Annotated in this window: 204 protein-coding genes and 1 pseudogene; 95 read left to right on the top strand and 110 right to left on the bottom strand. The window is 63.3% G+C overall.

The annotated features are described in order from the left end of the window. Positions 1–325: 325 nt before the first annotated feature. Both CAY82_RS19490 and CAY82_RS19485 read left to right on the top strand, forming a co-directional pair. Complete coding sequence (locus CAY82_RS19490) at positions 326–739, top strand: DUF4398 domain-containing protein (protein ID WP_087502668.1); 414 nt, start codon at positions 326–328, stop codon at positions 737–739. Between the two features lie 50 nt (positions 740–789). Then, on the top strand, positions 790–1581 hold the full coding sequence (locus tag CAY82_RS19485; protein ID WP_087502667.1) for an OmpA family protein: 792 nt from the start codon (positions 790–792) through the stop codon (positions 1579–1581). 166 nt (positions 1582–1747) lie between these two features. On the opposite strand, the gene CAY82_RS19480 is transcribed toward CAY82_RS19485, so the two are convergent. From CAY82_RS19480 to CAY82_RS19415, 15 genes are all read right to left on the bottom strand, one after another. After that, entirely contained in the window at positions 1748–2074 is a 327-nt protein-coding gene (locus CAY82_RS19480) for a hypothetical protein (RefSeq protein WP_087502666.1), read from the bottom strand. Beyond that, a complete protein-coding gene (locus CAY82_RS19475) occupies positions 2071–2994 on the bottom strand; it encodes an alpha/beta hydrolase (RefSeq protein WP_087502665.1) in 924 nt (307 codons plus the stop codon). Before CAY82_RS19475 ends, CAY82_RS19480 begins: the two co-directional genes overlap by 4 nt. Then, entirely contained in the window at positions 2966–4282 is a 1317-nt protein-coding gene (locus tag CAY82_RS19470) for a flavohemoglobin expression-modulating QEGLA motif protein (RefSeq protein ID WP_170931106.1), read from the bottom strand. Before CAY82_RS19470 ends, CAY82_RS19475 begins: the two co-directional genes overlap by 29 nt. A 139-nt stretch (positions 4283–4421) precedes the next feature. Further along, positions 4422–4970, bottom strand: a complete 549-nt coding sequence (locus CAY82_RS19465; protein ID WP_087502663.1) for a hypothetical protein — start codon at positions 4968–4970, stop codon at positions 4422–4424. Positions 4971–4999: 29 nt separating this feature from the next. After that, a complete protein-coding gene (locus CAY82_RS19460) occupies positions 5000–5704 on the bottom strand; it encodes a TetR/AcrR family transcriptional regulator (protein ID WP_087502662.1) in 705 nt (234 codons plus the stop codon). Between the two features lie 205 nt (positions 5705–5909). Further along, positions 5910–7412, bottom strand: coding sequence for a lysine--tRNA ligase (lysS, locus tag CAY82_RS19455; protein WP_087502661.1), 1503 nt, complete (start codon positions 7410–7412; stop codon positions 5910–5912). A gap of 93 nt (positions 7413–7505) precedes the next feature. After that, a protein-coding gene (prfB, locus tag CAY82_RS26245; RefSeq protein ID WP_123084286.1) for a peptide chain release factor 2 occupies positions 7506–8601 on the bottom strand; the annotation gives its coding sequence in 2 pieces (ribosomal slippage) (positions 7506–8528 and positions 8530–8601; 1095 coding nt in all). Positions 8602–8746: 145 nt separating this feature from the next. After that, positions 8747–9751, bottom strand: a complete 1005-nt coding sequence (gene wspR, locus CAY82_RS19450; RefSeq protein WP_087502660.1) for a Wsp signal transduction system regulator diguanylate cyclase WspR — start codon at positions 9749–9751, stop codon at positions 8747–8749. A 51-nt stretch (positions 9752–9802) separates the two neighbouring features. Beyond that, on the bottom strand, positions 9803–10816 hold the full coding sequence (gene wspF, locus CAY82_RS19445) for a Wsp signal transduction system protein-glutamate methylesterase WspF (RefSeq protein ID WP_087502659.1): 1014 nt from the start codon (positions 10814–10816) through the stop codon (positions 9803–9805). After that, positions 10813–13110, bottom strand: coding sequence for a hybrid sensor histidine kinase/response regulator (locus CAY82_RS19440; RefSeq protein ID WP_087502658.1), 2298 nt, complete (start codon positions 13108–13110; stop codon positions 10813–10815). Before CAY82_RS19440 ends, wspF begins: the two co-directional genes overlap by 4 nt. Further along, entirely contained in the window at positions 13107–13769 is a 663-nt protein-coding gene (locus CAY82_RS19435) for a chemotaxis protein CheW (RefSeq protein ID WP_087502657.1), read from the bottom strand. Before CAY82_RS19435 ends, CAY82_RS19440 begins: the two co-directional genes overlap by 4 nt. Further along, entirely contained in the window at positions 13766–15040 is a 1275-nt protein-coding gene (locus CAY82_RS19430) for a protein-glutamate O-methyltransferase CheR (protein WP_087502656.1), read from the bottom strand. The genes CAY82_RS19435 and CAY82_RS19430 overlap by 4 nt, the downstream gene beginning before the upstream one ends. Further along, entirely contained in the window at positions 15037–15543 is a 507-nt protein-coding gene (locus CAY82_RS19425; RefSeq protein ID WP_087502655.1) for a chemotaxis protein CheW, read from the bottom strand. Before CAY82_RS19425 ends, CAY82_RS19430 begins: the two co-directional genes overlap by 4 nt. A gap of 5 nt (positions 15544–15548) precedes the next feature. After that, a complete protein-coding gene (locus tag CAY82_RS19420; RefSeq protein ID WP_087502654.1) occupies positions 15549–17171 on the bottom strand; it encodes a methyl-accepting chemotaxis protein in 1623 nt (540 codons plus the stop codon). Positions 17172–17378: 207 nt separating this feature from the next. Next, the gene (locus tag CAY82_RS19415; RefSeq protein ID WP_087502653.1) at positions 17379–18071 is read right to left on the bottom strand and encodes a tellurite resistance TerB family protein; all 693 of its coding nucleotides are present in this window, start codon (positions 18069–18071) and stop codon (positions 17379–17381) included. Positions 18072–18288: 217 nt separating this feature from the next. Here CAY82_RS19415 and ydcS point away from each other — a divergent pair, with 217 nt between their 5' ends. The 7 genes from ydcS to CAY82_RS19380 all read left to right on the top strand — a co-directional run bounded on the left by ydcS (position 18289) and on the right by CAY82_RS19380 (position 24478). Next, positions 18289–19437 carry a putative ABC transporter substrate-binding protein YdcS gene (gene ydcS, locus CAY82_RS19410; RefSeq protein WP_087502652.1) on the top strand — a complete coding sequence of 383 codons (1149 nt, stop codon included), beginning with the start codon at positions 18289–18291 and terminating at the stop codon, positions 19435–19437. A gap of 150 nt (positions 19438–19587) precedes the next feature. Continuing rightward, positions 19588–20619, top strand: a complete 1032-nt coding sequence (locus CAY82_RS19405; RefSeq protein ID WP_087502651.1) for an ABC transporter ATP-binding protein — start codon at positions 19588–19590, stop codon at positions 20617–20619. A gap of 1 nt (position 20620) precedes the next feature. Next, complete coding sequence (locus tag CAY82_RS19400; protein ID WP_087502650.1) at positions 20621–21532, top strand: ABC transporter permease; 912 nt, start codon at positions 20621–20623, stop codon at positions 21530–21532. Then, complete coding sequence (locus tag CAY82_RS19395) at positions 21522–22328, top strand: ABC transporter permease (protein WP_087502649.1); 807 nt, start codon at positions 21522–21524, stop codon at positions 22326–22328. Before CAY82_RS19400 ends, CAY82_RS19395 begins: the two co-directional genes overlap by 11 nt. Before the next feature lie 17 nt (positions 22329–22345). After that, positions 22346–23770 (top strand): gamma-aminobutyraldehyde dehydrogenase, encoded by a 1425-nt coding sequence (locus CAY82_RS19390; RefSeq protein ID WP_087502648.1) that lies wholly within the window; start codon positions 22346–22348, stop codon positions 23768–23770. 124 nt (positions 23771–23894) lie between these two features. Continuing rightward, complete coding sequence (locus CAY82_RS19385) at positions 23895–24149, top strand: type II toxin-antitoxin system HicA family toxin (RefSeq protein ID WP_087502647.1); 255 nt, start codon at positions 23895–23897, stop codon at positions 24147–24149. Next, positions 24146–24478, top strand: coding sequence for a type II toxin-antitoxin system HicB family antitoxin (locus CAY82_RS19380; protein WP_003252175.1), 333 nt, complete (start codon positions 24146–24148; stop codon positions 24476–24478). The genes CAY82_RS19385 and CAY82_RS19380 overlap by 4 nt, the downstream gene beginning before the upstream one ends. A gap of 200 nt (positions 24479–24678) precedes the next feature. Here the strand turns inward: CAY82_RS19380 and CAY82_RS19370 are convergent, their stop codons facing one another. Then, positions 24679–25785, bottom strand: coding sequence for an NADH:flavin oxidoreductase/NADH oxidase (locus CAY82_RS19370; RefSeq protein ID WP_087502646.1), 1107 nt, complete (start codon positions 25783–25785; stop codon positions 24679–24681). Positions 25786–26596: 811 nt separating this feature from the next. Between CAY82_RS19370 and CAY82_RS19365 the strand changes: the two genes are divergently transcribed. Next, positions 26597–26860: a DUF3077 domain-containing protein gene (locus CAY82_RS19365; protein ID WP_025337923.1), complete on the top strand. Its 264-nt coding sequence runs from the start codon at positions 26597–26599 to the stop codon at positions 26858–26860. A 104-nt stretch (positions 26861–26964) separates the two neighbouring features. Here CAY82_RS19365 and recJ read toward each other — a convergent pair whose 3' ends face one another. Both recJ and CAY82_RS19355 read right to left on the bottom strand, forming a co-directional pair. Further along, positions 26965–28674, bottom strand: a complete 1710-nt coding sequence (gene recJ / locus CAY82_RS19360; protein WP_087502645.1) for a single-stranded-DNA-specific exonuclease RecJ — start codon at positions 28672–28674, stop codon at positions 26965–26967. Between the two features lie 8 nt (positions 28675–28682). After that, positions 28683–29225 (bottom strand): YaeQ family protein, encoded by a 543-nt coding sequence (locus tag CAY82_RS19355; protein WP_013971198.1) that lies wholly within the window; start codon positions 29223–29225, stop codon positions 28683–28685. A 132-nt stretch (positions 29226–29357) separates the two neighbouring features. Between CAY82_RS19355 and CAY82_RS19350 the strand changes: the two genes are divergently transcribed. Together CAY82_RS19350 and CAY82_RS19345 are read left to right on the top strand one after the other, a co-directional pair. Continuing rightward, positions 29358–30557, top strand: coding sequence for a CaiB/BaiF CoA-transferase family protein (locus tag CAY82_RS19350; protein ID WP_087502644.1), 1200 nt, complete (start codon positions 29358–29360; stop codon positions 30555–30557). Between the two features lie 20 nt (positions 30558–30577). Beyond that, a complete protein-coding gene (locus tag CAY82_RS19345) occupies positions 30578–31456 on the top strand; it encodes a TIGR02285 family protein (RefSeq protein WP_087502643.1) in 879 nt (292 codons plus the stop codon). Positions 31457–31646: 190 nt separating this feature from the next. Here CAY82_RS19345 and CAY82_RS19340 read toward each other — a convergent pair whose 3' ends face one another. The 12 genes from CAY82_RS19340 to ffh form a co-directional block, all read right to left on the bottom strand. Then, positions 31647–31928, bottom strand: a complete 282-nt coding sequence (locus CAY82_RS19340; protein ID WP_087502642.1) for a DUF3509 domain-containing protein — start codon at positions 31926–31928, stop codon at positions 31647–31649. Positions 31929–32007: 79 nt separating this feature from the next. Next, positions 32008–32427 carry a response regulator transcription factor gene (locus CAY82_RS19335; RefSeq protein WP_087502641.1) on the bottom strand — a complete coding sequence of 140 codons (420 nt, stop codon included), beginning with the start codon at positions 32425–32427 and terminating at the stop codon, positions 32008–32010. A 216-nt stretch (positions 32428–32643) separates the two neighbouring features. Continuing rightward, positions 32644–34053, bottom strand: a complete 1410-nt coding sequence (thrC, locus tag CAY82_RS19330; protein ID WP_010952565.1) for a threonine synthase — start codon at positions 34051–34053, stop codon at positions 32644–32646. Positions 34054–34111: 58 nt separating this feature from the next. Then, positions 34112–35416 carry a homoserine dehydrogenase gene (locus CAY82_RS19325; protein ID WP_087502640.1) on the bottom strand — a complete coding sequence of 435 codons (1305 nt, stop codon included), beginning with the start codon at positions 35414–35416 and terminating at the stop codon, positions 34112–34114. A gap of 83 nt (positions 35417–35499) precedes the next feature. Then, positions 35500–36243 (bottom strand): DsbC family protein, encoded by a 744-nt coding sequence (locus CAY82_RS19320; RefSeq protein WP_046616084.1) that lies wholly within the window; start codon positions 36241–36243, stop codon positions 35500–35502. A gap of 153 nt (positions 36244–36396) precedes the next feature. Further along, a complete protein-coding gene (gene xerD / locus CAY82_RS19315) occupies positions 36397–37293 on the bottom strand; it encodes a site-specific tyrosine recombinase XerD (RefSeq protein ID WP_087502639.1) in 897 nt (298 codons plus the stop codon). Positions 37294–37434: 141 nt separating this feature from the next. Beyond that, positions 37435–37842 (bottom strand): acyl-CoA thioesterase, encoded by a 408-nt coding sequence (locus tag CAY82_RS19310; RefSeq protein WP_087502638.1) that lies wholly within the window; start codon positions 37840–37842, stop codon positions 37435–37437. Positions 37843–37934: 92 nt separating this feature from the next. Further along, on the bottom strand, positions 37935–38285 hold the full coding sequence (gene rplS / locus CAY82_RS19305) for a 50S ribosomal protein L19 (RefSeq protein WP_003252148.1): 351 nt from the start codon (positions 38283–38285) through the stop codon (positions 37935–37937). A 42-nt stretch (positions 38286–38327) separates the two neighbouring features. After that, positions 38328–39080, bottom strand: coding sequence for a tRNA (guanosine(37)-N1)-methyltransferase TrmD (trmD, locus tag CAY82_RS19300; RefSeq protein ID WP_087502637.1), 753 nt, complete (start codon positions 39078–39080; stop codon positions 38328–38330). 3 nt (positions 39081–39083) lie between these two features. Next, positions 39084–39620 carry a ribosome maturation factor RimM gene (gene rimM / locus CAY82_RS19295; RefSeq protein WP_013971190.1) on the bottom strand — a complete coding sequence of 179 codons (537 nt, stop codon included), beginning with the start codon at positions 39618–39620 and terminating at the stop codon, positions 39084–39086. 5 nt (positions 39621–39625) lie between these two features. Further along, positions 39626–39877 carry a 30S ribosomal protein S16 gene (gene rpsP, locus CAY82_RS19290; protein WP_003259424.1) on the bottom strand — a complete coding sequence of 84 codons (252 nt, stop codon included), beginning with the start codon at positions 39875–39877 and terminating at the stop codon, positions 39626–39628. 259 nt (positions 39878–40136) lie between these two features. After that, entirely contained in the window at positions 40137–41513 is a 1377-nt protein-coding gene (ffh, locus tag CAY82_RS19285; protein ID WP_013971189.1) for a signal recognition particle protein, read from the bottom strand. A gap of 323 nt (positions 41514–41836) precedes the next feature. Here ffh and CAY82_RS19280 point away from each other — a divergent pair, with 323 nt between their 5' ends. From CAY82_RS19280 to CAY82_RS19270, 3 genes are all read left to right on the top strand, one after another. After that, on the top strand, positions 41837–42646 hold the full coding sequence (locus CAY82_RS19280; protein WP_087502636.1) for an inner membrane protein YpjD: 810 nt from the start codon (positions 41837–41839) through the stop codon (positions 42644–42646). 9 nt (positions 42647–42655) lie between these two features. Next, entirely contained in the window at positions 42656–43861 is a 1206-nt protein-coding gene (locus CAY82_RS19275; protein WP_087502635.1) for a transporter associated domain-containing protein, read from the top strand. Positions 43862–44135: 274 nt separating this feature from the next. Further along, positions 44136–45437, top strand: coding sequence for an MFS transporter (locus CAY82_RS19270; RefSeq protein ID WP_025337910.1), 1302 nt, complete (start codon positions 44136–44138; stop codon positions 45435–45437). Between the two features lie 118 nt (positions 45438–45555). Here the strand turns inward: CAY82_RS19270 and purT are convergent, their stop codons facing one another. The 5 genes from purT to CAY82_RS19245 form a co-directional block, all read right to left on the bottom strand. After that, the gene (gene purT, locus CAY82_RS19265; RefSeq protein WP_063911450.1) at positions 45556–46737 is read right to left on the bottom strand and encodes a formate-dependent phosphoribosylglycinamide formyltransferase; all 1182 of its coding nucleotides are present in this window, start codon (positions 46735–46737) and stop codon (positions 45556–45558) included. Between the two features lie 75 nt (positions 46738–46812). Continuing rightward, entirely contained in the window at positions 46813–47280 is a 468-nt protein-coding gene (locus tag CAY82_RS19260; protein ID WP_087502634.1) for a VUT family protein, read from the bottom strand. Between the two features lie 200 nt (positions 47281–47480). After that, complete coding sequence (locus CAY82_RS19255) at positions 47481–47675, bottom strand: DUF1289 domain-containing protein (RefSeq protein WP_087502633.1); 195 nt, start codon at positions 47673–47675, stop codon at positions 47481–47483. Then, positions 47668–48192, bottom strand: a complete 525-nt coding sequence (locus CAY82_RS19250) for a gamma carbonic anhydrase family protein (RefSeq protein ID WP_087502632.1) — start codon at positions 48190–48192, stop codon at positions 47668–47670. Before CAY82_RS19250 ends, CAY82_RS19255 begins: the two co-directional genes overlap by 8 nt. A 44-nt stretch (positions 48193–48236) precedes the next feature. Then, the gene (locus tag CAY82_RS19245; protein ID WP_003252125.1) at positions 48237–48836 is read right to left on the bottom strand and encodes a CoA pyrophosphatase; all 600 of its coding nucleotides are present in this window, start codon (positions 48834–48836) and stop codon (positions 48237–48239) included. Between the two features lie 124 nt (positions 48837–48960). Between CAY82_RS19245 and CAY82_RS19240 the strand changes: the two genes are divergently transcribed. Both CAY82_RS19240 and CAY82_RS19235 read left to right on the top strand, forming a co-directional pair. Next, a complete protein-coding gene (locus tag CAY82_RS19240) occupies positions 48961–49512 on the top strand; it encodes an NUDIX hydrolase (protein WP_087502631.1) in 552 nt (183 codons plus the stop codon). 22 nt (positions 49513–49534) lie between these two features. Then, positions 49535–50089 carry a murein L,D-transpeptidase family protein gene (locus tag CAY82_RS19235; RefSeq protein WP_087502630.1) on the top strand — a complete coding sequence of 185 codons (555 nt, stop codon included), beginning with the start codon at positions 49535–49537 and terminating at the stop codon, positions 50087–50089. Between the two features lie 780 nt (positions 50090–50869). Here the strand turns inward: CAY82_RS19235 and CAY82_RS19230 are convergent. The 12 genes from CAY82_RS19230 to CAY82_RS19170 all read right to left on the bottom strand — a co-directional run bounded on the left by CAY82_RS19230 (position 50870) and on the right by CAY82_RS19170 (position 61466). Then, entirely contained in the window at positions 50870–51529 is a 660-nt protein-coding gene (locus tag CAY82_RS19230) for a general secretion pathway protein GspN (protein ID WP_087502629.1), read from the bottom strand. Continuing rightward, positions 51526–51912: a type II secretion system protein GspM gene (gene gspM, locus CAY82_RS19225; RefSeq protein ID WP_087502628.1), complete on the bottom strand. Its 387-nt coding sequence runs from the start codon at positions 51910–51912 to the stop codon at positions 51526–51528. The genes CAY82_RS19230 and gspM overlap by 4 nt, the downstream gene beginning before the upstream one ends. Next, a complete protein-coding gene (gene gspL, locus CAY82_RS19220; protein WP_087502627.1) occupies positions 51909–52985 on the bottom strand; it encodes a type II secretion system protein GspL in 1077 nt (358 codons plus the stop codon). Before gspL ends, gspM begins: the two co-directional genes overlap by 4 nt. Then, positions 52982–53653, bottom strand: coding sequence for a prepilin-type N-terminal cleavage/methylation domain-containing protein (locus tag CAY82_RS19215; RefSeq protein WP_087502626.1), 672 nt, complete (start codon positions 53651–53653; stop codon positions 52982–52984). The genes gspL and CAY82_RS19215 overlap by 4 nt, the downstream gene beginning before the upstream one ends. A 71-nt stretch (positions 53654–53724) precedes the next feature. Next, on the bottom strand, positions 53725–54093 hold the full coding sequence (locus CAY82_RS19205) for a type II secretion system protein GspI (protein ID WP_087502625.1): 369 nt from the start codon (positions 54091–54093) through the stop codon (positions 53725–53727). Next, positions 54090–54527 (bottom strand): type II secretion system minor pseudopilin GspH, encoded by a 438-nt coding sequence (gspH, locus tag CAY82_RS19200; protein ID WP_087502624.1) that lies wholly within the window; start codon positions 54525–54527, stop codon positions 54090–54092. The genes CAY82_RS19205 and gspH overlap by 4 nt, the downstream gene beginning before the upstream one ends. 3 nt (positions 54528–54530) lie before the next feature. Continuing rightward, complete coding sequence (gspG, locus tag CAY82_RS19195) at positions 54531–54965, bottom strand: type II secretion system major pseudopilin GspG (protein ID WP_087502623.1); 435 nt, start codon at positions 54963–54965, stop codon at positions 54531–54533. Between the two features lie 17 nt (positions 54966–54982). Continuing rightward, a complete protein-coding gene (gspF, locus tag CAY82_RS19190) occupies positions 54983–56185 on the bottom strand; it encodes a type II secretion system inner membrane protein GspF (RefSeq protein ID WP_087502622.1) in 1203 nt (400 codons plus the stop codon). 3 nt (positions 56186–56188) lie between these two features. After that, positions 56189–57637 carry a GspE/PulE family protein gene (locus tag CAY82_RS19185; RefSeq protein ID WP_087502621.1) on the bottom strand — a complete coding sequence of 483 codons (1449 nt, stop codon included), beginning with the start codon at positions 57635–57637 and terminating at the stop codon, positions 56189–56191. After that, positions 57637–59400 (bottom strand): type II secretion system secretin GspD, encoded by a 1764-nt coding sequence (gene gspD, locus CAY82_RS19180; protein ID WP_170931105.1) that lies wholly within the window; start codon positions 59398–59400, stop codon positions 57637–57639. Before gspD ends, CAY82_RS19185 begins: the two co-directional genes overlap by 1 nt. A gap of 3 nt (positions 59401–59403) precedes the next feature. Further along, on the bottom strand, positions 59404–59829 hold the full coding sequence (locus CAY82_RS19175; protein ID WP_087502619.1) for a pilus assembly protein PilZ: 426 nt from the start codon (positions 59827–59829) through the stop codon (positions 59404–59406). Further along, the gene (locus CAY82_RS19170; RefSeq protein ID WP_087502618.1) at positions 59826–61466 is read right to left on the bottom strand and encodes a lipoprotein UxpA; all 1641 of its coding nucleotides are present in this window, start codon (positions 61464–61466) and stop codon (positions 59826–59828) included. Before CAY82_RS19170 ends, CAY82_RS19175 begins: the two co-directional genes overlap by 4 nt. 224 nt (positions 61467–61690) lie before the next feature. On the opposite strand from CAY82_RS19170, the gene CAY82_RS19165 reads away from it, so the two are divergent. Further along, positions 61691–63751 (top strand): PhoX family phosphatase, encoded by a 2061-nt coding sequence (locus tag CAY82_RS19165; RefSeq protein WP_087502617.1) that lies wholly within the window; start codon positions 61691–61693, stop codon positions 63749–63751. A 134-nt stretch (positions 63752–63885) separates the two neighbouring features. Here the strand turns inward: CAY82_RS19165 and gspK are convergent, their stop codons facing one another. Continuing rightward, the gene (gspK, locus tag CAY82_RS19160; RefSeq protein WP_087502616.1) at positions 63886–64851 is read right to left on the bottom strand and encodes a type II secretion system minor pseudopilin GspK; all 966 of its coding nucleotides are present in this window, start codon (positions 64849–64851) and stop codon (positions 63886–63888) included. Between the two features lie 145 nt (positions 64852–64996). On the opposite strand from gspK, the gene tatA reads away from it, so the two are divergent. From tatA to tatC, 3 genes are read left to right on the top strand one after another with little or no spacing between them, the layout of a single operon-like run. Beyond that, positions 64997–65230, top strand: a complete 234-nt coding sequence (tatA, locus tag CAY82_RS19155) for a twin-arginine translocase TatA/TatE family subunit (RefSeq protein WP_063911434.1) — start codon at positions 64997–64999, stop codon at positions 65228–65230. Next, the gene (gene tatB, locus CAY82_RS19150; RefSeq protein WP_087502615.1) at positions 65230–65535 is read left to right on the top strand and encodes a Sec-independent protein translocase protein TatB; all 306 of its coding nucleotides are present in this window, start codon (positions 65230–65232) and stop codon (positions 65533–65535) included. Before tatA ends, tatB begins: the two co-directional genes overlap by 1 nt. Further along, positions 65532–66293, top strand: coding sequence for a twin-arginine translocase subunit TatC (gene tatC, locus CAY82_RS19145; RefSeq protein ID WP_087502614.1), 762 nt, complete (start codon positions 65532–65534; stop codon positions 66291–66293). Before tatB ends, tatC begins: the two co-directional genes overlap by 4 nt. A 103-nt stretch (positions 66294–66396) precedes the next feature. On the opposite strand, the gene CAY82_RS19140 is transcribed toward tatC, so the two are convergent. Both CAY82_RS19140 and purL read right to left on the bottom strand, forming a co-directional pair. Then, positions 66397–66708, bottom strand: a complete 312-nt coding sequence (locus CAY82_RS19140) for an NGG1p interacting factor NIF3 (RefSeq protein ID WP_087502613.1) — start codon at positions 66706–66708, stop codon at positions 66397–66399. Positions 66709–66711: 3 nt separating this feature from the next. Then, positions 66712–70608 carry a phosphoribosylformylglycinamidine synthase gene (gene purL / locus CAY82_RS19135; protein ID WP_063911430.1) on the bottom strand — a complete coding sequence of 1299 codons (3897 nt, stop codon included), beginning with the start codon at positions 70606–70608 and terminating at the stop codon, positions 66712–66714. 302 nt (positions 70609–70910) lie between these two features. Here purL and mltF point away from each other — a divergent pair, with 302 nt between their 5' ends. Continuing rightward, complete coding sequence (mltF, locus tag CAY82_RS19130) at positions 70911–72368, top strand: membrane-bound lytic murein transglycosylase MltF (protein WP_087502612.1); 1458 nt, start codon at positions 70911–70913, stop codon at positions 72366–72368. Between the two features lie 313 nt (positions 72369–72681). Here the strand turns inward: mltF and tadA are convergent, their stop codons facing one another. Both tadA and CAY82_RS19120 read right to left on the bottom strand, forming a co-directional pair. Then, positions 72682–73161: a tRNA adenosine(34) deaminase TadA gene (gene tadA / locus CAY82_RS19125; RefSeq protein WP_087502611.1), complete on the bottom strand. Its 480-nt coding sequence runs from the start codon at positions 73159–73161 to the stop codon at positions 72682–72684. Beyond that, a complete protein-coding gene (locus tag CAY82_RS19120; protein ID WP_087502610.1) occupies positions 73161–74543 on the bottom strand; it encodes a multicopper oxidase family protein in 1383 nt (460 codons plus the stop codon). Before CAY82_RS19120 ends, tadA begins: the two co-directional genes overlap by 1 nt. A gap of 302 nt (positions 74544–74845) precedes the next feature. On the opposite strand from CAY82_RS19120, the gene CAY82_RS19115 reads away from it, so the two are divergent. Next, on the top strand, positions 74846–76714 hold the full coding sequence (locus tag CAY82_RS19115; RefSeq protein WP_087502609.1) for an LTA synthase family protein: 1869 nt from the start codon (positions 74846–74848) through the stop codon (positions 76712–76714). Positions 76715–76808: 94 nt separating this feature from the next. Here CAY82_RS19115 and guaA read toward each other — a convergent pair whose 3' ends face one another. The 4 genes from guaA to CAY82_RS19095 all read right to left on the bottom strand — a co-directional run bounded on the left by guaA (position 76809) and on the right by CAY82_RS19095 (position 81385). After that, entirely contained in the window at positions 76809–78386 is a 1578-nt protein-coding gene (gene guaA, locus CAY82_RS19110; protein WP_087502608.1) for a glutamine-hydrolyzing GMP synthase, read from the bottom strand. Positions 78387–78464: 78 nt separating this feature from the next. Further along, positions 78465–79934 carry an IMP dehydrogenase gene (gene guaB, locus CAY82_RS19105; protein ID WP_085624113.1) on the bottom strand — a complete coding sequence of 490 codons (1470 nt, stop codon included), beginning with the start codon at positions 79932–79934 and terminating at the stop codon, positions 78465–78467. A gap of 86 nt (positions 79935–80020) precedes the next feature. Beyond that, entirely contained in the window at positions 80021–80578 is a 558-nt protein-coding gene (locus tag CAY82_RS19100; RefSeq protein WP_087502607.1) for a sugar ABC transporter ATPase, read from the bottom strand. 51 nt (positions 80579–80629) lie between these two features. Then, positions 80630–81385, bottom strand: a complete 756-nt coding sequence (locus CAY82_RS19095; RefSeq protein WP_087502606.1) for a sulfite exporter TauE/SafE family protein — start codon at positions 81383–81385, stop codon at positions 80630–80632. Positions 81386–81482: 97 nt separating this feature from the next. Between CAY82_RS19095 and CAY82_RS19090 the strand changes: the two genes are divergently transcribed. The 4 genes from CAY82_RS19090 to leuA all read left to right on the top strand — a co-directional run bounded on the left by CAY82_RS19090 (position 81483) and on the right by leuA (position 86821). Next, a complete protein-coding gene (locus CAY82_RS19090; protein WP_087502605.1) occupies positions 81483–82361 on the top strand; it encodes a LysR family transcriptional regulator in 879 nt (292 codons plus the stop codon). A gap of 133 nt (positions 82362–82494) precedes the next feature. Then, positions 82495–83874, top strand: coding sequence for an exodeoxyribonuclease VII large subunit (gene xseA / locus CAY82_RS19085; protein WP_087502673.1), 1380 nt, complete (start codon positions 82495–82497; stop codon positions 83872–83874). A gap of 3 nt (positions 83875–83877) precedes the next feature. Continuing rightward, positions 83878–84705 carry a M23 family metallopeptidase gene (locus CAY82_RS19080; RefSeq protein ID WP_087502604.1) on the top strand — a complete coding sequence of 276 codons (828 nt, stop codon included), beginning with the start codon at positions 83878–83880 and terminating at the stop codon, positions 84703–84705. A gap of 442 nt (positions 84706–85147) precedes the next feature. Continuing rightward, entirely contained in the window at positions 85148–86821 is a 1674-nt protein-coding gene (gene leuA, locus CAY82_RS19075; RefSeq protein WP_087502603.1) for a 2-isopropylmalate synthase, read from the top strand. A 195-nt stretch (positions 86822–87016) separates the two neighbouring features. Here the strand turns inward: leuA and CAY82_RS19070 are convergent, their stop codons facing one another. Genes CAY82_RS19070 through zwf form a run of 3 tightly spaced genes read right to left on the bottom strand, consistent with a single transcriptional unit; the run spans position 87017 to position 89884 of the window. After that, a complete protein-coding gene (locus CAY82_RS19070) occupies positions 87017–87697 on the bottom strand; it encodes a bifunctional 4-hydroxy-2-oxoglutarate aldolase/2-dehydro-3-deoxy-phosphogluconate aldolase (protein ID WP_087502602.1) in 681 nt (226 codons plus the stop codon). Between the two features lie 17 nt (positions 87698–87714). Beyond that, a complete protein-coding gene (gene pgl / locus CAY82_RS19065; RefSeq protein WP_087502601.1) occupies positions 87715–88428 on the bottom strand; it encodes a 6-phosphogluconolactonase in 714 nt (237 codons plus the stop codon). Then, complete coding sequence (gene zwf / locus CAY82_RS19060) at positions 88415–89884, bottom strand: glucose-6-phosphate dehydrogenase (protein ID WP_087502600.1); 1470 nt, start codon at positions 89882–89884, stop codon at positions 88415–88417. Before zwf ends, pgl begins: the two co-directional genes overlap by 14 nt. 212 nt (positions 89885–90096) lie before the next feature. Between zwf and hexR the strand changes: the two genes are divergently transcribed. Beyond that, positions 90097–90960, top strand: coding sequence for a DNA-binding transcriptional regulator HexR (gene hexR, locus CAY82_RS19055; protein WP_169774905.1), 864 nt, complete (start codon positions 90097–90099; stop codon positions 90958–90960). Here the strand turns inward: hexR and CAY82_RS19050 are convergent. From CAY82_RS19050 to edd, 11 genes are all read right to left on the bottom strand, one after another. Further along, positions 90953–91807, bottom strand: coding sequence for a D-hexose-6-phosphate mutarotase (locus tag CAY82_RS19050; RefSeq protein WP_087502599.1), 855 nt, complete (start codon positions 91805–91807; stop codon positions 90953–90955). The two genes, hexR and CAY82_RS19050, sit on opposite strands and share 8 nt — an antisense overlap. A 128-nt stretch (positions 91808–91935) precedes the next feature. Further along, entirely contained in the window at positions 91936–93228 is a 1293-nt protein-coding gene (locus tag CAY82_RS19045; protein WP_256576312.1) for a carbohydrate porin, read from the bottom strand. Between the two features lie 101 nt (positions 93229–93329). Next, on the bottom strand, positions 93330–94484 hold the full coding sequence (locus CAY82_RS19040) for an ABC transporter ATP-binding protein (RefSeq protein WP_087502597.1): 1155 nt from the start codon (positions 94482–94484) through the stop codon (positions 93330–93332). A 3-nt stretch (positions 94485–94487) separates the two neighbouring features. Next, complete coding sequence (locus tag CAY82_RS19035; RefSeq protein WP_087502596.1) at positions 94488–95333, bottom strand: carbohydrate ABC transporter permease; 846 nt, start codon at positions 95331–95333, stop codon at positions 94488–94490. Then, positions 95326–96234 (bottom strand): carbohydrate ABC transporter permease, encoded by a 909-nt coding sequence (locus CAY82_RS19030; RefSeq protein WP_087502595.1) that lies wholly within the window; start codon positions 96232–96234, stop codon positions 95326–95328. Before CAY82_RS19030 ends, CAY82_RS19035 begins: the two co-directional genes overlap by 8 nt. A gap of 197 nt (positions 96235–96431) precedes the next feature. Further along, the gene (locus tag CAY82_RS19025; protein ID WP_087502594.1) at positions 96432–97718 is read right to left on the bottom strand and encodes an ABC transporter substrate-binding protein; all 1287 of its coding nucleotides are present in this window, start codon (positions 97716–97718) and stop codon (positions 96432–96434) included. 104 nt (positions 97719–97822) lie between these two features. Beyond that, entirely contained in the window at positions 97823–99073 is a 1251-nt protein-coding gene (locus tag CAY82_RS19020; protein WP_087502593.1) for an AGE family epimerase/isomerase, read from the bottom strand. A gap of 240 nt (positions 99074–99313) precedes the next feature. After that, positions 99314–100768: an ATP-binding protein gene (locus CAY82_RS19015; RefSeq protein ID WP_087502592.1), complete on the bottom strand. Its 1455-nt coding sequence runs from the start codon at positions 100766–100768 to the stop codon at positions 99314–99316. Then, positions 100749–101474: a two-component system response regulator GltR gene (gene gltR / locus CAY82_RS19010; RefSeq protein ID WP_087502591.1), complete on the bottom strand. Its 726-nt coding sequence runs from the start codon at positions 101472–101474 to the stop codon at positions 100749–100751. Before gltR ends, CAY82_RS19015 begins: the two co-directional genes overlap by 20 nt. 84 nt (positions 101475–101558) lie before the next feature. After that, positions 101559–102521 carry a glucokinase gene (locus CAY82_RS19005; RefSeq protein ID WP_087502590.1) on the bottom strand — a complete coding sequence of 321 codons (963 nt, stop codon included), beginning with the start codon at positions 102519–102521 and terminating at the stop codon, positions 101559–101561. Further along, positions 102518–104344 (bottom strand): phosphogluconate dehydratase, encoded by a 1827-nt coding sequence (gene edd / locus CAY82_RS19000; protein ID WP_087502589.1) that lies wholly within the window; start codon positions 104342–104344, stop codon positions 102518–102520. The genes CAY82_RS19005 and edd overlap by 4 nt, the downstream gene beginning before the upstream one ends. Positions 104345–104609: 265 nt before the next feature. Between edd and gap the strand changes: the two genes are divergently transcribed. The 6 genes from gap (at position 104610) to CAY82_RS18970 (ending at position 111632) form a co-directional block, all read left to right on the top strand. Continuing rightward, a complete protein-coding gene (gene gap / locus CAY82_RS18995) occupies positions 104610–105611 on the top strand; it encodes a type I glyceraldehyde-3-phosphate dehydrogenase (protein WP_087502588.1) in 1002 nt (333 codons plus the stop codon). A 382-nt stretch (positions 105612–105993) separates the two neighbouring features. Next, positions 105994–106506, top strand: a complete 513-nt coding sequence (locus CAY82_RS18990) for an RNA polymerase sigma factor (protein ID WP_087502587.1) — start codon at positions 105994–105996, stop codon at positions 106504–106506. Between the two features lie 71 nt (positions 106507–106577). Beyond that, positions 106578–107540 carry a FecR domain-containing protein gene (locus tag CAY82_RS18985; protein WP_087502586.1) on the top strand — a complete coding sequence of 321 codons (963 nt, stop codon included), beginning with the start codon at positions 106578–106580 and terminating at the stop codon, positions 107538–107540. A gap of 201 nt (positions 107541–107741) precedes the next feature. Beyond that, positions 107742–110345, top strand: coding sequence for a TonB-dependent receptor (locus CAY82_RS18980; protein ID WP_087502585.1), 2604 nt, complete (start codon positions 107742–107744; stop codon positions 110343–110345). A 222-nt stretch (positions 110346–110567) separates the two neighbouring features. Further along, a complete protein-coding gene (locus CAY82_RS18975; protein ID WP_087502584.1) occupies positions 110568–111161 on the top strand; it encodes a biliverdin-producing heme oxygenase in 594 nt (197 codons plus the stop codon). Between the two features lie 54 nt (positions 111162–111215). Beyond that, positions 111216–111632, top strand: a complete 417-nt coding sequence (locus tag CAY82_RS18970; RefSeq protein WP_087502583.1) for a YbaN family protein — start codon at positions 111216–111218, stop codon at positions 111630–111632. On the opposite strand, the gene arcD (CAY82_RS18965) is transcribed toward CAY82_RS18970, so the two are convergent. After that, positions 111612–113039: an arginine-ornithine antiporter gene (gene arcD, locus CAY82_RS18965; RefSeq protein ID WP_087502582.1), complete on the bottom strand. Its 1428-nt coding sequence runs from the start codon at positions 113037–113039 to the stop codon at positions 111612–111614. The genes CAY82_RS18970 and arcD (CAY82_RS18965) overlap by 21 nt on opposite strands. Before the next feature lie 435 nt (positions 113040–113474). Here arcD (CAY82_RS18965) and arcD (CAY82_RS18955) point away from each other — a divergent pair, with 435 nt between their 5' ends. The 7 genes from arcD (CAY82_RS18955) (at position 113475) to gltS (ending at position 121843) form a co-directional block, all read left to right on the top strand. Further along, a complete protein-coding gene (gene arcD, locus CAY82_RS18955; protein ID WP_087502581.1) occupies positions 113475–114902 on the top strand; it encodes an arginine-ornithine antiporter in 1428 nt (475 codons plus the stop codon). Between the two features lie 33 nt (positions 114903–114935). Continuing rightward, a complete protein-coding gene (arcA, locus tag CAY82_RS18950; protein ID WP_087502580.1) occupies positions 114936–116189 on the top strand; it encodes an arginine deiminase in 1254 nt (417 codons plus the stop codon). Between the two features lie 69 nt (positions 116190–116258). Beyond that, complete coding sequence (locus CAY82_RS18945) at positions 116259–117269, top strand: ornithine carbamoyltransferase (protein ID WP_013971112.1); 1011 nt, start codon at positions 116259–116261, stop codon at positions 117267–117269. 181 nt (positions 117270–117450) lie between these two features. Beyond that, positions 117451–118380 (top strand): carbamate kinase, encoded by a 930-nt coding sequence (gene arcC, locus CAY82_RS18940; RefSeq protein ID WP_087502579.1) that lies wholly within the window; start codon positions 117451–117453, stop codon positions 118378–118380. A gap of 55 nt (positions 118381–118435) precedes the next feature. Next, positions 118436–118804 carry a DUF5064 family protein gene (locus CAY82_RS18935; protein WP_063911394.1) on the top strand — a complete coding sequence of 123 codons (369 nt, stop codon included), beginning with the start codon at positions 118436–118438 and terminating at the stop codon, positions 118802–118804. A 166-nt stretch (positions 118805–118970) separates the two neighbouring features. Further along, a complete protein-coding gene (locus CAY82_RS18930) occupies positions 118971–120479 on the top strand; it encodes a sigma-54-dependent transcriptional regulator (protein WP_087502672.1) in 1509 nt (502 codons plus the stop codon). Positions 120480–120646: 167 nt separating this feature from the next. Further along, a complete protein-coding gene (gltS, locus tag CAY82_RS18925) occupies positions 120647–121843 on the top strand; it encodes a sodium/glutamate symporter (protein ID WP_087502578.1) in 1197 nt (398 codons plus the stop codon). Positions 121844–121859: 16 nt separating this feature from the next. Here gltS and CAY82_RS18920 read toward each other — a convergent pair whose 3' ends face one another. After that, positions 121860–122762: a LysR family transcriptional regulator gene (locus tag CAY82_RS18920; RefSeq protein ID WP_087502577.1), complete on the bottom strand. Its 903-nt coding sequence runs from the start codon at positions 122760–122762 to the stop codon at positions 121860–121862. Positions 122763–122880: 118 nt separating this feature from the next. Here CAY82_RS18920 and CAY82_RS18915 point away from each other — a divergent pair, with 118 nt between their 5' ends. The 13 genes and pseudogenes from CAY82_RS18915 to CAY82_RS18860 all read left to right on the top strand — a co-directional run bounded on the left by CAY82_RS18915 (position 122881) and on the right by CAY82_RS18860 (position 135916). Beyond that, positions 122881–123303, top strand: coding sequence for an ester cyclase (locus CAY82_RS18915; RefSeq protein WP_015269083.1), 423 nt, complete (start codon positions 122881–122883; stop codon positions 123301–123303). Positions 123304–123306: 3 nt separating this feature from the next. Continuing rightward, the gene (locus tag CAY82_RS18910; protein WP_087502576.1) at positions 123307–124353 is read left to right on the top strand and encodes an SDR family oxidoreductase; all 1047 of its coding nucleotides are present in this window, start codon (positions 123307–123309) and stop codon (positions 124351–124353) included. 3 nt (positions 124354–124356) lie between these two features. Further along, entirely contained in the window at positions 124357–124929 is a 573-nt protein-coding gene (locus CAY82_RS18905) for a histidine phosphatase family protein (RefSeq protein WP_087502575.1), read from the top strand. 192 nt (positions 124930–125121) lie between these two features. Next, positions 125122–125526 carry a DUF2946 family protein gene (locus CAY82_RS18900; RefSeq protein ID WP_087502574.1) on the top strand — a complete coding sequence of 135 codons (405 nt, stop codon included), beginning with the start codon at positions 125122–125124 and terminating at the stop codon, positions 125524–125526. A gap of 79 nt (positions 125527–125605) precedes the next feature. Then, positions 125606–127669, top strand: a complete 2064-nt coding sequence (locus CAY82_RS18895; RefSeq protein ID WP_087502573.1) for a TonB-dependent receptor — start codon at positions 125606–125608, stop codon at positions 127667–127669. 78 nt (positions 127670–127747) lie between these two features. Next, a pseudogene (locus tag CAY82_RS27115) lies at positions 127748–127909 on the top strand (histidine phosphatase family protein); the annotation flags it as partial. A gap of 89 nt (positions 127910–127998) precedes the next feature. Continuing rightward, a complete protein-coding gene (locus CAY82_RS27295) occupies positions 127999–128394 on the top strand; it encodes a GFA family protein (protein WP_087502572.1) in 396 nt (131 codons plus the stop codon). A gap of 445 nt (positions 128395–128839) precedes the next feature. Then, positions 128840–129223 (top strand): glycine cleavage system protein GcvH, encoded by a 384-nt coding sequence (gene gcvH, locus CAY82_RS18885; RefSeq protein WP_087502571.1) that lies wholly within the window; start codon positions 128840–128842, stop codon positions 129221–129223. Between the two features lie 11 nt (positions 129224–129234). Then, positions 129235–132090 (top strand): aminomethyl-transferring glycine dehydrogenase, encoded by a 2856-nt coding sequence (gene gcvP / locus CAY82_RS18880; RefSeq protein ID WP_087502570.1) that lies wholly within the window; start codon positions 129235–129237, stop codon positions 132088–132090. A 150-nt stretch (positions 132091–132240) separates the two neighbouring features. Continuing rightward, entirely contained in the window at positions 132241–133617 is a 1377-nt protein-coding gene (locus CAY82_RS18875) for an L-serine ammonia-lyase (RefSeq protein ID WP_087502569.1), read from the top strand. A gap of 26 nt (positions 133618–133643) precedes the next feature. Further along, positions 133644–134765, top strand: coding sequence for a glycine cleavage system aminomethyltransferase GcvT (gcvT, locus tag CAY82_RS18870; protein WP_087502568.1), 1122 nt, complete (start codon positions 133644–133646; stop codon positions 134763–134765). Between the two features lie 358 nt (positions 134766–135123). After that, positions 135124–135336 carry a cold-shock protein gene (locus tag CAY82_RS18865; RefSeq protein ID WP_003257941.1) on the top strand — a complete coding sequence of 71 codons (213 nt, stop codon included), beginning with the start codon at positions 135124–135126 and terminating at the stop codon, positions 135334–135336. Between the two features lie 91 nt (positions 135337–135427). Then, a complete protein-coding gene (locus tag CAY82_RS18860) occupies positions 135428–135916 on the top strand; it encodes an RDD family protein (RefSeq protein WP_087502567.1) in 489 nt (162 codons plus the stop codon). A 201-nt stretch (positions 135917–136117) separates the two neighbouring features. Here the strand turns inward: CAY82_RS18860 and lptG are convergent, their stop codons facing one another. Both lptG and lptF read right to left on the bottom strand, forming a co-directional pair. Then, complete coding sequence (gene lptG, locus CAY82_RS18855; RefSeq protein ID WP_087502566.1) at positions 136118–137179, bottom strand: LPS export ABC transporter permease LptG; 1062 nt, start codon at positions 137177–137179, stop codon at positions 136118–136120. After that, positions 137172–138287, bottom strand: a complete 1116-nt coding sequence (lptF, locus tag CAY82_RS18850) for an LPS export ABC transporter permease LptF (RefSeq protein ID WP_087502565.1) — start codon at positions 138285–138287, stop codon at positions 137172–137174. The genes lptG and lptF overlap by 8 nt, the downstream gene beginning before the upstream one ends. A gap of 301 nt (positions 138288–138588) precedes the next feature. On the opposite strand from lptF, the gene CAY82_RS18840 reads away from it, so the two are divergent. From CAY82_RS18840 to rlmF, 5 genes are all read left to right on the top strand, one after another. Beyond that, positions 138589–140082 carry a leucyl aminopeptidase gene (locus CAY82_RS18840; protein WP_087502563.1) on the top strand — a complete coding sequence of 498 codons (1494 nt, stop codon included), beginning with the start codon at positions 138589–138591 and terminating at the stop codon, positions 140080–140082. 49 nt (positions 140083–140131) lie between these two features. Next, positions 140132–140563, top strand: a complete 432-nt coding sequence (locus tag CAY82_RS18835; RefSeq protein ID WP_087502671.1) for a DNA polymerase III subunit chi — start codon at positions 140132–140134, stop codon at positions 140561–140563. A gap of 5 nt (positions 140564–140568) precedes the next feature. Beyond that, positions 140569–140934, top strand: a complete 366-nt coding sequence (locus CAY82_RS18830) for a DNA polymerase III subunit chi (RefSeq protein ID WP_087502562.1) — start codon at positions 140569–140571, stop codon at positions 140932–140934. A gap of 210 nt (positions 140935–141144) precedes the next feature. Next, the gene (locus tag CAY82_RS18825) at positions 141145–143991 is read left to right on the top strand and encodes a valine--tRNA ligase (RefSeq protein WP_087502561.1); all 2847 of its coding nucleotides are present in this window, start codon (positions 141145–141147) and stop codon (positions 143989–143991) included. A gap of 179 nt (positions 143992–144170) precedes the next feature. Further along, the gene (gene rlmF, locus CAY82_RS18820) at positions 144171–145124 is read left to right on the top strand and encodes a 23S rRNA (adenine(1618)-N(6))-methyltransferase RlmF (protein WP_087502560.1); all 954 of its coding nucleotides are present in this window, start codon (positions 144171–144173) and stop codon (positions 145122–145124) included. Positions 145125–145174: 50 nt separating this feature from the next. Here the strand turns inward: rlmF and CAY82_RS18815 are convergent, their stop codons facing one another. Beyond that, complete coding sequence (locus CAY82_RS18815; RefSeq protein WP_003257928.1) at positions 145175–145456, bottom strand: HU family DNA-binding protein; 282 nt, start codon at positions 145454–145456, stop codon at positions 145175–145177. 370 nt (positions 145457–145826) lie between these two features. Here CAY82_RS18815 and yejK point away from each other — a divergent pair, with 370 nt between their 5' ends. Further along, a complete protein-coding gene (gene yejK, locus CAY82_RS18810) occupies positions 145827–146834 on the top strand; it encodes a nucleoid-associated protein YejK (RefSeq protein WP_046615754.1) in 1008 nt (335 codons plus the stop codon). A 23-nt stretch (positions 146835–146857) separates the two neighbouring features. On the opposite strand, the gene CAY82_RS18805 is transcribed toward yejK, so the two are convergent. Further along, positions 146858–147172 carry a GIY-YIG nuclease family protein gene (locus CAY82_RS18805; protein ID WP_140399123.1) on the bottom strand — a complete coding sequence of 105 codons (315 nt, stop codon included), beginning with the start codon at positions 147170–147172 and terminating at the stop codon, positions 146858–146860. A gap of 37 nt (positions 147173–147209) precedes the next feature. Between CAY82_RS18805 and CAY82_RS18800 the strand changes: the two genes are divergently transcribed. Then, the gene (locus CAY82_RS18800) at positions 147210–148082 is read left to right on the top strand and encodes a hypothetical protein (RefSeq protein WP_087502559.1); all 873 of its coding nucleotides are present in this window, start codon (positions 147210–147212) and stop codon (positions 148080–148082) included. Here CAY82_RS18800 and CAY82_RS18795 read toward each other — a convergent pair. From CAY82_RS18795 to CAY82_RS18735, 13 genes are all read right to left on the bottom strand, one after another. Then, on the bottom strand, positions 148061–148546 hold the full coding sequence (locus CAY82_RS18795) for a nuclear transport factor 2 family protein (RefSeq protein WP_087502558.1): 486 nt from the start codon (positions 148544–148546) through the stop codon (positions 148061–148063). The genes CAY82_RS18800 and CAY82_RS18795 overlap by 22 nt on opposite strands. Positions 148547–148643: 97 nt before the next feature. Beyond that, positions 148644–149924 (bottom strand): MFS transporter, encoded by a 1281-nt coding sequence (locus CAY82_RS18790; protein ID WP_087502557.1) that lies wholly within the window; start codon positions 149922–149924, stop codon positions 148644–148646. A 13-nt stretch (positions 149925–149937) separates the two neighbouring features. Beyond that, positions 149938–150588 (bottom strand): FadR/GntR family transcriptional regulator, encoded by a 651-nt coding sequence (locus CAY82_RS18785; protein ID WP_087502556.1) that lies wholly within the window; start codon positions 150586–150588, stop codon positions 149938–149940. A gap of 171 nt (positions 150589–150759) precedes the next feature. Beyond that, positions 150760–151806 carry a histidinol-phosphate transaminase gene (gene hisC / locus CAY82_RS18780; protein WP_087502555.1) on the bottom strand — a complete coding sequence of 349 codons (1047 nt, stop codon included), beginning with the start codon at positions 151804–151806 and terminating at the stop codon, positions 150760–150762. Positions 151807–151808: 2 nt separating this feature from the next. Further along, the gene (hisD, locus tag CAY82_RS18775) at positions 151809–153134 is read right to left on the bottom strand and encodes a histidinol dehydrogenase (protein WP_087502554.1); all 1326 of its coding nucleotides are present in this window, start codon (positions 153132–153134) and stop codon (positions 151809–151811) included. 134 nt (positions 153135–153268) lie between these two features. Continuing rightward, positions 153269–153904 (bottom strand): ATP phosphoribosyltransferase, encoded by a 636-nt coding sequence (gene hisG / locus CAY82_RS18770; RefSeq protein WP_087502553.1) that lies wholly within the window; start codon positions 153902–153904, stop codon positions 153269–153271. Positions 153905–154006: 102 nt separating this feature from the next. Continuing rightward, positions 154007–155272, bottom strand: coding sequence for a UDP-N-acetylglucosamine 1-carboxyvinyltransferase (gene murA, locus CAY82_RS18765; RefSeq protein ID WP_087502552.1), 1266 nt, complete (start codon positions 155270–155272; stop codon positions 154007–154009). A gap of 23 nt (positions 155273–155295) precedes the next feature. After that, positions 155296–155535, bottom strand: a complete 240-nt coding sequence (locus CAY82_RS18760) for a BolA family protein (RefSeq protein WP_003255121.1) — start codon at positions 155533–155535, stop codon at positions 155296–155298. Between the two features lie 117 nt (positions 155536–155652). Beyond that, entirely contained in the window at positions 155653–155955 is a 303-nt protein-coding gene (locus CAY82_RS18755; RefSeq protein WP_087502551.1) for a lipid asymmetry maintenance protein MlaB, read from the bottom strand. Continuing rightward, positions 155952–156599: a phospholipid-binding protein MlaC gene (locus CAY82_RS18750; RefSeq protein ID WP_087502550.1), complete on the bottom strand. Its 648-nt coding sequence runs from the start codon at positions 156597–156599 to the stop codon at positions 155952–155954. The genes CAY82_RS18755 and CAY82_RS18750 overlap by 4 nt, the downstream gene beginning before the upstream one ends. Positions 156600–156608: 9 nt before the next feature. Beyond that, a complete protein-coding gene (mlaD, locus tag CAY82_RS18745; RefSeq protein ID WP_016485045.1) occupies positions 156609–157094 on the bottom strand; it encodes an outer membrane lipid asymmetry maintenance protein MlaD in 486 nt (161 codons plus the stop codon). Continuing rightward, the gene (gene mlaE, locus CAY82_RS18740; RefSeq protein ID WP_087502549.1) at positions 157094–157891 is read right to left on the bottom strand and encodes a lipid asymmetry maintenance ABC transporter permease subunit MlaE; all 798 of its coding nucleotides are present in this window, start codon (positions 157889–157891) and stop codon (positions 157094–157096) included. Before mlaE ends, mlaD begins: the two co-directional genes overlap by 1 nt. Beyond that, positions 157891–158700, bottom strand: coding sequence for an ATP-binding cassette domain-containing protein (locus tag CAY82_RS18735; RefSeq protein ID WP_012270662.1), 810 nt, complete (start codon positions 158698–158700; stop codon positions 157891–157893). Before CAY82_RS18735 ends, mlaE begins: the two co-directional genes overlap by 1 nt. A gap of 248 nt (positions 158701–158948) precedes the next feature. Between CAY82_RS18735 and CAY82_RS18730 the strand changes: the two genes are divergently transcribed. From CAY82_RS18730 to CAY82_RS18685, 10 genes are all read left to right on the top strand, one after another. Continuing rightward, on the top strand, positions 158949–159923 hold the full coding sequence (locus CAY82_RS18730) for an SIS domain-containing protein (protein WP_003257920.1): 975 nt from the start codon (positions 158949–158951) through the stop codon (positions 159921–159923). Positions 159924–159935: 12 nt separating this feature from the next. Continuing rightward, positions 159936–160460 carry an HAD family hydrolase gene (locus CAY82_RS18725; RefSeq protein ID WP_087502548.1) on the top strand — a complete coding sequence of 175 codons (525 nt, stop codon included), beginning with the start codon at positions 159936–159938 and terminating at the stop codon, positions 160458–160460. Positions 160461–160468: 8 nt separating this feature from the next. Next, entirely contained in the window at positions 160469–161041 is a 573-nt protein-coding gene (gene lptC, locus CAY82_RS18720; protein ID WP_087502547.1) for an LPS export ABC transporter periplasmic protein LptC, read from the top strand. Then, a complete protein-coding gene (lptA, locus tag CAY82_RS18715; protein ID WP_015269063.1) occupies positions 161028–161552 on the top strand; it encodes a lipopolysaccharide transport periplasmic protein LptA in 525 nt (174 codons plus the stop codon). The genes lptC and lptA overlap by 14 nt, the downstream gene beginning before the upstream one ends. Beyond that, positions 161553–162278 (top strand): LPS export ABC transporter ATP-binding protein, encoded by a 726-nt coding sequence (lptB, locus tag CAY82_RS18710; RefSeq protein WP_087502546.1) that lies wholly within the window; start codon positions 161553–161555, stop codon positions 162276–162278. Between the two features lie 176 nt (positions 162279–162454). Continuing rightward, a complete protein-coding gene (locus CAY82_RS18705) occupies positions 162455–163948 on the top strand; it encodes an RNA polymerase factor sigma-54 (RefSeq protein WP_087502545.1) in 1494 nt (497 codons plus the stop codon). Positions 163949–164027: 79 nt separating this feature from the next. Further along, complete coding sequence (gene raiA / locus CAY82_RS18700; RefSeq protein ID WP_003255135.1) at positions 164028–164336, top strand: ribosome-associated translation inhibitor RaiA; 309 nt, start codon at positions 164028–164030, stop codon at positions 164334–164336. Positions 164337–164348: 12 nt separating this feature from the next. Next, positions 164349–164813, top strand: coding sequence for a PTS IIA-like nitrogen regulatory protein PtsN (gene ptsN, locus CAY82_RS18695; protein ID WP_015269060.1), 465 nt, complete (start codon positions 164349–164351; stop codon positions 164811–164813). A gap of 2 nt (positions 164814–164815) precedes the next feature. Next, the gene (gene rapZ, locus CAY82_RS18690; protein ID WP_087502544.1) at positions 164816–165670 is read left to right on the top strand and encodes an RNase adapter RapZ; all 855 of its coding nucleotides are present in this window, start codon (positions 164816–164818) and stop codon (positions 165668–165670) included. A 19-nt stretch (positions 165671–165689) separates the two neighbouring features. After that, positions 165690–165962 (top strand): HPr family phosphocarrier protein, encoded by a 273-nt coding sequence (locus tag CAY82_RS18685; protein WP_013971075.1) that lies wholly within the window; start codon positions 165690–165692, stop codon positions 165960–165962. A gap of 225 nt (positions 165963–166187) precedes the next feature. On the opposite strand, the gene CAY82_RS18680 is transcribed toward CAY82_RS18685, so the two are convergent. The 3 genes from CAY82_RS18680 to pmbA form a co-directional block, all read right to left on the bottom strand. Continuing rightward, positions 166188–167564, bottom strand: coding sequence for a lyase family protein (locus CAY82_RS18680; protein ID WP_087502543.1), 1377 nt, complete (start codon positions 167562–167564; stop codon positions 166188–166190). After that, entirely contained in the window at positions 167557–167958 is a 402-nt protein-coding gene (locus CAY82_RS18675; RefSeq protein WP_087502542.1) for a FagA protein, read from the bottom strand. Before CAY82_RS18675 ends, CAY82_RS18680 begins: the two co-directional genes overlap by 8 nt. 242 nt (positions 167959–168200) lie before the next feature. Beyond that, positions 168201–169547 carry a metalloprotease PmbA gene (gene pmbA / locus CAY82_RS18670; protein ID WP_087502541.1) on the bottom strand — a complete coding sequence of 449 codons (1347 nt, stop codon included), beginning with the start codon at positions 169545–169547 and terminating at the stop codon, positions 168201–168203. A 108-nt stretch (positions 169548–169655) separates the two neighbouring features. Between pmbA and yjgA the strand changes: the two genes are divergently transcribed. Next, the gene (gene yjgA / locus CAY82_RS18665) at positions 169656–170177 is read left to right on the top strand and encodes a ribosome biogenesis factor YjgA (protein WP_063911356.1); all 522 of its coding nucleotides are present in this window, start codon (positions 169656–169658) and stop codon (positions 170175–170177) included. A gap of 118 nt (positions 170178–170295) precedes the next feature. Here yjgA and tldD read toward each other — a convergent pair whose 3' ends face one another. The 8 genes from tldD to mreB form a co-directional block, all read right to left on the bottom strand. Beyond that, a complete protein-coding gene (tldD, locus tag CAY82_RS18660; protein ID WP_087502540.1) occupies positions 170296–171735 on the bottom strand; it encodes a metalloprotease TldD in 1440 nt (479 codons plus the stop codon). Between the two features lie 2 nt (positions 171736–171737). Next, positions 171738–172589, bottom strand: a complete 852-nt coding sequence (locus CAY82_RS18655) for a carbon-nitrogen hydrolase family protein (RefSeq protein ID WP_087502539.1) — start codon at positions 172587–172589, stop codon at positions 171738–171740. Positions 172590–172597: 8 nt separating this feature from the next. Beyond that, a complete protein-coding gene (locus tag CAY82_RS18650; protein WP_087502538.1) occupies positions 172598–176431 on the bottom strand; it encodes a YhdP family protein in 3834 nt (1277 codons plus the stop codon). 82 nt (positions 176432–176513) lie between these two features. Continuing rightward, positions 176514–177971, bottom strand: coding sequence for a ribonuclease G (gene rng / locus CAY82_RS18645; RefSeq protein WP_087502537.1), 1458 nt, complete (start codon positions 177969–177971; stop codon positions 176514–176516). A 54-nt stretch (positions 177972–178025) separates the two neighbouring features. After that, positions 178026–178676 (bottom strand): nucleoside triphosphate pyrophosphatase, encoded by a 651-nt coding sequence (locus CAY82_RS18640; RefSeq protein WP_087502536.1) that lies wholly within the window; start codon positions 178674–178676, stop codon positions 178026–178028. Between the two features lie 33 nt (positions 178677–178709). Next, a complete protein-coding gene (gene mreD / locus CAY82_RS18635; protein ID WP_087502535.1) occupies positions 178710–179198 on the bottom strand; it encodes a rod shape-determining protein MreD in 489 nt (162 codons plus the stop codon). Continuing rightward, positions 179198–180241, bottom strand: coding sequence for a rod shape-determining protein MreC (gene mreC, locus CAY82_RS18630; RefSeq protein WP_087502534.1), 1044 nt, complete (start codon positions 180239–180241; stop codon positions 179198–179200). The genes mreD and mreC overlap by 1 nt, the downstream gene beginning before the upstream one ends. Positions 180242–180407: 166 nt before the next feature. Continuing rightward, positions 180408–181445 (bottom strand): rod shape-determining protein MreB, encoded by a 1038-nt coding sequence (gene mreB, locus CAY82_RS18625; RefSeq protein ID WP_003255163.1) that lies wholly within the window; start codon positions 181443–181445, stop codon positions 180408–180410. A gap of 205 nt (positions 181446–181650) precedes the next feature. Between mreB and gatC the strand changes: the two genes are divergently transcribed. The 5 genes from gatC (at position 181651) to CAY82_RS18600 (ending at position 186491) form a co-directional block, all read left to right on the top strand. Beyond that, a complete protein-coding gene (gene gatC / locus CAY82_RS18620) occupies positions 181651–181938 on the top strand; it encodes an Asp-tRNA(Asn)/Glu-tRNA(Gln) amidotransferase subunit GatC (protein WP_003255165.1) in 288 nt (95 codons plus the stop codon). A gap of 15 nt (positions 181939–181953) precedes the next feature. After that, on the top strand, positions 181954–183405 hold the full coding sequence (gatA, locus tag CAY82_RS18615) for an Asp-tRNA(Asn)/Glu-tRNA(Gln) amidotransferase subunit GatA (protein ID WP_087502533.1): 1452 nt from the start codon (positions 181954–181956) through the stop codon (positions 183403–183405). Between the two features lie 11 nt (positions 183406–183416). Then, complete coding sequence (gene gatB / locus CAY82_RS18610) at positions 183417–184862, top strand: Asp-tRNA(Asn)/Glu-tRNA(Gln) amidotransferase subunit GatB (protein WP_087502532.1); 1446 nt, start codon at positions 183417–183419, stop codon at positions 184860–184862. 144 nt (positions 184863–185006) lie between these two features. Further along, positions 185007–185387 (top strand): septal ring lytic transglycosylase RlpA family protein, encoded by a 381-nt coding sequence (locus CAY82_RS18605; RefSeq protein WP_170931104.1) that lies wholly within the window; start codon positions 185007–185009, stop codon positions 185385–185387. 60 nt (positions 185388–185447) lie between these two features. Then, positions 185448–186491, top strand: a complete 1044-nt coding sequence (locus tag CAY82_RS18600; protein ID WP_087502530.1) for a calcium/sodium antiporter — start codon at positions 185448–185450, stop codon at positions 186489–186491. A 314-nt stretch (positions 186492–186805) separates the two neighbouring features. Here the strand turns inward: CAY82_RS18600 and CAY82_RS18595 are convergent, their stop codons facing one another. From CAY82_RS18595 to CAY82_RS18580, 4 genes are all read right to left on the bottom strand, one after another. Continuing rightward, positions 186806–188167: an amino acid permease gene (locus CAY82_RS18595; RefSeq protein WP_087502529.1), complete on the bottom strand. Its 1362-nt coding sequence runs from the start codon at positions 188165–188167 to the stop codon at positions 186806–186808. Positions 188168–188223: 56 nt separating this feature from the next. Further along, positions 188224–189165 (bottom strand): AEC family transporter, encoded by a 942-nt coding sequence (locus CAY82_RS18590; protein WP_087502528.1) that lies wholly within the window; start codon positions 189163–189165, stop codon positions 188224–188226. A gap of 342 nt (positions 189166–189507) precedes the next feature. Continuing rightward, entirely contained in the window at positions 189508–190068 is a 561-nt protein-coding gene (locus CAY82_RS18585; RefSeq protein WP_003255244.1) for a response regulator transcription factor, read from the bottom strand. Beyond that, positions 190068–191324 carry an ATP-binding protein gene (locus tag CAY82_RS18580; protein WP_087502527.1) on the bottom strand — a complete coding sequence of 419 codons (1257 nt, stop codon included), beginning with the start codon at positions 191322–191324 and terminating at the stop codon, positions 190068–190070. Before CAY82_RS18580 ends, CAY82_RS18585 begins: the two co-directional genes overlap by 1 nt. A gap of 201 nt (positions 191325–191525) precedes the next feature. Between CAY82_RS18580 and CAY82_RS18575 the strand changes: the two genes are divergently transcribed. The 11 genes from CAY82_RS18575 (at position 191526) to CAY82_RS18525 (ending at position 205871) form a co-directional block, all read left to right on the top strand. After that, the gene (locus tag CAY82_RS18575; RefSeq protein ID WP_087502526.1) at positions 191526–192242 is read left to right on the top strand and encodes an SIMPL domain-containing protein; all 717 of its coding nucleotides are present in this window, start codon (positions 191526–191528) and stop codon (positions 192240–192242) included. A gap of 329 nt (positions 192243–192571) precedes the next feature. After that, a complete protein-coding gene (locus CAY82_RS18570; RefSeq protein WP_087502525.1) occupies positions 192572–194197 on the top strand; it encodes an ABC transporter substrate-binding protein in 1626 nt (541 codons plus the stop codon). Positions 194198–194343: 146 nt separating this feature from the next. Further along, a complete protein-coding gene (locus tag CAY82_RS18565; protein ID WP_087502524.1) occupies positions 194344–195936 on the top strand; it encodes an ABC transporter substrate-binding protein in 1593 nt (530 codons plus the stop codon). A 229-nt stretch (positions 195937–196165) separates the two neighbouring features. Further along, the gene (locus CAY82_RS18560) at positions 196166–197545 is read left to right on the top strand and encodes an OprD family porin (protein WP_087502523.1); all 1380 of its coding nucleotides are present in this window, start codon (positions 196166–196168) and stop codon (positions 197543–197545) included. Positions 197546–197623: 78 nt separating this feature from the next. Then, the gene (locus tag CAY82_RS18555; protein ID WP_170931103.1) at positions 197624–199234 is read left to right on the top strand and encodes an ABC transporter substrate-binding protein; all 1611 of its coding nucleotides are present in this window, start codon (positions 197624–197626) and stop codon (positions 199232–199234) included. 91 nt (positions 199235–199325) lie between these two features. Continuing rightward, complete coding sequence (locus CAY82_RS18550) at positions 199326–200336, top strand: ABC transporter permease subunit (RefSeq protein ID WP_012316108.1); 1011 nt, start codon at positions 199326–199328, stop codon at positions 200334–200336. A 10-nt stretch (positions 200337–200346) separates the two neighbouring features. Continuing rightward, the gene (locus CAY82_RS18545) at positions 200347–201273 is read left to right on the top strand and encodes an ABC transporter permease subunit (protein WP_087502522.1); all 927 of its coding nucleotides are present in this window, start codon (positions 200347–200349) and stop codon (positions 201271–201273) included. 10 nt (positions 201274–201283) lie between these two features. After that, positions 201284–202252 (top strand): ABC transporter ATP-binding protein, encoded by a 969-nt coding sequence (locus tag CAY82_RS18540; RefSeq protein WP_087502521.1) that lies wholly within the window; start codon positions 201284–201286, stop codon positions 202250–202252. Next, positions 202252–203220: a peptide ABC transporter ATP-binding protein gene (locus CAY82_RS18535; protein ID WP_087502520.1), complete on the top strand. Its 969-nt coding sequence runs from the start codon at positions 202252–202254 to the stop codon at positions 203218–203220. Before CAY82_RS18540 ends, CAY82_RS18535 begins: the two co-directional genes overlap by 1 nt. Before the next feature lie 370 nt (positions 203221–203590). Further along, positions 203591–204400: a nuclear transport factor 2 family protein gene (locus tag CAY82_RS18530; RefSeq protein ID WP_087502519.1), complete on the top strand. Its 810-nt coding sequence runs from the start codon at positions 203591–203593 to the stop codon at positions 204398–204400. Positions 204401–204464: 64 nt separating this feature from the next. Then, on the top strand, positions 204465–205871 hold the full coding sequence (locus CAY82_RS18525; protein ID WP_087502518.1) for an FAD-binding oxidoreductase: 1407 nt from the start codon (positions 204465–204467) through the stop codon (positions 205869–205871). An 87-nt stretch (positions 205872–205958) separates the two neighbouring features. Here CAY82_RS18525 and CAY82_RS18520 read toward each other — a convergent pair whose 3' ends face one another. Further along, positions 205959–207542, bottom strand: a complete 1584-nt coding sequence (locus tag CAY82_RS18520; RefSeq protein WP_003257876.1) for a peptide chain release factor 3 — start codon at positions 207540–207542, stop codon at positions 205959–205961. A 557-nt stretch (positions 207543–208099) separates the two neighbouring features. On the opposite strand from CAY82_RS18520, the gene CAY82_RS18515 reads away from it, so the two are divergent. The 4 genes from CAY82_RS18515 to CAY82_RS18500 are packed head-to-tail and all read left to right on the top strand — an operon-like array spanning position 208100 to position 211545. After that, the gene (locus tag CAY82_RS18515; protein WP_087502517.1) at positions 208100–208813 is read left to right on the top strand and encodes an ABC transporter permease; all 714 of its coding nucleotides are present in this window, start codon (positions 208100–208102) and stop codon (positions 208811–208813) included. A gap of 13 nt (positions 208814–208826) precedes the next feature. Further along, positions 208827–209741: a glycine betaine ABC transporter substrate-binding protein gene (locus CAY82_RS18510; protein ID WP_087502516.1), complete on the top strand. Its 915-nt coding sequence runs from the start codon at positions 208827–208829 to the stop codon at positions 209739–209741. Continuing rightward, complete coding sequence (locus CAY82_RS18505) at positions 209738–210391, top strand: ABC transporter permease (protein ID WP_087502515.1); 654 nt, start codon at positions 209738–209740, stop codon at positions 210389–210391. The genes CAY82_RS18510 and CAY82_RS18505 overlap by 4 nt, the downstream gene beginning before the upstream one ends. After that, positions 210388–211545 (top strand): betaine/proline/choline family ABC transporter ATP-binding protein, encoded by a 1158-nt coding sequence (locus CAY82_RS18500; RefSeq protein WP_087502514.1) that lies wholly within the window; start codon positions 210388–210390, stop codon positions 211543–211545. Before CAY82_RS18505 ends, CAY82_RS18500 begins: the two co-directional genes overlap by 4 nt. Before the next feature lie 106 nt (positions 211546–211651). On the opposite strand, the gene CAY82_RS18495 is transcribed toward CAY82_RS18500, so the two are convergent. The 3 genes from CAY82_RS18495 to CAY82_RS18485 all read right to left on the bottom strand — a co-directional run bounded on the left by CAY82_RS18495 (position 211652) and on the right by CAY82_RS18485 (position 215676). Beyond that, a complete protein-coding gene (locus CAY82_RS18495; protein ID WP_087502513.1) occupies positions 211652–214087 on the bottom strand; it encodes a TonB-dependent receptor in 2436 nt (811 codons plus the stop codon). A 108-nt stretch (positions 214088–214195) separates the two neighbouring features. Then, positions 214196–215158: a FecR family protein gene (locus CAY82_RS18490; protein ID WP_087502512.1), complete on the bottom strand. Its 963-nt coding sequence runs from the start codon at positions 215156–215158 to the stop codon at positions 214196–214198. Positions 215159–215178: 20 nt separating this feature from the next. Further along, positions 215179–215676 carry an RNA polymerase sigma factor gene (locus CAY82_RS18485; protein ID WP_087502511.1) on the bottom strand — a complete coding sequence of 166 codons (498 nt, stop codon included), beginning with the start codon at positions 215674–215676 and terminating at the stop codon, positions 215179–215181. A gap of 493 nt (positions 215677–216169) precedes the next feature. On the opposite strand from CAY82_RS18485, the gene CAY82_RS18480 reads away from it, so the two are divergent. Beyond that, positions 216170–217333, top strand: a complete 1164-nt coding sequence (locus tag CAY82_RS18480) for a type III PLP-dependent enzyme (protein ID WP_043208127.1) — start codon at positions 216170–216172, stop codon at positions 217331–217333. Positions 217334–217516: 183 nt separating this feature from the next. Here CAY82_RS18480 and CAY82_RS18475 read toward each other — a convergent pair whose 3' ends face one another. Then, on the bottom strand, positions 217517–218266 hold the full coding sequence (locus tag CAY82_RS18475; RefSeq protein ID WP_087502510.1) for a tetratricopeptide repeat protein: 750 nt from the start codon (positions 218264–218266) through the stop codon (positions 217517–217519). Between the two features lie 3 nt (positions 218267–218269). Further along, positions 218270–218950: a Fe2+-dependent dioxygenase gene (locus tag CAY82_RS18470; protein WP_087502509.1), complete on the bottom strand. Its 681-nt coding sequence runs from the start codon at positions 218948–218950 to the stop codon at positions 218270–218272. Positions 218951–219172: 222 nt separating this feature from the next. On the opposite strand from CAY82_RS18470, the gene CAY82_RS18465 reads away from it, so the two are divergent. Beyond that, positions 219173–221446, top strand: a complete 2274-nt coding sequence (locus CAY82_RS18465) for a TonB-dependent siderophore receptor (protein ID WP_087502508.1) — start codon at positions 219173–219175, stop codon at positions 221444–221446. 260 nt (positions 221447–221706) lie between these two features. After that, entirely contained in the window at positions 221707–224262 is a 2556-nt protein-coding gene (locus CAY82_RS18460; protein WP_087502507.1) for a sulfite reductase flavoprotein subunit alpha, read from the top strand. Positions 224263–224432: the final 170 nt, after the last annotated feature.

The following is a 224432-nucleotide window of genomic DNA, read 5'->3' as shown; positions in this document are numbered from 1 at the left end:
TGTCACTGTCACGACAGCATCTGCACGCCCTGAGCAATCCTGGGGCTGATAGCGAATAGCGAATAGCGAAGGTGTAGGTCGTGAGTTTTGCAGCGCCCGGGAGATCGAGCGCCGCCCGCGCGGCGCTCGATCTCTCAGGCGCCACAAACCCCAGACATGATCAAATTTTTCTGAACTATCCGAAAAACGCATCAGTCACAGCCAATAGCCATCACGCTAAAACCCTGCACACCTGCCGTTGTGCACCGTTGAGCTGAAGCGCGCGCACGTGTCAGGGAACGAGCGATGGACTGCTACGGACAACGTCGTAAACAGGAGTGATCCAATGGAACTGACCACCAAGAAAACTCGCACTTGCAACCCCTCATCCACTCATGCACGCGGGTTCAAGCTGGCAGCGCTGGCCCTGGGCAGTAGCCTGGTCCTGGCCGGCTGTGCGGGCAACCCGCCAACCGAGCAGTATGCCGTCACCCAGTCCGCCGTGAACTCCGCCGTCAGTGCTGGTGGCACCGAGTTCGCCGCCGTGGAAATGAAAGCGGCTCAGGACAAGTTCAAGCAGGCCGAGATCGCCATGCATGACAAGAAATACGACGACGCCAGGCGCCTGGCCGAACAGGCCGAATGGGACGCCCGCCTCGCCGAACGCAAGGCCCAGGCGGCCAAGGCCCAGAAGGCCGTGCAGGATGCCCGCGAGGGCGTCCAGGACGTACGTGAGGAAGGCCTGCGCAGCGCTCAATGAGCCCTGCCCCGCCAACCCCGGTCTTCGCACACGATCAAAGGATGAACACTATGCGCAACTACGTCATGATTCCCGCCCTGCTGGCTCTGAGCGTCGGCCTTGCTGCCTGCTCGCACGACCCTAACGCCAATCTCGAAGCGGCCCGCACCAACTTCTCCTCGCTGCAGAGCGACCCGCAATCGAGCAAGGTTGCTGCGCTGGAGACCAAGGACGCCCAGGACTGGCTGAACAAGGCCGACAAGGCCTACATGGACCGTGAAGACGAGAAGAAGGTCGACCAGTTGGCCTACCTGACCAACCAGCGTGTCGAGGTGGCCAAGCAGACCATCGCTCTGCGCACTGCCGAAGGCGAACTGAAGAACGCCTCCGCCCAGCGCGCCCAGGCCAAGCTGGACGCCCGCGACGCGCAGATCGCCAAGCTGCAGGACAGCCTCAACGCCAAGCAGACCGACCGCGGCACGCTGGTCACCTTCGGTGACGTGCTGTTCGACTTCAACAAGGCCGAGCTCAAGAGCAACGCCTACCCGAACATCACCAAGCTGGCGCAGTTCCTTCAGGAAAACCCGGAACGCAAGGTGATCGTCGAGGGCTATACCGACAGCGTCGGCTCGGCCAACTACAACCAGGGCCTGTCGGAGCGCCGCGCCAACAGCGTGCGCATGGCACTGGTACGTGCCGGCGTCGACCCGGCACGCATCGTCGCCCAGGGCTATGGCAAGGAGTACCCGGTGGCGGACAACTCGAGCAATTCGGGGCGGGCGCAGAACCGTCGGGTGGAGGTGACCATCTCCAACGACAACCAGCCGGTAGCGCCGCGCTCGGTGAGCCAGGTACAGCAGTAAGGCTGGCTAGCTGAACTGACAAGCCCCGCGATCGAAGCGGGGCTTTCTTTTGCCTGCTCCGGCCCTTTCGCGGCTAAAGCCGCTCCCACAAGGACCGCGCACAGCCCGATCCTGTGGGAGCGGCTTTAGCCGCGAAAGGGCCAGCACAAGCAGTAGAGATAATGGCTCACTGTACCTGCTGCGGCGTTTCCTCGCCCATGCACCGCACCGCGCGCTTGCGGTTGTCCACCAGCACGCCGGTCAGCCCTTTTTGCTGGGTGTCGAACAGCACCAGCACGCCATCGACGCACTGGGCCAGTTGTGGTGCCGGATCCAGCGAGACCTTGTAGTCCTCGCCGGGGATGGTCTTGAGCATGGTGAAGTCCTGCAGCAACAGGGCATCCTCGGGCTTGGCAAAATGCAGGTATCCGTAATACCACAAGGCCCCCACCGTCACGATGATGCTACCGACACCGGTCAGGATCAGCGGGATGGCGTTGCGTTCTTCACTCATTGCTTGTTCTTCTCGTCAGGGTAATTGGGCACTTCGGCCAGCCGCCGCAGGCCGTTGAAATGGCTGGGGTCGTCGAGGAAACGCAACATCACCTGGCGCCACGTCGGGTCGGCGAAGGTTTGCACATGGCCACCACGGGTCAGTTGCAGCACCCGTGGCGCTGGCGCGTGCTGGTACAGGCGGATGCCGTTGTCCATCGGCACCAGGGTGTCGTCGATGCTGTGGAAGAACAGCTTGGGTGGGCTGCTCAGTTGCTCGATCGAGCGGATCGCGCTGTCGCCGTCCGGCACCAGCCACGACAGCGGCACCTGCAGCGGCCAGGTCATCCACGAGGTGCTGAGGGCAAAGCGCCCGACCGCACGGTAGCTGGCCGGCACGCCGTCGAACACCAGGGCGCTGAAACGCTGGCGCTGCTCGGGGTGGGCCGCCAGGTAGTGAATGGCCATGGCGCCGCCCAGGCTCTGCCCCAGCAGCACCAGCGGCTTGCCCTTGACCTCGGGCGCCTGGTCCAGCCACGCCATCGCCGCGGCGATGTCCTCGTACACCTCGGGCAGGCTCGGCTCACCCTGGGACAGGCCATAGCCGCGGTAATCGATCATCAGCACCTGGTAGCCCTGTTCCGGCAGCCAGTAGCTGCCGCCCAGGTGCCCAGGCAGGTTGCCGCCATTGCCGTGCAGGTGCAGCACCGTGCCCTTGACCTCGACCCCGGCCTTGGCAGGCAACCACCAGCCATGCAGGCGGATGCCGTCAGCCGTGGTCAGGGTGACATCGCGGTACTCGAGCCTGGCTCGCTCGGGCGTGAACGGCTGGCCACGCTCGGGATAGAACAACAGGCTGCTGCAACCGCCCAGGCCCAGCAGGATCAAACCCAGGGCCAGCAGGCGGCAGCACTCAGAGAATGTTCGCGTAGTCGGCTTCAATGCGGTCCAGGCTCAGGTGGTTGAGGAAGTTGGAAAAGCACATCCAGGCCGATAGCGCGTTGAGGTCGCGGAACTGTTCGGGCAGGTACTTGGGCGGCTCGACCAGACCTTCCTCGACCAGCTGTCGCAGGGTGCGCATGTCTTCCAGGGTGGTCTTGCCACAGAACAGCAACGGGATCTGCTCGAGCTTGCCCTTCTTCACGGCCAACTGAATGTAGTTGTAAACCATGATGAAGCCTTTGAGGTAGGACAAGTCCTTGGTAAATGGCAGGCCATTGGGCACCGACCCGCGGAACACCCTGCTGGCGTTGCTGTAGCTCTGCGCCATGTCGAACCCCTGCTCGCGGAAGAAGCTGTAGATCTGCATGAAATCGGCACCCTCCTCGACCATGTGGATGGCGCGGGTGCGGTTGGTGAGCTTGCGCAGGCGGCTGGGGTAGGAGGCGAAGGCGATCACCTCCATGAGGATGGCAAGGCCTTCCTGGGTCACCGTCGACGAGGGTGGGCCCTTGGCCAGGAAGGTACAGATAGGCTGGTTCAGGCCGTTGAGCGTGGTGCCGACATGCACCAGCCCTTCGTGCACCTCCAGGGCGCGGACATCACGAGAGTTGAACATGGCGTCGGCACGCACCTTGATGTAGTCGGCCCCGGCCGCTGCATCGGCGACGATACCGTCGGACTCGAACACACGGATGGTCTCCTCGGCCTCGCCGAATACCTTGTTCAGCCGGTGCTGGAGGATTTCCACGGCCTCCTTGGCAGTGAGGTTCTTCGGCTCGTCCTTGAGGTCGCCACGGCCATCAATGTTGTTCAGGTAGTCCGACAGCATCAGGCCAAGGTCGGCCAGGGTCGGGTCACCGGCGTGGAATGCGTCCGAGGCAGCACCGTACAGTTCCTGAGAGATCAGGCCGAAATCCTCGGTGCCGCGCGCTTCGAGCATGCGCACGACCATGCGGTATTCGCGGCACATGCGCTTCATGATCTGCCCGACCGGGTTGAACTGGCCGAGCTGGCGAATGATGTCGCGCTCGATGCCCTGGAACTCGGCCTTGACCGCGCTGGAATCGAACGCCAGCGGGCGCGACTGGTAGTAGGCACGGTCGACGGCCGGCGGCTCCTTGCCCTTGGCCTTGAGGAAGCCCTGGCGGATGTTGTCGTCCCACTTCACCGCGTCCAGCACCCGGATCGGGGTCTGTGCCGCAACGATGCGGTCGGACAGGGCACGTATGGTTTGCTGGTATTCGTCCACCGGGGACTCCTTATTGGAACAAAGTGCCAAGCCTTGCATTGCCTGAACCGGCCTCGGTTCCTGTAGGAGCAGCCTTGTGCTGCGAAGAGGCCATTAGCGGCAATAGAAATGGTTTGCCCTGCTGGCCTCTTCGCAGCACAAGGCTGCTCCTACAGGAAACCCGGGCCGGCACAGGTAACTACTTGCCGGAGCGCTGGAACCGCGCCACTTCGATGAACAGGTCGGAGTTGGCCGGGTCGTCCAGGTACGCCAGCACCCGCGCCGACGGGCTGTCGATCAGCACGCCGTCGCCGTTGTCTTCTGGCACCTCGGTGCTGCGCCCGGTCAGCTCCTTCTTGTCCACCGCCTGCTGCACCTGCTCGACATCCAGGTTGTAGACCACCAGTTCCTTGCCATCGACGATATCGAAACCGCCAATCAGGAAGTTGCCACCCAGGCGCTTGGGCACGCCAGCCGACAGGTACCAGCGATTGCCGTGGCGCGACACGGTGAACACGTATTCCTCAGGGGCCTTGCCCTTGGCCGTGGCCACCGCCTTGTAGGCATCGCCGCCGCTACGGCTGATCACCAGCTTCAGCGGCTCGCCCCAGGCGTCCTTGCTGCTCCACTTGCCAAGCAGGGCCTTGGGCGCCGCCTGGTTGCTCGGCAAGGGCTCGTGGAAGGTCACCAGACAACCGCCCAGCAGCAGGAATGACAGAGTCAACAACACCACACGCCAGGCTTTCATCAGGTTCTCCTTGAGAAGTCGGTCTCGGCTCAGGCCGATGCCAGCACCAGTTGCAGGTATCGGCTAAGCATAGCGAGCATCTGCCCATCGGCTTGCGCGTTCGCATCCTTGAGCAGGCCCTGATATTCCATCTGCTCGATAATCGCCGTCAACATTTGGGCGTCCTGCTCCGGTTGCCGCGAGCCCACCACCTGCAGCAACTGCCGGGTGCCATGCAGCAGGATCTGCTCATGGGCGCATACCAGTTCGGCCAGGCGCGGGCACAGCAGCGCCTCCTGGCGGAAAGCCTGCTCGGCCATCAGGAAGTCACGGCGGGTCAGCAGTTGCCGCTGTACGTAGTCGGCAGTCATGCGCGCTACCTCTTCAGCCAACCGTGCCCGCGCCTGCGGGCTGCCGTCGCCCTGGGCCAGCAGCTGGCGCAATACCACCTCGGTATTGGCCCAAAGCTTGGCCATGTAAGCGGCGCTGCGCTCGACATACTGGGCGAAGGTATCGGTGAGCAGGTCCTCGATGTCCTTGAAGTAGTAGGTGGTGGCCGACAGCGGCACACCGGCCTCGGTGGCCACGGCGCGGTGGCGCACACCGCGCACGCCATCGCGCACGACAATGCGCATGGCGGCGTCGAGGATCAGTTGGCGGCGCTGCTCGCTGCCCTGGCGGGCAGTCTTGCGGCCTTGGTATTGCACGCTTTCGGCGACGGCGGTGGCGATGCCGGCGGCGCCCTGGTGAGGCATTGCGGGTGTCACGGGGGGTACCTCATGGACAGTGTTTCGTCAGTACCGGCCTCTTCGCGGCTAAAGCCGCTCCCACAGGGACCGCACCAGCCTGAGGGTAGTGGGGGCCCTGTGGGAGCGGCTTTAGCCGCGAAGAGGCCGGTACTGACAACATAAAGCTTCAGGCAAGAAAAAGCCGCCTCGAAAGGCGGCTCGTTCAATTCACTCAGGCCTGCGGACGCATGTGCGGGAACAGGATCACGTCGCGGATCGACGGCGAGTTGGTCAGCAGCATCACCAGACGGTCAATACCGATACCTTCACCTGCAGTCGGCGGCATGCCGTACTCCAGGGCGCGAACGAAGTCGGCGTCGTAGTGCATGGCTTCGTCGTCACCTGCGTCCTTCTCGGCCACCTGGGCCAGGAAGCGCTCGGCCTGGTCTTCGGCATCGTTGAGCTCGGAGTAGGCATTGGCGATCTCGCGGCCACCGATGAACAGCTCGAAACGGTCGGTAACAGCCGGGTTGTCGTCGTTGCGACGGGCCAGCGGCGACACTTCGAACGGGTACTCGGTGATGAAGTGCGGCTGCTCCAGCTTGTGCTCGACCAGCTCTTCGAAAATCATCACCTGCAGCTTGCCCAAGCCTTCGTGGCCCAGCACCTTGGCGCCGGCTTTCTTGGCGATCTCGCGGGCGCGGTCGACGTCCTGCAGGTCGGCAGCGCTCAGCTCCGGGTTGTACTTGAGGATCGAGTCGAATACCGACAGGCGGGCGAACGGCTCACCGAAGTGGAATACCTTGTCGCCGTACGGTACGTCGGTAGTGCCCAGTACCAGCTGCGCCAGCTCGCGGAACAGTTCCTCGGTGAGGTCCATGTTGTCGCGATAGTCGGCGTAGGCCTGGTAGAACTCGAGCATGGTGAATTCAGGGTTGTGACGAGTCGAAACGCCTTCGTTACGGAAGTTGCGGTTGATCTCGAACACCTTCTCGAAGCCACCAACCACCAGGCGCTTGAGGTACAGCTCCGGCGCAATACGCAGGAACATGGCCATGTCCAGGGCGTTGTGGTGGGTTTCGAACGGCTTGGCCGCGGCACCACCCGGGATGGTCTGCAGCATCGGCGTCTCGACTTCGAGGAAGTCGCGCTCGATGAGGAACTTGCGGATGTGCGAAATCACCTGCGAACGCACACGGAAGGTGTGGCGGGTTTCTTCATTGACCATCAGGTCGACGTAACGCTGGCGGTAGCGCTGTTCGGTGTCGGTCAGGCCGTGGTGCTTGTCGGGCAGGGGGCGCAGCGACTTGGTCAGCAGGCGCACGTTGGTCATTTCGACGTACAGGTCGCCCTTGCCGGAACGGGCCAGGGTGCCTTCGGCGCTGATGATGTCACCCAGGTCCCAGGTCTTGACCGCGGCCAGGGTTTCTTCCGACAAGGTCTTGCGGTTGACGTAGACCTGGATACGACCGGTCATGTCCTGAATGACCATGAACGAGCCGCGGTTGAGCATGATGCGGCCAGCAACCTTGACCGGGATCGCTGCAGCTTCCAGTTCTTCCTTGGTCTTGTCCGCGTACTGTTTCTGCAGGTCGTTGCAGTAGCTGTCGCGACGGAAGTCATTGGGGAAGGCATTGCCCTTGGCGCGCTCGGCGGCAAGCTTTTCCTTGCGCAGGGCGATCAGGGCGTTTTCTTCCTGTTGCAGGTCTTGCACTTCGGTCTTGAGGTCGCTCATTTCGTCATTCTTTCCATCAAGTGTTCATTGCCCCTTTCGGGCAGGGCACGCGATACCGGCCCCAGGCCAGGTACCGCGGCGGTTGTGTGCGGTTTACAGCCCCTGCTTGAGGCTCGCTTCCAGGTACTGGTCGAGGTCGCCGTCCAGGACCTTCTGGCAGTCGCTGCGCTCGACGCCGGTACGCAGGTCCTTGATACGCGAGTCATCCAGCACGTAGGAGCGGATCTGGTGGCCCCAGCCAATGTCCGACTTGCTGTCTTCCAGCGCCTGCGAGGCGGCGTTGCGCTTCTGCATTTCCAGCTCGTACAACTTGGCCCGCAGCATTTTCATGGCGGTGTCCTTGTTGGCGTGCTGGGAGCGTTCGTTCTGGCAGGCCACCACGGTGTTGGTCGGCACGTGGGTGATACGCACCGCCGAGTCGGTGGTGTTCACGTGCTGACCACCGGCACCGGAGGAACGGTAGGTGTCGATGCGCAGGTCGGCCGGGTTGATCTCGATCTCGACCTTGTCGTCGATCTCGGGCGATACGAACACCGCGGAGAACGAGGTGTGGCGACGGGCACCGGAGTCGAACGGGCTCTTGCGCACCAGGCGGTGCACGCCGATCTCGGTGCGCAGCCAGCCAAAGGCGTACTCGCCCTTGACATGCACGGTGGCCCCCTTGATGCCAGCGACTTCACCTTCGGAAAGCTCGATGATGGTGGCATCAAAACCACGCTTGTCGGCCCAGCGCAGGTACATGCGCAGCAGGATGTTGGCCCAGTCCTGCGCTTCGGTACCACCAGAGCCGGCCTGGATATCCAGGTAGGCGTTGTTCATGTCCATCTCGCCGCTGAACATGCGACGGAACTCAAGCTGGGCCAGTTTTTCTTCCAGGCCTTCCAGCTCGGTCACTACGTCGCCGACGGCGCCTTCGTCATTTTCCTCGACGGCCATGTCGAGCAGGTCCTGGCAGTCCGCCAGGCCGCCGGACAGCTTGTCCAGGGTCTCGACGACCTGTGCCAGCATGGCACGCTCGCGGCCAAGGGCCTGGGCGTACTCGGGCTTGTTCCAGACGTTGGGGTCTTCCAGCTCGCGGTTGACTTCGATCAGGCGGTCATGCTTGTGATCGTAGTCAAAGATACCCCCGAATGGACTGGGAACGCTCGGTGAGGTCCTTGATGGTGTTCAGGATCGGTTGGATTTCCATGGGCGGGCTACTCGTGCGAATTCGGTGAAAAGCCTGCGAGTATAACCGAGTCCGCCGCAGGGCGGCAGACCCGCCGGGCGGTAGCATATGCAAAGAACATTCAGAAATGGCACGGCCCCTGTTGGACCGTGCAGGTTTCAGCGTTTCAGGCGATGCCGACCTGGTTGCGCCCGCCATTCTTGGCCTGGTACAGGCCTTTGTCCGCGGCCGAAATCAGCTGCCGGCAATGGCTGCCGATGGTCGGGGTCTGGGTGGCCAGGCCGATGCTCACGGTCAGGTACGAGTTAGCCACCGGGGCGGTGTGCGGGATGCCCAGGCCGAGTACGGTCTGGCGCAGCTTCTCGGCCACCAGCCGTGCCCCACCCGGCGAGGTGTTGGGCAACACCAGGACGAACTCCTCGCCGCCATAGCGCGCCGGCAGGTCGGTCGGCCGCGAGCACGAGCCGCGTATCGCCTCAGCCACCTGGCGCAGGGCCTCGTCACCGGCCAGGTGGCCGAAGCTGTCGTTGTAGGCCTTGAAGAAGTCCACGTCGATCATCAGCAGCGACAATTGCTGCTGTTCACGCATGGCACGGCGCCACTCCAGCTCCAGGTACTCGTCGAAGTGGCGGCGGTTGGACAACCCGGTCAGGCCATCGGAGTTCATCAGCCGCTGCAGCATCAGGTTGGAGTCGAGCAACTGCTGCTGGCTGACGCGCAAGGCGCGGTAGGCCTCGTCGCGCTGCAGCAAGGTCAGGTAGGAGCGCGAGTGATAGCGAATGCGCGCCACCAGCTCGATGGTGTCCGGCAGCTTGACCAGGTAATCGTTGGCCCCGGCAGCAAAGGCTGCGCTCTTGACCAGCGGGTCTTCCTTGGTCGACAGGACGATGATCGGGATGTCCTGGGTCGACGGGTTGTTGCGGTATTCACGCACCAGGGTCAGCCCGTCCAGGCCGGGCATGATCAGGTCCTGGAGGATCACCGTGGGCTTGATGCGCACGGCCTGGGCCACTGCCTGGTGCGGGTCGGCGCAGAAATGGAAGTCGATGTTGTCTTCATTGGCCAGGCCACGCCGCACCGCCTCGCCGATCATGGCCTGGTCGTCGACCAGCAGCACCATCGCCGAGTTCTCGTTGGGGGTCGTGAAACCTTCGATCGGTAAATCATTCATACCTGTTCACCCGATCACTGCCGGCCTGGCGGCGTGATTCAATACACTTCGTCATTTTGCGAAAAATTCCATCAAGCGCCCGGCTATACGCTCCAGCGGGCGGACTTCCACCGCTGCATCGATGGCCGCAGCGGCCTTGGGCATCCCGTACACCGCGCTGCTGGCCTGGTTCTGGGCAATGGTCAGGAAGCCCTGCTGGCGCATCAGCTTCAGCCCCTGGGCACCGTCGCGGCCCATGCCGGTAAGCAACACGCCCACCGCATCGCCGGTCCAATAGCGCGCCACACTCTCGAAGAACACATCGATCGAGGGCCGGTAGATTTCATTGACTGGTTCGGCAGTGTAGGCCAGTTGGCCGTTCTGTAGCAGGCGGATGTGGTGGTTGGTGCCGGCCAGCAGTACCTGACCGGGCTGGGGCGGTTCGCCTTCACGGGCCAGGCGCACCGGCAGGCCCGCCGCGCTGCTGAGCCATTCGGCCATGCCCGCGGCAAACACCTGGTCCACATGCTGGACCAGCACGATGGCCGCCGGGAACGCCTCCGGCAGGCCCTTGAGCAGCACTTCGAGGGCGGCCGGGCCACCCGCGGACGAGCCGATAGCCACCAGCCCGCGGTGCTGGGACGCGGCCCGTACGGGCGCAGCGACCGGGCGTGCGGCCGGTGCACGCTGCTGGCCGATCAGCCAGCTTATGTTGAGAATCTTGCGCAGCAGTGGCGCTGCCGCTTCGCGCGGGTCGCCCGCCCCCAGCGCCGGGGTGTCGACCACGTCGAGGGCGCCGTGCCCCATGGCCTCGAACACCCGGTGCATGTTCTGCTTGCGGTCGACCGTTACGATCACGATGGCACAGGGGGTTTCGGCCATGATCCTGCGGGTGGCCTCGACGCCGTCCATCACCGGCATGATCAGGTCCATGAGAATCAGGTCGGGCAACTGCTCCGCGCAACGCCGCACCGCCTCGGCTCCATTGCCGGCCACCCATATCACCTGGTGCTCGGGTTCGAAGGCGACCGCCCGGCGCAGCGCCTCGACGGCCATGGGCATATCGTTGACGATGGCGATCTTCATCCCTGAGCACCTCCGATCAGCTCAATCACAGCATCAAGCAACGCATCGTCGTGGAAACTGGCCTTTGCCAAATAGTAGTCGGCGCCGGCATCCAGGCCACGCCGTCGATCTTCCTCACGGTCCTTGTAGGACACCACCATCACTGGCAGCGATTGCAGGCGCTGGTCGCGGCGCACCAGGGTGACCAGCTCGATGCCATCCATGCGCGGCATATCGATGTCGGTGATCAGCAGGTCGAAGTCCTCGCCACGCAGGGCATTCCAGCCGTCCATGCCATCCACCGCCACGGCCACGTCGTAGCCACGGTTGCCGAGCAGCTTGCGCTGCAGTTCACGCACTGTCAGCGAATCGTCGACCACCAGGATGCGCTTGCGCGCCACGCCACGGGCGCCGCTGCTACTGCGCTCGATACGTTCCAGACTGCCGGTACTGAGCAGTTTCTCCACTGACCGCAGCAGGTCCTCGACATCGACGATCAGCACCACCGAGCCATCGTCGAGCAAGGCACCGGAGGAAATGTCCCGCACCTTGCCCAGCCGTGGGTCGAGCGGCATCACTACCAACACCCGCTCGCCCACCAGCCGCTCCACGGCCACGCCGTACAGTTGCTCTCGCTCACGGATCACCACTACCCACAGGCTGCTCTCCTGCGTTTGCCCGGCCGGGCGGTTGAGCAGTTGGCTGGCCGCGACCAGGCCAATATGCCGGCCTTCATGCCAGAAGTGCTGGCGCCCTTCGATCTGCACGATCTCTTCGGCGTTCACTTTCAGCGAGCGTTCGATATGGGCGAGCGGGAAGGCATAGGCCTCCCCCCCAACCTCGACCACCAGGCTGCGCACCACCGACAGGGTCAGCGGCACCTGCAGGTGAAAACGGCAGCCCTGCCCGGCCAGCTGGGTCAGCTCGATCGAGCCGCGCAACTCACGGATCATGTGCTGCACCGCATCCAGACCCACGCCGCGCCCGGACACCTCGGTGACCTTGTCGCGCAGGCTGAAACCGGGCAGAAACAGGAACGTCATCAACTCTGCCTCGCTCATCCGCGCCACTGTGTCGGCGGGTGACAGGGAACGCTCGACGATGCTGCTGCGCAGGCGCTCAAGGTCAATACCGGCACCGTCGTCGATCAGTTCCAGGCTGAGCATACCGGCCTGGTGCGAGGCACGCAGGCGGATTACTCCCTCCTCCGCCTTGCCCGCCAGCAGGCGACGCTCGGGCAGTTCGATGCCGTGGTCGACCGCGTTGCGCAACAGGTGGGTCAGCGGTGCTTCGAGCTTTTCCAGCACATCGCGGTCGACCTGGGTCTTCTCCCCTTCCACCAGCAGCCGCACCGGCTTGCCCAGCGAGCGGCCGAGGTCACGCACCATGCGGCTCTGGCCGGTCAACACGTCGGCAAGCGGCCGCATCCGGCAGGCCAGCGCGGTGTCGTACAGCAGTTGTGCGCGCTGGCTGGCTTGCCAGCCGAATTCGTCCAGGTCAGCTGCCTGCTGCTGCAGGATCTGCTGGGTTTCCGCCAGCAGGCGCTGGGTCTGAGCCAACGCTTCCAGCACCTCGCTGCTCTGGCCACTGTCCTCCAGCTGCATGCGCAGGCCGTCGAGCGCCTGCATGCCCTGGCCATGCATACGCTTGAGGCGCTGCAGGGTAGCCAGGTAAGGCTTGAGCCGCTGGGTCTCCACCAGCGACTTGCTGGACAGGTCGAGCAGGCTGTTGAGGCGGTCGGCGGTGACCCGCAGCACCCGCTCCGTGCCTTCGCTGGCGCGCTTGCCGGCCTTGCGACGTGGGGCCAGCTCAAGCTCTGACTCCAAGGGTTCCACAGGCAACGGCAGAGGTTCGGCTCGCGCGGTTTGCACTGGCGCTTCCGGCGGCGCTGGAACGGCTGGCGACAAAGGGGGCATAGCTGCCGCCCCCGGGTCGAGCAGACCGGCCATTTGCGCAAGGAACACCGGCAGGGTCGCCTGCGCCCCGGCATCGCCAGGCGTGGCGATGCGCATCAGCAGGTCGGTGCCCTGCAACAGGGCGTCGATATGCTCAGTGCCAAGGCGCAGCCGCCCCTCCTGGGCGGCCACCAGGCAGTCCTCCATGACGTGGGCGACACTGACGCCAGCGTCCACCCCGACGATCCGCGCCGCGCCCTTCAGCGAGTGGGCGGCGCGCATGCAGGCCTCGAGTTGGTCAGCCTGCGTGGGGTTACGCTCCAGCGCCATCAGGCCGGCGCTGAGCACCTGGGTCTGCGCCTCGGCCTCCAGGCTGAACAGTTCGAGCAACGATGCGTCGCGCATTTGCTCTGGGGTCATGACAGGCTCCGCTGCACGGCAGACAGTAAGTGTTGATCGTCCAGTACCCGCACACTGCGGCCTCGCCATTGCAGGACCGCGGCGGTGAAGAGGGAGGCGTCCTGGTCGCTGCCCAGCAGCAGCGGGTCGAGCTGGTGAATACCGTCGATTTCCTCGACCGCCATCACTACCGGCCCGCCCTCGGCGGCCAGGATCAGCATGCGAGGCATCGCCCGGCTGCTGCGTTGCTCGGCAGCACTGGCCTGTACACCCAGCAGGTCAGCCAATGACAGGCACGGCACCAGCGCACCGCGCACGTTGACCACCCCCAGCAACACCCGCGAGCGCTGGTGCGGCAGCGAATGCACCACCTGCAGCGGGGCAATTTCGGCCAGGCAGGTGGTGGCCAGCGCCAGCCATTCTTCGCCGAGGCGGAACAGCAGCATGGAGCGGCCGGTGCTTTCCTCGACCGGCGTCGCTACGCCAGCCTGATGGTCTTGCATCAACGCGTAGCGGTCGAGCAGGCGCGTGGCCGCAGCGGCATATACCTCGCAGTTGCGGCAGTGAACATGGCGTTCCAGCAACGGGCACTGCTTGTCGCCATGTACGCCAATGCGGTTCCAGCAATCGTCGACGTGCGCGTCAGCCTCGGCGAGCAATTGCATCGCGGACTCCTTCATCGTTCAGACCCCCGGCCAACCCGCGCAGCGCGCTCCTGCAAACGCCGGGCACCGGCCAGGTCGCCCTGGGCCGCCAGCAAGGCCGCCAGGTGCACCAGGGCCTCGGGGTGTTGCGGTTCCAGGTACAGGGCTTTGCGATAGTGGGTCAGAGCTTGCTGCGCATCGCCCTCGGTATCGCTGAGCAGCCCAAGCCAGTAGTAAACCTGCGCCGAAGGCGCGAACAGGCCCAGGTAGCGCTGGCATTCGGCGCGGGCCTGTTCGCTGGCGCCGGCATTGGCAAGCCGGGCAATGCTGGCCAGCAACTCGCTTGCCTCCTCGTGCTTGTGCTCGCGCGCCGGCGCTGGCTTGGCCGCCGCGGGCAGCACGCGCAAAGGGCGCGGCAACGCTGCGTTCGGTGGCGAATAGCCTGGCGTGACCAGTGCTGGTGACATGCGCCGCGAGGGCTGGACCGGAGGCATGGCCAGCGCAGGGCCGCCGCCCTCCTGGCGCACGTAGGCGAACGACTGCGCAATGCCCAGCGGACGCATGCCCATCCGCGCCAGCAAGCTGCCTTCGGCCGGGCCGATGAACAGCACGCCCTGTGGGTGCAGCAGGCGCTTGAGCACTTCGAACACCCGTTGCTGGGTCGGCACATCGAAATAGATCAGCAGGTTGCGGCAGAACACGAAGTCGTACAGGCCATCGCGGCTGGCCAGTGCCGGGTCGAGCACGTTGCCTACCTGCAAGCTGACTTGCTCGCGCACCCGCTCATGCAGGTGGTGCCCTTCGTCGAGGGCATCGAAGTAGCGCTCGCGAAAGCTCAGGTCGCTGCCACGGAAGGCATTGCGTCCGTACACGGCCTGCCCCGCCTTGGCCACCGAACTGGGGCTGATGTCCATGCCGTCGATCAGGAACGCCCCCGGCGCGATGCCGGCATCGAGCAAGGCCATGGCCAGCGAATAGGGTTCCTCGCCGGTCGAGCATGGCAGGCTGAGCAAACGCAGCGGACGCGCCCCGGCCAGCTCGGCCAGGCGCTTGTGCGCCAGGCCGGCCAACGCGGTGAAGGATTCGGGGTAACGGAAGAACCAGGTTTCCGGGACGATGACGGCCTCGATCAGCGCCTGTTGCTCAGCCATCGACTGCTGCAGGTGCAGCCAGTAATCATCCAGGTCCGCGGCGTTCACGGCGACGCAACGCTGGCGCAGCGCACGCTCGACCATGGGCGCGCCCACCGACTCCACATCCAGGCCGATACGTTCGCGCAAGAAGCGGAAGAAACGCTGTTCGTTCATCTCGGCATCCCTGTCGGATCATCCGCGTACAACAATTCATGCACGGCATCGGGCAGCAGGTCGTTGACTTCGATGCGCTGCAACAAGCCCTGCGCATCCTGACGCACCGGGCCCAGGTACGGGGCCTCGCCGCTGTCCACGCCATACGGCTGGAACTCGTCGGGGTGACAACGCAGGGTTTCGGTGGCCTGTTCCAGGATCAGGCCAAGCTGCAGGCCGCCTCGGTAATGCACCAGCACCAGACGGGTACTGGTGCGCTGCGCTGCCGATTGGCCGAAGCTCAACGCCGCCAGGTCGACCACCGGCACCAGCATGTCTCGGTGTGCAAGGATGCCCGCGACCCAGGCAGGCGCCTTGGCGATCGGCTTGAGCGGCTGGCGCGGCAACACCTCGATCACTTCGTGCACACTCAGGGCAAAGCGTTGCTCCCCGATGCGAAACTGCAGGTACAACGCCCCCTTGGCGTTGCCCGCCCGCGCGGCGCGCGGTTGCAAGTCGTTCATCGCAGTCAGACTTTGAAGCGTGACACGCCGCCACGCAGGCCAGCGGCCACCTGGCTCAGCTCATCGATGGCGAAACTGGCCTGGCGCAGCGACTCGACGGTCTGGGTGCTGGCATCGCTGAGCTGGGCCAGCGCCTGGTTGATCTGCTCGGCACCCGTGGCCTGGGCCTGCATGCCTTCGTTGACCATCAGCACGCGCGGCGCCAGGGCCTGCACCTGGTGGATGATCTGGCTGAGCTGCTCGCCCACCTGCTGCACCTCGAACATGCCGCGGCGTACTTCTTCGGAAAACTTGTCCATGCCCATGACCCCGGCCGACACCGCCGACTGGATCTCGCGCACCATCTGTTCGATGTCGTAGGTGGCCACGGCAGTCTGGTCGGCCAGGCGGCGCACTTCGGTGGCCACCACGGCAAAGCCGCGGCCGTACTCGCCGGCCTTTTCCGCTTCGATGGCAGCGTTGAGCGACAGCAGGTTGGTCTGGTCGGCAACCTTGACGATGGTCACCACCATCTGGGTGATGTTGCTGGCCTTTTCGTTGAGGATGCCCAGCTTGGCGTTAACCAGGTCGGCGGCGCCCATCACCTGGTGCATGGTCTCCTCCATACGCGCCAGGCCCTGCTGGCCGGAACCGGCCAGGCTGGAGGCCTGGTCGGCAGCGGCGGTAACTTCGGTCATGGTGCGCACCAGGTCACGCGAAGTGGCGGCGATCTCCCGGGAGGTGGCACCGATTTCGGTAGTGGTGGCGGCCGTCTCGGTGGCGGTGGCCTGCTGTTGCTTGGAGGTGGCGGCAATTTCGGTCACCGAGGTGGTCACCTGCACCGACGAACGCTGGGCCTGGGATACCAGGTTGGCCAGGGCCTCGGCCATTTCGTTGAAGCCGCTTTCGATGGCGCCGAACTCGTCCTTGCGCTCCAGGCTCAGGCGCATGCTCAGGTCGCCTGAGCGCAGCTTGTCGAGGGCATGGACAATGTGCTGCACGGGCGCAGTGATGGCGCGTAGCAGCAGCAGGCCGCATATACCTGCGGCGATGATCGCCAGCAACAGCGAAACCACCATGCTGCCCTTGGCCGTGCTCACGGCGCTGACAATTTCGTTGGTGGCAGCTTCAGCAGAGGTCCGATTGTCTTCGATAACCTGGTTCAGATGCTTGCGCCCATCCACCCAGGCCGGGGTGAGCTCCTCGTTGATCAACCGCTGGGCTCCGTCATAGTCGTGCTGACGGTAAGCGTCCAGTACCTGGCCGACGATCTTCATGTAGTTTTCTTCGAGTTGCACGAAGGTGTCGAAGTGGCTCTGGTCGGCTTGGCTCAGGATCGTGGCCTGGTAACGTGCCATGTACTGCTTCAGACGGTCCTCGAAACCTTTGAACAGTTCCATGTCGGCCGAGGTGATTTCACGACGGTTGGACAGGCCCACCAGTTGCTGGCTGGTGACATAGCTGTCGACCCAGGCGCTACGGATCATCGAGCTGTAGTACACCCCGGGAATGCTGTCGCTCCCCACTGCCTGCTCGGCGGACGCGATGGTCACCAACCGCGAGTAGGCGGCCACGATCATCAGCAGCATGATGGCGATGATCACGGCGAAACTTGCCAGGATCCGTTGGCGCAAGGTCCAGTTTTTCACATTCAGCCCTCAGGAATTCACAACGAGCGGGAAAATCGCCGAAGTATAGCCCAGGCGCCCCGCGCTCATGCGGCTGAAATGTAGGGTATGGGGTATGGGGTAAAAGCCACCGGGCGCTTGCCGCGACATTTTCAGCCCCTGTGAGATCGAGCGCCGAGTGGGCGGCGCTCGATCTCACAGGGGCTGAAAATGCCGTGCCAAGCAGTGCTACTGCGCTACCGCCTGCCTTGCCTGGCTCTCCAGTTCCTGGCGCAGGGCCGGGGCCAGGCGCAGCTGGCGGGCCAGTTCGTCAAGGTAGGCGCGCTCCATGAAGTTTTCCTGGTCAACCATCATCACGCTGGCCAGGTACATCTCGGCGGCCATCTCCGGCGTTTGCGCGGCACGAGCCACTTCGGCCGGGTCCAGTGGCTTGTTCAACTCGGCATGCAGCCAGTGCTGCAGTTCACGGTCAGTATCCAGGCGAGTGAACTCGCCCTCGATCAGCGCCCGCTCGCGCTCGTCGATATGGCCATCGGACTTGGCTGCCGCCACCAGCGCCCGCAACACCGCCTGGCTGTGCTGCTCGGCCTGGGCCGGCGGCAGGCGATCGACCGTCTGTGGTTCGGCGGCAGCCTGCTGCTGGCTCGCCTGCCAGTTGCCATAGGCCTTGTATGCCAGCACACCCAGCGCGGCCAAGCCGCCATAGGTGAGGGCCTTGCCGCCATATTTGCGAGCTTTCTTGTTACCCAGCAGCAAGCCCATGGCGCCCGCTGCCAGGGCGCCGCCACCGGCGCCGGAAAGCAGGCTGCCAAGGCCATCGGCACTGGTGCCAGGCTTGCCAGAGCTGCCCTTGCCGGCCTGACTGGCGAGCAAGTCCTGACCGGACTTGAGCAACTGGTCGAGCAATCCCCGGGTATTCATCAAACGGTCTCCGTGTTGGCCAAGGGAGCCGTCAGGTTAAGCCCTGCCCGACCGATCGCCATGGGGGGATTTGCTTCCAGATGTTGCATTGGCTGGCAAAAAGCCAACTAGACTCGGTATCGCCAATACTGCGCGCAACCGCACTACGCTTATAACGATCGCTTCACGGCTTGCTTGATGACTGCCCCGACCAAAATCTCCAAGAAGAGGGAACACCATGTCAGTGCACAAGACCGCATTGCTCGGCGCCGCCTGCGCCGTGCTGGCCAGCGCCAGCCTGCAGGCTAGCGAACCACCCAAGGCCCTGGGGCCTGGCGAGGGGCGCCTGGACATCGTCGCCTGGCCCGGCTACATCGAGCGCGGTGAAAGCGACAAGGCCTACGACTGGGTAACCGGCTTCGAGAAGGAAACCGGCTGCAAGGTCAGCGTCAAGACCGCCGCCACCTCGGACGAGATGGTCAGCCTGATGACCAAGGGCGGTTACGACCTGGTCACCGCCTCGGGCGATGCTTCGCTGCGGCTGATCGCGGGCAAGCGGGTACAGCCGATCAACACCGCCTTGATCCCCAACTGGAAGAACATCGACCCACGGCTACAGAACGGTAGCTGGTACGTGGTCGACAAACAGGTCTACGGCACCCCGTACCAATGGGGGCCGAACGTGCTGCTGTACAACACCGACGTGTTCAAGCAGGCGCCCACCAGCTGGGGGGTACTGTTCGAGCCGCAGAACCTGCCCGATGGCAAGCCGAACAAGGGGCGCGTGCAGGCCTACGATGGGCCGATCTACATCGCCGATGCGGCGTTGTACCTCAAGACGGCCAAGCCGGAGCTGGGCATCCAGGACCCGTACCAGCTGAGCGAAGCACAGTACAAAGCCGTACTGGAACTGCTGCGCCAGCAGCAACCACTGATCCACCGCTACTGGCATGACGCTACGGTGCAGATGAGCGATGTCAAGAATGAAGGCGTGGTCGCCTCCAGTTCCTGGGGTTACATGGTCAATGGCCTGAAGGCCGAGAAGCAGCCAGTGGCCTCGACCATTCCCAAGGAAGGCGCGACCGGCTGGGCCGACACCACCATGCTGCACAGCGAGGCCAAGCACCCCAACTGTGCCTACAAGTGGATGGACTGGTCGCTGCAGCCGAAGGTACAGGGTGACGTGGCGGCCTGGTTCGGATCGTTGCCGGCGGTGCCGGCGGCCTGCACCGGCAGTGAGCTGCTGGGGGCCGAAGGCTGCAAGACCAACGGTTTCGACAATTTCGACAAGATCGCCTTCTGGAAAACCCCACAGGCTCAGGGGGGCAAGTTCGTGCCGTATAGCCGCTGGACCCAGGATTACATTGCGATCATGGGTGGGCGCTGAGGTTGCCTGAATGCCTGTGCCGGCCTCTTCGCGGGTAAACCCGCTCCCACAGGTTCATCTCCGCCTGTACGGGTGGCGCTTTACCTGTGGGAGCGGGTTCACCCGCGAAGAGGCCGGCACAGGAGAAACTTAGATGCCTGGAGCCAACGCATGCCCCTAGCCGTCCAGTTCACCCAGGTTTCCCGCACCTTCGGCGAGGTCAAGGCCGTCGACCAGGTCAGCATCGACATCATCGATGGCGAATTCTTCTCCATGCTCGGCCCCTCTGGTTCGGGCAAGACCACCTGCCTGCGCCTGATCGCCGGCTTCGAGCAACCCACCAGCGGTTCGATCCGCATCCACGGCGTCGAAGCCGCCGGCGTGCCGCCTTACCAGCGCGACGTCAACACCGTATTCCAGGACTACGCACTGTTCCCGCACATGAACGTGCTGGACAACATCGCTTATGGCCTGAAGGTAAAAGGAGTGGCCAAGGCCGCACGCCACAGCCGCGCCGAAGAAGCCCTGGCGATGGTAGCCCTGGCGGGCTACGGCACGCGCAAGCCGGCACAGCTGTCCGGTGGCCAGCGCCAGCGCGTGGCCCTGGCTCGCGCGCTGGTCAACCGGCCACGGGTATTGCTGCTGGACGAACCGCTGGGCGCGCTGGACCTGAAGTTGCGCGAACAGATGCAGGGCGAGCTGAAAAAACTGCAGCGCCAGCTGGGCATCACTTTCATTTTCGTCACCCACGACCAGACGGAGGCCCTGTCGATGTCCGACCGGGTGGCGGTGTTCAACCGCGGCCGCATCGAGCAGGTCGACACCCCGCGCAACCTGTACATGCAACCGGCGACCACCTTCGTCGCCGAATTCGTCGGTACCTCCAATGTGGTGCGTGGCGAACTGGCCATGGCGCTCAATGGTAGCCCGGCGCCCTTCTCCATCCGCCCCGAACACATCCGCCTCGGTGCCCCCGCCACAGCCGGCCAGCACGTCCAGGTCAGCGGCCTGCTGCAAGATATCCAGTATCAGGGCAGTGCCACCCGCTACGAGCTGCAACTGGACAGCGGCCAGTTGCTGGCGGTAAGCCAGGCCAACGACCGCTGGCAAGCGCAGGCACAGGCCTGGCAACCCGGGCAACGGGTACAGGCACATTGGCCCCGTGATGCCATGACGGTGCTGCAGGAAGCCGAGGGCCGCTGACATGAACATACTGCGCGGCCTGTCCAACCTGCTGTACCGGCGCCCTAACCTGTACCTGGCCCTGTTGTTGATCCCACCGCTGACCTGGTTCGGCGCAATCTACCTGGGTTCGCTGCTGAACCTGCTGTGGCAGGGCTTCTATACCTTCGACGATTTCACCATGGCGGTGACCCCGGACCTGACCCTGGGCAATTTCACTGCGCTGTTCAACCCGTCGAACTTCGACATCATCCTGCGCACCCTGGGTATGGCGCTGGCGGTGTCGCTGGCCAGTGCGGTGCTGGCCTTCCCCATCGCCTACTACATGGCGCGCTACACCAGCGGCAAGACCAAGGCATTTTTCTACATCGCGGTGATGATGCCGATGTGGGCCAGCTACATCGTCAAGACCTACGCCTGGACTCTGCTGTTGGCCAAGGGCGGCGTGGCCCAGTGGTTCTTCCAGCAGTTGCACCTGGATGCGCTGCTGCAAGCCGTCCTGGCTGTGCCAGGTGTGGGAGGCAGCACGCTGTCGACTTCGCACCTGGGGCGTTTCATGGTGTTCGTGTACATCTGGCTGCCGTTCATGATCCTGCCGATCCAGGCCTCACTGGAGCGCTTGCCGCCGTCGCTGCTGCAAGCCTCGGCTGACCTCGGCGCCCGGCCTGGGCAAACCTTCGTGCAGGTGATCCTGCCACTGTCGATCCCGGGCATTGCGGCTGGCTCGATCTTTACCTTCTCGCTGACCCTGGGTGACTTCATCGTGCCGCAGCTGGTCGGCCCGCCCGGGTATTTCATCGGTAGCATGGTCTATGCCCAGCAAGGAGCGATCGGCAACATGCCGATGGCCGCCGCGTTCACCCTGGTGCCGATCGTGCTGATCGCGGTATACCTGTCCATCGTCAAGCGCCTGGGGGCCTTCGATGCACTCTGAAAAAGCCTCGACCGGGCTGCGCCTGGTAGCCTGGGGCGGGTTGCTGTTCCTGCACTTCCCGATCCTGATCATCTTCCTTTACGCCTTCAACACCGAAGACGCAGCATTCAGCTTCCCGCCCAAGGGCTTTACCCTGAAGTGGTTCACCGTGGCCTTTGCCCGGCCCGATGTGCTAGAGGCCATCAAGTTGTCGCTGCAGGTGGCCTGCCTGGCCACGCTGATCGCCCTGATACTCGGCACCCTGGCCTCGGCGGCGCTGTACCGGCGCAGCTTTTTCGGCAAGGAGAGCATTTCGCTGATGCTGATCCTGCCCATCGCCCTGCCCGGCATCATCACCGGCATCGCCCTGCTCTCGGCGTTCAAGACCTTGGGGATAGAGCCCGGTGTGTTCACCATCGTGGTCGGCCACGCCACGTTCTGCGTGGTGATTGTCTATAACAATGTGATCGCCCGCCTGCGGCGTACTTCGCAGAGCCTGATCGAAGCCTCTATGGACCTCGGCGCCGACGGCTGGCAAACCTTCCGCTACATCATCCTGCCCAACCTCGGCTCGGCGCTGCTGGCCGGTGGCATGCTGGCCTTTGCCTTGTCGTTCGACGAGATCATCGTCACCACTTTCACCGCCGGCCACGAACGCACCCTGCCGATCTGGCTGCTCAACCAGCTCAGCCGCCCGCGCGACGTACCGGTGACCAACGTGGTCGCCATGCTGGTGATGCTGGTGACCATGCTGCCGATCCTTGGCGCCTATTACCTGACCCGTGGCGGCGAAAGCGTTGCGGGCAGTGGCAAATGACCCTGGAGGAGTCCCCGATGCAAACGCAGATGCTGATCAATGGCCAACTGGTCGCTGGCGAAGGCCCGGCCTGGACCGTACTCAACCCGGCGCTGGGCACTGCCCTGGCGCAGATCAACGAAGCCAGCGAAGCCCAGGTGGACTGTGCCGTACGCGCCGCTGACCAGGCCTTCGACAGCTGGTCGCAAACCAGCCCCAAGGAGCGCTCGCAAACGTTGCTGGCGCTGGCCGACACCATCGAAGAGCACGGCGATGAACTGGCCCGGCTGGAATCGCAGAACTGCGGTAAGCCGCTGAGTGCCGCGCTGAATGACGAGATTCCGGCAATTGCCGATGTGTTCCGCTACTTTGCCGGCGCGGCGCGTTGCCTGGGCGGCTCGGCTGCCGGCGAGTACCTGCCGGGCCATACGTCGATGATCCGCCGCGACCCGCTGGGCGTGGTGGCCTCGATCGCGCCGTGGAACTACCCGTTGATGATGCTGGCGTGGAAGGTCGCCCCGGCCCTGGCTGCCGGCAATACGGTGGTGATCAAGCCCTCCGAGCTGACCCCGCTGACCGCCCTGCGCCTTGGCGAACTGGCCCAGGACCTGCTGCCACCGGGGGTGCTGAACATCCTCTTCGGCCGAGGTCAGACGGTCGGCAACCCACTGGTCAACCACCCCAAGGTGCGCATGGTGTCGCTGACCGGCTCGATCCCCACCGGCGCACACATCATCAGCGCCACCGCCGACAGCGTGAAACGCATGCACATGGAACTGGGCGGCAAGGCCCCGGTGCTGGTGTTCGACGATGCCGACATCGACGCGGCCATCGACGGCATCCGTACCTTCGGCTTTTACAACGCCGGCCAGGACTGCACTGCGGCCTGTCGGCTGTACGTGCAGGATGGCATCTACGAGCGCTTCGTCGAACGCCTGGGGGCCGCAGTGGCCAGCCTCAAGCCGGGCCTGCAGGAAGCCGAGGACACCGAACTGGGGCCACTGATCAGTGCCCAGCACCGCGACAAGGTCGCGGGCCTGGTGCAACGCGCGGTTGCCCAGCCGCACATTCGCCTCGTTACGGGCGGCAAGGCGATTGATGGCGACGGTTTCTTCTTCGAGCCGACTGTGCTGGCCGATGCGCTGCAGGATGACGAGATCGTGCGCAACGAAGTGTTCGGCCCGGTAGTGTCGGTGACCCGTTTCAGCGACGAAGCGCAGGCGCTGGAATGGGCCAACGACTCCAACTACGGCCTGGCCTCATCGGTCTGGACCCGCGACACCGGCCGCGCCCACCGCCTGGCGGCACGCCTGCAGTATGGCTGCACCTGGGTGAACACCCACTTCATGCTGGTCAGCGAAATGCCCCATGGCGGGCAGAAGCATTCGGGGTATGGCAAGGACATGTCGATGTATGGGCTGGAGGACTATACCTGTGTGCGGCATGTGATGATCAAACATTGACCGAACCGTTAACCGAGGGGCTTTGCCCCTCGGTTAACATCTCAGACATTTCCTTCAAGCTTGATCTACTCCCTCCTACTGCTCATCCATTGAGCCATGCTTGCTGGTATCATAATCTGATACCATGAATAATCATCAGCAAGCCACACTTGAAGCAGTACTGAAAAGGCCGGTTCCCAGGACGCTGGAGTGGGCGCGAGTGGAATCACTGTTGGTATCCCTGGGTGCCCGAGTGATTGAAGGACGAGGGTCACGGGTTCGCTTTGAACTCAATGGAGCAGTGGCAACCTTCCACCGCCCTCATCCGGACAGGCACGCAAAGCCCTACCAACTACGAGACGCCCGCCAGTTCCTTGAGCAGGCAGGAGTAATACCATGAATGTCATGACTTACCGCGGCTATGCCGCTCGTATCGAATACAGCGACGAAGACCAGTTGCTGATCGGCCACGTTGCGGGTATTCGCGATGTGATCGGTTTTCACGGCGAATCCATCAGTGAGTTGCGCCAGGCATTCGAAGAAGCCGTGGACGATTATCTTGAGACTTGCGAACGCCTGGGTCGCGAGCCGCAGAAGACCTACTCTGGCAAGCTTAGCCTGCGACTCGAACCTACCCTTCATGCCAGCGTGGCCGCCAAGGCCGAGTTGGCAGAGAAGAGTATCAACCAGTGGGTAAGCGATATCCTCAGCAAAGCCGCCTATAGCTGAGTTGAGAAGCCAACGCGGTCGTTGTAGGAGCAGGGTCATCGAGGCGTCGAACCGCCGCGAACACCGGCGAAGCCGGTGCCAAACACCGAGCCGCCTTCTTCGCGGGCTTGCCCGCTCCCACAGGTACATCACAGCCCTTGAGGTTAGTGATGTACCTGTGGGAGCGGGTTCACCCACGAAGAGGCCAGTACAGGTAGACCCTAGTCGCGCAAATCCGACTCGTGAATCGGGTTGGCCCGGCTGGTGGCGCGCTGGTATTGCGCTGGCCAGGTGGCCTTGTTGCCGCCCAGGTCGTCGTCGGCGTGCAGCGGCCAGTACGGGTCGCGAAGCAGTTCGCGGGCTAGGAAGATGATGTCGGCCTGGCCGGTGCGCAGAATGTGCTCGGCCTGGGCCGGTTCGGTGATCATGCCCACGGTGCCGGTGGCAATTTCCGATTCCTTGCGCACACGCTCGGCGAAGCGGGTCTGGTAGCCGGGCCCTGTGGGGATTTCGGCATTGACCGAGGTGCCGCCGGACGACACGTCGATCAGGTCGACGCCCAAGCCACGCAGGCGGCGGGCCAGTTCGACGGTTTCATCCGGGTTCCATCCGTCCTCGACCCAGTCGGTCGCCGATACCCGCACGAACAGCGGTAACTCGGCAGGCCAGACCTTGCGCACGGCCTCGACCACCTGCAGGGTCAGGCGGATACGGTTTTCGAAACTGCTGCCGTACTCGTCGCGACGCTGGTTGCTCAACGGCGACAGGAACTGGTGCAACAGGTAGCCATGGGCGGCGTGGATCTCGACCACCTTGAAACCGGCCTTCAGGGCACGCTCGGTCGAGGCGACGAAGGCGGCGATCACCTGCTGGATTTCATCCTTGTTCAATTCGCGCGGCACGGTGTGCTGCGGGTCGAAGGCGATCTTCGACGGCCCCACCGGTTGCCAGCCACCCTCTTCGAGCTTGACACTGCCTTGCTTGCCCAACCACGGGCGATAGGTACTGGCCTTGCGCCCGGCGTGGGCCAGCTGGATGCCCGGCACGCTACCTTGGGCGGTGATGAAACGGGTGATGCGTTGCAGCGGGGCGATCTGCGCGTCGTCCCACAGGCCGAGGTCTTCGGCGGTGATGCGGCCATCGGCGGTAACCGCCACGGCTTCAGTGATTACCAGGCCCGCGCCCCCCACGGCGCGGCTGCCTAAATGGACAAGGTGCCAATCGTTGGCCAGGCCATCGACAGCGGAATACTGGCACATCGGCGAAACGGCTATGCGGTTGGGCAGGGTCAGCTGACGCAGGGTGTAAGGCTCGAGCAGCAGGCTCATGAGGGCACCTCCCAAGGACTCCAATGGTGATCCGGCCCGGACACTCAATTGCACGTCCCTGGCCCGGGTCCGGTCATAACTTCAGACTAGACCAGAATGGTTGGGGGGGAGGTTCCATGGGATTTCGGGTGGGTGTGCGGGGTGGTTGGCGTGAGAGTGATGGCGCCTGTGAGATCGAGCGCCGCCCGCGCGGCGCTTCGCGGGACAAGCCCGCTCCCACATTTGTTGCAACGTGGCCATGTCTGTGAGGCCATGGTTGTCAGCCTTGTTGGCATGACTGGATTTCGAGGTGGGCATTGATGCCGCCTCACCTGCCTCAAGACATGCACCAAGGCAGGCAACCATGGCCTGACAGGTTCGGCACGTTGCAACAAATGTGGGAGCGGGCTTGCCCCGCGAAGCGCCGCGCGGGCGGCGCTCGATCTCACAGGCGACATCACTCTCAAGGCAGGCACCTGGCAGCCCTGACCGCCGCTACAGGCAGGCACTCTGACAGGTATTTCAGATATCCCCTACGACTCAGATCTGGTGATGCCTGACCTGAGGAAATACCCTACACGTTCTGTCGACAGGCGTCTGATTGTTCCCGGATACACCGCCACTTAGGCTTTCTGGGTCGCTGAAATCTAGCGATGCGGGTGTGGAAACCCGGTCAATCTTCAAGTGCCTGTCGTAATGGCAGCTGTGTGCGGGAGGCCGTTTGGCCTACCGGGTTCCTTGAAGGCCGGTTTTCCACCCTGCATACAGTTGCCGCCCTTCGTGTGGAAACGGCGGTGGCAACTCCTTCAACCTTCAAGGAATTGCTATAAAAATGACTACAGAAGACACCCAATTCACCGTCGGCAAGACCACTTTCTTTCAGGGCGAAAACCAGACCCACCCATTATTTCGCATCGAAGCGGGCATTCCGTGCCGAGACGCCCGTGATCAGGCTTCGGAATTGATGGGCTATGTGCGGGAGTTGACCATCGTCGGGCTAATGGATGAGAAACCCATGATGATCTGGGCTGCGCACTATCTCAGTGCGATGGCCAAGGCGCTGATGGATGATGCCGAGTTAGGTATGGCGCGCTGAGTTTGATGCGATCATCGATCGCACATGGGGCACATTGGCCAGCTCCCACAGGAATCGCGCTTGGCTTGCCGGCGATGGGCTGCAAGGCAGCCCCGGAATTGCAGTCAGCGCGGCTCCATGTGGGCAATCATCAACTGCACACTTTCATTGCCACGAAACTCGTTCACATCCAGCTTGTACGCCAACTCGACCCAACGCACCGTCGGGTTCGGCCACACTTCGCGGTCAATGCCAAAGGCAATGCCATCCAGCTGCACCGAGCCGCACTCGCTCTTGAGTACTACCTTCAGGTGCCGCTCGCCCACCACGCGCTGCTCCACCAACTGGAACACGCCATGGAACAGCGGCTCGGGGAAGTGCTGCCCCCAAGGCCCGGCATGGCGCAGAGCCTTGGCCAGGTCGAGGTGAAACTCCTCCACCGCCAGGCTGCCATCGGACAACAGCCGTCCGGTCAGGTCCTCTTCACGCAGCTGGCGCCGCACCTCTTCGTCGAACGCCTCGGCAAATGCCGGGAAATTGGCTTCGGGCAACGACAATCCCGCCGCCATGGCGTGGCCGCCGAATTTGCTGATCAGTTGCGGGTGACGCGCCGCCACGGCGTCCAGGGCATCACGAATATGGAACCCTGGCACCGAGCGCGCCGACCCTTTGAGCATGCCCTCGCCCGCGTCGGCGAAAGCAATGGTCGGCCGGTGGTAACGCTCCTTCAGGCGCGAAGCCAGAATACCGATCACACCCTGATGCCAGTCGGCATCGAACAGGCACAGGCCGTAAGGCATCGACTCGACCGGCAGGTCCTTGAGCTGGGCCAGGGCCTCGCGCTGCATGCCCTGCTCGATGGACTTGCGGTCCTGGTTCAGGTCGTCCAGTTGCCGGGCCATGTCCTGGGCCTGGGCCGCGTCTTCACACAGCAGGCATTCGATGCCCAGGCTCATGTCGTCCAGGCGCCCGGCAGCGTTCAGCCGTGGGCCGAGGATGAAGCCAAGGTCGGTCGAGGTGATGCGTCTGTGATCGCGACGAGCCACTTCGAGAATGGCCTTGAGCCCCGGCCGGGCGCGGCCAGCGCGGATGCGCTCGAGGCCCTGGTGCACCAGGATGCGGTTGTTGGCATCCAATGGCACCACGTCGGCAACGCTGCCCAGGGCAACCAGGTCGAGCAATTCGCCGATGTTCGGCTGCGGCCGCGTTTCGTAGCGCCCCAGGCTGCGCAGGCGCGCACGCAGGGCCATCAGCACATAGAAGATCACCCCTACCCCGGCCAGCGCCTTGCTCGGGAAAGTACAGCCAGGCTGGTTGGGGTTGATGATGGCGTCGGCGTCGGGCAACTGCTCGCCTGGCAGGTGGTGGTCTGTGACCAGCACCTTGAGCCCGGCGGTCTTGGCGGCAGCCACACCGTCGACACTGGAAATGCCGTTGTCCACGGTGATCAGCAGATGCGGCTGGCGTTGCAGCGCCACTTCGACGATTTCCGGGGTCAGGCCGTAACCGTATTCGAAGCGGTTGGGCACAAGGTAGTCGACGTGGGCCGCGCCCAGCAGGCGCAGGCCCAGCACGCCGACAGTACTGGCAGTGGCGCCGTCGGCATCGAAGTCGCCGACGATAAGGATGCGCCGGCGCTGGTCGATAGCCTCGACCAGCAGATCCACGCCGGCCTCGATGCCCTTGAGTTGCTGGTACGGCAGCAGGCGCGCGAGGCTTTTGTCCAGCTCGGCCTCGCTCTGCACGCCGCGCGCGGCGTAAAGGCGGGTCAGCAAGGGAGGCAGGTTACCCAGGAATGGCAGGGTCGGCGGCAGCGGGCGAGGTTCGATACGCATGGGGGGCTTCAGCCACGCTCACCCAGCAGCCACTCCAGCTGCACTTCGTGCTGGCCACGGTCGTCGGTGACGAACAAGGTGCCTTCGCTGATCATCACGTCCCACTTGATGGTACGGGGCATGTCGGTGGCCAGGGTTTCCAGCACCTCCTGCGGCACGGCGGCGATGCTCAGGTTTTTCAGGCCCTTGACCGCATCCACTACCTTGTTCTGCCATACGCGCAGGCTGCCGTAGGCCAGCAGGCTGGTGCGCTCGGTGCGCCGCGAGCACCAGGTCAGTCGGTCGGCGTCCGGCTGGCCCACTTCGATCCAGTGCAGGATGCGATCGTCCAGGCTCTTTTCCCACAGCGCCGCTTCGTCCACATCGGACAGGCCACGGCCGAACGACAGGTTCTCGTTGTACCACAGGGCATAGGCCAGCAGACGCACGGCCATGCGTTCTTCGGTCTCCGAAGGATGGCGAGCGATGGTCTGCCGGACGTTTTCGTACACGCCGCGATCGAGGTCGGTCAGGTTCAGTTCGAATTTGTAGGTAGTGGACGGCTGGGCCATGGTCGACGGGCTTCTTGCGCAAAGAAAAGTGGCACAGTCTAACCGATCCTGCCCTTCGTTGCGCCGCAGCAGTATCTGCCGCTTCGGACCTATGATAAAACCACGGCTCTGCCCAGCTGCCACGGATGCCCCATGTCTACGCCCAGCAAACCCCTCGCCGGCCTCAAAGTTGTCGAACTCGGTACCCTGATCGCTGGGCCGTTCGCCTCGCGCATCTGTGCCGAATTCGGCGCCGAGGTGATCAAGGTCGAATCGCCCGATGGCGGCGACCCGTTGCGCAAATGGCGCAAGCTGTACGAAGGCACCTCGCTGTGGTGGTTCGTGCAGGCCCGCAACAAACAGTCGCTCACCCTCAACCTCAAGCACCCCGAGGGCCGCGAGATCCTCAAGCGCCTGCTGGCCGAGGCCGACATCCTGATCGAAAACTTCCGCCCGGGCGTGCTGGAAAAACTCGGCCTGGGCTGGGACGTGCTGCATGCGCTCAATCCGCGCCTGGTAATGGTGCGCCTGTCGGGCTTCGGCCAGACCGGGCCGATGAAGGACCAGCCGGGCTTCGGCGCCGTGGGCGAGTCGATGGGCGGCCTGCGCTACATCACCGGCTTCGACGACCGCCCACCGGTGCGCACGGGCATTTCCATCGGTGACTCGATTGCTGCCCTGTGGGGGGTGATCGGCGCACTGATGGCGCTGCGGCACCGGGAAGTCAACGGCGGCCAGGGCCAGGTGGTGGACGTGGCCCTGTACGAAGCGATCTTCGCCATGATGGAAAGCATGGTCCCGGAGTTCGATGTGTTCGGCTTTATCCGCGAACGCACCGGCAACATCATGCCGGGTATCACGCCCTCCTCCATCCACACCAGCGCCGACGGCAAGCATGTGCAGATCGGCGCCAACGGCGATGCGATCTTCAAACGCTTCATGCAGGCCATTGGCCGCACCGACCTGGCCGAGGACCCGACCCTGGCCACCAATGATGGTCGCGACCTGCGCCGTGACGAGCTGTACGGTGTGATCGACCGCTGGGCCAACAGCCTGCCGCTGGAGCAACTGATGCAGGTGCTGAACACCGCTGAAGTTCCGGCCAGCCGCATCTATTCGGCCGAGGACATGTTCAACGACCCGCAGTACCTGGCACGCGAAATGTTCCTGCAAGCCAAACTGCCGGATGGCAAGCCGTTCCGCATGCCGGGCATCGTGCCCAAGCTGTCGGACACCCCCGGCTCCACCGAGTGGGTCGGCCCGGCGCTGGGCGAACACACAGAGGCGCTGCTCAGCAACCTGGGCTACGACGCGACGGCCATCGCCAGCCTGCGTGCAGCAGGCACGGTCTGACCCTGACACAGCCCTGGTCCATGCGCGCTGCCCATTGCCTACGTCACCTGGCCCTGCTGTTGTGCGGGCTGCTGCCCGCATTGCTGCTGCAGCCCGCCAACGCCAAGGAGCGCATCTTCTGGCTCATGCGTGACCTGCCGCCGTTCACCATCTTTGAAGGACCGGAGAAAGGCCAGGGGGTGATCGACCAACTGTTGCCCCTGCTGATCAGGCAGATGCCCGAGTACGACCACAGCATCGTGCGGGTCAACCGCGCCCGCGGCATCCAGATGCTGCAGGACCCTAAGAGCTTCACCTGCGACCCGACCCTGCTGTGGACGCCGGACCGCGCCGAATATGTACGGTTTTCCATGCCATCAGTGGGCGTGCTCAGTGGCGGCCTGGTGCTGCGCAAGGACAGCCAGGCGCTGGTGGCACCTTACCTCGATGGCCAGGAGGTAGACCTGCATGGTCTGCTGAGCAAGACCATGATGAAGCTGGGGGTTGTCGCAGAGCGCAGCTATGGTACGCAGATTGACGCCATCCTGCGCCAGTTACCCGACACCGCGCTCAGCCGCCACTACGGCAACGACGCCACCGCCAACCTGCTGCAGATGCAGCAGTTGGGGCGCCTGCGCATGGTGCTCGCCTACTGGCCTGAAGTGCGCTATCTGGTCGAGCAGCAAGGCGGGGCACTGGCCGATTATCAGTTTCATCCTGTGCATGGGGTGAACCGCTACCAGTTTCTGCATGTAGGCTGTTCGAACAGCGAGCTGGGGCGCGAAGCGATTGCGCACATCGACCAGTTGCTACCGGCCCTGCGCCGCGATGTGCTGCCAGCGTTGTATGCACGCTGGCTGGACCCGGCATTGCAGGAAGACTACCTCAAAGAGAGCAAGCGCTTCTTCGAAGACCACTGATCGCCTGTTCCGGCCCTGTCGCCGGCAAGCCAGCGATAGGGCCGGTTCAGGCAACACAAAAAGAAACCCCGGACGCTGGGGAAACACGCCCGGGGCCAAGCGAAAGCCCTTGAGAGGCTTCCCGTGACAGCCTAGCCAGCGCCGGAGCAAAGCACTGGCTGGGCTGCCCCTACAGTGTCTGATAAACCAATCAGGCAAAGGTTCCATGGGGTTGCTGGCGCTGCTGCAGTGCCGCGATCACACAGGGCTGCAAACGCCCTTCGGCGATCTGCAGGTCACGGTGCAGGCCATCCACCAGGTCGATCAACAGGCGTTGTTCTTGCAACTGGCGCTCGCTGACCGTGCGCCGCAAGGTGATGCCGGCGAGGCGATCGTGAACGGTCAATTGGCGATTACCCTGGGCATCGGCGATGCCGAGATGGGTCTGATAGGGGGTCAGGGCTTCGTTGAGCAGTCTGCAGATTCTTTCCATCCGGATCACTCGCTGCGTGGTGGGGTATAGAGGAACTGACCAACAGACGCAGCGGAAAGTTCGTCACACCGCGGCTGCTTTAGTGAGCATGCGGGGCGGACGTGACAGTTTGAATACGCCTCCCCGGGCGCACCAGCAGCGCTTGCAGGGCACGCTGCAAGTGCGGCATCGACAGCGGCCAGGGCAGCTCGGCGAGCACCCACAGGCCCCGGCTTCTGGCCTCTTGGGCAAGGTTGCGGCGCTTGGGGGAAGCCTGGCCGACGAACAGCAAAGCGCGTGTTCGGTGCTGCTGTTCGAACAAGGCAAGGCCGGCACGGGTTGGCATGGCGTGGTCAAGGACCAGCAAATCGGGGCCACGATCCGCGCTCAGGCAGGCGTCGAGGTCTGCGCTGGTTTCGCTGATGCGCACGTGGAACATACCCTGGGCGTTGAGGGCCTGGTGCAGGAGGATCTGATGGGATGGGCGAGCCTGGTGGATCAACACGTAGGGCTGGTGCATAAGCCGCTCCTGGTGGGAGGACCGGCTAATTTAGGCTTGGCGCTAGGCGGAATGAACAGGATGTTTCTGATGGAGATATGGGAAAGGGCTGAGATTTTGGGGCCGCTTTGCGGCCCATCGCGACACAAGGCCGCTCCCACAAGGGAACGCGATTCTCCTGTGGGAGCGGCCTTGTGTCGCGAAAGGGCTGCGTAGCAGCCCCGGAAAGCAACGCCGTTACAGAGGTTTGCCGCGATTACCATGCTGGCTGACAAAACCCTGCACAGCCTTCAGGTCATTGGCCAGCACCGTGCAACGCTCTTCACGGCTGAACAGGTCGCTGAGGTGTGCCGGCAGCTCCAGTGCCTTGCCCACCCCCGCCTTCTCCACCGCTTCCGGGAACTTGACCGGGTGCGCGGTACCCAGCACTACCATCGGCGTGTCCAGGCTGCGGCGGCACTCACGGGCGGCCTTGACGCCGATTGCGGTGTGCGGGTCGAGCACTTCACCGGTGGCGGCAAACACTTCGGCGATGGTCTCGCAGGTTTGCTCGTCGCTCACTGCCAGCGAGTCGAACAGCTTGCGAGCTTCGGTCCAACGGTCTTGCTCGACGCTGAAGCCGCCACCTTGCTTGAAGTTGGCCATCAGCTCGGCGATGGCGCCACCGTTGCGGCCGTGCAGGTCGAACAGCAGGCGCTCGAAGTTGGACGAGACCATGATGTCCATCGACGGCGACAGGGTCGCGTGCAGGGTTTCCTTGACGTACTGGTTGCCGCTCATGAAGCGGTGCAGGATGTCGTTGCGGTTGGTGGCGACGATCAGCTGGCTGACCGGCAGGCCCATGTTACGTGCCAGGTAGCCGGCGAAGATGTCGCCGAAGTTGCCGGTCGGCACCGAGAACGCCACGGAACGCGCCGGGCCACCCAGCTGCAGGGCAGCGTGGAAGTAGTAGACGATCTGGGCCATGATCCGCGCCCAGTTGATCGAGTTGACCGCAACCAGGCGGGTACCCTTGAGGAATGACTGGTCGGCGAAGCTGGCCTTGACCATTTCCTGGCAGTCGTCGAAGTTGCCTTCAATGGCGATGTTGTGGATGTTGTCACCGAAGATGGTGGTCATCTGCCGGCGTTGCACTTCCGAGACGCGCTGGTGCGGGTGCAGGATGAAGATGTCGACGTTGTCGCAACGGCGGCAGCCTTCGATGGCGGCGGAGCCGGTGTCACCGCTGGTGGCGCCGATGATCACCACGCGCTCGTTGCGCTTGGCCAGCACATGGTCGAGCAGGCGGCCAAGCAGTTGCAGGGCAAAGTCCTTGAACGCCAGGGTCGGGCCGTGGAACAGCTCCAGCACCCACTCATTGCTGTTCAGTTGACGCAGCGGGGCAACCGCGGCGTGGGCGAACTCACCGTAGGTTTCTTCGAGGATCTTCTTGAAGTCGGCGTCGGCGATGCTGCCTTCGACGAACGGGCGCATCACCCGGAAAGCCAGTTCGTGGTACGGCAGGCCAGCCCACGAGGCGATCTCTTCCTGGGTGAAGCGTGGCAGGTTTTCCGGGACGTACAGACCGCCGTCGCTGGCCAGGCCAGCCAGCAGGACGTCTTCGAAATTCAGGGCCGGGGCCTGGCCGCGAGTACTGATATAGCGCATGGATGCAAACCTTCGATGCTGGGGCCGGGACCGCGCTGGCGGCCCGACGGCACTATTGTTAGTTGAGCTGCTCGACGCGAATGCGCACGACCTTGCCGACCACGTCCTGCAGGGCTTCCAGGGCGACGATGGCGTCGTTGATGCGCTGCTCGACCACGCCATGGGTCAGCAGGATCATCGGCACCAGGCCGTCCTGTTCCTCGGCTTCCTTCTGCATGATCGACTCGATGTTGATGCCACGCTCCGAGAGGATGCTGGCCACCTGGGCCAGTACGCCTGGGTGATCCTTGGCCTGGATGCGCAGGTAGTAGGCGCTTTTGCAGGCTTCGATCGGCAGGATCGGGTGGGCCGACAGCGAATCCGGCTGGAAGGCCAGGTGCGGCACACGGTTTTCCGGGTCGGAGGTCATGGCACGAACCACATCGACCAGATCGCCAACCACCGACGAAGCGGTAGGCTCCATGCCGGCGCCAGCGCCGTAGTACAGGGTGGAACCGGCGGCATCGCCGTTGACCATGACCGCGTTCATCACGCCGTTGACGTTGGCGATCAGGCGGTCGGCCGGAATCAGCGTCGGGTGTACGCGCAGTTCAATGCCTTCGTCAGTGCGGCGGGCCACGCCCAGGTGCTTGATGCGGTAGCCCAGGGCTTCGGCGTAATTCACGTCAGCAGTGGTCAGCTGGGTGATGCCTTCGGTGTAGGCCTTGTCGAATTGCAGCGGAATGCCGAAAGCGATCGAGGCGAGGATTGTCAGCTTGTGCGCGGCATCGATGCCTTCAACGTCAAAAGTCGGGTCGGCTTCGGCGTAACCCAGCGCCTGGGCTTCGGCCAGCACGTCCGGGAAGGCACGGCCCTTCTCACGCATTTCGGTGAGGATGAAGTTGCCGGTGCCATTGATGATGCCGGCCACCCAGTTGATGTGGTTGGCCGACAGGCCTTCGCGGATGGCCTTGATCACCGGGATGCCACCGGCCACAGCCGCTTCGAAGGCGACGATCACACCCTTCTCGCGTGCCTTGGCGAAGATTTCATTGCCATGCACGGCAATCAGCGCCTTGTTGGCGGTGACCACGTGCTTACCGTTCTCGATGGCCTTGAGCACCAGTTCACGGGCTACGGTGTAGCCACCGATCAGCTCGATGACAATGTCGATCTCCGGGTTGCTCGCAACTTCGAACACGTCAGCGGTAATGGGGGTACCGGTAATCTGGCAGTTCGGGTTCTGCGAGCGCATGGCGATCTGTGCCACTTCAATACCGCGCCCGGCACGGCGGGCAATCTCCTCGGCGTTGCGCTGAAGTACATTGAAGGTTCCGCCACCGACGGTCCCCAACCCACAGATGCCTACTTTGACCGGTTTCACTGTGAACTCCCCATTGAACGGACGACACCCATGCCGACCGTGAAACATGCCGTCACCCCATGACGACGGCGTACTGAATTGGATTACTTGGCCAGTGCCAGCTTGGCGACCTGCGGTGCCGGCTGGTAGCCCGGAATGACCTGGCCGCTTTCAAGGACGATCGCCGGCGTGCCGTTGACGCCGATCGACTGGCCCAGCTGGAACTGCTTGCTGACCGGGTTGGCGCACTTGGCGGCCTTGATTTCTTCACCCTCGACCATCTTGTCCATCGCCGCACGGCGGTCACTGGAACACCAGACGGCCTGCAACTGCTGGTCACCCGGCGAGCCGAGGCCCTGGCGCGGGAAGGCGACATAGCGCACTTCGATACCGCGGCGGTTGAGCTCGGGCACTTCGGCGTGCAGCTTGTGGCAGTACGGGCAGGTGGTGTCGGTGAACACGGTGATGTGCGACTTGGTCTCGCCCTTGGCAGGATAAACCACCATCTCGGCGGCTGGAATGCCGTTGATGAGCTTGGCAATACCCAGACGCTCGGTCTTTTCGGTGAGGTTGACCGGCTTGCCGTCCTGGATCTGGAACAGGTAGCCCTGCATCACGAACTGGCCGTCGCCGCTGGCATACAGCACACGGCCGCCCTGCAGCTTGACTTCATACAGGCCGCTGACCGGGCTGCTGGCCACGCTTTCGACGGGCACTTCCAGCTCGAGGTTCTGCAACGACTTACGGATGGCCTGCTCGGCAGCGGCATTGCTGTCGGTTGCCGCAGCAACGGCAAAGGTACTGGCCAGCGCCAACGCGGCGGCGGCGAAAAACTGGGTCACGCGCATGGGAACTCCTGAAGGCGGACAGGGGCCGGAGGGCGCCACCTGCGGAAAATACGCGGTGACTGTGCGGCCCTTGGTGCAAACCGCCCAAGCCTACCACATCAAACCACCGGTGAAGGGCCTTGCAAGGGCCGGTCGGCGGAACATGAAAAACATTCATCCACGCGGATGGTGCTGGGCATGCAGTTGCTGCAAGCGGGCCTTGGCGACATGGGTGTAGATCTGCGTGGTCGACAGGTCACTGTGGCCCAGCAGCATCTGTACCACGCGCAGGTCTGCGCCGTGGTTGAGCAGATGAGTGGCGAAGGCATGGCGCAGGGTGTGCGGCGACAGCGGCTTGTCGATTCCGGCGACTCGGGCATGGTGCTTGATGCGATGCCAGAAGGTTTGCCGGGTCATCTGCTCGCCGCGCTGGCTGGGGAACAAGACGTCGCTGGGGCGGCCATTGAGCAGCTCCGCGCGGCCATCACGCAGGTAGCGCTGCAGCCATAGCACCGCCTCTTCGCCCATGGGCACCAGGCGCTCCTTGCTGCCCTTGCCCATCACCCGCAGCACGCCCTGGCGCAGGTTGACCTGGTCGAGGGTCAGGCTGACCAGTTCGGTAACCCGCAGGCCGCAGGCATAGAGCACTTCGAGCATGGCGCGATCACGCTGGCCGATGGCTTCGCCCAGGTCAGGGGCCTGCAGCAAGGCTTCGACGTCGGCTTCGGACAGCGACTTGGGCAGCGGCTTGCCCAGTTGCGGCATGTCGACTTGCAGGGTTGGGTCGATGGCCACCAGCTTTTCCCGCAGCAGGTAGCGGAAGAAGCCGCGCAGGCCGGACAGGAAGCGTGCCGTGGAGCGCGGTTTGTAGCCTTGGTCGAGGCGCCAGGCCAGGTGGTCGAGAATCAGGTCGCGGCCGGCGTCGGGCAAGGATACCGAATGTTCCTGCAGCCAGCCGTTGAACAGGGCCAGGTCGCTGCGGTAGGACACGCGGGTGTTTTCGGACAGGCCCTTTTCAAGCCACAGGGCGTCGAGGAACTGGTCGATCAGGGGGTGGTCCAGGGCGGGCATTCGGGGGCTGCTGGGTGTTGGAGGTGGCTTAGTGTTTCACAGCAGCATAATTGTTGTCTGTACTGGCCTCTTCGCGGCTAAAGCCGCTCCCACAGGGATATCACCGCCCTCGAGGTATGTGCGATCCCTGTGGGAGCGAACTCAGGCCTGGGGCAAAACCGGCACCGGGCGCTTGTCCTCGTCGATGGCGACGAAGCTGAACACCCCATGGATCGCTCGCTCGCGCCCATCCAGGTACATGTTCTCGACAAACACATCCACCTGCACCTGCAAGCTGGTATTACCCACCTTGATGACCGACCCCACCAACTCCACGATCGAGCCCGCCGGGATCGGGTGCTTGAAGTCGATGCGGTCGGTCGACACGGTCACCAGCGGCAGGCGGCAGAAGCGCGTGGCGGCGATGAACGACACTTCGTCCATCCAGGCCAGGGCGGTGCCGCCAAACAGGGTGTTGTGGTGGTTGGTGGTGCTGGGGAACACCGCCTTGGTCACGCGGGTCACCGACAGTTCGGTACGGCGCAGGATTTCCTGGTCTCGGGTAGTCATGGCAATCACATCTTCGGGGGGCAAAAAGCAAAAAAGCAGCCCGAAGGCTGCTTTTTCTCGCTAGGCGGCCTCGGCCACCGGGCAAACTGCACTCAGGACAGTTTTTCCTTGATGCGAGCGGCTTTGCCGGACAGGTCGCGCAGGTAGTACAGCTTGGCTTTACGCACGTCACCACGACGTTTCACGGCCAGGCTGTCGATTTGCGGGCTGTAGGTCTGGAAGGTACGCTCTACGCCAACGCCGCTGGAGATCTTGCGCACGGTGAAGGCGCTGTTCAGACCGCGGTTACGCTTGGCGATAACGACGCCTTCGAATGCCTGCAGACGGGAACGCTCGCCTTCCTTCACTTTAACCTGGACGACAACGGTGTCGCCTGGTGCGAAGGTCGGGATTTCCTTGCTCATCTGCTCGGCTTCGAGCTGCTGGATGATCTTGTTGGTCATGCTGTGCTCCTAAGATGGATACGTGATCCACCATCGATACGTTTAACTATCGTCCCGCTCGCGGAGATATTCCTCGAGCAGCTTCTTCTCTTCTCCAGAAAGCGAGCGACTTTCCAGAAGATCGGCGCGTCGTTCGAAGGTCCTACCAAGGGACTGCTTCATTCTCCAACGCCGGATGTGTGCATGGTTGCCACTTAGCAACACGTCGGGAACACGCTGATCCGCATACACCTCAGGTCGGGTGTAGTGCGGGCAATCGAGCAGACCGTCGGTGAAGGAATCTTCTTCCGCCGAGTCCACATGCCCTAAAGCTCCGGGCAGCAGCCGTGTAACCGCATCGATCAGTACCATGGCCGGCAGCTCGCCACCGGAAAGCACATAGTCGCCAATCGACCACTCCTCATCGACATGAGCCTCGATAAAGCGCTCGTCGATGCCTTCATAACGACCGGCGATCAGGATCAACGATTCCTGTTCGGCCAGGCCTTTGACCGCCTGCTGGGTCAGCTTGCGGCCTTGTGGCGACAGGTAGATCACCTTCGCCGTTGCTCCGGTCGCTTGCCTGGCGCTAACCAGGGCGTCTTCCAGAGGCTTGATTTTCATCACCATGCCCGGACCACCGCCAAACGGCCGATCATCCACCGTGTGGTGACGATCTGTGGTGTAGTCCCGCGGGTTCCAGCAAGTCACCTGAAGCAACCCCTGTTTCACCGCGCGGCTGGTAATGCCGTACTCCGTGATGGCCGAGAACATCTCGGGGAACAACGTGATGACATCTACGCGAAGGTTACCCATCGTTTAGAAGTCCGCGTCCCATTCAACCCGCATCACGCCTGCTTCCAGGTCGACGTCGAGCACACATTGCGCCGTGTAGGGCAACAAACGCTCGCGATCATCCAGGCTGCCAGCGCAGGGCTTGACCACCATTACATCGTTCGCACCGGTCTCCAACAGGTGATCGACCTTGCCGAACAGTTGTTCGTCCTGGTTGATGACCTTCAGGCCCACCAACTGGTACCAGTAGTACTCGTCAGCAGCCAGGTTGGGCAAAAGGCTCCGCGGGATGCAGATTTCGTAACCGCTCAGAAGACGGGCTTCATCGCGATCATCGAGGCCTTTCAGCTTCACGACCAGGCCCTTCTGGGAGCCACGACCGTTGACCAGCTCGACCTGCTTTACCTTGCCTTCGTGCCGAAGCGTCCAGCGCGGATAATCCAACAGGTTTTCAATCGGATCGGTAAAGGAATACACCTTCACCTCGCCGCGAACGCCGTGAACCGAAAAAATCTTGCCAACGACGATGAGGTCGTCAGCCTTTTCTGGCGTCGCGTTCATACTACTCAGGCAGCAGCCTTGGCAGCGTCCTTCAGCAGCTGAGCAACGCGCTCAGACGGCTGTGCACCCTGGCTCAGCCAGTAGTTGACGCGCTCTTGGTTGACCGACAGCTTGACTTCGGCGCCAGCAGCGATCGGGTTGAAGAAACCTACGCGCTCAACGAAACGGCCGTCACGGGCGTTACGCGAGTTGGTCACGGTCAGGTGGTAGAAAGGGCGCTTTTTCGAGCCGCCACGGGCCAGACGAATGGTTACCATGTGAACATCGTTCCTATAGTCGGTGCTGCAGTTGATACAGCAGCTGGTACTGCAAATCTGAATGCCAAATAGGCACACGGGTGCCCAAAAGGCCGCATATTCTCGGGGAATACACGGACATTTGCAAATGACTTTTTCGGCAAGGCCCTGCCCTACCGTCCAGATCTGCCGGTTGAGCCGCGAAATCCGCGGCCGTTGCCCCGCCACAGCGGGGGTTCTGGGCGCCTGCCGGACAAACGGCATGCACCCGGAATAGGGTTTACAGCTTCGGCATGCCGCCACCTGGCAGCATCCCGCCCAGGCCGCGCATCATCTTGGCCATGCCGCCCTTGGCGGAGAATTTCTTCATCATCTTCTGCATTTGCTTGTGCTGCTTGATCAAGCGGCCGACGTCCTGCACCTGAGTGCCGGAGCCAATGGCGATTCGGCGCTTGCGCGAGCCGCTGATCAACTCAGGATCACGGCGCTCGGCCGGCGTCATGGAGTTGATGATCGCTTCCATCTGCTTGAACTGCTTCTCGGCCGCGCCCTGGGCGTTGCCCATCTGCGACAGGTTGACCCCACCGATGCTCGGCAGCTTGTCCATCAGGCCGCCGAGGCCGCCCATGTTCTTCATCTGCTGCAGCTGGTCACGGAAGTCTTCGAGATCGAAGCCCTTGCCCTTCTTCAGCTTCTTGGCCAGCTTGTCGGCCTTGGCCTTGTCGATGTTCTGTTCGGCCTGTTCGATCAGGCTGAGCACGTCCCCCATGCCGAGAATGCGCGAGGCGACGCGGTCGGGGTGGAACGGTTCGAGGGCTTCGGTCTTCTCGCCCATACCGATGAACTTGATCGGTTTGCCGGTGATGGCTCGTACCGACAGCGCGGCACCGCCACGAGCGTCACCATCGACCTTGGTCAGCACCACGCCGGTCAGCGGCAGCGCCTCGCCAAACGCCTTGGCGGTGTTGGCGGCGTCCTGGCCGGTCATGGCATCGACCACGAACAGGGTCTCGATCGGCTTGACCGCGGCGTGCAGCGCCTTGATCTCGTCCATCATGTCGGCGTCGATGTGCAGACGGCCGGCGGTATCGACGATGACCACGTCGATGAACTTCAGCTTGGCTTCGCGGATGGCCGCTTCGGCGATGGCCACCGGCTTCTGGCTGATGTCGGACGGGAAGAAGGTGACGCCGATGTCGTTGGCGAGGGTTTCCAGCTGCTTGATCGCCGCCGGACGGTAGACGTCAGCGGACACCACCATCACGCTCTTCTTCTTGCGCTCCTTGAGGAAGCGCGCCAGCTTGCCGGCGGTGGTGGTCTTACCGGCACCCTGCAGACCAGCCATCAACACTACGGCGGGCGGGGCGGCGTTCAGCGCGAGGTCTTCGTTGGCCGCACCCATCAGGCTTTCCAGCTCGGCCTGGACGATCTTCACGAACGCCTGGCCCGGGGTCAGGCTGCGCGACACTTCGGTGCCGACTGCACGGTCCTTGACGCTGTTGACGAAATCCTTGACCACCGGCAGGGCAACGTCGGCCTCGAGCAGGGCCATGCGCACTTCGCGCAGCGTGTCCTTGATGTTGTCTTCGGTCAGCTTGGCCTTGCCGGTGACATGGCGCAGCGTCTGTGACAGGCGGTCGGTCAGGTTTTCGAACATGGTGATCCTTTCAGGCCGAGTAAAAGCCGAGGTTTGTCAGGCGCCCAGGGGGAATGCATACCCGCCGGGCACAGCAAGGCGGCGATTATAGCGAAGTGCGACGGCGGCGCACACCTTGGCGGCGGTATGGTAGATAATCGGTGGCTGCGCCGGCCTCTTCGCGGGTGAACCCGCTCCCACAGGGTCTGCACCACATTCGAAACCGGCGCCGTACCTGTAGGAGCGGGTTCACTCGCGAATGCCGCACCGCGGTCTGCCAGTCTTCCTAGACCAGCGCGATCTATGCCAAACTCCGTCTCTTTAAGGCTCGCCAACCAGGACTTATGTTCTCCTCACCCAGCCTCATCCCCAACCTGATCGCCGCCGGCCTATATATAGCTGCGGCCATCTACCAGGGCTCTTACCTTGCCCAGAACCGCAAGGCCGACAAGCGCCTGCTTGCCCTGCTGGGTGCCTTGGCGGTACTCGCCCAGGCCGGTGCGCTGTTCTTCCAGCTGATCACACCTCTGGGCCTGAGCCTGGACTTCTTCAGTGCCGCCAGCCTGATCGCCGTGGCGGTCATCGCCCTGACTCTGCTGGCCTGCTTGCGCATACCTGTAGAAAACCTGCTGGTGCTGCTGTTCCCGCTGGGCGCGGTGACTGCGCTGCTGGCCCAGTTCGCGCCCCCCGGCACGGTGCCGCTGGTCAACGAAGAACCGGGTATCCTTGCGCATATCCTGCTGTCGATCCTGGCCTACGGGCTGTTCACCATCGCGGTGTTCCAGGCGCTACTGCTGCTGCTACAGGACCGCCAGTTGAAGAACAAGCATCCGTCCGGGCTGATCCGCAATTTCCCGCCGCTGCAAACCATGGAAAGCCTGCTGTTCGGCTTCCTCTGGGCCGGCTGGTGCCTGCTGTCGCTGTCGCTGATCTCTGGCTGGCTGTTCCTGGACAACCTGTTCGCCCAGCACCTGGCACACAAGACCCTGCTGGCCTGTGTCGCCTGGGTAGTGTTCAGCGTACTGTTGTGGGGCCGCACCCGCCTGGGCTGGCGTGGCCACAAGGCCATCCGCTGGACGCTGGCCGGTTTCTGCCTGCTGATGCTGGCCTATTTCGGCAGCAAGCTGGTTCGCGAATTTATCCTGCATATCTGACGGCCGCCCATGGATACCCTGCCGTACGCACCGCTATTCGGCACCCTGGCACTGGCGCTGTTGTGGTCGGCGCTGTTCACCGCGGTGGATGCCGCCCGCCTGCAACTCAATGGCGCGCTGCGCGCCGGCGAGGATGGCCAGCCCGTGCTGCCAGCCCAGGCCCTGGTGCTGTGCGCCAGCCTGGGCAAACTGCTGGTGCTGGGCCTGGCTTGCCTGGTCGGCCAGCGCCATAGTGGCGAGCAGGGCTTCTGGCTGGCCGGGTTGGCCGCCACCCTCACCTTGCTGGTGTTTGCCGAATACCTGCCGCGGCGTCTGGCCCGGCGCAACCCGCAGGCATTCGTCAGCCTCGGCGCCAGCCTGCTGAAAGTCCCCCTCGCCCTGCTGCAACCGCTGGCCTGCCTGCTGGATGGCGTTGCCAAGCTGATATTGCGTCCGTTCCGTGCGCAAGCCACGGCCGTGGCACTGCACCCGCAGGAAGCCGATGACTTCGACGAGGACGAGGAACACGAAGCGCCGCGCCACGGCATACTGGACGGCCTGCAGTCACTGGACAAGATGACCGTCAACGACATCCTGGTACCGCGTAACGAAGTGGACGGCATCAGCCTCGACGAGCCGATCGAGCGCATCATCGAACAACTGATCGTCAGCCGCCACACCCGCCTGCCGGTGTACCACAGCGACATCAACCAGGTTGAAGCAATCCTCAACACCAAGCTGATCAGCCACCTGTTGCCCAAGGCCGAGCTGACCCTGGAGGCGCTGCTCGGCGCCTGCTACGAGCCCTATTTCGTGCCGGAGAGCACGCCCCTGCAAATGCAGCTGCTGAACTTCCACAAGCAGCAGCGCCGCCTGGGCGTAGTGGTGGACGAGTACGGCGAAGTGCTGGGCATCGTCACCCTGGAAGACATCCTCGAAGAGATCGTTGGCGAGTTCGAGGATGAACACAGCCTGGACAACCCCCACGTGCACCCGCAGCCCGATGGCACCTTCGTCATCGACGGCACCGCTTCGCTGCGCGAGATCAACCGCAGCCTGGGCTGGCACCTGCCCTGCGACGGCGGGCCGAAAACCCTCAACGGGCTGGTCACCGAAGCGCTGGAAAGCATCCCGGAAAGCGCCGTTTGCCTGAAGATCGGCCGCTATCGCCTGGAAATCCTCGAAACAGAGGACAATTGTGCCAGCAAGGTACTGGTGTGGACCGTGACCCGATAGCTATACTCGGGTCACGCTTACCCAGCCCCGCCGTCCCGCCTGCTACCCGCACCCGGCGCCCCACGGCCAGTCCGCTCCACTGACACGCCCTGCGGCCCTGTTTCAACACCCCGAACAGTGCCCGCCTCCGCCCCTACCCCCCTTGGGCTATCGTCAGTCGGGCGCACACAAAAACAAAACGCTCCGGCGCCCGCGCCACCGTGCCTGCCCTTTTGCATTGCACGCCGCGAGGCTGACCCCATGGAGCCGGACCAGACTGTCAGGGACCTATTCAATGACAACCAGCAGCACCTATGCCGAAGCGCCTGCCGCACCGGTCAACTCGCCCGCGCGGGTAGCCACCGCCAGCTTCATCGGTACCGCCATCGAGTTCTACGATTTCTACGTCTATGCCACTGCCGCCGCCCTGGTGATCGGCCCGGTGTTCTTCCCGTCCGGGTCGGGTACCGCGCAGATGCTGGCGGCCTTCCTCACCTTCGGTATCGCCTTCCTGGCGCGCCCGCTGGGCTCGGCACTGTTCGGCCACTTTGGCGACCGTATCGGCCGCAAGTCGACCCTGGTCGCCTCGCTGCTGCTGATGGGCGTGTCCACCACAGCCATCGGCGTGCTGCCGGGCTATGACAGCATTGGTGTATGGGCACCGATCATCCTCTGCCTGCTGCGCTTTGGCCAAGGCCTGGGCCTGGGTGGCGAATGGGGTGGCGCGGCCTTGCTGGCCACCGAGAACGCGCCGGAAGGCAAGCGCGCCTGGTTCGGCATGTTCCCGCAACTGGGCCCTTCGATCGGTTTCCTGGCCGCCAACGGCCTGTTCCTGACCCTGGCCCTGGTGCTCAGCGACGAGCAGTTCCGCGAATGGGGCTGGCGCATTCCATTCCTGCTCAGCGCCGCGCTGGTACTGGTGGGCCTGTATGTACGCCTGAAGCTTGAAGAAAGCCCGGTATTCGCCAAGGCTGTCGCGCGCCACGAGCGGGTGAAAATGCCGGTGGTCGACCTGTTTTCCAGATACTGGCTGCCGACCCTGCTGGGCGCAGCAGCGATGGTGGTGTGCTACGCACTGTTCTATATCTCCACGGTGTTCTCGCTGAGCTATGGCGTGACCACACTGGGTTACAGCCGCGAGACGTTCCTTGGCCTGCTGTGCTTTGCGGTGGTGTTCATGGCCCTGGCCACACCACTGTCGGCCTGGCTCAGCGACCGCTACGGGCGCAAACCGGTGCTGATCGTCGGCGGCCTGCTGGCGGTGGCCTCGGGCTTTACCATGGAGCCGCTGCTGACTTCGGGGTCGACCGCAGGCGTGGCGCTGTTCCTGGCCATCGAGCTGTTCCTGATGGGCGTGACTTTTGCGCCGATGGGGGCACTGCTGCCTGAACTGTTCCCGACCCACGTGCGTTATACCGGCGCTTCGGCGGCGTATAACCTGGGCGGCATCGTCGGCGCCTCAGCGGCACCGTTCTTTGCCCAGAAGCTGGTGAGCATGGGTGGGTTGAGCTGGGTGGGGGGTTATGTGTCGGTGGCGGCGGTGATCAGCTTGATTGCCGTGCTGTGCCTGAAAGAGACCCGCAATACCGAACTTTGAACAGTTGGGGGCGCCCTGCGCCCCATTCGCAGCACAAGGCTGCTCCTACAGGGGGATGCGTTGCCCTTGTAGGAGCAGCCTTGTGCTGCGAATGGGCTGCAACGCAGCCCCAATCGGATCAGAACTCGACCTTGACCGCCTGCGCAGCACGGGTCGCCTTGGCACGCGCCAGTTCGACCGACTCGTCACGCGCCAGGCACACGCCCATGCGGCGGGTACCGTTGATTTCCGGCTTGCCGAACAGGCGAATGGCGGTATCCGGCTCGCTCAGCGCCGCACCCAGGTTGGCAAAGCTGGTCTGCTGCGACTGCCCCTCAGGCAAGATCACCGCCGAAGCCGAAGGGCCGAACTGGCGCACTGCCGGAATCGGCAGGCCGAGAATGGCGCGGGCATGCAGGGCAAACTGCGACAGGTCCTGGGAGATCAGGGTCACCAGGCCGGTGTCATGCGGGCGTGGCGAGACTTCGCTGAACCACACCTGGTCGCCCTTCACGAACAGTTCCACGCCAAACAGGCCACGACCGCCCAGGGCATCGGTGACCGCCTTGGCCACCCGCTGCGACTCGGCCAGCGCCTTCGGGCTCATGGCCTGCGGCTGCCACGACTCCTGGTAGTCACCCTTCTCCTGACGATGGCCGACTGGCTCAAGGAAGGTAGTACCGCCGACGTGGCGCACGGTCAGCAGGGTAATTTCGTATTCGAAGTCGATGAAGCCCTCGACGATGACCCGGCCTTTGCCGGCGCGGCCGCCTTCCTGGGCGTAGTCCCACGACTTCTGCAGGTCGGCATCGCTGCGCAACAGGCTCTGGCCCTTGCCCGACGAGCTCATTACCGGTTTGACCACGCATGGGTAGCCGACATCGGCCACGGCCTTGGCGTAGTCTTCGTAGGTGTCAGCGAAGTGGTACGGCGAGGTTGGCAGGTCCAGCTCTTCGGCGGCCAGGCGGCGGATGCCTTCACGGTTCATGGTGAGCTGGGTGGCGCGGGCGGTCGGCACCACGTTGAAACCTTCGTTTTCCAGCTCGACCAAGGTGGCGGTGGCGATGGCTTCGATTTCAGGGACGATGTAGTGCGGCTTCTCGGCCTCGATCACCGCGCGCAGGGCCACGCCATCGAGCATGTTGACCACGTGGCTGCGGTGCGCCACCTGCATTGCCGGGGCATTGGCGTAGCGATCGACGGCGATCACTTCGACGCCCAGGCGCTGCAGCTCGATCACCACTTCCTTGCCCAGCTCGCCACAGCCGCAGAGCAGTACACGTGTCGCGGTGGGCGACAAGGGGGTTCCGATACGGGTCATTTCAGGTCCTCGAGGCGTCCGGGGCCGCACCAGGCTTGGCGCCGCCCGCTGAAAAAGGACCGCTATTCTACACCATCAACCCGTCACGGCGGCCCGCCGGGCGCGAAATGCCATGGCCAGCCACACGGCGGTGACACCGGCGAATTTCGAGGCCATGGCGGTGCCGATCACGGCTGGGGTCAGGGCGCCGATCATGCCGAAGAAGATGAAGGTGTCCACCGGGATGCTCAGTGCCGAGCTCAGCCACAGGCGGTCGCGCAGCGGTCGGCGGGTAACGCTGAACACCAGCCAGTCGATCAGTTCGGAAATGAAGAACGCGGTAGCGCTGGCCAGGGCGATGGCTGGCTCCGAGGTGACATAGGACAGCACCAGCGCCACCAACATGGCGACCAGGGCGCCATGGCCGAAGCGAGTCTGCACCATGTCGCGCAGGATGAACACCAGGCCACCCCAGGCGGACCAGATGATGTCCAGGTGTGGTGCGCTGGAGAAGGCGTAGTTGATCAGCACTACGCTGCTGATGTAGGCAATCAGATAGAACATTGGCGGGTGGTCTGTGGGCAAGCCGCACAGATTACCGCTGGCTTGTTCGCGGGTAAACCCGCAGGCACCGACCTCAAGCCATGCACAGGACATGTAGGAGCAGCCTTACGCCGCGAAGAGGCCATATCTGCGAACGATCACCTTTTGCCTTGCTGGCCTCTTCGCAGCACAAGGCTGCTCCTACAGGGGGGCGCGTCAGCCTACAGGATGAGGCCGGCCTCCACGGCCCTTTCATGGCAACGCTTGAGCACAGCCCGGCGCTCGTCGTTGTCCATCCGCCCCCAGCGGCTGATTTCCGCCACGGTTCGCTGGCAACCGGTGCAGATATCCTGCTCGTCCAGTGCACAGATGCTCACGCACGGCGAGGCCACCGGCCGCTCTACGACATCACTCATCGTCAACCACCAACTCCCGTGCATAACGCTGGGCATTGTGCATGTAATGCGCGGCACTGGCTTCGAGCATGCGCTTCTGCTGTTCAGTCAGCTCACGCACCACCTTGCCCGGCGAGCCCATTACCAGCGAGCCGTCGGGAATCTCCTTACCTTCTGCAATCAACGCATTGGCGCCAATGATGCAGTGCTTGCCGATGCGCGCACCATTGAGGATCACCGCATTGATACCAACCAGGCTGTAGTCGCCCACCGTGCAGCCATGCAGCATGGCGTTGTGACCAACGGTCACGCCCTTGCCCAAGGTCAGCGGCGAGCCCATGTCTGTGTGCATCACCGTACCATCCTGCACGTTGCTGCCCTCGCCAATGTCGATCAGCTCGTTGTCCCCGCGCAGCACCGCGCCAAACCATACGCTGGCATTGGCCTGCAGGCGCACCTTGCCGATCAGCGTGGCGTTGGGTGCGGCCCAACTGGTAGGGTGGCTCTCGACCCGCAGGTCGCCCAGGCGGTATTTCATGCTTGCTCCTCAGGCTGCAAACGCAGACGACGGGTTGGCCCCGCTCAGTTTTCGATGTAACGCTCAGGGGGCTGGTGCAGGCTGATGCCGGCATCGAACAGCAGATTGACCAGTTCGACGATCATGATCGCCGACAAACCCCAGATCTTGTATTCGCCATAGCGATAGCTGGGCACATACCAGCTGCGCCCCTGGTAATCGATACGGTGGGTATGGTCGCGCGGGTCCTGGCGGAAGAACTCCAGCGGCACGGTGAATACTGCCGCGATCTCGGCATCATTGGCGCGGTATTCGACAAAATCGGGGATAAGCCCGACGAATGGCGTCACTTTCAGGCCATGGAGGGAAATCAGCGGACTGAGCGGGCCGATCACTTCGACCAGGCCTGGTGGCAGGCCGATTTCTTCCTCGGCTTCACGTAGCGCGGTGAACACCAGGTCCGGGTCTTCGGGGTCGCGGCGGCCACCGGGAAAGGCCACTTCGCCTCCGTGGGTGGACAGGCCCTTGGCGCGCAGGGTCAGGACCAGCTCGGGTGCTTCGCTGCGGGTAATGGGCAAAAGGACCGCCGCTTCGGGGAACCGTCGGTCGGTTTCCAGTGATGCGGGTTGGTGGTTGCTCATTCGGCGAAGTAGCTCGTCCAGCATTGCGCACGCTCGTATCCAAGGCCTGCCTTGCATGATGCACCAAAGGCGCGATGCACCCAAGCCCCGCGCGCTTGCGGCGGCCCGGCCGGCGCGCCAAGATAGCCCGAAGCAAAAGGAACGACACATGAAATTCTGCAGCGCGTGCGGCCAGCCGGTCACTCAGCGGATCCCCGAGGGCGACAGCCGCCTGCGGTATGTCTGCGAGTGTTGCCAGACCATCCACTACCAGAACCCCAACATCGTCGCCGGCGTGTTGCCGACTTGGGGTAGCCAGGTGCTGCTGTGCCGGCGCGCCATCGAGCCACGCCGTGGCTTCTGGACCCTGCCTGCCGGTTTCATGGAAAACGGCGAAACGCTCGACCAAGCGGCCCGTCGCGAAACCGTCGAGGAGGCCTGCGCCCGGGTCGGCAGCATGAACCTGTACCAGCTGTTCGATCTGCCACACATCAACCAGGTGCACGTGTTCTTCCGCGCCGAGCTGGCAGACCTCGATTTCGCTGTCGGTGTCGAAAGCCTGGAGGTGCGGCTGTTCGAAGAACATGAGATACCTTGGGGCGAGCTGGCTTTCCGCACCGTCACTCGCACACTAGAATGCTACTATCGCGACCGCATCGGGCAGCACTACCCCATAGGCCATGAATACCTGCCGCCGATGAACGTCTCGACCACTACCTAGAAGCCTTCAGGGATACCGTTACATGCGCTGGTTGTTCGCCCTTTTCTGCCTTTGCGTTACCTCGGTGTCCCAGGCGGCCTTCACCGAGACCATCATTCGCAAGCCCCAGCCGGTGGCACAAACCCCGTCTCCTTCGCAGCAGGCCATGCAACCGCTGATCGACAAGGTGCTGGTGATCAAGTCCGAGCGCCGCCTGCAGTTGATCAGCCGTGGCGAACCGCTGAAGACCTACCGCATCTCGCTGGGCAAGCAGCCCAAGGGCGCCAAGGAGCGCGAGGGCGACAAGAAAACCCCCGAGGGCCTGTACTGGCTGGACTGGCGCAAGCAGAGCGACCGCTTCAACCTGGCCATACATATCAACTACCCGAATATCGCCGATTCCGCCCGTGCCACCCGTGAAGGGGTGAGCGCCGGCAGCATGATCATGATTCATGGCACACCGATCAACGACGAGTACCCGGAGTGGTACTTCCATACCCTGGACTGGACCGATGGCTGCATTGCCATGCGTAACCGTGACATGCAGGAAGTATGGGACCTGGTGCGGGATGGGACGTTGATCGAGATCCGGCCTTGAGGTTTGTCGGAGCATTTCCGGCGCCTGCACGATCGAGCGCCGCCCGCGCGGCGCTTCGCGGGACAAGCCCGCTCCCACATTTGTTGCAACGTGCCGAACCTGTCAGGCCATGGTTGCCGGCCTTGGTGGGTTGACTGGATTTCTGAGTTGGCATTGCTGCCGCATCACCTGTCTCAAGCCATGCACCCAGGCTGACAACGCCTCTCCCACAGGCATGGCCACATTTGTTGCAACGTGCCGAACCTGTCAGGCCATGGTTGCCAGCCTTGGTGGGTTGACTGGATTTCTGAGTTGGCATTGCTGCCGCATCACCTGTCTCAAGCCATGCACCCAGGCTGACAACGCCTCTCCCACAGGCATGGCCACATTTGTTGCAACGTGCCGAACCTGTCAGGCCATGGTTGCCAGCCTTGGTGGGTTGACTGGATTTCTGAGTTGGCATTGCTGCCGCATCACCTGTCTCAAGCCATGCACCCAGGCTGACAACGCCTCTCCCACAGGCATGGCCACATTTGTTGCAACGTGCCGAACCTGTCAGGCCATGGTTGCCAGCCTTGGTGGGTTGACTGGATTTCTGAGTTGGCATTGCTGCCGCATCACCTGTCTCAAGCCATGCACCCAGGCTGACAACGCCTCTCCCACAGGCATGGCCACGTTGCAACAAATGTGGGAGCGGGCTTGTCCCGCGAAGCGCCGCGCGGGCGGCGCTCGATTTGCGCCCCCACTCAAGACTCAAGCCGATCACCTCCCAGCCTCCATGCAATCTCCACGCATTTCCCCTTACCAGCGCAAGTCTCGCTGCCCGGCCAACGCCTGCGGCCCAAGCCACTGCGCCCCGCGCAGCAAGGGTGTCAGCGCCGCCTCCGGCTGCAACTCGAACACTACCTGCGCCCGGCGCCCTGGCAGGTCGGCATCCACGGCCAGTTGATGCTGCCCCTGCTGCACCAACTGCCCGCGCAGGCCCCAGCCGTTTTGGCAGTCCATCTCCAGCCAGCCCTGCCCCAGGCCGAGCGACCAGGGCTCGCTCAGGGCAAGGTCGGTTACCGTTATGCGACCTTCGCTGGCATGGCATTGGCGCCCTGCCCCCTGAATTCGCAATGCCCCCTGCCACTGACCCGCCAGGCGGTAATCCGTCGGAACGGTCGCCTGGGCGCCCACCGCAGAGGCGTCGAGCCGCCAGCGCCAAGGCCAGCCTTCGGCACGCAACTGCCAAGCCTGGCCCTGAAAGCCCAGCTGCGCACTCGCCTGCAAGCGCCAAGGCTGTACCGCCCAGTGCAAAGGCCCGACCGGGCCCAACTGTTGGGCCTGGCCTTGCCAGAGACTGCCACTGGCATCACGCACTGGCAGGCCGAACGCACGCACCACCCAACAGGCCGGAAGCTCAACCACTACCGACAGCACGAATACCAGTACAACCCACCCCATTCCCTTGCGGCTCATGGCTGCACCACCAGGTCGAAGCGCATGCCCTTGGCATCCTGCTCCAGCCCCCATTGCAGTAGCTGTACACCTTCTGCACGCAGACTTTGCAACCAGCCTTGCAGCACGCGCTCGTCGGCTACCTGCCCATGCAGTTGCCAGGTCTTGCCCTGCGCATCGACCTCGGCCAGTTCGATCTGCCGCGCCTGGGCCGACTGGCGTAGCCGCTCCAGGTTCAACCCCGGGCCGCGCTGCAGGCTGGCAGCCTGTTCGGCCAGCCCGCGCCACTGGCTGAGCTCGCGCCATTGCGCAAGGCCTGCGCGCAGGGCAAGGAAGGCCAGCAACAAAGCAATCAGTGCCCAGGCAAACTTCAGACGATGACGCTGTAGCCAGTCCCGGTTCATGAGGCTGCTCCGAGGTCAAACACCACTTGGCCATCTTGCACCTGGACGGAGGCCCCGGCAGCTGTAGCCATGTCGCTCCATGGCGGCGCACTGCCCTCGCCCTCCAGCCGCAGGTGCCAGCGCTGGCCATCGAAGCGCACCGCTTGCAGGCGCCAGCCGGGGTGGTCACGCAGCCAGGCCTGCAACGCCGCCTGCAGGTCTTCGAGCTGGCGCGTGCGCAGGTGCTGTTGCAGCTCACTTTCGCGCAGGCGCTTGAGGGCCTGCGCAGCAGGCCGGGGGCTGGCCTGCTCACCAACCACAGCAGTGACCTGGCTGCGCCAGAGTTGCGCCTGGCGCCACTGTTGGCTCAACCATAACCCGCCCCAGACGGCAGCCAGTACCAGGCAGGTAGCGAACAGCCGTTGCTGCGGCCGGGAAACCACCGGCAGCGAGCGCACCTTGCGGGTACGCTCGAACAGGCCGGGCAATGTATCGAGCGGTACCAACGTACTGGGCCAGTCGCCACTCAGCGCGACCTTTTGCAGCCCCGCCCACGGTTGCCGTGGTACTTCGCCCAGTGCATCCGGCCAGGCCAGCCAGTGCTCCTGCGCGCCTTCGGCCAGACTTTTGTACAGGGACATGCCCGGTGTGCGCTGCCATTGCCAGGCACGGCCAGCCTCGGGGGGAGGCAGCAACTGCAGCTCCGCCCAGCAACGCGCCACCTGCAACCCCCATTCGGCACACTGCCCGCGCCAGTCGTCCAGTTGCTGGCGGGCCACCACCAATAACCGAAGATGACCGGGGTCGCGACCCAGGCAGGCGCATGTCACTTCATCGGGGGCCTGCAGCAAGCGGTCTTCGAGCAACAGCGGCCACTCTTCACGCTTGAGCCCAGGCGGTGCCGGCACACGGAAATGGCTGCAGGCCTCGGCAGGCAGGACCAACGCCACACGGGCCTGCAGGTTCCCCGGGGGCTCGCCCTGCCCTTGGCGTTGCACAAGGCCGCCCTCGGCCAGCGCCCAGTGCCAGACAACGCCCGGTCGCAGCAACAGCCACGACTGGGCCGGGGTGCGCCGCCCCCATTCAAACTTCATGAGCGCCCCCACGGGAGGGCGAAGGTGCAAACATAGGGTGCTCCGTCACGCTGCAGTTCCAGACGCACGCCACGACCGGGGTGCGCAGGTTGGTCGGAAGGCCAGGCCAGCCAGCGGCCGCCCTGGTAATAAAGAACATTCATGGCGCTGACCCGGTCGAGCCGGTCGCGCTGGACCCAGCGTGGAGCGGCGGCGGCGTAGAGGTCGGCCGAGGTTTCCAGCAGCAGGCGCTGCTCGCGGGCCTCGAAGCGCAGGCGCTGGCGCTGCAGGCGCGAGCCGCCTTCGGCTTCCGGCATGCCGGTCATGGCGACCCAGAGCAACTGCTTGCTTGCCGGTTGCCAGTCCAGCCAGCGGCTGGCCAGGGGCAGGCGCTGGTCGTAGACACGGCGCATTACCGGGCTGTCGAAGCGACGCTCCAGGGCCAGACAGAAGTCCAGCACCGAAGTTTCCTGGGTGGTGACCTGCAGGCGTTCGCGGACCTTGAGCCAGCTGTTGACCAGGGCAGCGAGCATGATGCCGAGCACAGCGGTAAGGGCCAGGGCGACCATCAGCTCGATCAAGGTCAGGCCGGCCTGGCGGTGCTTCGTCGTCAGGATACCGGGCTGACGGGTATACGCCGCCCCTGTGGGAGCGGGTTCACCCGCGAACACCGGCGAAGCCGGTGCCATACACCGCGGTGCCTGCTTCGCGGGTAAACCGGCTCCCACAGGGACCGCACAAGCTTCAGGATTTCTGTAACTCATGGCCGCTCCAGGAACACGGTGTACTGGCCTAGCGGCAGGCGCTGGTCGCGGTCGGCGAACAACAGCAGCTCGCCACGACGCAGGTCGCGTACGCCGGTACGGCGCAGTTGCATTTGCCAGTGGCAGCGCTGGCCGCCCTGGCTCAGTTCACCGCCAACCTGGTGTGCAGCTGGCCAGTACTGCTCGACGGCAAAGCGGGTTTGCAGTTCGCGCGCGCACAGCAGGCCAAGGCGGTGTTGCTGCAGGTTGTCCTGCACCGCCAGGCGCTGGCGCAGGACCTGGCTGGTGATCACCGCCAGCACCGCGGCGATGGCCAAGGCCACGGTCACTTCCAGCAGGGTGAAACCACGCTGACGGCGCTTCATGGGGCAACCACCACCTGCAAGCGGCCATCGCGGCTCCATGCCCATTGTTGGCTGCCATCGGCCCAGCGCCAGCGCACGTTACCCGGTTGCGCCCAGCCATGCGGGGTGAACAGCAGGCGCGGCTGCGGGCTGGCCGGCCAGTCCGGGCGCAGGCCCTTGGGCCAGTCGCCCAGGGCGACCGCTACAATCACCCAGCCATTACCCTCGCGCCGGACGAACTCCGGGCGCTGGCCATTCCAGCGCAACCCGCGCAGTTGCCCGGCATGCCGGGCCAGCGCGGCCTGCGCCCGGGTCTCTGTCGCCAGCCGTTGCAGGGCCTGGTCGACACTGGCCTGGCTGTTGCCGAGCCCGGCCACCGCCAGCCCGGTCATAAGACCGGCGATGGCCAGAACCACCAGCAGCTCGATCAGGCTGAAGCCCCGCTGACGGCGCACCCTTTACAGCTCCCAGTTACCCAGGTCGGCATCCTGGCCTTCGCCGCCCGGCAGGCCATCGGCGCCCAGCGAGTAAATGTCGACCCGGCCATGCTCACCGGGCATACGGTACTGGTACGGGGTGCCCCAAGGGTCTTCCGGCAGACGGCGCACGTAGCCGTCACTGCGCCAGGCCCGTGGCAGCGGCTCATGGGCAGGCTTTTTCACCAGCGCGGCCAGGCCCTGCTCGCTACTGGGGAACCGCAGGTTGTCCAGACGATACATGTCCAGCGCCTGCTCCAGGGTTGCCAGGTCGGCCATCACCTTCTGCTTCATGGCCTTGTCCTGGTTGCCCAGCACGCTGGGCGCGACCACGGCAATCAGCAGACCGATGATGAAGATGACCACCATGATTTCCATGAGGGTGAAGCCGCGCTGGCGGTTACGTCGATGCTGCATGGCAGTACTCCTTGTCGTCACAGTTGCAGGCCCTGGTTGAGTTGCATGATCGGTAGCAGCACCGCCAGCACGATGAACAGCACCACGGCGCCCATCACCAGGATCATCAGGGGTTCGAACAGCGCCATGGCGGTATCGACCTGGCGGGCAAAACCGCGCTCCTGGTCATCCGCCACGCGCTCGAGCATGTCGGCCAGGGTGCCGCTGGCTTCGCCGCTGCCCACCATGTTCACCAGCAGCGGCGGGAATTGCTGGCTGGCATCCAGCGCGCGATGCAGGCTGGTGCCGCCCTGCACCTGCTGGCGCACCTGCTCCATGGCCAGGCGGATACGCCGGTTGCCGACGGTTTCGGTGGCCACTTGCAGGGCTTCGAGCAGGACCACGCCGCTGCCGCAGAGAATCGCCAGGCTGCGTGCCAGGCGCGCGCTTTCCAGTACCTGCAGCAGGCTGCCGATGTGTGGCAGGCGTAGCAGCAACTGGTCGCGGCGCAGGCACCAGTGTGGCTTGCGCAGCAACCAGCCGCCAAGCACGCCGAGCAACAGGGCCAGCCCCGACAGCCAGGGCCCGGCCTGCACCAGCCCTTGGCTCAGGCCGATCAACAGCGATGTGATGAACGGCAGGCTCTGCCCGGCGTGGGCGAATTGTTCGGTGAGCCTGGGTACGACGAAGGTCATCAGGCCGACTACCACGGCAAATGACACCCCCACCAATACAGTGGGGTAGATCAGCGCGGTACGAGCCTTGTGCTGTTGTCGTTGTACCTGCTCCAGGTGGTCGGCGAGACGGGTCAACACCTGGGCCAGGCGACCGGAGCGCTCCCCGGCCTCGACCAGCGCGCAGTACAGGCCAGCAAACGGTGCCCCCTGACGCGCCAGACTGCGGGCCAGGCCCAGGCCTTCAGCCAGCGAACCGCGCAAGGCCACCAGCACACTGTGCAGGGCGGGCTGGCGTAATTGCCGCTCCAAGGTAGCCAGGGCATCGACCAAAGGGATGCCTGCACCGGTCAAGGTAGCCAGCTGACGAGTCAGCTCGCACAGCTGGGCGCGACTCAGGCGCTGGCGCCGGGGTTGCCGGGTGCCAGCCTCAAGGCGCTGCAACCGGCGGGCGAACAGCCCCTGCTCACGCAACAACTGACGAGCATGACGTTCGCTGTCGGCCTGCAAGCTGGCCTTGCGGGTCTTGCCGGCGAGGTCGACGGCCTGGTAGCGATAGGTCGGCACGGCTCAGCCCTGCACCACGCGCAAGACTTCGGCCAGGCTGGTCTCGCCACGAGCCAGGCAGTCGCTGGCCATCGCCACCAGGCTCTGCCGGCGTTCGGCCAGGTAGTCCTGCATGGCCAGTTCACTGGCGCCGTCGTACAGCAGGCCGATCAGCCCGGCGTCCAGTTCGATGAATTCATACAGGCCCAGCCGCCCGACATAACCGCAGCCCTGGCACTGTTCACAGCCCACCGCGTGGTGGCTGCTGCCAAGAGTCGCCAACTCGGGCCACAGGTCACGTTCCGCCGGCTGCAGCGGGCGCGCCACGGCGCAACTGCACAAGCGCCGCACCAGGCGCTGGGCCAGTACGCCGCGCAGGCACGAGGCGATCAGGAACGGTTCGATGCCCATGTCGCGCAGGCGGGTCACCGCGCCCACCGCACTGTTGGTGTGCAGTGTGGACAACACCAGGTGGCCGGTGAGGCTTGCCTGCACGGCGATCTGCGCGGTCTCCTGGTCGCGGATTTCGCCAAGCATGATCACGTCCGGGTCCTGGCGCAGGATGGCGCGCAGGCCGCTGGCGAAGGTCAGCCCGGCACGCGGGTTGATGGCAGTCTGGCCGATGCCGGCGATTGCGTATTCCACCGGGTCCTCGACGGTGAGGATATTGCGGCTGCCGTCGTTGAGGCTGTTGAGGCTGGCGTACAACGTAGTGGTCTTGCCCGAACCGGTCGGCCCCGTGGACAGCACGATGCCGTTGGGCCGCGCCAGGCAACTGCGCAGGCCCTGCAACACCGCTGCCGGCATGCCCAGGTTGCCCAGCGCCAGCAGGCTGGCCTGCTTGTCGAGCACGCGCATCACCACCCGCTCGCCGTGGATGCCGGGCAGGGTCGAGACCCGCACATCCACTTCACGCCCCGCCGCACGCAGGGTGATACGGCCATCCTGGGGCTGGCGCTTTTCAGCGATGTCCAGGCGCGCCATGACCTTGATCCGCGACACCAGCATGGCCGACAGCGCACGCGGTGGGCGCAACACTTCGCGCAGGTGACCATCGACCCGCAGGCGCACCACCAGGCTCTGCTCGAAGGTTTCTATATGAATGTCCGAGGCGTGCAGGCGCAAGGCCTGGCCGAACAGGCCGTTGATCAGGCGGATCACCGGGGCCTCGTCGTCGCTTTCCAGCAGGTCCTCGATGCGTGGCATTTCGCTCATCAGGCTGTCCAGGTCGACCTGGTCGCCGATGCCTTCGATCAGCGCAGCGGTGGCAGCATCGCCGGCCTGGTACAGCTGGCCGAGGCGTTCATCGAACAGCGCAGGTTCCAGGTATTCGAGCAGGCTGGGCTGGCCGTGCACGCGCAGCAGCTCCTGTAACTGAGCGCTGTCGGCGTCGTGCCGCAGCCATAGCTGCCAGCCCTGCTCCGCCGGGGCCATGGCCACCCCGCTCTGCCGTGCCTGACGATAAGGCAGCATCACCAGTTACCGCCTTCCAGCCGTGCGCGGCTGGAGGGGAATACTTGCAGCAGCGGCGTAGCGCTTTGCGCATCAGCCAGGTCAGGCAATTGCAGCGGCGTGGTCTGCTGCAAGGTGCGGTACTTGCCTTCACTGAGCCCGGCCAGGCTCGGTCCGTCACGCAGGATGCGCGGGCGGATGAACACCATCAGGTTCTGCTTGGTGTTCTTGGTGGCGTCGGAGCGGAACAGCCGGCCCAGATAAGGGATATCGCCAAGCAGCGGCACGCGCTGGTCGCTGGTGCTCAGTTCGTCACTGATCAGGCCGCCGAGAATCACCAGGCCGTTGTCCTCGACCATAACCTTGGTCTTGATCTCGCGCTTGTTGGTGATCACGTCGCTGGCAGCCGTAGACTCGGCAATCGACGACACCTCCTGGACGATGTCCAGGCGCACGCTGTTGTCGATGTTGATCTGCGGCTTGATGCGCAGCTTCACCCCGACCTCCTTGCGCTCGATGGTCTGGTACGGGTTGGCGTTGTTCTGCGTCACCGAACCGGTGACGAAGGGCACTTCCTGGCCGACCAGGATCGACGCCTCGGCGTTGTCCAGAGTCAGCAGGGTGGGCGTGGACAGCAGGTTGAAGCCGCTCTTGCCTTTCAGCGCGTTGACCAGCATGGCGAAGTTGAAACCACCGCCGAAATGGCCGATACCCGCCATGGCGCCAGTGGTACTGGACAACAGGTCGCTGAGGGCCTCGTTGTCACCACTGGCGGCGGCCCCGGCGATGTTGGCGATGTTCACCCCGTTGCTGCCGAAATTGACGATGCCGGCACCGAACTTCTCGTCAGCGAACAGCCACTGCACGCCCAGTTCCTGGGCGCTGCTGTCGGACACCTCGGCGATGATCGCTTCCACCACTACCTGAGCACGGCGGATGTCCAACTGCTCGACGATGGCACGGTAGGCGGCCAGCTCGCTGTCGGGGCCGACCATGACCACGGCGTTGGTGCCTTCTTCGTATTCCAGGCGGATGCCCGAACCTCCGCCGGCAGGTACTACGGGCCTGTCCTTGCCCTCTCCTTCGCCCGCACCTTCCGAGGGCACCATCCCCTCCTGGCTGAGCCCGCGCAACACCTTGACCACTTCGCCCGCATTGGCATGGCGCAGGTAGATGACCTGGGTACTGCCGCTGCCGGGTGCGTCCTGGGGGCGGTCGAGCTGGCGCAGCAAGCTGGCGATGCGTTCCAGGTTGCTGCGCCAGTCGGTAACGACCAACTGGTGCGCCGCCGGGTAAGGTGTGATCACACCGACCCGTTGGTCGATCAGGGGCTTGAGAATGCCCAGTACCTGCTCGCTGGCGGCGTTGCGCACATTGAATACCCGAGTAGCCACGCTGTCGCTGCCCTCCCCCTGCTGCCCTCCTGCCTCCACCGGCACAGGCTCCAGGCGAGCGGCCTGGTCGGGAACGATCTTCACGCTGCCGTTAGGCAGGTCGACAGTGGCATAGCCCTGGGCGCGCAACTGGGCCAGAAAAATGTCGTAGATGGCATCGGCGTCATGCAGGTCAACGGTGCGCACGGTGACCTTGCCCTTGACCCGGGGGTCGACGATGAAGGTGGTGCCAGTGATGCGCGACACGCTGTCGATGAACTCGCCCAGTTCGGTGTCGACGAAGTTCACCTCGTACATTGGCGTGCCGTTGTCATCGAACACCGGCTCTTCAGCACAGGCCACGGACAGGGCCAGGCTCAGTACGGCCGCCACGCAATATCTAACAAGCATCGTTCATCCTTGCCGCTTGAGGCCGGTCACGGCGGGGCGTGGCGGCCAGGGCAGGCGCTCACGCCGCCCCTGGTTGTTGAAAATCAGGCCATCGCTATCGATGTCCTGCAGCACGATCCCTGGCGCCAGGTGCTGACCGCGGGCCAAAGTGCGCACCTGCTCGCCATAGCGCAGCACTACCACGCTGGAGGCCAGCGGCCGGGCCTTGAGGCCGCCGAGGTATTGCAGCGGCAGGCGGGTGATGGCGATGGCATCGTCGTCGACGGGTACCAGCCAATGGCCGACCATCAAGCCAGGCAGCGGCTTGTTGGCCGCTACGGGCGCAGTGGCCGGTTGCGGCTGGCGGCTCAGTTGCAGCACGCACTGGGCCGCCAGCCAGCCGGCCAGGGTCAGGCCAGCGCCAGTCAGCAGGCGCGAGGCGAGCGTCACGAGGCCAACTGCCTTGGGTGCCAGCCCGGGTGCCCCTGCACGTAGTGCACTTCAGGCAGTTGCAGCGGCGCCAGTTGCCAGTCGGTCGCCTGGCGGGCGAGCCAGGCTTCGACCCGTTGCCACAGCGGCTCTCCGGTCTGGGTTTCGAATTGCAGGCCAAACGTGCGGCAAAGCCCCTGCGCTGGCTCGAGGCCACTGATGCGCTTGCCTTGCGGGCTGTAGCTGACACGCCAGGCCTGGCCCTGCCAGCGCGGCAGGTCCTGGCTGTTGTCCAGCAGCAGCGGGTCGCCAAACAATTGCTCCGCAGCGTTTTCCAGCACTTGCTCGACCTGTCGGGCCGGTGCTTCGACCACCGGTGCCGGGTAGCCACCGGTGAGGCTGATCAGGTGTTCGCGGGTAATGGCCGCCCCGGCGGGCAGCGGGTAGTCATAACGCAGGCCCGGCAGCAACACCGGCATGCGGCTGTCGTCGGCCAGGGCCTGATGCAGCAGACGGTCCCAACTGCCGCCTCGGGTGTCGCGGCGCCACAGCGCCTGGGGCGCGCGGGCCAGCGGTTGATCGAGCCAGGCCGCGTGGCCGGCGCGCTGCTGGCGCAGTTCTGCCTGCAATGCCCCGACACGCTGCTGCGCGGCGGGTGCCAGCTGTTGTTCGAAGGCCGGGAAGAAACGCCCGGCGAACTGCCACAGCCCCGCCACGCGCTGGCAGCGCAGGCGGAAGGCGCCGCAGCCCCGGCAACCGGCGAACAGCACCGGTACACGGCGGCCGCTGGCCTGGCTCACCTCGACCGGCGCCGGCCACAGGTCCTGGCCGCGGGCGCACAGCAACACGTCGATCTGCGGCATCCGCTCGGCCAGCCACAGGCCCGGCCCGGTACCGACATCGGCCATGGCCACCACCAGGTCGGCCTCGCGTCGGGCCTGTTCGAACACCGGCTGCAATGACTGGTACCACTGTTTGAGAGAGGCTTTCTGGTCCTGGGCGTAGGGGTCGGTCACGCCGACCACGGCAATACGTGCGCCGCCGCGTTCGAAGATGTGCAAGGCCTCCAGGCCCAAAGCCTGGCGTTGCGTGTCCGCCAGCCCGGCGCCCAGGGTGACGGCACCTGCCTGGCGATACAGCGCCGGGCTGCGCTGTGGCCACAGCACGCGCTCGTCGCTGCTGACCCGTGCTTCGATGCCCAGCAGCTGACTGCCCTGCAGGCCGCTTTCGCCCTGGGTCAGGTAGGCCAGGCCGCTGCCATTCCAGCCCTGACCGTTTTCCAGGGTCAGGCTGTTGCCCGCCCCAGCCTCGCCACGCAATTGCTCCAGCAACGCCGCCAGCACCGCATAGCCGCCCAGCTGCGCAGATGCAGCCTGACTGGCATCGAGCAGTGGCGCCAGTTGCGGGTAGGCGATACTGGCGCTGCTGCCGGTCATCCATGGAGCGCGGCCCAGGTGGCTGACCGGCCCCAGACGGGTGGCCGGCACAACGGCCTGTCCAGGCTGGCGAGCATCGAGGGTGTCGGCCACGTACAGCAGGTCGAGGCGCGCGTTACCGCCTTGCTGCCCAGGGAAGGCGGAGCAGGCGCCGAGTAACGGTGCCAAGGCACCGACACCCATCCAGCCAATCACTTCGCGCCTGTGCACACTGCTTGCCATCGAACCTGCCATCCTTTTCCGTGTTCATTCAGGGCCCCGGATGTTGCGGCGTTGGCATTACAGTTTGATGGCAGAAATCCGACAATCATTCCAAATTGATCTGTACAGCATGCTTCTAAGAGCGGGTTGTTTTAAAACCCCCTTAACATTTCTGCCAATGAATCATCATATTTGCGCACTAAAGTCGCGGTTTCCTCTAACTCAGCCAACATAAGGACACCCTGATGAGTCGAGATACCGGCGACAACCTGGACCGGAACCAAAGCGGCAACCTGCCGATGGCCAACGTCATGGATGCCTATCTGAGCCGCCGCAGTGTGATACGCGGCAGCCTGGGCGCCGCCATCGCCATGATTGCCGGTACCGGCCTGACAGGCTGCTTCGACGGTGGTGGCTCCGATCACGATGATCCAGTGACCGAGCCACCCGTGACTGAGCCCGAAGTGCCGAAACTGGCACTAGGCTTCCAATCCATCCCGGGCTCGCGCACCGACGCCTGCGTGGTTGCCACCGGCTACAGCGCCTACGTGCTGGCGCCCTGGGGTACGCCGATCAACAGCAACGGCAACCCGTGGAAGTCCGACGGCAGCAACACCTCGACCGACCAGGCCAACGCCATGGGCATGCACCATGACGGCATGCACTTCTTCCCCATCAACGGCAGCTCCGAAGACGGCCTGCTGGCGATCAACTTCGAGTACATCGACACCGCCGCCCTGCACCCGGCCGGCCCGACCACCGATGTCAACGGCAAGCGCCCGGCCGAGGAAGTGCGCAAGGAAATCAACGCCCACGGCGCCGGTGTGGTGCGCCTGCAGAAACTCAACGGTCGCTGGCAGGTGGTCGACAACGACCCGCTCAACCGCCGCTTCACTACCGCCTCGCGCATGGAAATCACCGGCCCGCTGCGGGGTACCGACCACGTCAAGACCAAGTACTCCACCGCCGGCACCCACTGCCGCGGCACCAACAACAACTGCGGCAACGGCTATACCCCATGGGGCACCTACCTGACCTGTGAGGAGAACTGGCCAGGCATCTTCGTCAACAAAGGCACCCGCCCTGAAGACCAGCGCCGCATTGGCGTAGGTACCTCCAGCGGCCAGTACAAGTGGGAAACCGCAGCCGGCGACAGCAGCGAAGTGGCCGACGAATTCGCCCGTTTCGATGTCACTGTCAAAGGCGCCAGCGCCACCGACGACTATCGCAACGAAGCCAGCACCTACGGCTACATCGTCGAAATCGACCCATACAACAGCAGCACCCTGGCCACCAAGCGCACCGCGCTGGGCCGCTTCCGCCACGAAGGCTGCTGCCCGGGCCTGCCCGTCGTCGGCAAGCCGCTGGTGTGGTACATGGGTGACGACTCGAACAACGAGTACCTGTACAAGTGGGTGTCCACCGCCGTGTGGGACGCCGCCGATGCCAACCCCGCCGACCGCCTGGCCACCGGCGCCAAGTACCTCGACCAGGGCAAGCTGTACGTGGCCCGCTTCAATGCCGACGGCACTGGCGTATGGCTGCTGCTGGACGTGGCCACCGCCACCACTGGCGGCAGCACCCTGGGCGCACTGTATGGCGACCTGCCAGGCATCATCCTCAACACCCGTGGTGCTGGCGATGCCGTGGGCGCAACGCCGATGGACCGCCCGGAATGGACCACGGTCAACCCGCTCAACGGCGACGTGTACCTGACCCTGACCAACAACAGCGCGCGCACGCCAGAAAAGGTCGATGCAGCCAACCCGCGCGGCCCGAACCGTCACGGCCACATCATCCGCTGGCACGACAGCGACGACCAGCTGAGCTTCACATGGGACATTTTCGTGTTCGGCGCCAACGCTGCCGGCACCGCCGATATCAACCGCTCCGGCCTGACCGAACTGAACCAGTTCGCCAGCCCGGACGGCATGAGTTTCGATAGCCGTGGCGTGCTGTGGTTCGAGACAGACAACGGCGAGAGTACCGTGACCGACTACACCAACGACCAGCTGCTGGCGGTGATCCCCACCAACCTGGTGGATGCCAGCGGCAAGCAGGTGCCGGTGAACGCGCAGAACCAGGTAGACCTGCGCCGCTTCTTCGTCGGGCCGAATGGCTGCGAGGTGACCGGCATTACCTTTACCCCGGACAACAAGACGCTGTTCGTCAACATCCAGCACCCGGACAATTGGCCGTATACCGACAAGGCCACCGATGCCACCCCGGCAGGTACCACGGTAAGGCCGCGGGCTGCGACGGTGGTGATTCAGCGTATCGATGGCGGGGAAATCGGGACTATCTGACATGGCGCCGGTCAGTCAGCCTTGTGCTGGCTGTACCGGCCTCTTCGCAGGTAAACCTGCTCCCACAGGTAGCGCACAGTTTTTGAACCCTGTGCAGTACCTGTGGGGTTTACCCGCGAATGGGCCGGTGAATATTACTGAACTATCGGCTCCCGGCTCCTGATCCGCACCTGCTGCGCCGGCACCCGGGCATGCCATTGCACCACCCCCAGCGCCTCCACCTGGAACTCGCTGCGTATCACCCGCCCCTCCTCCGCGAACGACAGCTGCAACAGGAAATCCCCACTGTTCAGCAGCAGCCCTTCGCTCAACCGCTCGAAGTTTTCATCGTCCACAGCCCCCAACGCCTGGCGCAATGCAGTTGCATCCACATACCCCGACGCCGGCCGGCCGCTGATAATGCGGCTGAGTAACGAGCGCGAATAACGCCCTTCATAAAGCGCCTCCAGCAATGGCAAATGCTCCAGCCCCAGGGCATTGGCATTCAGCCGCCAGCCGGTGGTCTGCGGCAAGGCGCACAGCATCGGGTAACGACCCTGCCGGTCGGCATCCGGCTCCAGCAACAGGTTCAGCTCGCTGGTATCGAGCATCGGCTGGTTGGCAGCCAGGCGCGGTGGTCGCTGGCGTAGGTACTGGGCGCTCTCGGCGCCCTGCAGGCGGGCATCACTGTCGGCATCAAGCCAGTCAGCCAGCGCATCGACCAGGCGCTCGGCAGCCATGTCGTCGCCCAGCAGGTAACGCAACTGGCGCGCAGCGCGCTCGCCATCAGCGCCGAGCAACGCGTTGACGTTGAAACAGGTGTGCAGGTCGCGCACCCGCAACTGCGCCTGGCCAGCGCCAAAATCATAGTTCAGCGGCTGCCCGCGCAAGGCCTGCCAGAACAGCGGGCTAAGCCGCCAGCTGGGGTCACGCAGGGCCTGCTCGGCATAGGCCAGGCCGGCCTGTTCCATCGCCCGCGCTTGCACCCGCTGGTGCAACAGGCGCACGTCTTCGACCTGGCGCCGGCCATCTTCCACCAGCCAGGCCATGCCCGCCGCCAGCATCGCCAGCACCACCATCACCATCAGCAGGGCCACGCCCCGCTGTTGCCTGCCACCCATCCTTGCCTGCCTCTATCGCCGAATAAAGACGCCAGTCAACACGCCAGGTGTTGCAGGTAGATGGCAGTGACCGTTCGTCATGTGCACGTCATCTACGCGAGGCAGGATTGCCCTTCCTTTTCATGACCTTACAGGAGTGGTCGCAATGGGTGGCATTGGAATCTGGCAACTGGTGATCGTACTGCTGATCGTATTCCTGCTGTTTGGTACCAAGCGCCTCAAGGGCCTGGGCAGCGATGTGGGCGAGGCGATCCAGGGCTTTCGCAAGTCCATGGGCGGCGACAATGACGCCAACGCCCCTGGCCAGGCGCACGTACAGCAGCAGGCCCCGCTGGCTGGCCAGGCCACGCAACAGCCTCAAGCGGACCGTCAGGCCTGATGTTCGAGGTAGGCTTCAGCGAGTTGCTGCTGGTCGGCATCGTCGCGCTGTTGGTGCTGGGCCCGGAGCGCTTGCCGGTGGCGGCACGCACCCTCGGGCGCGGCCTGGGCCAGGCGCGCAGGGCCATGCACGCCCTGCGCACCCAGGTGGAGCGGGAGATCGAACTGCGCGCTGTCGAGCTCCCCAATCTCGACAGTGCGCCTTTGCAGCGCCTGGAGCAGGAGATCCGCCAGGGCATCACCCTGAACGCGGAGCCGGCCAATGATGCGGCCACGGTCGCTTCCCCTAAGGAAAACGCTTCATGAGTATTACCATGGACCCGGCGGCCAACATGCCGCTGACTGAACACCTGCGCGACCTGCGCAAACGACTGGTGCGTTGCCTGGCACTGGTGGCACTGGTGTTCGCCGGGTTGTTCCCCTTCGCACAGATGTTGTACACGCTGATTTCCGAACCGCTGCGGCGCTTCTTGCCGGAAGGCGCGAGCATGATCGCCACCAGCGTCACTTCGCCGTTCCTGACGCCGTTCAAGCTGACCGCGATGTGCGCGCTGTTCGTGGCCATGCCGCTGCTGCTGCACCAGGCCTGGGGCTTTCTGGCGCCGGGGCTGTACCGCCGTGAACGGCGCATTGCCCTGCCGCTACTGGTGTCGAGCATCGTGCTGTTCTATGCCGGCATGGCCTTCGCGTTCTTCCTGGTGTTCCCGATGATGTTCGGCTTCTTTGCCAGCGTGACACCGGAAGGCGTGGCGATGATGACCGATATCAGCCAGTACCTGGACTTTATCCTGGCACTGTTCCTGGCCTTCGGGTTGGCGTTCGAGATCCCGGTGGCGACGTTTATCGTGGTCTGGGTGGGGTTGGCCGATGTGGCTACGTTGCGGCGCAGCAGGCCCTACGTGATCGTAGGCTGCTTTGTGGTGGGAATGATTCTGACGCCGCCGGATGTGTTTTCGCAGACGATGCTGGCGGTGCCGATGTGGGTGCTGTTCGAGGTGGGGTTGCTGGCTTGTGGGTGGCTGAAGCGACCCGGGCAGGGCAAGGAGATTGTGGCTGGATTGTAGGGCCTCTTCGCGGATAAACCCGCTCCCACAGGGATCGCACAATACCCGAAGGTTGTGCGATCCCTGTGGGAGCGGGTTTATCCGCGAATTGCCTTGATGCGGTCTAGAACTCGGCGAGCCGCCAGACTTCGTAGGCTGGCGTCTCGTACGGGTGGCTCTGCTTGAGTGCAGCGACGACCTGGGCAATCAGCTCGTCAGCCACCACCAGCTCTACCTTCCACTCTTCCACCACCTCGACCTGACCGGCCTGCCCGAGGAACGGCTGGCTGCCGTCCAACGGGCGGAACTGGCCCTGGCCCAGGGTCTGCCAGGCGCAGTGGTCATAGTCACCGATGCGCCCGCCACCAGCGGCGAACACAGCGGCCTTGACCACTTCGACATGGCTGGCGGGGACGAAGAAGGCGAGCTTGTACACGCCTTAGTTCACCCACACCCGCGCGTTACGGAACATACGCATCAGCGCGGCATCTTCCTGCCACTCATCCGGGCGCCAGGAGTTCTGCACGGCACGGAACATACGCTCCGGGTGCGGCATCATGATGGTCACGCGACCGTCGCGGCTGGTGAGGCCGGTGATACCACGCGGCGAGCCGTTCGGGTTGGCCGGGTAGGCTTCGGTGACCTTGCCGTGGTTGTCGACGTAGCGCAGGGCCACGCAGCCGGACAGGTCGGCTGCCAGCAGTGCTTCTTCGCTGGCGAACTCGGCATGGCCTTCACCGTGGGCGATGGCGATCGGCATGCGCGAACCGGCCATGCCCTGCAGGAAGATCGAGTTGGACTTCTGCACTTCGACCATGGCCACGCGCGCCTCGAACTGTTCCGAGCGGTTGCGCACGAAGTGCGGCCAGTGCTCGGTGCCCGGGATCAGCTCGTGCAGGTTGGACATCATCTGGCAACCGTTGCACACGCCCAGGGCGAAGCTGTCGGTACGCTCGAAGAAGGCCTGGAAGGCGTCACGGGCGCGGCTGTTGAACAGCGCCGACTTGGCCCAGCCTTCACCGGCACCCAGCACGTCACCGTAGGAGAAGCCACCACAGGCGACCAGGCCCTTGAAGGCTTCGAAGTCGACCCGGCCGGCGAGGATGTCGCTCATGTGCACGTCGATGGCAGCGAAGCCGGCGCGGTCGAAGGCGGCAGCCATCTCGACCTGGCCGTTGACGCCCTGCTCGCGCAGGATGGCCACTTGCGGGCGCACACCCTTCTTGATGTACGGCGCGGCGATGTCGTCGTTGACGTCGAAGCCCAGCTTGACCGACAGGCCCGGGTTGTCCTCTTCGAGCAGCAGGTCGAATTCCTGGTCGGCACAGTCGGCGTTGTCACGCAGGCGCTGGATCTGGTAGCTGGTCTCGGCCCACTGGCGCTGCAGCATGCGGCGGTCGTCGTCGAACAGCACTTCGCCGTTCAGGCTGATGGACACTTCACCGTTGTTGATCGGCTTGCCGATCACCGCGACGCACTCACCCAGGCCAGCGGCGCTGAACTGTGCCAGCACGTCCGGAGTGGCATCCTGGCGAACCTGGATGACCGCGCCCAGCTCTTCGTTGAAGAGGATGGCCGGTACGTCGCCACGGCTGTCGGTCAGCGGGTCGAGGTGCAGGTCGAGGCCGCAGTGGCCGGCGAAGGCCATTTCCAGCACGGTGGTGACCAGGCCGCCGTCAGAACGGTCGTGGTAGGCCAGCAGGTGACCGTCGGCGTTCAGGCCCTGGATCACGGCGAAGAAAGCCTTGAGGTCTTCGGCATCGTCGACGTCCGGTGCCTGGGCAGCGATCTTGCCGTAGGTCTGGGCCAGGATTGAGGCGCCCATGCGGTTCTTGCCACGGCCCAGATCGATCAGGATCAGGTCGGTTTCACCCTTGTCCATGCGCAGTTGCGGGGTCAGGGTCTTGCGGATGTCGGTGACCGGGGCGAAGCCGGTGATGATCAGCGACATTGGCGAGGTGACGCTCTTCTCGACGCCCTCGTCGCTCCACTTGGTCTTCATCGACATCGAGTCTTTGCCGACCGGAATGGTGATGCCCAGCTCCGGGCACAGCTCCATGCCGACAGCCTTGACGGTGTCGTACAGGCGGGCGTCTTCACCTGGGTGGCCAGCGGCGGACATCCAGTTGGCCGACAGTTTGATGTCGGACAGCTTCTCGATGCGTGCTGCGGCCAGGTTGGTCAGTGTCTCGCCAATGGCCATGCGGCCGGACGCCGGGGCATCCAGCAGCGCCAGCGGAGTACGCTCGCCCATGGCCATGGCTTCACCGGTGTAGACGTCGAAGCTGGTGGCGGTGACGGCGCAGTCGGCCACCGGTACCTGCCACGGGCCGACCATCTGGTCACGAGCGACCAGGCCGGTGATGGTGCGGTCGCCGATGGTGATCAGGAAGCTCTTGCTGGCCACGGCCGGGTGGCTGAGGACGCGCTGAACGGCGTTGTCCAGGTCCAGCTTGCTCGGGTCGAAGTCATCGCCCAGCTCGGCTTCGCGGGTAACCGAACGGTGCATGCGTGGCGGCTTGCCCAGCAGCACATCGAGCGGCATGTCTACCGGCGTGTTGCCGAAGTGGCTGTCGCTTACGGTCAGGTGTTGCTCTTCAGTCGCTTCACCCACTACGGCAAACGGGCAACGCTCACGCTCGCAGATAGCCTTGAAGCGCTCGAAATCGACGGCGCTGACAGCCAGCACGTAACGCTCTTGCGATTCGTTGCTCCAGATTTCGTGCGGGGCCATGCCCGGCTCGTCGTTGGGCACGTTGCGCAGCTCGAAGCGGCCACCACGGCCACCGTCGTTGACCAGCTCAGGGAAGGCGTTGGAGATACCGCCGGCGCCGACGTCGTGGATGAAGGCGATCGGGTTCTTGTCGCCCAGCTGCCAGCAGCGGTCGATGACCTCCTGGCAACGGCGCTCCATTTCCGGGTTTTCGCGCTGTACCGAAGCAAAGTCCAGGTCAGCCGAGCTGGCACCGGTCGCCACCGACGAAGCAGCGCCGCCGCCCAGGCCGATCAGCATGGCCGGGCCACCGAGCACGATCAGCTTGGCGCCGACAGTGATCTCGCCCTTCTGCACGTGGTCTTCACGGATGTTGCCCATGCCACCGGCCAGCATGATCGGCTTGTGGTAGCCGCGCACTTCTTCACCGTGCGGGGTGTTGATGGCCTGCTCGAAGGTACGGAAGTAACCGGTCAGGGCCGGGCGACCGAATTCGTTGTTGAACGCAGCGCCACCCAGCGGGCCTTCGATCATGATGTCGAGGGCATCGACGATGCGCTCAGGCTTGCCGTAGGCCTGCTCCCAAGGCTGTTCGAAGCCCGGGATGCGCAGGTTGGATACGGTGAAACCGGTCAGGCCAGCCTTGGGCTTGGCGCCACGGCCGGTCGCGCCTTCGTCGCGGATTTCGCCGCCGGAACCGGTGGAAGCGCCGGAGAACGGGGCGATGGCGGTCGGGTGGTTGTGGGTTTCCACCTTCATCAGGATATGCACCGGCTCCTGCACCGCGCCGTACTGGCGGGTTTCAGGGTTCGGGAAGAAACGGCCGGCAACGTTGCCGACGATCACCGAGGCGTTGTCCTTGTACGCAGACAGTACACCTTCGTTGTGCATCTGGTAGGTGTTCTTGATCATGCCGAACAGGCTCTTTTCCTGAGCCTGGCCGTCGATGTCCCAACTGGCGTTGAAGATCTTGTGGCGGCAGTGCTCGGAGTTGGCCTGGGCGAACATCATCAGTTCGATGTCGTTCGGGTTGCGCTTGAGGCCCTGGAAGGCATTGACCAGGTAGTCGATCTCGTCTTCGGCCAGGGCCAGGCCCAGGTCGATGTTGGCCTTGGCCAGGGCGTCACGGCCACCGGCGAGGATGTCCACCGAGGTCATCGGCTTGGGCTGGGCATGGCTGAACAGGTCAGCGGCCTGCTCCAGCTGGCCGAGCACGCGCTGGGTCATGCGGTCGTGCAGCTCGGCGGCGATCAGTTCGGCGTCGGCTTCGCTCAGGCTGCCGGCAACGTAGTAAGCGATACCGCGCTCAAGGCGCTGGATCGACTGCAGGCCGCAGTTGTGGGCAATGTCGCTGGCCTTGCTGGCCCAAGGCGAAATGGTGCCCAGGCGCGGCACGACCAGGAACAGGCGGCCGCTCGGCTCCTGTACCGGCACGCTCGGGCCGTACTTGAGCAGACGGCCCAGCACCTGCTGCTGGTCGGCGGTCAGCTCGCCGTCGACATCGGCGAAGTGGGCGAATTCGGCATACAAACCAGTAACAGCGGGGACTTTCTGGCTCAGTTGCTCGAGTAATTTACCGTGGCGAAAGGCAGAAAGGGCAGGAGCGCCGCGCAGGATCAACATCGTCGGGACAGCCTCAGGAAGGGGTGTGCTTAGAGGCCGTGCATTCTAGCCTAATTCGAAGGGTTTCGGCACCCGCTCTAAGCCACGGCTGCCGGGCGGCGGAACCGGACTTGCGGGTCAGAATTCAGGAGGCCTACCTTTAGAGATTTAGCGCCTGGGAGATCGAGCGCCGCCCGCGCGGCGCTCGATCTCCCAGGCGCTGAACCTCCAAAGGCAAGCCCCCAAAGCACAGAACCCGCTACCAGACAAGCTAACAGTTGTCGAGATATGGTTGGGCCAGTCCTTTGCGTATACTGCAACCTATGTTCGCCCACACTGCTTTGCGCCAGCGTTGCGCCAGATGGCTTTTCGCAACCGGACTCTTTCTGCTGCTCGGTGCCTGCGTTGAAAAACCCAGCACTCTCGAGCGCGTGAAGGAGGATGGCGTGCTGCGCGTGATCACCCGCAACAGCCCGGCCACCTACTTCCAGGACCGCAACGGCGAAACCGGCTTCGAGTACGAACTGGTCCAGCATTTCGCCGAGGATCTCGGCGTGAAGCTGCAGATCGAGACCGCCGATAACCTCGACGAGTTGTACGATAGCCTCGGCAAGCCCTCCGGCCCGGTGCTGGCGGCTGCCGGCCTGGTCACCAGCGAACGGCGCAAGGCCCAGGTGAGGTACTCCCACCCCTACCTGGAAGTGACCCCACAGGTCATCTACCGCAACGGCCGTGCGCGCCCCACCAACGCCAAGGGCCTGGTCGGCAAGAAGATCATGGTACTCAAGGGCAGCAGCCACGCCGACCAGCTGGCCGAGCTGAAAAAGCAGTACCCGGGCCTGGAGTACGAAGAATCCGACGCCGTCGAGGTGGTCGACCTGCTGCGCATGGTCGACGAAGGCCAGATCGACCTGACCCTGGTCGACTCCAACGAGCTGGCGATGAACCAGGTGTACTTCCCCAACGTGCGGGTTGCCTTCGACCTGGGCGACACCCGCGACCAGCGCTGGGCGGTGGCGGCCGGTGAAGACAACAGCCTGCTCAACGAGGTCAACGAGTTCCTCGACAAGGCGCAGAAGAACGGCACCCTGCAACGCCTGAAGGACCGCTACTACGGCCATGTCGACGTACTGGGCTATGTCGGTGCCTATACCTTCGCCCAGCACCTGCAGCAGCGCCTGCCCAAGTACGAGAAGCACTTCAAGAGCTACGCCAAGGTCGAGCAGGTGGACTGGCGCCTGCTGGCGGCCATCGGCTACCAGGAATCGATGTGGCAGCCCGAGGTCACCTCCAAGACCGGCGTGCGCGGCCTGATGATGCTGACCCAGCGCACCGCCCAGGCCATGGGCGTATCGAACCGCCTGGACCCGAAGCAGAGCATCCAGGGCGGCGCGAAATACTTCATGAAGATCAAGGAAGAGCTCGACGACAGCATCCAGGAACCGGACCGCACCTGGTTCGCCCTGGCCGCCTACAACGTCGGCACAGGCCACCTGGAGGACGCCCGGACCCTGGCCAAGCGCGAGAAGCTCAACCCGAACAAGTGGCTCGACGTGAAGAAGATGCTGCCGCGGCTATCGCAGAAGCAGTGGTATCGACAGACCAAATACGGTTATGCCCGTGGCGGCGAGCCGGTGCATTTCGTGGCCAACATCCGTCGCTACTACGACATCCTCACCTGGGTGACCCAACCGCAGCTCGAAGGCCAGGTGGCCGAGGGCAGCCTGCATGTGCCCGGGGTGAACAAGGACAAGCCGGCGGAGCAGTCGCCGCCGATGTAGGCCTGCACCGGCCTCTTCGCGGGTAAACCCGCTCCCACAGGTACATCACTGGTTTTGAAGAGAGTGGTATTCCTGTGGGAGATCGCCCAGCCCTTTTGGGCTGCGCTGTCGCGCAGAGAACAAATATCGCTCGTTTGACGCGTCCTTTGTAGGAGCAGCCTTGTGCTGCGAAGAGGCCGGCACAAGCAACAGACAGGCTTTGTCAGTACCGGCCTCTTCGCAGCACAAGGCTGCTCCTACAGAACCTCACTGAACCAATGAGTCATGTGTTGTTCTATGAGAGCGGGTTTACCCGCGAAGAGGCTGGCACAGGTCAAGACTTGGCCCGGCGAGCCTTGAAGAAGTCACTGAGGATCTGCCCGCATTCCTGCGCCAGCACCCCGCCCTCCACCATCACCCGGTGGTTCAGGAAGCCCTGCCCGAAGAACTGCCCCTGGCTCTGCACGATCCCCGCCTTGGGTTCCAGCGCGCCAAACACCACCCGCATCACCCGCGAATGCACGATCAACCCCGCACACATGCTGCACGGCTCCAGGGTCACGTACAGGGTGCTGCCGGGCAGCCGGTAATTACTGGCAAATTTCGCCGCCGCGCGAATGGCCACCATCTCGGCATGTGCACTGGGGTCACTGTCGATGATCGGCCGGTTGAAGCCCTGCCCGATCACCTGCCCATGCTGCACCAGCACCGCACCCACCGGCACCTCGCCCATGGCCGCGCCTTCGGCGGCCAGGGCCAGGGCCAGGCGCATGAATTCCTGATCGCGACTGCGATCGATGATCTGCGGGCGCATCAGACCACCGCGATCGCGGCCATCAGGCCGGTTTCCATGTGGTCGATGACGTGGCAGTGGAACATCCAGGTGCCCGGGTTATCCGCCACCAGCGCCACCTGGGCGCGCTCGTTCTTGCCCAGCAGGTAGGTGTCGGTGAACCACGGCTCCTTGATGTCATGGCGGTTGGAGCCGATCACCTTGAAGCTCATGCCGTGCAGGTGGATCGGGTGCTGGTACTGGGTCATGTTCTTCAGCTCGAAGATGTAGCTCTTGCCCTGCTTCAGCGTGGCGATCGGCCGGTCGGCGCAGGTCTTGTCGGTGATATCCCAGGCCTGACCGTTGATCTGCCACATGCTCGACGGCCTGTCCTGGTCCGTAGTGACCGAGACTTTCGCCGCCCACTCGAAATTGAAGTTGAGCTTCTCGGCATTCTCCAGGTCCGGCTCGGCGATCGGGTTGGGCGGCAGCGCCGGCGGCCAGTCGCTCGGCGCGTCATTGCTGGCCACCGAACGCAGGGTGCCCAGGCGCACGAAACCATCGCGCAGGGAGATCTCCTCCCCCGCCTCGGGAATACGGATAGCCAGGCAGATACGCATGCCTGGGCCGAGCCAGTAGTCATCGTCCAATGGGCGCGGGGTTACCGGGTTGCCGTCCAGGGCATAGATTTTTGCCTCACAGTTGCCCTTGAGGTTGATGCGGTAGGTCCAGGTGTTATCGAGGTTCAGCAGACGCACCCGCACTACCTGGCCGGCTGGCAGCTCGGTGACCGAATCGGCCTGGCCATTGATGGTGATCAGGCGCCCGGCGGTGCCGTTGCGCGCGGCCTCACGCGGAATGCTGAAGGGCAGCCAGGCCCCCTGCTCGTCCACGTGCCAGTTCTTCAGGCTGAGCGTGCGCTCATGCTGGAAGCCGGTCGGCTCGCGCTCCTCGACGATCAGCGGGCCGACCAGGCCGCGCCCCAGTTCCTCGGAGCTGCTGACGTGCGGGTGGTACCAGTAGCTGCCGGCGTCCGGCACGCGGAACTTGTAGTCGAAGTACTCGCCCGGCTTGACCGGCAGCTGCGACACATAGGGCACGCCGTCCATTTCCAGCGGCAGGCGGATGCCGTGCCAGTGGATGGTGGTTTCGACCGGCAGGTGGTTGATGAAGCGCACCCGCAGCCAGGTGCCCTGGCGCACGCGCAACTCGGTACCCGGTGCCGACGGGCCGAAGGCCCAGGCTTCGGTCTTGAAACCCGGTACCAGTTCCACATCCAGAGGCGCGGCAATAAGCTCGTAGTCGTGCCCGGCGTTCTCGTCCTCGACCTTGCCCAACCAGTAGCGGGCCGCGCCTGCGGCGCCCAGGCCTACCACAACCAGGCCAGTGAGGCCTTTGAGCATTTGTCGACGGGTAAAGGACATCGGTGCGGGTACCTCATTTCTGCGCAATCAGTCTGCCAGCAGGGGCTGGCGATGAAGGGCAAATACGATACACCTGCATTTGCGAAAGATTAAGTGAAGTCTTGTCGCACGACCGGTAGGCGGCCGCAATCGCCAGTGGCAGCCTGCCCCCCCCTAGGTACCACACTAACGCCCCGGGCTGACTTGCCCGATCCAAGGTGGACTGCTTTAGTTCAAACAAACGGGGTGCGCAGGTGCCGGCCTTCTGCTCGCCTATCGCTTCAGACAAGACGCCTGCTCTGTGAATGCGAAGGTTTCACACCATGTGGCACAGGAATTCATTACTGCATATTTCGCTCCTGCTCGCTGCAGGCCTTCTTCTGACACCGAAGATCATCCTGATCGAGTTTTTCTCCTACCGATGGGTGGAGACCGGTGTTCTCGATATTGCCCTGTACTTGCTTCAAGATGTGCTGCTTGTGGTCGCCCTCTATGTGATTGCCGCCAACACCATTACCAGAAACAAATTCAACTTCTATCTGCTGAGCATCGCTTCAGGCGCCTTGCTGCTATTCCTGCTGGTGGACATGCGTGTTCGGCAGCTATGGCTGAAGCCACTGGACTGGCAACTGATAAGCTACAGCCTGCAAAACGCAAGCAACCTGACCTCCGGGGCCGAGGTGTTCCTCAAGCAAGTCGCCGGATTCGGGCACACATTCAGGTTCATTGTCTTTGTACTTTTTCTTGCTTACCTGGTGATCTGGTCTTTCGCTGGAGTGGCAACCTACATCGCTTATAAAGAACAGCGCACGCGCACTATAAACCTCTGGGCGTCGCTGCTGGTGCTCTGCGCCCTGCTAATCGGTTCCATCCATGCCAAAGACGCACGCTATCACCTTAACAAAAATATTGTCATCAGCCCGCTGGTCACAACACTCCGAAGCACCACTTCCTTGAATGCAGCTCCGCATAGACCGCCGCCGCTATTCGAACAACCCGCCTACCCGCTAACCAGCGTCAACGACATCCGAAAACTTCAATCTCACGCCACGCCAGACTTCAAGAATCTGGTTTTCATCGTTCTGGAGTCGGTGCGCTGGAACAGCGTTTTTGCGCCCGACATCAAAACCGCCGAGAGGTACCCCACCTTCGATAAGCTCTCTCGGGAGGGCATGCTCTTCAAGGCGTACGTATCAGTGCCTCACTCGTCCAAAGGCTACCACGCGATCCTGACGGGGCTGCACGCCTACCCAGATATTGAAATCAAAGAGGCCATGTACCTGCTACAACCCAGCGTCATCCATGAACTGAAAAACAGGAAAAACATGGAAGCCGTCGCATTCAGCTCGCTGTACCTGCAATTCGAAAACATGGAGGGCTTCCTGAAGTCCGTCGGCGTATCGAATGCCTATGCAGTTTCGGGCATCACCCACGCCGAGAATCGCTCACAACACGCCAGTAGCTTCGGTGAGAGTGATGAACAGCTGTTTTCGTCCAGCATCTCTTACCTGGAGAAGATAAAAAAGAATGGCAAGGGTTTCATCGCACTCTACTTCCCAAGCGCAGCCCACTACCCCTACCAATGCAGCCAAGGGCCCCCATTACTGAGCGAACTGGAAAAGTATGAAGACTGCATAGCCAGAACAGACAGCGTGCTGGCTGAAATGCTGACATCATTCGACAAGCAAGGCCTTCTGGACTCGACATTATTCGTGCTCGTGGGTGACCACGGTGAGTCGTTTGGTGAGCACGGTCTCTTTATTCACAACGCTTCCATGCACGAAGAAGAAGTGACCGTACCCCTGATTTTCTGGACCAAGGAAAAGTCACTGCCCAAACCCGCCACAACGACCAGTCACCAGATCGATATTGCGCCCACGGTCGCCGATTTCTTTGGCGTGACCGAGTCGCCCCTGTCTGTCCAAGGCATCAGCTTGTTGAGGGAACATGGGAAACGCACATTCTTCATGTCCACGTTCTTTGACCAACTGGCGTCAGCCTTGGTGGAGCACCCTTACAAATACATATACGAATTCAGTTCGGACACCCTGACCAAATACGATATCGAGAATGACCCGCAGGAAAAGCACCCGCAGCGCGTGGAGGGTGATGAGTTCATCGCGGTGAAGAGCAGGTTGCTTTCCTATAATGTCTACCAAAAAGCGCTATTTGCCAAAAAGCCAAAAGAATAAGCAATCTGAATGAACAAGAACCAGAAAGCCCGCAATTATGCGGGCTTTCTGGTGTATCCGTGCCTGCGGGTACCAGCCTGAGCTGGCTACCCGATCATTCCCACTCGATAGTGGCCGGCGGCTTGCTCGACACGTCGTAGGTAACGCGCGAGATACCGTCGATTTCGTTGATGATACGGCCGCTGACGGTTTCCAGCAGTTCGTACGGCAGGTGCGCCCAACGCGCGGTCATGAAGTCCACGGTCTCGACGGCACGCAGAGCCACGACCCAGGCGTAGCGACGGCCGTCGCCAACGACGCCAACCGACTTGACCGGCTGGAACACCACGAATGCCTGGCTGGTCTTGTGGTACCAGTCGGCCTTGCGCAGCTCTTCGATGAAGATGTGGTCGGCACGACGCAGGAGGTCGGCGTATTCCTTCTTCACTTCACCGAGGATGCGCACGCCCAGGCCCGGGCCCGGGAACGGGTGGCGGTAGACCATGTCGTACGGCAGGCCCAGCTCCAGGCCGATCTTGCGCACTTCGTCCTTGAACAGTTCACGCAGCGGCTCGACCAGCTTGAGGTTCATTTCCTCCGGCAGGCCACCGACGTTGTGGTGCGACTTGATCACGTGGGCCTTGCCGCTCTTGGCGCCAGCCGACTCGATCACGTCCGGGTAGATGGTGCCCTGGGCGAGGAACTGGATGTTTTCCAGCTTGCTGGCTTCGGCATCGAACACGTCGATGAAGGTGCGGCCGATGATCTTGCGCTTCTTCTCCGGGTCGGCTTCGCCGGCCAGGTTGTCGAGGAACTGCTTTTCAGCGTCGGCGCGGATGACCTTGACGCCCATGTTCTCCTTGAACATGGCCATCACCTGGTCGCCTTCGTGCAGGCGCAGCAGGCCGTTGTCGACGAATACGCAGGTCAGCTGGTCGCCGATGGCGCGGTGCAGCAGCGCAGCAACCACCGAGCTGTCGACGCCGCCGGACAGGCCCAGCAGGACGTTGGCCGAACCGACCTGCTCACGCACCTGGGCGATGGCGTCTTCGACGATGTTGGACGGGGTCCACAGGGCTTCGCAGCCGCAGATGTCCTGCACGAAGCGGGACAGGATGCGACCACCCTGCTTGGTGTGAGTCACTTCCGGGTGGAACTGCACGCCGTAGTAGCCGCGCGCGTCGTCGAACATGCCGGCGATCGGGCAGCTCGGGGTGCTGGCCAGCACGTGGAAGTTGCCCGGCATCTGGGTGACCTTGTCGCCGTGGCTCATCCACACGTCCAGGCCCAGCACGCCGTCGGCGTCGATGTGGTCTTCGATGCCGTCGAGCAGGCGGCTCTTGCCGACCACGTCCACGCGGGCATAACCGAATTCACGCAGGTCGGAACCTTCGACCTTGCCGCCCATTTGCTCGGCCATGGTCTGCATGCCGTAGCAGATGCCCAGCACCGGTACATTCAGGTCGAACACGGCCTGCGGGGCGCGTGGGCTGTTGGCTTCGTGGACCGACTCGGGGCCGCCGGCGAGGATGATGCCGCGCGGGTTGAATTCGCGGATCGCTTCATCGTCCATGTCGAACGGATGCAGCTCGCAGTACACGCCAATTTCGCGCACGCGGCGAGCGATCAGCTGGGTGTACTGGGAACCGAAATCGAGGATCAGGATGCGGTGAGCGTGAATGTCGAGGGCCATGACTCAATCTCGTCAGTGGAAATCGGAAACGACGCGGGGCTGTCGTGACAGCCCCGCTTTCTGTTGTAGCTGGAAGCCTCAGCCTACGCGGTAGTTAGGGGCTTCTTTGGTGATCTGCACGTCATGCACGTGGGACTCGGCCATGCCGGCACCGGTGATGCGCACGAACTCCGGCTTGGTGCGCATCTCTTCAATGGTTGCGCTGCCGGTGTAGCCCATGGACGAACGCAGGCCGCCCATCAGCTGGTGAATGATCGCGGCCAGGGCACCCTTGTAGGGAACACGGCCTTCGATGCCTTCCGGTACCAGCTTTTCGGCGCCGGCCGAGGAGTCCTGGAAGTAGCGGTCGGACGAACCTTGCGCCTGTGCCATGGCACCCAGCGAGCCCATGCCGCGGTAGGCCTTGTAGGAACGGCCCTGGAACAGTTCGACTTCACCCGGAGCCTCTTCGGTACCGGCGAACATCGAACCCATCATCACGCAGGAAGCACCAGCTACGATGGCCTTGGACAGGTCACCCGAGAAGCGGATGCCGCCGTCGGCGATCAGCGGCACGCCAGTGCCTTCCAGTGCGGCGGCCACGTTGGCGATGGCGCTGATTTGCGGCACGCCGACACCGGCAACGATACGGGTGGTGCAGATCGAGCCTGGGCCGATACCGACCTTGACGGCGTCAGCGCCGGCTTCGGCCAAGGCCTTGGCGGCAGCGCCGGTGGCGATGTTACCGCCGATAACTTGCACTTGCGGGTAGTTCTCTTTCACCCAACGAACGCGGTCGATCACACCCTTGGAGTGACCGTGGGCAGTGTCGACCACCACCACGTCAACTCCAGCAGCCACCAGGGCGGCAACGCGCTCGCCGGTGTCCTTGCCGGTGCCGACCGCGGCGCCGACGCGCAGGCGACCCTGGTCGTCCTTGCTGGCCAACGGGTAGGCCTTGGCCTTTTCGATGTCCTTGACGGTCATCATGCCCTTGAGGTTGAACTTGTCGTCGACAATCAGGACTTTTTCCAGGCGGTGCTTGTGCAGCAACTCGCGGACTTCGTTCTTGTCGGCGCCTTCGCGGACGGTGACCAGACGCTCTTTGGGGGTCATCACGTCGCGGACCTTGGCGTCCAGGCGGCTTTCGAAGCGCACGTCACGGGAGGTGACGATACCGACCAGGTCGCCGTTCGCCAGCACCGGAACGCCGGAGATGTTGTTCAGGCGGGTCAGGTCGAACAGGTCGCGCACGGTGGCGTCGGCGTCGATGGTGATCGGGTCCTTGACCACGCCAGCCTCGAACTTCTTGACCTTGCGGACTTCGCTGGCCTGCTGCTCGATGGTCATGTTCTTGTGGATGATACCGATGCCGCCTTCCTGGGCCATGGCAATGGCCAGGCGCGCTTCGGTCACGGTATCCATGGCGGCGGAAACCAGCGGAATGTTCAGCTCGATGCCACGGGTCAAACGGGTCTTGAGACTGACTTCATTGGGCAGTACCTCGGAATAACCTGGTACAAGGAGAATATCGTCGAAGGTCAGGGCTTCTTGGCTGATACGCAGCATCGCGGGGGCTCCCGGGCGGGAAAAATGGAAGCGCGCCATTATACTCATGCACGGCGCGCCGCTCAATGCAAAATAAGGGCCTTCGGTCAGCCTTGTGGCAGTTTTACCTGTACCACGGCCACCGGCTGGTCGAGCCAGTCGGCGAAGCTGTCGAGAAAGGCCTGGGTGAACCCGGCCTCGCCCCAGTTGTTGAAGATGAACCCAAGATTGGAAAAGGCACATGGCTGCAGGAAAATGAAGCCATTGATGTCATCTTCGAAGCCGCACAGCGGGCAGGTGAAGTTGTCACTCACCGCCGGCATCCATTCTTCCAGACTTTCGAACAGCGGCTCGCCCACCTCCCGCCGGCACTCGGGGCAACCAGCCTCTTCGAGGAAACCTTCGGTAGGGGTATAGATGCAGCGCTTGAGCATCACCTCCAGGCCGTTCACCTGCTCGCCGAAGGGCAGTTTCTCCGGATGCAGGGCCACTTTGCGTGCACCTTCGGCCAGGGCATGGCCCATGCGGTTGCCGGTGCGGCCACAGGTGGTCAGTTGTTCCTCGACGACTTTCTCGCGCACCAACCAGCGCAGGATGGCGCGGGCACGGGCTTCGTGCACCGGGACGGTAGACAGCTTGGGAACGATGATGCTCTGGGTGTTCATGAACGGGACAAGCCTGAAAAACTGCGGTAATGACGCAATTCTACCGCCTGCTCAGGCGCTCAGATAGCGACCGATCAGCGCCAGCCCGCTGGCCAGCACCAGCCAGGTGACCAGGCGCACGAACGCTTCGCGGGACAGCCGGTGGGTCAGCCTGCGCCCAGCCCAGAGACCAGCGAGCATGACTGGCAACAGGCACGCAGCGAGCAGCAGCAGGCTTTGATCGGCATAGACGCCAGCGATCAGGAACAGCGTCAGACGCACCACTGTACTGCAACTGATCAGTGCGCTCTGGGTAGCGCGCACCTGTTCCTTTACCTCCAGCCGCGCGCTGAGGTACAGGGCATAAAGAAAGCCGCCGCTGCCGAACAATGCACCGAACAGCCCGCCTGCCGTGCCCATCGGCACTGCCCAGATACCTGACAAACTGGCCGGCCGCACCTTCACCGCCAGCCCGTACACGGCATAGGCCGTGACGAACAAGCCCATCAGCAGCAGCAACAGGTCGGACTTCAGCTGTAGCAGGAATACCACGCCCAGCATGCAGCCTACGGCCATGAACGGCAGCAGCCGCAGCAACTCACCCCGCACGACATCGCGGCGCGATGGCAGCAGGTTGCCAAAGGCAGCGACGAAGTCCAGCAGTACCAGCAGCGGAATGATCCGCGACAGCGGCATGAAGTGGATCAGCACTGGGCCGGCCACCAGCGCAGTGCCGAAACCGGCGATGCCGAAAACAATGTAGGCAGCGCCGACACCGAGCAGGATGGGCAGCCAGTCAAGGCCGGAAAACGACAGTTGGGCGAGCATGGCAGCAGTTCCTGAGAAGACAGGCAAAGGTTAGCCAGCCACGAGCCATGCCGACTAATATGCCTTTATCGCCACACCCATCTCGAAAAGGCATGACATGACGTCGATCCGCCAGTTGCGTTACTTCGTGGAAATCGCCGAATGCGGCAGCTTCAGCGGTGCCGCCGAACGGCTGTACATTGCGCAGTCGGCGCTAAGCCGGCAAATCAAGGAGCTGGAGCAGCAACTGGGTACACCGTTGTTCGAACGCACCGCTCGCCTGCCACGCCTGACACTGGCTGGCCAGGCCCTTCTGGAGCGGGCGCGGCGCTTGCTGGCCGACTTGGCGCAGGCCGAGCGGGTGACCCGCGACATTGGCGAAGGGCTGCAGGGCAGCCTGCGCCTGAACCACTCCAGTACGGTGCCGCTGACCGGCCCGCTGCTGGCTCGCCTGGGCGGCTACTTGCGCGACAACCCAGGGGTTTCGCTGGAAATTGCCCAGCAGTCGTCGGAAGCGCAACTGGAGGATATTGCTAATGGACGACTGGATATCGGCCTGCTGCGTTTGCCTGTGTTGCGCCAGCATGAAGGCGTGGTGCTGCATGCGCTGTTCAGTGAGCCATTGCTGCTGGCGGTTGCCGCTGGGCATCCGCTGGCTGACGCGCCACAGGTGAAGCTTGAACAGTTGCGCGAGGAGCGCTTTATTTCCATTCCGCATCGGGATCGTGGCGGGCTGAGTTACCTGTCGGCCTCGTTGTGCATGGAGGCAGGCTTTTTTCCGCGCGCGGCGCAGGTGCTGTCGCGCAAGACCACCCAGTTGCAGCTGATTCAGGCGGGGTTTGGGGTGGCGTTGCTGCCGGCGTGCATGCGCGAGATTGCACCAGCCTCAGTCAGCTTCGTGGCGCTGGAGGGAGGGTCTGAGAGTACTGTGGCGATGGCTTGCAGGCGGGATGCGGGGCAGATGGCGCGCCAGTTCGTGACGGCGATGCAGGCCTGAAGGGCCGGCCCCCATAGAACTGCACATAAGTCATTGAATTAGCAGGGGCCCTGTGGGAGCGCAGCCCAAAGGGCTGGGCCGGCGACAGGGCCGGGACAGACAACCGAGGCCGATGTCCTTTATCATGCCCACCATGATCAGAGACCCCTTCGAACGACTCGGCCTTGACCGCGAGGTCCTTACCGTCAGCCAACTCAACGGCCGCGCCCGCGTGCTGCTGGAAGACGTGTTCCGCAGCGTATGGGTGGAAGGCGAGATTTCCAACCTCGCCCGCCCGGCGTCCGGCCACATGTACTTTACCCTCAAGGACAGCGGCGCACAGGTGCGCTGCGCGCTGTTCCGGCAGAACGCCACGCGGGTGCGCCAGGCCCTGCGCGACGGCCTGGCGGTGCGGGTGCGCGGCAAGGTTTCGCTGTTCGAAGGGCGTGGTGACTACCAGCTGATTCTCGACACCGTCGAGCCAGCCGGTGATGGCGCCTTGCGCCTGGCCTTCGATGCACTGAAGGAAAAGCTCGGTGCCGAGGGGCTGTTCAGCGCCGAACGCAAGAAGCCGCTGCCGGCCCACCCGCAACGCATCGGCATCATCACCTCGCCCACTGGCGCGGTGATCCGCGACATCATCAGTGTGTTTGGCCGCCGCGCCCCACAGGTGGAACTGAACCTGATCCCTACCGCGGTACAGGGCCGCGAAGCCATTGCCCAGATCGTGCGCGCCATCCGCCTGGCCGACAGCCTCGGTTTCGATGCGCTGATCCTGGCCCGGGGCGGCGGCTCGCTGGAAGACCTGTGGTGCTTCAACGAAGAAGCCGTGGCACGGGCTGTGGCCGCTTGTGTGACGCCGATTGTCAGCGCCGTGGGCCATGAGACCGATGTCTCGATCAGCGACTTCGTCGCCGACGTGCGCGCACCCACACCGTCTGCCGCAGCCGAGCTGCTGGCCCCCGACAACAGTGGCCTGCAGCAACGCCTGGATGGCCTGCAACGGCGCCTGCTGCTGCGCATGCAGAACCGCCTGACCCACGACCGCCTGCGCCTGGAGTCACTGACGAGGCGCCTGCGCCACCCGGGCGAGCGCTTGCGCCAGCAGGCCCAGCGCCTGGACGACCTGGACATGCGCCTGCGCCGCGCGTTCATGCTCAACCTCAACCAGCGCCGCGAGCGTCTGGCACGCCTGGATACCCGCCTCGCCGCGCAGCACCCGGGGCGTACCCTGAAACTGCTGGGCCAACGCCTGGACAGCCTGGCCGAGCGCCTGCCAAGGGCAATGCGCGAGGTGCTCAAGGACCGCCGCCAGCGCTTCCAGGCCCAGCTGCAGACGCTGCAGGTGGTCAGCCCGCTGGCGACCCTCGCCCGCGGCTACAGTATCCTGCTGGACGAACAGGGCCAGGCCATCCGCAGTGCCGAACAGACCCACAATGGCCAACGCCTGACCGCCCGCCTGAACGAAGGCGAGCTGTTGGTGCGGGTCGAAGACAACCACCAGACCCCGGTCACCCTCTCACTTCTGGACTGACACATGCCCCGCCTGCTCGCGCCCCTGCTTGCCCTTTCCCTCCTGCTGCTGGCTGGCGGCGCCCAGGCCAGCTACATCACCCGCACACTGAACAAGCCGGTACCCGGCGGCGTGGCGGTGGTCGACCTGGGCCCCGCCGCCAGTGCACCCACCGCCAGCTTCGACGGCAAACCGGTGCTGGTGGTGAAGGAGCAGGACAACTGGCTGGCCATCGTTGGCATCCCGCTGACCCAGAAGCCCGGCACCGCGCTGCTGGACCAGGGCGGCCGTACCCTGCCCTTCACGGTCGGCAACAAGAAGTACCCCGAGCAGCGCATCACGCTGAAAAACACCCGCCAGGTCAACCCGAACCCGGCAGACCTCAGGCGCATCGACCGCGAGCTGGCCGAGCAGATCAAGGCCTACCGCAGCTTCAGCCCGACCCTGCCGAGCAACCTGATCCTCGACAAGCCGGTCAGTGGCCCGCTGTCGAGCAAGTTCGGCGTGCGGCGCTTCTTCAATGGTGAAGAACGCAATCCACATGCCGGGCTGGACTTCGCGGTGCCGGCCGGCACGCCGATCAAGACCCCGGCCAACGGCAAGGTAATTCTGGTGGGGGATTACTTCTTCAATGGCCGCACGGTATTCGTCGACCACGGGCAGGGTTTTATCAGCATGTTCTGTCACATGTCGAAGATCGATGTGCAGGTGGGGCAGCAGCTGCGCCGGGGCGAGGTGGTCGGGCGCGTGGGCTCGACCGGGCGGGCTACCGGGCCGCATATGCACTGGAACGTCAGCCTGAATGATGCGCGGGTGGACCCGGCGATTTTCATTGGCGCATTCCAGCCCTGAAACCTGTGCCACATAGGCTGGCCTCTTCGCGGGTAAACCCGCTCCCACAGGGATCGCGCTGTATCTGAAGTCTGCGCTGTACCTGTGGGAGCGGGTTTACCCGCGAAGAGGCCAGCACTGCCCCTATCGATTCCACCATGTTGCGCCATCGAAAAATACCACGCAAAAATAGTGAAGCATTCAGAAAATTACAGCCATAAAATATCGACAGTAAGCTTTTTTTAAGCATTCCTCTCAAATTTTCCCCAACGCTTGCCATCCCCCACCCCACTGGTTAAGTTTGAAGGCATGAAAACCTTCAGCACCCTCATCCTGCTCCGACAACATCGCAGCCTCTGCCTGGTCAGCGCCCGACTACCAGACTGAATCGCGTCGCCTCGCCTTTTCATCTCGTTATCGCTCGGCAGGCCCGATCTCGGCCGCACACAAAAGGATTGCTTCCATGACCATGCTCAAAGACCCTTCGAAGAAATACCGCGCTTTCCCGACCATCGACCTGCCTGACCGTACCTGGCCGTCGAAGACCATCACCGCCGCGCCTATCTGGTGCAGCTCTGACCTGCGTGATGGCAACCAGTCGCTGATTGAGCCGATGGATTCGGAGAAGAAACTGCGCTTCTGGAAGACCCTGGTGCAGGTTGGCGTGAAGGAAATCGAAGCCTCGTTCCCGTCCGCCTCGCAGACCGATTTCGACTTCGTACGCATGCTGATCGAAGAAGGCCACATCCCGGACGACACCACCATCCAGGTCCTCACCCAGGCCCGCGAAGACCTCATCGCCCGCACCTTCGAGTCGCTGCGCGGGGCGAAGAAGGCCATCGTCCACCTGTACAACGCCACCAGCCCGTCGTTCCGCCGCATCGTCTTCAACCAGGACAAGCAAGGCGTGAAGGATATCGCGGTGAACGCGGCCAAGCTGTTCGTCAAGTACGCCGCCCAGCAGCCGGAAACCCAATGGACCTTCCAGTACTCGCCGGAAACCTTCAGCGCCACCGAGATGGAGTTCGCCAAGGAAGTCTGCGACGCGGTCATCGAGGTGTGGAACCCGACTCCTGAGCACAAGATCATCCTCAACCTGCCGGCCACCGTGGAAGTGTCCACGCCGAACATCTACGCCGACCAGATCGAGTGGTTCTGCCGCAATGTCAGCCGTCGCGACAGCGTGATCATCAGCCTGCACTGCCACAACGACCGCGGCACTGGCATCGCCGCCACCGAACTGGGCCTGATGGCCGGTGCCGACCGCGCCGAAGGCTGCCTGTTCGGGAACGGCGAGCGTACCGGTAACGTCGACCTGGTGACCCTGGCGTTGAACCTCTACACCCAGGGTATCGACCCGCAGCTGGACTTCTCCGACATCGACGGCGTACGCAAGGTGGTCGAAGAGTGCAACCAGTTGCCGGTACACCCGCGCCACCCATACGTGGGCGACCTGGTCCACACCGCGTTCTCCGGCTCGCATCAGGACGCCATCCGCAAGGGCTTTGCCAAGCAGAAGGAAGGCGAGCTGTGGGAAGTGCCTTACTTGCCGATCGACCCGGCCGACATTGGCCGCAGCTACGAGGCAGTGATCCGCGTCAACAGCCAGTCGGGTAAAGGCGGCATCACCTACCTGCTCGAGCAGGAATATGGCATCAGCCTGCCGCGCCGCATGCAGATCGAGTTCAGCCAGGTAGTACAGGGTGAAACCGACCGACTGGGCCTGGAAATGACCGCCCAGCAGATCTACAGCCTGCTGCACAAGGAATACCTCCAGGCCAACGCCCCGTACGCGCTGGTCAGCCACCGCCTGCAGGAAGAGAATGGCCACAGCGCCGTGGAAGTGGAAGTTGCCGGTGAAGGCGAAACCACCCTGCACTGGCGCGGCAAGGGCAACGGCGCACTGGAAGCACTGGTGGCCGGCCTGCCGATTGCCGTGGAGATCATGGACTACAACGAGCACGCCATTGGCGCCGGCACCAATGCCAAGGCTGCGGCCTACATCGAACTGCGTGTGGCCGGTGGCCGCCCGGTGCACGGTGTGGGGATCGATGAAAACATCACCACGGCCAGCTTCAAGGCACTGTTCAGCGCACTGAACCGCTCGCTGAGCCAGCAGGAAGCCAAGGCGGCCTGAGCCGTACGGCAATGAATGAGAAAGCCCGCATCGTTTGATGCGGGCTTTTTTTATGCTTGGCGTGGGTTGGGGGCGCCTGTGAGATCGAGCGCCGCCCGCGCGGCGCTCGATCTCACAGGCGCCCCAACCCCACGCCAAACATAAAAAAAGGGGCGCCGACCAAGCGCCCCATAAGCCGTAAAGCACACAACAAATTCAGTTGGCGTCCAGCAGCGCCATTGCCTCCGCACTGCACGCTTCGATCCGCGCCCAGTCGCCGTTCTTGATCCAGCTGCTGTCGAGCATCCAGGTACCACCCACACACATCACATTGGGCAGCGCCATGTAATTGCGCACGTTGGCCGGGTTCACCCCGCCCGTAGGGCAGAAACGAATATCGCCGAACGGGCCGCCAAAGGCCTTGATCGCCGCGACGCCACCGCTGATTTCCGCCGGGAACAGCTTGAAGCGGCGGTAGCCCAGGGCGTAGCCCATCATGATTTCTGACGGCGTGCTGATACCTGGCAGCAGCGGAATCTCGCTGTCCACACCGGCTTGGAGAATGTCCTGGGTAATGCCCGGGGTAACGACGAACTGCGCACCAGCAGCTTCAACGGCCTCGAACATGCCGCGATCGAGCACGGTGCCGGCACCGACGCAAAGTTCCGGGCGCTGCTCGCGCAAAACCTGAATGGCCTTCAGGCCATACTGCGAGCGCAAGGTCACTTCCAGGGTACGGATACCGCCGGCGGCCAGGGCGTCAGCCAGCGGCAGGATGTCTTCCTCACGGGCGATGGTGATCACCGGCAGGATGCGCGCCTTTTCGCAGATGGCGTCGATCCGTGCGGCTTTGTCGGCCATCGAGAGCTTGGGCTGTGGGCGTTCGAGGGTGGTCATGACTGTGGATCCTTGGCTCATGGGCACCAGTAGATGTCCAGGGGGGCGTGAAGAAAAGCGCGAATCGGCATTTCAGTAAGTTCGGTGCCAGCCAGCGCGGCGCGCAGGGTAGCGAGTTTGCCCTGCCCTTGCACGGACAGCGCGGTAAAGGCGGAGCTGGCCAGCAGCGAGCGGGTCATCGAAAGGCGCTGGCGCGGCACGCTCGGTGCCAGCAAGGGCAGGCAGCGGCGTGGGTTGGCCAGGTCGAGGCCCGCCTCCAGGTTGGGGCTGGCGGGGAACAGCGAAGCGGTATGGCCATCATCCCCCATGCCCAGCACCAATACGTCGATCGGCGGCAGCTCGGCCAGGGCCTGATCGGCCTTTCCCGCAGCGGCGTCGAGGTTCTCCGCCTGCTGGTAAAGGCCAACGAAGCGGGCCTTGGCCGCCGCGCCCTTGAACAGATGGCGGGCCAGCAGGCCGGCATTGCTGTCGGCGTGCTCCACCGGCACCCAGCGCTCATCGGCCAGGCTGACGGTGACCTTGGCCCAGTCGAGGTTTTCGCTGGCCAGCTTCTCGAGGAACGGCACCGGGCTGCGGCCGCCGGACAGCACCACGCAGGCCTGGCCCTTGGCGGCAATGGCCGCGCGCAGGCGCTCAGCCACGTCATGGGCCTGGGTTACAGCCAGAGCCTTGGCATCTGCCAGCTCGTGTACCTTCGCAGTCGCTGGCAGTTCCAGTTCAGATATCCCCATACCACGCCCTCCCATCGCGTGTGATCAGTGCAATCGAGCTCATCGGCCCCCAGGAGCCTGCCGCGTATGGCTTGGGCGCATCACCGGCGTTACGCCAGCCGGCAATCAACTGGTCGCACCACTTCCAGGCATACTCGATTTCGTCCTTGCGCACGAACAGGTTCTGGTTACCGCGCATCACTTCAAGCAAAAGCCGCTCGTACGCGTCCGGAATCCTTGCACTGCGCCAGGTGTCGGAAAAGTTCAGTTGCAACGGGCCGCTGCGCAGTTGCATGCCTTTGTCCAGGCCTTGTTCCTTGGTCATCACCCGTAAAGAAATGCCCTCGTCCGGTTGCAGGCGGATGATCAGCTTGTTACCGATCTGCAAACGCTGTTCCGGGGCGAAGATGTAGTGCGGCGTTTCCTTGAAGTGGATGACGATTTGCGACAGCTTCTGCGGCATGCGCTTGCCGGTACGCAGATAGAACGGCACCCCCGACCAGCGCCAGTTGCGGATGTCGGCACGCAAGGCGACGAAGGTTTCGGTGTCGCTCTGGGCGTTGGCGTTGTCTTCCTCCAGGTAACCGGGCACCGGTTTGCCTTCGCTGTAGCCGGCGATGTACTGGCCGCGCACCACACGGGTGCTCAGCCCTTCGCCGGTGATCGGTGCCAGGGCCTTGAGTACCTTGACCTTCTCGTCACGGATGGCATCGGCGGACAGTTCGCTGGGCGGGTCCATCGCGATCAGGCACAGCAACTGCAGCAAGTGGTTCTGGATCATGTCGCGCAACTGACCGGCCTTGTCGAAGTAGCCCCAGCGACCTTCGATACCGACCTTTTCGGCGACGGTGATCTCCACATGGGAGATGGAATTCTGGTTCCACTGGGTTTCGAACAGGCTGTTGGCGAAGCGCAGGGCGATCAGGTTCTGCACCGTTTCCTTGCCCAGGTAGTGGTCGATGCGGTAGACCCGGCTCTCGGGGAAGAACCGCGCCACGGCATCGTTGACCCGGCGCGACGACTCCAGGTCGTGGCCAATGGGCTTCTCCAGCACCACCCGGGTGCGCTCAGCCAGCCCGACCTTGTCGAGGTTTTCGCAGATGGCCCCGTACACCGCCGCAGCAGTGGCAAAGTAGGCAATAAGTGGCAGCTCGCCCGGCAACTGCTCGGCCAGGACCTGGTAGCCCTCGGGCTGGAGGAAGTCCAGGTGCTGGTAGCTCAGCCGAGCGAGGAAACGGCCCAGCGCAGCGGGCTCGATATCGGCCTCGGGCACATGCCGGCGCAGGTGTGCTTCGATGCTGTCCAGGTGGTCCTGCGCGCTACCGGCCTCGCGGGCCAGCGCCAACAGGCGGGTATCCGGGTGCAACAGATTGGCCCGGTCGAGCTGGTACAGCGCAGGAAACAGCTTGCGCAACGCCAGGTCGCCGAGGGCGCCAAACAGGGCAAAGGTGCAAGGTTCGACACTAATCGCAGCCATGATGTTGGTTCTTTCCTAAAGTTGATCTAGGAATACCGCTTTCACATACGGTTTTCAAGGGGAAATGTAGTAAAAACCACAACATTACACACAAGTATTACAGACAAGTGGTACGTCAATCGCGCCGACAGTACGATAGGCAACCATGCAAAAAGCCTGCTGCTCCCACAGCCGGCTGCCTTCCCGACCCAAGGACACTACCCATGGACCGCGTGCGAAACCTCCTGGAACAGATCCAGGGCCGCCTCGACGAGCTGAACAAGGCCGAACGCAAAGTCGCCGAAGTCATCCTGCTCAACCCGCAACAAGCCACCCGTTTCAGCATCGCTGCGCTGGCCCAGGCGGCCAAGGTCAGCGAACCGACCGTCAACCGCTTCTGCCGCTCGTTCGGGGTCAGCGGCTACCCCGAACTCAAGCTGCAGCTGGCGCAGAGCCTGGCCAGCGGCGCCGCCTACGTCAGCCGCGCGGTAGAGGCTGACGATGACCCGGCAGCCTACACCCAGAAGATCTTCGCCAGTGCCATCGCCTCACTCGACAGTGCCTGCCAGCAGCTCGACCCGCAGCAGGTCAGCCGTGCCGTGGACATGATGATCCAGGCCCGACAGATCCACTTCTTCGGCCTGGGCGCCTCGGCCCCGGTGGCGCTGGATGCCCAGCACAAGTTCTTCCGCTTCAACCTGGCAGTATCGGCCCACGCCGACGTGCTGATGCAGCGCATGCTGGCCTCGGTGGCGCACACCGGCGACCTGTTCGTGATCATTTCCTACACCGGACGCACCCGCGAACTGGTCGAAGTGGCCCGCCTGGCCCGGGAAAACGGCGCCTCGGTGCTGGGCCTGACCGCCGCCGGTTCGCCGCTGGCCAATGCCTGCAGCCTGAGCCTGCACATTCCATTGCCGGAAGACACCGACATCTACATGCCGATGACTTCGCGGATCATCCAGCTGACCGTGCTCGATGTACTGGCCACCGGTATGACCCTGCGCCGTGGCGTGGACTTCCAGCCGCACCTGCGCAAGATCAAGGAAAGCCTCAACGCAAGCCGCTACCCGATCGAGGACGACGAGCTCAACTGAGCCGGTGCGCCTGCAGGCGCAGGTGGGCACGCTGCCCCGGCGCCAGGCTCAAGCCCTCGCCACTGCCACTGGCGGCCTCGACACAGACAAAATGCTGGCATTCACGCCCGGTCACGCCCATCAGCGGGCGGTTGCCCGGGTGCCAGACCACCGTGTCATCGCTGTCACCGGTATCGATGCACAGCTCACGCTGCCAGGCCGGGTCCTGCAACTGCACCCGCGGTGTGCCGGGGTAGACCTTCTGGCAGCCGCCCTTGAGCTTCAGCGCGCCATCCTCACGGCAGGCCTGGCGGTTGAGGCGGTCGTAGCCTTCGATATCCTCGAGCCCGGACAGCGCTATCTCGGACACGTCACTGATGCGCCAGTAGGCCAGCAGGGCATGGCTCAGCTGGCAGGGTTCGCTGTCCTGATGCTCGGTGCTCAGGCTCAGTTCCATGCGGCTACCCAGCCGGGCATGCAGGTCGACCTGCCAGTCGCACAGGTCCAGCCGCCATTTCAGGGTTACGCCCTCCTCGTCCTCGCGGCTGTCCTCCAGCTTCCAGTCGAGCAGGCGCGCCCAGCCATGGGCCGGCCACAAGTCCTCGCTGGGGTGGCGGCCATACCACGGCCAGCACACCGGCACACCACCGCGGATCGCCCCCACCTGCGGCCACTGCTCGGCACACCACAGCCAGGGCCGCTCACCCGCCGGTTGAAAATGCAGCAGTTGCGCACCCTGGCGGCTGAACACCGCCTGGCAACGGGGATGGTCGATGATCAGCACATCGCGCTGCTGGTAACGTTCCCACTCGAATGTCGGCCGGGGCCGCTGCGAGGCAAAGAAACGATGTAGCGGATGTTCGGGCATGGTTCAGAGCTCTTGTTGTTTGAGATAGCGCTGTCTCGGCCTATCCCCGGCACCCACTGCAGGGCAGTGGGTGCCGGCTATCGAAATAGTACCGAAAAGGGATTGGCGTAAATTTACAACAATAGCCCTCAGAATGACGACTGAATCTTCAAACCTGCGACCAGCGCGTTATCCACCTCATCCACCCCGCCGGGGCTCTTGATGTACTGCAGGTTGGGCCGCACGGTCAGCCAGTTGGTGACGTGGAAGCCGTAATAGAGCTCGGCGTTGTACTCGGTACGCTGAAGCGGTACGAAACCGGGATTGTCGTAATCGCTGATGCCGCTCTGGGCATTGAGCAGTTCAGCACGTTTCTTCACGTCGTCATTTACATGAATGCGCGCCACGCCAAAGCCGATATCGTCCTTGGGCCGGGCGTCGAAGGCGCCCTTGTAGACCATCCCCAGCTGCTGGTAGTTGTCGACCACGTTGGTGGCCTGGTCGTGCACGGTGAAGTTGGCGAACAGGCTCAGGCCACGGTTGACGTCACCGCCATGGGCGGTGACCTGCTGCTGCGCCACCACCCACCAGCCATGCTTGCTGGAGTGCGACTTGAAGGCCTCGCCAGTCAGCGCCTGCGGGTTGCCGTTGACGTCATCGAACACATCGTCGGCCTTGGCCGTGCTGTAGTAGTAGCCCAGGCGGTACTCGCCCGGCAGGCCGTTGACCTTGGGTGACCACACCGCTTCCACCGGCAGGATCGCACCCTTGGTGCCGCTGCCACTGAGCTTGAAGCCGTTGCCGGTTTCCAGGTTGGAAGGGTTCTGCTCGAAGGCACCGACCTGGACGAAGAATTCCGGGGTGATGTTGTATTTCACCCGCAGCGCCCACTGGCTGACCGGCCAGTTGTACCAGATGCCGCCCACCCAGTTGCCCACCTGTGAGCCGCAGAAGGCCAGGTTCTGGAAGTCGCAGGGGAAGCTGTTGAAGTCTTCGCCTTCGCCGAAGCGGCCGAATTTCACGTCCAGTGCGCCGTCAAAGTACTTCTGTTTGACCCACATCTGGGTCAGGCGCCAGGTCTGGCCGCGCCCCCACACTTCCTGCACCGAGCTGAACTGCCCGGCGCGCGGATCGCTGATGCGGTCGTTGGAGAGGTTGCGGCCGCTGCGCTCGGTGATCGCCAGCTTGAACTCGGCATCGTGCCAGCCGAAGATTTTCTGCAGGTCCAGATGCGCGCCGAGGGCGAACTGGTCGCTATAGCGTGCGGTCTTGTCGTCGTTGTAGCCGCCGTGCAGGTTGCCGGCAACCTCACCGACATAATCGAGAGTGAAGTCATAGCCCTTTTCCAGCAGCTCGGTGCGGGTACCGCCCCAGTCGCCGGTCATCCACTTCGATTCGCTGGAAAAAGCCTCGGCAGCCTGCGCGCCGCTGCCACCGGCCATCGCCAGTGGTGCGAGCAAGGCCAGCGAACCTAAAGTCCTGATGCGTTTGCGCTGTTCCATCCCTTTGCGTCCTCTTTTTTCTTATTGATGGTGTAGACGAGTTATCGGCCTTTGAAATGCGCCACGTTGCCTTTCATGGCTGCGGCAGTGGTGGCCAGGTGCAGGCGCTCGCCGCTGGCGGCGTCGAACAACAGCACCCGGGCCGGGTCGAATTGCAGGCTCAGGCTGTCGCCGACCCGGCACGCCACATCCGGCGCCAGGCGGCAGCAGACCTTGGTCTGGTTGAGGGTGACGAATACCAGCAGGTCTGGCCCGGTGGGCTCGGTCACTTGTACTTCGGCGCGGATGCCCGGCAGGCCATTGCCCTCTGCTGCGCCCAGGGCAATCTGCTCGGGGCGGATGCCAAGGATGATCTCGCGCCCATCCAGCTCGTCAGCGGCCACCCCCAAGGGCAGCTCGCAACGCGCCTGGCCGCTGTCGAGCACGGCCAGCAGGCGCCCGTCCTGTTGCGCGAGGCGCACCGGGATGAAGTTCATCGGTGGCGAACCGATGAAGCTGGCGACGAACTGGTTGGCCGGATCGTTGTAGATCTGCTGCGGGGTGCCGAACTGCTGGATGATGCCGTCCTTCATCACCGCCACCTTGTCGCCCAGGGTCATGGCCTCGATCTGGTCATGGGTGACGTACACGGTGGTGGTCTTAAGGCGCTGGTGCATCAGTTTCATTTCTGTACGCATCTCGACACGCAGCTTGGCATCGAGGTTGGACAGCGGCTCATCGAACAGGTAGATCTTCGGCCGCCGCGCCAGCGCCCGGCCCATGGCCACGCGCTGCTGCTGGCCACCGGACAGCTGCGCCGGCTTGCGCGCCAGCAGGTGCTCGATCTGCAACAGCTTGGCCACCCGCGCCACCTCCTCGTCGATGGCGGCCTGGGGCAGCTTGCGGATCTTCAGGCCGAATTCGATGTTCTCGCGTACGCTCATGGTCGGGTACAGCGCGTAGGACTGGAACACCATGGCAATGTCTCGGTCCTTGGGGCTCATGCCACTGACGTCCTGCTGGTCGATGAGAATCGCACCACCGGTGATCTGCTCCAGCCCGGCGATGCAGTTCATCAAGGTCGACTTGCCACAGCCCGACGGGCCGACCAGGATCAGGAACTCACCATCCTTGATCGACAGCTGGATGTCCTTGAGGGTGTCCGGCAAACCGCTGCCGTAGGTCTTGTTCACATTGCGAAGTTCGAGCGTTGCCATGACTTACCCCTTTACCGCGCCGGCAGTCAGCCCGCGGACGAAATATTTGCCTGCCACCACGTAGACCAGCAGTGTCGGCAGGCCTGCGATCATCGCCGCTGCCATGTCGACGTTGTATTCCTTGGCCCCGGTGCTGGTATTGACCAGATTGTTCAGGGCCACGGTAATCGGTTGCGAATCGCCACTGGAGAACACCACGCCGAACAGGAAGTCGTTCCAGATCTGGGTGAACTGCCAGATCAGGCAGACCATGATGATCGGCGTGGACATCGGCAGGATGATGCGGCGAAAGATGGTGAAGAACCCGGCTCCGTCCAGGCGCGCGGCCTTGACCAGTGCATCGGGGATGCTCACGTAGAAGTTGCGGAAGAACAGCGTGGTGAAGGCCAGGCCGTAGACCACGTGTACCAGCACCAGGCCGGTTGTGGTGCTGGCCAGGCCGAGCTTGCCAAGGGTGAACGAGGCTGGCAGCAGCACGGTCTGGAATGGCAGGAAGCAGCCGAACAGCAGCAAGCCGAAGAACAGCTGCGAACCGCGGAAGCGCCACATCGACAACACATAGCCGTTCAATGCGCCGATGGCGGTGGAAATCAGCACCGCTGGCACGGTGATCATGATCGAGTTCCAGAAGTAACCACTGACCGTGCCCCAGGCCTTGACCCAGCCGATGCCGCTAATAACGGTCGGCCAGCTCAGCAGGTTGCCGGTACTGATGTCGTCCGGGGTCTTGAAGCTGGTCAGCAGCATTACCACCAGCGGCACCAGATACAGCAGCACGGCCAGCAGCAGCACCGCGTGGATGACGATGCGGCTCGGGCTCAGCGCCAGTTTGTCGACAGGGCTATGCATGGCGTTTGCTCCGCAGCTCCGAGTACAGGTAAGGCACGAGGATCGCCAGGATCGCCCCGAGCATGAGAATGGCACTGGCCGAGCCCATGCCCATCTGGCCGCGGCTGAAGGTGAACGAATACATGAACATTGCCGGCAGGTCGGACGAGTAGCCCGGGCCGCCGGCAGTCATCGCCGCCACCAGGTCGAAGCTCTTGATCGCAATGTGCGCGAGAATCATCAGCGAACTGAAGAACACCGGGCGCAGACTGGGCAGCACCACGCGCCAGTAGATGCGTGGCAGGCTGGCGCCGTCGATCTGCGCGGCGCGGATGATCGAAGGGTCGACGCCACGCAGGCCGGCCAGGAACATCGCCATGATGAAGCCGGAGGCCTGCCACACGGCGGCGATCACCAGGCAGTACACCACCCGGTCGGGATCGATCAGCCAGTCCAGGCGAAAGCCCTCCCAGCCCCAGTCGCGCAGCAGCTTGTCCAGGCCCATGCCGGGGTTGAGCAGCCACTTCCAGGCGGTGCCGGTGACGATCATCGACAACGCCATGGGGTACAGGTAGATGGTGCGGATGAAACCTTCGCGACGGATACGCTGGTCCAGCAAGACCGCCAGCAGTACGCCGATGACCAGGCTGATGGCGATGAACAGGCCGCCGAACAGCAGCAGGTTCTTGCTTGCCACCCACCAGCGGTCGTTGTCGAACAGCCGGGCGTACTGCGCCAGGCCGGCCCACTTGTAGGTGGGCAGGAAGGTCGAGGTGGTGAAGGACAGGACAAGGGTCCAGAGGATGTAGCCGTAGAAGCCCACCAGGACGATGAACATGCTCGGCGCCAGCACCAGCTTGGGCAGCCAGCGCTGTAGCGCGTCCAGGGGTGAGGCCCGCAGTTGGGCGGTTGCTGTGGTCATGGTTCACCTCAAAGGCACAACGGCCCGCTTTTGTGGGAGCGGCCTTGTGTCGCGAAAGGGCTGCGAAGCAGCCCCGGGGGGCCTGATGAACGAAGCTGTTCTGGAAGGACTGCGCTGCCTGGTTCTGGGACCGCTTTGCGGTCCTTTCGCGACGCAAGGCCGCTCCCACAGTCAGGCTGCGTTAGCCTCCGAGCTGCCTACTGGGCAGCCTTGATCGCCGCCGCCAGCTTCTTCGCCGCATCGGCCGGGTCGGCCTTGGGGTCGTTGATGTAGTTGGTCACCACATCGAAGAATGCGCCCTGCACGGCCAGCGTGGTGGCCATGTTGTGCGCCATGCTCGGCTGCAGGCCGCCATTTTTGGCATCGGCCAGGAAATCCTTGGCGGAGGTTTGCGCGCAGGCGTCGAAGCCATGCTTGCCCATGTCGGCCAGCATGTCGTTGCGCACCGGGATCGACCCTTTGTTGCTGCTGAAGACCTTCTGGAACTCCTCACCCAGCACGTTGCGGGCAATGTCCTGCTGGCCGGCAGTCGTGCCGGCGTTGTTCTGCTTGAACACCACCAGCGAGTCGATGTTGTACAGGAAGGCCTTTTCGGTGCCGGGGAATGGAACGCACTGGTAGTCCTTGCCGGCGGTCTTCTTCGCCAAGGTCCATTCGCTCTTGGCCCAATCGCCCATGATCTGCATGCCGGCCTTGCCGTTGATGACCTTGGCCGCTTCCAGGTTCCAGTCCTGGCCTTTGCCATCCGGGTCCATGTAGGTGGCGACCTTTTTCAGTTCGGTCAGCGCCTTGACCATCTGCGGGCCGGTCAGGGCCGCGCTGTCGAGATCGACCAGGGCCTTCTTGTAGCCGTCGGCCCCCATCACCGCCAGCACCACGCTTTCGAACACGGTGCTGTCCTGCCACGGCTGGCCGCCATGGGCGAGCGGAATGAAGCCGGCGGCCTTGAGCTTGTCGGCGGCGGCGTAGAATTCGTCGAGGGTGGCTGGCGCCTTGTCGATGCCGGCCTTCCTGAAGACTTCGGGGTTGATCCACAGCCAGTTGATGCGGTGGATGTTCACCGGTACGGCGACATAGTCACCGTCGTACTTGACGGTATCGGCGACTTTCTTGTCGAGCAGTGAGTCCCACTTTTCTTTCGTGGCCACTTCCTTGAGCACATCGGCGTCGAGCAGGCCGGTGGCCGCCCAGTCCTGGATGTCCGGGCCCTTGATCTGCGCGACACCCGGCGGGTTGCCGGCCACGGCGCGGCTCTTGAGCACGGTCATGGCGGTGGCACCACCACCACCGGCGACGGCGCCGTCCTTCCAGGTAAAGCCATCTTTTTCGACCTGGGCCTTGAGCACATCGACCGCCGCTTTTTCACCACCGGAGGTCCACCAGTGCACCACCTCGACACTGCCTTTGGGTTCGGCAGCCAGGGCATTGAATGGAAGTAAGGAGGCCAGGGAGATGGCGGCAGCGAGACGGAGCGTGGAATTCATCGAAGCACCTTTCTTGTTGTTATGCCGTGCAAGTCGATCGCTTGCGTTGCATGAAGTCTAAACAGCGTGCTCGCCTCGCCAGGTAACGAAGCGATGCGTGAATGTCATCGTTTGGTTACATTGCCGGCCAAGCTGCTGGCCAGGCTGGGGGCCAGCGGCAAGCCCGGCAGTAGCAGTGCCTGGTAGGCATGGTAGAGGTCGGGCTTGCCTGGCCAGATGGTCGCGGCTGGCTGGTTGTGCGCATCGAGTTCGTGGTGCCAGCTGCCAGCGCGGTAATCAATGAAATGACTGGCGATGAAGTCCCAGCTACGGCGGTACCACTGCTCGTAGAGCGCCTCGCCGGTGCGCTGCAACAGGGCCGCTGCAGCGGCGCAGGCCTCGGCGTGCACCCAGTGCAGACGCGCGCGCACTACCGGGCGATCGGCCCAGTCCAGGGTGTAGACGAAACCAGGCGCTCCATCGACGTTCCAGGCGTGCTGGCAGGCAGCGTCGAACAATGCGCGAGCGCCATCTGGCAGCCAGCCGGGTGCGTGCAGGCCGGCCCGTTCGAGGCTGGCCTCCAGGTGCAGCAGCAACCGCGCCCACTCCAGGGCATGCCCGGGCGTGGAGCCATAAGGCCGGAAGTGGTCGGCCGGGTGCTCCTGGTTGTAGTGCGGCAGTGGCTGCCAGAGTGCGTCGAAATGCTCGATGACCCGGTAGCCGTTGGCGGCGGCATGGGTGCGGATGATACGTTCGGCGATACGCAAGGCGCGTTGCAGCCACAAGCTATCGCCAGTGACGTCTGCCAGGGCCAGGAAAGCCTCGACCGCATGCATGTTGCTGTTGGCGCCACGGTACGGTTCGGGCAACTGCCAGGCACGGGAAAAGGCTTCCCGCAAGGCCCCCTCCTCTTCACTCCAGAAATGCGCTTCAAGTACCTGCACCGCGTCTGCCAGCAGGGCTGTTGCATCGCCAGCACCGGCCATCACCGCCGAACTGGCGGCCAGGGCGACGAAGGCATGCAGGTAAGCCGCCTTGCCGCTGCCGTGATGGCCACCGGGATAGGCGAACCAGCCACCGTAGGTCGCATCCTGCAGTGCGCCGCGCAGGGCGGCCACGCCGTGTTCGGCATAGGCCAGGTAGCCGGGCATGCCCTGCAGGTGGGCCAGGGCGAAGCAGTGGGTCATGCGGGCGGTGTTCAGGGTTTCGGCGCGGGTACCGGGGGCTAGCAAGCCTGTGGCGTCGAGGCTGCCGAAGCCATCGGGCAGTTTCGACGCCGTGGCGAAGGCCAGCAGGCGCTGCCCTTCGGCCATGCGCCAGGCGGTGTGGGCCGGGGCGTCGAGCCAGCGGGTGGAAGGCAGGTTGGAGATGCTCATGGGCCAGCTTGATCCTTGCCAGTCGTGTGCGAATTCTAGTGAGCGGGCCTGGATGGGAATGTCACCAAGGAAGGTGGATTTGTCACCAGCAAGTGACATTTGCGTTGCCTGTGCTGGCCTCTTCGCGGGTAAACCCGCTCCCACAAGTTTTTGCATTAGCCTCGGAGTCTGTATGGACCTGTGAGGCCTCTGTGGGAGCGGGTTTACCCGCGAAGAGGCCGACACAGGCAACACAACCCTTCAGTCCATGCCCCGCGGCAGATACAAGGTCACCCGCAACCCGCCCTCACGCAGGTTCAGCAAGCTCACCTCTCCCCCATGGCTATGGGCTATGTTGCGCGCAATCCCCAATCCCAGCCCGTACCCCTGCTGCTGCCCGGCCAGACGGAAGTGCGGCTCGAACACCTGCTCCATTTGCTGCTGCGGCACGCCCGGCCCCTGGTCATCCACCTGCAGGACGAACGCCTCGGCACTGTCGATGATCCGCAGATGTGCCCGCTCGCCATACTTGATGGCGTTGTCGATCAGGTTGCCGATGCAGCGCCGCAACGCCAGCGGCTTGCCCGGGTACGGCGCCAGCGCCCGGCCTTCGAGCGTGATGCGGCCATCGCCCAGGTAAGGCTCGGCCAGGATTTCCAGCACCTGGTTGAGGTCGACCGCCTCGATGTTCTCGTGGATGTCGGTGTCCTTCACGCACTGCAACGCACCTTTGACCAACAGCTCCAGCTCGTCCAGGTCCTGGCTGAACTTGGCCTGCAGGCGCTCATCCTCCAGCAGCTCGACACGCAGGCGCAAGCGGGTGATCGGCGTGCGCAAGTCGTGGGAGATGGCACTGAACAGCTGGCTGCGCTCGGTCAGGTAGCGGCTGATGCGCTCGCGCATACTGTTGAATGCCCGGCCCACCTCGACCACCTCGCTGCCGCCGCCTTCGGCCACAGGCGCCACATCAGCGCCTAGCGACATCTCCCGCGCGGCCCGCGCCAGGCGCTTGAGCGGCCAGCTCTGCCAGTGCACCAGCAAGCCGATGAACAACAGCAGCAAGGCCGTGGTCAGCACGATGAAACCGATCTGCTGGCGCGGCAGGCGCTCGGCTTCCAGGCTGGTGTAGGGCTCGGGCAGCAGCGAGGCGATGTACAGCCACTCGCTTTCGCCCAGGCGGATCTGCGTTACCAGCACCGGCGGGTTGAGCGGTTCCAGGGTCAGCGAGTAATGCGCCCAGGAACGTGGCAGTTCGTCGAGCTTGAGGCCGCTGTTGAAGATGCGCAGGTCATCGGGCCCGACGAACTCCACGGAAATTTCCATCTGCGAACCCAGGCGCTCATGCAGCACTTGCTGGAACACATCGATCACCGCCTGCTTGCGCGGGGTAACGGGCAGTAGCGGCATGTCCAACGGTTTGGCGTTGAGCGACACGAAGAAGCGCGTGCCGCCCATGCTGCGCAACTGGTCGAGGACCATCGGCCGGTAGGCCACTGGCAACGAGCGGAAGTAGCTGACACTGGCGCTCATCGAATGGGCCAGGCTGCTGGCGCTGGCACGCAAGCCCTGCAACTGGCTGGCACGTAACTGGGCAACCCAGATGATGCTCGACAAACCCTGGGCCAGCAGCACTACCAGCAGGGTCAGCAGAAGCATACGCCCCAGTAGCGAGCGCGGCAGCAGGCGCCAGCGCCGCTCAGGGCGCACTGCAGACATTGGCAGCCAACAGGTAGCCGCTGCCGCGTACGGTGCGGATCAGCCGGGGTGGTTTGTCGGTATCGCGCAGGCGCTGGCGCAGGCGGCTGACCGCCATGTCGACAATGCGGTCCAGCGGCATCGGCTCGCGGCCACGGGTGGCGTTGCCGATGGTGTCGCGGTCGAGGATCTGCTGTGGGTGGTCGAGGAACAGCTTGAGCAGGGCGAAGTCGGCACCGGAGAGAATCACCTCCTCACCGTCGCTATGGAACAGGCGGTGGCTGACCGTGTCCAGCCGCCAATCGTCGAAGACCAACACCGCACTGCCCGGCGCCGCCTGGCCGAACTCGGCGCGGCGCAGCAGGGCCTTGATCCGCGCTTGCAGTTCGCGGGGGCTGAACGGCTTGCCCAGGTAGTCGTCGGCGCCCAGCTCCAGGCCGATGACCCGGTCGGTTTCGTCGGAGCTGGCGGTGAGCATGATGATCGGTACCCGTGCCTGGCGCGGGTGCTGGCGCACCCAGCGGCACAGGCTGAAGCCGTCTTCGTCGGGCAGCATGACATCGAGGATGACCAGGTCGCAGGGGGTGCTTTCCAGGGCGCGGCGAAAGCCTTTGCCGTCGGCCTCGGCGTGCACCTGGAAGCCGGAGCGGCTCAGGTAGGTTTGCAGCAGTTCGCGGATTTCCTGGTCGTCGTCGACCATCAGGATCGATTTGCCGGCAGTGCTCAAGGTGGTCCGTCCTCTTGTTGATTGCAGGTCTTTTTGCCTGCTGTCGGGTGTTGCCTTCGGGGCTGCTGTGCGGCCCCCTATCACCTATCTGTTATCCAGCGCCTGCTGCAAAGCCACCCCGGCCCCCAGCAACCCGGAAAACTCCGCCGTCACCAGCCAGACCGGCACGCCAGCGAAATAGCCACTCATGCAGCCCTTGTCGGAAAAACTAGCGGCAAACCCGCTGCGCACGAACAGCTCGGCAAAGCGCGGGATCACGCCACCAACAATATAAACCCCGCCCCGCGCGCCCAGGGTCAGAACATTGTTACCAGCTACACGACCAAGAAACCGGCAGAACTGTTCGATGACCGCCAACGCTCGTGGTTCGCCACCCAGCGCGGCATCAGTGATCTGCGCCGGGGTCTTGTGTCGGGGTATGTCGCCGTCCAGGGCGCAGATTGCCTGGTACAAGCGCAGCAGGCCACCGCCGCTGAGCACGGTCTCGGCGCTGACATGGCCGATCTGGCCGTGAATGTGTTGGTAAATCGCCGCTTCGCGGGCATTGCCCACCGGCAGGTCGACGTGCCCGCCCTCCCCCGGCAGGGCAAGCCAGTGCTGTTCGCCCAGGCGCAACAGCGCGCCCACGCCCAGCCCGGTGCCCGGGCCAATGACCAAGGCCGGCCGCGACAGGTCCGCGTGGCCTGGGCACACTTCGCGGAATTCGCCGGGGCGCAGGCGGGTCATGCCCAGCGCCATGGCGGTAAAATCGTTGATCAGCAGCAGCCGCTCGACCTGCAATGTCTGGCAGAAGGCCACGCGGCTCAGGCGCCAATGGTTGTTGGTGAAGCGGAACTCATCGCCATCGACCGGCCCGGCCACCGCCAGGCACACCGCCGCCAGGCCGCCGCGGGCGATGCCCTGCCCCTCCAGGTAGGCCTCGATGGCCTGCTCCGGGCAGGTGTAGTCAGCGGTGGCGAAGACCTTCACTGCATGTAGCTGGTTGTCACGCCATAACGCAAAACGGGCATTGGTGCCGCCGATGTCGCCAACCAGCAGGTCCTTCATTTGAGGTTCTCCAGGGCCGAGGTGAACGCACTGGCACCCTGCTCTGCCGGGCTGAACGCCATGCGCATGAAGCCGAACAGCTCGCGCCCGCAGCCCAGGTCGTTGCCTTGGGGCGCCGGCGGCAAGTCGCGGCTGGCCAGTTCTTCGGCCGACACCATTACCCGCAGCGTGCCTTCGACACCATCGACCCGCACCATATCACCGTCGCGCACCCGCGCCAGCGGGCCGCCGTCATAAGCCTCGGGGCAAACGTGAATGGCCGCCGGGATCTTGCCCGAGGCACCGGACATGCGCCCGTCGGTGACCAGCGCCACCTTGTAGCCACGGTCCTGCAGCACGCCGAGGAACGGCGTGAGCTTGTGCAGTTCCGGCATGCCGTTGCAGCGCGGGCCCTGGAAGCGCACCACAGCGACGAAGTCACGCTCCAGCTCGCCGGCCTTGAACGCATCGGCCAACGACTGCTGATCGTGGAACACCCTCGCCGGGGCCTCGACCACCTGGTGCTCGGGGGCGACAGCGGACACCTTCATCACGCCTCGGCCGAGGTTGCCCTCCATCACCCGCAGGCCGCCTTCGGCCGAGAACGGCCGCGCCACCGGGCGCAGGATGCTTTCGTCCAGGCTGTGCTGCGGCCCTTCGCGCCACACCAGCTTGCCGTTGTCGAGGAACGGCTCCTGGGTGTAGCGGCGCAGGCCATGGCCGGCCACGGTGTTGACGTCTTCGTGCAGCAACCCGGCATCGAGCAGCTCGCGGATCAGGAAAGCCATGCCGCCCGCGGCCTGGAAGTGGTTGATGTCGGCCTTGCCGTTGGGGTAGACGTGGGACAGGGTCGGCACTACCTCGGACAGGTCGGCCATGTCCTGCCAGGTCAGCTGGATACCCGCAGCCTGGGCAATCGCCGGGATGTGCAAGGTGTGGTTGGTCGAGCCGCCGGTGGCGTGCAGGGCGACAATGGAGTTGACCAGCGCCTTCTCATCGACGATTTCACCCAACGGCATGAAACTGCCGCTGGCCTTGGTCATGCGCGTGACCTGCTGCGCAGCCTCGGCGGTGAGTGCGTCGCGCAGCGGTGTGTACGGGTTGACGAACGAGGCGCCCGGCAGGTGCAGGCCCATTACTTCCATCACCAGCTGGTTGGTGTTGGCAGTGCCGTAGAAGGTGCAGGTGCCCGGGCTGTGGTAGGACTTCATCTCCGACTCCAGCAGCTCTTCGCGGCTGGCCTTGCCCTCGGCGTAGCGTTGGCGCACATCGGCCTTCTGCTTGTTGGAAATGCCGGAGACCATCGGCCCGCCCGGGACGAAAATGGTCGGCAGGTGACCAAAGCGCAGTGCGCCCATCATCAAACCAGGGACGATCTTGTCGCAGATGCCCAGCATCAGCGCGGCGTCGAACATGTTGTGCGACAGGGCCACGGCGGTAGACATGGCGATCACTTCGCGGCTGGCGATGGCCAGCTCCATGCCCGGCTCACCCTGAGTCACGCCGTCGCACATGGCCGGCACGCCACCGGCGAACTGACCGACCGAGCCGACCTCGCGCAGGGCCTGCTTGATCTGCTCAGGGAAGTGCTGGTACGGCTGGTGCGCCGAAAGCATGTCGTTGTAGGCCGAGACGATGGCCACGTTGGCCGCGTTCATCAGGCGCAGGGTCTGCTTGTCGTCGCTGCCGCAACCGGCCACGCCATGGGCGAAGTTGGCACACTGCAGGCTGGCACGCATGGGGCCGTCACTGGCCGCGCCGCGAATCAGTTGCAGGTAGCGTTCGCGGGTGGCACGGCTACGTTCGACCAGCCGCTGGGTGACCTCAAGGATGCGCGGATGCATGTACTGGACTCCAGGCTAATTGTAAGGGCGGTTTGCCGGGCATTTCCCCTCCAAACGATTGCGGCCTAGGCTCAAGGTGGAAGAGCCCGCAGCATCGGTGGAGGCACGTCGCCCAACCACTCGTTGTATGTTTAAACAAAATACTGCCACTAAAAAGGCTTGTTTTCTATCGAAAGGTGAATAATCTTGTAATTCCAACAACAAAACCGTTTCAGTGAAACTCCTTTTTGCCACAGGTTTCACTCGGACTGCCAGAGGTACTGCCATGACCCTACGCATCGCCATCAATGGATTCGGCCGCATCGGGCGCAACGTCCTGCGCGCACTGTATACCCAAGGCTACCGCCAGGACCTGCAGGTCGTCGCCATCAACGACCTGGGCGACAGCGCCATGAATGCCCACCTGCTCAAGTACGACAGCGTGCACGGCATCTTCGATGCCAGCGTCGAGGCCGACCACGAAAGCCTGACGGTCAATGGTGACCGTATCGCGGTCAGTGCCATCCGCAACCCGGCCGAACTGCCCTGGAAGGCCGAGGCGATCGACGTGGTGTTCGAATGCACCGGGCTGTTCACCGAGCGCACCAAGGCCGCCGCACACCTGGCCGCGGGGGCTGGCAAGGTGATTGTCTCGGCACCGGCAAAGGGCGCCGATGCCACCGTGGTGTACGGGGTCAACCACGACATCCTGCGGGCCTCGCACCAGATCATTTCCAACGCCTCCTGCACCACCAACTGCCTGGCGCCGATTGCCCAGGTGCTGCACCGCGAGTTCGGCATCGAACAGGGCCTGATGACAACCATCCACGCCTACACCAACGACCAGGTGCTGACTGATGTGTACCACGGCGACCCGTACCGTGCGCGTTCGGCGACCCAGTCGATGATCCCGAGCAAGACCGGCGCCGCCGAGGCCGTGGGCCTGGTGCTGCCGGAGCTGGCCGGCAAGCTGACCGGCATGGCGGTACGGGTGCCGGTGATCAACGTGTCGCTGGTGGACCTCACCGTCAACCTCAAGCGCGAGGCCACGGCCGAGCAAGTCAACCAGCTGTTCCTCGAAGCCAGCAAGCACTCGCGGGTATTGGGCTACAACGCCTTGCCGCTGGTTTCCTGCGATTTCAACCACAACCCGCTGTCGTCGATCTTCGATGCCAACCATACCCGAGCCAACGGGCGCATGCTCAAGGTGCTGGCCTGGTATGACAACGAGTGGGGGTTCTCCAACCGCATGCTGGATAACTGTTTGGCGTTGTGTAGAGCCCGGTGAGCTCAAGCCGACATTTGCGCCGCCTGTGAAACCGAGCGCCGCCCGTGCGGCGCTTCGCGGGACAAGCCCGCTCCCACATCTGTTTCGGGCCCATCAATCCTGTAAGGCCACCTCTGTCCGCCTTGGTTGTACGACTCGATATAGCGTCATGCGCAAAGGCAGCGCGCAAAAATCTCACAGGAGTAACTGGCCCGAAACAGATGTGGGAGCGGGCTTGTCCCGCGAAGCGCCGCGCGGGCGGCGCTCGATCTCAAATACACAGAAAATCCTCCGCCATGCACAAGCGGACTCACAATCTTTACCTTTTCCTAACATTTCCAAACTTGACCTTCGATACTGATGATAAGCATTATCATTAACCTTTCGTCGGCCAGGTCCCCCCGTGAGTCAGTCCCGGTTCAACTCTGTCTTCCTCGTCCAGCGCATTACCCTGCTGCGCACCTTGCAGCGCATGGTGGGCAACCCCAACACGGCCGAGGACCTGTTGCAGGAAACCTACCTGCGGGTGTCCCGCGCCCTCGGTGAACGGCCCATCGAACACATCGAACCGTTCGTGTTCCAGACCGCGCGCAACCTGGCCCTCGACCACCTGCGTGCGCGCCGGGTGCAATCGCGCATGCTGGTCGACGACGTGCCCGATGAAGTCCTGCACAGTGTCGCCGCGCCGGCCAGCAGCAGCGAGGATGCAGCCCATGCCGAGCAGTTGCTCAAGCACCTGAGCATCAGCCTCAACCAGTTGAGCGAACGCCAGCAGCGCATCTTCATCCTCAGCCGCCTGCATGGCGCCACCTACCTGGAAATCGCCGAGCAACTGAATGTTTCGCCCAGCACGGTACAGAAGGAACTGAAACTGATCATGGCGATCTGCATGGGTGTCGCCGATCGCCTCAAGTGAGGTCACGCAAAGCCCTTGCCACACCCCGCCTTAGCCTTGATCATTCGCAAAAAATCATTCAAGGACTCACCGTGACAGACAGCCCCGCCCCTCGCCCGTCACCCGCCGGGCCCAGCGCCCGTGCTCGTGCCATGGACGAGGCGCTGGATTGGCTGGTGCGCCTGCAATGCGCCGACGCCGAGGACACCCAGGCCTTCGAAACCTGGCTGAGTGCGGCCCCGGAAAATGCCGAGGCCTATGTCGAGGCGCAAGCCCTGTGGAACGGAGCGCCGCTGCACCAGGCGGCCGCGCAGATGCACCAGCAGCGGCGTCGCTCGTGGCGCGGGCGCCTGCGCAGCCACTGGAAACCCTTGGCCACAGCGGCCGTGCTGCTGGTCGGGCTGTTCACCCTCGGCAACCTGCCCATGCGCCTGCAGGCCGACCACCTGACGGTGGTGGGCGAGCGCCAGCGCCTGCAGCTGGAAGACGGGGCGAAAGTGCTGCTCAACACCAATTCGGCGTTTGCCAGCGACCACCGTGACGGCCGCCAGGTCGCCCGCCTGCTGCAGGGCGAGGCCTATTTCCAGGTCCCCGAGGGTGCGCTGCTGCCACTGGAAGTGCAGGCCGGGCCGCTGCGCGCGCAGGTGCGCAACACCGATTTTGCCGTGCGCTACCTCGACGGCGAGGCGCAGGTGCGGGTGCAGCGCGGCGATGTCGACCTGCAGGGGGGCCGCGACCAGCGCATCCGCCTGAGTGCCGGCGACAGCATCAGCGTCGGCCCCCAGGGATTCGGCCAACGCCAGCGCCCCGACATGCACAAGGACCTGGCCTGGGTCGACGGCCGCCTGGTGTTCGAGAACTGCCCGCTGAGCCAGGTGCTGGCCGAGGTACAGCGCTACTATCCGGGTTGGATCATCAACCGCAATGCACTACTGGAAGACATGGCGGTCACTGGCAACTATCGCCTCGACCAGCCGCTGGAAACCCTGCGCGCGCTGGCCCACATCACCTCGGCACAGCTGCATGAGTACCCGGCGCTGGTCATCCTGAACTGATCCGCCAATCGATCTTCAGCAAAATCTGAAACCCGACACGGTCCCACAGAAATCGCGGTACAGATCTCCAGACCGCAATCCAACTTTTTTTACGCAGTCACGCTCCCTCGCCCGTCTCGTCATAGCCAATGCAACTGATTCTCGTTTGAAAGCGAGTACAGCCATTACCTATAACAGTCCGCGCGTCAGGGAGCGCTTCCGATGTCCACAGGTCCTACCCGCCCCTCCACCCTTCCTCGCCATAGAGGGCAACTGTCCCTCCTGAGCCTTTCCCTACTGAACCTGGCCCTGCTCGCCAGCGGCGCCTGCAGCCTGCCGGCGCTGGCCGCCGAGCCGGCCCAGGCCAGCAGCCCGCGCATGGGCGACTACCGCTTCAGCATCGGCCAACAGCCGCTGGTTTCGGCCATCAATGCTTTCAGCCAGGTCACCGGCTGGCAGGTCGGCTTCAGCGCCGAACTGGCCGACGGCGTGGCATCGCCAGGGGTGCAGGGTTCGCTACCGCCGGAAGCTGCACTCAAGCGCCTGCTGCACGGCACCGGCCTGGGCTTTCGCAAGATCAGCAATGGCAATGTGGTGCTCGAACGCCAGACCAGTGCCAATGTGATTGCCCTGCAGCAGGTGACCGTCAGCGCCACCCGCAGCGCCCAGGACGTCAGCCAGGTGCCGAGCACCGTCAGCGTGCAGACCCGCGAGCAACTGGACCGGGAGAACGTCAACAACATCCAGGACCTGGTGCGCTACGAGCCGGGTGTGTCGGTAGCCGGTACCGCCCAACGCAGCGGCCTGAACGGCTACAACATCCGTGGCATCGACGGCGAGCGCATCCTCACCCAGGTCGATGGCGTGTCGATCCCCGACAGCTTCTTCTTCGGCCCCTACGCCCAGACCCAGCGCAACTACGTGGACCCGGAGATCGTCAAGCGTGTGGAAATCCTCCGCGGCCCGGCCTCGGTGCTGTATGGCAGCAACGCCATCGGCGGGGCGGTGAGCTACTTCACCCTCGACCCGGACGACATCATCAAACCCGGCAAGGACGCAGGCGCCCGCCTGAAGACCGGCTACAGCTCGGCCGACGAAAGCTGGCTGACCTCCGCCACCGTCGCCGGCCGCCAGGGCGAGTTCGACGGCCTGTTGCACCTGAGCCAGCGCAACGGTCACGAAACCGAGACCCACGGCGGCCACAGTGGTGACGGCCTGTCCCGTACCGAAGCCAACCCGATGGACGTGCGCACCACCAACGTGCTGGCCAAGCTGGGCTGGAACTACGCCGACGACGCGCGCCTGGGCTTCACCTACGAACGCTACAAGGATGATCGCGACCAGAACATACTCAGTGCGGTGGGCGGGCCGTTCATTCCTGGCCTTGGAGCCTCGGGTTACTACAAGGCGCGTAATGGCAACGACACCATCACCCGCGAACGCTTTGGCATCACCCATGAGTTCGCCATGGATTCGCTGGTCGCCGACCATGTGAAGTGGAGCCTGAACTACCAGATCGCCAAGACCGACCAGCACACCGAGGAAGTCTACGCACCGCCTGGCCGTCAGGTGCTGCGTACCCGCGACACCACCTACAAGGACCGCCAGTGGGTATTCGACGCCCAGCTGGACAAGGCCTTCAGCCTCGGCGCCACCGACCACCTGCTGACCTACGGCACCACCCTCAAGCACGAAAAGGTCACCGGTTCGCGCAGCGGCACCGGCACCTGCCTGGCCGTTGGCTCAGGTTGTTCCGCCGCTGGCGCCGAGCGCCCGGCAGACGGCCAGGCCCTGGTCAGCGACTTCCCGGACCCGACCGTGAACACCTACAGCCTGTTCGTTCAGGATGAAATCCGCTGGAACAACTGGACCTTCATGCCTGGCGCCCGTTACGACTACACGCGCATGGAGCCCAGGTTCACCAGGGAATTCCTGCGTGGCCTGGAATCCTCCGGTACCGCACCCACCTCCCAGGACGACTCGGACAAGAAGTGGCACCGTATCTCGCCCAAGTTCGGCCTGACCTACGCCTTCAACGACAACTACACCTGGTATGGCCAGTACGCCGAAGGTTTCCGCACCCCGACCGCCAAATCCATGTACGGGAAGTTCGAGAACATCGAGCAAGGCTACCGCGTAGAAGGCAACCCGGGCCTCGAACCCGAAAAGAGCAAAAGCTATGAAACCGGCCTGCGTGGCAACTTCGACGCCGGCAACTTCGACGTGGCGTTGTTCTACAACAAGTACCGCGACTTCATCGACGAGGACGCCGTAAAAAGCGCCAACCTGGAGCAGACCTTCAAGGCCAACAACATCAAGCACGCCACCATCAAGGGTGCCGAGGTCAAGGGCCGCCTGAACCTCGACCACTTCGGTGCGCCGCAGGGCCTGTATACCCAGGGCTCGATCGCCTACACCCATGGCCGCAACGATGACACCGGCGAGCCACTGAACAGCGTCAACCCGCTCAAGGGCGTGTTCGGCCTGGGTTACGAACAACAGCACTACGGCGGCCTGCTGAGCTGGACACTGGTCAAGCGCAAGACCCGCGTCGACGACAGCACCTTCTACTCACCCGACGGCTCGAGTTCCAAGTTCCGCACCCCGGGCTACGGGGTGCTGGACCTGACCGGTTACTACAAGGTCACCGACGACGTGACCATCAACGCCGGCCTGTACAACCTCACCGACAAGCAGTACTGGCAGTGGGATTCGGTACGCAGCTACGACGGCCAGGGTGAAGCGGCTGTGACCCAGCCGGCCAACATCGACCGCCTGACCATGCCGGGGCGCAACTTCGGCATCAATGTGGTTTGGGATATCTGACCTGGATTATCGCTGACAGGTTTGTTTCGTCAGTGCCGGCCTCTTCGCGGGTAAACCCGCTCCCACAGTGACATCACAGGCCCGAGGTCTGCGCAATCCCTGTGGGAGCGGGTTCACCCGCGAAGAGGCCGTCACTACCAGCACAAATACCGGCTTTTTTTACTGTCCCGCCCCCGCTGTTTCGTCTTGTTTCCAGACGCCCCTTTTTTCAAGGACTGCCCCATGACCGACCGCCCAGCCCTGCGCTCCCAGCGCCTGAACCAGATCACCCACGCCCCGCACGCCGAACTGGATGCCCTGGTCAAAGCCCACGCGCCCTTCGACAGCCGCGAAAGCTTCGCCCGCTTCGTGGTCGCCCAGTACCTGTTCCAGGCCGAACTGCAGGCGCTGTACAACGCCCCCCAACTGATTGCCATCGTCCCCGATCTGGCCCAGCGCTGCCGCGCCGAACAGGCCCGCCAGGACCTCGCCGACCTCGACACCGAAGTGCCGCCAGCCGTGCCGGGCGCCCTGCGCAACCCGAGCCTGGGCGAGGCAATGGGCTGGATCTTCGTCTCCGAAGGCTCCAAACTGGGCGCTGCGTTTCTGATCAAGCGTGCGGTGGCCCTGGAACTGTCCGACAGCTTCGGTGCCCGCCACCTGGGCGAACCGGCCGGTGGCCGTGCCGAAGGCTGGAAGCAGTTCACCCGCATTCTGGATGGCCTGGCACTGTCGGCCGAAGAGGAAGCCGCTGCCGAACGCGGCGCAGTTGCTGCCTTCGAGCGCTTCACCGCGCTGCTCAAGTACGCCTATGCTACGGATACCGCGCTGGTTTGACACGCCGTACCCGGCCACCCTAGCCGCGGCCGAACCGTTTTATGCAGTGAGACCATGACCCTACCCGCCCGCTCGAAACTCGCCCGCCTGCTGTATGCGATCCTGGCTTACGTGAGCCTGGGCGTGGGCCTGGTCGCGATCGTCATTCCCGGCCTGCCGACCACCGAATTCATCCTGCTGGCCGCCTGGGCGGCCACCCGCAGTTCGCCACGCCTGTCTGCCTGGCTGGAGAACCATCGGCTGTTCGGGCCGATCCTGTACAACTGGCGCAATGGCAAGGTGATCCAGCGCCGGGCCAAGGTCAGCGCAACCTTCAGCATGCTGCTGTGCGCGGGCCTGATGCTGACGTTCCTGGAACACCGCTGGCCGGTGTTCCTGGCCATCACCGGCATGACCCTGGGCAACCTGTGGATCTGGTCACGCCCGGAGCACGCCGCCTGCCCTGCCCCGTCACAAGCTCAGCAGCCCTGAATACAGGGCATAGGCCGCCAGCGCAGCGCCTGCCAGCACGGCAGCGAAAATCAGCTTTTCCCAGGTGGTGAACAAGGTTTTTCCCTGCTCATGCTTGGCCCTGGCGAACAGGATCACGCCCGGCGCGTACAGCAGCGCCGACAGCAGCAGGTACTTGAGCCCGCCGGCGTACAACAGCCACACGGCATACGCCAGGGCAACCAGCGCCACCAGCAGGTCCTTGCGGCGCAGGGCCGGCTGCCCGGTGTAGGTTTCTGCACGCAACGCCAACAGCACGGCGTAGGCCGCCGACCACAGGTAGGGCACCAGGATCATCGACGAGGCCAGGTAGATCAGGCTGGTATAGGTACCGGCGGAAAACAGCGTGATCAGCAGAAAGCCCTGGATCATGCAGTTGGTCAACCACAGGGCGTTGGCTGGCACATGGTTGGCGTTTTCCTTGGCCAGGAAGCGCGGCATGGTCTTGTCCCGCGCCGTGGCGAAGAGTATCTCGGCACACAGCAGCGCCCAGGACAACAGTGCGCCGAGCAGCGAAACCGCCAGGCCAATGCTGATCAGCAAGGCGCCCCAGGGCCCGACGATATGCTCCAGCACCGAGGCCAGTGACGGGTTCTGCAGCCCGGCCAGCTCCGGCTGGGTCATCACCCCCAACGACAGCACGTTGACCAGCACCAGCAGCGCCAGCACCCCCAGGAACCCGATCACCGTGGCCTTGCCCACATCCGAGCGGCGCTGGGCGCGCCCGGAATATACGCTGGCCCCCTCGATACCGATGAACACGAACACGGTCACCAGCATCATGTTGCGCACCTGCTCCAGCACGCTGCCGAACTGCGGGTTGCTCAGGCCCCAGATGTCACGGGTGAAGATATCGGCGCGGAAGGCGAACGCCGCGATCACCACGAAAATCAGCAACGGCACCACCTTGGCCACGGTGGTCACCTGGTTGATGAACGCCGCTTCCTTGATGCCGCGCAGCACCAGGAAATGCACCGCCCACAGCAGCAGCGAGGCGCAGCCGATGGCGACTGGCGTGTTGCCTTCGCCGAACACCGGGAAGTAGAAGCCCAAGGTGCTGAACAGCAGCACGAAGTAGCCGACGTTGCCCAGCCAGGCACTGATCCAGTAGCCCCAGGCCGAGGAAAAACCCATGTACTCGCCAAAACCGGCCTTGGCGTAGGCGTACACCCCCGAGTCCAGTTCCGGCTTGCGGTTGGCCAGGGTCTGGAACACGAACGCCAGGGCCAGCATGCCGACTGCAGTGATGGCCCAGCCGATCAGCACCGCCCCCACGTCGGCTCGCGCTGCCATGTTTTGCGGCAACGAGAAGATCCCGCCACCAATCATCGAGCCGACCACCAACGCGATCAGCGCGCCCAGGCGCAGCTTCTGTCCCGGTTCGCTCATGAGCCTTCCTTTTTTTGCGCGCTGTCATGGAGTTGAAACAGCCATGCGGGCCATATAAATGCTGTTACTTATAATGATCCTGATCAAGGAAGCTATAGCACTAATAACTGCTTTGTCTATGACACCCTTCGAGTAAAAACTAGCAGCTCCTGAGCAACTAGAGAAGAATCCGATAAAACTCGAAATTCTTGTGAAAAATTTGCGAAAGCGGCAAAAGCAGCTAGCTTCAAGCATCGCAGGCTGAACAGAGCGTTTGCTCTAGAAGGACATGGAGGTGCCAGCGTGCAAGGCCTGCAGCAGAAGTTGTCGGCACTCTCCAGGAGCCTCGTGAAGGATTTTTCCTACTTCACGTCGCCATGAACTGACCCAAGTCAGCGAATGGCAGCGGCGTCGGATTTACTCTGTCGTCAACTTTCTCCTGGCAGGAGTTGTTAAATGTCTGATTCATCCGGAAAACTAAAACTCGGCGCGCTAGTTGCACTTGTCGTCGGTTCGATGATTGGTGGCGGGATCTTCTCGCTGCCGCAAAACATGGCTGCCAGCGCGGGGGTTGGCGCTGTACTGATCGGCTGGGCCATTACCGCGGTCGGCATGCTGACCCTGGCGTTCGTGTTCCAGACCCTGGCCAACCGCAAGCCTGACCTGGATGGCGGGGTGTACGCCTACGCCAAGGCCGGTTTCGGCGACTACATGGGCTTCTCTTCGGCCTGGGGCTACTGGATCAGTGCCTGGCTGGGCAACGTCGGCTACTTCGTGCTGCTGTTCAGCACCCTGGGCTACTTCTTTCCGATCTTCGGCGAAGGCAACACCCCGGCCGCCATCATTGGCGCCTCAGTGCTGCTGTGGGCCGTGCACTTCCTGGTGCTGCGCGGCATCAAGGAAGCGGCGTTCATCAACCTGGTCACCACCGTGGCCAAGGTGGTGCCACTGGTGCTGTTCGCCCTGATCTGCCTGTTCGCCTTCAAGCTCGACATCTTCACCGCTGACATCTGGGGCCTGGGAACGCCCGAACTGGGCAGCGTGATGGACCAGGTGCGCAACATGATGCTGGTCACCGTATGGGTGTTCATCGGCATCGAGGGCGCAAGCATCTTCTCGGCGCGGGCGGAAAAACGCTCCGACGTGGGCAAGGCCACGGTGATCGGCTTCGTGACTGTGCTGCTGTTCCTGGTGCTGGTCAACGTGCTGTCGCTGGGCATCATGACCCAACCGGAACTGGCCAAACTGCAGAACCCTTCAATGGCCGCCGTGCTGGAACATGTGGTCGGCCACTGGGGTGCGGTGCTGATCAGCGTCGGTCTGATCATCTCGCTGCTCGGGGCCCTGCTGTCGTGGGTGCTGCTGTGCGCCGAAATCATGTTCGCCGCGGCCAAGGACCACACCATGCCGGAGTTCCTGCGCCGCGAGAACGCCAAACAGGTACCGGCCAACGCCCTGTGGCTGACCAACGCCATGGTGCAGATTTTCCTGGTGATCACGCTGTTCTCCAACAGCACCTACCTGTCGCTGATCTACCTGGCCACTTCGATGATCCTGGTGCCCTACCTGTGGTCGGCAGCCTATGCCGTGCTGCTGGCAGTGCGCAGTGAAACCTACGAACAGGCCCTGGCCGAACGGCAGAAAGACCTGATCATCGGTGGCATCGCCCTGTTATACGCCATCTGGCTGTTGTACGCCGGCGGTGTGAAATACCTGCTGCTCTCGGCCCTGCTCTATGCACCTGGCGCGATCCTGTTCGCCAAGGCCAAGCGTGAGGTAGGCCAACCTGTCTTCACCAACGTGGAAAAACTGATCTTCGCAGCCGTGATCATCGGCGCCCTGGTGGCAGCCTTTGGCCTGTACGACGGCTTCCTGACCCTTTGACCCACGTCTTCGTTCAATTGGAGGAATGAAACCATGTCCGCTGAAAAACAGAAGTACGGTGTCCACTCCGAAGCCGGCAAACTGCGCAAAGTGATGGTTTGCTCGCCGGGCCTGGCGCACAAACGCCTGACGCCAAGCAACTGTGACGAGCTGCTGTTCGACGATGTGATCTGGGTCGACCAGGCCAAGCGTGACCATTTCGACTTTGTCACCAAGATGCGCGAGCGTGGCGTGGATGTGCTGGAGATGCACAACCTGCTGACCGACATCGTCCAGCAACCCGAGGCACTGAAGTGGATTCTTGACCGCAAGATCACGGCCGACACCGTCGGCGTCGGCCTGACCAATGAGGTGCGCAGCTGGCTCGAAAGCCTCGAGCCGCGCCACCTGGCCGAGTTCCTGATTGGTGGCGTTGCCGGGCAGGACCTGCCGCAAAGTGAAGGTGCCGAGGTGGTCAAGATGTACAACGACTACCTGGGCCACTCCAGCTTCATCCTGCCACCGCTGCCCAATACCCAGTTCACCCGCGACACTACTTGCTGGATCTATGGCGGCGTGACACTGAACCCGATGTACTGGCCGGCACGACGCCAGGAAACCCTGCTGACTACCGCCATCTACAAGTTCCACCCACAGTTCACCAACGCCGACTTCCAGATCTGGTACGGCGACCCGGACAAGGAACACGGCCAGTCTACCCTCGAAGGCGGCGATGTAATGCCCATCGGCAAAGGCATCGTGCTGATCGGCATGGGCGAGCGCACCTCGCGCCAGGCCATCGGCCAGTTGGCACAGAACCTGTTCGCCAAAGGCGCGGTGGAAAAGGTCATTGTTGCCGGCCTGCCGAAATCCCGTGCCGCCATGCACCTGGACACCGTGTTCAGCTTCTGCGACCGCGACCTGGTCACGGTCTTCCCGGAAGTCGTGAAGGAGATCGTGCCGTTCATCATTCGTCCGGACGAGAGCAAGCCTTACGGCATGGACGTGCGCCGCGAACACAAGTCGTTCATCGAGGTGGTGGGCGAGCAACTGGGGGTCAAGCTGCGCGTGGTCGAGACCGGCGGCAACAGCTTCGCCGCCGAGCGCGAACAGTGGGATGACGGCAACAACGTGGTGGCCATCGAGCCGGGCGTGGTCATTGGCTACGACCGCAACACCTACACCAATACCCTGCTGCGCAAGGCCGGGATCGAGGTCATCACCATCAGTGCCGGCGAACTGGGCCGGGGCCGGGGCGGCGGCCACTGCATGACCTGCCCGATCGTGCGCGACCCGATCGACTACTAACGACCATTGCACCCGGCCGCGCCCAAAAAGCGCCGGCCGGGCCACTACCGAATCCAAGGAGAAGCTGTCATGGCGTTCAACATTCACAACCGCAACCTGCTCAGCCTGGAACACCACACCACCCGTGAGCTGCGCTACTTGCTGGACCTGTCCCGCGACCTCAAGCGCGCCAAGTACACTGGCACCGAGCAACAGCACCTGAAAGGCAACAACATCGCGCTGATCTTCGAGAAAACCTCCACCCGTACCCGCTGCGCGTTCGAAGTGGCTGCCTATGACCAGGGCGCCAACGTCACCTACATCGACCCGACCTCCTCGCAGATCGGCCACAAGGAGAGCATGAAGGACACCGCCCGCGTGCTCGGGCGCATGTATGACGCCATCGAGTACCGCGGCTTCAAGCAGGAAATCGTCGAGGAGCTGGCCAAGTTCGCCGGCGTACCGGTGTTCAACGGCCTGACCGACGAATACCACCCGACACAGATGATCGCCGACGTGCTGACCATGCGTGAGCACAGCGACAAGCCACTGCACGACATCAGCTACGCCTACCTGGGCGATGCCCGTAACAACATGGGCAACTCGCTGCTGCTGATCGGCGCCAAGCTCGGCATGGATGTGCGCATCGCCGCGCCCAAGGCGCTGTGGCCGCATGACGACCTGGTCGAGCGTTGCCACAAGTACGCCGAGGAAAGCGGCGCGCGCATCACCCTGACCGAAGACCCGGTTGCCGCGGTCAAGGGTGTGGACTTCGTGCACACCGACGTGTGGGTATCGATGGGTGAGCCGATCGAAGCCTGGGGTGAGCGCATCAAGCTGCTCAAGCCGTATCAGGTGAATGCGCAGTTGATGAAGTCCACCGGCAACCCGCGGACCAAGTTCATGCACTGCCTGCCGGCCTTCCACAACTCCGAAACCAAGGTAGGCAAGCAGATAGCCGAACAGTACCCGGACCTGGCCAACGGTATCGAAGTGACCGACGACGTGTTCGAGTCGCCGGCCTGCATCGCCTTCGAGCAGGCGGAAAACCGCATGCACACGATCAAGGCGATCCTGGTGTCGACACTGGCTGACCTGTAAAGGCTGACTCGGCAAGCCGGGCAACCCGGATCCCTGTGGGAGCGGGTTTACCCGCGAATGCGTCAGTAGCACCAGCCGCGCTGCATGGGCTGACGCTTTCGCGGGTAAACCCGCTCCCACAAGAGGGCGGCGATACCGGTCGAGTGCAGCGCTCCCTTCTTTTCGTTAAAGGACATTCCCCATGCGTATCGTTGTTGCATTGGGCGGCAACGCCCTGTTGCGTCGCGGCGAGCCCATGACCGCTGACAACCAGCGCGCCAATATCCGCACCGCCACCGAACAGATCGCCAAGATCCACCCGGGCAACGAGCTGGTCATCGCCCACGGCAACGGCCCGCAAGTTGGCCTGCTGTCGCTGCAGGGCCTTGCCTACAAGCCCGACGAGGCCTACCCGCTGGACGTGCTAGGTGCCGAAACCGAGGGCATGATCGGCTACATGATCGAGCAGGAACTGGGCAACCTGCTGGCCTTCGAAGTGCCGTTCGCCACCCTGCTGACCCAGGTTGAAGTCGACGCCAACGACCCCGCCTTCAAGGACCCGACCAAGTTCATCGGGCCGGTCTACAGCAAGGAAGAGGCCGAGCGCCTTGCCAAGGAAAAGGGTTGGGTAGTCAAGGCCGATGGCGACAAGTACCGCCGCGTGGTGGCCAGCCCGAAACCCAAGCGCATTTTCGAGATCCGCCCGATCAAGTGGCTGCTGGAAAAGAGCAGCATCGTGATCTGCGCCGGCGGCGGCGGCATCCCCACCATGTACGATGAAAACCGCAAGCTCAAAGGCATCGAGGCGGTGATCGACAAGGACCTGTGCTCGGCCCTGCTGGCAGAGCAACTGGATGCCGACCTTCTGATAATCGCCACCGACGTCGATGCAGCCTACATTGACTGGGGCAAACCCACGCAGAAAGCCATCGCCCAGGCACACCCCGACGAACTCGAACGCCTTGGCTTCGCCGCCGGCTCCATGGGGCCGAAGGTGCAGGCGGCCTGCGACTTTGCCCGCAACACCGGCAAAGTGGCTGTCATCAGTTCGCTGGAGAACATCGAAGACATCGTCAAAGGCACCGCCGGCACACGTGTTTCCACCGCGAAGCCGGGGATCAGCTACCGTTGAATGCAATGGGCGGGCGCCAGCGCCCGCCATTTTCGACCTTCCGAAGGAGCTTGCCATGGCCCAGTACCAACCCGGTCATGTACACATTGAGCGCACCGCGCTGAACAAGAACGACCACAGCTATGACCTGAACATCGAATACGAAGCCGCGTCGGATCCCAAGGAAGGCAGAGGTATCCAGTTCAAGATGCATGGCAGCATCGAAGGCAAGCCAGTCGAAGAAAAGTTCTTCCTGGCCAAGGATCAGGTGTTGCCCAGCTTCCTCATGCTGCTGACCCGCAAGGCGCAGTCGTACCTGACGCCACCGAAGAAATTCGAGAACCTGAGTTCGCCGCACAAGCTTTATGACCATATGTTCGCGGACATTCGCGAAAAGCTGGATGTGAAGTCGGGCGACCCGATCAAGCCTGAGCATCTGGAGTAATTCAAGAACCGGGGCTGCTTTGCAGCCCATCGCGACACAAGCCCGCTCCTGCAGGGGAATGCGTACCCCTTGTAGGAGCGGCCTTGCGTCGCGAAAGGGTCGCAAAGCGGCCCCGGCGATGTTGAGGCATACTACCGCCCTCCCCGGCCACCACTTCACCGTCCCCATGCGCATCCACGTCAGCTTCATCGACCGCGTCGGCATCACCCAGGAAGTCCTCGCCCTGCTCGGTGCCCGCAACCTCAACCTGGACGCCGTGGAGATGGTCCCGCCGAACGTCTACATCGACGCCCCCACCCTCAGCCCCGCCGTGCTCGAAGAACTGCACGACGCGTTGTTCGAGGTACATGGCGTGCAATCGGTAGAGGTGGTCGACATCCTCCCTGGACAACGCCGACACCTGCAGCTCGATGCCCTGCTGGCGGCAATGAGCGACCCGGTCCTGGCCGTGGACAGTGCCGGCAAGGTGCTGCTGGCCAACCCGGCGCTAATCGAACTGTGCGGCCGCGAATCGGCCGGCCGCTCGGTAGGTGAACTGTTCGGCGACCCGGCACTGCTGCAGGCCCTGCTGGACAACAACTTCCACCTGCCCATGCGCGAGATGCAGCTGAACGGCCAGAGCCTGCTGCTGGACGCCACGCCGATCACCAATGCCGGCGGCCTGCTTACGCTGTACCCGCCCACGCGCATGGGCGAACGCCTGTCGGCCCTGCACCACGACCATGCCGAAGGCTTCGATGCCTTGCTCGGCGAGTCGCCAGCCATCCGCACCCTCAAGGCCCGCGCCTTGCGCGTGGCGGCGCTCGATGCACCACTGCTGGTGCATGGTGAAACCGGCACCGGCAAGGAGCTGGTAGCCCGCGCCTGCCACGCCATTAGCAGCCGCCACGCGGCACCGTTCCTTGCCCTTAACTGCGCCGCACTGCCCGAAAGCCTGGCCGAGAGCGAACTGTTCGGCTACGCCCCTGGCGCCTTCACCGGCGCGCAACGAGGCGGCAAGCCTGGGCTGATGGAGTTGGCCAACCAGGGCACGGTGTTCCTCGATGAAATCGGCGAGATGTCGCCCTACCTGCAAGCCAAGCTGCTGCGCTTCCTCAGTGACGGCAGCTTCCGCCGGGTAGGCGGCGACCGCGAAGTGAAGGTGGATGTACGCATCATCAGCGCCACCCACCGCGACCTGGAGCGCATGGTCGCCGAAGGCAGCTTCCGCGAAGACCTGTTCTACCGCCTGAACGTGCTCAACCTGCAGGTGCCGCCGCTGCGCGACCGTGGCCAGGATATCCTGATGCTGGCGCACTTCTTCATGCAACAGGCCTGCACGCAGATCCAGCGGCCACCCTGCCGACTGACCCCGGCCACCCATTCGGCACTGCTGGCCAACCCTTGGCCAGGCAACGTGCGCCAGTTGCAGAACGTGATATTCCGCGCCGCAGCCATCTGCGAGGGCAACCTGGTGGATATCGGTGACCTGGACATCGCCGGCACCTCGGTGGCTCGTGGCCAGGACGGCGAAGTGGCCAGCCTGGAACAAGCCGTGGGGGATTTCGAGCGCGAGCTGTTGCAACGCCTGTATGCCAGCTACCCATCGACGCGGCAACTGGCAGGGCGCTTGCAAACTTCACATACCGCCATTGCGCAGCGTCTGCGTAAATATGGAATACCGGGAAAAACCTGATGTTTGTTGAAACAACCCTATAGATCTTCAGACTTTTCCTAAGTGTTTGGCAGATACTCTCCCACGCATGCCTCGTAGAATGGTGACAGTGTGATCTTACCTGTCACCCCGCCTACCCGCCCCAGAGCGGGAAGTGGTTCGCTACTTGGATATAACGAGAGTACCTGATGTTTGAACTCGATTTTTACGGGACGCTTGTAGCCGCCTCTTTAGTACTGTTATTAGGGCGCGGCCTTGTCGCCCGTATTGGTTTCTTGCGCGCTTACAACATTCCGGAACCTGTCGCAGGCGGCCTGGTAGTGGCCTTGGCACTCTTGGCGTTGCGCAGTTTCGATGTCCACGTGCAATTCGATACCTCGCTACAAGCCCCTCTGATGCTGGCATTCTTCGCCACCATCGGTTTGAGTGCAGACTTCGCCAGCCTGAAAAAAGGTGGACGCGTGGTTACCATGTTCCTGCTGGTGGTAACCGGCTTGCTGCTGGTACAGAACGCCATGGGCGTCGGCCTGGCAACGGCACTGGGGCTCGACCCGCTGATGGGCCTGCTGGCTGGCTCTATCACCTTGTCGGGTGGCCACGGCACAGGCGCTGCGTGGGGGGCCACCTTCTCCGAGAAATTTGGCCTGGCCTCGGCCTCCGAACTGGCAATAGCATCAGCTACCTTCGGCCTGGTGCTGGGTGGCCTGATAGGTGGCCCGGTCGCCCGGTTACTGATCAAGCAGGTAAAAAAACCGGGTATCAAACAAGCAGCACCGCAACTACCCAAGGGCTTCGAACAACCGGACAAAGAGCGCCTGATTACATCGTTTTCATTTATCGAAACACTGGCGCTGATCGCTGTCAGTTTGCTCGCGGGTTCGTTACTTAATGGCTTGTTGAAAGGTACTGCATTTGAACTGCCCACGTTCGTTTGCGTACTGTTCGTCGGCGTGTTGTTGCGCAACGGCCTTTCTGCATTCGGTTTCTATCATGTATTCGAGCGGGAAGTTTCGGTACTGGGCAATGTAAGCCTGTCGTTGTTTCTGGCCATAGCCTTGATGTCGCTCAAACTATGGGACCTGGCCGCGCTGGCATTACCGTTCTTCCTGCTGCTGGCTGCACAAACATTGGTCATGGCACTGTTTGCGGTGTTCATAACCTTCAGAGTCATGGGCCGCAACTATGACGCGGCGGTACTGGCTGCCGGGCATTGCGGTTTCGGCCTGGGTGCAACGCCGACCGCGATCGCCAACATGCAAGCGGTGACCCAACGCTACGGGGCTTCGCCTACCGCCTTCCTGGTAGTGCCGATGGTGGGAGCGTTTTTCATCGATATCATCAATGTCATCGTCATCAAGCTGTACCTGGCCTTGCCGTTCTTTTGAGCCAGACGCTAAACACTCAGCCGATATGTTGCTCCGCCGGGTGCTGCCCAGGATCCGTAGACAGGGCCTGATGCAGCATTGTCTCCAGGATGGAAAAAAAACACTTTATGTGAGGCTGCTTCAATGCCTGTGGCCGGGTCACCATGTAGACGTCCATGTCTGGAAGGGGCAGGTCGACGAACAACTCGATCAAATCCTTGGCCAGGATCCGGGGAAGTACCGCCACCCCCATCCCGCGCCTCACTGACTCGAGCTGTGCGCTGAACGAGTTCACGCGGATCGGCGCACGTTCCAGCCCCCCCGCCTTTGCCGCACGTACTTGCGGCAACACGTCCAGCGGCGGAAGCAGGCCGATATTGACCGCCGTCGCAGGGGTAACCCCCGGAAAACGGTGCAGGTAACCAGCAGCGGCGAACACACCATAGCCAAGCCGGCCTATCGGCCGATAAATCAGTGAGGGCTCACCCAGGTGGGCCGTGCGCACGGCAATGTCCGCCACACCCCGGACGATCTTGTGGAAGTCGGCGGTCACGGTCAACTCCACCGAGCAACCCGGGTGTAGTCCGGTGAAGCGATTGGCCGCCTCCAGTACGCAAGTCGAGAAGCCTTCCCCTGCGCTCACCTGCACAGTGCCAGAGAGTTCGCAAGGCAGCTCGGCTGCGCCGGCAGGCGTCTGGCGCCGTAGCCCAGCTTCAGCTGCCTGGGCCACTTCGACCAGCGATTGACCGCGCGAGGTCAGCCTGCATCCCTCTACGCCCCGCTCGACGAGCGGCTCGCCCAATGCAGCCTCAAGCTGGGTCAGGCGACGCGAAACGGTCGATGGTGCAATACCCAGCAACTCGCCAGCGCGAAGAAAGCTGCCACGCCGCGATACGGCCAATAGCAGCCGAAGATCGTCCCAGTTTTCCTGCAATGCCATATGTGCTGGCCTCTCCCTGGTCTGCAAATTCGCAAAACCACTATGCAGTAGGCGCTGTTTTTCGACAGCAAGCGCGGGAGTATACCTTGGGCCCCTCTGAACAAATGGAATGGATTGCATGATGACTAGCCCCAAGGACTATGCCCAACGCGCCGCCAATGCCTTTAACCAGCGTGATGTGCAAGGGCTGCTGGCACTGGTCGACGAAGACTTCGTGTACCTGGACGGCATGACGACCCAAACCGGGCGCGAAGCCATGCGCGCGCGGGAGATGGCGCTGTTCAGCGCACTCCCTGATGCCCAGGTGGCCCTGACCCCATTCATGGTCTCGGACGATCGGCTGGCAATGACCGCCGTCCTGACCGGCACCTTCACTGCCCCGCTGCTGCTGCCTGCAGGAGTGATCGTTCCGGCCCATGGGCGTCGGATTTGCGTGCACTATGCGGCGCACTTCACCTTCAGAAACGGCCTGGCCATCCGTGAAGCGGTGTTTTTCGACAGTGCCATGTTGAAGCCATCTGCCGAACAGAGCGAGGGTTGAGCCATGCGCAATGTGTTCGTTACCGGAGCAACCGGCTTGCTGGGCAACAACCTGGTCCGTGAACTGGTCGCTCGTGGCTACACGGTCAAAGGGCTGGTGCGGTCAAGAGCAAAGGGGGAAAAACAGTTCGCTGATCTGCCCGAAGTAGAGCTGGTCGAAGGCGATATGGCCGATGTCGACGCTTTCGCGGCGTCGCTGCGCGGCTGCGATACGGTGTTCCATACTGCAGCGTTCTTTCGTGACAACTACAAAGGCGGCAGCCACTGGCAAGCACTTGAGCAGATCAACGTGACCGGTACCCGCCACCTGTTGGAGCAAGCCTACCTGGCCGGCATCCGGCGGTTTATCCATACCTCGTCCATTGCAGTGCTCGACGGGGCACCAGGCACGTCGATCGATGAGACATGCCTGCGGGCCGAAGCAGATGCAGATGACTACTACCGCAGCAAGATCCTCGCCGACCGCGTCGTGACTGAGTTTCTCGATGCCTGCCCCGACATGCACGCCTGCATGGTGCTCCCAGGCTGGATGTGGGGCCCTGGCGACATCGGCCCTACGTCGTCCGGGCAACTGGTCAACGATGTCGTGCGCGGCAAACTGCCTGGCTTGATCCCGGGTAGTTTCTCGGTGGTCGACGCCCGCGATGTAGCTTTGGCGCAGATTGCCGCAGCCACACAAGGACGAAGCGGCGAACACTACCTGGCGGCCGGGCGGCATATGACCATGGCTGAACTGGTACCAATAGTAGGCCGTCTGGCGGGCGTACGAACGCCCGCGCGGCATTTACCGTTGCCGTTGTTATTCTGCCTGGCCGCAATACAGGAAATGTATGCACGGCTCACCGGCAAGCCCATCCTGCTAAGCTTGGCCACGCTGCGCCTGCTGGTACGGGAAAAGGATCGTACGCGTTTCAACCACAGCAAAAGCGAACACGCGCTCGGCCTGAGTTTCAGGGCGCTGGAACTGACTATCGCCGATACCGTCGCGTGGTATCGAGACCACGGCTGGTTTGCAGAACACGGCTCGCTCACGGAGCAGGAAAGTAAATAGCCCATGGACAGGAAAATCATTCTGATGCGCCACGGCCAGCCGGCGCTGGCCGTCAGCAAAAAAGTGTCAGCACTGGACATGGAGGGCTGGATAAAAGGCTACAACCGCGCCGGAATCACCGACCAGCCCGCCCCGACCGCCAGCCTGCAGCTTGCCACAACGGCGAGGGTGATTGTGTCGAGCACAGCGCCACGGGCATTGAGCTCGCTGCAGGCGCTCGGTCTTGAGCCCAGCCACGTCGATGCGCTTTTTGGTGAAGCGCAGCTGCCGTATGGCCAATGGAAGTTGCCCCGGCTTTCACCGTTTACCTGGGCATTCATCCTTCGCGTTCTATGGTTGTGCGGTTACTCGCGCAATGTCGAAACCGTCAGCGCTGCCAGGCTTCGCGCCAGCATGGCAGCACAACGGCTGTTATCACTTGCCAGCGAGGGGCCGGTACTGCTGCTAGGTCACGGGTTCATGAACCGGATGATTGCCAAGGAACTGATGGCAAAGGGCTGGACTCGCCAACACCAAAACGGCAGCCGCTATTGGAGCGCGGCTGTTTTTGCCAAGAGTAATGAGGGCCAGGACTAAGCGGCCGTTATAGCTACAAGTTCCAGGTACGATCCATGACCGGCGACTCTAGCATTCCCCCGGGTTGACGCACTGCGAGCGGCCAGCAAGCTGAACTGCCCGGCCCCGTCTGCGACAAAATGGCGCTGCCTGGAACTTTTACAGAGCGCCACCGATGCGGCTTAATGCGCAACTTACTCCATGGGGCGGTCCATGCTGCCAGTCATTCGCACTCACCTCTGGCTGCTCGCCTGTTTCGCAGTGGTGTTCAACCTGCTGGCGATGCCGCTCGACCGTTCCCTGCGCGCCCCGGCTGTAGACCAGTCGCTGATTCTCGGCAGCTTCTGTAGCCTGCATGGCACGCAGAGCCTGCCAAAATCACTACTGGCTCAACTCAAACTCAATCAGCCCGAACTGGCCGAGCATGCCGATAGCAAGCTGCAAGCCGGTGATTGCTGCTGCGGTCACGCCGGTCAGGCACTGCTAGCCGGTGACTATTTCAAGCATCTGTTCCCGCGTTTCTGGCCCGCTGAGCTGCTGCTCGGCCATGCCCCTACCTTGCGGCTACCTCGTGAGCAGTGGCCCAACCTGAGTCCACGCGCCTCTCCCTTGGCCTGATCTGTCGACTACTTCCAGGTCCCGCGCACGATGCGCGTGATGACCGTGCCCGACTTTTTCTTGCCAGGAAGCTCTCTCCATGCCTGCGTTCCGTAGCACCGCACGCACTGTATTGCCCGTTTTTGCCATCACCTGCGTTTCCACCCTGAACCCTCTGTCCCAGGCGGTGGTGGCCGAAACGCTGCCCAGCGAAAACTCCACCTTGACCCTCGGCGCCGTTACTGTCAGCGGTACCAGTACCGGTCCGCTGCCCACCAGTACCGTCCTCAGCTCGGTGGACATTCTCGGTGGCGATATCCTTGAGAAAATGCCGGTCACCTACAGCTGGGAACTGTTCAACCGCGCGCCCGGTGTAATGCTCACAGAGTTCAACCAGGGCACCACCTCTGGCAAGTTGTCGTTCCGCGGCTTCAACGGCGAAGGTGAAGTCAATGCAGTGAAGCTGTTGATCGACGGCATTCCCAGCAACACCAACGACGGCAACATGCCCTTCATCGACTCGGTGTTCCCGATGGACATCGACACCATCGAGGTGGCGCGCGGCACCAGCGACCCGCGCTACGGCCTGAACAACATCGCCGGTAACGTCAATATCAACACCCGCATTGGTGGTAACTACAACAAGGCCCGTCTGCGCTACGGCAGCTTCAATACTCGCGAGGTACAGCTGGCAAAAGGCATCGAAACCAGCAACTGGACGCAGAACTACTTCTTCGCCCGACAACAGGTCGATGGCTATCGCGAACATGCCGATACCGAACGCTACAACTTCGGTGGCAAGTGGTTCTACACCCCCGACAATGGCAGCTACCGCCTCGGCCTGATTGCCCGCCACTACGAGTCGGAAGCTCAGGAGGCCGGGTACCTGACCGAGAATGACGCCCACCATCACCCTCACATGAGCAATGACTACAACGCTACAGACAAGGGCACACGGCGGATGAACCAGGTCAGCGTGCATTTGGACACCGATCTGACCGACACCTTGTCGTGGTTGGCCAAGACCTACGTCAATACGTTCGACGATCGCCGCTGGACGCAATACTGGCGTACCAGTTCACAGCAGGAGCGCGATACCTACGAGGACCAGTACGGCGCCATCACCTCCCTGACCTGGCGGCCTCAGATCGACTGGCTGCGCACTTTCGCCCTGGAAGGCGGCAGCGACGTGCAGAAGCAGCAGAACCGTAGCGAGCGCTACCGCACGGTGGAACGTGTGCGCCAGGCGCAGACCCGCGATCAGGACTTCGACTTCAACACCGTCGGTGCCTATGTCCTGGCTGAAATCGAGCCGGTCGAATCGCTGAAGATTGTCCCTGCGTATCGCGTCGACAAGATCAGTGGTGATTTCACCAACAAGATGACCGGGCAGGACTACGACATAAACGACTATGGGTTGATCAAGCAGCCCAAACTCAGCATCGTCTACTCACCGTGGCAGTTCGCCAGTGTCTATGCGAACTGGGGCCGCACCTTCCAGGTCGGTACCGGCGCTGCAGCCTACAAGGTGCCGCCGCGCAACGAAGACCTCGACCCTTCGATCAACGAAGGCTGGGAAACCGGTGTGAAATTTACCCCTGCCAGTTGGATCGATGGCCGCGTGGCCTACTGGCGCCAGGACGCCACCGGCGAGGTCAGCCGTCGCCTGAACGACCCGAGCGGCGAATCCGACAACGTCGGCGAGACACGCCGCTGGGGCTACGACCTGCAGGTCAACCTGCACCCTGACGAGCGCACCGAGGTATGGATGTCCTACTCCTGGCAGTACTCGAAAATTCTTGAACCCAGCAGCGCGCTCCCGGACAGCAAGGGCAAGGAAATCGACCACGTGCCGCACCACCTGTGGAACACCGGTATCAGCTACCAGGCCGCCCCGGCACTGCAACTTACAGCCTGGGCTAACGGGCAGACCAACTACTACCTTGAGCGGGAGAACACGCAGGGAACTTACGGCGGTTACGTACTGATGAACCTCGGCGCGACCTACAAGCTCAGCGACTTGATGAGCGTGGACCTGCAACTGAAGAACCTCACCAATCGCTACTATGAATATGTCTGGTACGACCCGGATGGAGCGGACGCGTCCCTGCATTCGCCTGGTGATGGTCGCGCAATTTATGCCGGCATGACGTTCGATTTTTAAAGGGTGCCAGCTCTATTCCGGATGCACAGCGGAACAAGCTGATTGATTGTGCTGCCGGCAAGATTTTCAGCGCACGATATGAAGCGCTGGATCGAGCAATCCAACCTTTCCGAAATCAAAAACCTGCCCGCACCGAAGGATAGCGTCGAGCTGGCTGCTACCGCCAAAGCGGTTGTGTCCAGCAGCGCGCCTCGGACACTGACTTCCATTCAAGCGCTAGGCTTGCTGCCCGTTTTGGTGGGAGTGGCGTCACGACGTGCTTGATGGTAAGGTTCGCCCCATGACACTGTAATTTTGTACAGTGTACATTTATCCAGAGGAAGGAAGATATGCTTAAAGGTAGTTGCTGCTGTGGAGCGGTAAAGTTTCTGGTATCCAGCCCGCCGACAATGATGGGTACATGTCACTGCTCCCGCTGCAGAAAGGCAGGGGCCAGTACATTTGTTTTTGTACCACGCTCGTCGTTCGAAATGCTGTCCGGCCTGGATTCGATAACGACTTATAAGCCCGAAGCACCTTACAAGTACAACCGATGCTTTTGCTCGATATGCGGAACTGCGTTGGGTGAGGTGACATCAACCGCCGATTCCTTTCCAGTGGCTGCTAACTGTTTCGACGACGCATTGAACCTTTCAAACCTGTTCCACGAGTTTGTCAAGGAAAAACCGAGCTGGTACGAAATTTGCGATAACGCTAAACAATTCCCTGCACACCCATACAATTAAATTGACAACGTCGAACTACAACTCTGACAGATCACAAGACGAAGCCGGGCGCGATAAAGAAGGGCCCCTTTGTGATCTGACGCGCAGGCAGACACAACTGCCCAAGCCAGTCCTTGCCAGCCAACCGATGCGCGACAGATTTTATTGCTGACCCACCTTTACATCTGTCATGCCTCGCCACCTGTACTTATTTCAGTACACCGTATCGAATTCGCTACAACCTCGCCTGGATACGGCTCGCCAAGGGTTTGAACCCCAAACCCTTTTCCTCCGCCCACTGTGTGTAGCGTTTTCATTCCAAAGAAAATAGGAAAGCGCCAGGAAAGCTTTGTAAGTCATTGATTTAAATGACTTTTTAAATATTGGCCGCATTTTTGCTAAGGGAATCACAACCCCAAGAGCGCGGAGCCACCGCGCCTAACGCCCTGCTTCCCGAGGATTCCCCATGAGCGAGTTGCGTTTCACTGAAGATCACGAATGGCTGCGCGTCGAAGCCGATGGCAGCGTCACCGTAGGCATCACCGCCTACGCCCAGAACGCCCTTGGCGATGTGGTTTTCGTGCAACTGCCAGAGTTGCAGCAGTATGAGAAAGGCAGCGAAGCGTCCACCGTCGAGTCGGTCAAGGCCGCCAGCGGTGTGTACATGCCCTTGACCGGCGAAGTGGTGCAGATCAATGACCAGCTCGAAGACAGCCCGGAACTGGTCAACGAAGACCCGATGGGCGAAGGCTGGTTCTTCCGCTTCATTCCCGCCGATGCCGGCGCCGTGGCCACCCTGCTCGACCAGGACGCCTACGACCGCCTGATCAAAGCCAACGACGACGCCTGAGGGACCCTGCCATGACCATCAACCTCGGCACCGCCAACGAATTCATCGCCCGCCACATCGGCCCGCGCGCCGCCGACGAGCAGGCCATGCTGGCCGCCCTCGGCTTCGACTCGCTGGAAGCCATGACCGCTGCGGTCATCCCCGACAGCATCAAAGGCACCAGCGTGCTCGGCTCGCACGACGGCCAGAGCGAAGCCGACGCGCTCGCCGCGCTCAAGGCCATCGCCGGCAAGAACCAACTGTTCAAGAGCTACATCGGCCAGGGCTACTACAACACCCACACCCCGGCGCCGATCCTGCGCAACCTGCTGGAAAACCCGGCCTGGTACACCGCCTATACCCCTTACCAGCCAGAAATTTCCCAGGGCCGCCTGGAAGCGCTGCTGAACTTCCAGACCCTGATCAGCGACCTGACCGGCCTGCCGATCGCCAACGCCTCCCTGCTCGACGAAGCCACCGCTGCGGCCGAGGCCATGACCTTCTGCAAGCGCCTGTCGAAGAACAAGGCCAGCCACACCTTCTTCGCCTCCGTGCACTGCCACCCGCAAACCCTTGACGTGCTGCGCACCCGTGCCGAGCCTCTGGGCATCGAGATCGTGATCGGCGACGAGCGCGAGCTGGGCGATGTCAGTGCCTTCTTCGGCGCCCTGCTGCAATACCCGGCCAGCAACGGTGAAGTGTTCGACTACCGGGAAGTGGTCGAGCGCTTCCACGCCGCCAACGCCCTGGTCGCCGTTGCCGCCGACCTGCTGGCCCTGACCCTGCTGACCCCGCCGGGCGAGTTTGGCGCCGACGTGGCCATCGGCAGCGCCCAGCGCTTCGGCGTGCCACTGGGCTTCGGTGGCCCGCACGCCGCCTACTTCGCCACCCGTGACGCGTTCAAGCGCGACATGCCGGGCCGCCTGGTCGGCGTGTCGATCGACCGCTTCGGCAAGACCGCCCTGCGCCTGGCCATGCAGACCCGCGAACAGCACATCCGCCGCGAAAAGGCCACCAGCAACATCTGCACCGCCCAGGTGCTGCTGGCCAACATCGCCAGCATGTTCGCCGTGTACCACGGCCCGGCCGGCCTCAAGCGCATCGCCGAACGTACCCATGCCCTGACCGCGATCCTGGCGGCTGGCCTGAAGACGTTGGGCGTACAGGTAGTGGGCGCCAGCGCCTTCGACACCCTGACCCTGGCCACCGGCATTGCCACTGCCAGCCTGCACGAAAAGGCGCGCGCCCAGGGCATCAACCTGCGCCAGATCGACGCTGACCACGTAGGGCTGTCGCTGGACGAAACCAGTACCCAGGCCGATGTCGAAACCCTGTGGCAACTGATCGGTGGCGACCAGGCCCAACCAGACTTCAACGCCTTGGCCGCCAGCACCGGCTCGCTGCTACCTGCTGCCCTGCTGCGCCAGTCGGCCATCCTCGCGCACCCGGTATTCAACCGTTACCACAGCGAAACCGAGCTGATGCGCTACCTGCGCCGCCTGGCCGACAAGGACCTGGCGCTGGACCGCAGCATGATCCCGCTGGGCTCGTGCACAATGAAGCTGAACGCCGCCAGCGAAATGATCCCGGTCACCTGGGCCGAGTTCGGCAACCTGCACCCGTTCGCCCCGGCCGAGCAGAGCCAGGGCTACCTGCAGATGACCACCGAGCTGGAAGCCATGCTCTGCGCCGCCACCGGCTACGACGCCGTATCGCTGCAGCCCAACGCCGGCTCCCAGGGCGAGTACGCAGGCCTCTTGGCCATCCGCGCCTACCACCGCAGCCGCGGCGAAGGCCACCGCGACATCTGCCTGATCCCGTCGTCGGCCCACGGCACCAACCCGGCCACCGCGCACATGGCCGGCATGCGCGTGGTAGTCACCGCCTGTGATGCCCGCGGCAACGTCGATGTCGAGGACCTGCGCGCCAAGGCCATCGAGCACCGCGAGCGCCTGGCTGCGATCATGATTACCTACCCGTCGACCCACGGTGTGTTCGAGGAAGCGATCGGTGAAATCTGCGCGATCATCCACGACAACGGTGGCCAGGTGTACATCGACGGCGCCAACATGAACGCCATGGTCGGCCTGTGCGCACCGGGCAAGTTCGGTGGCGACGTTTCCCACCTGAACCTGCACAAGACCTTCTGCATTCCGCATGGCGGTGGCGGCCCGGGCGTCGGCCCGATCGGCGTCAAGTCGCACCTGGCACCGTTCCTGCCCGGCCACGCACAGCTGGAAAACACCGAGGGCGCGGTATGCGCCGCACCGTTCGGCAGCGCCAGCATCCTGCCTATCACCTGGATGTACATCCGCATGATGGGCGGTGCCGGCCTCAAGCGTGCTTCACAAATGGCGATCCTCAACGCCAACTACATCGCCCGTCGCCTGGAAGAGCACTATCCTGTTCTGTATACCGGCGGCAATGGCCTGGTGGCCCACGAGTGCATCCTCGACCTGCGCCCGCTGAAGGACACCAGCGGCATCAGCGTCGACGACGTGGCCAAGCGCCTGATCGACTTCGGCTTCCACGCCCCGACCATGTCCTTCCCGGTGGCAGGCACGCTGATGATCGAACCGACCGAAAGCGAGTCCAAGGAAGAACTGGACCGCTTCTGCGACGCGATGATCCAGATCCGCGAAGAAATCCGCGCGGTCGAGAACGGTAGCCTGGACAAGGACGACAACCCGCTGAAGAACGCCCCGCACACGGCGGCCGAGCTGGTTGGTGAATGGGCCCATGGCTATAGCCGCGAGCAGGCGGTGTACCCGCTGCCGAGCCTGGTTGAAGGCAAGTACTGGCCGCCGGTCGGTCGGGTCGACAACGTGTTCGGCGACCGCAACCTGGTGTGCGCCTGCCCGTCGATCGAGAGCTATCAGGACGCCTGATAGCCCCTGCCCCGCCACCTACCCTTGGATGGCGGTCCCTGTGGGAGCGGGTTTACCCGCGAATGCGATTGTGGCTTTACCGCCGCATTCGCGGGTAAACCCGCTCCCACAGGGTTCAATGTCCACTCAGCATCTCTGGCAGGAGGTCCCATGTCACTGAGCGTCTTCGACCTGTTCAAGATCGGCATCGGCCCCTCCAGCTCGCACACGGTCGGCCCGATGCGCGCCGCCGCGCGTTTCGCCGAAGGGCTGCGCCGTGATGACCTGCTTGCCCGCACCGCCAGCGTCAAGGCCGAGCTGTATGGCTCGCTCGGCGCCACCGGCAAGGGCCACGGTAGCGACAAGGCCGTGCTGCTGGGCCTTGAAGGCGAGCACCCTGATGTCATCGACACCGACACTATCCCTGCCCGGCTGCAGGCCATCCGCGACAGCGGTCGCCTGAACCTGCTCGGCGAGCACAGCATCGCGTTCATCGAAAAGCAGCACCTGGCGATGATCCGCAAGCCGCTGGATTACCACCCCAACGGCATGATCTTCCGCGCCTTCGACGAGGCCGGCCTGCAAATTCGCAGCCGCGAGTACTACTCGGTGGGCGGCGGTTTCGTGGTCGACCAGGACGCCGCCGGCCACGACCGCATCGTCGAGGACAGCACACCGCTGACCTACCCGTTCAAGACCGCCAAGGAGCTGCTCGGTCATTGCACCGGGCAAAACCTGTCGGTCAGCCAGGTAATGTTGGCCAACGAGGCAGCCTGGCGCCCCGAGGCGGAAACCCGTGCCGGGCTGCTGCGCATCTGGCAGGTGATGCAGGATTGCGTCGAAGCCGGCTGCCAGCATGAAGGCATCCTGCCGGGCGGGCTCAAGGTCAAGCGCCGGGCGCCGGCGTTGTACCGTCAGTTGAGCCGTCACCCGGAGGCCAGCTTGCGTGATGCCCTGTCGGTGCTCGACTGGGTCAACCTCTACGCCCTGGCGGTGAACGAGGAAAACGCCAACGGCGGGCGTGTAGTCACCGCGCCAACCAACGGCGCGGCGGGCATCGTCCCGGCAGTGCTGCACTACTACATGCGCTTCGTACCGGGAGCCAGCGAGGACGGGGTGGTGCGGTTTCTGCTCACCGCCGCGGCCATCGGCATCCTGTACAAGGAAAACGCCTCCATCTCCGGCGCCGAAGTGGGCTGCCAGGGCGAGGTCGGCGTGGCCTGCTCGATGGCAGCCGGGGCGTTGTGCGAAGTGATGGGCGGCAGCGTACAACAGGTGGAAAACGCTGCCGAAATCGGCATGGAACACAACCTGGGCCTGACCTGCGACCCGATAGGCGGGCTGGTCCAGGTGCCTTGCATCGAGCGCAACGCCATGGGCTCGGTGAAGGCGATCAACGCGGTGCGCATGGCCTTGCGCGGCGACGGGCAGCACTACGTGTCGCTAGACAAGGTCATCCGCACCATGCGCCAGACCGGCGCCGACATGAAAAGCAAATACAAAGAGACCGCCCGTGGCGGCCTGGCCGTCAACATCATCGAATGTTGACCCACAACAACAGCAAGGAGTCACCGATGTCCGAAACACTGCTCAAGACCCCACTGCACGCCCTGCACCTGGAACTGGGTGCGCGCATGGTGCCGTTCGCCGGCTATGACATGCCGGTGCAGTACCCGTTGGGCGTGCTCAAGGAACACCTGCATACCCGCGAGCAGGCCGGCCTGTTCGATGTCTCGCACATGGGCCAGATCACCCTGCGCGGTAGCGATGCCGCCAAGGCCCTGGAAAGCCTGGTGCCGGTGGATATCATCGACCTGCCGGTGGGCATGCAGCGCTATGCCATGTTCACCAACGAGCAGGGCGGCATCCTTGATGACCTGATGGTTGCCAACCTGGGCGACGACACGCTGTTCCTGGTGGTCAACGCCGCCTGCAAGGACCAGGACCTGGCCCACCTGCAAGCGCACATCGGCAACCGTTGCGAGGTGCAGCCGCTGTTCGAGCAACGCGCCCTGCTGGCCCTGCAAGGCCCGGCGGCGGTCAAGGTGCTGGAGCGTCTGGCCCCGGAAGTGGCCGGCATGACCTTCATGCAGTTCCGCCCGGTGAAACTGCTGGGTGAAGACTGCTTCGTCAGCCGCTCGGGCTATACCGGCGAAGACGGCTATGAAATTTCGGTACCGGTACATGCCGCCGAAGCCCTGGCCCGCCGCCTGCTGGCCGAGCCCGAAGTACAGCCGATCGGCCTGGGTGCGCGCGACTCGCTGCGCCTGGAAGCCGGCCTGTGCCTGTATGGCCACGACATGAACACCGAGACCACGCCGGTGGAAGCCAGCCTGCTGTGGGCCATTTCCAAGGTTCGCCGTGCCGATGGCACGCGTGCCGCCGGCTTCCCGGGTGCAGAGGCCATCTACGCCCAACAGCGCGATGGCGTGGCGCGCAAACGTGTGGGCCTGTTGCCACAGGAACGTACGCCAGTACGTGAAGGCGCAGATATTGTCGATGCAAACGATAAACCTGTAGGCAAAGTGTGCAGTGGCGGCTTTGGCCCGACACTCGGCGCACCTGTAGCAATGGGTTATATCGATAGTGAACATGCCGCACTCGACACCTCACTGTTTGCCGTGGTGCGTGGCAAGAAGGTTGCCCTGAAAGTCAGCAAAATGCCTTTCGTGGCACAACGTTACTACCGGGGCTGAAGCTGCTTTGTGAAGGTTGCGGGCAGGCTCGACATATTCGTTTTCGAACCTGTCCAATAACTTTTGAACACAGCGCCAGGCCAGGCGCCATGCCGTTTCCGACAAATTGGTCGGTTATCGGCAAACGGCCGATTTTCCATACGACCAAGGGCTTGTTTTTCGCTCGGGAGTTGGCGTAGAGTCACTGCACTGTGTTTGCATGGGTCGCAACAGTTCGTGACCTGGGCCAGTAGCCGCAATCTGCTACAACCCGTTTGACGTCTCTTACTTTCCTGCAACCCAGCCCAGTAATCTTTTGCTTCCTATTTATTGCAAAAGAAACTGTCATCAAAATTCAAGCTTCATAGGAAATAAGACAATGGCTGAGCGTCAGAACGGTACCGTCAAGTGGTTCAATGACGAAAAAGGTTACGGCTTCATCACCCCAGAAAGCGGTCCGGATCTGTTCGTGCACTTCCGCGCTATCGAAGGTAACGGCTTCAAGAGCCTGAAAGAAGGCCAGAAGGTCACCTTCGAAGCAGTCCAGGGCCAGAAAGGCATGCAGGCTGACAAAGTTCAGGTCGCCGGCTAAGCCGAACCCGACTTCGAGAAAAGCCCCTGCCAAGTGCAGGGGCTTTTTTTTGCCCGTAGAATAGCGGCTTCGTCTTCTGGAGCCGTTTTGCATGTCCAAGCCTCTGCTCACACCCCAGGGTGATTTTCCGCCGGTCGGCCTGGGCCGGCGCCTGGCGGCGATGTTCTACGACTTCCTGCTGTGCACGGCGCTGCTGATCGTGACCGCCGGCGCCTACAAGATGATCCAGATGGCGATCATCGGTGAAGCCCGCATGCGTGAGCTGACCGAGGCTGGCGCACTGGACGGCGACCCGCTGCTGTCCACCGTGTTGCTGTTCGTCCTGTTCGGTTTCTTTGCCAAGTTCTGGACCCATGGCGGGCAGACCCTGGGCATGCAGGTGTGGGGCGTGCGGGTGCAGAACGCCGATGGCACGGCCATCAGCCTGTGGCAGGCGCTGCTGCGCTTCGTGGTGTCGATTGCCTCGTGGCTGTGCCTGGGGCTGGGTTTTTTCTGGGTGTTGATCGACAAGCGCAAGCGGGGCTGGCATGACATCTATTCGGAAAGCCAGCTGGTGCGGGTGCCTAAGCAGAAGAGATAAGTACAAGCTTCAGGGCAACCAATGTACCTGTAGGAGCAGCCTTGTGCTGCGAAGAGGCCATCACTGGCAACGAGAGTGTTTTGCCAGACCGGCCCTTTCGCAGCACAAGGCTGCTCCTACAGGTTCGCCGCAAGCCTACAGCTATTGGTCAAGCAGCAAAAAGCCGACCCTGAGGTCGGCTTTTTTGTACAGCTCAGGCCATCAACCTGCCCGGCGCAACAACCACACACCGGCCAGCGCACAGATGCCTGCCGGGATCACCACCGCCAGCAGCGGCGGGAAGCCGAACACCTGGCTCGAAGGCCCCAGCAGGTCCTGGGCGATGCGGAACACGAAGCCCACCAGCACACCGGTGAACACGCGCTGGCCAAGGGTCACCGAACGCAGCGGGCCAAAGATGAAGGAAATCGCCATCAGCACCAGCGCCGCAGTCACCATCGGCTGCAACACCTTGGTCCAGAACGCCAGCCAGTAACGGGCATTGTTCAGGCCCTGGTCGGACAGGTAGTGGATGTAGTCCCACAGCCCGGTGATGGACAGCGACTCCGGCGCCAGGATCACGGTATTGAGCAGTTGCGGCGTGAGCGAAACGTCCCAGCGCTCCTGCGGTGTGTTCACCACTTCTGTGCGGTCGCCACGGAAGAAGGTGGTGCGCACGTCGCTGAGCATCCAGTGGTCTTCCTGGTACTGTGCACGGCGGGCGAAGCTCGAGGTGATGATCTTGCGCTCGCTGTCGAAGCGGTAGCGGGTCACACCCAGCAGCAGGCCGTTGGGCTGCACGGCGTTGATGTGCACGAACTCCTCGCCCTGGCGGTGCCACATGCCGCGCTTGGAGCTTTGCGCATCACCACCACCCTGGGCCAGGGAACGGTCGGCCTGGGCCTTGTTCTCGGTCACCGGTGCCACGTACTCGCCGATCAGCAGGCCGACCAGCATCAGCACCAGCATCGGCTTCATCACCGCCCAGACGATACGGCCGACGGAAACCCCGGCAGCGCGCATGATGGTCAGTTCGCTGCTGCTGGCCAGGCTGCCCAGGCCGATCAGGCAGCCGATCAAGGCGGCCATCGGCAGCATTTCGTACAAGCGCCGTGGTGCGGTCAGCAGGACGAAGTTACCCGCCTCCATCACCGTATAGGTGTCGCTCAGGTCGCTCATCTCGTCGATGAAGGCAAACAGCGAGGCCAGGCCGAGGATAATCCCGAGCACGGCGAGGATGGCCAACAGCACGCTCTGGCCGATGTAGCGGTCGAGCTTACCCATGGGCCACCTCCGCACGACGGGCGGCGCGCTTGAGGCGCAGCGGCTCCCAGTACATCAGGCCCAGGCCGATCAGCAGGAACAGGCCGTGGACCCACCACATGCCCAGGGCGATCGGCAGTTTGCCCTTCTCGAGGGCGCCGCGTACGGAAATCAGCATTGTCAGGTAGGCCATGTACAGAAGAATTGCCGGCAGCAGCTTGAGGAAGCGGCCCTGGCGCGGGTTGACCCGGGACAGCGGCACAGCCAGCAGGGTGACGACGAACACCAGGATCGGCAGCGACAGCCGCCATTGCAGCTCGGCACGCTCACGCAGGCCCTTCTTGCCGATCAGCTCGGAGGTGGGGATGGCTTCGCGCTCGGTCACTTCCTCGCTGACTTCCGGCTTGGGCAGCAGCACGCCGTAGGTGTCGTACTTGATGGCGCGGTAGTCGGCCTGGCCCGGGTTGCCATCGTATCGGTAGCCGTTTTCCAGCACCAGGTAGCGGTTGCCGTCGGCCTGGATTTCCTGGTGGCCTTTCTCAGCGACCAGCACAGACGGGGCGCGGTCCTTGGTCTTGTCCTGGTTGAAGCGTTTCTCGGAGATGAACACGCCGGCCAGGTTGATGCGATCGTCCGATAGCTCTTCGGTGTAAGTCACCCGCGAGCCGTCGCGCAGGGTCTGGAAGCGGCCCGGCACCAGGGTGTCGAACTCGGTCAAGGCATCCTGCTGGCTGATGATCTGCTGCACCTGGGCCACGCCCAGCGGCGCCAGGCTCAGGCTCAGCCAGGCCACCAGCAGGGCGACCAGGGCGGCCGGTGCCATGGTCAGGCCCAGCAGGCGCTGCTGGCTCATGCCAGTGGCCGACAGCACGGTCATCTCGCTTTCCAGGTACAGGCGCCCGTACGCCAGGAGAATGCCGAGGAACAGCCCCAAAGGCAGGATCAGTTGCAGGAAGCCCGGCAGGCGGAAGCCCATGATCAGGAACAGCACGCTCGGGTCGAGCACGCCCTGGGCAGCCTGCGCCAGGTACTTGATAAAGCGCCCACTCATGATGATCACCAGCAGCACGGCGCTGACGGCGCTCAAGGTCACCAGGACCTCGCGGGACAGATAACGAAAGACGATCAAACCAGACACTCCTGGGTTGTCAGGGCGGACTGCCAATCAATGGCGTCAGACAATGACTTAGTACAGCCAAGACCAATGCCGGTTCGCCAAAGGCGAACCTCCATGTAAAGTGCGCGCATTATCCTGTGATTGGCCGCCCCTGTCACTTCGCCGCGCATGAACGCGCATAACGGGGTTGTCAGCACACTTGCCGCAGGCTCAAACTGGCAGCTTTTCCGCTGGTACGCGACGACGCGGCCAGGCCCGTCCAGAGCGCTGGGATACACAGCGCCGACTGTATCGATCATTCGGGGATCCTGACATGGAACTGGTTGTAAAAAGCGTAGCTGCTGCATCCGTAAAAACCGCCACCCTGGTCCTCCCGGTAGGTGAAAACCGCAAGCTCGGCGCCGTGGCCAAGGCCGTCGACCAGGCCAGCGAAGGCGCCATCAGTGCCGTGCTCAAGCGTGGCGACCTGGCGGGCAAGCCGGGCCAGACCCTGCTGCTGCATAACCTCCCGGGCCTGAAGGCCGAGCGCGTGCTGCTGGTGGGCAGTGGCAAGGACGAAGCCCTGGGCGACCGTGCCTGGCGCAAGCTGGTCAGCAGCGTCGCCGGCGTGCTCAAGGGCCTGAACGGTGCTGACGCAGTGCTGGCCCTGGACGACATCGCGGTCAGCAACCGCGATGCCCACTACGGCAAGTACCGCCTGCTGGCCGAAACCCTGCTCGACGGCGAGTACGTGTTCGACCGTTTCAAGAGTCAGAAGGCCGAGCCTCGTGCCCTGAAGAAGGTCACTCTGCTGGCCGAGAAGGCCGGCCAGGCTGAGGTCGAACGTGCTGTCAAGCATGCCAGCGCCATTGCCACCGGCATGGCATTCACCCGCGACCTGGGCAACCTGCCGCCCAACCTGTGCCACCCAAGCTTCCTGGCCGAGCAGGCCAAGGACCTGGGCAAGGCGCACAAGGCGCTTAAAGTCGAAGTACTGGACGACAAGAAGATCAAGGACCTGGGCATGGGCGCGTTCTACGCCGTAGGCCAGGGCAGCGACCAGCCGCCACGCCTGATCGTACTCAACTACCAGGGCGGCAAGAAGGCGGACAAGCCCTTCGTGCTGGTGGGCAAGGGCATCACCTTCGACACCGGTGGCATCAGCCTCAAGCCTGGTGCCGGCATGGACGAAATGAAGTACGACATGTGCGGTGCCGCCAGCGTACTCGGCACCCTGCGTGCAGTGCTCGAGCTGCAACTGCCGGTCAACCTGGTGTGCCTGCTGGCCTGCGCCGAGAACATGCCAAGCGGCGGCGCTACCCGCCCGGGTGACATCGTCACCACCATGAGCGGACAGACCGTGGAAATCCTCAACACCGACGCCGAAGGCCGCCTGGTGCTGTGCGACACCCTGACCTACGCCGAGCGCTTCAAGCCACAGGCAGTCATCGACATCGCCACCCTGACCGGCGCCTGCATTGTCGCCCTGGGCAGCCACACCACCGGCCTGATGGGCAACAACGACGATCTAGTAGGCCAGTTGCTCGACGCCGGCAAGCGCGCCGACGACCGTGCCTGGCAGCTGCCGCTGTTCGATGAATACCAGGAGCAGTTGGACAGCCCGTTCGCCGACATGGGCAACATTGGCGGGCCGAAGGCCGGCACCATTACCGCCGGCTGCTTCCTGTCGCGCTTTGCCAAGGCCTACGACTGGGCCCACCTGGACATCGCCGGCACCGCCTGGGTCAGCGGCGGCAAGGACAAGGGCGCCACTGGCCGCCCTGTGCCCCTGCTGACCCAGTACCTGCTGGACCGCGCTGGCGCCTGACGCCGTGAAGCCGGTGGCGCACTGCGCGCCGCCGGCCGGCGATACCACCATGAGCAAAGTCGATTTCTACATCCTGCCCACCGACTCGTTGTCGGCGCGGCTCGATTTCGCCTGCAAGCTGTGCGAAAAGGCCTGGCGCCTTGGCCACAAGGTCTACCTGCATTGCCAGGACGCCGAGCAGCGCGGCGAGCTTGATCAACGCCTGTGGCGCTTCAAGGGCGAGGCATTCGTGCCACACGACCTCGCGGAGGTGCATGCCGATGCCGGCGTGGCATTGGGCCTGGCCGCCGACAGTGCAGGCGATCACCATGACCTGTTGATCAACCTGGGCGCCGGCGTACCAGGCTTCGTCGGCCAGTTCGAGCGGGTGGCCGAAATCGTCGTCGAGGAGCCTGGCATCCGCCAATCGGCCCGTGAACGATTCCGTTTCTACCGTGAACAGGGCTATGCTCTGCAAGACCACCGCTTACAGCGATTTTGACGACGATGGACAAACCCTCCCCCCTGCCCGACTCCGCCCATCTGCTCGATGACCTCGAGTCGATACGCCAGTTGCTTGGCGACGCCGACCTGCAACCACCACTGCTGACCGAGACGGTGGAGCAGATTCCGTTGTTGTTGGAAGAAGCGCCTGGCAACCACACGCCTGCGGCCGAACCGGTTGCTGCCGAGCCCGAAGATGACCCACAGACCCGCCGCCAGGACACCCTGCTGCACCTGGAAAGCGAGCTGCGCGCGGCGGCGCAGATGATCATGCAGGACGTGATCAACGACTTTACCCCGCACATCGAGAACGAGATCAAGCGCCGGCTGGATGCGCGGATCGAGCGGTTGATCAAGCGTTCCGAGTAAAACCGCGATTCGGCGGTGCCTTCTTCGCGGGTAAACCCGCTCCCACAGGACCGGCGCAAGCTTTGAGACTTGCGCCGGTCCTGTGGGAGCGGGTTTACCCGCGAATAGGCCATCCCTGCCGTGCCAGATAGCAGCAGCTTGTCGCCTGCGGCCCCCAGCTTGGTTATACTTCCCGGCTTTCCCGAATAAATGCACAGGGTCCCGCCGCGCATGGATAAGACCTACCAGCCGCACGCCATCGAAACTTCCTGGTACAACACCTGGGAGTCCGAGAACTATTTCGCCCCACAAGGTGCAGGCGAGTCCTACACCATCATGATCCCGCCGCCGAACGTGACCGGCAGCCTGCACATGGGCCACGGGTTCAACAACGCGATCATGGACGCCCTGATCCGTTTCCGCCGCATGCAAGGCCGCGACACCCTGTGGCAGCCAGGCACCGACCACGCCGGTATCGCCACCCAGATGCTGGTCGAGCGCCAGCTCGAGGCCAAGGGCCAGAACCGGCATGACCTGGGCCGCGAAAAGTTCCTGGAGAAGGTCTGGGAATGGAAGGACCAGTCCGGCGGCAACATCAGCCGTCAGATCCGCCGCCTGGGCTCGTCGGTCGACTGGAGCCGCGAGCGCTTCACCATGGACGACGGCCTGTCCGAAGCGGTCAAGGAAGCCTTCGTGCGCCTGCATGAAGACGGCCTGATCTACCGCGGCAAGCGCCTGGTCAACTGGGACACCAAGCTGCACACGGCCATCTCCGACCTCGAAGTGGAAAACCACGACGAGAAGGGCCACCTGTGGAACCTGCGCTACCCGCTGGCCGACGGCGCCAAGACCGCCGAAGGCAAGGACTACCTGGTAGTCGCCACCACCCGTCCGGAAACCCTGCTGGGTGACGCCGCCGTGGCGGTCAACCCGAACGACGAGCGCTACCAGGCACTGATCGGCAAATTCGTCGAACTGCCGCTGGTCGGCCGCCGCATCCCGATCATCGCCGACGACTACTGCGACCCCGAGTTCGGTACCGGCTGCGTGAAGATCACCCCGGCCCACGACTTCAACGACTACGAAGTCGGCAAACGCCACAACCTGCCGCTGCTGAACATCTTCGACAAGAACGCCTTCGTGCTGTCCAGCGCGCAGGCCTTCAACCTCGACGGCAGCGTTAACGAACAGGTCGACACCCGCCTGCCAGCCCAGTATGCCAACCTCGACCGCTTCGTCGCGCGCAAGCAGATCGTCGCCGACCTGGATGCCCAGGGCCTGCTGGTGAGCATCGACGACCATGCCCTGAAAGTGCCGAAAGGCGACCGTTCGGGCACTGTCATCGAACCATGGCTGACCGACCAGTGGTACGTTTCCACCAAGCCGCTGGCAGAACCTGCCATCGCCGCCGTGGAAGATGGCCGCATCCAGTTCGTGCCCAAGCAGTACGAGAACATGTACTTCTCCTGGATGCGTGACATCCAGGACTGGTGCATCAGCCGCCAGCTGTGGTGGGGCCACCGCATCCCGGCGTGGTACGACGAGGCCGGCCAGGTCTATGTCGGCCGCAACGAGGAAGAAGTGCGCGCCAAGCACAACCTGGGCGCCGACGTGGTCCTGCGCCAGGACGATGACGTGCTCGACACCTGGTTCAGTTCGGGCCTGTGGACCTTCTCCACCCTGGGCTGGCCGGAACAGACAGAGTTCCTCAAGAAGTTCCACTCCACCGACGTGCTGGTGACCGGGTTCGACATCATCTTCTTCTGGGTTGCGCGCATGATCATGCTGACCATGCACCTGATCAAGAACGAGGATGGCACACCGCAGGTACCGTTCAAGACCGTGTACGTGCACGGCCTGGTACGTGACGGCCAGGGCCAGAAGATGTCCAAGTCCAAGGGCAACGTACTTGACCCGCTGGACATCGTCGACGGCATCACCCTCGACGCCCTGCTGGAAAAACGCACCAGCGGCATGATGCAGCCCAAGCTTGCCGAGAAGATCGCCAAGCAGACCAAGGCCGAGTTCCCCGAAGGTATCGCCAGCTACGGCACCGACGCCCTGCGCTTCACCTTCTGCTCGCTGGCCTCCACCGGCCGCGACATCAAGTTCGACATGGGCCGCGTCGAAGGCTACCGCAACTTCTGCAACAAGATCTGGAACGCCGCCCGCTACGTGCTGGACAAGGGCGAGGACTGCGGCCAGAACGGCGAAGCCGTCGAGCTGTCGCTGGCCGACCGCTGGATCATCTCGCAGCTGCAGCGCACCGAAGCCGAAGTGACCCGTCAGCTGGAGCAGTTCCGCTTCGACCTGGCCAGCCAGGCGCTGTACGAGTTCATCTGGAACCAGTACTGCGACTGGTACCTGGAGCTGTCCAAGCCGGTGCTGTGGGACGAGAACGCCCCGGTCGAGCGCGCCCGTGGCACCCGCCGCACCCTGGTGCGCGTGCTGGAAGTGGCCCTGCGCCTGGCGCACCCGTTCATGCCGTTCATCACCGAAGAAATCTGGCAGCGCATCGCGCCGCTGGCCGGCATCCAAGGCAAGACCATCATGCTGCAACCCTGGCCGGTGGCCAATGAAGCACGCATCGACGCTGCCGCCGAAGGCGACATCGAGTGGCTCAAGGAGCTGATGGTCGGCCTGCGCAACATCCGCGCCGAAATGAACATCGGCCCGGGCAAGCCGCTGCCGCTGTTCCTGAAGAACGCCAACGCCGACGACCAGCGTCGCCTGCAGGAAAACGAAGCCCTGCTGAAGAAGCTGGCCAAGGTCGAATCGTTCACCGTACTGGGCGATGCCGACGAAGCGCCGCTGTCGGCCACCGCCCTGGTCGGTGACCTGCAAGTGCTGGTGCCAATGGCCGGCCTGATCGACAAGGATGCCGAGCTGGCGCGCCTGAACAAGGAAATCCAGCGTCTGGAGGGTGAAGTGGCACGCGTGGGTGGCAAGCTGTCCAACGCAGCCTTCGTCGACAAGGCACCGCCGGCGGTGATCGAGAAGGAGCGCGCCAAGCTGGCCGAGTCCGAACAGGCCCTGGCCAACTTCACAGAGCAGCATGCGCGGATTGCAGCGCTTTAATCACTAGAGAAAAAGCTGGGGCCGCTATGCGGCCCTTTCGCGACACAAGGCCGCTCCTACAGGGACGGCGCCGATCTGAAGGGCGCCGCTATCCTGTAGGAGCGGCCTTGTGTCGCGAAAGGGCTGCAAAGCAGCCCCAGGCTCTATCAGCCACCGCTCGTATAGGGCTGGACACTGCCATGACCCCGAACAAACCCACCCTGCACCCGCGCAACCGCCACCAGGGCCGCTACGACTTCCCCAGCCTGATCAAGGCCCACCCTGACCTGGCGCGCTTCACCATCACCAACCCCCACGGCAAACCCAGCATCGACTTCGCCAACCCCGAAGCCGTGCGAGTGTTCAACCGTGCCTTGCTCAAGGCCCAGTACGGCATCCAGCACTGGGACATTCCCGCCGATTACCTGTGCCCGCCGATTCCCGGCCGCGCCGACTACATCCACGTGGCCGCCGACCTGCTGGGCGACGACAATGCCGGCGAGATCCCCAAGGGCGCCCAGGTGCGCGCGCTGGACATCGGCGTGGGCGCCAACTGTATCTACCCGCTGTTGGGCCACAGCGACTACCGCTGGCGCTTCCTGGGTTCGGACATCGACCCCGTGGCCCTGGCTTCGGCCAAAGCCATCGTCCAGGCCAACGGCCTGGGCAAGGCCATCACCCTGCGCCAGCAGGCCAATCGTGCGCACATCCTCAGCGGCCTGCTGCAGGAGGACGAACGCTTCGACCTGACCCTGTGCAACCCGCCCTTCCATGCCTCACGCGACGAAGCCACCCGTGGCAGCCAACGCAAGTGGAAGAACCTCGGCAAGCAGGACCCCAAGCGCAAGCTGCCGGTGCTCAACTTCGGTGGCCAGAACAATGAACTGTGGTGCGAAGGTGGCGAGATCCGCTTTGTCACTCAACTGGTCAGCGAAAGCGTGCAGTACGCCGAGCAGGTACTGTGGTTCACCAGCCTGGTGTCCAAGGCCAGCAATCTGCCGGGGATCGAGGCCGCGCTCAAGAAAGCGGGCGCCAAGGCCGTGCGCATCAGTGAAATGGGCCAGGGGCAGAAGCAAAGCCGCATGGTCGCCTGGAGTTTCCACGACGACGCCGCGCGCCAGGCCTGGCACGCCCGGCGTAAATCCCAGGCATGAAAAAACCGCGCCCGGGCAAGCCGGGCGCGGTTTCGTCAAAGCTTCAACAATTACTTGTTGATGGCGTCGGTCAGCACTTTGGCTGGAACGAACTTGACGACTTTCTTGGCAGCGATTTCGATGGCAGCGCCAGTCGAAGGGTTGCGGCCGGTACGGGCAGGACGCTCAGCGACTTTCAGCTTGCCGATGCCTGGCAGAGTGATTTCAGCGCCGTTTTCCAGTTGGTCGGCAACGATCTGGCCCAGTTGCTCCAGAGCGTTCTTGGCGGTGGCTTTTGGCGCGGCGATCGATTCGGCGATGTCGGCAATCAGTTGGTCTTTGGTCAATGCCATGGTGGTGTTCCTTCCCTATCAAATTCGATGGTTATGCAGCGGACTACGACGTTATCGGGCCAGCCCCTGAAAGTGGAGGGCCGCGCCAATCGCGTATGTAGATACGTAAATCGACGTTTGGTTCGACACGACGACAGCACGCTGCCAGCAATGCGCCACACGAGGGGCGCAAGACCGCGCAAAGCTACCACAGGAACGGATAAATATCCGCTGCGCACTTCGATTTAATGCAGGTTTTTCGGGGGTTTTAGCCGAAAACGGGCAAATCTGAACAAAAAACGAACAACCGGCATTTCTGCCAACATCCGGCCACTGCATCACCTTGTGTCTAGGGTAAACTGAGCGACTTTTGCAGCTCGCCGAGAATTCCATGCCAATCCGTCATTGCATCGTTCACCTGATCGACAAAAAGCCCGATGGCAGCCCCGCCGTGCTGCATGCCCGCGATTCCGAACTGGCCGCCTCCGACGCCATCGAAAACCTGCTGGCCGACCTCAATGACAGCTACAACGCCAAGCAAGGCAAGGCCTGGGGCTTTTTCCACGGCGAGTCTGGCGCCTACCCGCTGAGCGGCTGGCTGAAGCAGTACCTGGACGAAGAAAAGGACTTCACCGCCTTCAGCCGCGTGGCCGTGGAGCACCTGCAGAAGCTGATGGAAGAGTCCAACCTCTCCACCGGTGGCCACATCCTGTTTGCCCACTACCAGCAAGGCATGACCGAATACCTGGCGATCGCCCTGCTGCACCACAGCGAAGGCGTGGCGGTGAATGCCGAACTCGACGTGATGCCTTCGCGCCACCTCGACCTCGGCCAGTTGCACCTGGCCGCGCGCATCAACCTGTCGGAGTGGAAGAACAACCAGAACTCCAAACAGTACATTTCGTTCATCAAGGGCAAGAACGGCAAGAAAGTCTCGGACTACTTCCGCGACTTCATCGGCTGCCAGGAGGGCGTCGACGGCCCGGGCGAAACCCGCACCCTGCTCAAGGCCTTCAGCGACTTCGTCGAGAGCGAAGACCTGCCAGAAGAGTCCGCCCGCGAAAAAACCCAGACCCTGGTCGAGTACGCTACTACCCAGACCAAGCTGGGCGAGCCGGTCACGCTGGAAGAGCTGTCCAGCCTGATCGACGAGGACCGGCCCAAGGCGTTCTACGACCACATCCGCAACAAGGACTACGGCCTGTCGCCGGAAATCCCCGCAGACAAGCGCACTCTCAACCAGTTCCGCCGTTTCACCGGGCGTGCCGAGGGGCTGTCGATCAGCTTCGAAGCGCACCTGCTTGGGGACAAGGTCGAATATGACGAAGCGGCAGGGACCTTGATCATCAAGGGGCTTCCGACCACGCTGGTGGACCAGTTGAAGCGGCGCAAGGACTGATGGCCCTGGGGCGCGAAGCGGCCCTAAATAGCGGAAGACCCAGCCCCATAGGAGGCCACCAACGCCTCCTTCGCCGACTTGCGCAGCCGCTTCACCAACCGCTCCTGGCGCAATGCTTCGCCCTTGTCCGGCCATTGCTCTACATACACCAGCGCCTGGGCCGGGCTGGTCTTGAAGTAACGCGCGCCCTGCCCTTTCTGGTGCGCCAGAAAGCGCCGCTGCGGGTCATCGCTGATACCGCAATACAGCGATCCATTGGCAGCCCTTACCAAGTAGACATACCAGGGTTTTACTGCCTGATCCGGCACTTTTTCACTCACGACGCCTGCTCTTTCCATCATTAATTTGGTGAGCCCACCCCAAAAGGGCTTCATCATGCTCACTTCAGTATCCCGCACCTTGCTTGCCGCTGCCCTATTGGCCGGCGTATCCACCGCCCAGGCCTCCATCGGCGCCCGGACCGCCGAGCAGTTGCAGAAAAACTACGATTCCACGCCCGCGCATTGCCCGGGCAACGCGGTACCTGCCCACGCCTGTTCGGGCGTTTTACTAAGGTCAACCAGACCTTCACCGCTTTATCACTCCTGGCATCATAGCCAGAACAGCAAGGACAAAGGCGGCGTATCGTTCTCTTACCTGCGCGCCGACATTCCCACCACGCAGCTGGCTGCCGACGGCCGTAGCGGCTTTACCCTGTACCCGCTGCTGCAACGCCCGAAAGAGAGCTTGCGCTACGAAATGCTATGCGCCTGGCCCACTGACGGTGATACCTGGGAGCGTGACAACCGCGGTTGCGGCGACAACCGGCAGACGGCCGCAACCGAAGCGGCCTGCCATGAACAGGGGGTACTCACTGCCGAGCAGTGGATGGAGCGCTTCCGGCAGAGCGGCGACTACAAGGCCCAGTGTGCATTCGATATCCGTCGGGCGCGGGTTCCTGAGCGGGCTGAAGCCTTCTACCAGAGCGTACGTGCCAAACAGTTGTTTGCACCTGAACTACCTTTCCCGTGGAACGAAGTGGTGATCGGTGCGTGGGACGAAGAGCAGTCCAGCAGGCTGCCAATCCAGTCGTTCTTCCATGTCGAAGGCGCTTACGGCGCATTGCAACAAGCTCAGGCTGATCAGCAGGATTGGCACAGGACCAACGGCACATTCATACCTGTCATCCGTATCCGCCTACCGAACGACCTCGATGAACGCGCCGCCTTCAGTTATCACGAGAGTGATCAGGCGGTAGCGCTGCCTTGAGCATGCTGGTATGCCCGCAGGCCTTTGAATGCCTGCTGGCGTACCTTGTTCTGCACCAGCGGCGACCAGCCCAGCAGCATGCCAGGCACTCCCAGCGCCTGCCGCGTCCAGCGCCACAAGTCGAAGTGGTCATCGTGCTGGCAGATCAGCCCGTCACGGATCACGAAGCGCGCCTGGATATCGTTGACCACGGTGCGGCCGGTCTGGCTGAACAGGTAGGTGACCACCCAATGCGCTCCACCACTGTGCTCGTCAGCGCGGACGTTATCGAATGTCAGGGTGAAGTCCTTGGCACGGCTGGTGAGCATCCGCCACATGTCGCCTGCATCCTTGCCGCGCAGGGTGCCGAAGACCGGGTCGCTGAAGACGATATCGTCGCTGTAGCAGGCGACCATGGCCTCGGCGTCCAGGCGCTGGAAGGCCTGGTAGAAACGGGTGATCAGGTCGCGGTTGGCGTCGCTCATGGGGGCTGGTCCGTCCTGGGGGTCAAAACAGCACGATAATCTGCCCCGGTTGCTTATGCCAGTACCGGCGAAATGGCCGGCACAGCCAATATCAGCTTCAGACTTTTTCGCTGCTCACCTGCACATGCAAAGCCCGCCCGGCCCCCAGGCCGAACACGATGGCGCCTCCCCCCAGCACGGCAAAAATCCACCCGACTGCCGCCCAGCCCCCGGTCAGGTCATGCACCAGCCCCACCGCAAGCGGCCCCATCGACGCCAGCGTATACCCCACTCCCTGCGCCATGCTCGAAAGGTTTGCCGCCACATGGGCATCCTTCGAGCGCAGCACGATCAAGGTCAGCGCCAAGGCAAAAGTGCCGCCCTGCCCAAGGCCCAGCACGATCGCCCACCCCCACAGCCCGGAAAGCGGCGCATACAGGCAACCGAACAGGCCGGCCAGGGTAGTCAGCATCACCAGAACGATCGCCAGGCGCTGGTCCTTGCCGCGAGTGGCAAGCCAGGGCGCACTGAGTGAGCTGACCAACTGCACGATCACCGACCCCGACAGCACCAGGCCCGCCTCGGTCGGGCTCAGGCCGCGACCGATCAGGATTGATGGCAACCAACCAAAGACGATATAGGCCAGCGACGACTGCAGGCCCATGTACAAGGTCACCTGCCAGGCCAGCGGGTCGCGCCACAGGCCACGCACGCGATAGGCTACCTTGTGCAGGCCATGGCCCTGCCGGGCCTGCGGCAGCCACACCAGCATGGCCAGCAAGGCCGGCATCGTCCAGAAGCCCAGCCCCAGCGCCCAACTGCCGTCGAAATGTCGGGCCAGGGGAACGGTGGCCCCGGCCGCCATGGCAGCACCCAGGCACAGCGCCATGGTGTACACGCCGGTCAGCGTGCCCGCGTGCTGTGGGAAGTCGCGCTTGACTATACCCGGCAACAACACGCCGATAATGCCGATGCTGGCCCCCGCCACAAGGCTGCCAAGGAACACCCCGGCGGTCCCCAGAGTGCTACGCAGCACGATGCCCAACGCCAGGGTGACGAGGATGCCGAGGACTACCCGTTCACTACCGAAGCGCCTCGCCAGCACCGGCGCCAGAGGGGCGAACAGGCCCAGGCATAGCACCGGCAAGGTGGTCAGCAACCCGGCCTGCGAGGCATTCAGGCCCAAGCCTTCGGATACCTGGCCCAGCACCGGCGCCATGCTCGACAACGCCGGGCGCAGGTTCAATGCCACCAGCACCAAGCCGAGCAACAACAGCCAGGGCCGCTGCAGCACCACAGGCTGTTGCTGTACCTGCTCATCGTCAGCTTCGGCGTCGATAAGCAACTCATCGAGGTCCCGCTCGTTCGGCGGGGTATTACGGGTGATTGATTCAGCCATGGCCTTCTCGGGGTCAGGATTCGATAAGGGTACGGCTCAGGCGCTTGGCCCGCTCCGCATCGCGTTGCTCGATGGCGGCAAGGATCTGCCCATGCAGGTCGAACGTGGCCTGGCAGCGCGGGACGGTCGCCATGTTGTGCTGCAACGCGGCGGCCACCACTCCGGAGAAGTACCGGTACAGCTCACTCAAGGCCGGGTTATGAGCGGCATCGACCAACCGCTGGTGAAAGACCAGGTCGCAGGCCACATAGGCGTCGACATCGCCGTGAAAATGCCCGGCACTACTGGCCAGGGCAGCACGCAGCGCTTGCAGGTCGGCATCGGTACGGCGCAGTGCGGCCAGGCCGATGGCCTCGGCTTCCAGGATGTGCCGGGTTTCACGGGCCTGCTCGGGCGTGCAGCGCGACATCGCCTGCACTGCCTGCAGCGGGTCCTGAGCCGTGCGCAGGTAACTGCCATCACCCTGGCGGATCTCCACCAGGCCACTGAACGCCAGCACACGCATGGCCTCGCGTACGGTGTTACGGCTGATGCCCAACTGCAGGGCCAGTTCCGGCTCGGTCGGCAATCGCTGGCCAACCTGCCAGTCGCCCTGCTCAATGCGTTCGCGCATGCGTTCGACGGCCAGTTCGACAAGGGAACGCTTGGTCAGTTCTGTACTCATGCTACTCAACCAATCATCCGATGAATTGGCGCAGCATACCGTTCGGCAAAGTGTTTGTCATTGAAGAGAGCAGCGATTAAAACCTGGCACGATTTTTTGTAGGAGCGGCCTTGCGGCCCTATCGCGACACAAGGCCGCTCCTACAAGGACCGCGCAGGGTAGTGGATGGCGTCAGTTCAACGCATCGAGCAGCGCCTGGTTCATCTCTGGCGTGCCGATGGTGATGCGCAGGAACTGGGCAATACGTGGCTGCTTGAAGTGGCGCACGATTACACCCTGCTCACGCAGGCGCGCAGCCAGCTCACCGGCATCCTGCTGCGGATGGCGGGCGAAGATGAAGTTGGCCGCCGACGGCAGTACTTCGAAGCCCTTCGCCCGCAGTTGCCCGACCAATACCTCGCGGCTGTCGATCACCTTGCGGCAGGTCTCCTCGAAGTACTCGCGGTCCTCGAACGCCACAGCTGCACCAACGATCGCCGCACGGTCCAGCGGGTAGGAGTTGAAGCTGTTCTTGATCCGCTCCAGCGCCTCGATCAGGTCCGGGTGCCCCACCGCCAGGCCAACCCGCAGCCCGGCCAGCGAGCGCGACTTGGACAGGGTCTGTGTGACCAACAGGTTATCGTAGCGGTCCACCAGGCTGATGGCCGTTTCGCCACCGAAATCGATGTAGGCTTCATCGACCACCACCACCGAATCACGGTTGGCCTGCAGCAACTGCTCCACCGCCTGCAGCGGCATCAGGCAGCCGGTCGGCGCGTTGGGGTTGGGGAAGATGATACCGGCGTTGGGCTTGTTGTAGTCCTCGATACGGATCTGGAACTGCTCATCCAGCGCCACCTGCTCGAAGGCAATACCATAGAGGCCGCAGTAGACCGGGTAGAAGCTGTAACTGACGTCCGGGAACAGCAGCGGTGCGTCGTGCTGGAACAGACCGTGGAAGATGTGCGCAAGTACCTCGTCCGATCCATTGCCGACGAATACTTGTGTCGGGGTCACGCCGTAGTACTCGGCCACCGCCTGCTTCAGCCGGTCACCGTTCGGGTCCGGGTACAGGCGCATGTTGTCGTTCAGCTCGCCGCGCATGGCCTCCAGCGCCTTGGGCGACGGGCCATAGGGGTTTTCGTTGGTGTTCAGCTTGACCAGGCGGGCAAGCTTGGGCTGCTCGCCCGGTACGTAAGGCACCAGGTCCTTGACGAAGGGGCTCCAGAATCGACTCATGCTCAGTTCCCCTTCTCTTGGGTAAGGATGCGGTATTCAGCGCTGCGGGCGTGGGCGGTCAGCGACTCGCCACGGGCCAGGACCGAGGCGGTGTGGCCAAGTTCGGAGGCGCCCTGCTCAGAGCAGAAAATGATCGACGAACGCTTCTGGAAGTCATACACCCCCAGCGGCGACGAGAAACGCGCGGTGCCTGAGGTGGGCAGCACGTGGTTAGGGCCGGCGCAGTAGTCGCCCAGCGCTTCGCTGGTGTGGCGGCCCATGAAGATCGCGCCAGCGTGGCGGATGTGCGGCAGCCAGGCCTGCGGGTCGGCCACCGACAGCTCCAGGTGCTCCGGCGCGATGCGGTTGGCCACTTCCATGGCCTGCTGCATGTCACGCACCTGGATCAGCGCACCACGGCCATTGATCGACTTCTCGATGATGCCGGCACGTTCCATGGTCGGCAGCAGCTTGTCGATGCTGGCGGCAACGCGGTCGAGGAAGGCGGCATCGGGGCTGACCAGGATGGCCTGGGCATCTTCGTCGTGCTCGGCCTGGGAGAACAGGTCCATGGCGATCCAGTCCGGGTCGGTCTGGCCGTCGCACACCACAAGGATTTCCGACGGGCCGGCGATCATGTCGATACCCACCTGACCGAACACGTGGCGCTTGGCGGTGGCGACGTAGATGTTGCCCGGGCCGACGATCTTGTCCACCTGCGGCACGCTTTCGGTACCGTAGGCCAACGCAGCAACAGCCTGGGCGCCACCGACGGTGAACACACGGTCGACACCGGCGATGCAGGCAGCCGCCAGCACCAGCTCGTTAACCTCGCCACGCGGGGTCGGCACCACCATCACCACTTCGGTCACACCGGCGACCTTGGCCGGGATAGCGTTCATCAGCACCGACGACGGGTACGACGCCTTGCCACCCGGCACATACAGGCCGGCACGGTCCAGTGGGGTAACCTTCTGGCCGAGCACGGTGCCATCGGCTTCGGTGTACTGCCAGGAGTCCTGCTTCTGCCGCTCGTGGTACATGCGCACACGGTTGGCGGCCTTTTCCAGGGCTTCACGCTGGGCCGGGGTAATGCGGGTCAGGGCCAGTTCCAGGCGCGCGCGATCGAGGATCAGGTCGTCAATCGACTTGGCATCGACACCATCGAAACGCTGGGTGAACTCCACCAATGCCGCATCGCCACGCTCACGCACGGCCTTGATGATGTCGAGCACGCGCTGGTTGACCGCGTCATCGGACACACTTTCCCAGCTCAGCAGATGATCCAGATGTCGGACAAAATCCGGATCAGCAGCGTTGAGACGGGCAATTGCAGTGGACACGGTCATGGCGAGGGCCTCGATTATTGGCGAATGCTCAGGCGCCCTAGGCTACCAGTCCATCCGCGCGGGCACCCGAGAAAAATGGCTATGACGCGGATAGACGGGCGCGACAGCGAAGGCCGCGCGCAGTCGGTAGAGAGTCAGCCGCGGTGTCGCGATTCGACCGCACCGCGCAGCGTGTCGATCAGGCTCTGGATACGGGCGTGCTGCATTTTCATGGAGGCCTTGTTGACCACCAGGCGCGAGCTGATCGTGGCGATCAGTTCTTGGGGCTCCAGGCCGTTGGCACGCAGGGTATTGCCGGTGTCGACCACGTCGATGATCTTGTCGGCAAGGTTGATCAGCGGTGCCAGTTCCATCGAGCCGTACAGCTTGATGATGTCGACCTGGCGGCCCTGCTCGGCGTAATAGCGCTTGGCTACATTGACGAACTTGGTAGCCACGCGCAGACGGCCCTTGGGTTCGGGTGCACCGACCACGCCAGCAGTCATCAGCTTGCAACAGGCAATCTGCAGGTCCAGGGGCTCGTACAGGCCCTGACCGCCGTACTCCATCAGCACATCCTTGCCGGCCACCCCCAGGTCGGCAGCACCATGCTCGACATAGGTCGGCACGTCGGTCGCACGAACGATCAGCAGGCGCACATCGTCCTGCGTGGTGGGGATGATCAGCTTGCGGCTCTTGTCCGGGTTCTCGGTCGGCACGATACCAGCCTCGGCAAGCAACGGCAGGGTATCGTCGAGAATACGGCCTTTGGAAAGCGCGATGGTCAACATTGGAACGTCGGTCCTTAAGCGGCTACTGCCGGCCGGGCGTCGAGCCCGACCGCATTCAATTCGTTATGCGGGAGCGGGCAAGCCCGCTGCCGCAGCAGACGACTAGCCCGGTACGCGACGGATCTTCGCGCCCAGCATCTGCAGTTTTTCTTCGATGCACTCGTAACCACGGTCGATGTGGTAAATGCGATCGATCAGGGTATCGCCTTCGGCTACCAGCGCCGACAGCACCAGGCTGGCAGAAGCACGCAGGTCGGTGGCCATTACCGGGGCACCCTTCAGCGCCTTGACACCAGTGACGATGGCAGTGTTGCCTTCGACCTGGATCTGCGCGCCCATGCGATGCATTTCGTAGACGTGCATGAAGCGGTTTTCGAAGATCGTCTCGATCACTGCACCGGTGCCTTCGGCAATGGCGTTGAGCGAGATGAACTGCGCCTGCATGTCGGTCGGAAACGCCGGGTACGGGGCGGTACGCAGGTTGACGGCTTTCGGCCGCTTGCCGTGCATGTCCAGCTCGATCCAGTCTTCGCCGGTGTTGATGTCGGCGCCGGCTTCCTTGAGTTTTTCCAGGACCGCTTCAAGGATGGTCGGGTCGGTGTCCTTGACCTTGACGCGGCCACCGGTCACGGCAGCGGCAACCAGGTAGGTGCCGGTCTCGATACGGTCCGGCATCACGCGGTAGTTGGCCGAGCCCAGGCGCTCGACGCCATCGATGGTGATGGTGTCGGTACCAGCGCCCTGGACGTTGCCGCCCATGGCGTTGATGAAGTTGGCCAGGTCGACCACTTCCGGCTCGCGCGCGGCGTTCTGCAGCACGCTGCGGCCCTTGGCCAGGGCCGCGGCCATCATGATGTTCTCGGTACCGGTCACGCTGACGGTGTCGAAGAAGAAGTGCGCACCGCGCAGGCCGCCCTCAGGCGCCTTGGCCTTGATGTAGCCGCCTTCGACTTCGATCTTCGCGCCCATGGCCTCGAGGCCACGGATGTGCAGGTCGACCGGGCGCGAGCCAATGGCGCAACCGCCAGGCAGGGCCACTTCGGCCTCGCCGAAACGGGCGACCATCGGGCCCAGCACCAGGATCGAGGCGCGCATGGTCTTGACCAGCTCGTAAGGCGCGACCAAGGTCTTGATGGTACGTGGGTCGATCTCCACCGCCAGCTTTTCGTCGATCACCGGCTCGATGCCCATGCGACCGAACAGCTCGATCATGGTGGTGATGTCGTGCAGGTGCGGCAGGTTGCCCACGGTGACCGGGCCGTCGGCCAGCAGGGTTGCCGCCAGAATAGGCAGGGCTGCGTTCTTCGCGCCCGAAATGCGGATCTCGCCATCAAGGCGAGCGCCACCAGTAATAATCAGTTTGTCCATTGGAATCTCGCCGCCACGTTGGCTCAGGTGCGCTCAGCCCAGGCTGCGCTGCTGAAAAATTTCATGGTTACCGCATGGATGCTGCCATTGGCGATCCACGGATTCAGGTGAGCATAGATCGCCTGCTGGCGTTTGACCGGGCTCAGGCCGGCCAACTCGTCGCTGATCACGTTCAACTGGAAGTTGCAGCCTTCGCCTTCAACTTCGACCCGGGAACCCGGCAATTTCTCTTCAAGGAAGCTTTTAACTTCTACGGCCTGCATGCTCAACCTCAATCGGCGCCCGATGCGCACGGGTCGGCCATCATACAAAAAAGCCCCTCGCCTGCGAAGCCCAACGAGGGCTTCGCTGACCGAGGGGCCATCATCCGTGCCGGAACATCAGGTTGCCAGCACTTCATCGAGGTCATAGACCTCGGCAATTTCCCGCATGTCGTCGGGCATGCTGCGCACCAGGCAACCCTTGCCGGCGGCCTGGGCATCGCGCATGAAACCCAGCAACAACGACAGGCCGACACTGGTGGAACGCTGCACTGCCGAACAATCGAGCACCAGCTGCGCCTCGCGGCAGGCCGCGATCAGCGCCTTGCCCTGCTTGCGCAGGACCGGCCCGCTGCGGTAGTCCAGCACACCGGCCAGGCGCAGCACGCCCGGCTCGGCCATGCTTACACCGGCCTCACTCATTTGACTGTCTTCTCTGGCGAGTTGTCGGCGGCCTGCTTGGCTTTGGCCACTTCGCCGGCCCAGCCGTCGATGGTCTTGTCCAGGTCGTTGCCGTTGCGCTGCATGGCGTCGGCGAACTGGTCGCGGAAAAGCTTGCCGATGTTGATGCCGTTGACGATCACGTTACGCACCTTCCATTCGCCGCCGATGTTTTCCAGGGTGTACTGCACCGGATACACGGCACCGTTGTTGCCGGTGACCTTCATGCCAACGCTGGCGCGCTTGCCGTCATCGGCCTTGGCCGGGTCGACGGTGATGCCCTGGTTGTTGTACTCGAGCAGGGCATTGCCATAGAACTGCATCAGGCTGCGCTTGAAGTTTTCCTGGAAGCGCTGCATCTGCTCAGGGGTAGCCTTGCGCGAGTACTTGACGGTCATGATGCTTCTGGAAATACCGTCGGCGTCCACCACAGGGCCGAGGATGCGGTTAAGCGCATCGTAGAAGGCGTTGGGGTTGGACTTGTACTGTTCCTTGTTGGCCTTGAGGTCGCCCAGCAGTTCAGTGGTGGTGCCCTGAACCACATCGCGTGGCGTCTGCGCAGCCATGGTCAGCAGGGGGAAGGCCGCCAGCAGGACCAGCAGGCCACGTCGCAGGATGGAAATCATGGAAACTCCTTAATTAGCCGGTTGCGCTTCTTTCGGTTCCTTGCCAACGGAGTTGAGCAGGAACTTGCCAATCAGATCTTCCAGCACCAGGGCCGATTGGGTGTCGTGGATGGTCGCGCCGTCCTTGAGCACCTGGTCTTCACCGCCCACGCTGATGCCGATGTACTTCTCGCCAAGCAACCCGGCGGTCAGGATCGAAGCAGTGGAGTCGGTCGGCAGGTTGTCCACCGACTTGTCCAACTGCAGCGTCACCCGACCGGTGTAGGAATCACGGTCCAGATCGATGGCGGTAACCTTGCCGATGGTCACACCGGCCATGGTCACTTTAGCTCTGACCGTCAAACCGGCGATATTGTCGAAGTAGGCATAAACTTTATAAGTATCACTGCTCGGGCTTGCCGACAGCCCGCTGACACGCAGGGCGAGCAGCAGCAGCGCCAGGATCCCGGCCAGGAGGAACAGGCCGACACCGATTTCCAGGGTGCGGTTTTGCATCAGAAATCTCCAAACATCAAGGCGGTCAGAATAAAGTCCAGACCCAGCACTGCCAACGAGGCATAGACCACGGTCTTGGTGGTGGCACGGCTGATCCCTTCTGAGGTGGGCTCACAGTCGTACCCCTGGAATACGGCGATCCAGGTCGTGACGAAGGCGAATACCAGGCTCTTGATCAGCCCGTTGAGCACGTCGTCAGTGAACGAAACACTGTTCTGCATGTTGGCCCAGAACGAGCCCTCGTAGACGCCCAGCCAGTCCACCGCCACCCACGAGCCACCCCAGATGCCGACCACGCTGAAAATCAGCGCCAGCAAGGGCAGCGAGATGAAACCGGCCCACAGACGCGGCGCGACGATGTACTTGAGCGGGTCGACGCCGATCATTTCAAGGCTCGACAACTGCTCGGTGGACTTCATGTTGCCGATTTCGGCAGTCAGCGCCGAACCGGCACGGCCGGCGAACAGCAACGCCGTCACCACCGGGCCGAGTTCACGCAGCAAAGTCAGGGCGACCATCTGCCCCACCGCCTGCTCCGAGCCGTACTTGGTCAGGATGCTGAAGCCCTGCAGCGCCAGCACCATGCCGATGAACACCCCGGACACGACGATGATCGCCAGCGACAGCACGCCCACCGAATACAGCTGCCTGGTCAGCAGCTGGAAGCCGCCACCGATGCCGCCACGACCGATCAGCGCATGGAACAGGAACAGGCAGGAGCGCCCCAGCACCGCCAGCACGTCGATCGCCGAGCGACCCAGCAGGCGGACACGTTCGAGTAAGGATTTTCTGCGCATCAACGCGCCCCCAGCAGGTCGGCGCGGTAGTCAGGCGCAGGAAAGTGGAAAGGTACCGGGCCATCCGGATCGCCCTTCATGAACTGGCGAATGCGCGGGTTGTCCGAGCCCATCAGCTCGTCAGGCGTCCCCTGGCCCAGCACCTGGCCGTCACCCACCACATAGATGTAGTCGGCGATGCTGGCGGTTTCCGCCAGGTCGTGGGAAACGACGATGCTGGTGATACCCAGGGCATCGTTCAACAGGCGGATCAGGCGCACCAATACGCCCATGGCGATCGGGTCCTGGCCGACGAACGGTTCGTCGTACATGAGGATCTGCGGGTCCAGGGCAATCGCCCGGGCCAGCGCCACACGGCGTTTCATGCCTCCGGACAACTCGTCGGGCATCAGGTCGATGGCACCGCGCAGGCCCACGGCCTGGAGCTTCATCAGCACGATATCGCGGATCATTTCGTCCGACAGCTGGGTGTGCACACGTAGCGGGAACGCGACGTTCTCGAACACGTCGAGGTCAGTGAACAGCGCGCCGCTCTGGAACAGCACCCCCATTTGCTTGCGGGCGTCGAACAGATCGCTGCGCGACAGCGTCGGCAGATTTTGCCCGGCAACCCAGACCTCACCGCTGGAAGGGCGCAACTGCGCGCCCATCAGGCGGAGCAACGTGGTCTTGCCGCAACCCGATGGCCCCATGATACCGGTGACCTTGCCGCGCGGGATGCGAATGTCGACGTTGCTGAAAATGCTGCGCGAACCGCGTTTGAAGGTAACCCCCTTCAACTCGACCGCGTAGGCGCTATCCACACTCATCTAGACTCCTTGCTAGTGCAGCCTCGTCCTAGTGGACGCCGGCCTCCATCTGGAAGGCACAAGCGCCCCTGGCAGGCCGAATAGCGGCGAACTATAGCACCGCTGACGGCGCCGCCCCAAGGTCGGCTAACGAGCCGTTCAGCCCTGCGACAGGCTGGCGAGACATTCACCACGGCAATCGAAAGCGTGAGGGTTTCGTTCATTGCAGCTATAATCGCCGCCTTTTCATCAGGCATTGCTTTTTCGACATGAGCCAATCCAGCGAGCTGATCCAATCCGCCCAACGCACCCTGCGCCTGGAACTCGAGGCCGTAGAGGCCCTGCTGGCGCGCATCGACGACAATTTCGTCAAGGCCTGCGAACTGATCCTGGCCAGCAAGGGCCGGGTCGTCGTGGTCGGCATGGGCAAGTCCGGGCATATCGGCAACAAGATCGCCGCCACCCTGGCCAGCACCGGCACACCGGCGTTTTTCGTGCACCCGGCCGAAGCCAGCCACGGCGACATGGGCATGATCACCCGCGATGATGTCATCCTTGCCCTGTCGAATTCCGGCAGCACCGCCGAAATCGTCACCCTGCTGCCACTGATCAAGCGCCTGGGCATCAAGCTGATCAGCCTGACCGGCAACCCGGACTCGCCCCTGGCCCAGGCTGCCGAGGTCAACCTCGACGCCCGTGTCGAGCAAGAGGCCTGCCCGCTGAACCTGGCCCCCACCTCCTCCACCACCGCGTCGCTGGTACTGGGCGACGCGCTGGCCATCGCCCTGCTCGAAGCCCGCGGCTTCACCGCCGAGGACTTTGCCTTCTCGCACCCGGGTGGCGCGCTGGGCCGCCGCCTGCTGCTCAAGGTGGAGAACGTGATGCACGCTGGCGATGAACTGCCTCAGGTCCCCCGCGGCACCCTGCTCAAGGACGCACTCCTTGAAATGTCCCGCAAAGGCCTGGGCATGACCGTGATCGTCGAAGCCGACGGCAAGCTGGCCGGGATCTTCACCGACGGCGATCTGCGCCGCAGCCTGGACCGCAACATCGACGTCCACACCACCCTGATCGACCAGGTCATGACCGTGCACGGCAAGACGGCACGCGCCGAAATGCTCGCCGCCGAGGCCCTGAAGATCATGGAGGACCACAAGATCGGCGCCCTGGTGGTGGTGGACCGCGAGGACCGCCCGACCGGCGCCCTGAACATGCACGACCTGCTGCGCGCCGGCGTAATGTAAAGGAGCGACGGAATGAACCAGGACCTCATGCAACGCGGCAAGCACATCAAGCTGGCGGTGTTCGACGTGGACGGCGTGCTCACCGATGGGCGCCTGTACTTCCTCGAGGACGGCAGCGAGTTCAAGACCTTCAACACCCTCGACGGCCAGGGCATCAAGATGCTGATGGCTTCGGGCGTGACCACCGCGATCATCAGCGGACGCAAGACCCCGGTAGTCGAACGCCGGGCCAGGAACCTCGGCATCCCGCACCTTTACCAGGGCCGCGAGGACAAACTGGTGGTGCTGGACGGCCTGCTCGCCGAACTGGGCCTGAGCTATGCTCAAGTGGCCTACCTGGGCGACGACCTGCCCGACCTGCCGGTGATTCGACGGGTCGCCCTGGGCATGGCAGTGGCCAACGCCGCGCCGTTCGTTCGCCAGCACGCACATGGCGTGACCCAGGCACGTGGCGGCGAAGGCGCGGCCCGTGAATTCTGCGAACTGATCATGCAGGCCCAGGGCACCCTGGACGCTGCCAACGCAAACTACCTGTAAGGCTGCCCATGTTCAGCAAGAAAGCCCGCAACATTGCGCTGCTCGCGGTGATCGCCGCCCTGCTGGTGGCGATCGGCTACTGGAATGTCAGCCCGGAAAGCTTCCTCGACAAGCCGGTGGCCCAGGTCGACGAGAGCGCCATCGACTACTACGCGATCAACGCCCACAGCGTGCAGTTTCTGCCCGACGGCAAGCTGCAGTACGAAATGACCGCCGACAAGGTCGAGCACCTCAAGGCCAGCGAAATCACCCTGCTGACCACGCCGGACCTGCACCTGTACCGGGGCACCGAATACCCATGGCACGTGCAGAGCACCCGCGCCGAAGTCAACCCGGACGGCAGCGAGGTCGAACTGATCGACAAGGTCCGGGTAGCCCGCACCGACGAAAAACAGCGTGAAACCATCATTACCAGCTCACGCATGACCGTGTTCCCGCAGAAGCAATATGCGCAGACCGAGCAAGCCGTTAGAATCGACGGCGCCGGTGGCACAACTACGGGCAAAGGAATGAAAGCGTATTTGAAAGAAGGCAAGATGGACTTGCTCTCTAACGTAAGAGGACAGTATGAGGCTCGTTAAAACCCTCCCCCTTTTGCTCAGCCTGAGCGCAGCACTGGGAAGCGCGAGCGCCCTCGCCCTGCCGAATGACCGTGACCAGCCTATCCGCATCCAGGCCGACAACGCCCACCTGGACGACAAGCAGGGCGTGGCCACCTACACCGGCGACGTGATCATCACCCAGGGTTCGATGATGATCAAAGGCAACACCGTGACCATCACCCGCTCCGCCTCCGGCGACATCGACGTGGTGACCTCGGTGGGCAACCTGGCCTACTTCGAGCAGCAGCAGAGCGCAGCCAAGCCGGACAAGATGAAAGGCTGGGCGGTGACCATCCAGTACCAGTCGCAGAAGGACATGGTGATCCTCACCGACCGCGCCAAGGTCGAGAACGAAGGCAACACCACCGAAGGCGAGAAGATCGTCTACAACACCCAGACCCAGGTGGCGACCGCCGGTCGTGGTGGCAACGTGACCTCGCCGCGTCAGCGTATCGACATGGTGATCCAGCCCAAGAAGAAGGCCGAGTAAATGGCAACCCTCAAAGCCCAGCACCTGGCCAAGAGCTACAAGGGGCGGCAAGTCGTACGTGACGTCAGCCTGTCGATCGACAGCGGCCAGATCGTCGGCCTGCTCGGCCCCAACGGCGCCGGCAAGACCACTTGCTTCTACATGATCGTCGGCCTGGTCCAGGCCGAGCAGGGGCGCGTGCTGATCGACAACCTCGATGTCAGCCACCAACCCATGCACGGGCGCGCCCGCGCCGGTATCGGCTACCTGCCACAGGAAGCCTCGATCTTCCGCAAACTGTCGGTGGCCGACAACATCATGGCCATCCTCGAGACCCGCAAGGACCTCGACCGCGAAGGCCGGCGCAAAGAACTGGAAGGCCTGCTGCAGGAGTTCCACATCAGCCACATCCGCGACAACCTCGGCATGAGCCTGTCCGGTGGTGAGCGCCGTCGCGTGGAAATTGCCCGAGCGCTGGCGACCGCGCCCAAGTTCATCCTGCTGGACGAACCGTTCGCCGGTGTCGACCCGATTTCGGTCGGCGACATCAAGCAGATCATCCATCACCTCAAGGCCAAGGGCATCGGCGTGCTGATCACCGACCACAACGTGCGTGAGACCCTGGATATCTGCGAAACCGCCTATATCGTCAATGATGGCCGGCTGATCGCCGAGGGCGACGCCGAAACCATCCTGGCCAACGACCTGGTCAAAGAGGTTTACCTGGGCCACGAGTTCCGGCTCTGAGCCCGGCATGCGCCTGGAGTACTAGCAAATTGCCCCGAAACCAGGGGTAAAGTTGTTACGGTGCTCTAGGCAAACGCTACAATTTAAGGCATAAAACTTGCTTGATCTGGCGCCCCGGCGCCCTCGTGTAGTGGATGGCGCATGCGCGCCGGCGAACAAGGTATTAAGCCCCAGCCATGAAACCATCGCTCGTCCTAAAAATGGGCCAGCAACTGACGATGACACCGCAGTTGCAACAGGCCATCCGCCTGCTCCAGCTCTCCACCCTGGACCTCCAACAGGAAATCCAGGAAGCGCTGGAGTCGAACCCGATGCTCGAACGTCAGGAAGACGGCGACGACTTCGACAACAGCGACCCGATGGCGGACAACGCCGAGAACAAGCCGGCCGCCGAAGTCCAGGACAACAGCTTCCAGGAAAGCGCCACCAGTGCCGACACGCTGGAAGACGGTGAGTGGAGCGAGCGCATCCCCAACGAGCTGCCGGTCGACACCGCCTGGGAGGACATCTACCAGACCAGCGCCAGCAGCCTGCCGAGCAACGACGACGACGAGTGGGACTTCACCACCCGCACATCAGCCGGCGAAAGCCTGCAGAGCCACCTGCTGTGGCAACTGAACCTGGCGCCGATGTCCGACACCGACCGCCTGATCGCCGTCACCCTGATCGACAGCATCAACGGCCAGGGCTACCTGGAAGACACCCTCGAGGAAATCTGCGCCGGCTTCGACCCGGAGCTGGATATCGAGCTGGACGAAGTCGAAGCGGTGCTGCACCGCATCCAGCAGTTCGAGCCAGCCGGCGTTGCCGCCCGCACCTTGGGCGAATGCCTGTTGCTGCAACTGCGCCAGCTGCCCGCCAGCACCCCATGGATGACTGAAGCCAAGCGTCTGGTCACCGATTTCATCGACCTGCTCGGCAGCCGTGACTACAGCCAGCTGATGCGTCGCATGAAAATCAAGGAAGACGAGCTGCGCCAGGTCATCGAGCTGGTACAAAGCCTCAACCCGCGCCCCGGCTCACAGATCGAGTCCAGCGAACCTGAGTACGTGGTGCCCGACGTCATCGTGCGCAAGGACAGCGACCGCTGGCTGGTGGAACTGAACCAGGAGGCCATCCCGCGCCTGCGCGTCAACCCTCAGTACGCCGGGTTTGTGCGCCGGGCCGACACCAGCGCCGATAACACCTTCATGCGCAACCAGTTGCAGGAAGCGCGCTGGTTCATCAAGAGCCTGCAAAGCCGCAACGAAACCCTGATGAAGGTGGCCACGCAGATCGTCGAGCACCAGCGCGGCTTCCTCGACCACGGCGACGAAGCGATGAAACCGCTGGTGTTGCATGACATCGCCGAAGCGGTGGGCATGCACGAGTCGACCATTTCGCGGGTTACCACGCAGAAATACATGCACACACCGCGTGGCATCTACGAACTGAAATACTTTTTCTCAAGCCACGTCAGCACCTCCGAAGGCGGAGAATGCTCGTCCACGGCGATCCGCGCGATCATCAAGAAACTGGTGGCTGCGGAAAATCAGAAAAAGCCATTGAGTGACAGCAAGATCGCTGGTTTACTGGAGGCACAAGGCATCCAGGTAGCCCGTCGCACCGTCGCCAAGTACCGCGAGTCCCTCGGCATCGCACCGTCGAGCGAGCGCAAGCGACTGATGTAGCCCCTGAGATGTACCACAGCGTTTGTGGGGCAGGTGCAAGACCTGCCTCTTTATGCACGGGCAACAAAGGAGAAGCTGTATGCAAGTCAATATCAGTGGACAGCATGTAGAAGTCACCCAGCCACTGCGCGATTATGTGCTTGAAAAGCTCGCTCGCGTGGAAAGTCACTTCGACAAGATCACCAACGTGCAGGTCATCATGAAAGTCGAGAAGCTGCAGCAGAAGGTCGAGGCGACCTTGCAGATTCCCGGCGGCGAAGTGGTTGCCAACGCCGAACACGAAGACATGTATGCAGCGATCGATGCCTTGGCCGACAAGCTCGACCGCCAACTGAAAAAACACAAGGAAAAACAGCAAAGCCTGCTGCAAGGTGCAGCTGCCCGCTGATCCCCCTCATCCATGATCCGACTTGAAACCATCCTGACCCCCGGCCGTTCCCTTGTGAACGTGCCGGGCGGCAGCAAGAAGCGCGCCCTGGAAAAGGTCGCCACCGTCATCGCCGAACAAGTGCCAGAACTGGAGATGCAGGATGTCTTCGAAAAACTGGTCGCCCGGGAAAAACTCGGTTCGACCGGTTTCGGCAATGGCATCGCCATCCCGCACTGCCGGCTTGAAGGATGTTCCGCTCCGGTCAGCGCCCTACTGCACCTGGAAGCCCCTATCGACTACGACGCCATCGATGGCGCGCCGGTGGACCTGCTGTTCGTCCTGCTGGTGCCAGAAGCCGCCACCGATGCCCATCTGGAACTGCTGCGCCAGATTGCCAGCATGCTCGATCGCAAGGAGGTCCGTGATCGCCTGCGTGCGGCCACCAGCAGCGAGGCCCTGTTCCAGGTTGTCCTGGACGTACAGAACGAGCACTGAACATGCGCCTGATCATCGTCAGCGGCCGGTCCGGCTCCGGCAAGAGCACCGCCCTCGATGTCCTGGAAGACAACGGTTTCTACTGCATTGACAACCTGCCCGCCGGGCTGCTGCCGCAGCTGGCGGAAAATGCGCTGATCAACACCGACTTGCAGCAACCCAAGGTCGCCGTGTCGATCGACGCGCGCAACCTGCCCAGCCACCTGACACGCTTCCCCGAGCTGCTCGAAGAAGCCCGTGCCCGGCATATCCAGTGCGACGTGCTGTATCTGGATGCTGACGAAGACATGCTGCTCAAGCGCTTCTCGGAAACCCGCCGGCGTCACCCGTTGACCAACGCCAACCGCTCGCTCGCGGAAGCGATTCGTGTGGAAAGCGAATTGCTGGGGCCGATTGCGGACCTGGCCGACCTGAAGATCGACACCACCAGCCTGAACCTTTACCAGCTGCGTGATTCGATCAAACTGCGCCTGCTCAACCAGCCCGAGCCTGGCACCGCGTTCCTGGTCGAGTCGTTCGGCTTCAAGCGCGGAATGCCGGTCGATGCCGACCTGGTGTTCGATGTGCGCTGCCTGCCCAATCCCTACTGGAAGCCCGAACTGCGTGAGCACTCCGGCCTCGACCAACCAGTGATCGACTACCTGGCCGCACAGCCGGATGTCGAAGAGATGTTCAACGACATTTCCAGCTACCTGCTCAAGTGGCTGCCTCGCTTCGCCGCCAGCAACCGTGCCTACGTCACCATTGCCATTGGCTGCACCGGCGGCCACCACCGCTCGGTGTATATCACCGAACGCCTTGGCCAGTTGCTGCAGCAATCCCTGAAAAACGTCCAGGTCCGCCACCGCGACCTCTAGCCCAAGGATCCACCCCACGATGCCCGCCCGTGAAATAACCATCATCAACAAGCTGGGTCTGCATGCCCGGGCGGCAGCCAAGTTCGTTGGCGTCGCCGGTCGCTTCCCCTGCCAGGTCAGGGTTGGCCGTGCGCCGGACAAGCTGGTGGATGGCAAGAGCATCATGGCGGTGATGATGCTGGCGGCCGGCAAAGGCACCCAGGTACACCTGCATACCGAAGGTGAGCAGGACGACGATGCCATGGCAGCGCTGGTCGAGCTGATCAACAATTATTTCGACGAAGGCGAATAAATTTGGCTGGCCCGCACGGTCCGTGTGGGAACAGCATTTTAGCGCAGAACGCCTGTGGGAGATTGCCCAATCCTTTGGCCTGCGCTGTCGCGTAGAGAACTGAATTCGCAAGCGGTCCGCTCCCACAGAGCCCTGCTGAATCAATGATTTATGTGTTGTTCTATGAGAGGCATGGGTTGGGCGATGACCAACGCGGACACCGCTGACGTTGGGCCGTGACTCCGGTCAGATACCACCGGCGGTGAGTTTTTCCGGGTCCAGCAGCGCTTCCAGCTGGTCGCGCGACAGGTCGGTGTGCTCCAGCGCCACGTCGATGATCGGGCGGCCCTGCTTGTAGGCGGTCTTGGCGATTTCGGCGGCCTTGAGGTAGCCGATGATCGGGTTCAGCGCGGTGACCAGGATCGGGTTACGCGCCAGGGCTTCCTTGAGTTTGCTTTCGTTGACCTTGAAGCTGGCGATGGCCTTGTCGGCCAGCAGACGGCTGACGTTGGCCATCAGTTCGATGCTCTCCAGCAGGTTGCGGGCGATCACCGGCAGCATCACGTTCAGCTCGAAGTTGCCGGACTGGCCGGCGATGGCGATGGTGGCGTCGTTGCCGATCACTTGGGCGGCGACCATGGCGGTGGCCTCCGGAATCACCGGGTTGACCTTGCCTGGCATGATCGAAGAGCCCGGCTGCAGCCCTTGCAGCTCGATTTCACCCAGCCCGGCCAGCGGGCCGGAGTTCATCCAGCGCAGGTCGTTGGCGATCTTCATCAGCGCCACGGCGGTAGTCTTGAGCTGGCCGGACAGGGCCACGGCGGTATCCTGCGAGCCGATCAGGGCGAACAGGTTCTGCCCCGGGGTGAACTCGACCTGGGTCAGGCCGCTGAGCTGGTGGGCGAAGCCGATGGCAAACTGTGGGTGGGCGTTGATGCCGGTGCCCACGGCGGTGCCACCCTGGGCCAGGGCCTGCAGGCTTGGCAGGGTCGCTTCGATGTGTACCTTGGCGCCATTGATCTGCGCCGCCCAGCCGTCGAGCACCTGGCTCATGCGCACTGGCATGGCGTCCATCAGATGGGTACGGCCGGTCTTCACATATTGATGCACCTGTGCCGACTTGGCCTCGATCACCTGCACCAGGTGCGCCAAGGCTGGCAGTAGTTGCTCACGCAGAGCCAGAGCGGCGCTGACGTGGATGGTGGTCGGGATGATATCGTTGCTGCTCTGGCCGCAGTTGACGTGGTCGTTGGCGTTGACGGCCTCACCCAGCACGCGGCTGGCCAGCGTGGCGATCACCTCGTTGGCGTTCATGTTCGAGCTGGTGCCGGAACCGGTCTGGAACACATCCACCGGAAAATGCTGAATGAAATCTTCAGCCAGCAGTTGCTCGACTGCCGTGACGATGGCCTGGCCCTGCGCGGCCGACAACTGCTCCAGTTCGACGTTGGCCTTGGCCGCGGCAGCCTTGGCCAGCAGCAGCGCACGAATGAACTGGGCCGGCATGCGTTGGCCGCTGATCGGGAAGTTGTCGACCGCGCGCTGGGTCTGGGCACCATACAGGGCCTGGGTCGGCACCTGCAGTTCGCCCATGCTGTCACGCTCGATACGGGTATCACTCATCATCAAATCCTTGCATCAGTTCATCGGGAGAAATCGACGGCAGCAGGCAGCAATTGGCCAACTGCTGGGCGTAGGGCTGCCAGCGCTGGTTCTGTGCCTCGCGGTCGAGGTTGCGCAGGTCCAGCAGCGGGCGCCAGGCCTGGTCCAGGCACAGGCAGCGCCAATGCCAGGGCAGCATGCGGTCGCAGGCGGTATCCAGCAGCAGGCGAAAGGAAGTCAGCGCCACCGTCCATGGAGAGGTCTCGGTGCAGCACACCAGGTATCGCCCTTCGGCCAGGTAATGCTCGATCAGGCGCGGCTCGTCGGGTTCGAGCGCGCAGCGGATGCGTCGGCTGAGCCAGCGCCAGTTTTCCAGATAGGGCAGTTCGCGGAGGACGGGTTTCATGAACATCATCGCCGGGTTACTGGATAATGATATTCATTATTAATTGATAAACAGAATCACTTCAAGTGGGAAGTGATGAAACAAAAACCCGGCGTGGGGGCCGGGTCTTCGGTTTCATTGAAAATTCTCTATAGCCTGCACCGGCCTCTTCGCGGGTAAACCCGCTCCCACAGGGACCGCGCCACACCTGAAGACTGCGCAATACTTGTGGGAGCGGGTTCACCCGCGAAGAGGCCGGTACAGGCTAAAGATCAGCTACCAGCAACGGTCATCCGTTCGATAAGCACCGACCCGGTGTGAATGTTGCTGCGGGTCTCAAGATCGCTGCCAATCGCGACAATCTGCTGGAACATATCCTTCATATTCCCGGCAATGGTCACTTCCTGCACCGCATGCTGGATCTCGCCATTCTCGACCCAGAACCCTGCCGCGCCACGGGAATAATCCCCGGTCACCATGTTCAGTCCATGCCCCATCAGCTCAGTCACCAGCAGCCCTCGGCCCATGCGCCGGATCAGCGCAGTCTGGTCTTCGACACCGTGGCTGACGAACAGGTTGTGCACGCCGCCGGCGTTGGCCGTGCTTGGCAAACCCAGCTTGCGCCCGGAATACGTACCCAGCAGGTACGACACCAGCTCGCCCTTGTCGACGAACGGCTTGGCATAGGTAGCCAGGCCGTCGCCATCGAATGCGGCACTGCCCAGTGCCCGCGGAATGTGCGGGCGCTCGTCGAGGGTCAGCCAGGTGGGGAACAGGCGCTGGCCAATGGTCCCCTCCAGGAACGAGGATTTGCGGTACAGGTTGCCACCGGAAATAGCCGACAAGAAGCTGCCGAACAGGCCACCGGCCAGCTCGGCCGAGAACAGCACCGGCACCTCGCAAGTCGGCACCGGCCGCGCCCCCAGGCGGCTGGCGGCACGCTGGGCAGCGCGCACGCCGATGCTACGAGGGTCGGCCAGCAGGTTGCCCTGGCGGTTCACGTCGTACCAGTAGTCACGCTGCATCTGCCCGCCGCCTTCGGCGATCATCACGCAGCTCAGGCTGTGCCGGGTCGAGGCATAGCCACCGATGAAGCCATGGCTGTTGCCATACACGCGGCAGCCCTGATGGGTATTGAGGGTGGTGCCGTCGGCGTTGAGGATGCGCGAGTCAGCGTCGAATGCCGCCGCCTCGCAGGCCAGGGCCATCTCGATGGCCTTCTCGGGCTCGAGGTTCCAGTCGTGGTACAGGTCCAGGTCCGGGATCTCGCGGGCCATCAGCGCTGCGTCGGCCAGGCCGGAACATTCGTCCTCGGAGGTATGCTTGGCAATCGCCAAGGCGGCGGCGACGGTTTCGCGGATCGCTTCAGGGCCACTGGCCGAGGTGCTGGCCGAGCCTTTGCGCTGACCCACATAGAGGGTGATGCCAAAGCCCTGGTCGCGGTTGAACTCGACCGTTTCGACCTCACGCTGGCGTACCGTGGTGGACAGGCCCTGCTCCAGCGACACCGCCACTTCACAGGCACTGGCCCCCTGGCGGCGCGCTTCGGCGATGATCGCCTCGACCTGCTCCTGCAATGCTGGCAGGTCCTTGGGACCTACGCTCTGGACTGCACTCATGGTTCTCTCCACTCAAATTCTGCGTTCGGCTAGGGTCATTCTACGACCGGGCCGGACAAGCGGCCCCCGACTGGTTATCATGGCGGCGATTTCTAGCGGACTGCCACCATGGTTGATTCAAACGACGACGCCTTCGACGGCGAAAAAAGCAAAACCCAGATCAAGCGCGAGTTGCATGCGCTGGTCGAACTCGGCGAGCGCCTTACCACGCTCAAGGCCGATACCCTGGCCCGCCTGCCGTTGACCGACGAGCTACGCAAGGCCCTGGCCGAAGCCAGCAAGCACACCGCTCATGGTGCCCGCAAACGCCACATGTCGTTCGTCGGCAAGCTGATGCGCGTGCAGGACCTGGATGCCATCCACGCCTTGCTCGAACAGATGGACAGCTCGACCCGCCAGTACAACGAGCGCTTCCACAACCTGGAGCGCTGGCGCGACCGGCTGATCGACGGTAACGACGAAGACCTCGAGCGCTTCGTCAACGAGTACCCCGACACCGACCGCCAGCAGCTGCGCTCGCTGGTGCGCCATGCCCAGCACGAGAAGGCGCGGAACAAGCCGCCTGCCGCCGCGCGCAAGGTGTTCAAGTACATCCGCGACCTGGACGAGCTGCAGCGCGGCTTGCGCTGATCGCCCTGGGGCCGCTTTGCGGCCCATTCGCAGCACAAGGCTGCTCCTACAGAAATACGCGATCCCTGTAGGAGCAGCCTTGTGCTGCGAATGGACCGCAAAGCGGTCCCCGAAGCCATCACGCCCCTGTACCGCCCACGGTAATCGCATCCAGCTTCAAGGTCGGCTGCCCGACCCCGACCGGCACCGACTGCCCGTCCTTGCCGCAAGTCCCTACCCCACTGTCCAGCGCCAGGTCGTTACCGACCATCGACACCCGGCTCATCGCCTCCGGGCCATTGCCGATCAGGGTCGCCCCCTTCACCGGCGCGGTAATCTTGCCGTCTTCGATCAGGTAGGCCTCACTGGTCGAGAACACGAACTTGCCGCTGGTGATGTCCACCTGGCCACCGCCGAGGTTGGCACAGTAGATGCCCTTCTTCACCGAAGCGATGATTTCCTGCGGGTCGCTTGCGCCGGCACGCATGTAGGTGTTGGTCATGCGCGGCATCGGCAGGTGCGCGTAGGATTCACGGCGGCCGTTGCCAGTCACCGCCATGCCCATCAGGCGCGCGTTCAGCTTGTCCTGCATGTAGCCCTTGAGCACACCGTTCTCGATCAGCGTAGTGCACTCGGTCGGGGTACCTTCATCGTCCACGCTCAGCGAACCACGGCGGCCTTCGAGGGTGCCATCGTCGACGATGGTGCACAGGCTCGACGCCACTTTCTCGCCAATGCGGCCGCTGAACGCCGAACTGCCCTTGCGGTTGAAGTCACCTTCCAGGCCATGGCCGACAGCCTCGTGCAGCAGCACGCCCGACCAACCAGAACCCAGTACCACTGGCAGGGTGCCGGCCGGCGCCGGGATCGCCTCCAGGTTCACCAGGGCCTGGCGCAGCGCTTCGCGGGCATAGCCCATGACCCGTTCCTCGGTGAAGAAGCGGTAGTCGGTACGCCCGCCACCGCCCTGCCCGCCACGCTCGCGGCGGCCGTTCTGCTCGACGATGACGCTGACGTTGAAGCGCACCAGCGGACGCACGTCGGCGGCCAGGCTGCCATCGGCCGCAGCAATCAGGATGCGCTCCCAGACCCCGGCCATGCTCACACTGACCTGCTGGATACGCGGGTCCAGGGCACGGGTGGCGGCGTCAACACGCTTGAGCAGCTCGACCTTCTCGGCACGGCTGAGCACATCCAGCGGGTTGTCTGCCGAATAAAGGGCGGTCACATCCTGGCTGCGGAAAGCCTGCACCTTGCCATTCTGCCCGGCACGCGAGATCGAACGTGCTGCTCGGGCTGCCGAGGTCAGCGCCTCGAGGTTGATCGCGTTGCTGTAGGCGAAGCCGGTCTTTTCACCGGACTGGGCACGCACGCCCACGCCTTGGTCGAGGTTGAAACTGCCCTCTTTGACGATGCCGTCTTCCAGTGCCCAGGTTTCCGAGATCTGGCCCTGAAAATACAGGTCGGCGGCATCGATACCGGGGCCAGCCAACTCACCCAGCACGCTCTGCAGGCTGTCCAGGGTCAAGCCGCCTGGGGCCAGGAGCTGCTCGCTGACGGTGGATAACATCTGGCTCATAGTCACTCCGAGGTGTGCGCAGGCCGCAATGCGCCCTGCGAGAAAAAGCGCCGGTGCGATACCACCGGCATGCGCGCCCGGATGGACGCTTGTTCATCAATATCGCGCTCGGCAAGCAGTACCGCTTCACCTCGCGCCTGTTCCGCGACGATGCGCCCCCAAGGGTCGACGATCGCCGCATGGCCATGGGTTTCCCGTGGCCCTGGGTGAGTGCCGCCCTGAGCCGCAGCCAGCAGGTAGCACTGGGTCTCGATGGCACGGGCACGCACCAGCACTTCCCAGTGCGCCGCCCCCGTTACCGCAGTGAAGGCAGCCGGCGCAGTGATCAGCTCCGCGCCGGCGGCGCGCAGTGCGCTGTACAGTTCAGGGAAGCGCAGGTCGTAACACACGCTCAGCCCCAGCCGCCCCACCGGTGTATCGGCCACCACCACCTGGGCGCCGTGGGCGTAGTCGTCGGACTCACGGTAGCGGCCACGGTTGTCGGCAACGTCCACATCGAACAGGTGCAACTTGTCATAGCGTGCCGCTACCTCGCCATGTTCGTCGACCAGCAACGAGCAGGCATGGGCCTTGGCCTCTGGCTGGCCGACCGGTGGCAATGGCAAGGTACCGGCAACAATCCATAACCTGAGGTCGCGGGCAGTACGTTTCAACCATGGCAGGATCGGCCCTTCGCCCAACGCTTCGGCGCGACCGATGGCAGCGGCATCCTTGCGGCCCATGGCGGCGAAGTTTTCCGGCAACACGGCCAGCCGTGCACCGCCGATCGCAGCCTGCTCCAGCAGGGCACCGGCGCGCTGCAGGTTGGCCAGCACATCGTCCTGGCTGACCATCTGGATTACCGCTGCCTTCATGGGCACTCCTAGCGGGATTTCTCGAAAGGTTTCACAAATGTGATTCTAGGCTCTTTCACCGGCCCTTCGACACGGTAATGCACGCTGGCAAAGCGTGATACGCGGTCGCCGATCAGCCGATCGACCAGGAACAGCGCCCCACCCACGGCCGGAGCGCCGACAATCAGGGCCGCCAGCGGCAGGTTGTTGGTCACCGGCAGGCTTACCTGCAAGTTGGCATCGACCCGGTCGCGCACCATGTCCAGGGTACCGTCGAGTTCGAAGTTGCTCGACGGGCCAGTCACGGTGATTGGCTCGCGGGTCACGTAGACGCCGTCACTGGCCACCAGCAAGCCTTTGACCCGATCGTAGGCCAGGCCCTTGTCGAACAGGTCGGAGAAGTCCAGGCGCAAGCGCCGGCCGATGGAGTTGAAGTTGAGCAGGCCGAACACCCGCAGGGCCTGGGCACTGCCTTCGACCTCGACGAACTGGCCGGTGCGCAGCGCTGCGTCCATGCTGCCAGAGAAGCGCTTGAGGCTCACCGAGGCCGGCGACCCCGGCCAGCGGCCGTCTACATCCAGGCGGAAATCGCGGCTGGTCACAGTCGGGGCAAAGCCCCAGGCCTTGAGCACATCTGCCAGGTTCTTGCCGTCCAGGCGCCCTTTGTACCAGCTGCTGGTGCTGCCTGGTTCGCCTTCCCAGCCACCGCCACCATCGATACGCAGGCCTTTGAAGTCGAGGTCGATATCGCTGGCTGTCACGCCGCGCGCGGTTGGCCGCAGCTTGAGCGACGCACTGCCATACAGGTCATCACCGCGGTAGAGCTTGTCGATGCTCAGGTCCAGCGCCGGTACCTTGCGCGGGTCGAATGACGCCAGCGGGTCGGGGCCCTCCTCGGCCTGTGCCTCGGCCTGCTTTTCAGCAGCGCTGGCGGCGGGCAGGCGCAAGGTCTGCATGCGCACGACCATGGGCGCGCCTTTGGCATCCGGTACCCGCGCGTTGCCGATGACCTCCTTGCTATCAAGGCGCAAATCCCAGGCAGCGCCGCCACGGGCAAGCCGCACCACCGCCTGGTTCAGGTCCATGCCAAAGGCTTTCAGTTGGCCGATGCTCAAGTCGACGCCTTGCAGGTTCTGCCGCGCACTGCCCCCCGGGTCGCCACCTGCCAGCCGCGCCGCCTGTTCTTGCCAGGGCCCCAGGTCCAGTGCCTCCAGGCGCCCGCGTACACGCAGACCTTGGCCGGCGGGTAGCTGGGCGTCACCTGTGCCCAGTAACAACTCGCCACGCCCCTGGGCGAGTTTGTCGGCCGGCGCAATGTAGGCAAGGCGGGCAAGGTCGGTGTACGCAGCATCGAAGCGCCGTTCCGGGCCTTGCAGACTCATGCTGAACCGGCTGTCACGGGTGTCCGCCGCAGCCTTGCCGAACGGTGCCGGCAGGTCGATGGCCAGGCCCTTGAGGTTGGAGGTGACGCTCAAGCGGTTGTCCCGGCTGCCCAGGCTGACCTGCAACTGGTACGGCAGGTCACCGGACGCCGGCAAGGCCTGATTGAACTGCAGCCAGTCGGTCAGCGCCTTGAGCGAGACCTGGCCATTGGCGTTGATGCGGGTCTGCATCTGCCCTGGCTGGCCTTCGGCAGTGATTTGCGCCGTCACCGGCTTGCCGAATGCCTGCAGGCTGATGCCCTTGCCGCTCAGGCCCTTGTCGAAATCGAAACTGAAGTCCCCCTTCAGGCGGCTCAGCTCCAGGCTCGGCGGCGCGACCTTCAGCCGCGCGTCGTTGGTGGCAAAGTCCACCTGCACTTTCGGCCGCTGCCCGCGGGCCAGCGGAATGTCGAGCTTGACCTTGCCCTTGAGCGGCCCCTCGCCTTCCCAGCCGGCAAAGATCTCGCCGGTGCCGATTGGCGCTTCCTTGAGGATCTTCAGGCCATCGCCCAGGCTGCCGTCGAAGTCACCATCAAGGTACAGGTGGCTTTGCTGGCCCTCGTCGACATGCGGGATATCGACGCTTACATCACTGACCTTGGTATCGAGCAGTACGCCACGCTGGGCCTTGATACGCACACCGCTGTCCTCGATGAGCACATCGCCATCCACGTGCTGTACCTGCGGCCAGCCCGGCTGGAAGTCCAGGGCTGCATCACGCACCTTGAAGAACAGGCTGATACTGCGGGCTTCCGGCGCGACACCATGGTTCAGCGAGCCCTGGTACTGGAAGTAGCCTTCGTCCACCGTGCCTTTGACGATCGCACTGCGCAGCCATTCGTCGAGGGCGGGGCTGAGCACCTCGGGCAGGTACTTGGCGGTGTAGCGGCCATCGCCTTCGGTCAGGCCGACGCGCAGGTCCATGTAGTCCTCGCGGCCCTCTTCGAACAACAGGCGAATGAGGAAGTCACCGGCAATCTTGCCCTCCTCGCCGAGCACCTTGAGATAAGGCGCGACCAGGGTGAAACCTTCCTTGTCCAAGACCCAGGTCAGGCGCGCATTGGCCTTCTGGTAGTGCCAGGGTTTGGCGAAGATCGGGTACAGGTGCAGCATGAACGCATCGGTATCAAGGCGCAGTTCGCCATGGCCAAGGTCGCCGCTGATGCTACCGCTGACGTTACCGGCTGCCGGGGCATTGTGATAGGCATCGAAACCGACTTTATCCAGGTTCGCTTCGAACTGCAGGCGCTGGTTACCCTCGGCCTTGGGCCGGGCCTCAAGGCGCACATTACGCAGAGCGCCGGTCACCTTCAGGCCATCGACCACGGCCATGACCTTGTCCGGCAACGGCGCCAGGGCATCGATAAGCGGGGTTAACGGCGTGAGGTCGAGGCGGTCGGCCTGCATTTGCCAGCTTTCCGCGGCAGCGTCCTCACCGGGGCGCTGCTGCAATTGCAGGTGCGACTCCCAACGGGCCTTGCCAATGTCCATGGCCAGCGAATCGACCACCACATCGAAGCCTTGCTCCCGGCGCTGGAACCAGGCACCCAAGGCCAGGTTGTTCAGTGTGGCCGACTTGCGCCCGGCATAGGCGCCCTGCAACTCAGGGGCATTGAGGCGTACCACGGCCTGCTCCAACTGCCCCGTGCGCCAGTCGACCCAGAACTCGCCACCCGCTCTCAAGACGTCGGCATGCCACTGGCCCAGCAGGCGAGGCGGCAACCAGCGCGCCCAGTCACTCTGCGGAAGGCTCAGGTAGGCTTCGACCTGACCATCGCGCCAGGTGTTGGCCGACGCACGACTACGCAGGTTCAGCGCCAGAGGTTGGCCATCGGGCAGGGTCGCGCGCAGGTCCAGGGCCTGGCGCGAAGCCCCGGCCTGCAGGCCGGCGCTCACATAAGTCAGGGTCAACGGGTCACGCTGCCACGGGTGCAGGGTGACCTGGCTGTCGAACACATCGATGCACCCCAGCTGACGCAAGCGCTGCAGCAGCTCGGCGGGATCGAGTGGTGCATCGCTCTTCTTCGGCAAGCCTTCGAGGCTCCAGGCGCCCTGCTCGCTCTCGCGCAGGATCAGTTGCAGGCCGCCCAACTGAATGCGCGCCAGGCGTACTTCACGGGCGGTGAGGCTGGCCCAGAGATCGGGTACCACCTTGACGTCGTCCAGGCGCAGGGCCGTGGCACCCTCGCCCAGTTGCAGGTCGCGCACCCGCAGCACCGGTGCCAGACCGCTCCAGCGGCCTTCCAGGCCACCGACGTGCACGGGCAGGCCCAAAGCCTGCTCGGCCTTGTTTTCTACATCGGCGCGGTACTCGGCCACCAACGGCACCAGTTCACGGCCGAGGCTGACATACAGCGCCACCAGTACCGCCAGCAAGGCGCAAACACCCAGCCCCCAGCGGGTCAAGGCGACAAGAACGCGGGTCAGACGTCCCATGGCCATGGCCCTCCAGGTCGTTTATCCATGATGGCCCGTCGTGCCGGTTTTGCCAGCCCGGTCCACCCGTGGCGCGCTTCAGAAGGCCTCAGAGCAGCACCACATCGTATTGTTCCTGTGAATACATCGACTCGACCTGGAAACGAATGGTTCGGCCGATGAAAGCCTCCAGTTCAGCAACGTTACCGGACTCTTCATCCAGCAACCGGTCAACCACCTTCTGGTTGGCCAGCACGCGGTAGCCTTCGGCCTGATAGGCACGAGCCTCGCGCAGGATCTCACGGAAGATTTCGTAACAGATGGTCTCGGGGGTTTTCAGCTTGCCACGGCCCTGACAGGCCAGGCAGGGTTCGCACAGCACCTGCTCCAGGCTTTCCCGCGTGCGCTTGCGGGTCATCTGCACCAGGCCCAGCTCGGTGATGCCGATGATGTTGGTCTTGGCGTGATCGCGCTCCAGTTGCTTTTCCAGGGTGCGCAGCACCTGGCGCTGGTGCTCTTCGTCTTCCATGTCGATGAAGTCGATGATGATGATGCCGCCGATGTTGCGCAGGCGCAGTTGCCGGGCGATGGCGGTAGCGGCCTCGAGGTTGGTCTTGAAGATCGTCTCTTCAAGGTTGCGATGGCCGACGAAGGCGCCGGTGTTCACATCGATGGTGGTCATCGCTTCAGCCGGATCGACCACCAGGTAGCCACCGGACTTGAGCGGTACCTTGCGCTCCAGCGCGCGCTGAATCTCGTCCTCGACACCGTACAGGTCGAAGATCGGCCTTTCGCCCGGATAGTGTTCGAGGCGGTCGGCGATTTCCGGCATCAGCTCGCTAACGAACTGCGTGGTCTTCTGGAAGGTTTCCCGCGAGTCGATGCGGATCTTCTCGATCTTCGGGTTGACCAGGTCGCGCAGGGTACGCAGGGCCAGGCCCAGGTCCTCGTAGATGACCGTGGGCGCGCCGCAGGTGTTGATCTGGGTGCCGATCTGCTCCCACAGGCGGCGCAGGTAGCGAATGTCCTGCAGGATCTCTTCTGCGCGTGCGCCTTCGGCCGCGGTGCGCAGGATGAAACCACCAGCGTCCTTGATGTTCTCGCTTTCCATGCAGTCGCTGACCACCTGCTTGAGGCGCTCGCGCTCGGCTTCGTCTTCGATCTTCAGGGAAATGCCGACATGGCTGCTGCGCGGCATGTACACCAGGTAACGCGACGGGATCGAAAGCTGGGTGGTCAGGCGCGCCCCCTTGGTGCCGATCGGGTCCTTGGTCACCTGCACCACCAAGGCCTGGCCTTCGTGCACCAGGGCTGTGATGTTCTCTACCGCCGAGCCTTCACGCTGGGATATTTCCGAGGCGTGGATGAACGCCGCGCGCTCCAGGCCGATGTCGACGAAGGCCGCCTGCATGCCCGGCAGCACACGCACCACCTTGCCTTTATAGATATTGCCGACGATGCCCCGGCGCTGGGTGCGCTCGACGTGCACTTCCTGCAGCACCCCGTTTTCCACCACAGCCACGCGCGACTCCATCGGGGTGATGTTGATCAGGATCTCTTCACTCATGGCAGGCTCTCGTCAAAGGTCTTGGGTAATGATGGATGGCGTATGCAGTGCTGGCTACCGCTGGTTTGTTACCTCTGGCGTATGCGTAGGCGATTGCCAGCAGGCGATGCCGAACTGGCCAAGCAATTCGGCCGTTTCACTGAGCGGCAAGCCGACCACTGCCGAGTAGCTGCCGGAAAGGCTGGTGACGAACACCGCGCCCAGGCCCTGGATGGCATAGCCGCCGGCCTTGTCCGCAGGCTCGCCACTGGCCCAGTAGCGTTGCGCTTCATCGCCGCTGATCGCACGGAAGCGCACCTTGCTGGTGACGCACAGGCTGTGCACACGCTGGCCGTCGCTGAGGGCTACCGCGGTCAGCACCTGGTGCTCGCGGCCCGACAGGTCGGCCAGCATGGCCAGGGCATCTTCGCGGTTTTGCGGTTTGCCGAGAATACGACCATCGAGGACCACGGCGGTGTCTGCGCCCAGCACCACAGCCCGATTTTCCAAGACCGCGGTGTGGCTATTCGCGGGCACTGGATGTTCCAGGCTAGCCAGGCCAGCGGCAGCCTTGGCCCGGGCCAGGCGCTCGACATAGGCAGGGGCGCCTTCATTGGGCAACGGGGTTTCATCGATGGGGGCACTGACGACGCTGAACGGCACACCGATCTGGGTCAACAGTTCACGACGACGGGGCGAGCCGGAGGCCAGGTACAGTGGGTTCATGCAGACATCTCCCTGTCAGTCGCGGCAGCGCCGTCAGTTGATATGCAAGCGTCGGCGCAGGTCGCGCAGAGCGAAGCTGATCCACGGCCAGAGCAAGGCACTGATCACCGCCGACCAGACCAGCGCCAAGGTGGGCAGGCGGTTACCGGTCAGCGCGCTGAGCCAAAGCTGGATCAACTGGGCGATGCCGAAGATCACCAGGATCACCAGGCTCTGCTGCCACATGGGGAACATGCGCAGGCGCTGCTGCAAGGACAGCACCAGGAAAGTGATGAGGGTGAGGATCAGCGCATTCTGCCCCAGCAGGGTACCGTACAGTACGTCCTCGGCCAGGCCCAGCACGAACGCGGTGGTCATGCCGACCTTGTTCGGCACGGCGAGGGTCCAGAACGACACCAGCAAGGCCAGCCACATGGGACGGAACACGTCCATGAACTGCGGCATGGGCGAGACACTGAGCAGCAGGCCGATGGCGAAAGTCAGCCAGATGACCCAGCCGTTGTTGCGGCGTGATACAGCCATCATTGCCTCCGGGTATGAGCAGGTGCGGCAGGCGTTGCAGGTGCGACAACCGGGGCTGCAGGCTGCGCTGCCGGCGCTACCGGTGCCGCAGGTGTGGCCGGCGCGGCAGGCGCCGGTGCAACGTGCTCGCCCGTCGTGGCCGGCTGGCCTGGGGCCGAGGCGCCCTTGCGGTCAGCCTCTTCCTGGGCGATGCCGGCATCGGTGGCGCGCTGCTCCGGGGTACGTCGGTCACTGAACACCAGCAGCATGTAGCGGCTGCGGTTGAGCGCGGCGGTGGGGATGGCGCGAACGATGGCGAACGGCTGGCCGGAATCGTGAATCACTTCGTTGACCGTGGCCACCGGGTAGCCGGCCGGGAAACGTTGCCCCATGCCGGAGCTGACCAGCAGGTCGCCTTCCTTGATGTCAGCGGTATCGGCCACATGGCGCAGCTCCAGGCGCTCCGGGTTGCCGGTGCCGCTGGCGATGGCGCGCAGGCCGTTGCGGTTGACCTGCACCGGGATGCTATGGGTGGTATCGGTCAGCAACAGTACCCGCGAGGTGTAGGGCATCAGCTCGACCACCTGGCCCATCAGGCCACGGGCATCGAGCACCGGCTGGCCCAGGAACACGCCATCACGCTCGCCCTTGTTGATCAGGATGCGGTGGGTGAACGGGTTGGGGTCGACACCGATCAGCTCGGCCACTTCGACCTTTTCATTGACCAGCGCCGAGGAGTTGAGCAACTCGCGCAGGCGCACGTTCTGCTCGGTCAGGGCTGCCAGCTTCTGCAGGCGCCCCTGCAACAGCAGGGCTTCGGTCTTGAGCTTTTCGTTTTCGGCGATCAGTTCGGTGCGGCTGCCGAACTGGCCGGCCACACCTTGCCACGCACGCTGCGGCAGGTCGGTGATCCAGTACGACTCCATGAGTACCAGGCCCATCTGGCTGCGCACCGGCTTGAGCACGTCGAAGCGCGCGTCGACAACCATCAACGCGACCGACATCACCACCAGGACGAGCAGGCGAACGCCCAGCGAAGGGCCCTTGGAGAAAAGCGGTTTAATGGGCCGTTCCTCGTGGACGACTCAGGAGGTCATTGGACATGGGACAACGCACCAGCCTGGTTGCGGGTTGACGGATACGGCGCCCCGAACGGGCGCCAGCCCAGCACATACAGGTAGCACTGTGCGTACTACCTGTAAACCGGGCGCTCGTGAACAGCGAGCGGGATCACTCGCTGGAGAGCAGGTCCATCGCGTGCTTGTCCATCATCTCCAGGGCGCGACCGCCGCCACGGGCGACACAGGTCAGCGGGTCTTCGGCGACGATCACCGGCAGGCCGGTTTCCTGGGCCAGCAACTTGTCCAGGTCACGCAGCAGCGCGCCACCACCGGTCAGCACCAGGCCACGCTCGGCGATGTCCGAGGCCAGCTCGGGCGGCGATTGCTCCAGGGCACTCTTGACCGCCTGGACGATGGTCGCCAGGGATTCCTGCAGCGCTTCGAGCACTTCGTTGGAGTTCAGGGTGAAGGCACGTGGTACGCCCTCGGCCAGGTTGCGGCCGCGCACGTCGACTTCGCGTACTTCGCCGCCCGGGTAGGCAGTACCGATTTCCTGCTTGATGCGCTCGGCGGTGGACTCGCCGATCAGGCTGCCGTAGTTGCGGCGCACGTAGGTGACAATGGCTTCGTCGAAGCGGTCGCCGCCAACGCGGACGGATTCGGCATAAACCACGCCGTTCAGGGAGATCAGCGCGATTTCAGTGGTACCACCACCGATATCGACGACCATCGAACCGCGGGCTTCCTCGACCGGCAGGCCGGCACCGATGGCAGCGGCCATCGGCTCCTCGATCAGGAATACTTCACGTGCACCGGCCCCCAGGGCCGACTCGCGAATGGCGCGACGCTCTACCTGGGTCGACTTGCACGGCACGCAGATCAGCACGCGCGGGCTCGGCTGCAGGAAGCTGTTCTCGTGCACCTTGTTGATAAAATATTGCAACATTTTTTCGCAGACGCTGAAGTCGGCGATGACGCCGTCCTTCATCGGACGAATGGCAGCAATGTTGCCAGGCGTACGGCCCAGCATGCGCTTGGCTTCGGTACCGACGGCGACGACGCTTTTCTGGTTGCCATGGGTACGGATGGCAACAACCGAGGGCTCATTCAGGACGATACCGCGCTCACGCACGTAAATAAGGGTGTTGGCAGTACCCAGGTCGATGGACAGATCGCTGGAAAACATGCCACGCAGTTTCTTGAACATGGGAAAGTGACCCTGGGGAAAGCGTGGGTAAAAAAGTGCGGCAAACTCTAACAATGGCAGGGATTTTGGGCAAGGAGCCAATATGTTAAATTGGCTGTTTTTCCGAGCACGCCAGCAGAATTTCGCGGCCGTTAGACCGCCAGAAAGCTGACATGTTCCTCACTCCGGAGCCAAATTCCGGTCTTTGTTTCCCCTGGAGATCCCCATGGCGCTTGAACGCTGCGACGTGGAAAAGATCGCCCATCTGGCCCGTCTGGGCCTGAATGATGGCGAACTGCCACGCATTACCGACGCACTGAACAGCATTCTCGGGCTGGTCGACCAGATGCAAGCGGTCGACACTACTGGCATCGAGCCACTGGCCCACCCCCTGGAGGCCAGCCAGCGCCTGCGTCCCGACCAGGTCACCGAGAGCAACCAGCGCGACGCCTACCAGGCCATCGCGCCGTCGACCGAAAGCGGTCTGTACCTGGTTCCCAAAGTCATCGAGTAAGGGATAGAGCCTGTCATGCATCAATTGACCCTGGCCGAGATCGCCCGCGGACTCGCCGACAAGTCGTTTTCCTCCGAAGAGCTGACCGGCGCCCTGCTGGCGCGCATCAAGCAGCTCGACCCGCAGATCAACAGCTTCATCAGCGTCACCGAAGAGCTGGCCCTGGGCCAGGCGCGTGCCGCCGACGCCCGTCGCGCCGCTGGCGAAACCGGCGCGCTGCTGGGTGCCCCGATCGCCCACAAGGACCTGTTCTGCACCAACGGCGTACGCACCAGCTGCGGCTCGAAGATGCTCGACAACTTCAAGGCGCCGTATGACGCCACCGTGGTTGCCAAGCTGGCCGAAGCCGGCATGGTTACCCTGGGCAAGACCAACATGGACGAGTTCGCCATGGGTTCGGCCAACGAATCCAGCTACTACGGCGCGGTGAAGAACCCTTGGAACCTCGAGCACGTCCCGGGCGGCTCGTCGGGCGGTTCGGCCGCGGCGGTGGCTGCGCGCCTGCTGCCAGCTACCACCGGCACCGACACCGGCGGCTCGATCCGCCAACCGGCGGCACTGACCAACCTCACCGGCCTCAAGCCGACCTACGGTCGCGTGTCGCGCTGGGGCATGATCGCCTACGCCTCCAGCCTCGACCAGGGTGGCCCGCTGGCCCGTACCGCCGAAGACTGCGCCCTGCTGCTGCAAGGCATGGCCGGTTTCGACGCCAAGGATTCCACCAGCATCGAAGAGCCGGTGCCGGACTACAGCGCCAACCTCAATGCTTCGCTGCAGGGCCTGCGCATCGGCCTGCCGAAAGAGTACTTCGGTGCCGGCCTGGACCCACGCATCGCCGACCTGGTCCAGGCCAGCGTCAAGGAGCTGGAAAAGCTCGGCGCGGTAGTCAGGGAAATCAGCCTGCCGAACATGCAGCACGCCATCCCGGCCTACTACGTGATCGCCCCCGCTGAAGCCTCGTCCAACCTGTCGCGTTTCGACGGCGTGCGCTTCGGCTACCGCTGCGAGAACCCGCGAGACCTCACCGACCTGTACAAGCGTTCCCGTGGCGAAGGCTTCGGCGTCGAGGTGCAGCGCCGCATCATGGTCGGCACCTACGCCCTGTCGGCCGGCTACTACGACGCCTACTACGTGAAGGCGCAGCAGATCCGCCGCCTGATCAAGAACGACTTCATGGCCGCCTTCAACGACGTCGACCTGATCCTCGGCCCGACCACGCCAAACCCGGCCTGGAAACTCGGCGCCAAGAGCAGCGACCCGGTCGCCGCCTACCTGGAAGACGTCTACACCATCACCGCCAACCTGGCGGGCCTGCCGGGCCTGTCGATGCCAGCCGGCTTCGTCGACGGCCTGCCGGTCGGCGTGCAACTGCTGGCGCCATACTTCCAGGAAGGCCGCCTGCTCAACGTCGCGCACCGCTACCAGCAAGTGACCGACTGGCACACCCGCGCCCCCAACGGCTTCTGAGGAATTCACACATGCAATGGGAAGTTGTGATCGGGCTGGAAATCCACACTCAGCTCGCCACCCAGTCGAAGATCTTCTCCGGCAGCGCCACCACCTTCGGCTCCGAGCCGAACACCCAGGCCAGCCTGGTTGACCTGGGCATGCCCGGCGTACTGCCGGTACTGAACCAGGAAGCCGTGCGCATGGCGTGCATGTTCGGCCTGGCCATCGATGCCGAGATCGGCAAGCGCAACGTATTCGCGCGCAAGAACTACTTCTACCCGGACCTGCCCAAGGGCTACCAGATCAGCCAGATGGACCTGCCGATCGTCGGCAAGGGCCACCTGGACATCGCCCTGGAAGACGGCACCATCAAGCGCATAGGGGTAACCCGCGCGCACTTGGAAGAAGACGCCGGCAAGAGCCTGCACGAAGACTTCAGCGGCTCCACCGGCATCGACCTGAACCGTGCAGGCACCCCGCTGCTGGAAATCGTCTCCGAGCCTGACATGCGCAGCGCCAAGGAAGCGGTGGCCTACGTCAAGGCGATCCACGCGCTGGTACGTTACCTGGGCATCTGCGACGGCAACATGGCCGAGGGCTCGCTGCGTTGCGACTGCAACGTGTCGATCCGCCCGAAAGGCCAGACCGAGTTCGGTACCCGCTGCGAAATCAAGAACGTCAACTCGTTCCGCTTCATCGAGCGCGCGATCAACAGCGAGATCCAGCGCCAGATCGACCTGATCGAGGACGGCGGCAAGGTGGTACAGGAAACCCGCCTGTACGACCCGAACAAGGACGAGACTCGCTCCATGCGCAGCAAGGAGGAAGCCAACGACTACCGTTACTTCCCCGATCCGGACCTGCTGCCAGTGGTGATCGAGGACAGCTTCCTCGAATCCGTCCGCGCCGGCTTGCCGGAGCTGCCGACACAGAAAGTCGAGCGTTTCCAGAGCCAGTACGGCCTGTCGGCCTACGATGCCAACGTGCTGGCGTCCAGCCGCGAACAGGCGGACTACTTCGAGGAAGTAGTGAAGATCGGTGGCGACGCCAAGCTGGCAGCCAACTGGGTCATGGTCGAGCTGGGCAGCCTGCTGAACAAGCTGGGCATCGAGATCGACCAGGCGCCGGTCAGCGCCGCGCAACTGGGCGGCATGCTGCTGCGTATTCGCGACAATACCATCAGCGGCAAGATCGCCAAGACCGTGTTCGAGGCCATGGCCGCCGGTGAAGGCGATGCCGACAGCATCATTGAAAGCAAAGGCCTGAAGCAGGTCACCGATACCGGTGCGATCGACAAGATGCTCGACGAAGTGCTGGCAGCCAACGCCGAGCAGGTCGAACAGTACCGCGCAGCCGACGAGGCCAAGCGTGGCAAGATGTTCGGCTTCTTCGTCGGCCAGGCGATGAAAGCCTCCAAAGGCAAGGCCAACCCGGGGCAAGTGAACCAATTGCTCAAGGCCAAGCTCGAAGGGTGATTGTTTTATCCCTGTAGTCCTGCGAGGGCTTCGCCCTCGTTCGCGGTTAAAGCCGCTCCCACAGGTACAGCGCTGCTCTCGACAGTGGCGATATACCTGTGGGAGCGGCTTTAGCCGCGAATGGGCCATATCGGAGCATCTGAATTGCTAAAGCGATCCCTGAGCACCCTCGCCCTCTTTTCCCTGCTGGCCGGCTGCGCCAGCCAGGACGTCGACGTCGACCCCGACGGCTACGACAAGACCGGCACCGCCTCCTATTACGGCGCTCGCCACCACGGCAAACGCACCGCCAGTGGCGAACCATTCAACCAGCACAGCCTGACCGCCGCCCACCGCAGCCTGCCCTTTGGTACCCGGGTACGGGTGACCAACCTGGCCAACCAGCGCAGCGTCGTGGTGCGCATCAATGACCGTGGCCCACACACCCGCGGCCGCCTGATTGATCTATCACGTGCCGCCGCAGAAAAAATCGGCATGATCCGTAGCGGAACCGCGCGTGTGCGAGTACAAGGTCTTAGCGACTGACGCGACAGGAGTCCGACCATTTTCGACCTGGCCACCCTTCCCACCTTCAGCCTCCTGCAACTGGGCATCGCCCTGCTGTTGCTGATCGGCGGAGCTGAACTGCTGGTGCGCGCAGCCCTGCGCCTGGCCCAGCGCCTGCACGTACGTCCACTGATCATCGGCCTGAGCCTGGTGGCCTTCGGCAGCACTGCACCACAAATGACCGTGAGCCTGCAGGCCGCCTACCAGGGCGCCCCGGATGTGGCGGTGGGCAGCGTGATCGGCAGCAATATCTTCAACGTACTGGTCATTCTCGGCCTGGCCGCACTGATCATCCCGCTGCGCGTGTCGCGGCAGCTGGTGCGCCTGGACATTCCACTGATGATCGTCGCCAGCGGCCTGGTCTACGCGTTATCCGCCAATGGCGACCTGGGCCGGGTCGAAGGGGTATTGCTGCTGCTCGGCCTGTTCGGCTACCTGGCGATACTCTGGCACCAGTCGCGCCACTACGCACGCACCTACCCCGCCCCGGCCACCGTCACAAGCAGCACCGGGCGTTTCTGGTCGGGCACGCTGCTACAGGTGCTCGCTGGCCTGGGCCTGCTGAGCCTGGCGGGTCACTTGTTGCTGGAAGCTGCCGTGGAAGTGGCCATCGACCTGGGCCTGTCCGAGCGCATCATCGGGCTGACTGTCGTTGCCATCTGCACTTCCCTGCCGGAACTGGCCGCTGCGCTGATCGCCGCCCTGCGCGGTGAACGGGAAATCGCCGTGGGCACAGTGATCGGCAGCAACCTGTTCAACCTGCTGGCAGTGCTGGGCCTGACCGCGCTGGTCACGCCCGAGCCACTGTCGATCTCGCCCAACGCCCTGGCCTTCGACCTGCCGGTGATGCTCGGCGTTGCCGCGCTGAGCCTGCCGGTGTTCTATTCCGGCTACCGCATCACCCGCGCCGAAGGCCTGGTGTTCCTCTGCCTGTACCTGGCCTATGGGCTGCACGTGGCGGCGTTTACCATGGGCATGCCACTGGCCGGCCGCCTGGAGCGGCTGATGCTGTTCTACGTACTGCCGGTGCTCGCCATGGTGTTGCTGTACACCACCGCGCGAGCCTGGCGGCGGCAGCATTAAGGAGATGTGGGGCTGCTCATGTCTTTAGCTTTGCATCGCCGGTGAGATCGAGCGCCGCCCGCGCGGCGCTTCGCGGGGCAAGCCCGCTCCCACATTTGTTGCAACGTGGCCATGCCTGTGAAAGAGGCGTTGTCAGCCTTGGTGCATGTCTTCAGACAGGTGGGGCTGCGGATGTGTCCACCTCGAAATAGAGTCGAGCCAACAAGGGGGGCAACCATGGCCTGACAGGTTCGGCACGTTGCAACAAATGTGGGAGCGGGCTTGCCCCGCGAAGCGCCGCGCGGGCGGCGCTCGATCTCACCGGCGCTGAAGATCTAACGGCGAACCTGGCGAGCCTTCTTCATCTTGAAGGCCACCCATAGCACCAGGATCCACCCCGGGATCAGCATTACCGAGATGCGAATCGGCGGGGTCAGGTACATCACCACCAGGATCAGCACGATGAACGCCAGGCACAGGTAGTTGGTGACCGGGTGCCCCCAGCTCTTGTAGAACGGGGTAATCCCGGCCGCCAGCTTGGCCTTGCGGAACTTCAGGTGGGTAATGCTGATGCTCGCCCAGTTGATCACCAGCGCCGACACCGCCAGGGCCATCAGCAAACCAAAGGCTTCACCCGGCATCAGGTAGTTGATCAGCACACACAGCCCGGTGGCGAAGGCCGACACGCCCAGCGCGGTCAGCGGCACACCGCTACGGCTTACCTTCAGCAACTGCCGCGGCGCGTCACCTTGGCTGGCCAGGCCGAAAAGCATGCGGCTGTTGGCGTACACGCAGCTGTTGTACACCGACAGCGCAGCCGTCAGCACCACGATATTGAGGATGGTCGCCACCAGGTCGCTGTCCAGTTCGTGGAAGATCATCACGAACGGGCTACCGCCCTGAACCACCTTCTGCCACGGGTACAGCGACAGCAGCACCGCCAGGGCGCCGATGTAGAAGATCAGAATGCGGTACACCACCTGGTTGGTGGCCTTGGGAATGCTCTGGCGCGGGTTGTCGGCCTCGGCGGCGGTGATGCCCACCAGTTCCAGGCCTCCGAACGAGAACATGATCACTGCCAGCGCCATCACCAGGCCGGTGACACCGTTGGGGAAGAAGCCGCCGTACTGCCAGAGGTTGGCCACGCTGGCATCCGGGCCGCCGTTGCCGCTGGTCAGCAGCCAGGCGCCGAAGCCGATCATGCTGACAATGGCCACCACCTTGACCAGGGCGAACCAGAACTCCATTTCGCCGTAGACTTTCACCTGAGTCAGGTTGATCAGGTTGATCACCACGAAGAAGATCGCCGCCGTGGCCCAGGTGGGAAAACCGGGCCACCAGTACTGTACATAGATGCCCACCGCCGTCAGCTCGGCCATGCCGACCAGCACGTACACCACCCAGTAGTTCCAGCCCGAGACGAAGCCGGCGAACTCGCTCCAGTACTGGTGGGCGAAGTGGCTGAAGCTGCCGGCCACCGGCTCCTCCACCACCATTTCGCCGAGCTGGCGCATGATCAGGAAGGCCATAAGGCCGGCAATGGCATAGCCCAGCAGCACGGAGGGGCCGGCCAGCTGGATGGTCTGGGCTATACCCAGGAACAGGCCGGTACCGATGGCCCCGCCCAGCGCGATCAGCTGGATATGGCGATTCTTCAGCCCGCGCTGTAACCGCTCGGGCGTGCTCTGGTCTTGCATGAATTGTCCTTTAGCTCAGTGAGGCTGTGTTTTTTGTGTTGTTTGCAGTCAAGGATCTAGATCCATCCGCCCCACTGCAAGATGAAAATACCAATGTTGGTGGTGATCGCCGCCATTAGCGTGGTAATCACGATGATCGACGCCGCCAGCTCATGGTTGCCGTTGGCCGCCCGTGCCATGACGTAGCTGGCCGCTGCGGTCGGGCTACCGATGTACAGAAACAGGATGCCCAGCTCGGCCCCACGGAAGCCGCATAGCCAGGCGCCGAGGGTGCCGAACAGCGGTAGCCAGACCACCTTCACCAGGCTGGCGTCGATGGCCAGCCTGCCGCTGTCGCGCAGCGCCGCCAGCGACAGCGTGCCACCGATGCAGATCAGCGCCAGCGGCAGGGTCATCTGCGCCAGATAATCGCCCGAGGTCAGCAGCCAGTTCGGCAGCGGCACCTGGCCGTAGGCCATGGGCGTGGCCACCAGCACACTGATGATCAGCGGGTTGCTGAAAATGCTCTTGCAGATGCTCCACGGGTCGGACTTCTGGTCCGGGCTGTACACCGCCAGCACTACTGCCGACAGCGAGTTGTACATGAGGATGACCAGGCCGGCGAGCACCGCCCCCAGGGAAATACCGTAGTCGCCGTACAGGCTGGCGGCCAGGGCCAGGCCGATCACGCCGTTGTTGCCGCGGAACGCGCCCTGGGTATAGATGCCTCGGTCTGCCTGCGGACTGCGCCAGATGGCCAGGCCCCAGGCAATGGCGAAGCCGACCAGGGTGGCGACGATGAAATAGAGGAGGACGCCCGGTTTGACCGCAGTGGCCAGGTCGGCATGATAGATACCGAGGAACAGCAGCGCCGGCATGCACACGTTGAACACCAGCTGCGAGGCGACGCGGTTGAAATTGTCGTCGATCAGGCGGATGCGTTTGAGCAGCATGCCCATGAACAGCATGGCGAAGACCGGTGCCGTGATGTTCAGCGTCTGGATAAGAAGGGCGAGCATGCGCAAGCGATCCTGGAGGGGTTGCCGTCAGGCGGCTAATGATACGCCAACGGCCGGGACTTGCGGGGATCGCGGGGTGATAAAGAGAAGTTTCTGTCAGTTACGGCCCTTCGCGGGTAAACCCGCTCCCACAGGTACTGCACAGGTCTTGAGGCTGTGAAATGCCTGTGAGAGCACAGGTACTGCACAGGCCTTGAAGCTTGTGCCTGTGGGAGCACAGGTACTGCACAGGCCTTGAAGCTTGTGCCTGTGGGAGCACAGGTACTGCACAAGTCTTGAGGCTTGTGAAATACCTGTGGGAGCGGGTTTACCCGCGAAGAGGCCGGTACTGTCAGTACTGAATCAGCGCCGGACCGGGCGCTTCTGCAGCTTGCGCTGCAAGGTCCGGCGGTGCATGCCCAGCGCCCGCGCGGTGGCCGAGATATTGCCCTCGTGCTCGTTCAGCACGCGCTGGATGTGTTCCCACTGCAGACGGTCTACCGACATCGGGTTTTCCGGCACCAGGGTATCCAGGTCGGTGTGCTCCGACAGCAGCGCCGCCAACACGTCATCGGCATCGGCCGGCTTGCACAGGTAATTGCAGGCACCGCGCTTGACCGCCTCCACCGCGGTGGCAATGCTCGAGTAACCGGTCAGGATCACCACGCGCATTTCCGGGTCCAGCTCCAGCAGCTTGGGCAGCAGCACCAGCCCGGAGTCGCCATCCATCTTCAGGTCCAGCGTGGCGTAGTCCGGCAGGTCCTGCTGGGCCAGGATCAATCCTTCCTCGGCAGAGCTGGCGGTGCTCACGCGGAAACCGCGGCGGCTCATGGCACGGGCCATGACCCGGGTAAAGGTGGCATCGTCATCCACCAGCAGCAGGTGCGGCAGCTCTTCACTTTCGACCTGGTTTTCTTCGCTCATCATTCATCTCCTCGCTTGCCATAGGGCAGGCGCAGTTCGGTCAGGGTGCCACCCTGTTCATGACTATAGAGTTTCACCGAACCGCCCGCACGGGTCACGCTGGCCTTGCTCAAGAACAGGCCCAGGCCGAAACCTTTGCCCTTGGTGGTAATGAAGGGTTTGCCGATGGCTTCGGCGATGGCCGGCGGCACGCCGGGGCCATGGTCGCGGATGCTGATGACGATGTCATGGGTATCCCAGTCCAGGCGTACTTCAAGGTCATCGGGGCAGGCATCGGCGGCATTGTTCAACAGGTTGAGCAGCGCCTGGGTCAGATCCGGCGGCGGCGTCAGGCGCGGCACCTGGCCGTCACGCAGGCGCTGGAAGCGGTAGCTGGCTTCCGGGCGCATCAGGTGCCAGCGGTTCAGCGCCTCGTCCAGCCAGGCGGTCACGTCCTGCTCCACCACGGCCAGGCGGCGGTTGGCTTCTGCGGCGCGTACCAGCTGTTGCAGGGTTTCCTTGCACAGCTTCACCTGGTCCTGGAGGATCTGCAGGTCTTCCTGCAGCAGCGGGTCGGCGTGGTCCTGACGCATTTCGTTCAGCAGCACGCTCATGGTCGCCAACGGTGTACCCAGCTCATGGGCGGCACCGGCGGCCTGAGTGGCCACGGCCAGCAGTTGCTCATCGCGCAGGCTCTCTTCACGCCGCTCGGAACGCAGCTGCTCCTGGCGGCGCAGCTCTTCGGCCATGCGTGCGGCAAAGAAGGTAATCACTGCAGCGGCCAAGGCAATACTCAGCCACATGCCGTACACCTGCATCTTGTCCCGCGCCATCGGCAGGCCTTCGAGCGGGTAGAACTGCACCAGCAGCAGGCTGTAGGCGGTCAGGGCAATGCCGGAAAGGATCAGCGAATACAGCCACGGCAAGGTAACTGCGGCAATCGCCAGCGGCACCAGATAATACGACACGAACGGGTTGGTCGAGCCGCCGGAGTAATACAGCAAGGCACTGTGGATCAGCAGGTCGCAGGCCAGTTGCAGGGCATACTCCAGTTCGGTGACTGGCAACGACAAACGCAGGCGCAGGGCCGTGAAGGCACACAGCAGCGAAGACAAGGCCAGGGTGCCGGCCAGTGACAGCCAGGGCAAGGGCAGCAGTTCGGTCCAGTAGGCGACGCCCACGGAGCCGGCCTGGGCAGCCAGGACCAGGACCCGAATGATGGTCAGGCGCCAGAGATTCTGACGGGTAGCGGACAGCGGTTGTACGGCGGCGAGCATGAGCTCTCCTGATGAGTGCTCCAGAAAATCGGCTGGAGTATACCGAAGCCGGGCGCCTCGCTGCAGCGATGCGGCAAAGCGCCACACTTTGTCACAGGTTGATGATGGCACTTTTGAACCCACTACACTGTTGCCGGTCTGATGGGCCATGCGTGAAATGGAAGACCAGAACCCACGCCTTATATTGACAAGGAGTACCACATGCAAATCCCACTTCGCGGCGCCGCCCTGATCCTGTCCTGCGGCCTTCTCGCCAGCCTGCCGGCGCTGGCTGCCGATGAACCGCGTTACAACCAGGTCTCGCTGCGTGCCGAAGTCAGCAAGGAAGTGGCGCGTGACCTGATGGTCGTGACCCTGTATAGCGAAGCGCAGAACACCGACCCGGGCAAGCTCGCCAAGCAGATCACCGAAACCATGAACAAGGCCGTACAGCAGTCGCGCCAGATCAAGGACGTGAAGATCAGCCAAGGTAGCCGCAACAGCTACCCGGTGTATGACAGCAAGGGCCAGAAGATCACCGGATGGCGCGAGCGCGCCGAACTGCGCCTGGAAAGCGCCAACTTCCCGGCCCTGTCGCAGTTGACCGCCGACCTGCTGCAAGAGCTGAAAATGGGTGGCATGGACTTCTCCATCGCCCCGGCCACGCGCAAGGCCAGCGAGGATGCGTTGCTCAAGGATGCGGTGGATGCCTTCAAGGCCCGTGCGCAACTGGCCACCGAGGCACTGGGCGGCAAGGGCTACAAAGTGGTCAGCCTGAACCTCAACAGCAGCGGTTACCCACGCCCGTACCTGCGCAGTGCGCCGATGGCGATGAAAGCCATGGGGGCTGATGAGTCGGCACCGGCGCCGGATATCGAGGCCGGGACCAGTGAAGTGAGCATGAATGCCGATGGCCTGATTGAAGTGCAGATGCCTTAACAGATCCACGAAATACCTGTGGCAGCGGGCGAGCCCGCTCCCACAGGGATCGCGTCAAATTCAGGGTTTCAGACCTTTCCTACGCACTAAAAAGGTGCCTCCTACAACTCCCCCCGCCCAGCAACATCCCGCAAAAAGCCATTATTTTGCCTTCGCAAACGTTTAACTTCGCCGAAAGTTATATCAATGCGACATCCGTGTACGTCCGTACCACTTTTCTGGCGCCAATCATCCGTCCCCATATTGCATTGGGAACGCCCCCTGCATAAGTATCCGCAGGTCGGCTCACGAGGCCACCTCAATCGAAAAATGACAACAATGAGGCCATCATGCTCAAACACGCAGTCATTCCGTTCCTTCTAGGTGCAGGCTTGCTGACCGGCGCACCGTCGGCCCTTGCCGCGTCCAACCTGGTGTTCTGCTCCGAAGGCAGCCCGGCCGGCTTCGACCCGGGGCAATACACCACGGGGACTGACTTTGACGCCTCGGCCGAGACCGTGTTCAACCGCCTGACCCAGTTTGAACGTGGCGGCACTGCAGTCATCCCGGGTTTGGCGACCAAATGGGAAGTATCGGATGACGGCAAGACCTACACCTTCCACCTGCGTGAAGGGGTCAAGTTCCACACCACCGACTACTTCAAGCCCACCCGCACCTTCAACGCCGACGATGTGCTCTTCACCTTCAACCGCATGCTCGACAAGAACCACCCGTTCCGCCAGGCCTACCCCACCGAGTTCCCGTACTTCACCGACATGGGCATGGACAAGAACATCGCCAGGCTGGAGAAGCTCGACGAGCACACGGTGAAGTTCACCCTCAACGAAGTCGACGCCGCATTCATCCAGAACCTGGCCATGAGCTTCGCCTCGATCCAGTCCGCCGAATACGCCGACCAGTTGCTCAAGGACGGCAAGGCCGCCGACATCAACCAGAAGCCGATCGGCACCGGCCCGTTCGTGTTCAGCAAGTACCAGAAAGACGCGCAGATCCGCTTCAAGGGCAACAAGGACTACTGGCAACCCGATGACGTGAAGATCGACAACCTGATCTTCGCCATTACCACCGACGCCTCGGTGCGCATGCAGAAGCTGAAGAAGAACGAGTGCCAGGTCACCCTGTTCCCGCGTCCGGCCGATATCGAGCCGCTAAAGGCCGACAAGAACCTGCAGATGCCGCAGCAGGCCGGCTTCAACCTCGGCTACATCGCCTACAACGTGATGGACAAGGTCAAGGGCAGCAACGAAGCCAACCCGCTGGCCCAGCTGAAAGTCCGCGAGGCGCTGGACATGGCCGTGGACAAGAAAAAGATCATCGAATCGGTCTACCAGGGCGCCGGCCAGCTGGCGGTCAACGCCATGCCACCGACCCAGTGGTCCTATGACGACAGCATCAAGGACGCGCCATTCGACCCTGAGAAAGCCAAGCAACTGCTCAAGGAAGCCGGCATCAAGGAAGGCACCGAAATCACCCTGTGGGCGATGCCCGTGCAGCGCCCGTACAACCCCAATGCCAAGCTGATGGCCGAGATGCTGCAATCCGACTGGGCCAAGGTCGGCATCAAGGCGAAGATCGTCAGTTATGAATGGGGCGAGTACATCAAGCGCTCCAAAGGCGGCGAGCAAGGCGCCATGCTGATCGGCTGGAGCGGTGACAACGGTGACCCGGACAACTGGCTGGGTACCCTGTATGGCTGCGATGCCATGAACGGCAACAACTTCTCCAAGTGGTGCTACAAGCCCTACGACGACCTGATCAAGCAGGCCAAGGCGACTTCCGACCAGGCCAAGCGCACCGAGCTGTACCAGAAGGCACAGCACATCCTCAAGGAGCAGGTGCCGATCACCCCGATCGCGCACTCCACCGTGTACCAGCCCATGAGCGCCAAGGTGAAGGACTACAAGATCAGCCCATTCGGCCTGAACTCCTTCTACGGCGTCAGCGTGGACAAATAGCCTAGCTACGGCACCCGCTGAGCGGCGGGTGCCCGCCAACCTTGCCACCTCTTCATGTCGTCCCGCCGCTACCCGCAGCGGGGTCGGCGAACTGTTGCCGCCATTCGTACCCCGAGGCGGCGCAAACAGACGTAAAAGGACTTGCCATGCGCCACACCACCCGCCTTTCCGCCCTGCTGGCCCTGGGCCTGATCAGCCAGTCGCCGGCCCTGCTGGCCAACAACCTGGTGTTCTGCTCCGAAGGCAGCCCCGCCGGCTTCGACACCGCCCAGTACACCAGCGCCACCGACAACGACGCCGCCGAACCGATCTACAACCGCCTGGTCGAGTTCGAGCGCGGCGGCACCGCCGTGCACCCTGCCCTGGCGACCCGCTGGGAGGTGTCCGACGATGGCCTGCGCTACACCTTCCACCTGCGCGAAGGGGTGAAGTTCCACAGCAACAAGGCCTTTACGCCGAGCCGCGACTTCAACGCCGACGATGTGCTATTCACCTTCAACCGCATGCTCGACAAGAACCACCCGTTCCGCCAGGCCTACCCGACCGAGTTCCCCTATTTCATCAGCATGGGCCTGGACAAGAACATCGCCCGTGTCGAGAAAGCCGATCCACTGACCGTGATCTTTACCCTGAACAAGGTCGATGCCGCGTTCATCCAGAACCTGGCCATGAGCTTCGCTTCCATCCTCTCTGCCGAATACGCCGAACAGCTGATGGCCAGCGGGCGCCCCAGCGACATCAACCAGCAACCGATCGGCACCGGGCCGTTCGTGTTCCAGCGTTATCAAAAGGATTCGCAGATCCGCTACAAGGGCAACAAGGCCTATTGGGCACCGCAGGACGTGAAGATCGACAACCTGGTGTTCTCGATCAACATCGACCCTTCGGTGCGCATCCAGAAGCTGCGCCGCAACGAGTGCCAGGTCACCCTGCACCCACGCCCCGCCGACCTGCCGGCGCTCAAGGCCGACAGCAAGCTGCAGGTGCTGCAGCAGCCGGGCTTCAACCTCGGCTACATCGCCTACAACACCCAACACCCACCGTTCGACCGCCTGGAAGTGCGCCAGGCGATGGACATGGCGGTGAACAAGCAGGCGATCATCCAGGCCGTGTACCAGGACTCCGGCCAGTTGGCAGTCAACGCCATGCCGCCGACCCAGTGGTCCTATGACGACAGCCTCAAGGACGCGCCCTTCGACCCGGAAAAGGCCAAGCAGCTACTGCAGCAGGCCGGGGTCAAGCCGGGCACCGAGATCACCCTGTGGGCCATGCCGGTGCAGCGCCCGTACAACCCTAACGCCAAGCTGATGGCGGAAATGCTCCAGGCCGACTGGAGCAAGCTCGGCTTCAAGGTGCGCATTGTCAGCTACGAATGGGGCGAGTACCTCAAACGCATGAAAAGCGGCGAGCACGATATAGCCCTGATCGGCTGGACCGGGGACAACGGCGACCCGGACAACTGGTTGGGCACCCTCTACAGCTGCGATGCCATCGGCAGCAACAACTACTCGCTGTGGTGCGACCCGCAGTACGACAGCCTGGTCAAGCAGGCCAAGCAGGTCACCGACCGTGCGCAGCGCACCGCCCTGTACCAGCAGGCCCAGCAACGGCTCAAGCAGCAGGTGCCGATTACCCCGGTGGCGCATTCCACGGTCAACCAACCGCTCAGCGTCAAGGTTTCCGAATTCAAGGTCAGCCCGTTCGGGCGCAATGATTTTTCCGGTGTGAGTGTTGATTAAGCGTTAGCCGGTACCGGCCTCTTCGCGGGTAAACCCGCTCCCACAGGGATATCCACAAGCCAGGGGTCTGCGCCGACCTCTGTGGGAGCGGGTTTACCCGCGAAAGGGCCGGCACAGCCAACACCACTCCCCGATTCAGCCCGGCGACCCCGGGCAACCCTGGCAACACCGCAGCAATCACCCGGCCCAAAAGGCCGGCCATAACTAGAAAAGAAAGGGAGCTTTAACCTTGAGAGTATTCACCTTGACCGCACTGGCCTTATCCATCAGTGCCTTATCCACCGTGGCGCAGGCCGACCCGCAAAGCCAGGACTACGTCCCCGTCACCCTCAAAGGCAGCAGCGAGCAGGAACAGGCCAGCGGCTTCGTCGACGGCCAGAGCCTGTCCGGCAGCACCCGCAACTGGTACGCACGCGAACGCGCCGCACGCGCCCCGCTGTGGAAGTACTACAAGAGCGACGGCACCCGCCATCCCACCCACAGCCGCGAGAACTGGGTGCAGGGTACCATCCTCAACTACAGCTCTGGCTTCACCCAGGGCACCGTCGGTTTCGCCGTCGAAGCCGCTGGTTACAACGCCATCGCCCTGCAGCAGAGCCGCGAAGCCGTCGCCGGCCCCAACAACCGTACCCTGACCCACAGCGACGGCGACCCGATCGGCCAGTGGAGCAAGATGGGCCTGGCCAACGTCAAGGCGCGCGTCTCCAACACCACCCTCACCGTCGGCCGCCAGTCGGTGGACACACCGATGATCGCCTACATCGGCAACCGCGCCTTGCCCTCGAGCTTCCAGGGCGCGTTCCTGCACAGCGCCGAATTCGACAACCTGAGCTTCGACCTGGGTACCTTCGACCGCGTCTCGCCACGTACCGAACAGAGCCTCAGCAAGTTCCGCAGCGAGTACAGTGCCACCGGCGTGGAAACCGACCGCGCCAGCACCGCCGGTATCAACTACCAGCCGTTCAAAAGCCTGAGCACCAGCCTCTACGCCACCAAGGTCGACGACTTCTGGAACCAGTACTACTTCGGCGCCAACCACGTGCTCGGCGACAGCGCTGTGCTCAGCCTGAACACCGGCCTGAACTACTACAAGACTGTCGACGCCGGCAGCAAGAAGATGGGCGAGATCGACAACGACACCTACAGCCTGTCGCTCGGCCTGACCCACCAGGCCCACACCCTCAGCGCCTCGTGGCAGCAGGTCAACGGCAACGAGTACTTCGACTACCTGCACGAAACCAACGGCATTTACCTGGCCAACTCGCTGCTGTCGGACTTCAACGGCCCCAACGAGAAATCGCTGCAGATTTCCTACGTGCTGAACATGGCGCCCTACGGCGTACCGGGCCTGAAGTTCAACCTGTACAACGCCCGCGGCTGGGGCATCGACGGTACCCATTACCGCGGCACCGCCTACGACGTGAACGGCCTGGATGGCGAAACCCACTACGAGTGGGGCATCGGCACCAGCTACGCGGTGCAGAGCGGGCCACTGAAAGACACCAGCATCCGCGCTACCTATACCGCCCACCGCGCCAGCAAGGCACAGGGCGATGGCAGCCTGGACGAGTTCCGGGTGGTCACCACCATTCCGTTCAACATTCTCTGACCGTCGGCACCACGGCCCGCTTCGTTGCGGGCCGTGGCGGCTACGCTGGAATCAATGCAAGCAGGGAGTTTCCAACCCATGCAGAAAGCTTTCATGAAATCGCTGCCGCTGCGCCTTGCCCTGGCAGCGCTGGTCCTGGGCAGCGCCACGCAACTGGCGGCCAAACCGCTGGTGGTGTGCACCGAAGCCAGCCCTGAAGGGTTCGACATCGTCCAGTACACCACTGCGGTTACCGCCGATGCCTCGGCCGAGACGGTGTTCAACCGCCTGGTCGACTTCAAGCCCGGTACCACCGAAATCCAGCCGGCTCTGGCCGAGCGCTGGGACATTTCAGCCGACGGCCTGACCTACACCTTCCACCTGCGCCAAGGGGTGAAGTTCCACACTACCGACTACTTCACGCCCACCCGCGACTTCAACGCCGATGACGTGTTGTGGAGCCTCAATCGCCAGCTCGACCCGAACCATCCGTGGCATGACAAGACCAGTGTCGGCTACCCGTACTTCGAGAGCATGGGGTTCAAGGAGCTGCTCAAGTCGGTCAGCAAGGCCGACGAGCACACCGTGGTGATTACCCTCACCCGACCGGAAGCGCCGTTCCTGCGCGACATGGCCATGGGCTTCACCTCGATCTACTCCGCCGAGTACGGCGACCAGTTGCTCAAGGCCGGCAAGGCTGCCGAGTTGAACAGCAAGCCAATCGGCACCGGCCCGTTCATCTTCCAGCGTTACAACAAGGATGCCCAGGTTCGCTTCAAGCCCAACCCGGACTATTTCCGCGGCAAGCCGCCTGCCGATGCGCTGGTCTTCGCCATCGCTACCGACAGCAACGTGCGCCTGCAGAAACTGCGCGCCAACGAGTGCCAGGTGGCGCTCTATCCCAAGCCCGATGATGTGCCGTCGATCAAGCAAGACCCGAAACTCAAGGTCGAGGAGATCGAGGCCTTGGTCACCGGTTACATCTCGATGAACACCGAACACAAATACCTGAGCGACGTTCGCGTGCGCAAAGCCATCAACATGGCCTTCGACCGCCAGACCCATGTCGACCAGTTGTTCGGCAAAGGCAACGCGCTGGTCGGCGTGAACCCGTACCCGCCGACCATGATCGGCTACAACAATGAGAACAAAAACCCGCCCCGCGACCTAGCCAAGGCGCGCGATCTGCTCAAGCAGGCGGGCGTGCCCGAAGGTACGGTAATCACCCTGTTCACGCGCAACGGCGGCGGCCCGACCAACCCCAACCCGCGCCTGTCCGCCGAGATGCTGCAGGCTGACCTCAAACAGATCGGCCTCAAGCTGGACATCCGTGTAATGGAGTGGGCCGAGATGCTGCGCCGGGCCAAGAAGGGCGAGGCCGACCTGGTGTCCACTGGCTGGGCCGGCGACAACGGCGACCCGGACAACTTCCTCAGCCCGCTGCTCAGTTGCGATGCCGCCAAAAGCGGCGAGAACTATGCGCGCTGGTGCAACCCTAAGTTCCAGGAGTTGATCAGCCGCGCCCGCGAAGTGATCGACAACGACGAGCGTGCAAGGCTCTATAACGAGGCATTGAAAGTGTACGATGACGACCAACCCTGGATCAGCATGGCCCATCCAAAGATGTTCACCGCCATGCGTGACAACGTGGAGGGCTACGTGATCAACCCTCTGACCAACAACAACTTCGCCACCACCAAGGTGAAGTAGAACAACAACGACCGCCGGCAACCCACACGGGAACCGGCGGCACCACCGTAGCGGGCTGATCGCCCCACGGCCTGATGAGGTAACCCCGACAATGTTGAGCTTTATTGCCCGGCGCCTTGGCCTGCTGATACCGACCTTTTTCGGCATCACCTTGCTGACCTTCGCGCTCATACGCCTGATCCCCGGCGACCCGGTGGAAGTGATGATGGGCGAGCGCAGGGTCGACCCCGAAATGCATGCCCAGGCCATGGAGCGCCTGGGCTTGAACAAGCCACTGCCGGTCCAGTACCTGGATTACGTTGGCAAGCTGGCCCAGGGCGACCTCGGTGAATCGCTGCGCACCCGCGAGAGCGTGTGGAGCGAGTTCCTCACCCTGTTTCCGGCCACCCTCGAACTGGCCTTCGCTGCCCTGCTGTTCGCCGGCATCGTCGGCCTGCTGGCCGGGGTGATCGCCGCGCTCAAGCGCGGTTCGCTGTTCGACCACGGGGTAATGGGCATTTCCCTGGCGGGTTACTCGATGCCGATCTTCTGGTGGGGCCTGATCCTGATCATGTTCTTCTCGGTAAGCCTGGGCTGGACGCCGGTGTCCGGGCGCATCGACCTGCTCTACGACATCGAGCCGAAGACCGGCTTCATGCTCATCGACACCCTGCTCAGCGACGAGGAAGGCGCGTTCAAGGACGCGGTGATGCACCTGATCCTGCCAGCCATCGTGCTCGGCACCATCCCGCTGGCGGTGATCGCCCGCATGACCCGCTCGTCGATGCTCGAAGTGCTGCGCGAGGACTATATCCGCACCGCCCGCGCCAAAGGCCTGTCGCCGGCCCGCGTGGTGTTCGTGCACGGCCTGCGCAACGCGCTGATCCCGGTACTGACCGTATTCGGCTTGCAGGTCGGCACGTTGCTGGCCGGTGCGGTACTGACCGAAACCATCTTTTCCTGGCCGGGCATCGGCAAGTGGCTGATCGAAGCCATCGGTGCCCGTGACTACCCCGTGGTCCAGAACGGCATCCTGTTGATCGCCTGCCTGGTGATCCTGGTCAACTTCGTCGTGGACATCCTCTACGGCCTGGCCAACCCACGCATCCGTCATCAGCGCTGAGGCCCTCGCCATGACTAGCCCGATTCCGAAATCCGTGTCGCCGGCCAGCCCGGTGGACCAGAGCCTGCTCTACCCTTCGCCGTACAAAGAATTCTGGCAGGCCTTCGCCCGCAACAAGGGTGCAGTGATGGGCCTGGCCTTCATGTGCCTGGTGGTGTTCTGCGCACTGTTCGCGCCGTGGGTCGCCCCGCACGACCCGAGCGAGCAGTACCGCGACTTCCTGCTGACCCCGCCGGTGTGGCTCGAAGGCGGCAGCTGGCAGTTCATCCTTGGCACCGACGAGCTGGGCCGCGACCTGCTTTCCCGACTGATCCAGGGCGCGCGGCTGTCGCTGCTGATCGGCCTGTCGTCGGTGGTGATGTCGCTGATCCCCGGCATCCTGCTCGGCCTGCTGGCCGGTTTCTTCCCGCAGCTGCTCGGCCCGTCGATCATGCGCCTGATGGACGTGATGCTGGCCCTGCCCTCGCTGCTGCTGGCGGTGGCCATCGTCGCCATCCTTGGCCCAGGCCTGATCAACACCGTGATCGCCATCGCCATCGTGTCGTTGCCATCGTACGTACGCCTGACCCGCGCCGCCGTGATGGGCGAGCTGAACCGCGACTACGTCACCGCCGCACGGCTGGCCGGTGCCGGGCTGCCACGGTTGATGTTCGTCACCGTGCTACCCAACTGCATGGCACCGCTGATCGTGCAGGCCACCCTCAGTTTCTCCTCGGCCATCCTCGACGCCGCCGCCCTGGGTTTCCTCGGCCTTGGCGTGCAGCCGCCGACCCCGGAGTGGGGCACCATGCTGGCTTCGGCCCGCGACTACATCGAGCGCGCCTGGTGGGTGGTGAGCCTGCCCGGCCTGACCATTCTGCTCAGTGTGCTGGCAATCAACCTGATGGGCGACGGCCTGCGCGACGCGCTGGACCCGAAACTCAAGAACGCCGCCTGAGGAGAACGCCATGTCACTGTTGCAGATCAACAACCTGAACGTGCGCTTCGGCGACGCCAATGCGGTACCGGTGGTCGATGGCCTGGACCTGACGGTGGAGGCCGGCGAGATCCTGGCCATCGTCGGCGAATCCGGCTCGGGCAAGTCCGTGACCATGATGGCCCTGATGGGCCTGATCGACGCTCCCGGGCGCATCACTGCCGACTCGCTCACCTTCGACGGCACCGACATGCTCAAGCTCAGCGGCCGCCAGCGGCGCAAGGTGGTGGGCAAGGACATCGCCATGGTCTTCCAGGACCCGATGACCGCACTCAACCCCAGCTACACCGTGGGTTACCAGATCGAGGAAGTGCTGCGCCAGCACCTGGGCCTGAAGGGCAAGGCCGCGCGCCAGCGTGCCCTGGAGCTGCTGAAAAAGGTCGAGATCCCGGCGGCCGAAAGCCGCCTGGACGCCTACCCGCACCAACTGTCCGGCGGCATGAGCCAGCGCGTGGCGATTGCCATGGCGATTGCCGGCGAACCCAAGCTGCTGATTGCCGACGAACCCACCACTGCGCTGGACGTAACCATCCAGGCGCAGATCATGGAACTGCTGGTCAACCTGCAGAAAGAGCGCAACATGGCGCTCATCCTGATCACCCACGACCTCGCCGTGGTCGCCGAGACGGCCAGGCGCGTGTGCGTGATGTACGCCGGCCAGGCCGTTGAGGTGGGCCAGGTGCCGGAGCTGTTCGATGTGCCCGCCCACCCCTACACCGAAGCACTGCTGGCGGCGATCCCCGAGCACAGTATCGGCGCCGAACGCCTGGCCACCCTGCCCGGCATCGTCCCCGGTCGCTACGACCGCCCCGCGGGTTGCCTGCTGTCACCGCGCTGCCCGTACGTGCAAGACAACTGCCGGCGCCAGCGTCCGCCCCTCGATCCCCAGGCCCATAGCCTGGTGCGTTGCTTCTACCCGCTGAACCAGGAGGTGGCGTGATGGCCGTCGTTCTATCCGCCCGGGAGCTGACCCGGCATTACGAAGTCTCCCGCGGGCTGTTCAAGGGCCACGCCTTGGTCCGCGCGCTGAATGGCGTGTCGTTCGAACTGGAGGCTGGCAAGACCCTGGCCGTGGTCGGCGAGTCCGGCTGCGGCAAGTCGACCCTGGCCCGCGCCCTTACACTGATCGAGGAGCCCTCCTCCGGCTCGCTGCAAATCGCCGGCACCGAAGTGAAAGGCGCCAGCAAAGCTGAACGCAAGCAGTTGCGCCGCGACGTGCAGATGGTGTTCCAGAGCCCCTACGCCTCGCTCAACCCACGGCAGAAGATTGGTGACCAACTGGCCGAACCGCTGCTGATCAACACCTCGCTGAGCAAGGCCGAGCGGCGTGAAAAGGTGCAAAAGATGATGGAACAGGTCGGCCTGCGCCCCGAACATTACCAGCGCTACCCGCACATGTTCTCCGGCGGCCAGCGCCAACGCATCGCCCTGGCGCGGGCGATGATGCTGCACCCCAAGGTGCTGGTGGCGGACGAGCCGACCTCGGCACTGGACGTGTCGATCCAGGCCCAGGTGCTGAACCTGTTCATGGATTTGCAGAAGGAGTTCAACACTGCCTATGTGTTCATCTCGCACAACCTGGCGGTGGTGCGGCATGTGGCGGACCAGGTGCTGGTGATGTACCTGGGGAGGCCGGCGGAGATGGGGCCGAAAGAGGATATCTACGAAAGGCCGTTGCACCCGTATACCCAGGCGCTGCTGTCGGCGACGCCGGCGATTCACCCGGACCCGTTGAAGCCGAAGATCCGTATTGCCGGGGAGCTGCCCAACCCGCTGAACCCGCCGGATGGGTGTGCGTTTCACAAGCGTTGCCCGTATGCGACCGAGCGTTGTGCCAAGGAGGTGCCAGCGCTCAGGCAGGTGAGTACCCGGCAGGTGGCTTGCCACTATGCCGAGCAGTTTCTTTAGCCTCTAGATAGCCGGGGCTGCTTTGCAGCCCATCGCGACACAAGGCCGCTCCTACAAGGGACCGCGATCTCCTGTAGCAGCGGCCTTGTGTCGCGATGGGCCGCAAAGTGGCCCTAAAATCTCAATGCATGAAGAACCAGATCAGAATAATCACCGGAATCGGCACCCCAATCATCCAGAGCAGTATCGAGCGCATGGCCTTTCTCCTTGTTCGATGTTGAACAGACAGGTGCACGCGCCATGCCATCACGGTCAAAAAATCATACTCACCCGAATCAACGGTTTACTCCCCAAGCCGCTTGGCAAAACCGTGCAATATGCCGGATCCGCACCCTTGCAGCTGGGTGTTCTGCAATGCACTATCAGGCTCATGACCGCCCACACCCTCCCTGACGGCCCCGAGCAGACCCCGCTTACCGCCGACACCGTGCTTCGCTACCACCTGTGCTGGAAGCACCGCGATCTCGACGGTGTCATTGCGCTCTACCACCCGGACATTCAGTACCACGACTTCTTCCAGAACCGCGTGCTCGGCTATCAGGAACTGCGTGACTACGTGCGCGCCTGCCTGCCTCACGAAGCTGGCGAAGATATCGTGCACAGCGACCGCATCCGCGTGGACGGCTGCACAGCATTCATTCAGTACCAGGTCACGGTCCAAGGCGGCGACGGCCTGGTTGCGTTCCAGTCCAGCGAGGCGATTACCGTCAAGGACGGCCTGATCTGGCGGGTCAACGAATACGCCACGCTGGTCCGCCGGAACGGCAGTGGCCATGCCACTAACGGCCCGCGCCCGGCCACCAGCCGCCTGGGCCTGTCGCCCCGTCAACTGTCGACCATGGCCCAGGACCTGGAACACTACTTCCAGCGCCAGCGCCCCTACCTGGACCCGGAGCTGGACCTGCAGCAGGTGGCACACGCCAGCGGCTACAGCCGCAACCAGATCTCCTACCTGCTCAACCAGGTGCTCGGGCAAAGCTTCTACCGCTACGTCAACCAGGCCCGCCTGCAGCACCTGATGGCCAGCCTCGATGACGACAGCGTCGAGGTGACGATCGACGAGCTGGCGTTCAATGCCGGTTTCAACTCGCTGTCGGCGTTCTACAAGTGTTTCCGCGAACACACCGGGCTTACGCCCAAGGCCTACCTGAAGCAAATTTCCCTGCGTGCACGCACGTAGGACAGCCGCCCGCCGACACCACTAGGATCGCCCACAGACCTTGACGGATGTGGAGCCGAACCCGATGCAACCCCTGCGCACGCTCAGCCTGTGGATGGACCAGCTTGACGAGCCGCTGTGCGCCCGCCCGGCCCTGCGCGACGACCAGGAAGCGGATGTGTGCATCATCGGCGCTGGCTACACCGGCCTGTGGACCGCCTACTACCTCAAACGCCAGGCGCCACAGCTGAACATCGCCGTGATCGACGCCAACATCGCCGGCTTTGGCGCCTCGGGGCGCAACGGCGGCTGGCTGATGGGCAACCTGCTCGGCGAAAGCCGCCTGCTCGCGACCCTGTCGCCGCAACAGCGCCGCACCAGCATCGACCTGCTGCATGGCATTCCTGATGAAGTACACCGCGTGTTGCAACGCGAGGGCATCGACTGCGATTACCGCAAAGGCGGCGTGCTGTACTGCGCCGCACGCTACCCGGAACAGGAGCGTAGCCTGCGCGCCTACCTCGACGACCTTTATCGTCAGGGCATGACCGAGGACGACTACCGCTGGCTGCGCCCCGAACAGCTGGACGCCCAGTTGCGGGTCAGCAATGCCTATGGGGCCATCTACAGCCCGCACACCGCAACTATCCAACCCGCCAAGCTGGCGCGTGGCCTGGCCCGAGCGGTAGAAGCGCTGGGCGTACCCATCTACGAAAACACCCCGGCCATCGACTGGCAGCCCGGTGAGGTGCGTACCCCGTTGGCGCGCATTCGCTGCCAATGGATGGTACCCGCCGTGGAGGGCTACGCCGCCAGCCTGCCGCCACTGGGCAAACATCAGCTGCCGGTACAGAGCCTGTTGGTGGCCACCGCCCCCCTGCCGGAAGCCACCTGGGAACAGATCGGCCTGAACCAGGGCCAGGCCTTCAGCGAAAGCAGCCGACAGGTCACCTACGGCCAGCGCACCGCCGACAACCGCCTGGTATTCGGCGCCCGTGGCGGCTACCGCTTCGGTGGCCGCCTGCGCGAAAACTTCAACCTCACTGAACAGGAAATCGAGCTGCGCCGCTATCTGTTCAGCGAACTGTTCCCGCAGCTGAAGCACGTGCGCATCACTCATTCGTGGGGCGGCAACCTGGGCATGGCGCGGCGCTTCCGCCCGCACATGCTCTGCGACCGTCAACGCGGTATCGCCCTGGCGGGCGGCTACGGCGGCGAAGGCGTCGGCGCCACCAACCTGGGCGGGCGCACCCTGGCGGCGCTGATCCTCAACCAGCACAACGAACTGACTGCACAACCCTGGGTGCTCGACAATCGCCCGTTGTCGAGCCTGGCCAGCTGGCCACCCGAGCCCTGCCGCTGGCTGGGCTACAACGCGATCATCCAGAGCTTCGTCCACGAGGACCGGACCCTCGCCAACCCCGCCAGCGCGCCCTGGAAACGGCACCTGGCCAGCTCGCTGGCGGACTTCATGGAAGGTTTCATGCACTGATAACGACGGGAGGTGCCCGCCTTGATCTGGACCAGTATCAAGGCAGGAAATTGAATCGGGGCTGCTTTGCAGCCCCGATTTCAATACTTAATGGTGCTCGCGGGTAGCGCGGAACTTGATGTCCGGCCAGCGCTCTTCCATCAGCGACAGGTTGACCCGGGTCGGTGCCAGGTAGGTCAGATGCCCGCCACCGTCGATGGCCAGGTTCTCCATGGCCTTGTTCTGGAATTCCTCGAGCTTCTTCTTGTCGTCACAGCCGATCCAGCGGGCCGACCATACGGTGATCGGCTCGTAGGCGCACTCGACCTTGTACTCTTCCTTCAGGCGGCTGGCGACCACGTCGAACTGCAGCACACCGACCGCACCGAGGATGATGTCGTTGCTGCGCTCAGGGAAGAACACCTGGGTCGCGCCCTCTTCGGCCAGCTGCTGCAGGCCCTGACGCAGTTGCTTGGATTTCAGCGGGTCCTTCAGGCGTACGCGGCGGAACAGTTCCGGGGCGAAGTGCGGGATACCGGTGAAGCCCAGCGCCTCGCCTTCGGTGAAGGTGTCGCCGATCTGGATGGTGCCGTGGTTGTGCAGGCCGATGATGTCGCCGGCATAGGCCTCTTCCAGCTGCTCACGCTCGGAGGAGAAGAAGGTCAGCGCATCGCCGATACGCAGGTCCTTGTTGATCCGCACGTGGCGCATCTTCATGCCCTTCTCGTACTTGCCCGAGCAAATGCGCATGAAGGCGATGCGGTCGCGGTGTTTCGGGTCCATGTTCGCCTGGATCTTGAACACGAAGCCGGTGAACTTCTCTTCCACAGGCTCCACGGTACGCTCGTGCGCGACACGGCCCAGCGGGCGTGGCGCCCAGTCGACGACTGCGTCGAGCACGTGGTCGACACCGAAGTTGCCCAACGCAGTACCGAAGAACACCGGCGTCAGCTGGCCGTTGATGAACTCTTCCTGGTTGAACTCGTGGCAGGCACCCTGCACCAGCTCCAGTTGCTCGACGAACGAGTCGTACTGGTCGCCCAGATGGGCGCGGGCCTCGTCCGAATCCAGCTTCTGAATGATCTTGGCTTCGGTACGCTCGTGACCGTGGCCCGGGGTGTACACCACGATGTAGTCACCGGTCAGGTGGTACACACCCTTGAAATCGCGGTAGCAACCGATCGGCCAGGTGATCGGCGCGGCCTTGATCTTCAGTACCGCTTCGATCTCGTCGAGCAGTTCGATCGGGTCGCGGATGTCACGGTCGAGTTTGTTGATGAAGCTGACGATCGGCGTGTCGCGCAGGCGGCACACGTCCATCAGGGCGATGGTCCGCGGCTCTACACCTTTACCGCCGTCGAGCACCATCAGCGCCGAGTCCACCGCGGTCAGGGTGCGGTAGGTGTCTTCCGAGAAGTCTTCGTGGCCGGGGGTGTCGAGCAGGTTGATCATGTGCTCGCGGTACGGGAACTGCATCACCGAGGTGGTGATGGAGATGCCGCGCTGCTTCTCCATTTCCATCCAGTCGGAGGTGGCATGGCGGTCGGACTTGCGCGACTTCACGGTACCGGCGACGGCAATGGCCTTGCCCATCAGCAGCAGCTTCTCGGTGATGGTGGTCTTACCGGCGTCGGGGTGGGAAATGATTGCGAAAGTGCGGCGCTTCGCGACTTCGGCGGCCTGGTTGGTCATGGGAAATCGCCTGACTGGGGGATTAAAAAGGGGCGATATCATACCTGAAGTTGGGCCGGGACCAAAACCTGAGGAATGAGTGGTGCTTGTGTCGGCCTCTTCGCGGGTAAACCCGCACACAGGTGACTGCACAGCGTCCAGGTGCGGTGCAGTCCCTGTGGGAGCGGGTTCACCCGCGAAAGGGCCGGCTCAGGCAAAGCCAATTTCACAGGCAATCGCTTTATCACGATAAATGGCCACAGGTCAGTTATTTCAACGCCTGTAGCGGATTAACACGCTGTTTTTTCTTGCCATCTTTCGATACACCCAGTGATTAGCACTGGCCAAACGCCGCCCCAGATGGGAACCTTTACGCCCACGGAGACGTCCACTCCCCTGCAACCCGCTTCGGTTGGGGAGCTGGTTTCATCAGCATTTTCGGGCCCGACGGGGTTCGGCTTATGGCCTGATCGCAGCCTTCGGCGTGCGTCACGCTGCTACTCGCGAACACACCACCCGCCGCCAGGACTGGCCGGCAACCAAGAAGTGTGCTCGCCGACAACACAAGGAGTCCGCCTGTGGCAAAACGCTACGGAAAAGGGCTGTTGGGATGGGCCGCCGTGCTCGTCATCCTGGCCCTGCTGGTCCACTGGATCGGCATCGACACGATCGCGCGTTATCGCGACGATCTTGGGTTCTACCTGCAAGCGCACCTGGTCCTGGTGCTGGCTTCGATGGCGGCGGCGCTGGCCGTGGGCATCCCCGCCGGCATTGCGTTAAGTCGACCGCAGCGGGTCGACAAAGCCGAGCGCTTCATGCAGTTGTTCAACGTTGGCAACACCATTCCTCCCCTGGCCGTTCTGGCCATCGCCCTGAGTATCCTGGGCATCGGCGCCGGGCCTGCAATCTTCGCCCTGTTCCTCGCCTCCCTCCTGCCCATCGTGCGCAACACCTACGAGGGGCTGAAAAACGTCCCCGCCTCGCTCAAGGAAGCCGCCACCGGCATCGGCATGACCCCGCGCCAGCAGTTGTGGCAGGTGGAGTTGCCCAATGCCGTGCCGATCATCGTCGGCGGTGTGCGCGTGGCCCTGGCGCTGAACGTGGGCACCGCACCGCTGGCGTTCCTGATCGGCGCCAACAGCCTGGGCAGCCTGATCTTCCCCGGCATCGCCCTGAACAACCAGCCACAGCTGCTGCTGGGTGCCGCCTGCACCGCGCTGCTGGCGCTGGTGCTGGACGCGGCGGTGAGTTTCTCCAGCAAGCGCTGGCTGGAACGTGGCCTGACCCAATAAAGATAGGGAACGTATGAACAAGAGAATCGCCTTGCTGCTGGGCGCGGTCCTGCTGTTCGCAGGATTTGCCCAGGCGGCAGACAAACCGCTGATCCGCATCGGCGCGCGGGTGTTCACCGAACAGACCGTGCTCGCCGAAATCACCGCGCAATACCTGCGCGCCAACGGTTTTGACGTGCGCGTCACCAGCGGCCTTGGCAGCAGTATCGCGCGCCAGGCCCAGGAAACCGGCCAGCTCGACCTGATGTGGGAATACACCGGCGTGTCGCTGGTATCGTACAACCATATCGACGAGCGCATGCCCAGTGCCGAGGCGACCTACGCCAAGGTCAAGGCACTGGACGCGAAGAAGGACCTGATCTGGCTGACCCCGTCGAAGTTCAGCAACACCTACGCGCTGGGCCTGCCCAAGCAGGTCGCCGAGGCTTATCCACAGATCAACTCGATCAGCGACCTCAACCAGGTGCTGCGTGACGAAAGCCGACGCAACCACTTGGTGGCGCTGGACACCGAGTTCGCCAACCGCCCGGACGGCTTGGTCGGCCTGAAGGCGATGTACGACTTGCAAGTGGGCCGCGCCAACATCCGCCAGATGGATGCCGGCCTGGTCTACACCGCCATGCACAACAACCAGGTGTTCGCCGGCCTGGTGTACACCACCGATGGCCGCCTGAACGCGTTCGACCTCAAGCTGCTGGAAGACGACAAGCACTACTTCCCCGACTACACCGCCGCCCCGGTGGTGCGCAAACAGGTACTCGAAGCCAACCCGCAACTGGCCGGCCTGCTCAAGCCACTGGCCGAGCAGCTGGATGACGAAACCATGCGCCAGCTCAATGCCAAGGTCGATGTCGAGCACCAGAACCCGACTGCCGTGGCCGCCACCTTCCTGCGTGAGCACCCACTGAACAGCGAGAGCCAGCCATGAACCTGATCGATACCTTCAACCACCTGGACTGGGCCCAGGTACTGCAACTGACCTGGCAGCACATCATGCTGGTGAGCGTCGCCGTCAGCCTGGCGATTCTGGTCGGGGTGCCGCTGGGCGTCCTGATGACCCGCTTCCCGGCCTTCGCCGGCCCGCTGCAGGCCAGCGCCACCGTGCTGCTGACCATCCCTTCCATCGCCCTGTTCGGCCTGCTGCTGCCGTTCTACTCCAGGTTCGGCCAAGGGCTTGGCCCGCTACCGGCGATCACCGCCGTGTTCCTGTACTCACTGCTGCCGATCATGCGCAACACCTACCTGGCCCTGACCAACGTCGAACCCGGCATCCGTGAAGCGGCGCGCGGCATCGGCATGACCTTCGGCCAGCGCCTGCGCATGGTCGAGCTGCCCATCGCCGTGCCGGTGATCCTCGCCGGCGTGCGCACCGCCGTGGTGATGAACATCGGCGTCATGACCATCGCCGCCACCATCGGCGCCGGCGGCCTCGGCGTACTCATCCTCACCTCCATCAGCCGCAGCGACATGTCGATGCTGCTGGTCGGCGCCGTGCTGGTCAGCCTGCTGGCGATCATCGCCGACCTGCTGCTGCAAACCCTGCAACGTGCCCTGACTCCAGAAGGACTGCGCTCATGATCGAACTGAAGAACCTCAGCAAAACCTTCAACGTCAACGGCAAGGACGTAAAGGCCGTCGACTCGGTAAGCCTCACCGTCAACGAAGGGGAAATCTGCGTGTTCCTCGGCCCCTCAGGCTGCGGCAAGAGCACTACCCTGAAAATGATCAACCGCCTGATCACGCCCACTTCCGGCCAAGTGTTCATCAATGGCGAAGACACCACCGGGCTGGACGAGGTCACCCTGCGCCGGCATATCGGCTATGTCATCCAGCAGATCGGCCTGTTCCCCAACATGACCATCGAGGAGAACATCACCGTGGTGCCGCGCCTGCTCGGCTGGGACAAACAGAAGTGCCATGAACGCGCCCGCGAGCTGATGCACATGATCAAGCTGGAGCCCAAGCAGTACCTGCAGCGCTACCCGCGCGAACTGTCCGGTGGCCAGCAGCAGCGTATCGGCGTGATCCGCGCCTTGGCGGCAGAAGCGCCGGTGCTGTTGATGGACGAGCCGTTCGGCGCGGTCGACCCGATCAACCGCGAGATGATCCAGAACGAGTTCTTCGAGATGCAGCGGGCCTTGAACAAGACCGTGATCATGGTCAGCCATGACATCGACGAAGCGATCAAGCTGGGCGACAAGATCGCCATCTTCCGCGCCGGCAAGCTGTTGCAGCTGGACCACCCCGACACCTTGCTGGCACACCCGGCGGATGAGTTCGTGAGCAACTTCGTCGGCCAGGACAGCACCCTCAAGCGCCTGCTGCTGGTGCGTGCGGAGGATGCGGCAGACAACGCGCCATCGGTAAGCCCGCAGACGCCGGTAAGCGATGCGCTGGAGCTGCTGGACGAGCACGACCGCCGGTACGTGGTGGTGACCGATGCACAGAACAAGGCGCTGGGTTATGTGCGCCGGCGCGATATGCATCGCCAGCAAGGGACCTGTGGCGACTTCCTGCGGCCGTTCAATGCCACGGCGGCGCATGATGAGCATTTGCGCATCCTGCTGTCGCGGATGTACGAGTTCAACCGGGCATGGCTGCCGGTGCTGGATGCCGAGCAGGTGTTTTTGGGCGAGGTGACGCAGGAGTCGATTGCGGCTTACCTGAGTTCGGGGCAGTCGCGGGGGGCCAAGACCAGCATTGTCTCGCCGGCTGAGGCGGTGATTTCCTGAACCGGCCTCTTCGCGGGTAAACCCGCTCCCACAGGGTCGGCGCAAGGCTGAAGGCCTGCGCGGTACCTGTGGGAGCGGGTTCACCCGCGAAGCAGGCGACGCGATGTCAGAACCCTACACTGGCCTGCACATAGAAAGTCCGTGGCTCACCCACATAGATGCCGGCATTATTGTCGCTGGAGCGGGTGAAGTACTGCTTGTCGAACAGGTTCTTCACCCCCGCCGCCAACTTCAGGTTGGACATTTCCGGTCCGAACTCATAGCCGCCACGCGCATGCCAGGTCACGTAACCCGGAATATCGCCGAACTGCCCGTCCGCACTCGGCTCGGTGATGTAGTCGCCGTTGAAGCTGCCATCGGCATTGATCCCGGTCCCCGGTGCACGCTGTTTGGATTGGGCGTAGGCATCCAGGTTCCAGGTCCAGTGGTTGACCGCGTAACGCACCCCGGCAGTGGCCACCTGGCGTGAATAGAACGGCAGGTCGCGGCCCTTGAAGCCAGGAATGTCCCCTTCATAAGTAGCGCGGGTATAGGTGTAGCCACCGCTCACCGACAGCCCTTCCAGGCGCGGGTCAAGCCCCGCCAGGTCATAGCGCACCGAAGCCTCGATACCTTGGTGCTTGGTCGCGCCGAGGTTGGTCCAGCCCACGTCGTTACTGATGTACTGCAGTTCGTCATCGAAGTCGATGTAGAACGCCGTCAGCTCACCGGCAAAGCCGCCATTGTCATAGCGTGTACCGATTTCGTAGGTCTTGGCCTTTTCCGGCTCCAGGCCATTGGCCGTGCTGTTGCCAGTACCGCCCTGGCCCAGCTGGAAGTACTGCAGGCTACCGAAGGAGGTTTCGTAGTTGGCGAACAACTTCCACGCATCAGAAATGTGGTACATCACGCTCAACGCCGGCAGCGGCTCGTTGCTGGTGATGCTGCGTTTCTTCTCCGCCACTGGCTGGCCGTTGGCACCGAGCACCGGGCGGTCGCGCCAGTCGGTGTTGATGTGCTCGAAGCGGATACCCGGAGTGATGGTCCAGTTACCCACGTCGATCTTGTCGTCTATGTAGTAGGCGCTGGCCTCGGTACCACCACTGCGGTCCTGGAACACATGGCCGTCGGAGGTCGGAGTCGGCGTCGGCGTCGGCACGTTGTCGATCAGCGCCAGGCGGGTCGACTGCTCACGCATCGCTTCCTTCAGGTAACGGTAACCCACGCTGACTTCCTGGGTGGTCGGGCCGGCGAAGAAGATCCGCGACAACCGTGGTTCGATGGCGAAGGTGTGGTAGTTGCGCGGGTACGACGACAGGGTCTTCATGTCGCGCGACGCAATGGCGCTGCCGCGGAAGCTGTCGGTGTAGTAGGTCAGCACTTCGAACTGGGTGGCATCGTCGAGCTGGCGCTGCCACTTGAACGACACGTCCTTGCGCCGGCCGGCGAAGTAGTCGTAGTCGCGCAGCGACTGGTACGGGTTGCTGTCGTACTGGGCCTGGGTCAAACCACCGGGCATGTCGGCACGGCCATCGTAGTAATGGAAGTTGAGCCAGAACTCGTCGACATCGGTCGGCGCCCAGTGAGTCTTGAGTATGACGTCGTCGATGTCGTTGCCGTTGTTGCTTGCACGGTAGCCGTTGCCATTCACCCCGGTGTACAACAGCGCCACACCCATGCCGTTATCCGCCGTACCGCCGACAAAGGCCGACTCGGTATGCTTCCAGCCGCCATGCTGGGAGGTTTCCAGGGTGGTGGAAAGCTCCGCCGAGGTCTTCTCCGGGATCGCCCGGGTAACGAAGTTGATCACCCCGCCGACGTTCTGCGGGCCATAACGCACGGAGCCGGCGCCGCGCACCACGTCGATGCTGTCGAGGTTGCCCGAGGAAATCGGCGCCATCGACAACTGCGGCTGCCCATAGGGCGCGAAGGCGGCCGGGATGCCGTCGATCAGGACCGTGGAGCGTGGCGACAGGCGCGAAGTCAGGCCGCGAACACCCACGTTCAGCGACAAGTCGCTGCCGCCGGTGCCGTTAGAGTCCTGCACCTGCACCCCCGGGATACCGCGCAGCACATCGCGCACGTTCATTGCGCCCTTCTCCACCATCGCCTCGCGGCGCACCACGGTGCGCGCGCCAGGGTGGTTCTGCACCACGCTTTGCTGGGCATCGCCCAGCCAGTCGCCCACAACCTTGATGTCGGTGGGCGCCAGTTCCAGGCTGCCGGTAGTGAGGGTGCCATCGGCCTGGGCCGGCTTGACTACCACGGTGCCCTGGGACATCTCGTAGGTCAGGCCACTGCCTTGCAACAGTTGCTGCAGCGCCTGCTCGGGCGCCAGTTGGCCGGAAACCGCCGGGGCCTGCTTACCGGCTACCAACTCGGGGCTGAAGAACAGCTGCAGGTTGGTCTGCTGGCCCAGCTGGTTCAGCGCCGATGCCAAGGGTTGGGCCTGGATCCGGATGGTGCTGCCGGCCTCTGCGGCCTGGCTGTTGACGGCCACGGCGCTGACCGCCAGGGCCAGCGCCAGGGCGCGGAAGCGTGGGAAGGGCTTGTTGTTGTTCACGTCGTCGAAACTTCCTGGAGTACGGAATAAACGCCAACCGCATGCAAATGGAAATGCTTGGCAGTTGCAGCTGGCGGGGAAGACGAACGAGCGGAAAAAAACCTGAATCTATTTCGCGATTATTTCGCGCGAGCCATCTTCATGGGCTTTGATGGCCACCGGCAGGATGCTCGGCAAGGCACGCAGCAGCGCGTCGGTGTCGTCGGTGCTGAAGGTGCTGGACAACCGCAGCTGGGCGACTTTGCCGGGGGCGACCCGCAGCGGCTGGCTGCGGTAGCGCGAAGCTTCCGCCACCACCTCGGCCAGGGTGGCGTTGTCGAACACCAGCCGGCCTTGGCGCCAGGCAGTCAGGGCGCCGGTATTCACCGGATAGGGCGCGGCCACCTGGCCTTGTGCATCGATATGCGAGCCCAGGCCTGCCGTGAGCTGCGCCTGCGAGGCGCCCCTGCCCTGCACACGCACCGAGCCCTGCTCCACCGCCACGCGGGTGCTGGCCGGGTCCAGGCGGACGTCGAAGCGGGTACCGGTGACAGTCACGCTACCTTGGGCGGTGTCGACCACGAACGGCCTGCCACCGTCAGGGGCGACGGTGAACATCACTTCCCCCGCCATCAGCCGGACATGCCGCTGGCCGGCGCTGAAAGCGACCTGCACTTGCGTACTGCCGTTGAGTTCAAGGTGCGAACCATCCGGCAGGTCAACCTGGCGGCGTTCGTTGAAGGCTGTCTGCAAACTGCCCTGGTGATTCAGTTGCTGATAGTGCCAGCCACCCCAACCCAGCCCCAACGCCAGTGCGGCCACACTGGCGGCCAAGGCCTGGCGCACAAAGCGTCGACGTGGCAAACGACGTGCCGGGGCCGGCTGGCACAGCGCTTCCAGGCGCTGGCGGGGGATGAAGTCGGCGGCTTGCCACAGGCGGGCGAGCTGCTGGTACTCTTCACGGTGCCGTGCATCGCCTTCCAGCCAGGCGTGCAGTTGCGCCTGCAGCACGGCATCGCGAGGCGCATCCTGCATGCGGGCGAACCATGCAGCCGCCTGCTCGCGGACGGTACCGGTACCGTGCTGTTTCATCGAAAAGGTCTCCTGACTCATCATGCCGACACATCCAGGTGCTCACGCAGATGCCGGAGCGTGCGGATCATATACTTTTCGACCATGTTCTTGCTCAACCCCATGCGCTCGGCGATCTCGGCCTGGGTCAAACCTTCGAGCTTCTGCCAGATGAACACCTGCCGGCAATTGAGCGGCAGTTCGGCCAGCGCCCGCTCGACCCTGTCGGCCAGCTCCAGCGCATGCATGTAGGCCTCGGGGTCGCCATTACCGGCCACGCCTTCATCGAAGGCTTCCTGCTCCAGGGCCTGGCGGCGGTCCTCGCGACGGAAACCGTCCACGGCAATGTTGCGCGCGGTCTGGTGCAGGTAGGCGCGAGGCTGCTCAACCTGCTCGCGCGGGTTTTCCAGTACCCGGACAAAGGCATCGTGGGTGAGGTCCTCGGCCTGCGGTCGACTGCGCAACTTGCGCGTCCAGGTGCCGATCAGCTCATGGTAGTGGTCGAGGAAGCCTTTGGGTCCGGACACGGTCGGGGTCATCAGGGAGGCGGACAAGGGTGCGAATAGTAATGTTTCTCATCAAAGCCGGCAATTCCGCCAGTCGGTAACAAAAAATTTATTGTCTTTTTCACGGGCGGCAGTGCGAAGCATTGTGGCCATAAATATGAACACCACAGGACTCTTCGCGGGTAAACCCGCTCCCACAGGAAGCGTGAAAACCCTGTGGGAGCGGGTTTACCCGCGAAGGGGCCAATTTGGTCCATTCCACAATTTTTTACGCTTGAAACACTGCGGGGAACATCAGCCGGTCACACGAGTCGGTTATTCAAATGGCTGATCGTCGATCCACGTCGATCACGCCCGGATTGCCTGTTGATTCTGCATTCTTCACGCCCTAAAGTGCGCGCCGAACGTCCATGCTGGAAACGATCCATCCGGCTCAAGTACTGAGTAGGCGAACCAAAGTGGGGATACGGAGGACGTTCAGTTTGCAGCCACTTAATCTTTCAGTTTGCCCATGGAGTCCCTGAGCATGTCGATCCAGGTCGAAGACTATTTCGCGCGTGACACCTTCCAGAAAATGAAGGCGTTCGCCGACAAGCAGGAAACCCCGTTCGTACTCATCGATACCCAGATGATCAGCCAGGCCTACGACGACCTGCGTGCAGGTTTCGAATTCGCCAAGGTGTACTACGCGGTCAAGGCCAACCCGGCCGTGGAAATCATCGACCTGCTCAAAGAGAAAGGTTCGAGCTTCGACATCGCCTCGATCTACGAGCTGGACAAGGTGCTGGGCCGCGGCGTCACCGCTGACCGTATCAGCTACGGCAACACCATCAAGAAGTCCAAGGACATCCGCTACTTCTACGAGAAGGGCGTGCGCCTGTATGCCACCGACTCGGAAGCAGACCTGCGCAACATCGCCAAGGCCGCCCCGGGCTCGAAGGTGTACGTGCGTATCCTCACCGAAGGCTCGACCACTGCCGACTGGCCGCTGTCGCGTAAATTCGGCTGCCAGACCGACATGGCCATGGACCTGCTGATCCTCGCCCGCGACCTGGGCCTGGTGCCTTATGGCATTTCCTTCCATGTTGGCTCGCAGCAGCGTGACATCAGCGTGTGGGATGCCGCCATCGCCAAGGTCAAGGTGATCTTCGAGCGCCTGAAGGAAGAAGACGGCATCGAGCTGAAGCTGATCAACATGGGTGGCGGCTTCCCGGCCAACTACATCACCCGGACCAACAGCCTGGAAACCTACGCCGAAGAAATCATCCGCTTCCTGAAGGAAGACTTCGGTGACGACCTGCCGGAAATCATCCTCGAGCCTGGCCGTTCGCTGATTGCCAACGCCGGTATCCTGGTCAGCGAAGTGGTACTGGTTGCACGCAAGTCGCGCACCGCCGTCGAGCGCTGGATCTACACCGACGTGGGCAAGTTCTCCGGCCTGATCGAAACCATGGACGAGTCCATCAAGTTCCCGATCTGGACCGAGAAGAAAGGCGAGACCGAAGAAGTGGTCATCGCCGGCCCGACCTGTGACAGCGCCGACATCATGTACGAGCACTACAAGTATGGCCTGCCCTTGAACCTGGCCATCGGCGACCGCCTGTACTGGCTGTCGACCGGTGCCTACACCACCAGCTACAGCGCAGTGGAGTTCAACGGCTTCCCGCCGCTGAAGGCTTACTACCTGTAATGCAAAACGGGGCCGCAAGGCCCCGTTTTCATTTGTGCTTTCCGCCTTCAGGCCTGTGCAACTCCCTGTAGGAGCAGCCTTGTGCTGCGAAGAGGCCATGACTGCCAAAGGCCATCTTTTGTCATGCCGGCCTCTTCGCAACACAAGGCTGCTCCTACAGGGACTGCGGGCCTTGAGGGAACCTCAAGCTTCGCGCCGTTCGATCTCCTCGGCATACCGCGCCGCAAAGGCCATCAATACCGGCCCCGCCCCCTGCAAGGTCACCAGCGCACTGCGCAGGAAATTCATGTTCCCCTCGACCCGCGCCCGCTCCAGCCACGGCCCGGCTTCCGCTACCTGACCACGCTCGACCAGCACCAGCGCCAGGCTGAACATGCCACGAAAGTCCCCCGCCTCGGCCGAACGCCGATACCAGCGTACTGCTCGTGTAGGGTTGGGCGCCGTGGCAATGCCTTGCTCCAGGTAACGCCCATACAGGTTCATCGACTTGGCATGCCCCATGTAAGCGGCCTTCTCGTAGCACATCAGCGCCTGCGTCTGGTTGGCCGGTAGGCCGCGCCCGGTGGCCAGCAGGTTGCCCAGGTTGTACAGCCCCCAGTCCAGCCCGGCATCGGCCGCACGCGCATAGTGAATAGCCGCCTGCGCCTGGCTTGGCTCACCGCCCCAGCCATGCTCCAGGCAACGCCCCAGCATGTTGTGCGCCATGGCACTGCCGCCCTGAGCGGCGATGCCGAACCAGCGCCTGGCCACGGCGGCATCCGCCTGAATACCGCGCCCGTCAAGCAGGATCTGCCCCAACAGCAACTGCGCCTCGACCGCGCCCTGCCCTGCCGCAGCCAGGATCGCCTGGGCAGCCTTGCCGGGGCTTTCTTCCAGCATGGCCTGCAAACCGGCCACATCCACCACTTCCTCACGCCGCAACTGATAGGACACGGCTCAGACCTCGGCCCAGCGGCGCAGCAGGTTGTGGTAGGTGCCGGTCAGCTGTAGCAGTGATGGATGATCCGGCACATCGGCAGTCAGTTGCTGGATGGCATTATCCATCTCGAACAGCAACGCCCGCTGGCTGTCCTCGCGCACCAGGCTCTGGGTCCAGAAGAATGCAGCGTAACGCTGGCCACGGGTCACCGGGTTGACCTTGTGCAGGCTAGTACCGGGGTACAACACCAGGTCACCGGCAGCCAGCTTGACCTGCTGCACGCCATAGGTGTCCTGGATCACCAACTCGCCACCGTCGTAGCTGTCCGGATCGCTGAGGAACAGCGTGGAAGACAGGTCGGTACGCACCCGCTCCGGGCTGCCCTTGGGCTGGCGCAGGGCGTTGTCGATGTGGAAGCCGAAATTGCCGCCTTCGCGGTAGCAGTTGATCAGCGGCGGGAACACCTTGTGCGGCAAGGCAGCAGACATGAAGCGCGGGTTCTGCCACAAGCGGTCGATCAGCGCACTGCCGATCTCCTTGGCCAGTGGGTGCCCTTCCGATAACTGCAGGTTGTGCTTGGCCTTGGCCGACTGGTAGCCGGCCGTGATCTTGCCGTCGGCCCAGTCGGCCTGCTCCAGCGCCTCGCGGATACGGGCCAGTTCATCGGCATCGAACAGGCCGTGGATGTGAAGCAGCATGGCGGCAGCCCCGTTGGAGAATGTAAAGGCGTCAATGATATTGATTCCCTTTCGCGCTTCACAAGCCCCGTTCGCCGCTTAATACGTTTCAGCTTGATGAAACCGTAAAGGGAAACTGTAAAGATTGTAAATTCTTCACGAATGGTAACGACTCTCAATTGCGACCAACAATTGCTTACACTAAGATCCGCGGCCTCAACACCTTGGGGAAGGTCCTAAGCAATGCGCCAGTCCGTACCATCTGCAGTGAGCTCACCACGTCTGATCGTGTCTGCCATCGGCGTCGCCCTCAGCGCCTCGTCGGCCTACGCCGCCGACCCGGCCGGCAGCAGCCCGATCACCCTCGACGCCACCAGCGTAAACGGCAAGGCTGAACAGGCCAGCACCGATTACAAGGTCGACAAGGCCTCCTCGCAGAAGTACACCGCCCCGCTGGTAGATACCCCACGCTCGATCACCGTAATCCCGCAGCAAGTGATCAAGGACACCAGCGCCCTGACGCTGCAGGACGCCCTGCGTACCGTGCCGGGCATCACCATGGGTGCCGGCGAAGGGGGCAACCCGTCCGGCGATCGCCCATTCATCCGCGGCTTCGACAGCCAAAGCTCGATGTACCTGGACGGCGTGCGCGATACCGGTTCGCAAACCCGCGAGATCTTCGCCATCGAGTCGGTGGAAGTGGCCAAGGGCCCGAATTCCTCGATCGCTGGCCGTGGCGCTGCCGGTGGCACCATCAACATGGTCAGCAAGCGTGCGCACCTGGGCAACTCGCTCGACGGCGCCTGGACCTGGGGCAGCGATCAGACCCAGCGCTACACCCTGGATGGCAACTATCAGTTCAGCGACAGCGTCGCTGGTCGCCTGAACCTGATGACCCATAAAAGCAATGTCGCCGGCCGCGATGAGGTCAACTACGACCGTTGGGGCGTGGCACCTTCGCTGGTGTTCGGCCTGGGCACCGATACCCGCGTGAGCCTTGATTACTACCACGTGGAAAGCGACGACCTGCCGGATTCGGGTATTCCCTACAGCCTGCGCTCCGGCAGCTCGGCCGCTCGCACCTCGGCCAACCCGGACAAGCCAACCCACGGCGGTGGCAGCAGCAGCAACTACTACGGCCTGGTCGGTCGCGATTTCTCCAAGAGCCGCGCAGATATCTCGACCATCAGCATCGAGCACGACCTGAGCGCCTCGCTGACCGTCAAGAACACCTTGCGCCATGGCAATACGCTGCAGGACTACATCTACAGCCAGCCAGACGACAGCAAGGGCAACATCCTCAACGGTGAAGTCTGGCGTCGCCCGAACAACCGTGTAGCCAATACCCGCACGACCACCAACCAGACCGACCTGTATGGTGATTTCTACGTGGCCGGCATGAAGAACAGCTTCTCCACCGGTATCGAACTCAGCCGGGAAACCTCGGTGAAAACGGGCTATAACGTCACTGGTTTCGGCGCTGGCAGCTGCTCGAGTGCAACAGGCCAGATCTCCGGTGTCTGCACCTCGTTCCCGAACCCCAACCCGCATGAAGAGTGGGACGGCACCATCAGCCGCACCGAAGCCGGAGCCGATACCGCTGGCAACACGCGCGCCATTTACTTCACCGACACGCTGGAGCTCGACCCGGCCTGGTTGCTGACCATGGGCCTGCGTTACGACCACTTCGACACCAAGGCCAAGACCAAAGTGGCCAACGGTTCGACCAGCTTCAAGACCCAAGACACCAGTGAGTTCGTCACTGGCCAACTAGGCCTGACCTGGAAGCCTGCCGAGAACGGCAGCATCTATGTGTCCTATGCCACCTCCGCCACCCCGCCTGGCTACGCGCTCGGCGAAGGCTCCGACGGCAACGCGCTGGTCACGGCCACCACTACCAGCGAGCTGAAACCGGAACAAACCACCAACTACGAAATCGGTACCAAGTGGGATCTGCTCGATGAACGCCTGGCGCTGACCGCAGCCATTTTCCGCACCGAGAAGGAAGACGCTCGTGTACTGGTGGATAACAACACCTACCAGAACATCGGCAAGACTCGTGTCGACGGCCTGGAGCTTAGCGCCACCGGCAAGCTGACCGACGCCTGGCAAGTATTCGCCGGCTACACCTACCTGGATGCCAAGCTCGTCGACGGCGGCGCACAGCGGGTCGGCACGGTGTTCATCGAGGGTTACAACGATGGCAACCAATTGCCAAACACACCGAACCACAGCCTGACCCTGTGGACCACTTACAACGTCACGCCGAAGCTGACCCTTGGTGGTGGTGCCTTCTACGTCGATGAAGTGTTCGGCAACACCACCAACAGCGTGATGGTCGACTCGTACTGGCGCTACGACGCCATGGCCAGCTACAAGCTGACCAAGCACGTCGACCTGCAACTGAACGTGCAGAACCTCACCAACGAGGTCTACTACGACAAGGCCTACAGTGGGCACTATGCCAACCAGGCCGCCGGGCGTACTGCGCTGTTGACCACCAGCTTCCACTTCTGATGCCGGGATGGGGTTGACCTGTTGAATGGGCTGCGCCTGTGCCGGCCCTTTCGCGAGCAAAACCGCTCCCACAGGTACTCCACTGACCTCAGGTCCAGTGATATCTCTGTGGGAGCGGGTTCACCCGCGAAGAGGCCGGTACAGACAACACAAGCCTGACTGACTAGCCCCCTGCCCCGTTCATTCCCGTGAGCGGGGCTTTTGCGTATCAAGGCATAATGCACGCCGCGCAGTGTGCGGCAGAAACACAAGGTGATCATGTGGTGAAGAAGACGCTGTTCCAATTGCACTGGTTCTTTGGCATCACCGCTGGCCTGGTGCTGGCCTTGATGGGTATCACCGGGGCCCTGTACTCGTTTCAGGAAGAGCTGCTGCGTGCATTCAATGCCGATGTACTCAAGGTAGAAGTACGCGCCGAAGGCGTGCTGCCGCCGGCCGAGCTGGTACGTCGGGTCGAGGCCCAGCAAGACGACAAGGTGGCGATGCTGTGGGTCGACGTACGCCAAGGCAATGCCGCCCGCGTCTTCTTTACGCCCCCACCTGGCGAACGCCGTGGCCCGCTGCGCTATGCCGACCCGTACACCGGCGAACTCAAGGGAGAAGTGGCCGGGCAAGGCTTCTTCAACCTCATGCTCAACCTGCACCGCTTCCTCGCCATGGGCGACAGCGGCCGGCAGATCACCGGTGCCTGCACCCTGATGCTGGTGTTCTTCTGCCTCTCCGGCCTGTACCTGCGCTGGCCGCGCAAGGCGCTGGACTGGCGCACCTGGCTGACCTTCGACTGGGCCAAGAAAGGCCGCGCCTTCAACTGGGACCTGCACGCGGTGGCCGGCACCTGGTGCCTGATGTTCTACCTGCTGTTCGCCCTGACCGGGCTGTTCTGGTCCTACGAGTGGTACCGCGACGGCCTGAACAAGCTGCTGGCCGACGCGCCGGCCGCCGGCCAGCAGCAAAAGCACGGCGAAGGCCGTGGCCGCCACGGGCCACAGAAAATCGACAAGAACGCCCCGCCGCTGGTGGTCGACTACGACGCGATCTGGGCCAACCTCAAGGATGCCGCCGGCCCGGGCCTGGCCATGTACAACCTGCGCCTGCCACCGGTAGGCGGTCGGCCAGCCAACCTGTTCTACCTGCTGGACAACGCCGACCACCCGCGTGCCTTCAATACCCTGGTGCTGGACCCGGCCAGCGGCCAGGTGAAAAAACATGACCGCTACACCGACAAATCCTTCAAGGCCCAGTTGCTGCAGAGCGTCTACGCCCTGCACGTGGGCGAATACTTCGGCCTGCCGGGGCGCATCATCGTCACCATCGCCAGCCTGACCATGCCGCTGTTCTTCGTCACCGGCTGGCTGCTGTACCTCGACCGCCGGCGCAAGAAGCGCCAGGTACGCGCGGCCCGTGGCAACGTCACCAGCAACACTGCCAGCGGCGACAGCTGGCTGATCGGCTTTGCCAGCCAGAGCGGGCTTGCCGAACAACTGGCCTGGCAGAGCGCCGGGCAGCTTCAGGCCGCCGGCCTGCCAGTGCAGGTACGCGCCCTGGCCGAACTGGGTGAAAGCGACCTGCGCCAGGCCCGCCGTGCGCTGTTCGTGGTCAGCACCTTCGGCGACGGCGAAGCCCCCGACAGCGCCCGCGCCTTCGAGCGCAAGGTGCTCGGCCAGCCTTGGGCGCTGGACAACCTCAGCTATGCCCTGCTCGCCCTCGGTGACCGCCAGTATCCGCACTTCTGCGGCTTCGCCCGCCGCCTGCAGGCATGGCTGGGTGAACGCGGTGCCAGCAGTGCGTTCAGCCCGGTGGAAGTGGACAACGCCGACCAGGCCGCGCTGCAGCAGTGGCAGCAGGAACTGGCGCAACTGACCGGTGCCCAGCCGGTGACCGCCTGGCAGCCGCCGGGTTTCGGCAACTGGTCGCTGGTGCACCGTGAACTGCTCAACCCGGGCAGCCAGGGCCAGCCGGTGTACCTGTTGGGCCTGCGACCGGAACAGCCCGCCAGCTGGGAAGCCGGCGACCTGGTGGAGATCCTGCCGCTCAATGGCCAGCCGAGGATCGACGCCTTCCTCGATGGCATGGCGCTGGACGCCGGGGCCAAGGTGCAAGTGAATGGCCTGGGCGAAACCCTCGCCCAGGCCCTGGCCGGCCGCCAGTTGCCGACCCGGCGCGATCACCTGGTCGGCTTGCAGCCGCAAGCACTGGTCGATGCACTGGTGCCGATCGGTAGTCGCGAATACTCGATCGCCTCGATCGCCAGCGATGGCGTGCTGGAGCTGATCGTGCGCCAGGAACGCCATGCCGATGGCAACCTGGGCCTGGGTTCCGGCTGGCTGACGGAGTACTTGCCGCTTGACGGTACGCTGAGCCTGCGCTTGCGGCGCAACAGCAGCTTTCACCTGCCGCAAAGCGCTGCGCCAATGGTACTGATCGGCAACGGTACCGGCCTGGCCGGCCTGCGCAGCCTGCTCCGCGCGCGGGTGAATACTGGTGAGCAGCGCAACTGGCTGCTGTTCGGCGAGCGTAACCGGGCGCATGACCTGCTATGTGGCAGCGAGCTGCAAGGCTGGCTGGACAGCGGTGACCTGGCACGTCTGGACCTGGCGTTTTCGCGGGACCAGGCCGAGAAGGTGTATGTGCAGGATGTGTTACTGCAGCAGGCTGATGAGCTCAAGCGCTGGGTCGCGGATGGCGCCTGTGTGTATGTCTGTGGCAGCCTGCAAGGGATGGCTACGGGGGTGGATGCAGCGCTCAACGGTATCCTCGGGGAGGTCGCTGTGCAGCAGCTGATCGAGGATGGGCGGTATCGGCGGGATGTGTACTGATCGGAAACTGATGTAACCAGCAATGGCCTCTTCGCGGGTAAGGTGAACTGGCCTAATGATCCCGGACACCTCTTAAGGGCGATATGATTCGCCCAATCAGGAGGTTCCATGCAAGAACGAAAGACCTACACCCGCGAGTTCAAGCAACGTGCTGCCAGCATGGTTCTTGA

This window comes from Pseudomonas sp. SID14000 (genome assembly GCF_002165135.1).
Taxonomy (GTDB): Bacteria; Pseudomonadota; Gammaproteobacteria; order Pseudomonadales; family Pseudomonadaceae; genus Aquipseudomonas.
The sequence above is the reverse complement of the archived record's forward strand: the minus strand, read 5'-3'. Positions and strand labels throughout refer to the sequence as shown.

Excerpts from the sequence above, each read along its gene's own strand:
- CAY82_RS19490 (WP_087502668.1), top strand. The coding sequence starts at position 326 with ATGGAACTGACCACCAAGAAAACTCGCACTTGCAACCCCTCATCCACT.
- CAY82_RS19485 (WP_087502667.1), top strand. The coding sequence starts at position 790 with ATGCGCAACTACGTCATGATTCCCGCCCTGCTGGCTCTGAGCGTCGGC.
- CAY82_RS19480 (WP_087502666.1), bottom strand. The coding sequence starts at position 2,074 with ATGAGTGAAGAACGCAACGCCATCCCGCTGATCCTGACCGGTGTCGGT.
- CAY82_RS19470 (WP_170931106.1), bottom strand. The coding sequence starts at position 4,282 with ATGCAAGGCTTGGCACTTTGTTCCAATAAGGAGTCCCCGGTGGACGAA.
- CAY82_RS19465 (WP_087502663.1), bottom strand. The coding sequence starts at position 4,970 with ATGAAAGCCTGGCGTGTGGTGTTGTTGACTCTGTCATTCCTGCTGCTG.
- CAY82_RS19460 (WP_087502662.1), bottom strand. The coding sequence starts at position 5,704 with ATGCCTCACCAGGGCGCCGCCGGCATCGCCACCGCCGTCGCCGAAAGC.
- lysS (WP_087502661.1), bottom strand. The coding sequence starts at position 7,412 with ATGAGCGACCTCAAGACCGAAGTGCAAGACCTGCAACAGGAAGAAAAC.
- wspR (WP_087502660.1), bottom strand. The coding sequence starts at position 9,751 with ATGAATGATTTACCGATCGAAGGTTTCACGACCCCCAACGAGAACTCG.
- wspF (WP_087502659.1), bottom strand. The coding sequence starts at position 10,816 with ATGAAGATCGCCATCGTCAACGATATGCCCATGGCCGTCGAGGCGCTG.
- CAY82_RS19440 (WP_087502658.1), bottom strand. The coding sequence starts at position 13,110 with ATGACCCCAGAGCAAATGCGCGACGCATCGTTGCTCGAACTGTTCAGC.
- CAY82_RS19435 (WP_087502657.1), bottom strand. The coding sequence starts at position 13,769 with ATGAAGGAGTCCGCGATGCAATTGCTCGCCGAGGCTGACGCGCACGTC.
- CAY82_RS19430 (WP_087502656.1), bottom strand. The coding sequence starts at position 15,040 with ATGAACGAACAGCGTTTCTTCCGCTTCTTGCGCGAACGTATCGGCCTG.
- CAY82_RS19425 (WP_087502655.1), bottom strand. The coding sequence starts at position 15,543 with ATGAACGACTTGCAACCGCGCGCCGCGCGGGCGGGCAACGCCAAGGGG.
- CAY82_RS19415 (WP_087502653.1), bottom strand. The coding sequence starts at position 18,071 with ATGAATACCCGGGGATTGCTCGACCAGTTGCTCAAGTCCGGTCAGGAC.
- ydcS (WP_087502652.1), top strand. The coding sequence starts at position 18,289 with ATGTCAGTGCACAAGACCGCATTGCTCGGCGCCGCCTGCGCCGTGCTG.
- CAY82_RS19405 (WP_087502651.1), top strand. The coding sequence starts at position 19,588 with ATGCCCCTAGCCGTCCAGTTCACCCAGGTTTCCCGCACCTTCGGCGAG.
- CAY82_RS19400 (WP_087502650.1), top strand. The coding sequence starts at position 20,621 with ATGAACATACTGCGCGGCCTGTCCAACCTGCTGTACCGGCGCCCTAAC.
- CAY82_RS19395 (WP_087502649.1), top strand. The coding sequence starts at position 21,522 with ATGCACTCTGAAAAAGCCTCGACCGGGCTGCGCCTGGTAGCCTGGGGC.
- CAY82_RS19390 (WP_087502648.1), top strand. The coding sequence starts at position 22,346 with ATGCAAACGCAGATGCTGATCAATGGCCAACTGGTCGCTGGCGAAGGC.
- CAY82_RS19385 (WP_087502647.1), top strand. The coding sequence starts at position 23,895 with ATGAATAATCATCAGCAAGCCACACTTGAAGCAGTACTGAAAAGGCCG.
- CAY82_RS19380 (WP_003252175.1), top strand. The coding sequence starts at position 24,146 with ATGAATGTCATGACTTACCGCGGCTATGCCGCTCGTATCGAATACAGC.
- CAY82_RS19370 (WP_087502646.1), bottom strand. The coding sequence starts at position 25,785 with ATGAGCCTGCTGCTCGAGCCTTACACCCTGCGTCAGCTGACCCTGCCC.
- CAY82_RS19365 (WP_025337923.1), top strand. The coding sequence starts at position 26,597 with ATGACTACAGAAGACACCCAATTCACCGTCGGCAAGACCACTTTCTTT.
- recJ (WP_087502645.1), bottom strand. The coding sequence starts at position 28,674 with ATGCGTATCGAACCTCGCCCGCTGCCGCCGACCCTGCCATTCCTGGGT.
- CAY82_RS19355 (WP_013971198.1), bottom strand. The coding sequence starts at position 29,225 with ATGGCCCAGCCGTCCACTACCTACAAATTCGAACTGAACCTGACCGAC.
- CAY82_RS19350 (WP_087502644.1), top strand. The coding sequence starts at position 29,358 with ATGTCTACGCCCAGCAAACCCCTCGCCGGCCTCAAAGTTGTCGAACTC.
- CAY82_RS19345 (WP_087502643.1), top strand. The coding sequence starts at position 30,578 with ATGCGCGCTGCCCATTGCCTACGTCACCTGGCCCTGCTGTTGTGCGGG.
- CAY82_RS19340 (WP_087502642.1), bottom strand. The coding sequence starts at position 31,928 with ATGGAAAGAATCTGCAGACTGCTCAACGAAGCCCTGACCCCCTATCAG.
- CAY82_RS19335 (WP_087502641.1), bottom strand. The coding sequence starts at position 32,427 with ATGCACCAGCCCTACGTGTTGATCCACCAGGCTCGCCCATCCCATCAG.
- thrC (WP_010952565.1), bottom strand. The coding sequence starts at position 34,053 with ATGCGCTATATCAGTACTCGCGGCCAGGCCCCGGCCCTGAATTTCGAA.
- CAY82_RS19320 (WP_046616084.1), bottom strand. The coding sequence starts at position 36,243 with ATGCGCGTGACCCAGTTTTTCGCCGCCGCCGCGTTGGCGCTGGCCAGT.
- xerD (WP_087502639.1), bottom strand. The coding sequence starts at position 37,293 with ATGCCCGCCCTGGACCACCCCCTGATCGACCAGTTCCTCGACGCCCTG.
- CAY82_RS19310 (WP_087502638.1), bottom strand. The coding sequence starts at position 37,842 with ATGACTACCCGAGACCAGGAAATCCTGCGCCGTACCGAACTGTCGGTG.
- rplS (WP_003252148.1), bottom strand. The coding sequence starts at position 38,285 with ATGACCAACAAGATCATCCAGCAGCTCGAAGCCGAGCAGATGAGCAAG.
- trmD (WP_087502637.1), bottom strand. The coding sequence starts at position 39,080 with ATGGGTAACCTTCGCGTAGATGTCATCACGTTGTTCCCCGAGATGTTC.
- rimM (WP_013971190.1), bottom strand. The coding sequence starts at position 39,620 with ATGAACGCGACGCCAGAAAAGGCTGACGACCTCATCGTCGTTGGCAAG.
- rpsP (WP_003259424.1), bottom strand. The coding sequence starts at position 39,877 with ATGGTAACCATTCGTCTGGCCCGTGGCGGCTCGAAAAAGCGCCCTTTC.
- ffh (WP_013971189.1), bottom strand. The coding sequence starts at position 41,513 with ATGTTCGAAAACCTGACCGACCGCCTGTCACAGACGCTGCGCCATGTC.
- CAY82_RS19280 (WP_087502636.1), top strand. The coding sequence starts at position 41,837 with ATGTTCTCCTCACCCAGCCTCATCCCCAACCTGATCGCCGCCGGCCTA.
- CAY82_RS19275 (WP_087502635.1), top strand. The coding sequence starts at position 42,656 with ATGGATACCCTGCCGTACGCACCGCTATTCGGCACCCTGGCACTGGCG.
- CAY82_RS19270 (WP_025337910.1), top strand. The coding sequence starts at position 44,136 with ATGACAACCAGCAGCACCTATGCCGAAGCGCCTGCCGCACCGGTCAAC.
- purT (WP_063911450.1), bottom strand. The coding sequence starts at position 46,737 with ATGACCCGTATCGGAACCCCCTTGTCGCCCACCGCGACACGTGTACTG.
- CAY82_RS19260 (WP_087502634.1), bottom strand. The coding sequence starts at position 47,280 with ATGTTCTATCTGATTGCCTACATCAGCAGCGTAGTGCTGATCAACTAC.
- CAY82_RS19255 (WP_087502633.1), bottom strand. The coding sequence starts at position 47,675 with ATGAGTGATGTCGTAGAGCGGCCGGTGGCCTCGCCGTGCGTGAGCATC.
- CAY82_RS19250 (WP_087502632.1), bottom strand. The coding sequence starts at position 48,192 with ATGAAATACCGCCTGGGCGACCTGCGGGTCGAGAGCCACCCTACCAGT.
- CAY82_RS19245 (WP_003252125.1), bottom strand. The coding sequence starts at position 48,836 with ATGCTGGACGAGCTACTTCGCCGAATGAGCAACCACCAACCCGCATCA.
- CAY82_RS19240 (WP_087502631.1), top strand. The coding sequence starts at position 48,961 with ATGAAATTCTGCAGCGCGTGCGGCCAGCCGGTCACTCAGCGGATCCCC.
- CAY82_RS19235 (WP_087502630.1), top strand. The coding sequence starts at position 49,535 with ATGCGCTGGTTGTTCGCCCTTTTCTGCCTTTGCGTTACCTCGGTGTCC.
- CAY82_RS19230 (WP_087502629.1), bottom strand. The coding sequence starts at position 51,529 with ATGAGCCGCAAGGGAATGGGGTGGGTTGTACTGGTATTCGTGCTGTCG.
- gspM (WP_087502628.1), bottom strand. The coding sequence starts at position 51,912 with ATGAACCGGGACTGGCTACAGCGTCATCGTCTGAAGTTTGCCTGGGCA.
- gspL (WP_087502627.1), bottom strand. The coding sequence starts at position 52,985 with ATGAAGTTTGAATGGGGGCGGCGCACCCCGGCCCAGTCGTGGCTGTTG.
- CAY82_RS19215 (WP_087502626.1), bottom strand. The coding sequence starts at position 53,653 with ATGGCACCGGCTTCGCCGGTGTTCGCGGGTGAACCCGCTCCCACAGGG.
- CAY82_RS19205 (WP_087502625.1), bottom strand. The coding sequence starts at position 54,093 with ATGAAGCGCCGTCAGCGTGGTTTCACCCTGCTGGAAGTGACCGTGGCC.
- gspG (WP_087502623.1), bottom strand. The coding sequence starts at position 54,965 with ATGCAGCATCGACGTAACCGCCAGCGCGGCTTCACCCTCATGGAAATC.
- CAY82_RS19185 (WP_087502621.1), bottom strand. The coding sequence starts at position 57,637 with ATGCTGCCTTATCGTCAGGCACGGCAGAGCGGGGTGGCCATGGCCCCG.
- gspD (WP_170931105.1), bottom strand. The coding sequence starts at position 59,400 with ATGCTTGTTAGATATTGCGTGGCGGCCGTACTGAGCCTGGCCCTGTCC.
- CAY82_RS19170 (WP_087502618.1), bottom strand. The coding sequence starts at position 61,466 with ATGGCAAGCAGTGTGCACAGGCGCGAAGTGATTGGCTGGATGGGTGTC.
- CAY82_RS19165 (WP_087502617.1), top strand. The coding sequence starts at position 61,691 with ATGAGTCGAGATACCGGCGACAACCTGGACCGGAACCAAAGCGGCAAC.
- gspK (WP_087502616.1), bottom strand. The coding sequence starts at position 64,851 with ATGGGTGGCAGGCAACAGCGGGGCGTGGCCCTGCTGATGGTGATGGTG.
- tatA (WP_063911434.1), top strand. The coding sequence starts at position 64,997 with ATGGGTGGCATTGGAATCTGGCAACTGGTGATCGTACTGCTGATCGTA.
- tatB (WP_087502615.1), top strand. The coding sequence starts at position 65,230 with ATGTTCGAGGTAGGCTTCAGCGAGTTGCTGCTGGTCGGCATCGTCGCG.
- tatC (WP_087502614.1), top strand. The coding sequence starts at position 65,532 with ATGAGTATTACCATGGACCCGGCGGCCAACATGCCGCTGACTGAACAC.
- purL (WP_063911430.1), bottom strand. The coding sequence starts at position 70,608 with ATGTTGATCCTGCGCGGCGCTCCTGCCCTTTCTGCCTTTCGCCACGGT.
- mltF (WP_087502612.1), top strand. The coding sequence starts at position 70,911 with ATGTTCGCCCACACTGCTTTGCGCCAGCGTTGCGCCAGATGGCTTTTC.
- tadA (WP_087502611.1), bottom strand. The coding sequence starts at position 73,161 with ATGCGCCCGCAGATCATCGATCGCAGTCGCGATCAGGAATTCATGCGC.
- CAY82_RS19120 (WP_087502610.1), bottom strand. The coding sequence starts at position 74,543 with ATGTCCTTTACCCGTCGACAAATGCTCAAAGGCCTCACTGGCCTGGTT.
- CAY82_RS19115 (WP_087502609.1), top strand. The coding sequence starts at position 74,846 with ATGTGGCACAGGAATTCATTACTGCATATTTCGCTCCTGCTCGCTGCA.
- guaA (WP_087502608.1), bottom strand. The coding sequence starts at position 78,386 with ATGGCCCTCGACATTCACGCTCACCGCATCCTGATCCTCGATTTCGGT.
- guaB (WP_085624113.1), bottom strand. The coding sequence starts at position 79,934 with ATGCTGCGTATCAGCCAAGAAGCCCTGACCTTCGACGATATTCTCCTT.
- CAY82_RS19100 (WP_087502607.1), bottom strand. The coding sequence starts at position 80,578 with ATGAACACCCAGAGCATCATCGTTCCCAAGCTGTCTACCGTCCCGGTG.
- CAY82_RS19095 (WP_087502606.1), bottom strand. The coding sequence starts at position 81,385 with ATGCTCGCCCAACTGTCGTTTTCCGGCCTTGACTGGCTGCCCATCCTG.
- CAY82_RS19090 (WP_087502605.1), top strand. The coding sequence starts at position 81,483 with ATGACGTCGATCCGCCAGTTGCGTTACTTCGTGGAAATCGCCGAATGC.
- xseA (WP_087502673.1), top strand. The coding sequence starts at position 82,495 with ATGATCAGAGACCCCTTCGAACGACTCGGCCTTGACCGCGAGGTCCTT.
- CAY82_RS19080 (WP_087502604.1), top strand. The coding sequence starts at position 83,878 with ATGCCCCGCCTGCTCGCGCCCCTGCTTGCCCTTTCCCTCCTGCTGCTG.
- leuA (WP_087502603.1), top strand. The coding sequence starts at position 85,148 with ATGACCATGCTCAAAGACCCTTCGAAGAAATACCGCGCTTTCCCGACC.
- CAY82_RS19070 (WP_087502602.1), bottom strand. The coding sequence starts at position 87,697 with ATGACCACCCTCGAACGCCCACAGCCCAAGCTCTCGATGGCCGACAAA.
- pgl (WP_087502601.1), bottom strand. The coding sequence starts at position 88,428 with ATGGGGATATCTGAACTGGAACTGCCAGCGACTGCGAAGGTACACGAG.
- zwf (WP_087502600.1), bottom strand. The coding sequence starts at position 89,884 with ATGGCTGCGATTAGTGTCGAACCTTGCACCTTTGCCCTGTTTGGCGCC.
- CAY82_RS19050 (WP_087502599.1), bottom strand. The coding sequence starts at position 91,807 with ATGCCCGAACATCCGCTACATCGTTTCTTTGCCTCGCAGCGGCCCCGG.
- CAY82_RS19045 (WP_256576312.1), bottom strand. The coding sequence starts at position 93,228 with ATGGCCGGTGGCAGCGGCGCGCAGGCTGCCGAGGCTTTTTCCAGCGAA.
- CAY82_RS19040 (WP_087502597.1), bottom strand. The coding sequence starts at position 94,484 with ATGGCAACGCTCGAACTTCGCAATGTGAACAAGACCTACGGCAGCGGT.
- CAY82_RS19035 (WP_087502596.1), bottom strand. The coding sequence starts at position 95,333 with ATGCATAGCCCTGTCGACAAACTGGCGCTGAGCCCGAGCCGCATCGTC.
- CAY82_RS19030 (WP_087502595.1), bottom strand. The coding sequence starts at position 96,234 with ATGACCACAGCAACCGCCCAACTGCGGGCCTCACCCCTGGACGCGCTA.
- CAY82_RS19025 (WP_087502594.1), bottom strand. The coding sequence starts at position 97,718 with ATGAATTCCACGCTCCGTCTCGCTGCCGCCATCTCCCTGGCCTCCTTA.
- CAY82_RS19020 (WP_087502593.1), bottom strand. The coding sequence starts at position 99,073 with ATGAGCATCTCCAACCTGCCTTCCACCCGCTGGCTCGACGCCCCGGCC.
- CAY82_RS19015 (WP_087502592.1), bottom strand. The coding sequence starts at position 100,768 with ATGTCTGCAGTGCGCCCTGAGCGGCGCTGGCGCCTGCTGCCGCGCTCG.
- CAY82_RS19005 (WP_087502590.1), bottom strand. The coding sequence starts at position 102,521 with ATGAAGGACCTGCTGGTTGGCGACATCGGCGGCACCAATGCCCGTTTT.
- edd (WP_087502589.1), bottom strand. The coding sequence starts at position 104,344 with ATGCATCCGCGCATCCTTGAGGTCACCCAGCGGCTGGTCGAACGTAGC.
- gap (WP_087502588.1), top strand. The coding sequence starts at position 104,610 with ATGACCCTACGCATCGCCATCAATGGATTCGGCCGCATCGGGCGCAAC.
- CAY82_RS18980 (WP_087502585.1), top strand. The coding sequence starts at position 107,742 with ATGTCCACAGGTCCTACCCGCCCCTCCACCCTTCCTCGCCATAGAGGG.
- CAY82_RS18975 (WP_087502584.1), top strand. The coding sequence starts at position 110,568 with ATGACCGACCGCCCAGCCCTGCGCTCCCAGCGCCTGAACCAGATCACC.
- CAY82_RS18970 (WP_087502583.1), top strand. The coding sequence starts at position 111,216 with ATGACCCTACCCGCCCGCTCGAAACTCGCCCGCCTGCTGTATGCGATC.
- arcD (WP_087502582.1), bottom strand. The coding sequence starts at position 113,039 with ATGAGCGAACCGGGACAGAAGCTGCGCCTGGGCGCGCTGATCGCGTTG.
- arcD (WP_087502581.1), top strand. The coding sequence starts at position 113,475 with ATGTCTGATTCATCCGGAAAACTAAAACTCGGCGCGCTAGTTGCACTT.
- arcA (WP_087502580.1), top strand. The coding sequence starts at position 114,936 with ATGTCCGCTGAAAAACAGAAGTACGGTGTCCACTCCGAAGCCGGCAAA.
- CAY82_RS18945 (WP_013971112.1), top strand. The coding sequence starts at position 116,259 with ATGGCGTTCAACATTCACAACCGCAACCTGCTCAGCCTGGAACACCAC.
- arcC (WP_087502579.1), top strand. The coding sequence starts at position 117,451 with ATGCGTATCGTTGTTGCATTGGGCGGCAACGCCCTGTTGCGTCGCGGC.
- CAY82_RS18935 (WP_063911394.1), top strand. The coding sequence starts at position 118,436 with ATGGCCCAGTACCAACCCGGTCATGTACACATTGAGCGCACCGCGCTG.
- CAY82_RS18930 (WP_087502672.1), top strand. The coding sequence starts at position 118,971 with ATGCGCATCCACGTCAGCTTCATCGACCGCGTCGGCATCACCCAGGAA.
- gltS (WP_087502578.1), top strand. The coding sequence starts at position 120,647 with ATGTTTGAACTCGATTTTTACGGGACGCTTGTAGCCGCCTCTTTAGTA.
- CAY82_RS18920 (WP_087502577.1), bottom strand. The coding sequence starts at position 122,762 with ATGGCATTGCAGGAAAACTGGGACGATCTTCGGCTGCTATTGGCCGTA.
- CAY82_RS18915 (WP_015269083.1), top strand. The coding sequence starts at position 122,881 with ATGATGACTAGCCCCAAGGACTATGCCCAACGCGCCGCCAATGCCTTT.
- CAY82_RS18910 (WP_087502576.1), top strand. The coding sequence starts at position 123,307 with ATGCGCAATGTGTTCGTTACCGGAGCAACCGGCTTGCTGGGCAACAAC.
- CAY82_RS18905 (WP_087502575.1), top strand. The coding sequence starts at position 124,357 with ATGGACAGGAAAATCATTCTGATGCGCCACGGCCAGCCGGCGCTGGCC.
- CAY82_RS18900 (WP_087502574.1), top strand. The coding sequence starts at position 125,122 with ATGCTGCCAGTCATTCGCACTCACCTCTGGCTGCTCGCCTGTTTCGCA.
- CAY82_RS18895 (WP_087502573.1), top strand. The coding sequence starts at position 125,606 with ATGCCTGCGTTCCGTAGCACCGCACGCACTGTATTGCCCGTTTTTGCC.
- CAY82_RS27295 (WP_087502572.1), top strand. The coding sequence starts at position 127,999 with ATGCTTAAAGGTAGTTGCTGCTGTGGAGCGGTAAAGTTTCTGGTATCC.
- gcvH (WP_087502571.1), top strand. The coding sequence starts at position 128,840 with ATGAGCGAGTTGCGTTTCACTGAAGATCACGAATGGCTGCGCGTCGAA.
- gcvP (WP_087502570.1), top strand. The coding sequence starts at position 129,235 with ATGACCATCAACCTCGGCACCGCCAACGAATTCATCGCCCGCCACATC.
- CAY82_RS18875 (WP_087502569.1), top strand. The coding sequence starts at position 132,241 with ATGTCACTGAGCGTCTTCGACCTGTTCAAGATCGGCATCGGCCCCTCC.
- gcvT (WP_087502568.1), top strand. The coding sequence starts at position 133,644 with ATGTCCGAAACACTGCTCAAGACCCCACTGCACGCCCTGCACCTGGAA.
- CAY82_RS18865 (WP_003257941.1), top strand. The coding sequence starts at position 135,124 with ATGGCTGAGCGTCAGAACGGTACCGTCAAGTGGTTCAATGACGAAAAA.
- CAY82_RS18860 (WP_087502567.1), top strand. The coding sequence starts at position 135,428 with ATGTCCAAGCCTCTGCTCACACCCCAGGGTGATTTTCCGCCGGTCGGC.
- lptG (WP_087502566.1), bottom strand. The coding sequence starts at position 137,179 with ATGGGTAAGCTCGACCGCTACATCGGCCAGAGCGTGCTGTTGGCCATC.
- CAY82_RS18840 (WP_087502563.1), top strand. The coding sequence starts at position 138,589 with ATGGAACTGGTTGTAAAAAGCGTAGCTGCTGCATCCGTAAAAACCGCC.
- CAY82_RS18835 (WP_087502671.1), top strand. The coding sequence starts at position 140,132 with ATGAGCAAAGTCGATTTCTACATCCTGCCCACCGACTCGTTGTCGGCG.
- CAY82_RS18830 (WP_087502562.1), top strand. The coding sequence starts at position 140,569 with ATGGACAAACCCTCCCCCCTGCCCGACTCCGCCCATCTGCTCGATGAC.
- CAY82_RS18825 (WP_087502561.1), top strand. The coding sequence starts at position 141,145 with ATGGATAAGACCTACCAGCCGCACGCCATCGAAACTTCCTGGTACAAC.
- rlmF (WP_087502560.1), top strand. The coding sequence starts at position 144,171 with ATGACCCCGAACAAACCCACCCTGCACCCGCGCAACCGCCACCAGGGC.
- CAY82_RS18815 (WP_003257928.1), bottom strand. The coding sequence starts at position 145,456 with ATGGCATTGACCAAAGACCAACTGATTGCCGACATCGCCGAATCGATC.
- yejK (WP_046615754.1), top strand. The coding sequence starts at position 145,827 with ATGCCAATCCGTCATTGCATCGTTCACCTGATCGACAAAAAGCCCGAT.
- CAY82_RS18805 (WP_140399123.1), bottom strand. The coding sequence starts at position 147,172 with ATGGAAAGAGCAGGCGTCGTGAGTGAAAAAGTGCCGGATCAGGCAGTA.
- CAY82_RS18800 (WP_087502559.1), top strand. The coding sequence starts at position 147,210 with ATGCTCACTTCAGTATCCCGCACCTTGCTTGCCGCTGCCCTATTGGCC.
- CAY82_RS18795 (WP_087502558.1), bottom strand. The coding sequence starts at position 148,546 with ATGAGCGACGCCAACCGCGACCTGATCACCCGTTTCTACCAGGCCTTC.
- CAY82_RS18790 (WP_087502557.1), bottom strand. The coding sequence starts at position 149,924 with ATGGCTGAATCAATCACCCGTAATACCCCGCCGAACGAGCGGGACCTC.
- CAY82_RS18785 (WP_087502556.1), bottom strand. The coding sequence starts at position 150,588 with ATGAGTACAGAACTGACCAAGCGTTCCCTTGTCGAACTGGCCGTCGAA.
- hisC (WP_087502555.1), bottom strand. The coding sequence starts at position 151,806 with ATGAGTCGATTCTGGAGCCCCTTCGTCAAGGACCTGGTGCCTTACGTA.
- hisD (WP_087502554.1), bottom strand. The coding sequence starts at position 153,134 with ATGACCGTGTCCACTGCAATTGCCCGTCTCAACGCTGCTGATCCGGAT.
- hisG (WP_087502553.1), bottom strand. The coding sequence starts at position 153,904 with ATGTTGACCATCGCGCTTTCCAAAGGCCGTATTCTCGACGATACCCTG.
- murA (WP_087502552.1), bottom strand. The coding sequence starts at position 155,272 with ATGGACAAACTGATTATTACTGGTGGCGCTCGCCTTGATGGCGAGATC.
- CAY82_RS18760 (WP_003255121.1), bottom strand. The coding sequence starts at position 155,535 with ATGCAGGCCGTAGAAGTTAAAAGCTTCCTTGAAGAGAAATTGCCGGGT.
- CAY82_RS18755 (WP_087502551.1), bottom strand. The coding sequence starts at position 155,955 with ATGAGTGAGGCCGGTGTAAGCATGGCCGAGCCGGGCGTGCTGCGCCTG.
- CAY82_RS18750 (WP_087502550.1), bottom strand. The coding sequence starts at position 156,599 with ATGATTTCCATCCTGCGACGTGGCCTGCTGGTCCTGCTGGCGGCCTTC.
- mlaD (WP_016485045.1), bottom strand. The coding sequence starts at position 157,094 with ATGCAAAACCGCACCCTGGAAATCGGTGTCGGCCTGTTCCTCCTGGCC.
- mlaE (WP_087502549.1), bottom strand. The coding sequence starts at position 157,891 with ATGCGCAGAAAATCCTTACTCGAACGTGTCCGCCTGCTGGGTCGCTCG.
- CAY82_RS18735 (WP_012270662.1), bottom strand. The coding sequence starts at position 158,700 with ATGAGTGTGGATAGCGCCTACGCGGTCGAGTTGAAGGGGGTTACCTTC.
- CAY82_RS18730 (WP_003257920.1), top strand. The coding sequence starts at position 158,949 with ATGAGCCAATCCAGCGAGCTGATCCAATCCGCCCAACGCACCCTGCGC.
- CAY82_RS18725 (WP_087502548.1), top strand. The coding sequence starts at position 159,936 with ATGAACCAGGACCTCATGCAACGCGGCAAGCACATCAAGCTGGCGGTG.
- lptC (WP_087502547.1), top strand. The coding sequence starts at position 160,469 with ATGTTCAGCAAGAAAGCCCGCAACATTGCGCTGCTCGCGGTGATCGCC.
- lptA (WP_015269063.1), top strand. The coding sequence starts at position 161,028 with ATGAGGCTCGTTAAAACCCTCCCCCTTTTGCTCAGCCTGAGCGCAGCA.
- lptB (WP_087502546.1), top strand. The coding sequence starts at position 161,553 with ATGGCAACCCTCAAAGCCCAGCACCTGGCCAAGAGCTACAAGGGGCGG.
- CAY82_RS18705 (WP_087502545.1), top strand. The coding sequence starts at position 162,455 with ATGAAACCATCGCTCGTCCTAAAAATGGGCCAGCAACTGACGATGACA.
- raiA (WP_003255135.1), top strand. The coding sequence starts at position 164,028 with ATGCAAGTCAATATCAGTGGACAGCATGTAGAAGTCACCCAGCCACTG.
- ptsN (WP_015269060.1), top strand. The coding sequence starts at position 164,349 with ATGATCCGACTTGAAACCATCCTGACCCCCGGCCGTTCCCTTGTGAAC.
- rapZ (WP_087502544.1), top strand. The coding sequence starts at position 164,816 with ATGCGCCTGATCATCGTCAGCGGCCGGTCCGGCTCCGGCAAGAGCACC.
- CAY82_RS18685 (WP_013971075.1), top strand. The coding sequence starts at position 165,690 with ATGCCCGCCCGTGAAATAACCATCATCAACAAGCTGGGTCTGCATGCC.
- CAY82_RS18680 (WP_087502543.1), bottom strand. The coding sequence starts at position 167,564 with ATGAGTGATACCCGTATCGAGCGTGACAGCATGGGCGAACTGCAGGTG.
- CAY82_RS18675 (WP_087502542.1), bottom strand. The coding sequence starts at position 167,958 with ATGATGTTCATGAAACCCGTCCTCCGCGAACTGCCCTATCTGGAAAAC.
- pmbA (WP_087502541.1), bottom strand. The coding sequence starts at position 169,547 with ATGAGTGCAGTCCAGAGCGTAGGTCCCAAGGACCTGCCAGCATTGCAG.
- yjgA (WP_063911356.1), top strand. The coding sequence starts at position 169,656 with ATGGTTGATTCAAACGACGACGCCTTCGACGGCGAAAAAAGCAAAACC.
- tldD (WP_087502540.1), bottom strand. The coding sequence starts at position 171,735 with ATGAGCCAGATGTTATCCACCGTCAGCGAGCAGCTCCTGGCCCCAGGC.
- CAY82_RS18655 (WP_087502539.1), bottom strand. The coding sequence starts at position 172,589 with ATGAAGGCAGCGGTAATCCAGATGGTCAGCCAGGACGATGTGCTGGCC.
- CAY82_RS18650 (WP_087502538.1), bottom strand. The coding sequence starts at position 176,431 with ATGGCCATGGGACGTCTGACCCGCGTTCTTGTCGCCTTGACCCGCTGG.
- rng (WP_087502537.1), bottom strand. The coding sequence starts at position 177,971 with ATGAGTGAAGAGATCCTGATCAACATCACCCCGATGGAGTCGCGCGTG.
- CAY82_RS18640 (WP_087502536.1), bottom strand. The coding sequence starts at position 178,676 with ATGAACCCACTGTACCTGGCCTCCGGCTCGCCCCGTCGTCGTGAACTG.
- mreD (WP_087502535.1), bottom strand. The coding sequence starts at position 179,198 with ATGGCTGTATCACGCCGCAACAACGGCTGGGTCATCTGGCTGACTTTC.
- mreB (WP_003255163.1), bottom strand. The coding sequence starts at position 181,445 with ATGTTCAAGAAACTGCGTGGCATGTTTTCCAGCGATCTGTCCATCGAC.
- gatC (WP_003255165.1), top strand. The coding sequence starts at position 181,651 with ATGGCGCTTGAACGCTGCGACGTGGAAAAGATCGCCCATCTGGCCCGT.
- gatA (WP_087502533.1), top strand. The coding sequence starts at position 181,954 with ATGCATCAATTGACCCTGGCCGAGATCGCCCGCGGACTCGCCGACAAG.
- gatB (WP_087502532.1), top strand. The coding sequence starts at position 183,417 with ATGCAATGGGAAGTTGTGATCGGGCTGGAAATCCACACTCAGCTCGCC.
- CAY82_RS18595 (WP_087502529.1), bottom strand. The coding sequence starts at position 188,167 with ATGCAAGACCAGAGCACGCCCGAGCGGTTACAGCGCGGGCTGAAGAAT.
- CAY82_RS18590 (WP_087502528.1), bottom strand. The coding sequence starts at position 189,165 with ATGCTCGCCCTTCTTATCCAGACGCTGAACATCACGGCACCGGTCTTC.
- CAY82_RS18585 (WP_003255244.1), bottom strand. The coding sequence starts at position 190,068 with ATGAGCGAAGAAAACCAGGTCGAAAGTGAAGAGCTGCCGCACCTGCTG.
- CAY82_RS18580 (WP_087502527.1), bottom strand. The coding sequence starts at position 191,324 with ATGCTCGCCGCCGTACAACCGCTGTCCGCTACCCGTCAGAATCTCTGG.
- CAY82_RS18575 (WP_087502526.1), top strand. The coding sequence starts at position 191,526 with ATGCAAATCCCACTTCGCGGCGCCGCCCTGATCCTGTCCTGCGGCCTT.
- CAY82_RS18570 (WP_087502525.1), top strand. The coding sequence starts at position 192,572 with ATGCTCAAACACGCAGTCATTCCGTTCCTTCTAGGTGCAGGCTTGCTG.
- CAY82_RS18565 (WP_087502524.1), top strand. The coding sequence starts at position 194,344 with ATGCGCCACACCACCCGCCTTTCCGCCCTGCTGGCCCTGGGCCTGATC.
- CAY82_RS18555 (WP_170931103.1), top strand. The coding sequence starts at position 197,624 with ATGCAGAAAGCTTTCATGAAATCGCTGCCGCTGCGCCTTGCCCTGGCA.
- CAY82_RS18550 (WP_012316108.1), top strand. The coding sequence starts at position 199,326 with ATGTTGAGCTTTATTGCCCGGCGCCTTGGCCTGCTGATACCGACCTTT.
- CAY82_RS18545 (WP_087502522.1), top strand. The coding sequence starts at position 200,347 with ATGACTAGCCCGATTCCGAAATCCGTGTCGCCGGCCAGCCCGGTGGAC.
- CAY82_RS18540 (WP_087502521.1), top strand. The coding sequence starts at position 201,284 with ATGTCACTGTTGCAGATCAACAACCTGAACGTGCGCTTCGGCGACGCC.
- CAY82_RS18535 (WP_087502520.1), top strand. The coding sequence starts at position 202,252 with ATGGCCGTCGTTCTATCCGCCCGGGAGCTGACCCGGCATTACGAAGTC.
- CAY82_RS18530 (WP_087502519.1), top strand. The coding sequence starts at position 203,591 with ATGACCGCCCACACCCTCCCTGACGGCCCCGAGCAGACCCCGCTTACC.
- CAY82_RS18525 (WP_087502518.1), top strand. The coding sequence starts at position 204,465 with ATGCAACCCCTGCGCACGCTCAGCCTGTGGATGGACCAGCTTGACGAG.
- CAY82_RS18520 (WP_003257876.1), bottom strand. The coding sequence starts at position 207,542 with ATGACCAACCAGGCCGCCGAAGTCGCGAAGCGCCGCACTTTCGCAATC.
- CAY82_RS18510 (WP_087502516.1), top strand. The coding sequence starts at position 208,827 with ATGAACAAGAGAATCGCCTTGCTGCTGGGCGCGGTCCTGCTGTTCGCA.
- CAY82_RS18505 (WP_087502515.1), top strand. The coding sequence starts at position 209,738 with ATGAACCTGATCGATACCTTCAACCACCTGGACTGGGCCCAGGTACTG.
- CAY82_RS18500 (WP_087502514.1), top strand. The coding sequence starts at position 210,388 with ATGATCGAACTGAAGAACCTCAGCAAAACCTTCAACGTCAACGGCAAG.
- CAY82_RS18490 (WP_087502512.1), bottom strand. The coding sequence starts at position 215,158 with ATGAAACAGCACGGTACCGGTACCGTCCGCGAGCAGGCGGCTGCATGG.
- CAY82_RS18485 (WP_087502511.1), bottom strand. The coding sequence starts at position 215,676 with ATGACCCCGACCGTGTCCGGACCCAAAGGCTTCCTCGACCACTACCAT.
- CAY82_RS18480 (WP_043208127.1), top strand. The coding sequence starts at position 216,170 with ATGTCGATCCAGGTCGAAGACTATTTCGCGCGTGACACCTTCCAGAAA.
- CAY82_RS18470 (WP_087502509.1), bottom strand. The coding sequence starts at position 218,950 with ATGCTGCTTCACATCCACGGCCTGTTCGATGCCGATGAACTGGCCCGT.
- CAY82_RS18465 (WP_087502508.1), top strand. The coding sequence starts at position 219,173 with ATGCGCCAGTCCGTACCATCTGCAGTGAGCTCACCACGTCTGATCGTG.